Raw genomic sequence first — 227,400 nt, 5'->3', positions numbered from 1 at the left:
CGACCGCGTCGTTGCCGATCTGCGCAAGCAGCTGGGCGGCAAGCTGGAGGTCAAGCACCAGCCCGTCACGTCAGCTAATCGCATCCAGCTGGTCACCAACGGCACGGTGGACCTGGAGTGCGGCTCCACCACCAACAACGTGCAGCGCCAGAAGGACGTCGCCTTCGCCGTGACGACCTATGTCGAGGAAGTGCGCATCGCCGTGAAGGCGAACTCGGGCATCACGTCCATCAACCAGCTCAACGGCAAGACCGTCGCGACGACCACCGGCACCACGTCGGTGCAGACGCTGCGCAAGCACGAGCGCGCCACGGGCGTGGACTTCAAGGAAGTGTTCGGCAAGGACCACGCCGACAGCTTCCTGCTGCTGGAGTCGGGCCGCGCGGACGCGTTCGTCATGGACGGCTCCATCCTGGCCAAGAACATCGCCACGTCCAAGAACCCGGCGGAGTTCAAGATCGTCGGCGAGGTGCTGAACGTCGAGCCCATCGCGATCATGATGCGCAAGGACGACCCCGCCTTCAAGAAGGCCGTGGACGACAGCATCAAGGGCCTGATGAAGTCGGGCGAGCTGGCCAAGATCTACGACAAGTGGTTCATGCAGCCCATCCCGCCGACCAACGCCAAGATCGGCCTGCCGGTCTCCGCGGCGAACAAGGACGCTTGGGCCAACCCGAACGACAAGCCGATGGAAGAGTACGCCGCGAAGAAGTGATCGCAGGCACGGTTTGAGCTAACACGAAGCGGGTGCGAGGCACCCGCTTCGTTCTGGGAGAGACGATGAGTTGGGACTGGCAGGTGTTCTGCAGGAACACGCTGGATCAGGAGGTCATCGGCAGCTGCTTCGGCAGCAACGGTGACATCACCTATCTGCAATGGATGACGTCGGCCTGGGGCTGGACGTTGAGCGTCGCCGTGCTGGCGCTGGTGCTGGCCTTGAGCGTGGGGTCGCTGATGGGCGTGCTGCGCACGGTGCCCAACCGCGGGCTGGTGTTCCTCGGCAATGCGTGGACGGAGCTGTTCCGCAACGTCCCGCTGCTGGTGCAGATCTTCCTCTGGTACCACGTGCTGCCGTCGATCTTCACGAGCCTGCGCGCCATTCCCAGCTTCGTGCTGGTCGTCTTCGCGCTGGGTTTCTTCACATCGGCGCGCATCGCCGAGCAGGTCAAGGCGGGCATTCAGAGCCTGCCCAAGGGCCAGCGCTACGCAGGCCTGGCGATGGGCTTCACGCTGCCGCAGACCTACCGCTACGTGCTGCTGCCGATGGCGTTTCGCATCGTCATCCCGCCGCTGACCAGCGAGAGCATGAACATCATCAAGAACTCGTCGGTGGCCTTCGCGGTCAGCATCGCCGAGCTGACGATGTTCTCCATCCAGGCCAGCGAGGAAACCTCGCGCAGCATCGAGATCTACCTCGCGGCGACGGCGCTTTACTTCGTGTCCGCCTTCGCGATCAACCGCGTGGCCCTCGTCATCGAGAACCGGGTGCGCGTGCCCGGCATGGTGGGGGGCAAGTGATGGAACTCGACTTCTCGTTCCTCAGCTGGCAGGTCGTTTCCAGCTTTGTCGCCAAGGGCTTCTTCTTCTCCATCCAGCTGACGCTGATCGCGATGATCGGCGGCATCGTGCTCGGCACGCTGCTGGCGCTGATGCGCCTGTCCGGCAAGCCGTGGCTGGAGATGCCCGCAGCGGCCTACGTCAACACGCTGCGCTCCATCCCGCTGGTGATGGTGATCCTGTGGTTCTTCCTGCTCATCCCGCTGCTGACGGGCAAGCCGCTGGGCGCGGAGCTGTCGGCCATCGTCACGTTCACGCTGTTCGAGGCGGCGTACTACTCCGAGATCATGCGCGCCGGCATCCAGAGCGTGCCCAAGGGCCAGGTGTACGCCGGCTACGCGGTGGGCATGAGCTACCGGCAGACCATGCAGCTGGTGGTGCTGCCGCAGGCCTTCCGCAACATGCTGCCGGTGCTGCTGACGCAGACCATCATCCTGTTCCAGGACACCTCGCTGGTCTACGCCATCGGTGCTTACGACCTGCTCAAGGGCTTCGAGGTGGCCGGCAAGAACTTCAACCGTCCGGTCGAGACCTACCTCGTCGCCGCGGTCATCTACTTCGTCATCTGCTTCGGCCTGTCCATGACGGTGCGCCGTCTGCAGGCCAAGATCCAGATCATTCGTTAACGGCGCCTCCCCATGATCGACATCAAGAACGTTTCCAAGTGGTACGGCAGCTTCCAGGTGCTGACCGACTGCACGACGTCCATCCAGAAGGGCGAGGTCGTCGTCGTCTGCGGGCCGTCGGGCTCGGGCAAGTCCACGCTGATCAAGACGGTCAACGCGCTGGAGCCTTTCCAGAAGGGCGACATCGTCGTCGACGGCGTCTCCATCGCCGACCCCAAGACCAACCTGCCCAAGCTGCGTTCGCGCGTGGGCATGGTGTTCCAGCACTTCGAGCTGTTCCCGCATCTGTCGGTGACCGAGAACCTGACCATCGCGCAGGTCAAGGTGCTGGGCCGCTCGCTGGACGACGCCAAGACGCGCGGCATGAAGATGCTGGACCGCGTGGGCCTGTCGGCGCACAAGGACAAGTTCCCCGGCCAGCTGTCCGGCGGCCAGCAGCAGCGCGTGGCGATTGCCCGCGCGCTGTCCATGGACCCCATCGTCATGCTGTTCGACGAGCCGACGTCGGCGCTGGACCCGGAGATGGTGGGCGAGGTGCTGGACGTGATGGTGCAGCTGGCCCACGAGGGCATGACCATGATGTGCGTGACGCACGAGATGGGCTTTGCCAAGCGCGTCAGCAACCGCGTCATCTTCATGGACGCCGGCAAGATCATCGAGGACTGCAGCAGCGCCGACTTCTTTGGCAAGCCCGAGGAGCGCTCGCCGCGCGCCAAGGACTTCCTGGCCAAGATCCTCCAGCATTGAAAAAGGGCGCCGCGCGGCGCCCTCCGAGGACGACAGGCCCGCTCCCGCGGGCCTGTTTCATTCAGGGCTCGATGGCCGCGCCGACGACCGCGCCGGCCGCGATGGTGCCGATGCGCGTCGCCTTGCCGGTGGCCAGGTCGATGCGGTACCAGGCCGAGCTGCCGCCCGTCGTGATGGCCGCGTAGGCGGCGTTGGACAGGTCGGAGATGTCCAGCGTCGCGCGCTGGAAGCTGCCGATGCCCAGTGACCCCACCGTCCACAGCCGCCCCGTGTTGGGCGACACCGCGGGCTGCACGCCTTCCTTGCTGCCCTGGTGCACCAGCACGCCCTGGCGGCCGTCCAGCGCGTAGTTGGTGGTGATCTTGTCGTTGTCCTTGTTGTACGTGTAGCCGGCCGCCACGATGGCCGGCGTCTTGCCGGCGTTCACGTCCGTCGCGTCGTAGGCCAGCCGGCCGTCGAACTGCACGCCTGGCGCGTTGGGGTCGCCGTCCACGATGGCGCCGGTGTCCGGGTGCAGCCGCAGGTTGAAGCCCGCGTCGTTGACGACGCGGATGCGGTCCACCGTCGGGTTGAAGTCCACGCCCCACTCGCTGGCGCCTTCCTTGGGCAGCGCGCTGGGTGTACCGACGGCGCTGGCGGCGCCGGTCCTGGTGTCGATGCGGTAGAGCTGGCCGCTGGCGCCGAGGCCGAACAGCTGGCCCTTGGCGACGCGGTAGTCGATGCCCAGCAACGTGTCGCCCGCGGCCAGCCCCGTCAGTGCCCGGGACGACAGCGTCTTCTGCGGCTGCCCGGCGTTGAACTGCACCAGCTGGTTGCCCGTGGTCACCGCGTAGATGGTTTCCTTGGCCGGCGGGCCCAGCGGCTCCGAGGGCGGCGTGGCGCAGCCCGCCAGCAGTGCGGCGGCGGTGGCGAGCACGAAGGCGGAACGTGTCATGGCTTCTCCGGAAGATGAGGCGCCCGATTTATACGCGGGCACCTCGCTTCGCGGATGCCACTCCGTCACAGGAACATGCCGCCAGATGCTTCCACGCGTTGACCGGTGATCCAGCCGGCGCCCGGGCGCATCAGGGCCGCCGCAGCGCCGCCGATGTCGTCGGCCTCGCCGACGCGGCCCAGCGCCGTGACGGACGCGACGAAGCGGTTCAGCTCCGCGTTGTCGCGCACCGCGCCGCCGCCGAAGTCTGTCGCGATGGCGCCGGGCGCCAGCGTGTTGACGCGGATGCCGCGCGCGGCCAGCTCGTGGGCCTGGTAGCGGCTCAGCACCTCCACCGCGCCCTTCATCGCCGCGTAGGCCGCGTAGCCGGGGATGGTGAAGCGCGCCAGACCGCTGGAGATGTTGAGCACGCGGGCGCCGTCGGCCAGCAGCGGCAGCAGCGCCTGGGTCAGGAAGAACGGGCCCTTCAGATGGATGGCCAGCATCGCGTCGAACTGCGCCGGCGTCGTCTCGGCAAAGCTGGCGTGGGCACCGGCGCCGGCGTTGTTGATGAGGCCGTCGAGCTGGCGGGCGCCCCAGCCGGCGAGGCCGTCGCGCAGCTGCGTGGCGAAGGCCGCGAAGCTCGCCGTGTCGGCCACGTCCAGCGGCAGCGCCAACGCGCGCCGGCCCAGAGCCTGGATCTGCGCGACGACGGCGTCGGCGGCCGCGCGGGCGTCGCGGTAGGTCAGCACGACGTCGTGGCCGTCGCGGGCCAGCGCCAGCGCCATGCTGGCGCCCAGGCCGCGGCTGCCGCCGGTGATGAGGGTGATGGGGGTGGTGGTGGTCATGAGGTTCTCCGTGAGGGATGGGACGGCATGAAATTTATTGTTTTGGTGAAAGTGGATAAAGTCATCGCAATTGAATTGACTGTGCTCTGAATGGAATCCAATCTGGATCTGGCCGCGCTGCGCGTCTTCCTGCAGGTGGCCGAGCTGGCGCACTTCAGCCGCGCGGCCGACGAGCTGGGGCTGCCCAAGGGCCGCGTCAGCCAGGTCGTGCGCGATCTGGAGGCGCAGCTGGGCACGCGGCTGTTTCAGCGCACCACGCGGCGCGTCAGCCTGACGTCCGACGGCGAGCTGCTGGCCGAGCGCGCCCGCGGCCTGCTGGCGGATGCCACCGAGATCGAGGCGCTGTTCCAGCAGGACCGCCAGCTCACCGGCCGGCTGCGCGTGGACATGCCGGTGCGGCTGGCCATGGGCCGCGTCGTGCCGGCGCTGCCGGGCTTCCTGGCCGAGCACCCGGGCCTGCAGGTGGAGGTGAGCTGCACCGACCGGCGCGTGGACCTGGTGGAGGAGGGCTTCGACTGCGTGCTGCGCGTGGGCGCCGTGCACGACCCCATGCTGGTGGCGCGGCCGCTGGGCCAGGTCAGCCTCATCAACGTGGCGAGCCCGGCCTACCTCGCTGCGCGCGGCACGCCGCTGGTGCCGCAGGACCTGCTCGCGCAGGGGCACGAGCTGGTGCACTACAGCCAGGCGCTGGCGGACCGCCGCTCGCGCTTCGAGTGGGTGGACGCCGACGGCCGCGAGCACAGCCTGGCCGTGCCGGCGCGCGTCAGCGTCAACCACACCGACGCCTACGAAGGTGCGGCGCTCGCGGGCATGGGCATCATCCAGGGGCCGCGCGTGGGCCTGCGCGCGGCGGTGGCCGAGGGCCGGCTGGTGCGTGTGCTGGCGGGCTTTGAGCCGGCGCCCATGCCCGTCAACCTCGTCATGAGCCAGCGCCGCAACACGCCGCGGCGCGTGCGCGTGTTCATGGACTGGCTGGCCGCGCAGCTCGCGAGCTACCTGGACGACGACAATCCCGACCCATCATGACCGACACCCTCCTCCTCACCCGCCCCGACGACTGGCATCTGCACCTGCGCGACGAGGCGGCGCTGGCCAGCGTGCTGCCTTACACCGCGCGCCAGTTCGCCCGCGCCATCGTCATGCCCAACCTGCGCCCACCGGTCACCACCGCCGCGCAGGCCGTGGCCTACCGCGAGCGCATCCTGGCGGCGTTGCCGGAAGGTTCCGACTTCCAGCCGCTGATGACGATGTACCTGACGGACAACACGCCGCCGGACGAGATCAAGCGCGCCAAGGACGCCGGCGTCGTCGCGCTGAAGCTCTACCCGGCCGGCGCCACGACCAACAGCGATGCCGGCGTCACCGACATCCGCAAGACCTACGCGACGCTGGAGGCCATGCAGCGCGAAGGCCTGCTGTTCCTCGTGCACGGCGAGGTGACGGACGCCGACATCGACGTGTTCGACCGCGAGGCCGTGTTCGTCGACCGCGTGATGACGCCGCTGCGCGCGGCCATGCCCGAGCTGAAGGTCGTGTTCGAGCACATCACGACGAAGGAAGCCGCGCAGTACGTGACCGATGCCGACCGCTTCACGGCCGCCACCATCACGCCGCAGCACCTGCTCTACAACCGCAACGCCCTCTTCACCGGCGGCCTGCGCCCGCACTACTACTGCCTGCCCGTGCTCAAGCGCGAGGAGCACCGCCAGGCGCTGCTGAAGGCGGCGGCGTCGGGCTCGTCCAAGTTCTTCCTCGGCACCGACAGCGCGCCGCACGCCGCGCAGTTGAAGGAGAACTCGGTCTGCGGCGCCGGCTGCTTCACGGCCGTGTCGGCGCTGGAGCTGTACGCCGAAGCCTTCGAAGGCATAGCTGCGCTCGACAAGCTGAATGCCTTCGCCGGCCACCACGGCCCCGACTTCTACGGCCTGCCGCGCAACACCGACACCGTCACGCTCAAGCGCGAGCCGTGGACGCTGCCCAGCGCCGTGCCCTTCGGCGAGGCGCAGCTCAAGCCGCTGCGTGGCGGCGAAACGCTGAACTGGAAACTCATCGCATGAACATGCAGGACAAGAAAGTCGCCTTCCTCGTCGACTTCGACAACGTCGCCACCGACGTCATCGAGCAGGCGCTGAACATGGTGTTCAAGGACTACGGCGCCGCCCACATCCGCCGCGCCTACTGCAACGCCGAGCAGGCGCTGCGTGAGCAGTCGTTCCTGAAGCGGCTGGGGCTGCGCGCCATCGTCAACCTCGCCATCGGCAAGAACTCGACGGACATCGCGCTGGCCGTGGATGCGATGGAGCTGGCCATCAGCGAGAAGCCCGACGTCATCGTGCTGGTGTCGTCGGACAGCGATTTCGCGCCGCTGGTGCTGCGCCTGCGCGAGAAGGGCGCCTGGCTGCGCGGCTTCGGCCAGTACGGCAAGACGGGTGACGGCGTCATCCAGATCTACGACCAGTTCAACGAGCTGGCCCACGGCCCGGGCCGCAGCGCGCGCGAGGCCGCACCGGCCAAGGCAGCAGCGGGCGGCCGGGGCGGCCGCCGCGGTGGCCGTGCGGCCGGCGGCAACGGCCGCCCGCAGCCCGAGGCACCGCGCGCCAGCCCGGCGCCGCGCCCGCCGCGTGCCGACGTGGTGGCGCCGCTGCCGGCGCCGGCCGTGGCCGAGGTGCTGGAGCCTGTCGTGGCCGACGTGCCGGTGTCGATCGAGGCGCCTGCCGCCGTGGCGCAGGCGCCCGAGGCGGCCACCGCGCCCAAGCCGGCGGCCAAGGCGGCGCGCAAGCCGCGCGCCAAGGCCGAGGCCAAGCCCACGCCTGCGGCCAAGGCCCCCGCCGAGCCAGCCAAGCCCGTGGCGGCCCCCAAGCCGGCCAAGGCAGCGGCCGTTGCCGCCGCAGACGACCCGCAGGTTGCTGCCGCCAAGGAGATCAACGCCGTGCTGGCGCTGCTGCCCAAGCTCATCGACGGCCAGTGGCATGACCTGGGCGCCGCGGCCAAGGTGCTGAAGGACGCCGGCCTGTTGCCGAAGTCCGCGCCGGCGACCAAGCTGTTCCGCAAGCACCCCCACGCCTTCCAGCTGCAGCCCGAGAAGCAGCCGAACCAGGTCCGCTTCGCCACCTGATGATCGAGGCGGCCAGTTGCCGGCGGGTGCCCACTGCATCACGCCGGTCCAGCGTCTGCCGGCCGGGGCTTGTGCAAACCCAGGCTAGCATCGGCGCCCACCCGGGAGGTGTTGCTTGCTGATGAAGTCCTGTTTGAAGCCGTTGCTGGGGTTGGCGCTGGCCGCCCTGGCTGGCGTGGCTGCCGCGCAGCCGCTACCCGCCGCGTCGGCGCCCGAGGGGCAGCGCGAGGCCCGGCCCGCGACGCCGCCGGTCGTGTCCGCCAGTGCGCGCCGCCTGTACGAGCGCAGCAAGGGCCAGCTGCTGCAGATCCGCACGCTGCTGAAGACGCAGGACAGCCAGAACTCCGTGGGCTCGGGCTTCCTCGTCAGCGACGACGGCCATGTCCTCACCAACTACCACGTCATCAGCCAGTTCGCGCTGGAGCCCGACAGCTACCGGCTGCGCTACGCGACCACCGACGGCCAGAGTGGCGCGCTGGAGCTGCTGGACTTCGACGCCCGCCGCGACCTCGCGCTGCTGCGCGCCGTCAGCGACGACAAGGGCAACAACGGCCTCAAGGGCCGCGGGGCACTGGGCTTCCGGCCGCAGAGCCAACCGCTGGCCAAGGGCGAGCGCATCTACTCGATGGGCAACCCGCACGACGTCGCCTTCGCCGTCGTCGAGGGCAACTACAACGGGCTGGTCGAGCGCAGCTTCGACCCGCTGATCTACTACGCCGGCGGCATCAACCCCGGCATGAGCGGCGGGCCGGTGCTGGACGAGGACGGCCTGGTCGTCGGCGTCAACGTGTCGACGATGCTGTTCGCGCAGCAGGTCAGCTTCCTGGTGCCGGGCGAGTTCGCGGCCGCGCTCGTCAAGCGCAGCCTGGACGCCAAGCCCATCCGCACCGCGGCCTGGGGCCGGCTGCGTGAGCAGCTCACCAAGTACCAGGACGAGCTGGTGACCCGCTTCCTGGCGCTGCCGTGGGAGAGCGCCAACCACGACCGCTACCGCCTGCCGGTGCCCCGGCAGGACTTCATGCGCTGCTGGGGCCGCGGCACGCCGGCCGACACCAAGGGCCTGGACTTCGAGCGCTCGCAGTGCCGCATGGACCATGCCCTCTTCGTCGGCGGCAACCTGCAGACCGGCTGGCTGGACATGTCCCACGAGGCCTACGACGGCAGCAAGCTGGGTGCGCTGCGCTTTGCGCGGCAGTACTCCAGCAGCTTCCGCAACGAGCGCCTGGGCGGCCCCGACAAGTCGCGTACCGCGCCCTTCTGCCGAGAGCAGTTCGTCGACCGTGACGGGCTGCCGCTGCGCGCCGTCGTCTGCCTGCGGGCCTACCGCAAGCTGGAGGGGCTGCATGACCTCAGCATCCTCGTGACGACGGTGGATGCCGCCGAGCAGGGCGCCCTGGGCCGCTTTGACGCCCGTGGCGTCAGCTTCGACAACGCGCTCAAGCTCGCGGCGCATTACCTGGAGGGCTTCGCGTGGACGAACAGCAAGGCCAAGTGATGCCCGCCGCGCCGGCCGCTGCCGTTGTCGAGGTGCTGGGCCGGGATGGCCGCGTGGCGCTGGTGCAGCGCGTGACGCAGTGGCCGGTGCGCATCGGCCGCTCGCCGGCCTGCGACGTGGTCGTGGACGACGCGCATGTCGCCGCCGAGCATGCCGAGCTGCGGCTGGATGCCGATGGCCGCGTGCAGCTCAAGCTGCTGGAGACGCGCAACGGCGGCTCGGTCGCCGGCCGCCGCCTGGTCGCCGGCGACGAGGCCGCGCTGCCCACGGGCGGCGCCTTCCAGCTGGCCGGCTGCTCGCTGCGGCTGCGCACCAGCGCCGACGCGCTGGCGCCCGAACAGCTGCTCATCGTGCAGCCCGTGCGCCACTGGGCGCTGCTGCCGCTGCTGCTGGCGATGCTGTGCTTCCAGTGGGCCGAGCGCTGGAGCGAACTGGACTCCGACTCGCGCTGGATCCAGTACGCCACGCCGCTGCTGTGGCCGCTGGCCGTCGTGCTGGCCTGGGCGGGGCTGTGGTCGCTGGCCAGCCAGATCTTCCAGCACCGCTTCCCGTTCACGACCCACCTGCGCCGCGCGCTGCTGGTCATCGTCGCGCTGCAGGCGCTGGAGTGGCTGCTGCCAGCGGTGGCCTATGCCTTTTCGCTGCCGCGCCTGATGGCGCTGGATGCCGTGGTGCTGCCGGTGCTGGGTGCGGCGCTGGTGGCCTGGCATGCGCGGCTGGTGTGGCCGGGTGCGCGGCGCATCCTGAACGGCGGCATCGCCGCGCTGCTGGTGCTGGGCCTGGGCCTGCAGGCGGCCGGGCGCATGGAGAACCAGTACTTCTTCGGCCCGCCCTACCTGGCCAGCCTGCCGCCGCCGGCGCTGCGCATCGCCAAGCCGCGGCCGCCGGAAGACCTGATCGAGTCGCTCAAGCCCCTGAAGGCCGAGCTGCAGCGCCAGGCCCGCAAGGACAACGAGGGCTTCGACGCCGAGGACCTCGGCGGCGAGTGAGGCCCCTCGCCCAGCCTTGCCGCGCTGAACGCGGGCAAGGCTGGTCGGTCTTGCAGACCGCGCCGCGGCAGTGCCGCGGCCCTTCGGCAGTCACATCGCGCCCACTGGGCGCAATGTGTCTCGCCTCAGCCCCCGAGGGGACGGCGATGCTTGCAGCATTGAGCTGCAAGCACATCGCCCTAGGCGGGCCGGCTTGGGGCGGCCCGGCGCTTGGCCCGCGGGCGGATGCGCGGCGACCGGATGTTCAGCTCTGCGGCAGGAAGCCGTCGACCGACAGGTAGCGCTCGCCGGTGTCGTAGTTGAAGCCCAGCACGCGTGCGTTCGCGGGCAGCTCGGGCAGCTTCTGCGCGATGGCGGCCAGCGTGGCGCCGCTGGAGATGCCCACCAGCAGGCCTTCCTCGCGGGCGCAGCGGCGGGCGTATTCGCGCGCGGCCTCGGCCTCGACCTGGATGACGCCGTCCAGCAACGCCGTGTCCAGCACGGCCGGGATGAAGCCCGCGCCGATGCCCTGGATGGGGTGCGGGCTGGGCTGGCCGCCGCTGATGACGGGCGACGCGGTGGGCTCCACCGCGTAGACCTTGAGCTGCGGCCAGGCGGCCTTCAGCACCTGCGCGCAGCCGGTGATGTGGCCGCCGGTGCCCACGCCGGTGATGAGGGCGTCCAGGCCGTCGGGGAAGTCGCGCAGGATCTCCTGCGCCGTCGTCTTCACGTGCACCGCCGGGTTGGCGCCGTTCTCGAACTGCTGCGGCATCCACGAACCGGGGTGCTGTTCCAGCAACTCCTTGGCGCGCGCGATGGCGCCCTTCATGCCTTTCTCGCGCGGCGTCAGGTCGAAGCTGGCGCCGTAGGCCAGCATCAGCCGGCGGCGCTCGATGCTCATGCTGTCGGGCATGACGAGGATGAGCTTGTAGCCCTTGACGGCCGCCACCATGGCCAGGCCCACGCCGGTGTTGCCCGAGGTGGGCTCGATGATGGTGCCGCCCGGCTTGAGCAGGCCCTGCGCCTCGGCGTCTTCCACCATGGCCAGCGCGATGCGGTCCTTGATCGAGCCGCCCGGGTTGCTGCGCTCGGACTTCACCCACACCTCGGTGGCGCCGAACAGGCGCTGCAGGCGGATATGGGGCGTGTTGCCGATGGTGTCGAGGACGCTGTGGGCCTTCATGCGGGTCTCCTGTCGGTTGTGCGGGGATAATCGCGAGTGTGAAGCAAGCCAGACCGCCGCTGGGGCAATCTCGGAAACGAGGCCCTGGAGGAAGGTCCGGACTGCATAGAGCGGCGTAGCAGCTAACGGCTGCCCGGCGAAAGCCGAGGATCAGAGCAACAGAGACGAGCCGGTTAAGTCCGGGTGAAACGGGCAATCTCTACGCGCAGCAACACCAAGTAGGCCAGCGTTGATGCGGCTCGCAGAGCTGGCGGGTAGGTGGCACCGAGCCGGGCAGCGATGTCCGGCCCAGAGGAATGGCGGTCACGCCGGGGGCAACCCCGGTGCACAGAATCCGGCCTATCGGCTTGCTTCACTTCTTTCAAAAATATCAAATTTGCTGTTTTGAGGCGGATGTCACAGCGTGCCCGTGGCGGGCACTTTCGCGGCGGGCCGCAAAGCGTGACAGTGGCAGCACCTTGTCTTTTGCGGGGCGGCCACCGTGGTCATGGTGGCAGCGCTCCCATTGTGGAGCTGTGATGATCCTGAACAACCTGACCCTGCGCGCCAAGCTAATGACGGGCTTCCTGGTGCTTGCCGTCGTCGTGCTGCTGGTCAGCGCGCTGGCCATGACCTCACTGTCCCAGTCCAATGACCGCTTCGTGTCCTACACGACCGGCGTCGGACAGAAGGAGGCGATCGCCTCCGAGCTGCAGGGCGCCGCCGCCCGCCGGGCCATCGCGGTGCGCGACATGCTGCTGGTGACCGACGCCGCACAGGCGCGCGCGTTCGGCGACCGGGCCGTCGCCGAGCACGTGGCCGTCGGCAAGGCGCTGGCCGAGCTCAAGCGCCTGGTGGGCCAGACGCGAGACGAAGAGGCGCGCGACGACCAGATGGTGGCGGAGATCGCGCGCATCGAGGCGCAGTACGGTGCGGTCGCGGTGTCCATCGTGAAGCAGGCCGGCGAGGGTGAGCGCGAGGTGGCGATGCGCCGCATCATCATCGAGTGCCAGCCGCTGCTGGAGGCGCTCGTGAAGGCGCTGGACGACTTCCTGGCGCTGGAGAAGCAGACGACGGAGAAGCGCACCGTGGCGTCCAACGCCAGTTTCGTGCGCGACCGCTGGCTGCTGATGGGCGGCGCGGTGGCCGCCTTCGCGCTGGCGCTGGTGCTGGGCAGTCTGCTCAGCCGCGCCATCGTGCGGCCGCTGCGTCGGGCCATCGCAGTGGCCGAGGCCGTGGCGGCCGGTGACCTCAGCGCCGACATCCGCGTGGACAGCCGCGACGAGACGGGCCAGCTGATGGCCGCGCTCAAGCAGATGAACGGCGGCCTGCTGCAGCTGGTGGCGCAGATCCGCCAGTCGGCAGACAGCATTTCCACCGCGTCGCAGGAGATTGCCTCCGGCAACCAGGACCTGTCCAGCCGCACCGAGCAGCAGGCCAGTGCTCTGCAGCAGACCGCGGCGTCCATGCAGCAGATGACGTCCACCGTGCAACAGACCGCCGAAAGCTCCCGACAGGCCAGCCAGCTGGCGAGTGCCGCCACCGATGTGGCGGGCCGCGGCGGCGACGTTGTGCAGCGCGTGGTCACGACCATGGGCGAGATCAGCCAGGCCAGCCACAAGATCGCCGACATCATCGGTGTCATCGACGGCATCGCCTTCCAGACCAACATCCTGGCGCTGAATGCGGCTGTCGAGGCGGCGCGGGCGGGCGAGCAAGGCCGTGGCTTTGCCGTCGTGGCCAGCGAAGTGCGGGCGCTGGCCGGCCGCAGCGCCGAGGCCGCGCGCGAGATCAAGCGCCTGATCCACGCGAGCGTGGAGAAGGTGGACACCGGCAGCCGCCTGGTCGGCGAAGCGGGTACGACGATGGGCGACCTCGTGGGTCAGGTGACCCGCATGACAGACCTGATGGCCGAGATCAACGCAGCCGCCACCGAGCAGAGTGGCGGCATCGGCCAGGTGAACCAGGCGGTGGCCTCCATCGACCAAGGCACGCAGCAGAACGCCGCGCTGGTGGAGCAGAGCGCCGCGGCGGCCGAGAGCCTGCAGCAGCAGGCCTCGGGCCTGCTGCGGGTGATCTCCCAGTTCCGCACCGGCGCGCACGGGCCTTTGTCGGCCTGACCGGGCGCGAACAGGACTCGGTCGATACACTGGCGCACGGCCGCAACCCGCGGCCGCCCCGCCCGTCTACCGACCGCTCCCCCCGATGAATCCTGACGCCAGCCGCCTGTGGCGCGCGCCCCGCTGGGCCCTGTCCGTGCTGCTGGCCGGCCTGGCCATGGTGGGGCCGTTCTCCATCGACACCTACCTGCCGGCCTTCTCCGGCATCGCGCAGGCGCTGGACGCGACGCCGGTGCAGATGCAGCAGACGCTGTCGGCCTACCTGTTCGGCTTCGCGCTGATGAACCTGTTCCACGGCGCGCTGTCGGACTGCTTCGGCCGCCGGCCCGTGGTGCTGATCGGCCTGGCCGTGTTCACCGGCGCCAGCGTGGGCTGCGCGGTGGCCGGCAGCATCGGCCAGCTGGTGTTCTGGCGCACGGTGCAGGGCATGTCGGCCGGTGCCGGCATCGTCGTGTCGCGGGCCATCATCCGCGACATGTTCCCGCCGGCGGACGCGCAGCGCGTGATGTCGCAGGTGACGCTGTTCTTCGGCGTGGCGCCGGCCATCGCCCCGATGGTGGGCGGTTTCCTGTTCGTGCACGCCGACTGGCATTCCATCTTCTGGTTCCTGACGGCGGTCGGCGCGGCGCTGTTCGTCGCCAACTGGCGGCTGCTGCCCGAGACGCTGCACGCCAACATGCGTCAGCCCTTCCAGGTGGGCGCGCTGATGCGCGACTACTGGCGGCTGTGCACCAGCCCCAAGTTCATGATGCTGGTGCTGGCCAGCGGCATTCCGTTCAACGGAATGTTCCTGTACGTGCTGGCCACGCCGGTGTTCCTCGGCGAGCACCTGCACTTCAGTGCGACGCAGTTCTTCTGGTTCTTCCTGTGCACCATCGGCGGCATCATGGCCGGTGCGGCGGTCAGCGGCCGGCTGGCCGGCAAGATGAGCCCGCAGCGCCAGATCATGCGGGGCTTCCGCATCATGGTGGCGGTGTCGGTGGTCAACGTCACGCTGAACCTGTTCGCGCCGCTGAGCGCGTTCTGGGCGCTGCCGCTGATCGGGCTGTTCTCGTTCGGCTGGGCCATGATGGTGCCGGTCGTCACGCTGCTGGTGCTGGACCAGGTGCCCGAGCGCCGCGGTATGGCCTCGTCGCTGCAGGCCAGCATCGGCTCGGCGGCCAACGGGCTGGTGGCCGGCCTGCTGGTGCCGCTGGTGATGCATTCCACCGTCGCGCTGGCGCTGGCCTCGGCCGCGCTGATGGGCGTCGGCCTGGTGGCCTGGTACGGGGTGCGGCGCTCCATCGTCAGCTGAGGCGGGCTGGGGCCTCAAGCCGGCGCCGCGGCGGCCGAAATGGTGGGGATGAGGATGAACACACCCCTGGCCGTGGCTGCCTGCCTGCTGGTGCTGGCCGCGCCGGCGCCGGCGCAGGAGGCGGGCGAGCCGGTCGAAACGCTGCGCCAGCGCCTGGCTGAGCGCCTGGCAACCAAGCCCGAAGGCACGGCCACGGCGAAGACCGCCCCCCGCGCCGCGGCCCGGCCGGCCAAGGCCGAGCCGCCCAAGCCGGCGCACTGGGGCTATGCCGGCGACATCGGCCCCGACCGCTGGGCGGAGCTGTCGCCCGAGAACAAGCTCTGTGCCGTCGGCACGCGGCAGAGCCCCATCGACATCCGTGACGGCATCGCCGTGGACCTGGAGAAGATCAGCTTCGACTACCGCGCCAGCGGCTTCTCGGTGCTGGACAACGGCCACACGGTGCAGGTCAACGTCGCGCCGGGCAATGGCCTGACGGTGATGGGCCGGCGCTACGAGCTGGTGCAGTTCCACTTCCACCGGCCGGGCGAGGAGCGCGTCAACGGCCGGCAGTTCGACATGGTGGCCCACCTCGTGCACAGGGATGCGGCCGGCAAGCTGGCGGTCGTCGCCGTGCTGCTGGAGCGCGGGCCCGACAGCCCGCCGCAGCCCGTGCTGCAGACCGTGTGGGCCAACCTGCCGCTGGAGAAGGGCGAGACACTGCCGGCGCAGGCGCAGATCGACCTGAACCAGCTGCTGCCCGAGAACCGCGGCTACTACACCTACATGGGGTCGCTGACGACGCCGCCCTGCAGCGAGGGCGTGCTGTGGATGGTGATGCGCCAGCCGGTGGCGGTGACGGCGCAGCAGATCAGCGTGTTCGCGCGGCTCTACCCGATGAACGCGCGGCCGCTGCAGGCGGGGTCAGGGCGGCTCATCAAGGAATCGCAGTAGCTGCGCGCCGGCCGCCGGCGGTCAGGCGCGGCCGTTGCGGCGCTGGCCGGACAGCCAGTCGTACAGCGTCGCGAACAGCTGCTCGGCGACGACCGGCTTGGCGACGTGGTCGTCCATGCCGGCCTCCAGGCAGCGCTGGCGCTCCTCGTCGAAGGCATTGGCCGTCATCGCGAGGATGGGCAGCGTGGCGCCCTGCGGCAGGCGGCGGATGGCGCGGGTCGCGTCCAGGCCGTCCATGACGGGCATCTGCACGTCCATCAGCACCAGCGCGTAGTCGCCGGTCTTCACCATGGCTATGGCCTGCTGGCCGTCCGCGGCCACGTCCACGGTCAGCCCGGCGCTGCCGATCAGCGCGACGGCCACTTCCTGGTTCACCGCGTTGTCCTCGGCCAGCAGGAGGCGCGGCGCCGTGGTGCGGGCGAGCTCGGCCAGGCGTTCGCGCACGGAATGCGGCCGCGGCGCGACGGCCGGCGCGGCCTGTGCCGCGGCCGTGGCCTCGACGTCCAGTACGAACCAGAAGCGGCTGCCGCGGCCCAGCTCGCTGTCCACGCCGACGCGGCCGCCCATCAGCCCGGCCAGGCGCCGGCAGATGGCCAGACCCAGACCGGTGCCGCCGTAGCGGCGCGTGGTGGAGCTGTCGGCCTGCTCGAAGTCGCGGAACAGCCGCGTCTGCGCCTCGGCCGAGATGCCGATGCCGCTGTCCTGCACCTCGAAGCGCAGCGGCAGCCGCGCGCCATCGGGGGCACCGTCGACGCGCGCGGCCAGCCGCACAAAGCCCGTCTCGGTGAACTTGACGGCGTTGCCGGCGAAATTGAGCAGCACCTCGGCGATGCGCTGCGGATCGCCCAGCAGCACGCGGCCCGACAGCCCGGGCGCCACGTCGGTCTCCACACGCAGCCGCTTGGCGGCGGCGGCCTGCGTCGTCATGTTGGCGATGTTGTCCAGCACCTCGTCGACGGTGAACGGTCGCTGCTCCAGCTGCACCTTGCCGGCCTCGATCTTGGAGAAGTCCAGCACGTTGTTGATGACGCTGAGCAGGTGCTCGGCCGCGTTGGCCACCTTCTGCAGGCGCTGCTGCTGGCCGGGCTCGACGGCGTCGCTCTGGGCCAGGTAGGTCAGGCCGATGATGGCGTTCATCGGCGTGCGGATCTCGTGGCTCATGTTGGCCAGGAAGGCGCTCTTGGCCAGGCTGGCCGCCTGCGCCGCCTGCGACACCTCGGCCAGCTCGGCGGTGCGCGCCTCGACGAGCTCCTCCAGATGATGGCGGTAGCGCTCCAGCTCCAGCGCATCGCGGCGCTCGCGCGAGATGTCGGTCAGGAAGCCGTGCCACAGCACGCCGCCGTCGGCCTCGCGCTGCGGGATGGCGTTGCCGTAGATCCAGAGCTCGGCGCCGTCCTGCTGCGGCGTGCGGAACTCCTGCTGCCAGGGGCTCAGCGAGCGGCCCGAGGCCAGCAGGCTCTCGCGCACCGCGGCGCGGTCGTCGCCGTGGATGCACTCGAACCACGGCGCGGCGCTGCGGCTCAGCTCGGCGCCGCCCAGCGGGAAGTACTCGCGCACCGCCTCGCTGACGTAGGCGAAGCTGAACTCGCCATTCACCGCCAGGCGCAGCTGGAAGACGACGCCGGGCACCGTCTCGGCCATGCCGCGCAGCCGCTCGATGAGGGCGCGCTGCGCGTCGAACTGCTGCTGCAGCGCGTCGCGCATGTGTTCCAGGTCGGCGCCCAGCAGGCCGATCTCGTCCTCGCGCTTGTGCTCCAGCTTGGCGCTGAAGCGGCCCTGGGCGAGGTCGTTCGCAAAACCGCCCAGCTCGCGCAGCGGCCGGAACAGCCGGGAATTGAGCAGCCACAACACCAGCGCCAGCGACACCAGCAGCTGGCCGCCGACGGTGGCGCCGTACAGCCAGCGCTGGCGGGCCAGCGCGGTGGTGCTGAGGTGGTCGTCGATCTCGATCTGGATGTGGCCGATGCGCGTGGCGCCGCGCATGATGTCGCGCGCACCGGTCAGTGTCTTGCCCAGCCGCCGCTCGGGCAGGTGGTTCTCGATGAAGGGCAGGCCCTGAGACGCGTCGCTGACGCTGACGCGCACGACCTCGGGCGACTTGACGATCGCCGAGACCACCTCGCGCGCAGCGACCGCGTCCAGGTTCCACAGCAGCTCGGGCAGGCTGCTGGCCAGCACGTCCAGCTTGGCGTCCAGGTCGCGTTGCAGCGCCTGCTCGGTGACCTGCGACTCGCGCAGCCCGATGAACAGGCCGCCCACGATGACGGCGGGCAGCAGCAGGCCGACGCTGGCGCCCAGCGCCAGGGCAGCGAACAGAGAGGACGAGGGCTTACGGCTCAAGGTGTGTCAGGCGGCCGGGCAGTGGCCCGCGCGGATCAAAGTGGGGTCAGCCCTTGCCCAGCAGCTGCGGCTTCAGCGACGAATCGACCGGCTTGTCGCCCAGCCAGATCTTCAGCACGGCGTTGTAGAACGCGATGTCCTTCATCGGCTCGCCGATGGGCTTGCCGTTGAGGAACATGACCGTGCCGGTGTCGGGCACCCAGTCGACGGTGATGACGTCGCCCTTCTTGCCCTGCGGGATGCTGACGAAGGCCTCGCCGAACTGCGCGAGCTGGTTGACGAACTTGGAGCGCTCGGCCTTGTCGGTGTTGGCAGTGATGCCGGCCATGAAGGCCTGGCCCAGGTCGTCACCGGTCACTTCGCGCAGCAGCCCCAGGCTGAAGCGGCGCGGGCCGCTGCTCTCGAGCACGCCGGCGGTGGTGTCCTTCTTCTCGGGCAGGTACAGCACCAGCGCGTAGACCTTGACGATGACGCGCGTGCGCACGCCGGCGCCGTTGACCTTCAACTCCTTGCCGGCGACCTTGGCGGTGTCGTCGAACTTCAGGCCGCCGACCTCGATGGCCTGCGCGGCGCCCGCGAGCCCGAGGGCCAGGCCCAGGGCAGAGATGCAGCGGATGACGGTTTTCGTCTTCATGGAGTCTCCTGATCTTGTGGTGCAGCGGGTCAGCGCGCTGCTTCGAGCTTGAAGAGGCTGACGACTTCTTCGAGACCTTGGGCCTGGGTGCGCAGCGAGTCGGCGGCGGCGGCGGCTTGTTCCACCAGCGCGGCGTTCTGCTGCGTGCTCTTGTCCATGTCGTGGATGGTATGCGTGACGCGCTCGATGCCGGCGCTCTGTTCGGTGCTGGCGTGGGTGATCTCGCCCATGATGTCGGTCATCCGTTGCACGCTCGCCACCACGCCCTGCATGGTGCTGCCGGCCTTGGCCACCAGCTCGCTGCCCTGGGCTACCTTCTCGACCGAGTCGCCGATCAGGCGCTTGATCTCCTTGGCCGCTTCGGCGCTGCGCCCGGCCAGCGAGCGCACCTCGCCGGCCACGACGGCGAAGCCGCGGCCCTGCTCGCCGGCGCGCGCCGCCTCCACCGCGGCATTCAGCGCCAGGATGTTGGTCTGGAAGGCGATGCCGTCGATGACGCTGATGATGTCGACGATCTTCTTGCTCGACGCGTCGATGCTGCCCATCGTCGTGACGACCTGGGCCACCACCGCGCCGCCTTCGCCGGCCACCGTGGACGCCGCCTGCGCGAGCTGGTTGGCCTGCCGCGCGTTCTGCGCGTTCTGCTGCACGGCGTCGGTCAGCGTCTTCATGGCCGACAACGTCTGCTCCAGCGACGCCGCCTGGGCCTCGGTGCGCACCGACAGGTCCAGGTTGCCGCTGGCGATCTCGCTGGACGCCGACGCGATGGACTCCGTGCCCTCGCGCACGCGGCCGACGATGCCCTTGAGGCTCTCGTTCATCTCCGACAGCGCCTGCAGCAGCTCGCCGGTCTCGTCGCGGCTGCGCACCGCGATCTCGCTGGTCAGGTTGCCCGAGGCCACCTTGCGCGCCAGGCTCACCGCGCCGCGCAGCGGGTTGACGATGCCGCGGGTGATGAGCACGCCCGTCAGCACGCTGGCGGCAATGGCGGCGGCGGCCAGCGCGGCCAGCAGCAGCTTGGTCTTGCCGGCCACGCCGTTGGACTTCTGGCCGGCTTCGTCCATCGCGACGTTGCGCGCGTCCACCAGCTTGTTCAGCGCGGCCATGTATTTGCCCTGCGCGGGACGCACGGCGAACTGGTACTTCAGCGTTGCGCCTTCGGCGTCGCCGGCGGCCACCATCTTCACGACGCCGGCCTGCGCCGGCATGAACTTGGCGCGCGCGTCGTCTACGGCCTTCAGCAGCTCCAGGCTGGCCTCGTCGGTCAGCAGCGGCTTGAGCTCGGCCATGGTCTTCTCGTGCGAGGCCATCAGCGAGGCGATGCTGTCCAGCTCCTTCTTGATCTGCTCCTCGCCGGTCATGATGAGCGTCGTCATCAGGCTGCGCGACGCGTCGCCCACCTCGGCCTTGGCGCGGTTGGCCAGCGCCACGGCCTTGTAGTCGGTGCCGATGAGCTGATTGATCTCGGCATTCAGCGACTGGATGGCGACATAGCCCAGCCCGGCGATCGCGACCAGGCACAGCGTCACGACCGTGAAGCCCGCCGCGAGGCGCTGGCCGATGCGCAGGTTAGCCAAAAAGTTCATGGGAGCAGCCTTGGAGAGAGGTGCGACGAAGCCGCTCGGACTGGAGTTCTCGATCTGCGAGCGGCGGCGGATGAAACAGAATGAAATTTCATCAGAAATGGGCGTCGCCATGCATTCTGGGCGGCGCTGGCGGCCGCGCCTGCCGTGATTTGTGCGGCAAAAGGCCGGCGGACGTCGCGCCCGTGGGCACCGCCTGCGGGTTGCCGGCAACAGGGCGGCCTTCAGGCTGGTCCGGCCGGTCTGGCCGTCGTCGCGCGTGGTCGCGGCCGCGCCATGCCTGGCCGGCCAGCTACAAAAAAGCCAGGCGTACCTCCCGGCCCGCCTGGCTTCGTGGTCGTCGCGCTTACTGGAAGTAGCGCGCCTTGGCGCTGGCATGGCAGCTGTCCTTGGCATTGCCGGACAGCGAGTCGCAGCGCTCGTTGGCGGCCTTGTAGTCGGCTTTGAGCTTGGCTTCCATCTGGTCGTTCTGCGCCTCGGCGATCTTCTTGTTGGCCTTCAGGTCGGCCTTGGCCTTGTCGTGCGCGGCCTTGGCGTCGGCCACGCAGACGTCCTTGGCATTGCCTGACAGCGAGTCGCAGGCCTCCTTGGCGACCTTGTACTTGGCCTCGTAGCGGGCTTCGAGGTAGTCGTTGCGGTCCTTGGCGTTGCCGGTGTACTGGTACTCCAGGTGCGCCAGGGCCACCTGCTCCTGGCCCTTGGCGCGCTCGATGCAGACGTCCTTCGTGTTGCCGGACAGCTTGTCGCAGCTGTCGCGTTCGGACTTGAACATCGCCTTGACCTCGTCCTTGGCGGTGTCGTAGACGGGCTTGGTCAGGTTGGCCGACGCGGCGCCGGCGAGGCCGGCCAGCAGCAGGGCGAACAGGGCGCGGGGGGCGTGGGATCGCATCATGATGTCTCTCCTTGGGGTTGGTGGGCGGGCGGGGCCGGCAGGCCTCGGGCCACGGAAGTCAGCTTAGAAAGATGGCGGCGTGCGGCCTGTCAGCGGCGCCGCGTGCGCCGCGTCGGACAACACCTGCCGTTGTCCGACGTCGCGCGGATCGTCCTCAGATCCACGGCATGCCGTAGTGGTCGTAGACCTTGCGGCCGTAGTCATCGGAATAGGTCGGCAGTTCGTCTTCCGTGTAGCGCGGCGCGCCCTCGAGCTGGCCCTTGTCGAGGTTGACGACATAGCCGTCCTTGGCGGTGTCGTACTTCAGCATGTTCCAGGGCAGGGGGTAGCGGTCCGTGCCGATGCCGAGGAAGCCGCCGAACTCCAGCGCGGCATAGCGCACCTGGCCGCTGCGCTTGTCGATGACGAGATCGTCGATGGAGCCGAGCTTGTCGCCCTGCAGGTTGTAGACGTTGGTGCCTTCGACCTTGGAAGAAGAGATGGTGGGATAGGACATGGTGTGCTCCTGTGGGTGGGGACATGCCGGCCGCCGCGCGATTTGTGTGCGGGGGGAGTGCGGCGGTCGTGGCGCGTGCGCCGGTCTCCAATGTGCGCGGCGCGGTGGGCGTGCGGAGTCGGGCCGCGCGCCCTCGGCGTGTAGGCCGGTGCCGTCCCGGCCATTCGAATGGCGACACTCGCCGGCATTGCCTGTCATTCGGCTGACGAATGCGCGGCCATTGCATCGCATTCATTCGCGCACTAGTCAGATGTGATTGAATCCGGCAGTCAAACAACAAGTCGCTGGAGACTCGATGGCTAAAAGCCTGCAGACATTGCTGAAGCAGATTGCGCAATTGCAGAAACAGGCGGACGCATTGCGCTCGCGTGAGAAGACCGACGTGATCGACCGGATCAAGGAGGCCATTGCCCATTACGACATCACGGCCGACGAGTTGTTCGGCACGGCGCCGGCCCGGGCGGCCCGCAAGCGTGCGGCAGCCGCGAACGGCAAGGCCCGCAAGCCGGCAGCCAAGAAGGCGGGCGGCACCGCCAAGTACACCGATGGCGCCGGCCGCACCTGGTCCGGCGTGGGCAAGCGCCCCAACTGGTTCAAGGAAGCCATTGCCGCCGGCAAGCAGGCCGAAGACCTGCTGATCTCCCGCTGATGGCCACGCGGCGGCGGCCGGGTGCCCGACGGGCGCTGGCCGCCAAACACGCCATGCGTTGACAGGTATGGCGGCGCAGACTGCACGGACCTTGAACTCCGTGAGCCCCGCCCCATGCCCACCGTCGCGCCCCAGTCAACCTCCACGCCGCAAGACTTCGACTTCCTCATCGGCCACTGGCGGGTGAGCCATCGCCGCCTCAAGGAGCGCCTGCTCGGCTGCGAGGACTGGGAGACCTTCGAGGGCAGTTGCCACCTGCGGCCGCTGCTGGGCGGGCTGGGCAACATCGATGACAACGTGCTGGCGCTGCCCAGCGGCCCCTACCGCGCGCTGTCCCTGCGCACGTTCGACCCGCAGACGCGCCAGTGGGCGATCTGGTGGGTGGACGGTCGCCACCCGCACCGGCTGGACCCGCCCGTCATCGGCGGCTTTGCCGACGGTGTGGGCGAGTTCCAGTGCGACGATGAGCTGCGTGGCCAGCCCATCCGCGTGCGCTACCGCTGGACCGACACCGGCACGGGCCGCCCGCGCTGGCAGCAGGCGTTCTCGGCCGACGGCGGCGTCAGCTGGGAGACGAACTGGGTCATGGACTTCGAGCGCCTGGCCGGCGCGGCGACCTGACGAGCTGCCTCAGTTCGTGGCGTCGACCAGCGCCTTGACGATGGCGGGGTAGACCTGCTCGCCCGTGCTGCGGTTGAACAGGCCGCTGCTGTGGTTCTCCGTGGCGGCGCCAGCGTCCCAGTAGACGGGCACCAGGCCGCGCGTCCAGGCGGCGCGGGCGATGTATTTGTCCCAGGCGAGCCGGTAGGCTTCCGCGCCGGCGTACTCGGTGCGGCGCATCGCGCCGAACTCGCCGAGGATGACCGGGATGCCCTTGTCGACATAGGCAGCCTTCATCTTCTGGAACTGCGCATCCGCGTAGGCCTCGTTCGCCCAGGTCTCGGTGGCCTTGGCGTCGGTGGCGCCGGCACCCCATTGCCAGATGGCCGACTTCTCGTTGAGCGTGAAGTTGTAGGGGTCGTAGTAATGCACCTCCATCATCAGCCTGTCCTTGGCCGTGTCGGCGGGCAGCACGGCGAAAGCCAGCGTGTGGTCGATGTTGGTGTTGAAGCCCTGCACGACGAGGTGGCGCACCGCGTTGTTGCCGCCGGTGGCGCGCACGGCGTTGACGAACTGCTGGTTGAAGCCGTTCTGCACGGCGACGTACTCGGCCTTGGGCGTGCCGTAGTCGCCTTCCACCATGACCTCGTTGGTGCCGGCGAACAGCAGCGTGTCGTCGTAGCCCTTGAAGTGGTTGGCGATCTGCGTCCAGAACTTCGTCAGGCGCGCGTTGGCCCCGGCCTGCGCGGCATAGGTGGGCTGCAGCCAGCCGCCGTCCCAGTGCACGTTGATGATCGCGACGAGGCCGGCCGTCTGTGCGAAGCCGACGACTTCGGCGACGCGCGCCAGCCAGCTGGCCTTGATGTTGTCGCTGGCGTCGGCGTACTGCTTCCACGACACCGGGATGCGCACGGTCTTGAAGCCGGCGGCCTTCACGGCGGTCATCAGCGTCTGCGTCGTCGCCGGGTTGCCCCAGGCCGTCTCGCCGCCGATGGCTTCCAGCGAGTTGCCGAGGTTCCAGCCGGCACCCATGAGCTTGCTGAGCTGCAGGCTGGTCAGGTCGCGCATGCCGGTGGTGGCGGGCGGCGTGGGTGCGGTGGGGGCGGCAGGCGTGGCGACCGTCGGCGTGGTGGCCGCCGTGGCGCCCCCACCACCGCAGCCCGCCAGCGGCAGCAGCGCGAGCAGCGTGTCGCGCCGCCTCACGGCCCCACCTTCTGCAGGCTCAGCAGCACCACGTCGTGGCTGCGCAGCTTCAGCGGCACGATGGCCGAGCCGCTGGTGCCGATGACGATCTCGCGCCGCACCTCGGGCTTGTCGGTCGTCAGGCCCTGCAGCGTCGCGAGCTGCTTCGCATCGAGGTTCCTGGGCGAGCCCATCTTCAGGTAGGCCGTGTGCGCGTCGTTGACCTCGAAGCCGGTGCGGCGCTGCGTCAGCGTGTAGCGGCCGGGCGGCAGATGCCGCAGCTCGACGGTGACCGTGCCCGCGGCGGCGGCGGGTTGCGGCTTGCCGAAGAAGCTGCGGTTGCTGGCGGTCTGGTCGGGCTGGCGCCAGTCCCAGACGAGGGCCTGCAGCTGGTCACCGTCGACGCTCGCCCACGTGGCGGTGTCGCTCGTGGGCACTTCCTTGCCCTTCAGGGCCGCGAGGTATTTGTAGGCGAACCAGACCGGCTTGCGGATGCCCTCGCGCGTCATCAGCCCGAAGCCGCCGTGGAAGGGCGCGTCCGGCGGGCCCGGCTCCTCGAACAGGTCGCTGTAGACCCAGTAGCTCATGTGCTGGGCCAGGCCTTGCGTCTGCTTCAGCTTGGTGAGCACGTAGGGCGCACTCATGTAGCTGTCGTGCACGAGGTCGCGCGGGTTGTAGCTGGTGCTCCACTCGGTGAAGAACAGCGGCAGGCCGGGCAGGTGCGACGCCTCGATCTCCTTGCGCACGCGCCGCACGTCGCCCACGATGGCGTCCGGTGACTTGGAGAGTTTGCGGTCTTCCTTGCCGAACTCGTCGAGGAAGCCCTCGTCGACGCCGTAGGTGTGCGTCGTGATGAAGTCCACCGGTGTATTCGTCGCCTTGGCGTGGGCCAGGAACTCCGGCACCCAGGCCGCGCCGGCCGTCGACGGGCCGCCCACGCGCAGCAGCGGCGAGACCGCCTTGATAGCCTTGGCGGTGCGGGTGTAGAGGTCGAAGTACGCCTTCTGGTCCGCCTTCTCCCAGAAGCCGTCGAGGTTGGGCTCGTTCCAGATCTCGAAGTACCAGTCGTGCACCTCGGGCGCGCCGTAGCGGTCCAGCAGGTGGCGGATGAAGGCGTCGATGAGCGCCACCCAGCCTTCAGGCTGCGGGTGGGAGGTGTTGCCTTCCCAGTAGAAGATCTTGTTGTCCGAGGTCTTCAGCGCCAGCGGCGTGAAGCCCAGCTCCACGAAGGGCTTGATGCGGCGGGCCAGCATCGCGTCGTAGAGCTTGTCGATGTTGGTGAAGTCGAACACCAGCTTGCCGCTGGCGTCGCGCGTCACCGTCTTGAAGACGTCGTGGAAGATGGCGTGGAAGCGCAGGTAGCGAAAGCCCAGTTCGTCCACCGCCGTCTTCAGCTGCGCGAGCGCGTCGGGGCGGTAGGTGGTGCCGGGGTAGTCGGCGCCGACGCAGTGGTCGAAGAAGCGGTCCAGCGGCTGCGTGGCCAGGGCCGCGTCCAGCACGATGCGGCGGGGTTGGGCGGGCGCGGCATGCGCAGCGAGGGGCAGGGCGGCCGCGGCGGCCAGCAGTTGACGGCGGGAAGTCACGTTCACAGTCCTCGATAGGTGAAGTTGCGGGCGCGTACCTCGCCGGCCCCGGCGCTGAACAGCGCAGGCCGCAGGCTGACGAAGCCGCCGAACACGTTGTGATGCAGGCCGGAGACCTCCATCTGCCAGGGATGCTGGGTCCAGGTGGTGCCGCCGTCGTGGCTGTAGTGCCAGGTGACGACGTTCTCGCGGTTGACGAGGCGGATGAGCACGCGGCGCGTGGCGATGTTCTGGCGCATCCACGCGTGCTCCTGGCCGTAGCCGTAGGTCAGCAGCTGCGTCGTGCTGAAGCCGATGCCGACGTGGCCGCGCTCCTCGTAGAACAGCGCGAGGCCGCCGTGGCCGTCGCCGGTGATCTCCAGGTCGACCGTGACCTCGTAGCTGCGGTCACCGGTCGCGCAGGTCAGCGGTGACGAGTCCGGCAGGGCCTTGCCCTTGCCGCGGATGACCAGTGCCCTGTTTTCGCCGCTCTCGAAGCGCAGGCGCTTTGCTTCGTCCGGGCCCGGCGCGTGGAAGGCCCATTGCAGGCCGAGCTTGCCGCTGGAGAAGTCGTCGGACAGCGCAAAGCCGGCCTTGCTGGGCTTGCCGCCTGGACCCTTCAATTTGGGTTTCGGCAGCGGCTTGTCCAGCGTGCCGCCCTTGGCGCGCAGCCAGCCGTCCCGGGTCCATTCCACGGGATCCAGCAGTGCCTGGCGGCCCAGCGTGCGCATGCCGTTCTCGTAGCCGTGATAGACCATCCACCAGTCCCCCGCCGGGCCTTCGACGACGCTGGCATGGCCGCGCGACCACCAGGGTTCGTCGATGCTCTGCGTGCGAACGATGGGGTTGTTGGGCGCGTCTTCCCACGGGCCGTGCACTGAAGCGCTGCGGGCCACGGTGACCATGTGGCTGGTGGGCGGGCCGGCGGTGCCGCCGACGGCGCTGATCAGGTAGAACCACTCGCCGCGCCGGAACAGCTTGGGGCCTTCGGGCGCGAACATCTCGACGACCCAGTCCTTGGGGTATTGCCAGGGCTTCCAGGCGTTGTTCTCCAGCGCACCGTCGGTGGACAGGCCGTCATCCTTGAGCCGGATGCGCCGTCCGCCGTTGACGAACAGGTAGCGCTTGCCGTCCTCGCCGACGATGTGGCCGGGGTCGATGCAGCCTGGCACCTTCAGGTCGATGGGCGCGCTCCACGGGCCGCGGATGTCGTCGGCGTGCGTGACGTAGATGCCTGTGCCGGCATCCTGCAGCACCGGGATGTAGAGGTAGTAGCGGCCCTGGTGCTTGATGAGGTCCATCGCCCAGACCGTGCCGATGGGCTGTGTCAGCGCCGCGGTGATGGGCGTCCAGTTCACCAGGTCCTGCGAGTGCCAGATGACGGCGCCCGGGCAGGACTGGAAGGACGAGAACGTCATGTAGTAGTCGGCCCCGTCCTTCAGGATGGTGGGGTCGGCATGGTCGCCCGGCACGATGGGGTTCAGGTAGGTGCCGTTGCCCAAGTCCGCCTTGCGCTGGCCCTCGACGCCGGCGCCGAAGTGTGGCGCGGCAATGGCGGGAAGGGCCGCGCCCGCGAGCGCGGCCTGCACGGCCAGGCGGCGTGAGAGGTTCATACCTTGCCTCGCGTAGCTTCCAGCTTGCCGCGGATCTCCAGCATGCGGGCTTCCGTCAGCGGGAAGCGCAGGATGGCGATCAGCGCCAGCACCAGGCCGATGACCGGGATGCCCGACAGCAGGATGCGGATCCAGAAGATGGCCTCGGGCGCCTGCGCGCCTTCCTTGGTGGCGTCAAAGCCGGTGAACTGCAGGATCCAGCCCGACGCGCCTACGCCCAATGCGATGCCGACCTTGGAGATCCACGACTGGCAGGCCGAGAAGGAGCCCTCGCGGCGCTGGCCGGTCTGCGATTCGTCGTAGTCGACCACGTCGCCGATGGTGGCGGCGTACAGCGTCCAGAAGCCCGCGCCGGTGAAGGCGACGAAGCCGCAGGCGAACAGCTGCAGGTAAGGCCGCGCGGGGTCGTACAGCCACCAGTCGCCGATGAAGGCGCCGATGGCCAGCACCAGCACGCAGGCCAGCCCCGTGCGCTTGCCCCAGCGGCGTGCGATCCACGAGAAGAACGGGATGCCCGCGAAGCCGAAGGCCATGCCGGCCAGGCCCATCGCGGTGTTCCATTTCGTCGCCAGCACGACGTCGCCCTTGCAGACGTAGTAGACGGTGGCGTAGTAGCCCAGCGCGCCCACCATGGCCGTGCCGATGCTGTAGGCCAGCGACATCGTCAGCACGGTGCGGAAGGGCTTGCAGCGCAGCGTGCGCCACAGCGTGTCGGCCAGCGGGATGTGGGTCTGCGTGCGCGCCACCAGCTTCTCGTAATAGCGCTCGCGCGTCAGCAGGAAGATGGCGATGGAGACGGCCACCATGATGGCGCCGAGGATGGCCGTGTAGACCTGCGCGCCGCGCAGGATGTCGGGCTTGCCGTTGGCGTCGTGGAACCAGGACAGCGTCGTGAACTGCGCGGCGAAGAACATCGCCAGCTCGGGCGCCTTCTGGATGGCGTTGCGCACGGCCATCACCGAGGTGCGCTCGTGGTAGTCGGGCGTCATCTCCGCGCCCAGGCTGACCCACGGCATGTTGAAGCAGCTCATCACCGGCACGTAGATGACCATGCTGATCAGCATGAACGTGAAGTACTGCATGTCGGTCCAGCCGCGGCCCACGGCGAACATCAGCGGCAGCCCGATGCCGGCCAGCACGCCGCCGACGAGGATGAACGGGCGCCGCCGCCCGTACTTGGTGCGGGTGTTGTCGGACAGCCAGCCGAACAGCGCGTCCGAGCCGGCATCGATGACGATCTTGATGGCCTGCACGGTGGAGATCAGCCCGGGCGCCACGCCCAGGAAGATGTTGAACACCTGGAAGGCCAGCGAGGCGTAGAGCCAGTGCCCCCACATGTCGAGGATGGAGCCGAGGCCGAAGCCGATCTTCTGCTTCAGCGGCAGGCGGTCGGTGGCCGCCGGCGCGGCGGAATGCAAGGGCAGGGTGTGCGTGTTCATATCAGTGTCCGGAATTGCGGGTCGAGCGCCGGGCCGCTCCCAAGCCGGCCCGCGTTAGGCGACACGCGCGGCTCGATGCCGCGTGCGTCGCCGTCCCCGCGGGGGACCGGCTAGGCATGCCCGCGTTCAGCGGGGCAGGACTGGACGAGGGGCTCACAAGATTCTTCGTTCTTTGATCACGTCGGCGTAGTAGCGCGCCGACAGCTTGGGAGTGCGCACCTGCGTCTTGAAGTCGCAGTGCACGATGCCGAAGCGGCGCTGGTAGCCGTCTTCCCATTCGTAGTTGTCGATGAAGGACCACAGGAAGTAGCCCTTCACCGGCACGCCGTCGGCGATGGCGCGGTGGGCTTCGCGCAGGTAGCTGCGCACGTAGTCGCGGCGGTGCAGGTCCAGCACCTCGCCGTTCACGACCGGCTCGTCGTCGTAGCCGCAGCCGTTCTCGGTGATGTGGATGGCGGGGTGGCCGTAGACCTCGTGGCAGAAGCGCGGGCCCCAGTAGAGCGATTGCGGCACGAGGCGCAGCCAGTGGCTGTCGGCGCGCGGGTAGGCCGCCGGGTGGGGCAGGGCCTCGTAGGCGGCGCCGTTCTTGCCGGCGCGCACGAAGGTGCCGCTGTAGATGTTCAGGCCGAGGAAGTCGGTCGGCAGGCTGATGAGGTCGAAGTCGCCGGGCTTCACGTCGGGCGCGTCGGCGCCGACGCGCTTCAGGAAGTTGTCGGTGTACCTGCCAGCGTGGATGGCGCCCAGCACCTGCGCATTGCGGTCGATGAACCAGGCCTTGGCGGCGGCGATGTCCGCCGGCTTCTCGGTCACCGGCACGGCGACGCCGCAGTTGTCGGTCAGCCCCACCTGCGCGCCCTTGCCGCCAAAAGCGCGCACGGCCCGCACGCCGTGGCCGTGGCACAGCAGCGCGTGGTGGTAGGTCTGGTTGACGACCTTGGGTGTTTCCTTGCGGCCCGGCGCTTTGGTGCCCGTGCCGTAGCCCAGCAGCGTGAAGCAGACGATCTCGTTCAACGTGATCCAGTGCTTCACGTCGCCGGCGAAGGCCTTGACGACGGTGTCGGCATAGCGGCCGAAGGCGTCCACCGTGACGCGCGAGGTCCAGCCGCCGCGGTCCTCCAGCGCCTGTGGCAGGTCCCAGTGGAACAGCGTCACCCACGGCGTGATGCCGTGCTTCTTCATGCTCGCGAAGACGCGGCGGTAGAAGTCCAGCCCCTTGGGGTTCACCTCGCCATCCCCGTTGGGGTAGATGCGCGGCCAGGCGATGGACAGCCGGTAGGTCTTGATGCCCAGCGAGGCCATCAGCGCGAAGTCCTCGTCGAAGCGGTGGTAGTGGTCGCAGGCCACGTCCAGCGTGTCGCCGTTGTGGACCTTGCCGGGAAGGCGCGCGAAGCGGTCCCAGACGGACTCGCCCTTGCCGTCCTCGAACGCCGCGCCCTCGATCTGCGCGGACGCCGCCGCCACGCCGAACACGAAGTCGGCGGGGAAGGCGCTGGCGGAAGTCAGCGCTGTCATCGCGGGAGCTGCGGAGCGTTGCTGCGTGGCGGCGAGCGCGGCGGTGGGCGCCAGGGCGGCGGCGGCGAACAGTTGGCGGCGGCGCGGGGAGCGGGGCAGAGTCATCTCGGTAGTCCTCGTTGAACCGCGCGCGAGCGACAGGCCCACAGCGGCGCGAGGAATATAGGCGTCACGATCCAGTCCCGTCTCTCAGTGGGTGCGGGCCGAGCGCCGGGCCGCTCCCAAGCCGGCCCGCGCTGGGCGATGTGCTTGCGGCTCCATGCCGCAAGCATCGCCGTCCCCTCGGGGGACCGGCTGGGCGCGCCCGCGTTCAGCGCGGCGAGACTGGACGAGGGGCATCACAGGATGCGGCGATGCTCGATGACCTGCGCGTAGTAGCGCGCGGACAGCTTGGGCGTGCGCGCCAGCGTCGCGTAGTCGCAGTGCACGATGCCGAAGCGGCGCTGGTAGCCGTCTTCCCACTCGTAGTTGTCGATGAAGCTCCACAGGAAGTAGCCCTTCAGCGGCACGCCGTCGCTGATGGCGCGGTGGGCCTCGCGCAGGTGGTTGCGCAGGAAGTCGCGGCGGTGCAGGTCCAGCACCTCGCCGTTCACCACGGGCTCGTCGTTGTAGCCGCAGCCGTTCTCGGTGATGTAGAGCGCCTGGTGGCCGTAGCACTCGGCCGCGAACCGCGTGGCCCAGTAGATGCACTGCGGCGCGATGTGCAGCCAGGGGCTGTCGGCCTTGGGGTAGTTGGCCGGCAGGGCCACGGGCTCCCACTCACCTGCCTTGCCGGCGCGCACATAGGTGCCGGTGTAGATGTTCAGGCCCAGGTGGTCGGTGGGCAGGCTGATGAGGTCGAAGTCACCGGGCTCCACCGTCGGCGCATCGGCGCCGACGCGCGCCAGGTAGTCGTCGGGGTAACGGCCGGCGTGCATGGCGCCCAGCACATGCGCGTTCTTCTCCAGGAACCAGGCCTTGGCGGCGGCGATGTCCTCGGGCGTCTCGGTGACGGGGATGCAGACGTCGAGGTTGTCCGTCAGGCCGACGACTGCGCCCGCGCCGCCGAACTCGCGCACCGCGCGCACGCCGTGGCCGTGGCACAGCAGCGCGTGGTGGAAGGTCTGGTTGACGACCTGGGCGCTTTCCTTGCGGCCCGGCGCCTTGGTGCCGTAGCCGTAGGCCAGCAGCGTGAAGCAGCGGATCTCGTTCATCGTGATCCAGTGCGTCACCTCGCCGGCGAAGGCCTGCACGATGGTGTCGGCATAGCGTGCGAAGGCGTCCACGCTGACGCGCGACGTCCAGCCGCCGCGGTCTTCCAGGCTCTGCGGCAGGTCCCAGTGGAACATCGTGACCCACGGCGTGATGCCGTGCTTCTTCATGCTCGCGAACAGGCGGTGATAGAAGTCCAGCCCCGCTTGGTTGAGTTCGCCATCGCCGTTCGGGTAGATGCGCGGCCAGCTGATGGAGAGCCGGTAGTTCTTGTAGCCCAGCGACGCCATCAGCGCGAAGTCTTCGTCGAAGCGGTGGTAGTGGTCGCAGGCCACGTCCAGCGTGTCGCCGTCGTGCACCTTGCCGGGCTGGCGGGCGAAGCGGTCCCAGATGGACTCGCCCTTGCCGTCCTCGAAGGCGGCGCCCTCGATCTGGGCAGAGGCGGCGGCAACGCCGAACACGAAGTCGGCGGGGAAGGGGCTGGAGTAGGTCAGTGCGGTCATGGGGTCAGGGGTTAGCCGCCGTCAGGGCGTCATTCAGGGGCGCTTCCAGGCTGCGGGCCCAGATGTCGTAGCCCCGGGGGCTCAGGTGCAGGAAGTCGGGCAGGATGTCCTTGGACAGCGTGCCGTCGGGGTTCATCAACGCGCGGCCGATGTCGAGGAAGACGACCCGCTTGCCGTCGGCCAGCGCCGGCAGCAGCGCGTTGATCTTCGCGTTGTGCCGGCGGGTCAGGTCGTCGGGCTTCTCACCGCGCGGGAACAGCGCCAGCAGCAGCACGCGCGCCTGCGGCTGGCGCTTGCGGATCTCGTCGAGGTTGGCGCGGATGCCGGCCACGGTCAGCGCAGGGTCTTCCAGCCGCTCGCCGGTGTTGTTGGTGCCGATCATCATGACGACAGCCTTGGGGGCCATGTCGTCCAACTCGCCGTGCCGCAGCCGCCACAGCAGGTTCTCGGTGCGGTCGCCGCCAAAGCCCAGCGCCACGGCGTTGTGCTTCGCGAAGTGCTGTGCCCACGCGGCCTTGCCTTCGTTCTCCCAGCCCTGCGTGATGGAGTCGCCGAGGAACACGAGGTCCACGCGCCGGCCGGCGTCGCGGTGGGCGCGGATCTCGGCGAGCTTCTGCTCGTGGCGCGGCAGCCACCAGTCCACGGCCCATGACTCCTGCAGCCGCTCGGGCGTGACCGACTGCGTGCGGTGGTCCGGGCAGGCGGTCGTCGGCTTGCCGGTCTTGTTGAGGCGCAGGTTGGCGATGCGGACCTCGCCATTGCCCGTGCCTTCCAGCGCGAACGGCACGTTGACGGCGGAGAAGTCGTCGCCGTCGCGCGCGAAGCATTTCAGCGCGAACGACAGGTGCTGCCGGCCCTTGCCGGCAAGCTCGCGGCCGGCGAACAGGAAGGGGATCTTGCGTTCGCAGTCCTTGCCGCAGCCGAGCTTGAACTTCATGCCGCCGCGCGCGAGGTCGATGACGTTGAGATCGAACTCGACGGTGCCTTCGGTGAGGTAGGGGTTCAGGTCCAGCGGCGTGCCGCCTTGCCAGCGCAGCTGCGCGATCCACGTGTTCGTGAACTGCAGCGTCACCGCGCCGTCGTCGCTGCGGTGGGCCGCGACGTGGCTGCCCGACACGCGCGGGTGGGCGGGCTTGGGGACCGTGACGCGGCTGCCGGTCAGCTGGGCGTCGCCTTCGAAATCGGTGACGGCGATGGACCAGCCCTTGGCGGGCTTGCCGGTGTCGAGGTCCAGTGACTGTGCTGTCAGCGGCAGCAGCGCAAGGAGGGCGAGCAGGAAGCGGGTCATGTCAGAAGAGGTCCTTGGCGCGCAGCGTGCGCGACTGGCCGGGCTGCAGCTTCAGCTCGACGACGCGGTCGCCCACGCGAACACGGCCGCCGCCGGCGCCGGCGATGGACCGCACGGTGGCGCTGGTCACGCGGCCGCGCGCCCAGGCGATGTCGACCTCGAAGCCGCCGCGCGCGCACAGCCCCTTGACCGAGCCCTGGGGCCACGCGGCAGGCAGCGCGGGCAGCAGGTCGATGACGCCGTCCTGCGATTGCACCAGCATCTCGGCGATGGCCGCCGTGGCGCCGAAATTGCCGTCGATCTGGAACGGCGGGTGCGTGTCGAACAGGTTGGGGTAGGTGCCGCCCTGGTGCACCTCGGCGCCCGGACGCGCGGCCGCGGCGCCCGGCGTGGCGAGCAGGCCGCGCAGCAGGCGGTGGGCACGATCGCCGTCGCGCAGCCGCGCCCACCAGGCCATCTTCCAGGCCATGGACCAGCCGGTGCTGACGTCGCCCCGCGCCTCCAGCGTGCGGCGCGCGGCGGCAGCCAGCGCGGGCGTGCGCGCCGGCGAGATCTGCCGGCCCGGGAACAGCGCGAACAGGTGGGACACGTGGCGGTGCGTGTCGCGCGGCGTGTCCAGCACGGGGTCGGTCAGCTCATCCAGCCACTCCAGCAGCTGACCCCAGCTGCCGACGCGCGGGCCGGCGAGGCGGTCGCGGAGGGACTCGGCGTGAGTCTGCGCGGCCCGCTCGCCCAGCGCCGCCGCGGCCTGCGCCATGTTGTCGAAGTGGTCCCACAGGATCTGCTGGTCGTAGGCCACACCGTCCTGGATGGGGCCATGCTCGGGCGACCAGCCGTTGGGGGCGACGAGGCGACCATCGGGCAAGGCCTTCAGGCGGTCTTCCCAGAACTCGCCCACTTCCTTCAGCACCGGCCAGGCCTGCTCGCGCAGGAAGGCCTTGTCCTGCGTGAACGCGTAGTGCTCCCAGAAGTGCCGCGCGTACCAGGCGTTGCCGGTCATGTTCCACAGGTAGCTCTGTGCGCCGAAGGGGTTGGTCTCGGTGCGCACGGTCCAGCCGCGCACGGGGCGGCCGTCCTTCAGGAAGGTCTCGACGGGCGGCTGCACCGAGTTGTCCCACGGCGGCGTTTCGGGCGGCAGCGAGGCGGGGTCTTTCAGCGCCTGCATCGCGCGCTCGGCCACGGGGCGGCGCCATTCGGGGATGAGGCGCTGCACGAAGCGGTGCAGCGGCCGCGCGGCCTCGGCGAGGTGGGTCACCTCGGCCGGCCAGTAGTTCATCTGCAGGTTGATGTTGGAGTGGTAGTCGCTGTTCCACGGCGGCTGCAGGTGGTCGTTCCACAGGCCCTGCAGGTTGGCCGGCAAGGCATCGCGCGAGCTGCTGGCGAGCAGGTAGCGGCCGTAGTGGAAGTGCAGCGCCTCCAGTTCCGGGTCGCCGCCGTCGCGGGTGTAGGCGGCCAGGCGGGCGTCGGTGGTCAGCGCACGGCGCTCGGCGGGGCTGGCGCCGAGGTTGAGCTGCACGCGGCCCAGCAGCGAGGCCACGTCTCGTTCGTGGTCGGCGCGCAGCTGCGGCCAGGGCTTGGCGGCGGCCACCTGCGCCTGCACGCGCGGCAGCGGCGGCTGGCTGTCGGTGAAGCTGGTGCCGGCGCCGAGGAGGATCGTCAGCGCGTTGACGCCGCGGAAGGTCAGCGTGTTGCCATCGATGGCGACCGTGCCGCCGTCGTGCTGCACGCGCAGCTGGCTGGCGTAGGCCAGGCCGTTGGGCAGCGTGCCGGTGGCCGTCAGCGTCTGGCCGGCGGCGCTGAGTGCCGCGCCGTGGCGGTCGGTCAGCGCGATGCGGCCGTTGTAGCGGCCGGGCCGGTCGGCCGTGAGCCGCCACGCGATGACCTGCGCCGGGTGGCTGGCAAGGGCCTCGCGGGTGAAGCGCGTGCCGGCCTGTGTGTAGTGCAGGCGGTTCACCGCGCGGGCGATATCCAGCTCGCGGCGGTAGCCGGTCACGGGGGCGTCGGCGCCGTCAAGCGTCAGCACCGCGTCGCCGAACGGCTGGTAGGCGCCCATCGTCTGGGCGTCGCCGGTCCACAGCGTGATGTCGTTGAACTGCAGCCGGTCGCGCGCGACCTGGCCGAACAGCATCGCGCCCAGCCGGCCGTTGCCGATGGGCAGTGCCTGCTGCTCCCAGCCATCGCGGGTGTCGGGCGCGGGCGTGGCGTAGTGCAGCACCAGCTCCGCAGCCTGCAGCGGCAGCGTGGCGACCATCAGCAGCAGCGCCAGCGCGCGATGCAGCCACGGTGACTTTGCCGCGGGCCGAGCGCCGGGCCGCTCCCAAGCCGGCCCGCTGGCGATGTGCTTGCGGCTCAACGCCGCAAGCATCGCCGTCCCCTCGGGGGACCGACTGGGCATGCCGGCGTTCAGCCGGGGCAGGACCGGGCGAGGGGCTCTCATGTGCGGGGTTTGCCGATGACGACGCCGCGACCCTCGGGCGCGAGGTAGACGACGCCGAACTCCAGCGGGTCCGCGGCCAGCGCGTTGAGGCGGCCGTAGCGGTGGGCGTCGTCGTTGATGCGCTGCCACGTGGCGCCGGTGTCGACGGAGCGGAACAGGCCTTCGACGTCCTGGCCGTCGACCTTCACGCGGCCCCACACGTAGACCGCGTGGTACGCCGCGCCGGGTGCCGCCTTGCCGACGGCCACGCGCCACGGTTCGACGACGGCGCGCACGCCCTGCGGCTTGCTGTCCACGCCGGGCAGGTGCAGCAGGCCGTCGGGCAGCGCCAGCCAGAGGTCGCGCAGTTGGCCCGGCGCGCAGACGAGTTGTGCGCTCTGCCAGTTCTGCAGCTTGGGCAGGCCGGTGATGCCAGGCTGGAAGCTGGCGCCGCCGTCGGTGCTGGTGAGGATGCGTCCGTTGGCACGGTCGAACACGTGGAACACGCCTTCGACGGTGCGGTCGGCCACGGGCGTCAGCGTCACGTCGCGCTCGGCCGGCCAGCCCTGGCTAGCGGTCCAGGTCTTGCCGCGGTCGCGCGAGCACAGCGCCGGCTGTTTGTCCGGCGCCCACAGGAAGAAGCCGCCCTTGGCCGACACGGCCACCTGGCCGCTCGACGCGGTCCAGCCCTCGGGTGTCTTGGTGTTGCGCGTGGACGGGCCGAAGGGCCGCCAGCTGGCGCCGCCGTCGGGCGACCAGTAGCCGCCGTTGGCGGCCGCGTCGGACGTGCGCGCGACGATGCCCGGGTTCAGCTCGGCATAGGCCACCGAGCGGCAGGTCTCGCCGGCCGGCAGGAACAAGCCGGTCTTCGGGCCTTGCGCGAGGTCGTCCCACGCGGCGCCGGACACGTCGCCCATGGCCGCCAGCAGCGACGCGCCGCCGTACGGGCTTTCCAGCCCCAGCACGGCGGTCTCTTCGAGGTTGTCGACGGTGAACGCCCAATTCACTCTCGGCGCGCCGAGGTTGCCGGTCATCCACAGGCCGTAGCCGGTGCCGTAGACGGCGCGGTCGCCGTCGTGCGGGTCGATCTTGAAGTCGGCCAGCCAGTGGCCCTGCTTGTGGTGCGTCTTGGCCTGGTAGGCCTGCAGCCACGGGTGGGTGCTGGCGTCGAACGCGGAGCGCGGGCTCAGCGGTGCCCAGCTGGCGCCGAAGTCGTCGGAGACGTAGAGCTCGTCGCCCTGGCTCCAGCGTTCGATGGTGGTGACGACCACGCGGCCGGGGCGCTTCGCGTCGACATCCAGGCCTGAGTAGCCGAAGGTCTGGCCGCCGCCGGGCTTGACCGGCGTGATGTCGCGCCAGCGGCCGTCCGGCGCGCGGCGCCAGACGCTGCCGGTCTTGGCGTAGCTGGGGTTGACGACCTGGCCGGCGTCGCCGGCGGCGAGGCTGACGTAGAGCGAGCCGTCCGGCCCGAGCGCCGCGCGCTGCGGCGCCTGTGCGGGCAGCTCGGCGACGCGCGTGAACGTGGCGCCGTCGTCGGTGGAGACGAACAGGCCGGGCTGGTCATGGCTGCCGGCGTAGACCGTGCGCGAGCCGGCAAACAACACCAGCGATACATGCCGGGCCGGGAAGCCGCCGACGCGGCTGAAGCTCTTGCCGCGGTCGGTGCTCTGCAGCAGGCCGTCCTGCGTGGTGCCCAGCAGCAGGCGCTCGGGGCGGCGCGGGTCCACCTGCAGGCGCTCGCCGCTGCCGCGGCCGGGGCCGTTGCCGGCGAGCCTGATGCCCAGCTCGTGCAAGGTCCACGTCGCGCCGCGGTCGGTGGACGCCAGCAGCGCCGCCTTGCGCGCCCACTCGCCGGTGTAGAGGCCGCAGGCGGCGTAGACGCGGTTGGCGTCGGTCGGGTCCACCGCGAGGCTGAGCACGCCCATCAGGTCGGCGTCGGCCTTGGGCAGGTGGTCCAGCAGCGGCAGCCAGCGCCTGGCCGCGGGGTCGAAGCGGTAGGCGCCGCCGATGTCGGTGCGCGCGTACAGCAGGCCGCGCTCGGCGGGGTGGAACACGAAGCCGTCGATGAAGCCGCCGGCGCCGTAGGTCAGGCTGCGCCAGTCGTAGGACGGCGCGTTGTCGGCCGCCCAGGCGGGCAGCGCGAGCAGGCCTGCGGCCTGCAGCAGGTGACGGCGCTGCATCATGGCTGCGCCGGACGCCCCATCTTGACCTTGAGCATCATCGGCTCGGCGGGCAGGTTCAGGCCGTAGTCGACCTGGTCGCCGTTCCACACGCGCTCCATGACCCAGCGGCCCTGTGCGTCGAAGCGGCCCTGCTCGGCGCGCAGCAGCATGCCCTTCGTCCCTTCGGCCGGCTCCATGCGCACGCGCACGCGGTGGCCGATGACGAGGAACTCGTCGGGCGCGATCTGCGCAATGGCGGCACCGCCGCCCGGCTCCTCGGTGCCGGGCGCGGGCTTGGCGAACTCGCCGCCCCACGCGGCCTCGCCGAAACGGCCCAGGCGGTAGGTCAGCTTGGCGCTCCAGCCGGGGAAGTCCAGCTGCTGCGGCTTGCGGTCGTCGCCTTCGCCGATGCCCTGGGTCTTGCCGTCGAACGCCCACTGCGCCCATTGGCGCTGGATGGGCGCGAACATGCGGTAGACGCGCTCGAAGGGATCCACCAGCGTCTTGTCGGTGGCCGTCGCGCCCAGCGGGTGGTTGCTGTAGTTGAAGTAGTCGATGCCGAACGGCGACACGCCGATGGCGCCGCGGCCCAGCATCGCGTACAGGAAGCGGCCATAGGCCGTCTTGGTGCCGATCTCGGGCACCCACAGCGCGTTGTCGGCGCGGCCGAACAGGCGCAGGTTGGCGTTCACCTGGGCGGACTCGGGGTTGTAGATGTCCGGCGCGACGATGTCGACGGCGGGCGCGGCGGCCTTGTAGATGTCGATGACGTCCCAGGTCGGGCCGCCGCTGGCGAAGTCCTTGTTCCAGGGCTTGGGCGGCTGCTCCAGCGGGTTGCGCAGCGCGTTGTTCACGTACATGGGCAGGTCGTAGACGGCCTTGCCGGCCGCGGCGATCTCGCCGATGTAGCGGGCGATGGCCCAGGCGTGGAAGTACTCGTCGGCGTAGTCGCCGTAGACCTCGCGCCAGGTGCCCGTGGCCGCAGCCTTGGGCTTCTGGCGCGCCAGCACGGCGGCGGGCACGGGTTGCTCGAACGCGGCCTGCGCGTCCTTGCCGAAGTCGCGCACGAGGCCGTAGGTGCCCACCTCGTTCTCCACCTGCACCATCAGCACGGTGCGCTCGGTCGAGTCGATCTTCTTCAGGTGGCCCATCAGCGCGACAAAGGCGCGCTTGTCGGCCTTCAGCGTCTCGGCGCCGAAGGGGCTGAGGCTGTAGTTCGAGCTGCCGTCGCGGTCCCGGTTGAAGGGGAAGCGTCGGGGGTCGAGCTTGACCCACTCGGGCGTGTACTGCGCGCTGGTGTTCTTCCAGGTGCCGAACCACAGGATCACCAGCCGCTTCTTCTGCTCGCGGGCCTGCTTGACGAGGGTGTCGACGAAGCCGAAGTCGAACCGGCCCTCGACGGGCTCGACCTGCTCCCACGCCACCGGCATCAGCACGGTGTTGGCCTTCAGGTCGTTGGCGGCCGCCCAGACGGGCTGGAGCGCGCCGGGGTAGTTGCTGGAGTTGTGCGCCTGCGCGCCGAGGATGAGGAAGGGTTTGCCGTCGACCAGCAGCGCGTGGCGGCCGCTCTGGGTGACGAGGCGGGGCGCTTCGGCCGACAACGCGGGCTGTGCGGCCAGCGAAGCGGCACACGCGAGCAGGGAGATGAGGAGCTTGCGCATGGGGCGATGGGGGGAGGTAGGAGCAAAAAAATAGCCGGCGGCGGCGTGGGCCGCCGCCGGCAAGGCTTGCTGGGCCCGGAGCTTAGTAGCTGTAGCGCATCTGCACCGTGTAGCGCGGGCCGGTGGCGAACCAGGCGCGGCCCTTCATGCCGATGTGCTGCTGCATGAGCTGCTTGTAGGTCGAGTCGGTCAGGTTCTGGCCTTCCAGGCCCACCGTGAACTGGTCGGTGATCTTGTAGAACACGCTGGCGTCCACCTGGCCGAAACCGTCGGCCCAGGTTGGCAGGCCCCAGGCGACGTTGGTCTGGCCCTTGGTGGGGCTGTTGGGGTTGGTGTCCAGGCCATCACCGCCCTGCGTGCCGTTCACGTTGACGTTCTGCAGGTACTTGGAGCGCCAGCTGTACGCCACGCGCGCCGAGAACGGGCCGCGGTCGAACATGAAGGCCAGGTTGAACGCGTTCTTCGACAGGTTCTGCAGTGGCAGGCTGCCGAAGGTGCGGCCATCCACGTCGCAGCCGTTCAGGTTCAGGTTGACGTTGGCGGCGGCGTTGCCGCCCGAGCAGTACAGCTGCTGCACCGGCGTCTTCAGCTTGGTGCTGCTGTCCACGTAGGTGTAGTTGGCCTGCATGCCCAGGCCCGACAGCCAGCCCGGCAGGAAGTCGAAGTAGGTCTGGTAGGCCAGCTCGATGCCCTTGGCATGGCCGTCGGCGCCGTTGATGGGCGTGGTGACGGTGAAGTCGTACAGCTTGCCGGCGACATCGGGCAGCTGCTGGATGGACGTCTGGTTCAGGATGACGTCGCTGAGCTTCTTGTAGAACACCGCGCCGGTCAGCGAGCTGGACTTGTTGATGTACCACTCGGCCGTCAGGTCCGCCTGCGTGGAGCGGATGGGCTTGAGCATCGGGTTGCCCGAGGCCTCGCCGGTGAAGCTGACGCTGTCGACCGTGGTCACGGTGTTGGGGGCCGTGCCGGTGGTCGTCGACTTGAAGTCCTGCGTGAGCTTGGTGTAGGCCTGCATCTGCGAGAAGTCGGGGCGGGTCATGCCCTTGCCGAGCGCAAAGCGGTATTGCAGGTCGCTGCCGGCCTTCATGCGCAGGTTCAGCGTCGGCAGCACGTTGGTGTAGCTGTTCTCGTAGCTGCGGGCTTCCTCGTAGCTGGGCATCAGCGGCACCGGCACGCCCAGCGCGCCCTGCGGGGCCGGCTTGCCGTTGAAGACCGTGTAGCCGTGGGCCGTGGAGCTGGTGTGCACGACGCGCACGCCCACGTTGCCGTCGATGGGGTACTTCAGGTCGTCGAAGCCGAAGCGCAGCTGCGCGTAGCCGGCCTGCGTGCGCTCATCCTGGTCGTTGTTGCCGGACGGGTCGACGCCGAACGTCGCCGGGCTCCACGGCACGGACGACCACGACTGCGAGCAGGTGAAGCCGCCCGGGCCGTTCAGCGCCTCGCAGCGCTCCAGGCCGTAGCCGTGCAGCTGTTGGTAGCTCTGCGGGAAATTGGCGGCCAGTGCGCGGTCCGGGAAGATCAGCGCCGGCACCGCGGCCTTGCCGTTGAAGAAGTTGGGGAAGTTGTAGACGTGCGTGCCGCTGGCGTACTTGGGGTTGCTCAGGCGCGCCACGTCGTCGATGGCCCAGCCCTGCTGCCAGGTCTGCGTGATGGCCGCCCAGTGGTAGCCGGGGCGCGAGTTGACCGACTCGGCGTTGCGCTTGGCGATGCGCAGGCCGAAGCGCAGGTCCTGCAGCACGGCGTGGTCGAAGTTGAACTTCGCGTCGCCCTTCCAGGCCGTCTCGGTGGCCGTGCTCTTGCTCATGTCCTCCATCGTGAAGGCCCAGTAGTTCTTGGCCGGGTCCAGCAGCGCGGCGCGCGAGGCGTCGTCGAACACCAGCGTCGGGTAGGTGCCGCGCAGGTCCAGCGTCTCCTTGAGCATCTGCACGCCGGTGGCGACGGTGGAGTCGAAGCTGTCGGTCTTGGCCTTGATGTGCTGCAGGTCGGACTTCAGCGTCCAGCGCTCGCTGGGCTTCCAGGTCAGGTTCCAGGCCACGTCGCGCGTGGTGGAGTTGCGGAAGGCGATGCGGGTGTCGGCGCCGAAGTCGATGGGCGAGCCGTCGCTGTTGCTCAGCGTGCCGTAGACCATCGCGCCGCTGCTGTCGAACTGGCCATCGGCGACCTTGATCTTGTACGGCGACGACTGCGCAAAGATCGCGTTCTCGGTCCAGTCCATGCGGTACTTGGACTTGAAGTAGGTCAGCGAGGACTCCAGCGTGTCGTTCTTCCACTGCAGCGCGGCATAGGTGCCCTTGCGCTTGCGGTCGAACTCCAGCGTGCGCCACTGCGCGCCCTTCGGGATCCACAGCGTCGTGCCGGCGGCCTGGTTGGCAACGGCGTCGGTGCGCGGGTAGTAGGGCTCGACCTGGAAGGCGTCGGTGCGGGTGCCGCTCTCCGACGAGGCCAGGCTGATCAGCGCGCCGATGCGGCCGATGGGCGTGTCCCAGCGGTTGGAGACCAGGCCCGAGAACGACGGTGAGCGTGTGCCCTTGAGCTTGGAGTAGGTGGTCTGCGCCGACAGCGAGGCCTTGAAGCCGGGGTAGTCGAACGGCAGCGCGGTGCGCAGGTTCACCAGGCCGCCGATGGAGCCTTCGATCTGCTCGGCCGACGGGTTCTTGTAGACGTCCACGGCCGCCATCAGCTCGGGCGGCACGTCCTCGAAGTTCAGCGCGCGGCCGCCGTTGGCGGAGAACGAGTCACGGCCGTTCAGCTCGGAGCGCACGTAGGTGAGGCCGCGGATGGTGACGCCGGAGCCTTCCACCGAGTAGTGCTCGGGGTCGCCCTTGGACATGGTGCGGTCGATGGTCACGCCGACGATGCGCTGCAGCACCTCGGTGACGGAGCGGTCGGGCAGGGCGCCCATGTCTTCCGAGACGATGGAGTCGACGATCTCGTCGGAGTCCTGCTTGATCTTCTGGGCGGACTGCAGCGCGGCGCGCTTGCCCGACACGACGACGGTCTCGACCTTCTGGGTGGGCGCCGGTGCCGGCGCGGTCTGCGCCATCGCCAGGCCGCTGCTGAGCAGCGCGGCCTGGGCGGCGGCGAGGGAAATCAGGGTTCTCTGGGGCTTGTTCACAGTTGTCTCCTCTCGATGTGCTCGTTGGCACGGGGGGCTGGTGTTGCCGGGTACTGCTGCTGGTTCGGCGGGATTGGATGGGGCGTCAACATCGCGCCCGCCGACGGGGGCTGGCTGCGGCTCGGGTGGTCGTCATGTCAGCGGTGTCGGTGGGCGCGGGCTGGTGGTCGGGGCGGAGGCGATCAGCCGCAGAAGCGGTTGACGAGGTTCTCCAGAACTTCCTGGCGGCCCGACACGGGCGCGACGTCGGCGTTCTTCGCGAGCACGTCGTCGGCCAGGTCGGCCAGCGAACGCTTGCCGTTCAGGATGTCCTGGCCGGCCGGCGTGTCCCAGCCGGCATAGCGCGCGTCCTGCGCGGCCTGCAGGCGGCCGTCGTTGATCATCTTTTCGGCCACCAGCAGCGCCTGCGCGCAGACGTCCATGCCGCCGATGTGGCCGTGGAACAGGTCGGCTGCGTCGATGGACTGGCGGCGCACCTTGGCGTCGAAGTTCAGGCCGCCGCTGCCGAGGCCGCCGGCCTTCAGCACGTGGTACAGCGCGATGGCCGTCTCGGGGACGTTGTTGGGGAACTGGTCGGTGTCCCAGCCCAGCTGCGGGTCGCCGCGGTTCATGTCCAGGCTGCCGAGGATGCCCAGGGCGCCGGCGGTGGCGATCTCGTGCTCGAAGCTGTGGCCCGACAGCGTGGCGTGGTTGGCCTCGATGTTGACCTTGACTTCCTTCTCCAGGCCGTAGCGCACGAGGAAGCCGTAGACGGTGGCGGTGTCGAAGTCGTACTGGTGCTTGGACGGCTCGCGCGGCTTGGGCTCGATGAGGATGGCGCCCTTGAAGCCGATCTTGTGCTTGTGCTCGACGACCATGGTCAGGAAGCGGCCCAGTTGGTCCAGCTCCTGGCCCAGGCGCGTGTTCAGCAGCGTCTCGTAGCCCTCGCGGCCGCCCCACAGCACGTAGTTCTCGCCGCCCAGCTTCAGCGTGGCGTCCAGCGCGTCGCGCACCTGCAGCGCGGCCATCTTGAAGATCTCGGGGTCGGGGTTGCTGGCCGCGCCCGACATGAAGCGGCGGTGGCTGAACAGGTTGGCCGTGCCCCACAGCAGCTTCAGGCCCGTGGCCTGCTGCTTCTCGCCCAGCAGGTCGACGATGCGGCGGAAGTTGTCCTGGCTCTCGCGCGGCGTGGCGCCCTCGGGGGCGACGTCGCGGTCGTGGAAGCAGTAGTACGGCACGCCCAGCTTGGCGAAGAACTCGAAGGCCGCGTCGGCCTTGGCGCGCGCCAGTTCCATCGGCGAGCCGCCCTGGAACCAGGGGCGCTCGAAGGTGGCGCCGCCGAACGGGTCCAGGCCCGTCCACACGAAGTTGTGCCAGTAGCAGGCGGCGAAGCGCAGGTGGTCTTCCATGCGCTGGCCCAGTACGAGGCGGTCCTTGTCGTAGTGCTTGAAGGCCAGGTCGTTCTGGCTGTCGGCACCTTCAAAGCGGATGGGCTGGATGTGTTCGAAGTAGCTCATGGCAGGGGGCAGGTCATGCGCCTTTGAGGCGCTGGTACAGATCACGGAAGCGCGCCAGGCGGGGGGCCAGGCGGGCGTGGCGTGTGGAACTCGGCGCGAAGCGCGCGGAGATGGCGGGGCGGGTGCAGACGTCGGCGACCTGGCCGCCCGCAGCGAGCCAGCCGAGCCTTGCCGCGCCCAGGGCGCCGCCGGCCTCGCTGCCTGCGTGCACGACGATCTCCACGTCCAGCGCGTCGGCGATCAGCTGCGCCCAGTAGGCGCTGCGCGAACCGCCGCCCACCAGCGACAGCTGGCGCACCTCGGTGCCGGCGGCACGCAGCGCGGCCAGGCCGTCGGCCAGTCCGAAGGCCACGCCTTCGAGCACGGCGTAGGTGCAGTCGGCGCGCGTCGTCCGGCTCTTCAGGCCGTGGAACACGCCGGGTGCGAACGGGTCGTTGTGCGGCGTGCGCTCGCCGGCCAGGTAGGGCAGGAAGATCGGCGCCATGTCGGTGACTGCGCTGTCATCGCGCGCCAGCTCGGCCAGCAGTGCGCTCTCATGCTGGCCGACGAGGTTGCAGAACCAGCGCAGGCAGCTGGCGGCCGACAGCATCACGCTCATCTGGTGCCAGCGCGCCGGCAGCGCGTGGCAGAACGCATGCACCGCGGACGCGGGGTTGGGCCGGTAGCGGTCGTTGACGACGAACAGCACGCCCGACGTGCCCAGCGAGATGAAGCCATCACCGGGCTGCGTGGCGCCGATGCCGATGGCGCTGGCGGCGTTGTCGCCCGCGCCGCCGGCCACGATGACTTCGGCGCCCAGGCCCCAGGCGGCGGCGAGTTCGGGCCGCAGCACGCCGCTGGGCTCGCTGGCTTCCACGAGGCGCGGCATGTGGGCGCGCGTCAGGCCGGTGGCGGCCAGCAGCTCGTCGGACCAGTCGCGCCGCGCGACGTCCAGCCACAGCGTGCCGGCGGCGTCGGATGGGTCGCTGACCTTCTCGCCCGTCAGCTGCAGGCGCAGCCAGTCCTTGGGCAGCAGCACGCTGGCCACGCGGGCGAAGACGTCGGGCTCGTGCTTGCTGACCCACAGCAGCTTGGGCGCCGTGAAGCCGGGCATCGCGAGGTTGCCGGCGATGTCGTGCAGCGCCGGCGCGGCGGCTTCCAGCTCGGCGCACTCGGCGTGGCAGCGGCCGTCGTTCCACAGGATGGCGGGGCGCAGCACGGTGTCGTCGCTCCCCAGCAGCACGGCGCCGTGCATCTGGCCCGACAGGCCGATGCCGCGCACCTGCGCGAACTCGGCGGGGTGGGCGTTGCGCAACTGGGCGACGGCGGCCTGCGTGGCCGTCCACCAGTCGGCCGGGTGCTGCTCGGACCACAGCGGCTGCGGGCTCTGCAGCGTCAGCGTGCTGCCCGCGGTGCCGACGATGGCGCCACGGCCGTCGAGCAGCAGCAGCTTGACTTCGGACGTGCCGAGATCGATGCCCAGATACATCAGGCGGTTTCCTCGAGAGTGAGTGCCACGCCGGTGTCGGCCAGCGGCAGCGCCGGGCGCGTGAGCCGGTAGCGCGCCAGCGCGGCGGCGCCCACGGCGACGGCGTTGGCGCCGAAGCGCGAGATGCGCACGCTGGGCGGCGGCAGGTTGGCGGCGGTGGCGTAGTCCAGCAGCGTGTCCAGCGCCGGTTGCAGGAAGGGCTCGCCCAGCTCGACCACCGAGCCGCCTAGCACGATGCTGCCGGGGTCATAGGCGGTGGCCAGGTTCTGCAGCAGCACGCCCAGTTTGCGGCCAGCGGAGTTGACGGCCTTCAGCGTCTCGGCGTCTTCGTCCACCAGGTGGGCGCGCACCTCGGCCAGCGAGCGCAGCGCGGTGCCGTCCTGGCTGCCGCCCAGCAGGGCGCGCGTGGCGATCAGCGCCTCGGCGCAGCCGCGGCGGCCGCAGGAGCAGCGCGGGCCGTTCAGCTGCAGCACCATGTGGCCCACCTCGCCGGCAAAGCCGCGGCTGCCGGTCAGCAGCCGGTCGCCGACGATGACGCCGGCGCCCAGGCCCTGGTTGATGGAGACGTACAGCAGCGGGTCGGACGAGGGCGACGGGTTGAACTCCAGCTCGCCCAACGCGGCGACGTCGGCCTCGTTCTGCAGGAACAGCGGCACGCCGGCCAGCAGCGTGTCCTGCAGCTTCTCGGCCAGCAGCGCGCCGACGGGGATGTCTCGCCAGCCGAGGTTGGGTGCGAAGTTCAGCACCCCGCGCGCCTCGTTGACGCCGCCGGGCAGGCCCACACCCAGCCCCAGGATCTGCGGGCTGGCGCCCAGTTGCTTGCGCACCTTCAGCAGCGCCGTGGCCAGCGTGCCGAGGCAGGCCTTGGCCGTGCGGCTGGCGCCGTAGCTGGCGACGGCGCAGGCGCGCACCTCGCCGGTCAGCGACGTGGCGACGACGCGCACGGACTCGATGCCCATCTCGGCGCCCAGCAGCAGCAGGCGGGCCGGGTCGATGAACAGCGGCGTGGGGCGGCGTCCCAGGTCGCCGGTGGCGACGACTTCGCTCTCCACCAGCCAGCCCTCGGCCACCAGTTCGCGCACCAGCAGGCTGACGGTGGATTTCGTCAGGCCCACGGCGCCGGCCAGGTCGGCCCGCGACAGGCCCGGGTGGGCACAGAGGTGCCTCACCAGCGCCATGCGGTTGATGACCTTCAGCAACTGCTGACTACCGGCGGCTTCAGCCTGCAAAGCTTGTCTCCTTGTTGTGACCTGGATGCCAGGTTTTTGGCCATATTAGTTCGGCCGTCGCACGAAGTAAATTGGGTGAAAGCCCCTAGCGTGTTTCGCAACACTCCGCCGAAGATGGCGCCGCGCCAGGCCGCCGAGGCGGTCGGGCCAGCCGTCGCCCGCAAGGGTGGCCAAGCGAAGAGGCAGGCCTCGCGCCGCCGATCGGAGACAACCAGGAACCCCTCATGAAGTTCACTGACGGACAGTGGATGCTTCAGCCGGGCGTCGCCGCGCACTACGCGGCCGAGGCCTACGCCGTTGACGTCCACGAAGACCGCCTTGTCGTGCTTGCCACGACGCGCCCCATCAAGCACCGTGGCGACACGCTGCAGGGGCCCACGCTCACCGTGACGCTGAGCTCGCCGCTGCCCGGCGTCATCCGCGTCAGCGTGGCGCACTACACCGCGTCGAGTGCGCCGCGCCTGCACATCCCCATGGTGGGCGCCAGCCATCCCGCCGTGCAGATCGTCGACGGCGAGACGCAGGCTACGCTGACCTCGGGCGCGATCTCGGTCGATGTGAAGAAGGGCGAGGGCTGGGGCCTCACGTTCCGCGAAGGCGAGCGCGTGCTCACCAAGAGCGATTGGCGCGGCCTGGGCTACATCCAGTGGGCCGGCAAGGACGGCATCACGCGCAACCACGTGCACGAGCAGCTGACGCTGGCCGTCGGCGAGAACGTGTACGGCCTGGGTGAGCGGTTCACGCCGTTCGTCAAGAACGGCCAGGTCGTCGAGAACACCAACAAGGACGGCGGCACCGCCTGCGAGCAGGCCTACAAGAACGTGCCGTTCTACCTGACCAACCGCGGCTACGGCGTGCTCGTCAACGAGGCCGGGCCGGTGTCCTTCGAGGTCGGCTCGGAGAAGGTGGCCCGCGTGCAGTTCAGCCGCGAGGGTGAGAGCCTGGACTACTGCGTCATCGCCGGCCCCACGCCCAAGGATGTCGTGTCCCGGTTGACAGCGCTGACAGGTCGCGCGCCGCTGCCGCCGGCGTGGAGCTTCGGCCTGTGGCTGACGACGTCCTTCACGACGAAGTACGACGAGGCCACGGCCACGCACTTCATCGACGAGATGGCCCGCCGCGAGCTGCCGCTGTCGGTCTTCCACTTCGACTGCTTCTGGATGCGCGAGTTCCAGTGGTGCGACTTCGCCTGGGACCCGCGCGGCTTCCCCGAGCCCGAGGCCATGCTGGCGCGCCTGCATGCCAAGGGCCTGAAGATCAGCCTCTGGATCAACCCCTACGTGGCGCAGAAGTCGCCGCTGTTCGCCGAGGGGGTGCGCGAGGGCTACTTCATCAAGCGGACGAACGGCCTGACCTTCCAGACCGACCTGTGGCAGCCCGGCATGGCCATCGTGGACTTCACGAACCCCGCCGCCAAGGCCTGGTACCAGGGCCACCTGCGCCGCCTGCTGGACCAGGGCGCCGACTGCTTCAAGACCGACTTCGGCGAGCGCATCCCGAGCGAGGGCGTGCAGTACTTCGACGGCTCAGACCCCGTCGAGATGCACAACCTCTACGCGCTGCAATACAACGAGGCCGTGTTCGAGCTGCTGCAGGAGCGCCAGGGCCGCGACGCCATCGTCTTCGCCCGCTCCACCTACGCGTCGGGCCAGCGCTTCCCGGTGCACTGGGGCGGTGACTGCTGGAGCACCTTCGAGTCCATGGCCGAGAGCCTGCGCGGCGGCCTGTCGCTGACGAGTTGCGGCTTCGCGTTCTGGAGCCACGACATCGGCGGCTTCGAGGGCAAGCCGCCGCCGGCCGTCTACAAGCGCTGGATCCAGTTCGGCCTGATGTCCTCGCACAGCCGCCTGCACGGCAGCAGCAGCTACCGGGTGCCATGGCTCGTCGACGAGGAAAGCTGCGACGTGCTGCGCGTCTTCACGCGGCTCAAGCACCAGCTCATGCCCTACCTCTACGCCAAGGCGCACGAGGCGACCGAGACGGGCGTGCCGCTGATGCGCGCCATGCTGCTGGAGCATCCGCAGGACCCGGCCTGCACGACGCTGGATCGGCAGTACCAGCTGGGCGAGAGCCTGCTCGTCGCGCCCGTGTTCACCGAGAGCGGCGAGGTGGAGGTGTACCTGCCCGAGGGCACGTGGACGCACCTGCTGTCGGGCGAGAAGAAGCCTGGCGGCCGCTGGCATCGCGAGACGCATAGCTTCCTGAGCATGCCCTTGTATGCCGCGCCTGGCAGCGTCATCCCGTGGGGCGCCGAGACCGAGAGGCCCGACTACGACTACGCCCGCGGCACCGTGCTGCGCGTGTTCGAGCTGGCGGATGGCGCCAGCGCGGCCTTCACGGTCGTGGGCCTGGACGGCCACGTCGCGGCGCGCGGCACGGTCAGCCGCGCCGGCAGCCAGTACACGGCCCGGGTCACCGACGGCGCGCTGCGCGACTGGGGCCTGGACGTGGACGGCCGGCGCAGCCCGGTGCTGGCCGAAGGCGCCACGCTGAGCTGGGGCGGCTGATGCCCCGGCCGCTGCCGCCCACCCCGGGCCGGCGGCGGCCCGCCCCCGGCACAGGCTCCGATCGCCGGGGTCTGGATAGCGCTGTCAGAATCCCGCTGCCATGAAGCCAACCCGTCTGCCGCGCCACGCGGCTTCCTCCTTGTTCCGGCGCCTTGCGGCCGGCCTGCTGGCCGCGGCCGGCGCGTTCGGCGCTCAGGCCCAGGGCATTGCCGTCAACCAGGTGGGCTACCTGCCCGCCGCCGCCAAATGGGCCGCGCTGCCGGCCGACGCGGCCGACGAGTTCCGCGTCGTGCGCGTGGGCAGTGGCGACGTCGTGCTGCGTGGCCGCCTGGGCCCCGCGCAGACCTGGGCACCGGCCGGCGCCGCCGTGCGCCTGGCCGACTTCTCCGCGCTGACCGACGTGGGCGATTACGAGCTGCGCGTGGACGGCCAGCCGGCCTCGCCGCGCATCCGCATCGCGCCCGATGCCTACGCCGCGCTGAACGCCGCCAGCCTGAAGGCCTTCTACTTCAACCGCGCCAGCACCGCGCTGCAGCCGCGCCACGCCGGCCGCTGGGCGCGCGCTGCCGGCCACCCCGACACCGACGTGCTGGTGCACGCCTCCGCCGCCAGCGACAAGCGCCCCGAGGGCACGCGCCTGTCGTCGCCCAAGGGCTGGTACGACGCGGGCGACTACAACAAGTACATCGTCAATTCCGGCATCAGCGTCTACACGCTGCTGGCCGCGTGGGAGCAGTTCCCCGAGCTGTTCAAGGCGCAGCAGCTCGACATCCCCGAAAGCGGCAACGACCTGCCCGACGTGCTGGACGAGGTGCTGTGGAACCTCGACTGGATGCTGACGATGCAGGACCCCGCCGATGGCGGCGTCTATCACAAGCTCACCAACCTGGGCTTCGACGGCAGCCAGATGCCGCACGAGGCCCGCGCGCCGCGCTACGTCGTCGCCAAGAGCACGGCTGCTGCGCTGGACTTCGCCGCCGTCATGGCCCAGGCCAGCCGCGTCTTCAAGCCCTTCGAGGCGCAGCGGCCGGGGCTGTCGGCGCGCATGCGCGAGGCGGCCATCGCCGCGTGGAAATGGGCCCGCGCCAATCCGCAGCTCGCGTTCAAGAACCCGCCCGACGTGCGCACCGGCGAGTACGGTGACGCCAAGCTCGACGACGAATTCGCCTGGGCCGCCGCCGAGCTCTACATCACGACCGGCAACGCCCACTACCGCGACGTGCTCGCGCTGGAGCGGCAAGCCATCCGCGTGCCCAGCTGGGGCGACGTCGTCGGGCTGGCCTGGATGAGCCTGGCCCAGCACCGCCAGAGCCTCTCGCGCGCCGATGCCGAGCTCGTCACGAAGCGCGTGACCGGCCTCGGCGACGAACTCGCCACGGCCTGGCAGTCGTCCGCCTACCGGCTGACGATGCAGGGCCCGGCCGACTTCGTCTGGGGCAGCAACGCACACGCGCTGAACCAGGCGCTGATGCTGATCCAGGCCTACCGGCTGGACGGTGACCGCCGCAAGCTCGACGCCGCGCAGTCCGTGCTGGACTACGTGCTGGGCCGCAACCCGCTGGGCCAGAGCTACGTGACCGGCTTCGGCGCCAAGCCGCCGCTGCACCCGCACCACCGCCCGTCCGAAGCCGACGGCATCGACGCGCCGGTGCCCGGCTTCCTCGCCGGCGGCCCCAACCCCGGCCAGCAGGACCAGAAGAACTGCCCAGCCTATGCCTCCAAGCTGCCGGCCCTGTCCTACCTGGACCACCACTGCAGCTACGCCAGCAACGAGGTGGCCATCAACTGGAACGCGCCGCTCGTGTATGTATCGGCCGCGATCCAGGCCCTGACGCCCAAGCCCCGCTGAGGGTTGGCGACAAGAACACGGAGACAAACATGACCACGCGCCAACGCCACCTGCTCACCTGGGTGCCCTCGCTCTACCTGGCCATGGGCCTGCCCAACGTGATGGTGGGCGTCGTCGCGGCCATCATCTACAAGAACCTCGGCGTGCCCAATGAGGACATCGCGCTCTACACCTCGCAGCTCTATCTGCCCTGGGTGCTGAAGCCGCTGTGGGCGCCGCTGCTGGAGGCCTACCGCAGCAAGCGCTTCTGGGTCATCAGCATGGAGTTCACGATGGCAGCCGCGTTGGGCCTCATCGCGCTGGTGCTGCCGCTGGCCGACTTCTTCAAGCTGTCGCTGGCCTTCTTCTGGATCGTCGGCTTCGCGTCCGCCACGCAGGACACCTGCGCCGACGGCGTGTTCATGACCACCGCGTCCAAGACCGACCAGGCCCGCTACGCCGGCCTGCAGGGCATGTGCTGGAACATGGGGGCGGTCGTCGCGTCGGGCCTGTTCGTGTCGCTCACCGGCTACCTGCACAACCACATGAGCATGCCCTGGGTGCAGTGCTGGACCGTCGTCGTGCTGCTCGCCGCGGGGGCGATGGCCGCGTTCGGCCTGTGGCATGTGCGCGTGCTGCCGCCCGGCGCGCCGCCGACGCGTCATGGCGAAGGCTTCGCGGGGGGGCTCAAGGCCAATGTGACGATCTGGGTCAGCTTCTTCCAGAAGCCGCAGATCTGGATGATGCTGGCCGTCATCTTCTTCTACCGCTTCGGCGAGGGCTTCATCGAGAAGTTCGGTCCGCTGTTCCTGCTGGACGCCCGCGCCGCTGGCGGCCTGGCGCTGGACAACGAGACCCTCGGCCACATCAACGGCACCGTCGGCACGCTGACCTTCATCGCCGGCGCCTTCCTGGGTGGCTTCCTCGTCGCCCGGCGCACGCTGCCGCACAGCTTCTTCATCCTGGCCCTGGTGCTCAACATCCCGCACCTGACCTACTACTACCTCGCGCAGACGATGCCGACCGACGCGCTGACCGTGGCCGTCATCGTGTCCATCGAGAAGTTCGGCTTCGGCATGGGCTCGGTGGGCCACATGCTCTACATGATGCAGCAGGTCGCGCCGGGCCCGTTCCGCATGGCCCACTACGCGATGGCCACCGGCGTCATGGCGCTCACCAAGTGGGGCACGGGCACCGTCAGCGGCCTGCTGTGGAACCACGTCGGCCACAACTATTTGAGCTTCTTCGGCTGGGTGCTGATCTTCTCGATTCCGCCGGTCATCCTGGCCTGGCTGGCGCCGTTCCCGCACGACCACGAGGAGGCCGTCGCGCTCGACGGCCAGGCCGCGCCGGCGGGAGGGCACTGACGATGAAGCCGCTGCTGTTGCCGCTGACGCTGCTGATGACCGCCTCCTTCACGACGACGGCCGTTGCCGCCGGGCCCGGATGCAGCGCCGACGCGCTGGGCACGTCGCGCACGCTGACGCTCAAGCGTGAAGCGGGCGCTTGGGGCACCGCGCAGCACGCCGCGCTGCCGGGCCTGGCGCCTGGCGAGGTGGTGCTGACCTTCGACGACGGCCCGCGGCCGGAGTCCACGCCGTTGGTGTTGAAGGCGCTGGCGGACCAGTGCGTGAAGGCCACGTTCTTCATGAACGGCGAGCCGATGAGCCGCCAGCCCGCGCTGGCCCGGCAGGTGCGCGACGCCGGGCACACGGTGGGCATGCATGGCTATCGGCATGACAACTTCCCGCAGTTGCCGGCGGAGGACCAGGCGCGCGACCTCAAGGCCATGGTCGCCGCCTATGTGGACGCGCTGGGCGTGCAGCCAGCGGCCTATCGCTTCCCTTTCCTGGCCGAGTCGCCGGTGCTGATGAAGGCGCTGGCCGCGTCGGGCATCACGGTGATGTCCGTGGACGCGGGCGCCGAGGACTGGCTGCCGGATCAGACGCCGCAGATGCTGGCCGACAAGCTGCTGGGTCAACTGGCCAAGTCGGGCGGCGGCATCGTGCTGCTGCATGACGCGCAGGACCAGACGGCGAAGGCGTTGCCGTTCCTGCTGCAGACGCTGAAGGCCAAGGGCTTCAAGGTGGTGCACCTGCGCTGGGAGTGACGGCACAGCCCACCGCCAAGCCCGGAAGCCGTCTGGCGCGGCTGTTCGGTATGCCCCCTTCAGCACCGCCGAGCAGCGCAAGGGCTTGAGGGCGCGCGCGGAGCGCGCTTCGACCACTGACTCCGCGCAACTGTTTGAGCAGAGCGTAGCGGCGCGAGTTTTGCGCGGGCCCTCAAGGCCTGAGAAGCGCAGGGAACCCGCAGCGAAGCGGAGGGCGGTGCGGTCGGGGGGAGCTCTTTGCCTACTTTCTGGCGGTCCAGAAAGTAGGTCGCCCGCGGGGGCGAAATCCCCGCACCACAGCGGCCAGAAAGGTGCAGGGGCGAGGGGCTTGCTCAGTTCGGCGGACGCTTTGGCAACGGCGGGTTGCCGCGCGAGGCCCATGCCGGGAAATCGCCCCGGCGGGCGACCTACTTTTTGAGCGACCAAAAAGTAGGCAAAAAGTCGCCCCCGATCCGCCCGGCCCTTTGCTTCGCAGCGGGCTCCCCTGCGGTGCTCGGCCCTTGAGGCCCCGCGCAAAACTCCCTCCGCTACGCTCCGGTCAAACAGTTGCGCGGAGTCAGTTCTTGAGGCTCGCTGCGCTCGCGGCCTCAAGGGCCTGCGCTCCTCGGCGGGCTCAAAGGGGGAGTGAAGAACAGCCGGTGCCAGCGGGTTTGCGGGCTTGGCTTTGCTTGGTGCCGCCACGCGAAAAGGGCGAAAGGCCCTTCGGCCTTTCGCCCTCCATCACGCCGCCAGTGCAGCGCGTGCCGGCGCTGGCGCGTAGTGGCTCAGCTGCATCGTGAACTGCGCGCGTCCCGAGCTGAGCGCGCGCAGCTGGCCGATGTAGCCGAACATCTGCGCCAGCGGCACGTGCGCCGTCACGACGATCGCGTTGCCGCGGGCGTCCTGGCCTTGCACGTGGCCGCGGCGGCGCAGCAGGTCGCCGATGACGTCGCCCAGATAGTCCTGGGGCGTGATGACCTCGACGGCCATCAGCGGCTCCAGCACCACCGGCGCCGCCTTCAGCACCGCCTCGCGCAACGCATGCGCCGCCGCCAGCTCGAAGGCCAGCGCCGACGAGTCGCGCACGTGGGCGCTGCCGTCCACCAGCGTGGCCTCGAAGTCCACCAGCGGATGGCCCGCGAACGGGCCGGCCTGCGCCGCCTTGCGGATGCCTGCCTCCACCGCCGGAATGAACTCGCGCGGGATGGCTCCGCCCACCACCGTGCTCTCGAAGCGGAACCCCTCACCGCGCGGCAGCGGCGCCACGCGCAGCGTCAGCTCGGCGAACTGGCCGGGGCCGCCGCTCTGCTTCTTGTGCACATGGCGCACCTCGGCCGCGGCCGTGATCGTCTCGCGGTAGGCCACCTGCGGGCGGCCCACCGCCACGTCCACGCCGAAGCGGGAACGCAGCTTCTCCACGGCCACTTCCAACTGCAGCTCGCCCATGCCGGACAGCAGCGTCTGGCCCGAGTCGGCATCCTGCCTCAAGCGCAGCGACGGGTCCTCGCGGACGAGGACGCCCAGGCCCTTCGCGAGGGCCGCGGCATCGGCCTGCGCGCGCGGCTCGATGGCGACGTCGATGACGGCTTCGGGCACGACGATGCTTTCCAGCACGGCAGCGTCCTTCCGGTCCGCCAGCGTGTGCCCGGTCAGCACGTCCTTGAGCCCGATGACGCCCGCGATGTCGCCCGCAACGAGTTCATCGCGTTCGACGCGGCGGTCGGCGTGGATCTCGTACAGACGAGAGACGCGCTCGGCCTTGCCGGTGCTGGCATTCCAGACCGTGTCGCCGCGCTTGAGCCGGCCGCTGTAGACGCGCACGAACACCATCGCGCCGTGGTCGTCGGCGGTCAGCTTGAACGCGAGGGCAGACAGCGGGCCGCGCGTATCCATCGCGCCGGGCGCTTCGCCGGGGGCGGGCAGGTACGACACGACGGCGTCCAGCAGCGGCTCCACGCCGCGGTTGCGGAAAGCCGAGCCGGCCAGCACGGGCACGAAGGCGCCCGCCAGCGTGCCGCGGCGCAGTGCCGCACGCACGTCGTCCAGCGGCGGCTCGTCGCCGCGCAGCCAGGCGTCCAGCAGCGCGTCGTCCTGTTCCGCGGCTGCTTCCAGCAGCAGCGCGCGGGCGGCCTCGGCGGCAGCCTGCAGTTCGGGCGGGACGGCATCCACACGCGGCGGCGCCTTCGCGTCGTCTCGGTCCCAGACGAGGGCCTGCATCGTCAGCAGGTCCACCACGCCGCGGAACTCGGCTTCCGCGCCGATGGGCAGCTGCAGCGGCAGCGCGCGCACGCCCAGACGTTCGCGCAGGGACGCGACGACGCGCTGGAAGTCCGCACCCGTGCGGTCCAGCTTGTTGACGAAGGCCAGGCGCGGCACGCGGTACTCGTCCGCGAGGCGCCAGTTGGTCTCGGTCTGCGGCTCCACGCCGGCCACGCCGTCGAACACGACGACGGCGCCGTCCAGCACGCGCAGCGAGCGGCGCACCTCGAGGTTGAAGTCGATGTGTCCGGGCGTGTCGATTAGGTTGATCTGCGTGCCGTGCCAGTGCACGGTGGTCGCCGCGCTGTGGATGGTGATGCCGCGCGCGCGTTCCTGCGGGTCGAAGTCCATCGTCGTGGCGCCGTCGTGGACTTCGCCGATGCGGTGGTTCTCGCCCGTGTAGAACAGGATGCGTTCGGTGGTCGTGGTCTTGCCCGCGTCGACGTGCGCGATGACGCCGATGTTGCGCAGGTTGCGGAAGGTGTTCGAGTTCATGGTGGTTCCTGATTCGGGTTGGTTTGCCAGCCCGGTGGAGGAACCACGGGGCTAGCGCGAAGGCAGGACGCCGAAGCGCAGACGCAGCGAAGCCGCGCTCCGGCGCTCGGGAATCGTCGCGATCAGCTTGTCGAAGGTGCGTGTGCGCATGGTGTGGACTCTGGAAAAACAAAACCCCGGGAGGGACGTGCCTGCCGGGGTTGGGTTTGAACCGGAAGGCGTGGCGCCTTCCGAACACGGTCGAAGGGCGCTCAGGTGTTGAGGCGGGCTTGGGTCGTGTGGTTGATCTTCATGATGGGTGCGATTGTGCCCCGTGGCGAACAGGCCTGGGGCTTGTGGGGAGATCTGGTGGCGGGCCGGCGGGTTTCAATGCCCCCGTGGGTCGCGTTACGGCCGGCGGCTACATTGCCCCGCATGAAGATCCTGCTCGTCGACGATCACCCGATGTTCCGTGAAGGCGTCGCGAGCGTGCTGCGCAGCGGCGGCGAGGCGCCGCAGGTGCTGCAGGCCGCTGACGGGCAGGACGCGCTGCGGCTGCTCGACGAGCACGCGGACGTGGACGCCGTGCTGCTGGACCTGCGCATGGAGGGCATGGCCGGCATGGCCACGCTGGCGCAACTTCAGCGGCACCACCCCGCGCTGCCCAGCCTGGTGCTGTCCTCGTCGGAGGACCCCGAGGACGTTCGCCGCGCCTTGCGCGCCGGCGCGCGGGGCTACTGCCCCAAGTCGGCGCGGCCCGCGGCCCTGCTGGCTGCGTTGCGCCTGGTGATGGCCGGCGAGATCTACGTGCCGCCTTTCATGGCGCTGGCCGACGAGGCGCCCAGCCCCGAACCCGTGGATGCGAGCGGCCTCACGCCCCGCCAGCGCGAGGTGCTGGAGGAACTGGGCCGGGGCAAGTCCAACAAGGAGATTGCGCACGCGCTGGGCATGCAGGAGAAGACGGTGAAGGGCCATGTGTCCGCCATCTTCCGCTGCCTGGGCGTGGTCCACCGCCTGCAGGCGGTCGAGGCCGCCCGCAGCGCGGGCTTGATCGGCTGATCGGCCGGAGGGCTGTCGCCAGGCCCCGCGTCACCGGGGCGGCGGCGTCCGTCAACGGGGGTGAGAACCCCGCACGAATCGGGGTCGTGAGACCGGTCTCGGGACCAAGGTCGGATTGTTCCGGGGGGCCGGCGTCCTGACACTGCGCCGCATCGCCGCGGACGCCGGGCGTTCACCCCTCCAACTCTCCACCAGGCCGCCATGCACACCCTAACCTCAATCGCTCCCACCCCCCGTCGCGCGGGCCGCCCCGCAGCCGCGCATTGCCGCCCGAGGGCCCACCGCGTGGCGCTGGCGGCGGCGGCCCTGGTCACCGGCCTGCTGCTGACGCCGGCACAGGCCAAGACCGTGACGTGGACAGGTGCCAGCAAGACCGGCTCCGACTGGAGTCTCTCCGGCAACTGGAACGGCGGCGTGCCCGTCAACGGCGACGCGCTGGTCTTCGCGGCGGGTGCGGGGCAGCTGGGCAACAACAACAACCTGGGCAGTGCGTCGTTCAGTTCGGTGACTTTTGCCGAAGGTGCCGGCGCGTACAGCCTGGGTCAGAACCGCTTCATCAGCACGGGCGCGATCACCAACAACAGCACCAGCCTGCAGACGCTGAGGGCCGGGGTGACGGTGGGCGGCAGCCAGGCCTGGACGGGCGGCACCGGCGGGCTGGCGTTCCAAGGTATCGACTTCGGCTCCGGTTCGACGGCGTTTGCCGTGGCGGGCACGGGGCTGATCAGCAGCCGCGGGGACATCACCAATGCCACGAGCGTGCAACAAAAGCTGCAGATGCATTTGTCGGTGGACACCGATCAGACCTGGAGCACGGGGTCGAAGGGACTGAACGTCTCCTCGCTGACCGGCTCGGGCAAGCTGACGCTCAAGAACGCCGCATTGGTCATCGGTGGCTTGAACGGCGTGACGAGTGACTACGGCGGCATGTTCGTCGGCGCCGAGACGAGCCTGGTCTACAACGGCAGCACATCCAAAGTGCAGACGCTCAGCGGCGGCGGCAGCACGCTGAAAGGGCTGCAGGTCACCAATGGCTACCTGACGCTCAGCAGGGGATCGATGACCTTGGCCGGCACGGCTGGCGCCTTACTCGTCTCCGATGGCCTGCTGAAGGTGAATCAGGGATTCACGCTGGATGCTCGCGCCGGCAACGTCGGGGGGGCCGCAGCCAACGTTGATGGCACCACCAACGCCATACTGCGGGTCGGTGGCACCGACTCCCAACTGCTCACGGGCGCCTACTTCACGGTCGGCAACAGTCAGTCCGGCAAGCTGGAAGTCATCAACGGCGCCAGCATGGTCAGCGACGGCCAGCTCCTCGTCGGCGTGAACAGCGGCAGCGATGGCACGGTGCTGGTGGACTCCAAGGGCAGCATCAAGACCCGCGAGTTGGTGATCGGGATCGTCGGCGGGTCATTGGGCACTGCCACGGTCAAAGGCAGCGGCAGCGTCATCGATGTCATCGGCTCTCTCGCGCTGGGCGGATTGAACAAGAACGGCCGCGGCAATGGCAGCCTCAAGATCGAGGCCGAAGGTCTCGTCAATGCCGGGCAGACGGTGTTCTTCACGCCCAGCAGCAGGCTGACGATTGACGGGGGAGCGCTGTTCACCGAGTCGGTCAGCAGTGGCAACAGCGGCGCGGGCGGGATCGAACTCACCGACCCCACCTCCGGCTACGCCCTCAATCTGAACGCCAGCAGGAACAACAACAGCTTCACCGGCAGCATCAGCGGCACAGGCAGCCTCATCAAGGCCGGCGCGTACACCCAGAGCCTGTGGGGCGCCAACACCTTCACCGGCAGCGTGCTGGTCACGGCGGGCAAGCTGGAGATGGGCAGCGGCGCTGCATCGTCCTATCGCGCGACAGGGTCGACGGCCGTCATCCAGCTCAGTTTCTCGGACCTGGGCAATGCGACGCTGCTGGCGGAAGCCGGCGGCAGCCTGCTCTACAGGATGGACACGCTGAACGGCGGCGTGCTCAGCGGCAGCGGGCTGCACGATACGTCCGGGGTCACGCTGCTGAACGGCACCCGCACCGGCGCCGGGGTTGCGCTGGCGCTGGCCAACGGCGCCACGCTGTCGGGTGTCGTCAGTGGCGGCACGCTGAGCCAGGTCAAGGGCCAGGGCATCACGCTGCTGGACCCGGACGAAGGCATCGCGCTGACCCTCGCCGGCAACACCGACAGCAGCTTCGCCGGCAACATCGGCGGCACGGGCGGCCTGAGCAAGACCGGCACATCTCGCCAGGTGCTGGCGGGCAGCAACACTTTCACGGGCAACGTCATCGTGGGCGCGGGCGCGCTGGAGATGGCCAGCTCGTCCGCCAACTTCTACCAGGTGGCCAAGGGCGCCAGCCTCAAGCTGGGCGCCGGCAACCTGGGCGCGGCACCGGTGCAGGCCGATGGCGGCGCCACGGTGGTCTATGACACCAAGGCGCTGAATGGCGGCCTGCTGCTGGGCAGCGGCACGCACGACGTCGCCAAGGTCACGCGCTACAACGGCACGTCCATCAGCAACGGCGTGGCGCTGACGTTCGCCAACGGCGCCAACCTGGCCGCCGTCACCAGTGCCGGCGCGCTGACGGTGGCTGCCGGCAGGACCGTCAACTGGACGGGTGGCGGCAACAACGGCGGGCGCTTCAGCGTGGACGGCACCGCCAACGTGAGCGGCTGGATCTCGTCCGGCGTCGTTCAGGTCGGCAGCGGCGGCACACTGCACAACAGCGCCGGCAGCAACCTGACGCTGCTGGGCGGCAGCCGCACCTACGTGGGCAGCAAGGCCGCGCCGGGCGGCGTGATCGCCGTCGACGATGGCGCCAGCATCGAGCTCAACGGCGCCCTGCTCGTCAACAACGGCGTGGTCAAGGGCACCACCAACGTCAACTACGGCAGCCTGGCCAAGGGCAGTGGCGTGTACGGCGCGGTCAACGTGCTGCAGGGCGGCACCTTCGAGCCGGGCAACAGCCCCGGCACCGTGCACACGGGCGCGGTGCGCTGGGACGCCGGCGGCAGCTTCCTGGTGGCCATGGACAAGGCCGCCGGTGTTGCCGGCGTCAACAGCGGCCTGTGGGACATCGACGGCCGCCTGGACATCACGGCGGGCGCCGGGCAGTTCACCATCAAGCTGGCCAGCCTGGACCAGAGCGACCAGGCCATCGTGCTGGGCGACTTCAACGCGGCGCGCAACTACCGCTGGCTGATCGCGCAGGCCAGCGGCGGCATCGCCGGCTTCGCGCCGGGCGAGTTCAGCGTCGACTCCTCGGCGTTCCTGAACCCGCTGGCCGGCGGGCATTTCTATGTGAGCGAGTCGGGCCAGTCGCTGTACCTGAACTTCACGTCGGCGGTCCCTGAGCCGGCGGCACCGGCCCTGTTCGCGGCGGGCGGCCTGGTGCTGTGGCTGAGGCGGCGCCAGGCGAGGGCGTCGCAGGGCTGAAGGCGGCCGCGCGGCGCGGGCCGTCACGTCGGTGCCGCGTCGGCGCAAGGGCGGCGTCAGTCCGGGGCGCGGGTGGGAACGCACAATGCGGCCTGTCGTCCCCGGCAGGCTGGTTGGCCGGGGCCCTCTTCTTCGAGGCCCCGTCCCGACGGGGTGAAGGCCCGCCTTGCCCAGACTTCAAATTTGCCGGCCTGGCGTGGCGCCCGGCGCCACCGATGTTGCGCCAGGGGCCGGCCGGCTCCTGGCGCGCTGATGGCGGTGACGGCGGGGCAGGGCGCCGAGCCCGCGACGCAGGAGGCCCAGGACGCGCAGCGCACGGCGCTCGTGCGGGCCGACCTGGCCCGGCATCTCAAACGCGGCGAGCCGCTGCGCATCCTCGGCAACAGCCTGGTCGGCATCGCCGTGGCGCTGCTGATGCAGGATGCGGTGCCGCTGGCCCTGACGCTGGCCTGGCTGGCCGCGCTGCTGGGCCACGCGGCCTTCAACGCCTGGGCGGCCTGGCGCGTGTGGCACCGCCCCACGCGGGTCGAGGCGGCGCCCCGGCGGCTCGGCGTGGTCACGCGCATGGAGGCGGTCAACGGGCTGCTGTGGATGGCCGCCGAGCTGCTCTGGCTGCCGGGCAGCGACTACGTGCATCGCGGGCTGGCCATGGTGCTGCTCAGCGGCCTGGGGGCCGGCGTGATGCACTCGCTCAGCGCGCACCTGCCGGCGCTGTATGCGTTCTCGCTGCCCATCGTGCTGGGGTTCTTCGTCGCGGGCTGCGTCGCGCAGGGGGCGTACTTCCTGGTGGCCTTCGTGCTGCTGCTGGTGTGGCTGGCGGTGAACCTGAACTTCGCGCGCCACATGAACCGCACGCTGCGTGAGTCGCTGGCCAGCCACCACCGGGCGCAGGCGCTGGCGGTGGACCTGCAGGTGCAGCGCGACCGGGCCGTCGAACTGGGCCTGGCCCGCAGCCGCTTCCTGGCCGCCGCCAGCCACGACCTGCGCCAGCCGGTCCACGCGCTGTCGCTCTTCATCGGCGCCCTGCGGCTGGAGCCCTGCAGCGACAAGGCGGGCACCATCCTGGGCCATGCCGATGGCGCGCTGACGGCGCTGGGCACGCTCTTCGATGCGCTGCTCGACATCTCCCGGCTCGACGCCGGCCTGGTGCAGCCCGACTGGCAAGCCGTGCCGCTGCGGCCGCTGCTGCAGCGGCTGGCCCGGGACCAGGCCGTGCTGGCCGGCGCGAAAGGCCTTCACTTCGAGTGCCAGGCCGGCTCCGACGTCGACCCCTGGGTGCGCAGCGACCCGGTGTTGCTGGAGCGGGTGCTGCGCAACCTGCTGGCGAATGCGCTGCGCTACACCGACCGGGGCCGTGTGCGGCTGCAGCTGCGCGTGCGCGGCGGGCGGGCCGAGATCCAGGTCGCCGACACCGGTTGCGGCATTCCCCGTGCGCGGCGGCGCGAGGTCTTCCAGGAGTTCGTGCAGCTCAACGGCCTCCACGGCGGGCGCGAGCAGGGCATGGGGCTGGGGCTGGCCATCGTGGCCAGGCTGGTGAGCCTGCTGGCCCTGCAGCTGCGCCTGCGCTCCCGCGCCGGGGGCGGCACCGTGGTGGGGCTGCTGCTGCCGCTGTTGCCGGCGCCGGCCGAGCCTGCTCCCGCGGCCGTAGCGGATGTTGCGCTGCCCGGCCTGCAGCCCGGCGACGTGGTGCTGGTCGTCGACGACAGCGATGGCGTGCGCCTGGCGATGCAGGCGCTGCTGGCCAGCTGGGGCTGCAAGGTCTTCGCCGCGGCCGACGTCAAGACCTTGCTGCTGCAGCTGATGCCGCTGCGCGTGGCGCCCCGGTTGTTGCTGTGCGACCACCAGCTGCAGGGCGGCACCGACGGGCTGGAAGCCATCTCGCAGCTGCGCGACGCGTTCAACGACGACCTGGCCGCGGTGCTCATCACGGGTGACACGGCGCCCGCCCGGCTGCAGGAGGCGACGGCCAGCGGCATGCCGCTGCTGCACAAGCCGGTGAGCCCGGCGCTGCTGCGCCAGGTCATTGACCGCACGTTGCTGAAGCGGGAGCTTGCCTTGTCCGCCAGCGGCGGCTGAACGCCGGCCGCACGGCCGGCTCGTCAGCCGGCGGCGTTCAGTGCTGCGCCGGCACCGCGGCCAGCTGGTCCAGCGTTGCGCCGCGGTAGGGCGCGCACAGCTGCTCCACATAGGCCTGGTGCTGCGGCAGTGCGCTGAGCGTGCGCGTGATGCGGGTGTGGATGTCGCCGAGGAAGTCGCCCAGTTCCTGGCGGCCCATCTGGTCGGCCACGGGGTGGTAGCGCTCGGGCGTGATGCCCTGGCCCATCATGACCTGCACCCAGGAGATCTCGGCGAACAGCTCGTCGCTGGGGCGGAACACGCGCGCCGTCTCGCGGAACAGGTCGATGCGGTGGCGCAGCGACGGCAGGATGTCCATCTCGCGCACGTGCTTCCACAGCGCGGAGTCGGTGCGCTCGTTGACGTGGTAGTGCAGCACGATGAAGTCGCGGATGTGTTCCAGCTCGCGCTTGCTCTGCAGGTTGAACTCGTCCACGTCGGCCTGGCTGATGCCGCCGGCCGGGAACATCTGCATGAGCCGGATGGCCGAGCGCTGGATGAGGTGGATGCTGGTGGACTCCAGCGGCTCGACGAAGCCGCTGGCCAGGCCCACGGCGACGCAGTTGCGGTGCCAGACCTTCTCGCGCTGGCCCGGCAGGAACTTGATGATGCGCGGCGGGGTCAGCAGCTCGCCCTCGACGTTCTGCTTCAGCACCTCGGGCGCATCGGCGTCGCTGAGTTCCTTGCTGCTGTAGACCAGCCCGTTGCCGACGCGGTGCTGCAGCGGGATGCGCCACTGCCAGCCGAACGGGTGGGCGATGGAGCGGGTGTACGGCCAGGCCTCGCGCACGGAGGCCGTCTGCACGGCGACCGCGCGGTCGCAGGGCAGCCAGTACGACCAGTCCTCGTAGGCCACGCCCAGCGCCTCGCCCAGCAGCAGCGAGCGAAAACCGGTGCAGTCGATGAACAGGTCGCCTTCGATGCGCGAGCCGTCCTGCATCTGCAGCGCGGTGATGTCGCCGTCCCGTCCCTGGGGGCCGTCCATCAGCACGGCCGCGATCTTGCCTTCGATGCGCTGCACGCCGTTGGCCTCGCTCATCGCGCGCAGGTACTTGGCGTAGCGGCTCGCGTCGAGGTGGTACGCGTAGTTCATGCCGTTGCGCGGCAGGTGCGCGAAGCGGTTGCTGTACGCGGCCAGCGTCTCGAGGTTGTAGTCGGTGTAGCTGCGCGACAGACCTTCCTGGCGGCCCTTCAGCCAGAAGTGCTGGAAGCCGGCGCTCCAGTGGTCGTTGCCGGTGACGCCGAAGGAGTGGAAGTAGTTCTCGCCGACGTTCTTCCAGCCTTCGAAGTTGATGCCCAGCTTGAAGGTGGCGTTGGTGGCCGCCATGAACTCGGCCTCGTTGATGCCGAGCAGGTTGTGGAAGGTGTGCAGCGCCGGGATGGTGGCCTCGCCGACGCCGACGGTGCCGATCTCCTCGGACTCGACGAGCTTGATGTCCATCTGCTTGCCGAGCAGCTTGCTCATCAGCGCGGCCATCATCCAGCCGGCGGTGCCGCCGCCGGCGATGACGACGCGGTTGAAAGGCTTGGTGGTGTTCATCGTTTCAACTGATTGAGGAGTTGGGTGCGGGCCTGCCGGGACAGCGGCTCGTCGATGGGCCCCAGCAGGCCGCGGGCGGCCTCGGGGATGTGCTCCCAGGTGTGTGCGTCGGCGCCGAAGACGAAGTGCTGGAAGTGGTGCTGCCAGACCCGCTTTTCCTTCTCGGGCAGGTCGCGCAGTGTCATCAGCGCCAGCCGCAGCGTGGCCAGCGGCGAGTCGACGTGCTCGGGCGTCTGGCGCCACCAGGCGTTGATGAGCAGGTTGACCGGCGCCAGGCCTTCGACGTGGTGGAACCACATGCTGGGGATGAAGAGCGCGTCACCGGGCTCCAGCTCCACCGTCTCGCCGGCCTCCAGCGCCTGCGCGAAGCGCGGGAAGCGGTCGAGGTCGGGCTGGGCGAAGTCCACCAGGCTGACGGGCTGGCCGGCCGGTGTCGGGTCCAGCGGGCCCATGTAGAGGTTGTGCAGTTGCTCGGGCGGGAACACCGTGAAGCGGCGCCGGCCGGCGGCGACGACGGCGAGGTTGTCGGGCAGGTCGTAGTGCGCGGCGATGCGGGTGCGGTTGCCCAGCCACAGGCTGACGAGCGCCTGGTCGGCGAACGGCGCGCCCAGGCCCATGACGTTGGCGTCCAGGAAGCCGGGCAGCACGGCGTCCACCGTCGTCGAGCCGACGTACAGCGCCGGCGGCTCGGGGTTGTGCGCCACGCCCAGCAGGCCGCTGAGCACCTGGTCCAGCGTCGCGCTGAAGCGCTGGAAGTTGAAATCGGTGAGCTTGTCGTCGGCGTAGAAGACGCGTCCCTGCGCCTCGGGGGCCAGCTGGAAGAGGCCGACGCGCACGCCGTTGTACAGACCCATCAGGTAGCGGGCCAGCGCCTCGTCGGACTGGCGCGCCGCCTGCACGACGGGCCAGTGCGCGAAGCCGCCACGCACGACGTAGGGGCGGTCGGCGGTCAGCAGCTCGGCGGGGATCTGTTGCGCGTCGAAGGGACCGGTCCAGGCGGGTACTGCTCGCATGGCGGGGAGATTCAGCGTTTGGTGGCTCGGTCCAGCAGCACCGGTAGCTGCGCCAGCGACGCGATCTGCATGTAGATGGGCAGCAGGTGGCCTTCGCGCGCCAGCGCCTCCAGCGCGGCGCCGGGCAGCGCGGCCAGGCGCTCCTCGTGGATGGTGAACAGGCCCGACAGCCGGCCCTGCTCGCCGTCCGGCGTCTCGATGTCGATGACGAAGGGCTCCAGCAGCTGGTGACGCGTCAGCGCCTCGATGAAGACGGGCAGGTGCTGGGCCTGCGCGTGCAGGTGCTCCATCAGCCGCACGACATGGTCGAGGTGGTCGCTGAAGCCGCCGTGCGGCATGAACAGCGCGGTGCCGACCTCGCCCTCCTCGGGCCGCACGATGCGCGGGCTGTCCAGGTCGATGTGCAGCTGCAGGCTGTCGTCGGGCGCGCGGCCGATCAGGAAGGGGTCGCGCTGCATCGCCATCGGCATGACGGGGGCGTCCCAGCCCGTGTCGGTCAGGAACAGGTTCTGGCCTTCCCCCAGCCCGAACAGCGCGACGGGCTGGAAGCCGGCGTCGCCCTCGACAAGCTGGAAGACGATGGGGAAATGCGCCTGCAGCTGGCGGAACTCGGCCGGCAGCGCGAGGGCCGACTGGCGGGCGTCGCCGCGCGCGGCCGAGCGCTCGGTGTGCACGCGCAGGTGGCGGTGGGTGACGTTGTCGAGCAGGGCGGGTTTCATGTCTCGGTTTTCTTGATGTGATCGATCAGGCTGCGATGGCCTGGCAGCGCGGGCACGAAGCGGCGCGCCTGGCGGGCGGCCTCGTCGAAGCAGACCTGGGCTGCCTGCAGTTTGGCGGGCGACAGGGGCTGCGTGTCAGGGCGGAAACCCATGCCGTACAGCACGTACTGGTAGCTCGCCGACGGGAAGACCTCGTCGATGCGGCCGAAGTCGTGCCGCGCCGGCGCGCGTAGCTGCCATTGCGGCAGCAGCTCGCGCAGGCGCTCGGGCCAGGTGGCCGGGTCGCGGTGGGCGCGCCAGTAAGGGCTGTCGTCGCGCTGGCTGAGCGCATAGTGCAGCTTCAGGAAGTCGATGACGCGGGCCCAGCGGTAGCGGAAGTCGTCGTTGAAGCGGCGCGCGACGGCGGGCATGGCAGCGCGCGTCATCGGCAGCTCGTCGCACAGGCGCTGGGCCGACAGCTCCACCAGCGCCAGCGCCGAGGCTTCGAGCGGTTCGATGAAGCCGCTGGACAGGCCGATGGCGACGCAGTTGCGCACCCAGAACTGCTCGCGGTAGCCGGGGTCGAAGCGCAGCGAGCGCGGCGTGGGCCGGTCGGCGGGGGCGCCGGTGGCGTCCAGGTAGGCCTGCAGCGCGGCGTGGGCCTCGTCGTCGCTGGCATGGGCGCGCGAGTAGACGCAGCCGACGCCGCGCCGCGTCGGCAGGCCGATGTCCCAGATCCAGCCCTTGGCCCAGGCGGTGGCGACGGTGACCGGGGCCAGCGGCGCGTCGGGCGCGGCGTAGGGCACCTGCACGGGCAGCGCGGCGTCGTTGAACAGCACGTCGCGCTCGCTCTTCAGCGGCACGCCGAAATGCTGTCCGATGAGCCGCGACGTCAGGCCGGAGCAGTCGATGAAGAGGTCGGCCGCCAGCGGGCCGTGCTCGCGGGTCTGCAGCGCGGCGATGTCGCCGTTTTCATGGCTGGTGACGGCGTCGACATGGTCGATGACGTGGCGGACGCCCAGCTTCTGGATGGCGTGCTCGCGCAGCATCTGGCCGAACAGGCCGGCGTCGAAGTGGTAGGCGTAGTTGGCGACGGCGGCGAACTCGGGCGTCTGTACCTGCTTGGGCGCGCGGCCGGCCTCGCAGACCTGCACGGATGGGCTGGTGACGTCGGCGAACGGCCGGCCGGGCTGGGTGGCCAGCCAGGCCTGCACGAGGTCGGCATCGCCATGGCCCACCGGCAGCATGAAGGGGTGGTAGTAGCGGTCGCCGGCGTCGCCCGCGGCGCCGCGGGCCCAGCCGTCGAAGCGTGAGCCCTGCTTGAACGACACCTGGCAGCGGCGGATGAAGTCGGCCTCGGACAGGCCGATGCGGCGCAGCGTGTCGCGCATCGACGGCCAGGTGCCCTCGCCGACGCCGATGGTCGGTATGTCGGTGGACTCGATCAGCGTGATGCGCAGGTCGGCATGCTCGGCGGCCAGCAGGCCGGCCACCAGCCAGCCCGCCGAGCCACCGCCCAGTACCACCACTTCCCGAACTCGATCACTCATGTCAACTGCCAGTCTGTGTCCATCGGCGGGGACCGACCTGAGCGCCCGCGTCCAGCGGGGCGCGCCGGGCGAGGGGCCAACAAAAAAAGCCGCTCGCGCGGCCTCGCCAAACGGCGAACAAGGGCGGCACCCAGAGCATGAGCACCGCCGAACCAGACTTTGCCTCAGAAGGAACCGGGCAGGCACCCGGTTTTCCTGCAGGGCCGGCCGGAGCCGGCCCGGAGGCGTTCGGCGTCAGAACTTGTAGCGCGCGCCGAGCATGATGCGACGGCCCAGCTGCGTGACGGCACCGATCTGGTTCTCGTTGCGCAGGTGCGTGCGGGTGTACTCGTCGGTGAAGTTGATCATCTCGAGTTGCAGCCGCAGGTTCTTCGTGTAGTTGTAGCCCACGCTCAGGTCGAACTGGCCGAAGGGCTCGACGTACAGCGGCTGTGCGCCTTCCGCACCGCCGTAGTTGGCGGCCAGGAACTTGCCACGCCAGTTGTAGGCGAGTCGCGTCGTGAAGGTCTCGTTCTCGAAGAAGCCCACCAGGTTGCCGGAGTTGCCCAGACCCACCAGCACGTCGGTCTGTGCGCCCGCCTTGGCGTTGTTGTAGTTCAGGTTGGACTTGACCTTCGTGTAGTTGGCCGAGACGCCGAAGCCGGTGTTGCCGAAGATGTGCTGCGCGTTCAGCTCGATGCCGCTGAGCTTGCTGGTGCGCTGGTTGTTGATGTAGCTGCCGATCTTGAACATCAGCAGCGGGTCACCCGGCTGGGCGGTGATGGTGCCCAGCGAGGTGCCCGTCGTGCCGTTGACGCCCGGCGCATTCGGGAAGTTCGTGAAGATGTACTTGCGGATGCAATCGGAGTCGGCGCCGCAGCCACCGGTCGTCTGCGCCTGCTTGTACATCGCGCTGCCGATCGGGGTGTGCAGGTCGAACAGGCTGGTGCTGTTGATGACGGCTTCGTTGTAGTCCTTCAGCGACTTGCGGAAGTAGCTGGCCGCGACGTAGCTGCTCTTGGCGTAGTAGTGCTCGGCCGAGAAGTCGAGGTTGCTGGACTTCAGCGGCTTCAGGTTGGGGTTGCCCACCGAGCCGGAGCCGCCGTCCACGCGGGCCAGCGGGTCCAGCTTCAGACCGCCCTGGATGGCGTTCCAGCCGGGGCGGCCGATGGTCTGGCCGTAGCTGGCGCGCAGCTTGGTGTCGTTGGTGACGTCGGCGCTGAAGTCGATGGAGGGCAGGAAGTAGCCGTACTTGCCGTCACGGCCCGAGGAGCGCGAGCCGTTGAAGGTGATCGGCACCTCGTTGTTGGCAACCCAGGCCACCGACACGGGAATCTTCTCGAGCGACGGCGAGCTCACCTTGGTGCGCTCGTAGCGGGCGCCGATGGCGACCTCCATCGGCACGCCCATCTCCCAGCCGAGGTTGTACTGGCCGAACACGGCCTGCGACTTTTCCGTCGTGCGGAAGTCGTCCTGCCAGTCGAACGAGGCCTTCAGCAGCGTGTCCGAGCCCAGCGTCTTGATGGCCGCGGCGCGCAGGTCCTCGAAGTTGAAATAGAAGAACTGGTTGAACAGGCGCGGGTCGCCGGCGCCGGGGATGTTCTGGAAGTAGTTGCTGATCGAGTCGGCCTTCCAGATGTTGTCCGGCATGGCGGCGGGGCCGCCGGCGGCGTTGGCGCCCCAGGTGTCGCGCTGCACGTTGGCGAAGGCCGAGCGGTTGCTCACGTCCGTCAGCGTCAGGCCGAAGTCCAGGCTGCTGTCGGCGTCGATCTTCCAGTTGCCCTTGGTCTGGATCTGGTTGATGCGGTTCTTCTGGTAGCTGTTGCCGAACACGGAGCCCTGCAGCTCCTGCTTGGTCGGGTCCAGCACCGTGCCCTTGATGCCCAGCACCGGGAACTTGTTGCTGAAGTCGACGAAGGTGTCGCCGCGGTTCATGGACGCGGTGCCCAGCGTGACGGAGGTGCCCAGCGGGTCGTTGGCGCCGGAAGTGGCGGTGGAGTGGTGGGCGTCGAGCTCGAAGTTCAGCGCGTCGTTGGCCTTCCACTTCAGGTTCAGGCCGATCTGCTGGTTCTTGTTCTTGGTCTGGATGCGCGAGGCGCCCATGGCCAGGTCGGCGTTGCCGGCGGGGATCTTCTCGCCGTAGATGATGGGCGAGGAGGGTGTGCCAGTCTGGTATTCGCCGAACTGGCCGCCGTAGTTGAACCAGGCGGAGATGTCGTTGCGACGCTGGCGGAACTTCTGCTCCGACATGACGAAGTCCAGCGTGGCGAGCAGGTCCTTCGTCGGCTTGTACTGCATGACGAGCTGGCCGTTCAGGCGCTCGCGGTGCACGCCGGTGAACGAATAGTTCAGGTTCTGCGGCACGCTGTAGACGGAGTTCGCGACCGGGCGGTTCTTGATGTCGGCGTTCGGTGCCGGCGGCAGGCCGCCCCAGATGGCGTTGGCACCGTCCCAGTTGTTGTCCTTGATGCCGTCGAAGGTCTTCCAGCCGCTGGTGACGTTGGCCTGCGAGTAGCCGGAATCGCGCACCTGGTAGGTGCCCATCAGCGCGATGCCGAAGGTGCCGTCGTTGGTCTGCGTGCTGTAGATGCCGCTGACTTCGGGCGTCAGCTTCTTGCCCTGTTCTTCACCGGGCAGGCGGCGCGCGGAGTCGTCGTTGACCAGCTTCACGCCCACCTGGGCGATGGTGTCGCGCGTGTCCAGCGGGCGCGGCGTGCGCACGTTGATGGTGGCGCCCATGCCGCCCGTGGGGCTGCTGGCGCGGCTGGTCTTGTAGACCTCCAGCGCGGCGACGCCGTCGGCGGCGAGGTTGGAGAAGTCGAACGAGCGCGAGGCCGGCGCACCGCCGTCCACGCTGGAGCCGGGCATCTGGCGGCCGTTGAGCAGCACCAGGTTGAAGTCGGGGCCCATGCCGCGCACGGTAATGCGGGTGCCTTCGCCGTTGGCACGGTCGATGGACACGCCGGAGATGCGGCTCAGCGATTCAGCGAGGTTGGTGTCGGGGAACTTGCCGATGTCCTCGGCCACGATGCCGTCCACCAGGCCGGACGACGAACGCTTCAGGTTGACCGAGGTCTCCAGCGCGCGGCGGATGCCGGTCACGACGACCGTCTCCAGCTGCGTCGTGCTGGCCAGCGCCTGCGGCACTGACGTCGTGGGCGTCGGGCCGGCGTTGGGGTTGCCGCCTTGCGCCATCGCGGCGGCGCCGGCAAACAGCAGGCCGCTGGCAGCAGCCAGGCTGGTGAGGCGGAGGGCTGGGCGGGGTGTTCTCATTCAGTTGTCTCCAGGTGGATCTTTTGATGTGAAAGACTGAAAGCGCTTTCAAGAATACGGGATTGGAAGCGCTTTCAACCTAGGCAACACCCTTGGTCTGCGGCGTGGCGGCAACAGCGCGCCCAGCGGGACCAAGGGAGTTGTTTTGACGCCCTGGCGGCCTGCGAGGGCCGATCCCATCGGCAGATGGGCCGGTCGCCGCGTGGCGGGTCAGGGTCGTTCCGGGTTGAAAAGCGGCTTCTTGAAACGTCTATGAAAGCGCTTTCAAATAATCATGCGGCAGTCCCGTCGGATCAGCCACATGGTTTTCCCCAGCCGAACAACAGTCGGCGGGTGTTCAGCGCGGAAGGCTCAGCGCAGCAGGCGGCGCGTGCTCTCGCGCACGACCAGCTCGGGCGTCTGCAGCTGCGCCTTGGGCGTGCCGCCGTTCAGCATGGCCAGCATGGCCGTGGCGGCCTCGCTGCCGATCTCGTAGACCGACTGGCGCACGGTGGTCAGCGGCGGCATCGTGTAGCGGGCCATGACGACGTCGTCGAAGCCCACCAGGGAGACGTCGTCCGGCACGCGCAGGTTGCGCCGGTGCAGGCCCAGGCAGGCGCCCATGGCCATCTCGTCGTTGGAGACGAACATCGCGGTGAACGACACGGTGCGCTCCAGCAGACGGCTGACGGCCAGCATGCCGCCGGCGGCCGTGAAGTCGCTCTGCACCATCAGGTCCGGGTCCACTGGCAGGCCGGCGGCGGCCATGGCGTCGAGGTAGCCGTCCTGGCGCTCGACGGCGTCGTCGTGCAGCAGGTCGCCGGCGATGAAGGCGATGCGGCGGTGCCCCTGCTCGATGAGGTGCTGCGTGGCCAGGCGAGCGCCCAGCCGGTTGTCGAAGCCGAAGCTGTAGAGCTTGGGGCCCGCCAGCTGCCGGCCCACGACGACGGTGGGCAGGCCGGTGGTGAGCTGCACCAGCTTCTCGTTGGAGAGCCGGCCGGCCAGCACGATGATGCCGTCCACGCGGCGCGACAGCAGCGCCTCGATGGCCTTGCGCTCGTCGTCCTCGTGCCAGTTGCCGGACACGAACAGCGGCACGTAGCCGGCACGTTCGAGCTCGCGCTCGATGCCCAGCAACGCTTCGCCGTAGAACGGGCTGGAGATGATCTGCGTGACGACGCCGATGGACAGCGTGCGCCCGCCGGCCAGGCCGCGCGCCACCGGGTTGGGCTGGAAGCCCAGCTCCTGGATGGCGGCCTGCACGGCGTCCTTCTTGGCCTGGCTGACGGCGGCCGTGCCATTGAGGATGCGCGACACCGTGCTGGGCGACACACCGGCCGCTTCGGCCACCTGTTCCAGCGTGACGACACCGGCCGGGCGGCTTGAAGGCGCTTTCTTGGCGGGGGGCTGCTTGGCGTTCATCGGCGGTGCAAAGAGGTGACCGAGTGTAGGCGGGGCTTCAGCGGCGTTCATCGGGCGTCAGCGCCGCGCGCCGTGAACGCCCCATCGCCGCGTCCAGCACGCGATCTGGGCTAGGTCCGCTCGCTGCGGCCGTCGTGCCTTCACCGCGGGCCGAGCGCCGGGCCGCCCCAAGCCGGCCCGCTCGGGCGATGTGCGAGCGGGGCAACCCCCGCGAGCATCGCCGTCCCCTCGGGGGACCGACTGGTCTTGCGGGCGTTCCGCCCCGCAAGACCAGGCGAGGGGCTCAAAGTTTCGTGAACTTGATCCAGTTCAGATTCCACCCCCCCTGCGCCGCGAACACGCCGACGTTGTAGGTGCCGGCATTGATGTTCACCGTGTGCGACACGGTCTGCCAGTTCTGCCAGCCGCCGGTGTTGGGCACGCCCACCTGGCCCAGCGCGACGCTGCCGGCGTTCAGGTCCAGCGACAGCGTGCCGCCGCCGGTGCTGGCCACGCGGTACTCGACGCGGTAGCTGCCACTGGTGGGGAAGGTTACGCTGTTGTAGGCCATCCAGTCGCCGGTATCGATCCAGCCGACGTTCTGCCCGCCCTCGGCGCAGGCCTCCAGCTGCACGCCGGCCTGCGCGTTGAAGGCCTCGGCCTCGATCTGGCGCGACCACGCCGGCGCGGCCTTGGACACGATGACGGACGTGGCGCGGTCGTTGAACGCCTGGTCCACCAGGCAGCCGGTGTCGGCCGTGCGCGTGACGCTGGCGCCGGTGAAGTTGTCGCCGTCGAACAGCTGCACCTGGTAGCCCGCGTTCACGCGCAGCGACGACAGGTCGTTGTCGCGGATGCCGCGCGCCTGCAGCTGCGCCAGCGTGTAGCTGCCTTCGGGCAGCGCGGCCGCGTAGCCGGCGTAGTTGCAGTCCTGGTAGACGGTCGCAACGCCACCGGACGCCGGCGCATACACGCGCACATAGTCCACATACATCTTGGCCGGCAGCGCCGCGGTGTTGACGTTGAAGCCGGGCCAGTTGCCGCCGATGGCGAAGTTCAGCAGCAGGAAGAAGTCGTTCTGGAACTCGCTGGTGCCGTTGACGCCATTGGCGATGCTGGCCTCGTGGTACTTGGTGCCGTCCACGTACCAGCGGATGGCGTTGGCGTCCCACTCGACGGCGTAGACATGCCAGTCGGTCACGCTGGTGGCGAGGTTGCCGCTGTACTGCGCGTACTGGTTGTTGTGATCCTGCCAGTGGATGGTGCCGTAGACCTTCTGTTCGTCGTTGATCTTCTCCATGATGTCGATCTCGCCCGACGCGGGCCAGCCCACCTGCGGCAGGTTGGCGCCCAGCATCCAGAACGCCGGCCAGGCGCCGAGGAAGCTCGGCAGCTTCATGCGCGCCTCGATGCGGCCGTACTTGAAGGTCTTGAGGCCCTGCGTCTTCATGCGCGCCGACGTGTAGGCCATGCCGCCGAAGTTCTCCCGCTTGGCGGTGATGACCAGCGCGTTGTTCTCGATCGTCGCGTTCTCGCGCCGGTAGTACTGCAGCTCGTTGTTGCCCCAGCCGCCGGCGCCGGTCTCGAACACCCAGCTCGGGCCGATGCTGCCGTTGAACTCGTCGCTCCAGACAAGCTGCCACTGCGCATGCGCGAGCTGCGTGGCAGCCAGCAGCAGCCCGGCCAGGCCGGGGCGGATCAGGGAACGCAGAAATCTCATGGGTGTCTCCTGTGGATGTTGTCGTCACGAGCGCTGAAAGCGCTTTCACATGATGGCGAAAAGCGGGGCCGCGCAACCTAGGCAACACCCTGAGAGTGTTGGAGCTAGGGGGACGGGCGAGGCGTGACGGCTTTCGGGCCGAGCGCCGGGCCGCCCCAAGCCGGCCCGCAAGGGCGATGTGCTCGCGGCTCAACGCCGCGAGCATCGCCGTCCCCTCGGGGGACCGACTGGACTGGCCGGCGTTCAGCACGGCCAGTCCGGGCGAGGGGTCAAGGCAGTGCGTTCAGCGCGTTGCGCACGCCGTTGGAGAAGGCCAGGCCGTCTTTCTTGTCCCAGTTGATGGACCAGGTCATCACGCCGCGCAGCGTCGGGTAGGCGACCGGTGGCTTGATCGCGCCGCATTGCGTCAGCTTGGTCAGGCAGTTCAGCGCCGCGGTGATGGTGGCGACGCTGGCCTGCCCGCTGTTGGCGGACGATGGGCCCGACGGCAACCCGAAGGCGACCTGGTCGGGCCGCAGCCCGCGGAAGGCGTAGGGCCCGGTGCCGTTGTTGGTCGTGAAGCCCTCGATGAGCATGCGGCTGGTGGCCACCAGCATGTCGGCGCTGCCCTCGGCCAGCCCCTGCGTCGCGTACGGCGTGTAGACGGCGCCGTTGTTGTAGTACTGCACGTGCAGCACGTTCAGCTCGTCGCGCAGGCCGTCGATGATGGGCAGGTAGGCGCCCCAGATGCCGCTGTAGGCGACGTAGCCGCCCTGCACGTACGGATGCTCGGGCGCCATCGACAGGTAGAAGCCGCTGCCGATGCGGGCCTTCAGCTGCTTCACGGCCGTCACGAGGTTGGTGATGACCGGCGCGCCGGACTGCACGCCCGCACCACTCTCCAGGTCGATGTCGATGCCGTCGAAGCCGTACTTGCGCAGGATGGCCTCGACGCTGTTGACGAAGTTGGTCACGTGCGTCGCGTTGTTCAGCGTCACCGTGCCGTTCTGGCCGCCGAAGGACAGCACCACCTTCTTCCCCTTGGCGCGCGCCGCGGCGACGTCGGCGATGAAGCGCGCCTCGCCGCCCGAGCCGCCGTCGAGGTTGAACGTGATGTTGCCGTTGCCGCCGTCGTCGGCGAACGCGACGACGATGACGTCATAGGCCGCCGGCACCTCGCTGATCGGGAACGTGGGCCCGGATGGGTTGGTGAAGTTGTGCCAGTAGCCGATGAGCTGGTGCTTGCCGGGGGCCGGCGAAGGCGACGGGCTGGGCGAGGGCGACGGGGACGGTGAAGGGCTGGGGGATGGGCTCGGAGATGGACTCGGTGCCGGGCCGGGGCTGGGTGAGGGGCCCGGTGAGGGCGCACCCGCGCAGCTGCCCTGTGTCGTCCACGGCTGGCCGCTGCCGCCGGGGCCGCTGCTGGTGGCGGGGTCGTTGCCCTGCGTCCACCAGTTGGCCCGGTAGTTGGTGTTGCCCTTGCTGGCGGTCTCGCCGCCGTTGTAGGCCTTGCTGCTGACCCACACGGGCGCACAGCTGCCGCTGGGGGCGGGCGCGGGCGTCGGTGCTGGCGAAGGCGCCGGGGTGGGCTCGGGCGTGGGCGCAGGTGTCGGGGCCGGCGAGGGCGCCGGGCCGGACGTGGCGCCGATGTCGGTCCACAGCGACGCGTTGGTCGGGTTCCAGCCCGTCGACGCATAGTCGGTCTGGTTGACCGTGGCGCGGTAGATGCGGCCGTTGTAGGTGACGACGGTGCCGGCCGTGTAGTAGGTGTCGGCTTGCCATGCGGGGTAGGTCTGGCCGAACGCGGGCGTGGCCAGCAGCAGCGAACCGGCGCTCAGTAGAGAGGCGAGCCAGGGGCTGGCCGCACGCGGCAGGGGAGGGCGCGAAATCATCTGGTGGATCTCCAGGCGAGGGATGAACGGAAGCGCCCCGGCGCAGGGCCGGGGCGGTCGGGGCTCAGTCGAGCGGCGGGATCACTTCCACGGCGCGTTCTGCAGCGCCGGGTCGTCCACCAGGCCGAGCGCACCCGCGGCCTTCTTGCCGATGGCTCCCGGCGACGCCAGCGGCGCGCTGCCGCAGCTGCCGGTGGCCGTCTTCAGCGCCTGCCACAGCATGGCGCCGTCGCGCGGGTTCCTGTTGGCCAGCGTGCTGGTGGTCACCGCGTTGAGGTAGCGCTCCACCGAGTAGGGCTGGTTGATGGTGGCGCCGTAGCTGTTCTGCAGGATGACCGAGCCGGTGCATTGCGCGTCGGCGTTGTTCACGACCAGTTGCCCGCCGGCCCAGCCCTCGGGCGCCGTCTCGAAGCCGATGGACACGATGGTGCTGCTGGGGAACAGCTGGCGGTACTGCTTCCAGGCCGTCACGCCGTCGTAGTGCTCGAAGCGCGCGTCGTAGCTCATGATGTTCACGAGGTTGAACGCGGTCTTCAGCGCCGGGTAGCTGTTGACGAGCTGGCGCTCCAGCCCGGCCTTGCCGCCCCAGTAGCTGACACCCACGCCCGCGCACTGCGAGTCGTTCTGCGTCGCGCCGGTGCAGTCCGCACCGGTGGACCAGGCGGCCACCGACAGGATGCGACCGCCGCCGGCCAGGTCGACGGCCTTGCGCATCGCCTTCACGGCGCCGGCGTAGGCGTCCAGGCCTTCGATCTCGAAGTCCACGTCCAGCCCGTCGAAGCCGACGTCCTTCATGACGTTGGCGAGCGCCGTGATCGTCGGCCCGCTGCCGGCGTGGCCTTCGGCGGACAGCGTGCTCCAGCTGTTGTAGGTGGCGCCGCCCACGGCCAGGATGACCTTGATGTTGCGGGCGTGCAGCACGTCGATGGCGGCCTTGATGTCCGACGGCCGGCCGTTGAAGTTGATGCCGGTGCCCGACCAGTTGTTGGCCGCCATGCCGCCCCACGTGAAGTTGGGCTGCGCGAACGCGGCGACGACGTGCGTGTAGTTGGCCGGGATGCGCGCGAGGTTGCTGGCCTGGAAGACCTGGTTCAGGGTCTTGCCGGTGGCATCGAACCAGTTGTCGCTCCAGCTCGGGTAGTAGACCGTGTAGGCGCGGCCGTTCTGCGTGGCCGACTTGGCGGCGGGGTCGCTGAGGCCGGGCGCCGGGGCCGGGGAGGGGCTGGGGGACGGCGACGGGCTTGGCGACGGACTGGGGCTCGGTGAAGGCGACGTCGTGCAGGCGCCCTGCGACGTCCACGGCTGGCCGCTGCCGGTGGGGCCGCTGCTGGTGGCGGGGTCGTTGCCCTGCGTCCACCAGTTGGCCTTGTAGTTCGTCGAGCCCTTGCTGGCGATGGCGCCGCCGCTGTAGGCCGTGGCGGCCACCCACACGGGCGCACAGCTGCCGCTGGGTGCGGGCGCCGGCGTCGGCGCGGGCGAGGGGGCCGGGGTGGGCGCAGGCGTCGGTGCGGGCGTGGGCGCCGGCGACGGTGACGGCGACGGTGCGGGGCCGCTGGCGGCGCCGATGTCCGTCCACAGCGACGCGTTGGTGGGGTTCCAGCCGGTTGAGGCGTAGTCGGTCTGGTTGACCGTGGCGCGGTACAGCCGGCCCTGGTAGGTCACGACCGTGCCGGCCGTGTAGTAGATGTCGGGGCCCCAGGCCGGGTAGGTCTGGGCGCCGGCGCTCAGCGCGAACGCAGCGGCGGAGATGGCGGCAAGGCGGCGCAGCTGCTGCACCGGGATGCCGAAGGGAGATGGCTTCATGAAAGACGTCCTCGAGTGGCTCGTTGAAACGCGGGCGCCGTCGGGGCGCCCACCGGGCGTGTGGCCTGCCGCTCCGTGCAGGCTCTGCGAGCTGGCTTCAACTGGTATGTATCCAGTTTTCGACATCTGCCACCTCTTGAATACCACTTTGCAAACCAGCGCCGCCGACGTCACCGGTGGAAACCCGGGATCGGGTGACAAAACGTTGCCAGCCTGGCGGGGTTAGGGGGTTGCACGGGCCGCCAGCCTTCGTCGCAAGTTGTCCCAGGGTTTGTCCTGCTGAGGCGTCTGGCGGCTGCGTGCACAATCTTGAAAGCGCTTTCAAACCATGTCTGCAAACGAATCCATTCCCCGCCGCCACCTGCTCGCCGCCGCTTTCGGCGGCGCGTTGGGGGTGGCTGCCAGCCCGGCGCGTGCGGCCCAGGTCGCGCCGCTGACGGTGGCCGCCTTCCCGCTGGTGGACGTCATCGCCAAGGACTTGCTGAAGGGCTGGGCCCAGCGCCACCCCGAGGTGCGCACCCAGGTCATCAGCCGCCAGTACGACGACCACCACACCGCCATGACGACGGCGCTGTCCACGTCCGGCCACCTGCCGGACGTCATCGCGCTGGAGACCAGCTACCTGGGCCGCTTCTCGCTGGGCACCGGGCTGGAGGACCTCTCCGCGCCGGCCTTCGGCGCCGAGCGCTTCCGCGACCGCTTCGTCAGCTTCGCCATCGACACCGCGCGCAACCGCGACGGCCGCATCGTCGCGATGCCCAGCGACATCGGTCCCGGCTCGCTGTTCTACCGCGTGGACCTGCTGGCCCAGGCCGGCCTGAAGGAAGACGACCTGACGCGCTCGTGGGAGAGCTACGTCGAGGCCGGCGCGCAGCTGAAGGCCAGGACCGGCGCCTACCTGATCGGCGACGTGCGGCTGCTGAAGAACATGGTCGTGCGCGGCGGCACGCCGGCGGGCGAGGGGCAGTTCTTCGACAACCAGGGCCGCGCCCAGGTCACGTCGCCGCGCTTCGTGCGCGCGTTCGAGCTGGCCCGCAAGGTGCGCCAGCAGGGGCTGGATGCGCGCGTGGAGGTCTGGCAGAACGACTGGGCCGAGATGCTCAAGCGCGGCCGCCTGGCCACCGAGATGTCCGGCGGCTGGATGGCCGGCCAGATGGCCAACTGGGTGGCGCCCGGCACCGCCGGCAAATGGCGCGTGGCGCAGCTGCCCGAGAACACCTTCTGCTCCTACGGCGGCACCTACTACGCCATCCCGCGCCGCTCGGCGCCCGAGAAGAAGCAGCTTGCCTGGCAGCTGGTGCAGGAGCTGACGATGGACCGCCAGCGCCAGCTCGACGCCTTCCGCTCGCAGGACGCCTTCCCCGCGCTGCTCGCCGCGCAGGACGATGCCTTCTTCGACCAGCCCGTGCCCTTCCTCGGCGGCCAGCACGCCCGTGTGCTGTGGCGCGACGCCGCCCGGCGCATCCCCGTCGTCAAGATGCACAAGCAGCACAAGTTCGCCGACGAGGTCGTCGACGCCGAGCTCGACAACGTGCTCGAGTACGGCAAGCCCATTGCCCAGGCGCTGGAAGACGCCCAGGCGCTTCTCGTCCACCGAGCGAACCGCTGACCATGAGCTTGCGCATTCCTTCCCGCTGGGCGCCGTACCTGCTGGTCAGCCCCTTCCTGATCCTGTTCGCCGTCTTCGGCCTGTTCCCGCTGCTGTTCTCCGCGTGGCTGGCGTTCCAGTCCTGGGAGCCCACCAGCGGCATCGAGGCCATGAAGTTCGTCGGCTTCGACAACTTCGTCTTCGCGCTGACCGACGGCTGGTTCTGGAAGTCGCTGAAAAACACGCTGTGGCTGGCCGTCGCGTCCGGCCTGCCTCAGCACCTCGTCGCGCTGCCGCTGGCCGTGTTCCTGCACCAGGCCTTCGGCCGCTGGCGCGGGCTGTTCTCGGGCGCCTACTTCCTGCCCTACATCACGTCCACCGTCGCCATCGCGATGCTGGCCGGCTCGCTGTTCTCCACCGACTACGGCCTCATCAACCAGGCGCTGCATGCGCTGTTCGGCACCGACAACATCAACTGGATGCGCTCGCCCGACGCCATCAAGCCGGCCGTCGCGATGGTGGTGTTCTGGCGCTACGTCGGCTTCAACCTCGTGCTGTACCTGGCCGCGCTGCAGACCATCCCGCACGACCTCTACCAGGCCGCCAAGCTCGACGGTGCCGGCCCGTGGCAGCAGTTCCTGCGCATCACGCTGCCGGGCCTCAAGCCCATGATCCTGTTCGGCGTCACGCTGTCCATCATCGGCGGGCTGCAGCTGTTCGAGGAGCCCTTCATCCTGACCAACGGCAAGGGCGGCGCCGACCAGTCCGCGATGACGGTGGCCATGTACCTGTACCGCCTGGCGTTCGACTTCAGCGACTTCGGCGGCGCCAGCGCGCTGGCCTGGCTGATGTTCGGCCTCATCGCGCTGCTGACCTGGCTGACGAACAAGGCGTTCGCGGATCGGCAGGTGGCCGCATGAACCGCACACCCAAGCTGCTGGCCTACGCCATCGTCGGCATCGGCGCGCTGTTCATGCTGGCGCCGTTCTATTTCATGTTCGTGTTCGCCACGCAGTCGCGCACCGACATCTTCAACGTGCCGCCGCCGCTGTTCTTCAGCGGTGAGCTGATGAACAACCTCCAGGTGCTCACCACGCGGCTGCCGTTCTGGAAGAACGTCGGCTGGAGCCTGTACGTGGGCCTGATGTCCACGGGCCTGACGCTGCTGTTCTGCTCCATGGCCGGCTACGCGTTCGCGCTGCTGGAGTTCCGCTTCAAGAAGGCGCTGTTCGCGCTCGTCATGGCGACGTTGATGGTGCCGTCGTTCATGAACATGATCCCCAGCTTCATGGTCATGGATGCGCTGGGCTGGATCGACACCCACCGCGCGCTGTACCTGCCCGGTGCGGCCAGCGCGTTCGGCATCTTCCTGATGCGCCAGTTCGCGGCCAGCACCGTGCCCAAGGAGTTGCTCAGCGCCGCCCGCATCGACGGCGCCAGCGAGCTGGGCATCTACTGGCGCATCGCGCTGCCGCTGATGAAGCCCGCACTGGGCACGCTGGGCCTCATCACGTTCATCAGTTCATGGAACAACTTCATGAACCCGCTCATCGTCATGCGCAGCGCCGAGAACTACACGCTGCCGCTGGCGCTGCGCAGCCTGTTCAGCACCACCAGCACCGAATGGGGCGCGCTGATGGCGGGCTCCGCCATTGCCACGCTGCCGCTCATCGTGCTGTTCGTCATCTCGTCGCGGCAACTGATCGCGGGCCTCACCGCCGGCGCCGTCAAGTAAGTAAAGCAAGAAGAACCCTGCTCATGTCCCAAGCCCTCCTGCACCGCCAGTTCCCGCCCGATTTCGTCTGGGGCGTCGCCACCAGCAGCTTCCAGATCGAGGGCGCGGCCCATGAAGACGGCAAGGGCGAATCCATCTGGGACCGCTTCTGCCAGCAGCCCGGCGCCATCGCCGACGCCAGCAACGGCGAGGTCGCCTGCGACCACTTCCACCGCCTCGAAGAAGACCTCGACCTCATCGCGTCGCTGGGCGTCAACGCCTACCGCTTCTCCATCGCCTGGCCGCGCGTGCAGGCGCTGGGCCACGGCGAGTTCAACCCCAAGGGCCTGGACTTCTACGAGCGCCTCGTCGACGGCCTGAAGCAGCGCGGCATCCAGGCCTGGGCCACGCTGAACCACTGGGACCTGCCGCAAGGCCTGCAGGACCGCGGCGGCTGGAACGACCGCGACACGGTGCACCGCTTCGTCGACTACGCCCGCCACGTGCAGGCCCGCCTGGGCGACCGCCTCGACGGCCTCACCACGCACAACGAGCCCTGGGTCGTCGCCACGCTGGGCAACGACAAGGGCATCTTTGCGCCCGGCCTCAAGAGCCGCAAGATCGCCGCGCAGGTGTCGCACCACCTGCTGCTCAGCCACGGCCTGGCGCTGCAGGCGTTGCGGGCCGATGGCGCGAGCGCCAAGCTGGGCATCGTGCTGAACCTGTCGTCCACCGTGCCGGCCACGGCCATGCCGGCCGACGTGGCCGCCGCGAAGCTGGCCGATTCGCACAGTCGCCGCTGGTATGCCGACCCGCTGTTCAAGGGCGCCTACCCCGAGGACGCGCTGGCCGACCTGGGCGCCGACGCGCCGGTCGTGCAGGCCGGCGACATGGCGGCCATCCAGCAGCCCATGGACTACCTGGGCGTCAACTACTACACCCGCTCCGTCATCGCCGCCAGCGGCGAGGAATGGAACGCCAAGGGCCGTGGCCTGCCGGTGTCGGACATGGACTGGGAGATCTACCCCGATGGCCTGACCGACCTGCTGGTGCTGCTGAAGAACGACTACGCCAATCTGCCGCCCGTCTACATCACCGAGAACGGTGGCGCCTTCAAGGACGACGCTGTCGTGCTGGGCCGCGTGCAGGACGATGACCGCGTGGCCTACCTGCAGACCCACATCGCCGCCGTCGCCAGCGCGCTGCAGCAGGGCGTGCCCATGGCCGGCTACATGGTCTGGAGCCTGATGGACAACTTCGAGTGGGCCAGCGGCTACCTGAAGCGCTTCGGCATCGTGCATGTCGACTACGGCACGCAGGTCCGCACGCCCAAGGCCAGCGCCGACTGGTACCGCGACTTCCTGCGCGCCTGCAAGGGCTGACGGCACAACGACAACACCTGGAGACAACCCGATGACCCCCATGACCCCGTCGCCGCGCGCCTGGCGCCGCTTCCTGCCTGCCGTCGCCTTTGCACTGACCGCCTGCGGCGGCGGTGGCGGCTCGGCCACCGCCGCGACACCGGCCACGCCGGCAGCTGCCACGCCCGCGCCGTCCAACCGCTGGACGCTGGTGTGGAGCGACGAGTTCAACGGCGCGGCGGGCACCGTGCCGGACGCCAAGACCTGGAACTACGACCTCGGCAACGCCGAGAACAGCGGCTGGGGCAACCACGAGCACCAGTACTACACGTCGAACGCGCGCAACGCGCAGACCGACGGCAGCGGCATGCTGGTCATCACCGCCGAGAAGGCCACCAACCCCGGCCCCTGCTGGCACGGCAAGCCCTGCGACTACACGTCGGCCCGCATCCACACCAGCGGCAAGGTCGGCTTCACCTACGGCAAGGTCGAGGCGCGCATGAAGCTGCCCACCGGCAAGGGCGTCTGGCCGGCGTTCTGGGCGCTGGGCGCCGACATCGCCACCAACCCGTGGCCCAAGTCGGGCGAGATCGACATCATGGAGTTCGTGCCGCAGACGCCCAGCTCGGTCTACGGCACGCTGCACGGCCCCGGCTACTCGGGCGCGCAGGGCATCGGCAAGCCGTTGGACCTCGGCGCGCCGGTGGTCGACGACTTCCACACCTACACCATCATCAAGCGGCCCAACGAGATCGTCTGGTACGTCGACGGCAAGGAGTTCCACCGCCTCTCGCCCGACAAGCTGCCGGCCGGCGGCAGCTGGGTGTTCGAGAAGCCCTTCTTCGTCATCCTCAACCTCGCCATCGGCGGCGACTGGCCCGGCGCGCCCGACGCCACGACGCCGGCCGCGTCGCGCATGCTGGTCGACTGGGTACGCATCTACAAAGAGGACTGAGCCCCGGGGCCGCCGCGCGCCGGGCCACCGCGGGCACCGGCGTGCCGGCATTCCGGCGCCCGCTTTGCTGCCCACCATGCATCGTCTGCTCCTGACCCTGACTCTCGTCGCCGGCCTGCTCGGCGCCCCGACGGCCCGTGCCGAGGACGTGAAGCTGCCCTTCGGCACGCTGTCGGCGCCGGACGGCGTCACCGCCGTGAACCGCGAGGAGAAGCCCGACAAGGCCGGCCGTCCGGCCGGCATGGCGATCTACTCGCGCACCAAGGACCCCAAGGCCGTGTTCATCCTAGTGTGGAACTACGCCGAGCCCGACCCGGCCCGGCCGTACGACCCGCTGGACGGCGCCGTCAAGATCGGCAACCCCTTCGACAAGGCGCTGACCCGCGACGCCGCCAAGCCGGTGCAGGTGGGCGGTGTGGACGGCGGCCGCTACGACGGCCTGCTGCCCAACGGCCAGCGCGCCGTCAGCTATGTCGCCGTCAAGGAAGGCCATCGCCTCGTCGTGCTGATGAAGGCCCCGGCGGAGAGCCCGTACACGGAGCTCACGGACCGGTTCGCCCGCAGCGTCGAAGGCTTCGTCTGGCAGGTGCCGGCGCCCTGACGTCGCACGCGCCGGGCCAGGGATAGCCCGGGCCCCCGCGGCGGCGCCATGCGGGCATGCTCGCGCCCTTTCGTCTTCCGGACCTGCCTCATGCGTCGCCTGCTTGCCACCCTGGCCCTGTGCACCAGCCTGCTCCCCGCCCACGCCGAGGGCGTGAAGACGCCGTGCGGCAGCTTCATCGCGCCGGACGGCCTGCAGGTGCTGGACCGCGACGACAAGCCCGATGCCAAGACCGGCAAGCCGTCGGGCATGGTGGTGTTTTCGCGCGCCAACGACCTGCCGCGCGCCGTCTTCATCGTCGTCTGCAGCTACGTCGAGCCCGACGCTGCCAAGCCCTTCGACGCGCAGGATGCCGCCGTGCGCATGGGCAACCCGTTCGACCGCAAGCTCACGCGCGACGCCGCGAAGCCGCAGGTCGTCGGCGGCGTGGACGGCGCGCGCTTCGAGGGCACGCTGCCCAACGGGCTGCGCGCCATCAGCTACACCGCCGACAAGGGCGGCTACCGCCTCGTCGTGCTGCTCAAGGGGCCGGCCAACAGCCCCTACAAGGAGCTGGCGGACCAGTTCGCCAAGGGCATCGAGGGCTTCGCCTGGGCGCTGCCGGCGGCGGACGGCGCCGCCTCCGCGCCGCAGTGAGCCGCGGCGCGGACGGTGCTGCCGCTCAGACGCCGTCCAGCCGCACCTGCACGCCGTCGGCCGTGTAGGTGGTGGTGACCTTGCTGAAGCCGCTGACGCTGACCTGTGCGAAGCGGCCGCCGCGGCGCGCACCGGTGCTCAGCACGGTCAGCGTGTCGCCCACGGCGGGCTTGTAGCCCGGTGCGAACGCGATGCTCAGCGAGCCGTCGACGATGACCGCGTTGCCGCCCACCTTCAGGCCGCCGCTGGTGGCGCTGCCCATCAGCAGTTGCAGCGTGCCGCTGGCCTGCGTGAACGCGCCGGCGATCTGCACCACGCCCGGCGCGGCGATCTCCAGCGTGCCGCCCTTCACGTAGACGTCGCCGCTGCCGAAGGCGGTGGCCGAGTCGGCCGCCAGCGTGCCGGCCGCCACGACCGTGCCGCCGCTGTAGGTGTTGGCGCCGGCCAGCCGCAGCGTGCCGCTGCCCAGCTTGCTGAGCCGGCCCTTGCCGGCGATGTCGTTGCGCCAGCTGTCGCGCGCCGAGAAGCCGCCCTGGGTCGCGTCCATCGTCACGGCCACGTCGCCGTTGAAGGCGCCGTAGCCATCGGCCGCGGCGAACAGGTTCAGCCGGCCCCAGCCCTCGGCGTCGCCGCCCAGCGCGTCGCCGGAGTCCAGCGCGGTGGTCTTCAGCACCACGCGGCGCTGCTCGGCGCTGAGGTAGGGCAGGCGCGTCTCCAGCAGCACCTCGGCGCCCTTGGGTACGCTGGGCGCCACGCCGGTGGCGCTCACGCGCGGCAGGCCGTAGCTCAGGCGCTGCAGGTAGGCCGTCCTGTTGGCGGCGCGGTCGGCGAAGCGGTCGTGGTCGGGGTTGGCGGTGTCGGTCGTCTTGACCGTGTGGGCGTAGGTGTTCAGCGTGTTGAAGTCGCTCGCGCCGGCCTGCTTCGTCAGGTAGGCCTGGGCCTGCTGGTAGGCCGCGGTCTTCACGGCGGGCGTGTAGTAGGCGGCGCTGTTCAGGCTGTAGGCGACGACGGCGGTGGCGTGCACGCGGCCGCCCATCACGTCCAGCGGCGAGTGCATGCCGGCCAGGATGCGGTTCTCGCCCATCTCCATCGCCCGCGTGACCAGCTCCTGGTAGCGCTGCGGCACCAGGTACGCCATCGCCAGCGTGTTGCGCCAGGCCTCGGCCGTGTGGCCGCTGGGGAAGCCGCCGTCGGTGGTGGGCGTGCCGCTCTTGGCCGATTCCAGCGCCGGCACCACCTTCACGTCGGTGCTCCAGCGCCACGGGCGCGCGTACTTGTAGAAGCGCTTGGCCGGCTCGGTGGAGCCGTCGGCGATGTTGCCGATGAAATCCACCGCCAGGCCCAGGTTGGCGTTGGCCGTGCCGCCCACGCCGAGGTTGTTGCCGCCGTCGTTGACGGCCGCGGCCAGCGGCTGGTTGGCGTCCAGCGCGGCGATGGTGGAGGTCTGCTGCGCGCCGGTGCGCCAGAAGCTGGTCAGCGGACCCAGGCCGTCGGTCACGCTGTAGCCCTTGCCGCGGCGGTCGTCCAGGTAGGCGGCCAGCGCCTGTGCGGCGGTGCGCGCCTGCGTGGCCGTCTTCACGTAACCGATGTTGGCCGTGTGCACGGCCGCGCTCTTGACGAGGCCGTCGGTCGCGTCGCCCGGCACGCCGCTCCACGGCGACGGCGTGACCGCCGCACAGCCGTTGGCCGCGGCCAGCGTGACGCCGGCGTCCACCTTCGCGGAGGACGGCGTCCACACGTCCAGGAAGCCCTGCAGCACGCGCACGCCGGCGTTGGTCTCCAGCGTCACCTGGCAGGGGTTGTTGCGCTGGTTGCTGACGCCGGTGTCGACGTAGGCCACCGTGGCCGGCAGCGGCGCGCTGTCGGTGCTGCCGAGGCCGGTAGGTTCGGCCGCGGCGGCGACGACGGGTTCGGCGTCATCGCCGCTGCCGCAGGCCGCGAGGGCCAGCGTGGCCGCGACGGCAAGGCTGATGGCATGGAGACGGGACAGGGGCAGGGGGCGCATGGAAGAGATCCGGGGGACTGCAAAAAGCCCGGGATTCTTCGAAGTGCGGGTGACGGTGCCGTGTCACCCGGCGGCGCCGCCGGTTTCGCTCAACTTCTTGAGCGTTTGCGCGGCCGCGCCGTCACTCGCGCCGGAAGGCGATGTCCACGTCCACCGTGCGCGGCTGCGGCAGCGGCGCGAACTGCCACTGCAGCACGGCGCCGGTGGCCGCGCTGGCCAGCCGGCGCGGCGCGTCGGCCAGCACGTCGGCCTTGCTGACGTGGCCGTTGGCTTCCACCGTGAAGCGCACCGTCACCGTGCGCGAGCCGGTCACCAGCAGCGACTGGGCCGTGGTCGACAGCACCGGCGCCACGTAGCGCTGCAGCTGCAGCGGCACCTCGTCGGCATCGTCGGCCTCGGCTTCCGGCTCGGCCGCCGGCGGCGTGGGCATGGGGGCGCTGCTGGCCGGGGCGGCGAACGGCGCGGCGGCGGGCTCGGGCTGCGGCGTGGCGGCGGGCTCGGGGGCCGCCACCAGCGCCGCGGCCGGCGCCGCCGGTGCGGTGCCGCCGGGGGTGTCGGCCCGCGCCGTGGCCACCGGCCGCGGTGCGGCGTGCGGCACAGGCGCGGCGGCGGCCGCGGGTGGGGCAGGCTTGCGCGGCTTGTCGGCCGCGTCGGCCGGCTTGGCCTTCACCGTCTGGAACTTGATGAAGCTGAGCACCTTCTCGGCGTCGCGGCGGGCCCGCTCGGCGTCGGTGAGGGGCGGCGTCTGGGCGGCGCTCAGCAGCGGCAGGGTCAGGCTCAGGGCGGTCAGCAAACGGGACAGTCGGGCGGACAGGGGCATGAACGAGGCGGCGGGAACGGGGTCAGCAGGGTATGCAAGAGCCATTCCACCAGATGTCCGTGACGGCCGCCCGCGCTGTCACGTCTCGATACGATCGCCCGCCGCATCGAACCACAGCGCCTTGGCCGCGTCGAAGCCGAAGCGCACGCTGGCGCCGTCGGCCACCTCGGGCTGGCCCGGCAGCACGGCCGACACGGTGACCCCGGCGCTGGCCATCCAGACGACGTGCTGGTTGCCCAGCGGCTCGACGAGCTGGATCTGCGCGGCGAAGGGCTGGTCGGCGCCCAGCTTCACGTTCTCGGGCCGCACGGCCAGCGTCAGCGCCTCGCCCTGCGGGCGCGAGGCCAGCGCCGCCGGCAGCGGCACGGTGAGTGCGGGCGACACGAACAGCCCGCCTTCGCCCACCTGGCCGTCGAGGCGGTTGATGGACGGCGAGCCGACGAAGCCGGCCACGCGCAGGTTCTTCGGCCGGTCGTAGACCTCGGCCGGCGTGCCCACCTGCTGGATGACGCCCTGGTGCATGACGACGATGCGCGTGGCCAGCGTCATCGCCTCCACCTGGTCGTGCGTCACGTAGATCATCGTGTTGCCCAGGCGCTGGTGCAGCGTCTTCAGCTCGCGGCGCAGGTCGGTGCGCAGCTTGGCGTCGAGGTTGGACAGCGGCTCGTCCAGCAGCAGCACCTTGGCCTCGCGCACGACGGCCCGGCCGATGGCCACGCGCTGGCGCTGGCCGCCAGACAGCTGGCCCGGCCGGCGCTCCAGCAAGGGGCCCAGCTGCAGCATGTCGGCCGCGGCGGCCACGCGCTTCTCCAGCTCGGCCTTGGGCGTCTTGGCCATCTTCAGCGGGAAGGCGAGGTTCTCCTTCACCGTCATCGTCGGGTACAGCGCGTAGCTCTGGAACACCATGCCCACACCGCGCTGGCTGGGCTCGGCATGCGTGGCGTCCTGCTCGCCGATGTGGATGCTGCCGCCGCTGACCGGGTTCAGGCCCGCGATGGTGTGCAGCAGCGTGCTCTTGCCGCAGCCCGACGGGCCCAGCAGCACGAGGAACTCGCCGCTGTGGACGTCGAGGTCGAGGCCTTTGATGACCTCGTGGTTGCCGAAGCGGATGCTGAGGTCCTGGATGTGAACGCGGGTCAAGGGGGTCTCCTGTTCTGCAAGATCTTGGTGATCGTCTGTTGTGCGGCCGGGGCGGCAATGTCGCGGTTCCAGTAGTCGCTGACGGCACGTTCGAGCGCCGTCAGCTGCTCGGGCGCCAGCAGCATCTCGGTGTTGCCCACCAGCCGGCCAGCGTCGCGCAGCGCGGCCGCACCGAGCTGGGCGCAGGCGTCGAGCGTGCGGGTGTCGAGGTCGGTGCGCACCGGCACCGATCCCTTGCGGGCGCTGAAGGCCAGCTGCGTGGCCGCCGCGGTGGCCACGCGGGCCAGCAGGCGCTGCGCGGGCAGCGCGGCGCCGTCCCGGTCCTTCGGGAACACCAGCACGTCGCCGTCGACGATGTAGGGCGCCCTGGCGCTCAGGCCAGGCGTGCAGCCGTAGTCGCGGCCGGGCTGCTGGCCGGCGGCGGTGAACTCGCCCTTGGCCCAGTCGCCCATGAAGCCGAAGCCGGCGCGGCCGCTGGTCAGCAGCGCCGTGGTGTCGTTCCAGCTGCGGCCCGGCGAGCCGGCGTCCACGTAGCGGCGCAGCTTCTTGTAGGCGACGAGCACCTGGCGCAGCGCATCGCCCTGCAGCGCGGCGGGGTCGCGCTCGCGCAGCACGGCCAGGTACAGCTCGCGGCCGCCCTGGTTGGCGAGGATGGCGGTGAACAGGTTCAGGTCCTGCCAGGGCTGGCCGCCGTGCGCCAGCGGCACCAGGCCGGCGGCCTGCAGCCGGTCCAGCGCGGCGAACAGCTCGTCCATGCTGCGGGGTTCCTGCTTCACGCCGGCCTTGGCCAGCGCGGCCTTGGAACTCCACAGCCAGGCCGGCATGTGGATGCTCAGCGGCACCGCGTAGAGGTGGCCGTCCACGCGCACGGCGTCCAGCAGCAGCGCGGGCAGCGTGTCGGCCCAGCGGCCTTCGCGGGCCAGGTCGTCCAGCGGGGTCAGCCGCCCCTGGCGGGCCAGCTGGCGGAAGGTCTGCGACGCGTTGAACTGCGCCGCCGTCGGCGGGTTGCCGGCCTGGATGCGCTCCAGCACCACGGCGCGCGCCTGCTCGGACGCGACGACGGCCAGGTCGCGCCACTGGCCGCCGGCGGCACGGTAGGCGTCGGCCAGCGCATGCATGGCGGCGGTCTCGCCGGGCGAGGTCCACCAGTGCACGACGTCCGCGGGCGGCCCGGCCAGCGCGGCCACGGGCAGCCAGGCCAGTGTCAGGGCGCAGGTGCGGAGCATGCCGTCATCATTACCGTTAATTAAGAAACTTAATATCGTATTAACCATGAGGCCCGGCGACGCTAAAGTCTGCGTCCCATGAACCTGCTGCTCGCCGAAGACGACACCCTGCTGGCCGATGCGCTGCAGCAGCAGTTGCTGAACGCCGGCTTCAAGGTCGAGTGGGCCGAGAACGGCGCCGTGGCGGAGTACCTGCTGAAGAAGCAGGACTTCGACGTCGCCGTGCTGGATCTGGGCCTGCCGCTGGTGGACGGCCTGACCGTGCTGAAGCGCGTGCGCGACGCGGGCCGCGCATTGCCCATCCTCGTGCTGACGGCGCTGGACGCGCTGGAGCACCGCGTCGCCGGGCTGCAGGCCGGCGCCGACGACTACCTGACCAAGCCCTTCGACTTCCCCGAGCTGGAGGCCCGCCTGCACGCGCTGATGCGCCGCGGCCGGCCTGCCGGTGCGGCCCAGCAGCTGCGCGGCCTGACGCTGGACCGCACCGCGCGCCGCGCCAGCGTCGCCGGCGAGGCCGTGGAGCTGAGCCCGCGCGAGTGGACGCTGCTGGACCTGCTCGTCACCGAGCGCGACCGCGTCGTCACCAAGGCGCAGATCGTTGCCGCCTGGGGCGCCGACGAAGGTGGCTCCATCGAGGTCTACATCCACCGCCTGCGCAAGAAGCTCGAAGGCTCGGGCCTCGCCGTGCGCACCGTGCGCGGCCTGGGCTATCTGCTGGAAGCCACGGCGTCGCCCCCGTGAGCGCGTCCACCGGCCGGTCGCTGCACCGGCAGCTGCTGCTGTGGCTGCTGCTGCCGCAGATCGTGCTGTGGCTGGTGGCGGCCTTCGGCGCCTACCGCGTGGCCAGCCGGCATGCCGACGAGCTGGTGGACGCCAGCCTGCTGCAGGCCGCCCGCGCGCTGGCGCGGCAGATCCGCCCCACGGCCAGCGGCCTGTTCGTGGACCTGCCGCGCTCGGCGCAGGACATCCTGGCCGCCGACCCCGAGGACCGCGTGATGTACATGGTCAGCTCGCCGCCGGGCCAGCTGCTGCTGGGCGACGCGCGCATGCCGGCGCCGCCGGGCGCGCCGGCGCTGGGCGAGCCGGTGTTCTTCGACACCGCCGTGCCCGAGCCCATGCGCGTCGTGTCGCTGGACCTGCGCCTGAGCGCCGCCGGCGCGCCCGAGCAGGCGCTGCGCGTGCAGCTGGCCCGCTCCAGCAAGCCGCGCGACCTGCTTGCGCGGCGCATGCTGCTGGACACCGCGCTGCCGCTGTCGCTGCTGATCGCGCTGATGAGCATGGGCGTGTGGGCCGGCATCCGCCGCGGGCTGCAGCCGCTGGCCGAACTGCAGCAGCAGATGGAAGGCCGCCGCGCCGACGCGCTGGACCCGGTGGAGCTGCAGGCCGCGCCGCCCGAGGTGGGCGCGCTGGCCGGCGCCGTCAACGAGCTGCTGGGCCAGGTGCAGCACAGCCTGGCCACGCAGCGCCGCTTCATCAGCGACGCGGCCCACCAACTGCGCACGCCGCTGGCGGGCCTGAAGAGCCAGACCGAGCTGGCGCTGGCCGCAACGACTGACCCCGCGCTGCGCCAGCGTTTGCAGCGCGTGCACGAGAGCGCCGTGCGCGGCGCGCGGCTGGTGTCGCAGCTGCTGGTGCTGGCGCGCGCCGAACCCGAGGCCGTGGCGGCGCAGGGCTGGGCCGCGGTGGACTGCGGCGAACTCGTCCGCGAGGTGGTGGCCGAGTGGGTGCCGCGCGCGCTGGCCGCCGGCAGCGACCTGGGCGTGGACCTGCCGGTCGAGCCCGTGAAGGTGCAGGGCGTGGCGCTGCTGTTGCGCGAAGCCCTCGTCAATCTGGTGGACAACGCCATCCGCTACGCCGGGCCGGGCGCCATCCTCACCGTGCGCCTGCGTCGCGCCGATGCAGACGTGTGGATCGACGTCGAAGACAACGGCCCCGGCCTCTCACCCGACCTGCGCGAGCGCGTGTTCGAACGCTTCGTGCGCGGCGCGACCACCGGCGAGGGCTGCGGCCTGGGCCTGGCCATCGTGCGCGAAATCGCCGAGCGCCACGGTGGCAGCGCGCAACTGCTGCCGGCGGCGCCGCGAGGGTGCATTGCGAGGCTGACGCTGCCGATTCAGGCGTAGCCGTCGAACCCGTCGACCAGCCGCTGGCGCAGCCGCGGCTCGTCCAGCGCCTGCAGCCACCAGGCCAGCGCGCGGCCGTCACCGGCCCGCCAGCCGACGTACAGCGTGTTGGGCTCGCGCGGCACGGCCACGGCCTTCTCCACCAGTTCGCCGCGCGCCAGCAGCGAGGCCACGCGGGCCGCCGGCAGCCAGCCCACGCCCAGGCCGGCGCGCTGCGCGGCGATCTTGGCGGCCATGCTGGGCACGGCCAGCGTGGGCTGGCCGGCGCCGTGGCCGTAGGCGCGGCCGTCGCCGCGGCGCGATGAGTCCGCGACGACGACGGCGCGGTGGGCGCCCATCTGCTCGGCGGTCAGCGCGCCCTTGGCCGTGGCCAGCGGGTGGCGCGGCGACACGGCGTAGACCCAGTCCATGCGCCCCAGCTCGCGCCACTGAACACCCAGGCCCGCGGGCGGCTCGTTGGTGGCGCCGATGACGAGGTCGGCCCGGTCGTCGGCCAGCGCCTCCCAGGTGCCGCCCAGCACCTCGTGCGTGACGCGCAGCCCGACGCCCGAGCCCAGCGCGTCGAAGTCCTGGATGATGGGCAGCAGCGTGTCGAACTCGATGACCTCGTCGGTGACGAGGGACAGCCTGTCCTCCCAGCCCTTGGCCACCTGCGTGACGCGGCGCGTGAGGCGCTGCATGTCGTCGCGCAGCCGCATGGCCTCGCGCACCAGCAGGCTGCCGGCGGGCGTGAGCTGCAGCCGGTAGCGGCGGCGGTCGAACAGCAGCGCGTCGAAGCGGCCCTCGATCTGGCGCAGCGTGTACGACACGCTGGACGGCGCCTTGCCCAGGCTGGCCGCGGCGCGCGTGAGGCTGCCGCTCTCGCGGATGGCCTCCATCAGCTGGATCTCGTCGTCACTGAGCATGTTCGAAAGCCTTGCACGAGTCGGCCAGCGCGGCCGGACGTCAAAAGAGGGGCCGAAGTCGAGTATCGAGTCCACGGCAAACAAGCCGCTCAACCTCCGACTCAAAGGAAACCATCATGTCCACCCGCTTCACCCAAAAGACCGTCCTCGTCACCGGCGGCACTTCCGGCATCGGCCTGGCCGCCGCCCGCGCCTTCAAGGCCGAGGGCGCCCACGTCATCGTCACCGCCCGCCCGGGCAAGGCGCATGAGGCCCACATTGCCGAAGGCTTCGAGCTGGTACAGCTGGACGCGGCCGACGTGCTCGGCGCCCGCGCGCTGGGTGCTCACCTCGCCGCCGCCGGCCGCACGCTGGACGCCGTGTTCGTCAATGCCGGCATGGCCGAGTTCGCGTCGCTGGCCGACGCCAGCGAAGACCTGTGGGACCGCACCTTCGACACCAACGCCAAGGGCGCGTTCTTCCTGATCCAGGCGCTGCGCCCGGTGCTGGCGCGCGGCGCGTCCATCGTGCTGAACGGCTCCATCAACGCCCGCATCGGCATGCCCAACTCGGCCATCTACGCCGCCAGCAAGGCCGCGCTGATCTCGCTGGCCAAGACGCTGTCGGCCGAGCTGCTGCCGCAGGGTGCGCGCGTCAACGTCATCAGCCCGGGGCCGGTCAGCACGCCGCTGTACGGCAAGCTGGGTTTCGACGACGAGACGCTGAAGCAGGTCGCGGCGCAAATCCAGAGCCAGATCCCGCTGGGCCGTTTCGGCACGCCGGAGGAGGTGGCGTCTACCGTGCTGCACCTCAGCGCGTCGGAGTCGGCCTTCATCGTCGGCACGGAGGTCATTGTTGACGGCGGCATGAGCCAACTCTGAGCTTGAGACAATCGCGGTTCTGCCTGAACCGCGATTGCCATGACCACCCGTACCGTCTTCGGCGCCTGCCCCCACGACTGCCCCGACACCTGCGCGCTGCAGGTCACCGTCGAGAACGAACGCGTCATCAAGGTGCAGGGCCGCGCCGAGCACGCCAACACGCACGGCGCGCTGTGCACCAAGGTGTCGCGCTATGCCGAGCGCACGTATCACGCCGAGCGCGTGCTGCACCCGCTCAAGCGCGTCAGCAAGAAGACCGAGGCGCCGGCCTTCGTGCAGGTCACGTGGGCCGAGGCGCTGGCCGACATCGCCGCCCGTCTGAAGGCGGTGAAGGACCCGCAGTGCATCCAGCCCTACAGCTACGCCGGCACCATGGGCCTGCTGCAGGGTGAAGCGATGGCCGGGCGCCTGTGGAACGCGCTGGGCGCCGCACGGCTGGACCGCACGATCTGCGCCTCCGCCGGCGGCGCCGGCCTGGCGGCCACCTACGGCCACAAGCTGGGCATGCACACGCGCCACTTCGCCGGCGCCAAGCTGATCGTCATCTGGGGCAGCAACTCCATCGCGTCCAACCTGCATTTCTGGACCTACGCCAACCAGGCCAAGCGCGACGGCGCCAAGCTCATCTGCATCGACCCGCGCAAGACCGAGACGGCCGACAAATGCCACCAGCACATCGCCGTGCTGCCCGGCACCGACGGCGCGCTGGCACTGGGCGTGATGCACGAGCTGATCGCCCACGGCTGGCTGGACCAGGCCTACATCGACGCCCATGTCGACGGCTGGGACGAGCTGCGTGAGAAGGCGCTGGCCTGGCCGCCGGAGCGCACCGCCGCCGTCTGCGGCATCAGCGCCGATGAGGTGCGGGGCCTGGCGCGCGACTACGGCATCACCACCCCCGCCGCCATCCGCCTGAACTACGGCATGCAGCGCGTGCGCGGTGGCGGCAACGCGGTGCGGCTGGTGGCGATGCTGCCCTGCCTGACCGGTGCGTGGCGGCACGAGAGCGGCGGCCTGCTGCTGTCGGCCTCGGGCTGGTTCGCGCCCTACAAGAACCCGGCGCTGGAGCGGCCGGACCTGCTGGCAGGGCGCACGCCGCGCATGGTCAACATGAGCACCATCGGCGACGCGCTGCTGCAGGCCGACCCGCCCATCGAGGCCCTCGTCGTCTACAACAGCAACCCGGTCGCCGTGGCGCCCGAGTCGCCCAAAGTCGTGGCCGGCTTCCAGCGCGAAGACCTGTTCACGGTGGTGCTGGAGCACTTCATGACCGACACGGCCGACCTGGCCGACTACGTGCTGCCCGCCACCACGCAGCTGGAGCACCTGGACGTGCACACCAGCTACGGCCACACCGACGTGCTGATGAACCAGCCCGCCATTGCCCCGCTGGGCGAGGCCAAGCCCAACACGCAGATCTTCCGCGAGCTGGCCGCCGCGATGGGCCTGACGGACCCCTGCTTTGCCGACACCGACGAGCAACTGGCCGCCCAGGCGTTCACGGCCGACATCGACCTGGACCTGCTGCGCACGCAGGGCTGGCAGCCGCTGCCCATCCCCGAAGCGCCGTTCGCGAACGGGGGGTTCCGCACCCCCAGCGGCCGCGCCAGCGCCGTGGGCGCCGATTACGTGCCCAACTACGAGAGCGCCGCCAGCGCGCCCGAGCTGGCCGCGCGCTACCCGCTGGCCATGATCTCGCCGCCGGCCCGAAACTTCCTGAACAGCAGCTTCGTCAACGTGAAGAGCCTGCGCGACATCGAGCGCGAGCCGCTGATCGAGATGCACGCCGACGACGCCGCCGCGCGTGGCCTGGCCGACGGCGCCCGCGTGGCGGCCTTCAACGACCGCGGCCGCTACGTCGCCACGCTGAAGGTCAGCCCGCGCGCGCGGCCCGGCGTCGTCAACGGCCTGGGCGTGTGGTGGCGCAAGCTGGGCCTGGACGGCACCAACGTCAACGAGGTCACCCACCAGCGCCTGACCGACCTGGGCGAGGCGCCGGCGTTCTACGACTGCCTGGTGCAAGTCGAGGCGGCTTGATCCGCCGCCTGCTGCTGTCGGCCACGCTGCTGGCGCTGACCGGCTGCAGCGCCGTCGGCCACTGGCGCCAGGCCGCCGGCGGGCATCTGGGCATCACGCGCGCGGCGCGGCCGGTGGACGAGTGGCTGGCCGATGCGAAGACGCCGGCCGACCTCGCCGAGCGGCTGCGGCTGTCGCAGCAGATGCGCGACTTCGCCACCGCGCGGCTGGCCCTGCCCGACAACAACAGCTACCGCCGCTACGCCGACCTGGGCCGCGCCGCGGCGGTGTGGAACGTCATCGCCGCGCCCGAGTTCGGCTTCACGCTGAAGACCTGGTGCTATCCCATCATGGGCTGCGCCGGCTACCAGGGCTGGTTCGATCTCGACGCGGCGAGGACGCACGCCGACGCGCTGAAGGCCGAGGGTTGGGAGGTGCAGGTGCAGGCGATCCCGGCCTACTCCACGCTGGGCTGGAGCCGGCTGCTGGGCGGCGACCCGCTGCTGAACACCTTCATCCGCTACCCCGAGGGCGAACTGGCGGCGATGGTCTTCCACGAGCTGGCCCACCAGCGCGTCTACGCCAGCGACGACACCGCCTTCAACGAGGCCTATGCCAGCGCCGTCGAGCTGATCGGCGCGCGCCAGTGGCTGGCGGCCAGGCCCGACGCGCTGGCCGCCTTCGAGGCGGGCCGGGCGCGGCGCGCGGCCTTCCTGGCGCTTGCCCGCGAGGGGCGGGAGCGGCTGCAGCGCGTCTACGACGGCCCCGCCGACGCGCGCGCCGCAGCCAAGGCCGCCGTCATGGCCGAGCTGCGCGAGCGCGCTCCGCGCGAGGTGCCGGGGTACGAGGGCTGGTTCCAGCGCGCCAACAACGCGAGCTTCGCCATCCTGTCGGCCTACAGCGACCTGGTGCCCGCCTTCGAGCGGCTGTTCGAGCGCGAAGGGCGGGACTGGGTGAAGTTCCACGCCGCGGTGGAGCGGCTGGCGGCCCTGCCGCGCGAGCAGCGCCGTGCTAACTTGCGGAGCCCAGAAGGAGGCTCCGATGACCTTGACCCTGCGACGCGTCAAACCCGCTGACGCCGCCGCCATCGCCGAACAGTTTGCCGACCCGGACGTCTTCGGCGGCACGCTGCAGCTGCCTTTCGCCAGCGAGGAGATGTGGACCCAGCGCATCGCCGGCATGAACCCGCCGGCGCCGGGCTCCAACGAGATCGTGCTGACGGCCTGCCTCGACGACAAGCCGGTGGGCCTGGCCGGGCTGCACCCGGTGGGGCCGGCGGTGCGCCGCCGTCACGTGATGGGCCTGGGCATCACCGTCGCCAAGGCCGCGCAGGGGCAGGGCGTGGGCCAGGCGCTGATGACGGCACTGCTGGACTACGCCGACAACTGGGCGCAGATCCTACGCATCGAGCTCACCGTCTATCACGACAACGCGCGCGCCATCCGGCTGTACGAGCGCAACGGCTTCGAGCATGAAGGCCGGCTCAGGGCGGATGCGCTGCGCAACGGGGTCTATGAGGACGTGCTGATGATGGGGAGGCTGCATCCGAGGCAGCCGATGGTGCGTGGTCAGGCGTGATGCTCTGCCCGCACACCGCCCTTTCTTTGCTCACCTTGCGATCCGGATTCAGACGCTCGGGAACAGGCTTGGTTAGAAAGCCTTTGACCGGCCCGCGGTGCTGCACGACTTGAAACGGGATCGACCGTAGGCATTGCTTGTTGTCCGCCGATCGCAGGATCAAGCGCCATTCCATGGCTTCGGCTGCGAATGAGGGGCTTGGCAACGTTACGGAGATCCGGGCCTTGCCTCCGCCATGACGAACTTCGATTCGATCCGGTGGCGCTGAATAGGTCCCTGGTATGTAAAGCAGTTCGCGCCATGTCGACGAGAGATCCCGGAACTCAAAGGTGGCCTCGGGTACTTCGACGTGAAAGCCCTTCTCGCCGCGTGTGCCGGACACAATGAAAGCGTCGCCGTTGTCTGCAAAGGTATTGAGTCGAAGCTCGAACAGTCCTAGGAACTGCTTGCCTTGTCTTGCGCTGGACAACAACACGATATCGTCCGCGGCGAGGTCACAAGGGTCTTCGAGCTGGGGGGACCCGCCGACTACGGTGTTTTCAGTTGCGAGCGCCGGGCCAATGCCAAGCACGGTGATTGCAGCGAGGCTATTCAGCAGCAACATCTACGTCAGGGCAACGCCTGCCCTCGCGCCGCCACATACAGCCGGTACCACTCCTCTCGGCTCAGCTGAATCTTCACGGCGTCGCCGCACGCCCGGATGCGCTCCGCATTCCCGCTGCCGATGACCGGCTGGATGCCCGCCGGGTGGCGCAGCAGCCAGGCCAGCAGCACGGCACCGGCCGTCGTCGCGTGGGTCTCGGCAATCTCGTGCACAACCTTGGCCGCGGCCGATGCCGCCGGATCGTTGAACCGCCCCTGCGCCAGCGATCCCCAGGCCTGCAGCTGCACGCCGTGCTGCTGCGCGTACTCCAGCGTGCCGGCCCAGGCCATCGCGCCGGGGCGGGCGGCGGCCTGCGGGTCGTTGAAGGTGGTGCCGGCGTCGATGAAGTCCAGCTTGGCCAGGCTCATCTCCAGCTGGTTGGCCACCAGCGGTTCGGCAAGTGCCGATTGCAGCCAGCGCATCTGCCCGGCGTGCATGTTGGACACGCCCAGGTGCCCCACCTTGCCGGCGGCCTTCAAGCGGCCGAAGGCGCGCGCCACTTCGGCGGGCTGCATCAGCGGGTCGGGGCGGTGCAGCAGCAGGATCTCGATGTGCTCCACGCCCAGGCGCTGCAGGATGCCGTCGACGCTGCGCTCGATGTACTCGGCGCTGAAATCGAAGCGGCCCGGCGCGGTGTCGTCGCCGAACCGGATGCCGCACTTGCTCTGCAGCCGCACCTTGGCGCGCAGGCTCGCGTCGCGCTTGAGCAACTCGCCGAACACGGCCTCGGCCTTGCCGCGGCGGTAGATGTCGGCGTGGTCGAACAGCTTGATGCCGATGGCCAGCGCGGCCTCGACGGCTTCATGCGCCTGCGCGATGTCGGCCTCGGTCAGCGGGCCGCCGTTCCAGTCGCCGCCCAGGGCCATGCAGCCGTAGACGAGCGGACCGACGTCGCGGAGATGGGTGTGCAGGGGCAGCGGGAACATGGCTATCGGATGGAGGTGGGGCCGGCATCATGCGCCAGCGAGCGGGGGGTACGCCAGCCCAGCAGGCCCGCCAGCGCGGCGGCCACGCCGGCGAGCGCTGCGCCCAGGCGGGCCAGCCGCAGCAACTGGCGGCGCTGGCCGCTGCTCAGGCGTGGCTTGTGGCGCTGGCGGCGCACGAGGTCCTGCACCAGCGCGATCTCGTGCTGGCGCTCCTCGATGGCGCGGGCCAGTTCGTCGCCGCGCTCGAAGCGGCGCGCAAGGTCGCGCACGCCGTCCAGCTCGCGTTGGCGGATCAGCAGTCCCGGTGCCCGCAGCGGGCTGCCCAGCGCGCGGGCACGCATGAACAAGGCTTTGGCGGCGAGCCGGTCGGGCTGGCAGCCCCAGCCGGCGTCCAGGCAGCTGGCGAGATGGAAGGTGGCGTCGGCATGGCCTTGCGCGGCGGCGGCGGTGTACAGGGCCACGCCGCGGGCCGCGTCGGCCGCGCCGCCCCAGCCGCCGACGAGCATGCGACCCAGGTTGAACTTGGCCGTCAGGCTGCCGCTGGCCGACGCGCGTTCCAGGCGCTGCCGGGCCTCGTGCGGCGCGCGCGGCAGGCCCAGGCCTTCGAGCTGGCAGTAGCCCAGCAGCGCCAGGCCCTCGGCGTCGCCCGCGTCGGCAGCCAGGCGGAACCAGTACACCGCCTGTTCGTGATCGGGCTCGGGCGCGTGCAGGTGCAGCAGGCCCTCGGCAAGCGGGTCTTGCGTGGGCGGGTCGGGGTCGGCAAGGCGCATGAATCCTCCCTGGACGGCACTGGCGGGCTGGCTGCCCGGTTTTTTCGGCGGGGCAGTATCCGCGCAAACATCCGGGCAGGCGCGCTGCGCGGGTCACGAGACGGCAACCAGGCGTGTCTCGCTTAGAGTGCGGCGAACGACATCGAGGAGAGCCGCCGTGGCCGAAATCCGTATCCACCGAGACCATGACCTGGGCCTGAAGAAGGCCAGGGAAATCGCCTGGCAATGGGCCGAGCAGGTCGAGGAGAAGTTCGACATGGAATGCGCGGTCATGGAGGGCGACGACGAGGACACCGTGACCTTCACGCGCTCCGGCGTGAAGGGCGAGCTGACCGTCACGGCCACCAGCTTCGACCTGGTCGCGCAGCTCGGCTTCCTGCTGGGCGCGTTCAAGGCCACCATCGAGGGCGAGATCCAGAAGGAGCTGGACACGCTGCTGGCCGGCAGCAAGAAGAAGGCGCCGGGCAAGAAAAAACCGGCCTGAGGGCCGGTTCGGTTGGCGCGCCGCAGGCGCTTTACTTCAGGGATTCGATGAGGTCGACGTACTGCTGCATTGCATCGTCGGCCGACGTGCCCTTCAGCTCGTTCCACGCATCCCACTTCGCGCGGCCCACCATGTCGGTGAAGCCGGGGCGCTTGTCCTGCACGTCGCCGGCACTGCCCTGCTTGTAGAGGGCGTAGATCTTCAGCAGCGTCATGTTGTCGGGACGCTCGGGCAGGTTCTTGGAATCGGCGACAGCGGCTTCGAACTGGTCTTTCAGGCTCACGGGGTTCTCCAGGCTGAATCAGGGGCGTCGATCTGGTGACAATCGAACGACGGGCCATCGAGTTTAGGCCCGCTCAAAACGATCCAGAGGAGACGCATGGGCCCCAGCAGCGAACGCATGTCCAAGGTGGATACCGCCTGGCTGCGCATGGACACCGAGGCCAACCTGATGATGATCGTCGGGGTCTGGTCCATCCGCCCCGGCATCTCGCTGGCTGCGCTGCGTGAGCGCGTGGCCGAGCGGCTGCTGAAGTACCCGCGCTTCCGGCAGCGCGTCGTCGAGGACGCGCTGATGGGCGCGCAGTGGGTGGCCGACAAGGACTTCGACATCGCCCACCACGTCATCGCCGAGGTGCCGCTGCCGCTGCCCGGCCAGAGCCGCGACGAGGTGCTGCGCGAGCGCGTGGCCGAGCTGTGCAGCCAGCCGCTGGACCCGGCCCGGCCGCTGTGGCAGATGCAGCTCATCGAGGACATGGGCGACGGCAGCAGCGCGCTGATCTGCCGCATCCACCACTGCATCGCCGACGGCATCGCGCTGATCGCGGTGATGCTGTCCATCACCGATGGCGGCCAGGCGCCGCCGCAGCGTCCGGCGCGCGAGCCACAGGAGCATCACGAGACGGATTGGCTGCTCGACGCCTTCCTGCGCCCCATGACCAACATGACCGTCAAGGCCATCGGCCTGACCGGCAAGGGCGTGGCCAAGGGGGTGGACCTGGCGATGCACGGCGTGACGCCGATGGATTCGTCGCTGGAGATGGCTCGCATGGGCTACCAGGCGGTGTCGGACGTGGCGGCCTTCGCGCTGATGCCGGACGACTCGCACACGCGGCTCAAGGGCAAGCCCGGCGCGAGGAAGACTGTGGCCTGGGACGACGGCCTGGCGCTGGACGAGGTGAAGGCCGTGGGCCGCGCGCTGGGCGCCTCCATCAACGACGTGCTGCTGGCCTGCGCGGCCGGCGCCATCGGCCGCTACCTGGCTGACCGCGGCGAGGACCCGGCGGGCAAGGAGATCCGCGCGATGGTGCCCGTCAACCTGCGCCCGCTGGAGCAGGCCTGGCAGCTGGGCAACCGCTTCGGGCTGGTGCCGCTGGTGCTGCCCATCGGCATTGCCAACCCGGTGGAGCGGCTGTTCGCCGTGCGCGCGCGCATGAGCGAGCTGAAGGGCAGCTTCCAGCCGGTGATGGCCTTCGGGCTGCTGTCGGTCGCCGGCCTGCTCATCAAGCCGGTGCAGCACGCGATGCTGAACCTGTTCGCCAAGAAGGCAACGGCCGTGATGACCAACGTGCCCGGCCCGGCCGAGGCGCTGAAGTTCTGCGGCTCGACGGTGGAGAAGGTGATGTTCTGGGTGCCGCAGTCCGGCGACATCGGCATGGGCGTCAGCATCCTGACCTATGCCGGCCGCGTGCAGTTCGGCCTTATCACCGACGCGGGCCTGTGCCCCGACCCCGAGGCCATCATCGCCAACTTCGCGCCCGAGTTCGAGAAGCTGCTGATGCTGGCGCTGATGATGCCCTGGGGCCCCGACGCGGCCTGAGCGCCGCGCCGCGCGGGCTCACTTGGGCTTGGCGGCCGTGCTGCCGGTCTTCTTGACCTTGTTGTCCTTGGGCTTGCCCGCGGCGCTGGGGTGGGCGATGGCGACGATGGCCGGGTCCGCCTTGGCGAGGTAGGCCGAGTACTGCGTGTCGTCGCAGGCCTTGGCGTCGCTGTAATAGCGGTTGTCGCCCTTGCTGCGCTCGCCGCTGAAGGCGGGCGCCGGGCTGCCGGGTGGGTAGAACGCGCTGTAGCTGGCGTAGCTCTGCGCGCAACCGTCGCGCAACGTGGCCTGCGCGTGGTCGGCAGGCGTGTTGGCGGCAGCGGCGGGGAGGGCGAACACCAGGGCGGCGAGGGGAGCGGCGAGGGTTCTCATGGCTGGCCTCCGTACTGCGTGGGGCTTCACTAGATTACGCCGCCGGCGCCGGAATTTCACGCCGCAGCGCACAAGCGAAGGGCGCCGCAGCGACCCTTTTCTTGCGCGACCACCGGCCTCAGGCCTTGGCTGTCTTGGCGGCCGGCTTCTTGGCCTTGGGGCGCCCGGCGGCGCTGGGGTAGGCGCGCATGACGAGCGCCGGGTCGGCCTTGTCGAGGTAGGCGGCCAGTTGCTCCTCGGTGCAGGGCTGCACGTCGCTGTAGAGCTGCTTGTCGCCGGGGTACTTCTCGCCGCGGAACTCGGGCGTGTTGCCGGCGGGGTGGTTGGCGAGGAAGCTGGCGTAGCTCTGCGCGCAGCCGGCTCTCAATTCGCTGCGGGCCTTGCCGATGTCGGCGTCGTCGGCCGCGAGTGCGCCGGTGCAGGCCAGCGCGAGCGTCGCAACAAGGAATGGGCGCATGCCGGGTCTCCTTCATGAGTGCGGTGACTCTGGAGATTAGGAGGCCATGCCGGAAAAACAAAGGCGCTCCGAGGAGCGCCTTGCGTAGTTTGAAGGAGAGCCGCCGATCAGAGGCGGAAGGGCTCGGCCTTCTTCTTGGCGGTGGGGCGGCCGGCGGCAGTCGGGTAGGCGTTCATCACCTTGGCCGGGTCAGCCTTGTTGTCCAGGTAGGCGGCGTATTGCTGCGACGTGCAGGGCAGCAGCTTGCCGGGCTTGGCCTCACCCTTGTACTTGCCGTTGGCGTAGACGAACTGGTATTCGTTGGCCGCGACGGGCGTCGAGATGCTGCTGGTCTCGCTGTAGCTGTTGGCGCACTCGGCGCGCAGCTCGGCCTGCTCGGGCGTCTGCTTGTCGGCGGCTTGGGCGGAGAAGGCGGCAACGGCGGCGAGGGCGGGGATCAGGAACTTCATGGCGCTTGTCTCGGGTGAGGGGTTGGGTATGGACGGAAGCTTACGTGCCGGTGCCTGCAGGCGCATCCCCGGAACCACGGGTGTGCCACCCGTGAACTGCGTCACGACTGGCTTGCGGGGTCGTGAAATACGACCGGTTTGCGCGCAGGCGCCGCACATCGGATCAGGGTTGGCCCTTAGTCTTCCAGCTCTTCCTTGGCCAGCTCGATGTCCAGCAGCTCCATCGCGTCCATCGCCTCGCAGGCGGCGGCGTCGGCGTAGAGCTGTTCAGCCTCCTTCATGCGCTTGTCGCCCTCCAGCATGACCAGGCCGTTGGCACGCTCGATCATCGCGATGGCGCTGGTGGGGTTGAGCTTCAACGCCTGCTCGAACATCTTGAGCCCGGTGGCCGTGTCGGCGCCCTGCGTCTTGCCCAGCAGCTTGCCGACCTTGTCGATGACCTCGGCGTGGAAGGCGCCCAGCGCGATGTGCGCATCGGCGTGCTTGGGGGCGAGGCTGATGGTTGTCTCCAGCGCGCCCTTGACCTTGGTGCCCAGGCCCTGCGCCAGCGCCTTGGCGACGCTGATGCCCTGGCCGTAGCGGCCCAGCGCGTAGGCCTGCCAGTAGTACGCGTTGGCGTTCTTGGGCTCGTCGCCCTGCTGCGCCTCGGCGCGCTCGGCGATCTCCAGGAACATCTCCAGCTTCACCTTCTCCTTCTTCTCGAGGTAGTTGGCGTAGATGCCCTGGGCCTTGTTGGCCACCGTCAGGCCGGCACCGCCGGCGGCGAGGCCGGCGTCGTAGGCCGCCTGGAACTCACCGGCGTGGAAGTGGATCCAGGCCTGCACGACGTCGGCGTCCTTGGGGAAGGGCTCGGCGTCGCCGGCATGCAGCCGGGCCCAGTGCTTCTTCAGCGTCGCCGGCGTGTAGACGAAGGCGGCGTTGTCATACGGAAAGGCGGTCCACTTGGCCATCGCGTTGTCTCCTTCAGGGGTTTGATTGGTATTGGCCGGCGAGCTTGAAGAGGTGCTCGCGGGAGGTCGGTTCCAGGTAAGGCAGCAGCAGGCTCAGCGCATGAAACGCGCCGCGCAGCAGCGCTGCGCCGGCACGGTCGGGCTCCAGCGCGTGGCGCGGGTCGCGCACGTATTCGTAGCTGAGCCAGTAGCTGACGACAACGACCATCGCGTTGGCCGTTGGCGCGGCGTCGCGCAGCTCCATCTTCAGCGCGCCGCCCAGGTGCAGGCCCGACAGCACGTGGCGCATGGCCTGCTCCTTGGCGGCCAGCAGCGCCTGGAAGTGCGTCTCCAGCTTGCGGTTCTTGAACAGCAGGTCGTTCAGGTCGCGGTACAGGAAGCGGTGCTTCCAGATCAGCTCGAACAGCATGTGGAAGAACAGCCAGGCGTCTTCCACGTTGCGCACGTTGTCGGCCGCGGCCAACAGCTCGCTGAGCTCGGCCTCGTAGCGGCCGAACAGCGCGTTGACCAGCTCGTCCTTGGCCGGGTAGTGGTAGTACAGGTTGCCCGGGCTGATCTTCAGCTCCGCCGAGATCAGCGTCGTCGACACATTCGGCTCGCCGAAGCGGTTGAAGAGGTCCAGCGTGACCTCCAGGATGCGCTCGGCGGTGCGGCGGGGACGTTTGGGCGTGGGCATCTCAGCAGCGCGCGGCCACCCGGGGCGACTGGCGCACCCCGGCGGGGCGCAGCGAGTGCAGGGAGCGTGGGGGCGCACAAGTCATCGGGTCATTCTGGCAGCGATCTGCGCGCGAAAAGGGGCGACTTTTAGAATTGCGCGCTTATGCCGAGCCCGACCTCATCGCCCCCCGCCATCTCTTTCGAGAACGTCAAGAAAACATACCGGGGAGGGCAGGTCAGGGCGCTGGATGGCGTGTCCTTCGACATCCCTTGCGGCGAGTTCTTCGGTCTGCTGGGGCCCAACGGGGCGGGCAAGACGACGCTGATCAGCGTGCTGGCCGGCCTGGCCAAGGCCTCCGAGGGCCGCGTGCGCGTCATGGGCCACGACGTCGTGGACGACTACGCCGCCGCCCGCAAGGCGCTGGGCGTGGTGCCGCAGGAGCTGGTGTTCGACCCGTTCTTCAGCGTGCGCGAGTCGCTGCGCATCCAGAGCGGCTACTTCGGCGTCAAGAACAACGACGACTGGATCGACGAACTGCTGCACAACCTGGGCCTGACGGACAAGGCCAACGCCAACATGCGCCAGCTGTCCGGCGGCATGAAGCGCCGTGTGCTGGTGGCGCAGGCGCTGGTGCACCGGCCGCCGGTCATCGTGCTGGACGAGCCGACCGCCGGCGTCGACGTGGAGCTGCGCCAGACGCTGTGGCAGTTCATCGCGCGGCTCAACAAGGAAGGCCACACGGTGCTGCTGACCACGCACTACCTCGAAGAAGCCGAGGCGCTGTGCCAGCGCATCGGCATGCTCAAGGGCGGGCGGCTGGTGGCGCTGGACCGCACCTCGCAGCTGCTGGCCGGCACGGCACACACGATGCTGCGCTTCAAGACCGACGTGGCGCTGCCGGCCGAGGTGGCGGCGCGGGCCCGCGTGACCGGGCGCATCGTGCAGGTCACGGCGCATGACGCCGCCGAGGTGGAGACGACGCTGGCCGCGCTGCGCGCCGCGGGCGTGCCGGTCGAAGACCTGGAGATCGGCCGCGCCGACCTCGAAGACGTGTTCCTCAACATCATGCAAGGGGAGCACGCATGAACGGCGCGTCCACTCTGTTCAAGAAAGAAGTGCTGCGCTTCTGGAAGGTCAGCTTCCAGACCGTGGCCGCGCCGGTGCTCACCGCCTGCATGTACCTGCTCGTGTTCGGGCACACGCTGGAAGACCACGTGAAGGTCTACGAGACCGTCGGCTACACGCAGTTCCTGATCCCCGGCCTCGTGATGATGAGCGTGCTGCAGAACGCGTTCGCCAACAGCTCGTCCAGCCTCATCCAGAGCAAGATCACCGGCAACCTCGTGTTCCTACTGCTGACGCCGCTGTCGCCGGCGGCCTGGTTCGTGGCCTACGTGGGCGCTGCCGTCGTGCGCGGGCTGGCAGTGGGCACGGGCGTGCTGCTCGTCACCGCGTGGTTCGCGCCGCCGGGGCTGGACAACCTCTTGTGGGTGCTGACCTTCACCGTGCTGGGCGCCGGCCTGATGGGCACGCTGGGTCTGATCGCGGGCCTGTGGGCCGAGAAGTTCGACCAGCTCGCCGCCTTCCAGAACTTCATCATCATGCCGATGACGTTCCTGTCGGGCGTCTTCTACTCGGTGCATTCGCTGCCCGGGTTCTGGCAGGGCATCAGCCACTTCAACCCGTTCTTCTACATGATCGACGGCTTCCGCCGCGGCTTCTTCGGCGTCAGCGACGTGTCGCCGTGGCTGAGCCTGGGCGTGGTGGGTATCAGCTTCGCGGTGACGGCCGGCCTGGCGCTGTCGCTGCTCAAGCGCGGCTACAAGATCAGGTCTTAAAAGGGTGGTTTGCGCAGCCCCGAAGCGGCGCTTCGCGAACCCTCCCTAAAATCCCGGGTTTCCACCGAGGACCCGAGATGGCCGACCCGACCCCGCAAGAAGTGCGCGATTTCATTGCCGCAGGCCTGCCCTGTGCGCATCTGGAAGTCGAGGGCGACGGCCGCCATTTCTTCGCCACCATCGTGTCGGCGGAGTTCGCGGGCCTGACGCGCATCAAGCGTCACCAGCGTGTCTACGCGGCGCTCGGCGAGCGCATGAAGGAGCAGATCCATGCGCTGTCGATGAAGACGCTGTCGCCCGAGGAGTGGACGCAATGAGTGGCCTGACCCTTGCGCTCTCCAAGGGGCGCATCTTCGAAGAGACGCTGCCGTTGCTGCGCGCCGCCGGCATCGAGGTGCTGGAAGACCCCGAGACCTCGCGCAAGCTGATCCTGCCGACCAACCGTGAGGGCGTGCAGATCGTCATGGTCCGCGCCAGCGACGTGCCGACCTATGTGCAGTACGGCGGCGCCGACCTCGGCGTGGCCGGCCGCGACGTGCTGCACGAGCAGGCGCTGGCCGAAGGCGGCTCGCACGGCCTGTACCAGCCGCTGGACCTGAAGATCGCCCGCTGCCGCATGAGCGTGGCCACGCGCGCCGACTTCGACTACGCCGCCGCCGTCAAGCAGGGCTCGCGCATCCGCGTCGCCACCAAGTACACCGAGATCGCCCGCCAGCACTTCGCCGAGAAGGGCGTGCACGTCGACCTCATCAAGCTCTACGGCTCGATGGAGCTGGCGCCGCTCACGGGCCTGGCCGAGGCCATCGTCGACCTCGTCTCCACCGGCGGCACGCTGCGCGCGAACAAGCTGGTGGAGGTGGAGCAGATCATGGACATCTCGTCCCGCCTCGTCGTCAACCAGGCCGCGCTCAAGCTCAAGCGCGACACGCTGCGCCCCCTCATCGACGCCTTCGCCTCCGCCATCTCCGCATGACCCTCATCCGCCAGCTCTCGACCGCCGCCGCCGACTTCACCACCGAGTTCGAGCGCCTGCGCCATTGGTCGGCTGAAACGGATGCGGCCATCGAGGGCCGCGTCGCCGAGATCCTGGCCGATGTGCAGCAGCGCGGCGACGCCGCCGTGCTGGAGTACACCGCCCGCTTCGACCGTGTGCAGGCCGCCGACATGGCCGCGCTGGAGATCACGCAGGCCGAGCTGCAGGCGGCGCTGGCCGCCATCCCTGCCGCGCAGCGCGACGCGCTGCAGGCCGCCGCCAAGCGCGTGCGGGCCTACCACGAGCGCCAGCTGGAGGCCTCGGGCCGCAGCTGGAGCTACCGCGACGAGGACGGCACCCTGCTGGGCCAGAAGGTCACGCCGCTGGACCGCGTGGGCATCTACGTGCCGGGCGGCAAGGCCGCCTACCCGAGCAGCGTGCTGATGAACGCCATCCCCGCCCACGTGGCCGGCGTGCAGGACATCATCATGGTGGTGCCCACGCCGGGCGGCGTGCGCAATCCGCTGGTGCTGGCGGCCGCGGCGGTGGCCGGCGTGCACCGCGTGTTCACCATCGGCGGTGCGCAGGCTGTGGCGGCGCTGGCCTACGGCACGGCGACCATCCCGCGCGTCGACAAGATCACCGGCCCGGGCAACGCCTACGTGGCCTCGGCCAAGAAGCATGTGTTCGGCCAGGTCGGCATCGACATGATCGCCGGCCCCAGCGAGATCCTCGTCATCGCCGACGGCACCACGCCGCCGGACTGGGTGGCGATGGACCTGTTCAGCCAGGCAGAGCACGACGAGCTGGCGCAGAGCATCCTGCTGAGCCCGGACGCCGCCTTCCTGGCCGCCGTGCAGGCCAGCATGGAGAAGCTGCTGCCCACGCTGCCGCGCGAGGCCGTCATCCGCGCGTCGCTGCAGGGCCGCGGTGCACTGATCCACACGCGCTCGATGGAAGAGGCCTGCGAGATCAGCAACAGCATCGCGCCCGAGCACCTGGAGATCAGCGCCGCCGAGCCGGCACGCTGGGAGCCGCTGCTGCGCCATGCCGGCGCGATCTTCATGGGCGCGTACACCAGCGAAAGCCTGGGCGACTACTGCGCCGGCCCCAACCACGTGCTGCCCACGGCCAGCACGGCGCGTTTCTCGTCGCCGCTGGGGGTCTACGACTTCCAGAAGCGCAGCAGCCTCATCGAGGTCAGCGAAGCGGGCGCCCAGGTGCTGGGCGGCATCGCTTCCGTGCTCGCGCACGGCGAGGGCCTGCAGGCCCACGCGCGTGCGGCCGAGCTGCGCTTGAAGTGAGCGGCGCACAAGTGTCCGCGCGCTTGTACGCGGGCCGAGCGACGGGCCGCCCCTAGCCGGCCCGCTCTGACGATGTGCTTGCCGGTCGATCCGGCAAGCATCGTCGACCCCTCGGGGGCTGAGGCCGGACACGTTACGCCCGGTGGGCGTGACGTGCCTGCCGAAGAGCTGCGGCCCAAGCCGTAGCGCGGTCTGCAAGACCGACCAGGGCGCCCGCGTTCAGCGTGGTGCACTGGGCGAGGGGCTCTCAGGCCACGGCCTTGAACGGGCTGCGCTCCGGCGGCTCGTCGTGCTCGGCGGTGCGGGTCAGCGCCGTCGTGATCCAGTTCAGCGCCGACACGCGGTGCCGCACCGCGCAGCTCAGCGGCTCGGGCTTGGCGCCCATCTTGGCCTTGGGCTCCAGCGCCGTGCGGCCCAGGCTCAGCCGCGTGGAGCCGAAGGCGATCGCGTCCTGCACGGTGGACTGCAGCAGCGTCAGGTAGATGGGTGCGTCGGCATTGGCCGCACGGTCATAGCCGATGTAGTAGCCCAGCGTCGTGTCGCCGTCGTGCACGCTGGTGACAAAGCCCAGCCAGCGGCCGTCGGCGTGTTCGGCCACGCGACAGCGGAAGCGCTCGCCCAACGCGGCCGCCATGGCGGGCAGGTAGCCCGGCGTCAGCGTCGCCAGCCGCAGCCCTTGCGCCTGATGCACCTGGCCATACAGCGCATGCAGCTCGTCCGCCCGTGCGGCCATCTCGGCGGCGCTCGCGTCGCGCAGCGTCAGGCCGGCGGCGGCGCAGTCCTTCAGCAGCTTCTTGGCCGCGCTGCGGTAGCCCGAGGTCATGCTGGCGAGGTAGTCGTCCCAGCTGCGCCATTCGGGGCGAAGCGTCAGCACCATGTCGGGCTCGGTCTCCACGCTGCGGTAGCCCAGCAGGCGCAGTGCCGGCGGCACCTGTTCACCGGCCATGCCGAGGTCCTTGATGAGGGCGAGGTCGGACTGGCCGCTGAGCTTGTCGGCCCGGCGCACGCGGTAGATGGCTTCGCAGACGGCATGCCACAGCTGGCCCTCGTCGGCATGCGGCGCCAGCGCCATCGCGCGGGCCCCCCAGACGAGCAGGTTGCCGCACACCAGCAGGTGCTCGCGCAGGCCAGCCACCGGGTCGACGAGCTTCTTGCCGCCCGGCTTGCGCAACTGCGCGCCGCCCACGCTGACACGCTGCAGCAGCAGCGCCGCCACCGGCTCGCCGTCCGCGTAGGCCATCGCGTAGCGCGGCTCCAGGTTGTCGGGCGCGTGCGCCTCCAGCACGCGCAGGTAGTCGCGCGACAGGAAGACGGTCTGCGCGGCCAGCGCGTCCCAGTGCGCCGGGTTGACGAAGTCGATGCGGTCCGCCAGCACCAACTGCAGCCCCGACGCGGTGCGCCGCGCGACGCGCCTGGCCTTGATGTCCTGCAGCGCCTGCACCGGGTTGACCGGCTGGGGCTTGAGCCGGCCCAGCGCCCGACCGGTGCGCTTGAGCTTGGCCACGGTGGCGAGCAGGGGCTTCTTGGCGAGGGGCGACAGCGGCATCGGCGGCGCATGAAGTGTGGGGGGACACAGGCTAACCCAAGGGAGTGCGCCGCCCGATTCGGCTACGCTTTTGCGATGCACCTGCGCCGACGCGAGCTCCTCCTGTCATCGGCTGCCACCCCTCTGGCGGCCCACGCGCAGCCGCGCCTGCTGCGCATCCCGCATGTGTCGGCCAAGGCCGATGTGGAGCGCAGTTACCCCGCCGTGTTGCTGGACCAGGCGCTGGCGGCGGCTGGCATGCCGGTCACGCTGGCGCCCACCGCGGAGCTGATCCCGCAGAACCGCGCGCTGCAGGAGCTGGGCACCCGCCGGCGGCTAGACGTGGTGTGGACCATGACCTCGGTCGAGCGCGAGCAGCAGGCGCTGCCGGTGCGCGTGCCCATCTTCCGCGGCCTGTTCGGCTGGCGGCTGCTGCTGGCCACGCCCGAGGTGGCCGTGCGCATGTCGGCCGTGCAGACGCTGGCGGACCTGCGCCAGTTCTCCATGGTGTCCGGTCACGAGTGGCCTGACACCGGCATCCTGCAGTCCAACGGCCTCAACGTGGTCGTTTCGCCCAGCTACGACGCGATGTTCAAGCAGCTGCGCCTGGGGCGCGCCGATGCCTTCCCGCGTTCGGTGGAAGAGATCTGGTGGGAGCTGGAGCGCTACGGCCATGGCCTCACGGTGGTGCCCAACCTGTGCCTGCACTACCCGGCCGCCGTTTACTACTTCGTCGCCCGGGACGAGCCCCAGCTGGCCCAGGCCATCGAGACCGGCCTGCTGCGGCTGCGTGCCAACGGTGCCTGGGAGCGTCTGTTCGAGCGGCACCATGGCGAGGACGTCGCCCGTGCCCAGTTCGGCGCGCGCAAGGTCATCGAGCTGCGCAACCCGCTGCTGCCGCCGCAGACGCCGCTGGACAGGGCCGAGTTCTGGCACAAGCCTCAGGGTTAACGTGACACGAAGTTCGTGCAACACGAACTTCGTGTACTCTCCGGCCCATGAAGAACGTCACCGTCTCGATGGACGACGCCGTGGCCGAATGGGCCCGGCTGGAGGCGGCGCGGTGCAACACCAGCGTCTCGCGGCTGCTGGGCGAGCTGCTGGCCGAGAAGATGCAGCATGACGACGCCTACGAGCGTGCGCTGCAGGACTGGCTGCATCGCGAGCGCTCGTGGTCGTCCGACGGTCAGCCCTACCCCGGCAGAACATGAAGCCCCTCGTCCAACGGGTACGTTGGCCGGTCCCCCGAGGGGACGGCGATGCATGCGGCGTTGAGCCGCATGCACATCGCCATGACGGGCCGGCTTGGGAGCGGCCCGGCGCTCGACCCGTGAATGCATTGACATGAATTTCACCGCCCCCGTGTTTGTCGACACCTCCGTGCTGCTGTTCAGCGAGGACGGCGCCCGCCCGGCCGAGCGCGAGCAGGTGCTGGCCTGGCTGCGCGTGCTGTGGTCCACGCGCAGCGGCCGCGTGTCGGTGCAGGTGCTGAACGACTTCTACCTGCTGGCCACGCAGCGCGTGAAGCCGCCCATGCCGCAGGGCGACGTGCGCGCCGAGGTGCGCCGCTACCAGCACTGGCGCCCGTGGCAAGCGGACCAGGCCACGGTGGAGTCCGCCTGGTCGCTGGAGAGCCGCTTCGGCCTGCCGTTTGCCGATGCGCTGGTCGTCGCCAGCGCCAAGGCGCAGGGCTGCACGCGACTGCTCAGCCTGGCGCTGCCGCACGACGCCCAGTACGACAGCGTGCAAGTGCTCAACCCCCTCGTCGTTCCTGCCATCACCGCACCATGACCTCAGCACTCGACCAAGCGATCAGCCACATCCGCCCCGACGTGCGAGCGGCGCATGCCTACGTCGTGCAGCCGAGCCACGGCGTGCTGAAGATGGATGCGATGGAGAACCCCTACCGCCTGCCGCCCGCGCTGCAGCAGGCGCTGGGCGAGCGGCTGGGCGCCGTCGCGCTGAACCGCTACCCGGCCGAGCGCACCGCCGAGCTGGCCCGGGCGCTGGCCCGCCATGCCGGCGTGGGTGACGACGTGGGCGTCACGCTGGGCAACGGCTCGGACGAACTGATCGGCCTGCTCAGCATCGCCGTCGCCAGGCCCGGCGCCTCGGTGCTGGCGCCGGTGCCCGGCTTCGTCATGTACGAGGCCTTCGCGAAGCAGCAGCGGCTGGACTTCATCGGCGTGCCGCTGCGCGCCGACGACTTCCAGCTCGACGAGGCCGCGATGCTGGCCGCCATCGACAAGCACCAGCCGGCGCTGATCTACCTGGCCTACCCCAACAACCCCACCGCCACGCTGTGGGACGCGGCCGTCATCGAGCGCATCGCCCAGGCCGCGCCGGGACTGGTCGTCATGGACGAGGCCTACCAGCCCTTCGCCAGCCAGGACAGCCTCGCGCTGATGGCCCGCCAGAAGAACGTGCTGGTCATGCGGACGATGAGCAAGTTCGGCCTGGCCGGCGTGCGCATCGGCTACCTGCTGGGCGCGGCCGAGCTGGTCGACCAGATCGAGAAGCTGCGCCCGCCGTACAACATCAGCGTGCTGAACGCCGAGGCCGCGCTGTTCGCGCTGGAGCATGCCGACGTCTACGCCGCCCAGGCCGCCGAGCTGCGCCAGCAGCGCGAGCGTCTGTTCGCGGCCTTGCAGGCCCTGCCCGGCGTCAGCCCCTGGCCCAGTGAGGGCAATATGATTCTGGCCAGGGTGCAGGACGCGGCCGCCACCTTCGCGGCGCTGAAGGCGCGCGGCGTGCTGATCAAGAACGTCTCGGCGATGCACCCGCTGCTCGCGAACTGCCTGCGCTTCACGGTCGGGACGCCCGACGAAAACACCCGCCTTCTCGCCGAACTCCAAGCGTGTCTGTCATGAGCACCCCACCTGTCACTGCACGAATCGCCGAAGTCACACGCAACACCCGCGAGACGCGCATCACGGTGCGCATCAACCTCGACGGCACCGGCCAGTCCAAGCTGCAGACCGGCATCGGCTTCTTCGACCACATGCTGGACCAGATCGCCCGCCACGGCCTCATCGACCTGGACATCCACTGCGAAGGCGACCTGCACATCGACGGCCACCACACGGTGGAAGACGTCGGCATCACGCTGGGCCTGGCCATCGCCAAGGCCGTGGGCGACAAGGCCGGCCTGACCCGCTACGGCCACAGCTACGTGCCGCTGGACGAGGCGCTGTCGCGCGTCGTCATCGACCTGTCCGGCCGCCCCGGCCTGCACATGGACGTCAAGTTCACGGCCGGCAGCATCGGCGCCTTCGACACGCAGCTGACGTTCGAGTTCTTCCAGGGCTTCGCCAACGCCGCGCTGGCCACCGTGCACGTCGACAACCTGAAGGGCCACAACGCCCACCACCAGGCCGAGACGATGTTCAAGGCCTTCGGCCGCGCGCTGCGCATGGCCACCACGGCCGATGCGCGCTCGGCCGGCGTCATCCCGTCGACGAAGGGCTCGCTGTGAGCCGCGTCTGGGGCGCGGCCGCCCTGGCGTTGGCGGCCTGGCTGGCGCCGGTCACCGTGCAGGCCCAGGAAGGCCTGCCCTGCCTGCATCCCAAGACCCAGCAGGCGCTGCCGCAGATCCTCGGGCCGGCCTTCACGCGCGGGCGTACTCACGGGTTCGAAGCCCAGGCGCCGGGCTACGGCTGCAGCGTGCGCTACGAGCACCCCAGCGGCATGTGGGCCGATGTCTACATCTACAGCGCCGGCCTGGGCGTCATCGACGACATCGAGCGCGACCCCCGGCTGATGGAGCAGTTCCAGGGCACGATGAATGCCGTGGATCAGAAATGGAAGCAGCAGCCGGGCGGCAGCGTCCGGGACCTGCAGGCGCATTACGAGAAGCGCGGCAGTCGCGGCGTCGAGGTCATGGTGGGCTCCGCCTTCCTGGAGATGACCGGGCGCGAGGCCTTGCGCACCCATGCGCAGCTGTGGAGCGGCGGCGGCGCGATCTGGAAGCTGCGGGCCACCTTCCCCGTGAAGGACCTGGCGGTGTCCGACGACGCGGTGCGCGCGCTGGCCGATGCACTCGTGGATCTGTCGCGCGGGGAGGGCTCGCTGTGACCCGCACCGTCGCCGTCGTCGACTACGGCATGGGCAACCTGCGCTCCGTGTCGCAGGCCGTCATCCATGCGGCCGAGGGGCAGGGTTTCAACGTCGCCATCACCTGCGACCCGGAAGTGATCCGCGCTGCCGAGCGCGTCGTGCTGCCGGGGCAGGGCGCCATGCGCGACTGCATGGCCGAACTGGCCGCCTCCGGCGCCAAGGAAGCCGTGCTCGAAGCCGCCGCCACCAAGCCGCTGCTGGGCGTGTGCGTGGGCATGCAGATGCTGCTGGACCACAGCGAGGAGCAGGACACGCCGGGCCTGGGGCTGATCCCGGGCCGCGTGCAGCGCTTCCGCCTCGAAGGCCGGCTGCAGGAAGACGGCAGCCGCTTCAAGGTGCCGCAGATGGGCTGGAACCGCGTGCACCAGCCGCGTGCGCATCCGGTGTGGGATGGCATTCCTGACGACAGCTGGTTCTACTTCGTGCACAGCTTCTACGCGACGACGGCGTTGCCCGAACACAGCGCCGGCGAGACCGACTACGGCCTGCGCTTTACCTGTGCAGTGGCCCGGGATAATATTTTTGCGACCCAATTCCACCCCGAGAAAAGTGCCGCGCTGGGCCTTGCCCTGTATCGCAACTTCCTGCACTGGAAGCCCTGATCGGCTCTCACCGATCTGCACCTTCTCGCCCCCCTTCCTTCCCCTCCAGCCCCACCGCCACCGGCCATGCTGCTGATCCCTGCCATCGACCTGAAAGACGGTCGCTGCGTCCGCCTCAAGCAAGGCGACATGAACGACTCCACCACCTTCGGCGAAGACCCCGCCGCAATGGCCCGCCGCTGGGTGGATGCCGGAGCGCGGCGCCTGCACCTGGTGGACCTGAACGGCGCCTTCGCGGGCAAGCCGGTCAACGAGGCGGCCATCAAGGCCATCATCAAGGAGGTGGGCGACGAGATCCCCATCCAGCTTGGCGGCGGCATCCGCGACCTCGACACCATCGAGCGCTACCTCGACGACGGCCTGAGCTACGTCATCATCGGCACGGCTGCGGTGAAGAACCCCGGCTTCCTGAAGGACGCCTGCAGCGCCTTCGGTGGCCACATCATCGTGGGCCTGGACGCCAAGGACGGCAAGGTCGCCACCGACGGCTGGAGCAAGCTCACCGGCCACGAGGTCGTCGACCTCGCGAAGAAGTTCGAGGACTACGGTGTCGAGGGCGTCATCTACACCGACATCGGCCGCGACGGCATGCTGACCGGCATCAACATCGAAGCCACCGTCAAGCTGGCCCAGGCGCTGACCATCCCCGTCATCGCATCGGGCGGCCTGTCCAACATCACCGACATCGAGCGCCTGTGCGCGGTGTTCGGCGACGGCGTGGAAGGTGTCATCTGCGGCCGCTCCATCTACACCGGCGACCTCGACTTCGCGGCCGGCCAGGCGCGGGCAGATGAACTGATGGCCGCGCTGGGCTGACATGCTGCCCCCACGCTCACTTCGCTCGCTGCCCCCCGAGGGGGCGCGTCAGCGGCTCTGGACGGCCATGCGCCGCTGACATGCTCGCCAAACGCATCATTCCCTGCCTGGACGTGACCGCCGGTCGCGTCGTCAAGGGCGTCAACTTCGTCGGCCTGCGTGACGCGGGCGACCCGGTGGACATCGCCGCCCGCTACAACGAGCAGGGCGCCGACGAACTCACCTTCCTCGACATCACCGCCACGAGCGATGGCCGCGACCTCATCCTGCACATCATCGAGGACGTGGCCTCCAAGGTCTTCATCCCGCTGACGGTGGGCGGCGGCGTGCGCGCCGTGGCCGACGTGCGCCGGCTGCTGAACGCGGGCGCCGACAAGGTGTCGTTCAACTCGGCTGCGGTGGCCGACCCCGAGCTGATCCGCGCCGCCAGCGACAAGTACGGCGCGCAATGCATCGTCGTCGCCATCGACGCCAAGCGCCGGGCGGACGGCAGCGGTTGGGACGTCTACACCCACGGCGGCCGCAAGAACGTGGGCCTGGACGCCGTGGCGTGGGCGAAGCAGATGGCCGAGTACGGCGCCGGCGAGATCCTGCTGACCAGCATGGACCGCGACGGCACCAAGAGCGGCTTCGACCTCGAACTGACCCGTGCCGTGAGCGATGCCGTGCCCGTGCCCGTCATCGCGTCCGGCGGCGTCGGCGGGCTGGACGACCTGGCCGACGGCATCACGAAGGGCGGCGCCGACGCCGTGCTGGCCGCCAGCATCTTCCACTTCGGCCAGCACACGGTGGGTGAGGCCAAGGCGCTGATGGCCGCGCGCGGCATCCCGGTCCGCCAGTGAACGGCGGCCGCCGCAGACAATGCGGCCATGGGTGAGATCCGAATCATTGGCGGGCAGTGGAAGCGCTCCAAGCTGCCCGTGCCCGACGCACCGGGCCTGCGGCCCACGTCGGACCGCATCCGCGAGACGCTGTTCAACTGGCTGGGCCAGACGCTGACCGGTTGGCGCGTGCTGGATGCCTTCGCCGGCAGTGGCGCTTTGGGCTTCGAGGCGGCGTCGCGGGAGGCAGCCGAGGTCGTGCTCGTCGAGCGTGATGCCAAGCTGGCCGCCGGCCTGCGCGCCAGCGTGCAGCGGCTGAAGGCGACGACGATGACCGTCCACACGGCCGATGCGCTGGCGTGGATGCGCGCCGCGCCGCGCGGCACGTTCGACCTGATCCTGCTCGACCCGCCGTTCGCCGCCGACCTGTTCGACGCCGCGCTGGCGGCTGCCACACCGCTGCTGGCCGAGGGCGGGCTGATCTACGTCGAGTCGCCGCACCCGATCGCCGCGCCGGCCGGATTCGCCATCTGGCGCGAAGGGCGTGCCGGCGCCGTGCACTACCGGTTGCTGCGGCGCGAGGACAATCCCACTCCATGACCACCCGCACGACGATCACCGCCGTCTACCCCGGCACCTTCGACCCCATCACGCTGGGCCACGAGGACCTGATGCGCCGTGCCGCCGGCATGTTCGAGCGGCTGGTGCTGGCGGTGGCCGTGGGCCACCACAAGAAGACCATGTTCACGCTCGAGGAGCGGCTCGCCATGGCGCAGGAGGTGGCGGCGGAGTGCTGTCCGCAAGGCAACGTCGAGGTCATCGCCTTCGACGGCCTGCTGCGCGACTTCGTGCGGGCGCATGCGGGCCGCGTCGTCGTGCGCGGGCTGCGCACGGGCGGCGACTTCGAGTACGAGTTCCAGATGGCCGGCATGAACCGCAAGCTGATGCCCGAGGTCGAGACCATCTTCCTGACCCCCGGCGAGCGCCACCAGTACACGTCCAGCACCTTCGTGCGCGAGATTGCGACGCTGGGCGGCGAGGTGGCCGAGTTCGTGTCGCCCGGCGTGCTGGCGCGCTTGAACGACAAGTTCAAGGGGGACTGACGATGGCGCTGATGATTACTGATGAGTGCATCAACTGCGACGTCTGCGAACCCGCCTGCCCGAACAACGCGATCTCGATGGGCGAGGAGTTCTACAAGATCGAGCCCAGCAAGTGCACCGAATGCGTGGGCCACTTCGACGAGCCGCAGTGCGTGATGCTGTGCCCCGTGGCCTGCATTCCCGTCAACCCGGCGCATGTGGAGAGCCGCGAGACGCTGCTGCAGAAGTACCAGCGCCTGACCGCCGCCGCCTGAGCCGCAGCCGCCGCCTGGCGCGGCAACATTCGTCACCATTGCTCACGTCGACCGGCGGCGTGCCTGCCTACAGTCGCGCCGCGACGCGGGAGGCGCCATGGACGACGACACCGACACGCTGGCGCGGGAGCCGGCCGAGCCACCAGCCCTGAGCGCGTCAACCGCCGCCGCCGCGCTGGCCGCTGCAGCGCTGCTGGCGGCCTGCGGCGGTGGTGGCGGCAGTGCCGACACGGGCGGCACGGCCACGCCGGCCGGCGCCGACACCACGCCGGGCACGCCCGCCGCGCCGCCGCCCACGCGCCGCGACGCGGCCCGCTTCCTGTCGCAGGCAACCTTTGGCGCCACCGGCCCGGCCCAGGTCGATGCCCTCGTGGCACAGGGCTTCGACGGCTGGCTGACCACGCAGTTCGCCCGCCCGGCCGCGCTGCACCTGGACTACCTGAACAGCCAGCGCGGCCGTGACCAGAAGGCCGGCGAGAAGCCCTACCTGGCCGAAGAGACCAGCTACGAGGCGATGTGGCAGCAGTGGCTGACCGGCGAGGACCAGCTGCGCGCCCGCGTCAGCTGGGCGCTGCTGCAGATCTTCGTCATCAGCAACATCGCGCCCGACATCCGCCCGGTGGCCATGAGCAGCTACCTGGACATGCTCAACCGCAACGCCTTCGGCAACTGGCGCACGCTGCTGCAGGACGTGGCGCTGCACCCCGCGATGGGCTACTACCTGAACATGCTGGAGAGCGAGAAGGAGAACGCCAGCAAAGGCACGCACCCCAACGAGAACTTTGCGCGCGAGGTGCTGCAGCTGTTCTCCATCGGCCTCATCCAGCTCAATGCCGACGGCACGCCGAAGCTCGATGCCGCCGGCAAGACGCAGCCCACCTACGACGAGGCCGTCGTGAAGGGCTTTGCCAAGGCCTTCAGCGGCTGGAGCTACGGCGCGCTGGACAACACCAAGGCCGCCCAGTTCCACAACCACGACGAGAACGACGAGTCGCTGTGGGTGGTGCCGATGAAGGCCTGGGCCGGCTACCACTCCCCCGGCGACAAGCTGCTGGTGGACGGCAAGAGCCTCGTGGCCGGCCAGACACCCGAGAAGGACATGGCCGACGCGCTGGACGCCATCTTCCAGCACCCCAACGTGCCGCCGTTCTTCGCGAAGCAGCTCATCCAGCGGCTGGTGACGAGCAACCCCAGCCCGGCGTTTGTCGCCCGCGTGGCGGCCGTGTTCGTCAACGACGGCGCCGGCGTGCGCGGCAACCTGAAGGCCGTCGTGCGCGCCGTGCTGATGGACGCCGAGGCGCGCGGCGACAACCCGGCCGCGAACGTCGCCAAGCAGCGCGAGCCGGTCATCCGCTTCGCCAACTTCCTGCGCGGCCTGGGGGCCAAGAGCGCCAGCGGCCTGAACCGCATCCAGTACCTGGACAGCAGCGACGACGCGCTGGGCCAGAGCCCGCTGCTGGCGCCGTCGGTCTTCAACTTCTACGCACCCGGCTACCGGCCCGCGGGCCCCATCGCGGCGCAGGGCTGGGTGGCGCCCGAGTTCCAGATCAGCGGCGAAACGGCCGTGGCCGGCTCGCTGAACTTCTTCGCCGAGCTGGTCAACGGCGGCGGCTATGGCTGGCCGGAGCAGCACCGGCTGAAGCTCGATCTCGCCAGCCTCGCAGCCCTCGACGCGACCGCGCTCGTCGACCGCCTGGACCTGCTGTTCTTCAACCTCGGCATGAGTGCCTCGACCCGCGAGCGCCTCACGACGCTCATCGGCGCCGTCAAGGGCAAGACCGACAAGGTCAAGGCCGCGTTGATCGTCACCGCCCTCAGCCCCGACCACGTCATCCAGCGATGAAACGCCGCCACCTGCTCCAACTGGGTACCGCCGCGGCGCTCAACCCCTGGGCCCAGATGCGCGCACTCGCGCAGAGCGCGCCTGCCGCGGGCGACTACCGCGCGCTGGTCTGCGTGTTCATGTTCGGCGGCAACGACGGCAACAACCTGCTGGTGCCCACCGACGCGCGCTACGCCGCCTACCAGCGCGCTCGGCCCAACCTGGCGCTGGCCGCCAACACGCTGCTGCCGCTGACGCTGTCCAACGCGACCGGCCTGGCGCTGCACCCGGCGTTCACGGGCCTGCAGGGGCTGGTCAACAGCGGCCAGGGCAGCGTCATCGCCAACATCGGCCCGCTGCTGCAGCCCACCACGAAGGCGCAGTACGACGCGCGCAGCGTGCCGCTGCCCTACAACCTGTTCTCGCACAGCGACCAGCAGGGCGCCTGGCAGAGCGGCGTCGTCGAGGCGCCGCCGCGCAACGGCTGGGGTGGCCGGCTGCTGGAGCGTGCCGTCGCCGAGGGCCAGGCCAACCGCGGCTATGCCGCCATCAGCCTGTCCGGCGGCAACCTCTGGGAGGCGGGCGACCGGAGCCTCACGCCCTACCGCGTGTCCGCGTCGGGCCGCTTCGGCTTCGACTTCTACAACCCCAACGGCGCGGACCCGCTGTCCGCCGCCGTCGCCGCCACGCTGGCCGAGACGCGCAGCCACCCGTTCGAGCAGACCTGGCTGAACATGATGGGCCGCAGCATCGAGGTGCAGCGCGTGCTGGCCGGCGCGCTCGCCAGCAGCAGCGTCAGCACCGTGTTCCCCGACACGGGCCTGGGCCGGCAGCTGGGCATGGCCGCCAGGCTGATCGCCACGCGCGGCGCGCTGGGGCTGTCGCGCCAGTGCTTCTTCACGTCCCTCGGCGGCTTCGACACCCATGGCGACGACCAGCTGCAGCGCCAGGCCGAGCTGTTCGCCGAGATCGACGGCGCCGTCACCGCCTTCAACGCGGCGATGGTGGCGATGGGCCTGGCCGACAGCGTGACGCTGTTCAGCGCCAGCGACTTCGGTCGCAACCTGACCAGCAACGGTGCCGGCACCGACCATGGCTGGGGCAGCCACCACGTCGTCGTCGGCGGCGCGGCGCGTGGTGCCCGCGGCGGCAGGCTGCTCGGCCGCATGCCGGACCTGACGCTCAACGGGCCCGACGACGTGGGGCAGGGCGTGTGGCTGCCGACGACGGCGACCGACCAGCTCGGCACGGAACTGGCGACATGGTTCGGCGCGGATGCGGCGACGTTGGCGGCGGTGTGGCCGCACGGTGGCGGCTTCGACCGGCTGGCCGGCTGGGCCTGACGCAGCGGTGACCGGCCCGGGCGGGCCGTGGTGAGCCGCATGGGCGGGAGCTGGCGAGCCGCCCGCCGTGTTTCGACCCCGACACAATCTGCCGATCCCGCCGATACATCCCGGCGGTGCAATGCCTGTCATCCGACCCTTCGAAGGAGACGCAATGCACCACGACCACCACCACGACGACGACCACGACCAGGGCCTGGCCCATGACCTGAGCCGCCTGCACCAGCAGGCCTTCGAGCGCCGCGCCGCGCTGCGCTGGCTGATGGGCGCCGGCGCGCTGTCGCTGGTCGGCTGCGGCGGTGGCGGCGGCGATGCCGGCACGACGACCTCCTCGTCCGGCTCGTCCAGCTCATCCTCCGGCAGCAGCTCGTCGGGCGGCACCACGACCACGACGACCGGCTGCTCCGTCATCCCGGCCGAGACCGAAGGCCCCTACCCGGGCGACGGCTCCAACACCGCCAACGGCAGCGTCGCCAACGTGCTGGCGCTGTCGGGCGTCGTGCGCAGCGACATCCGCACCAGCATCGGCAGCGCCAGCGGCACCGCCGCGGGCGTGCCGCTTCAGGTCATCATCGAGCTTGTGAACACCAACGCCTCCTGCGCCGACCTGGCCGGCTACGCCATCTACCTGTGGCATTGCGATGCGCTGGGCCGCTACTCCATGTACTCCAGCGGCGTGACCGGCGAGAACTACCTGCGCGGCGTGCAGGCCACCGGCAGCGACGGCACCGCGGTGTTCCAGACCATCTACCCCGGCTGCTACGCCGGCCGCGTGCCGCACATCCACTTCGAGGTCTACCGCAGCACGACGACGGCCACCAACTGGAACAACAAGCTGCGCACCTCGCAGCTGTGCTTCCCGTCGGATGCCAACACCGCCGTCTACGCCACCAGCGGCTACGGGCAGAGCGCCGCCAACAACAATGCCATCTCGCTGAGCAGCGACGGCATCTTCAGCGATGGTTATTCGACACAGCTCGCCACCGTTACCGGCTCCGTCAGCGCCGGCTACGTGGCCCGATTGAAAGTGGGCATTTCGGTATGAATGGACATTGCCTGGTTGTCGACGACGACGCCGAGATCCGCACCAGCCTGACGACCTATCTGCAGGGTTTCGGCTGGCGGGTCGGCGCGGCGGCCGACGGCCAGGCGATGCGCCAGCTGCTGGCGCAGGCCCGGCCCGACGTCATCGTGCTGGACCTGATGCTGCCCGGCGAGGACGGCCTGACGCTGCTGCGCTGGCTGGGCACCCAGCCCGACGCGCCGCCGGTGCTGATGCTGACGGCGCGCGGCGACACGATGAGCCGTGTCGTCGGGCTGGAGCTGGGCGCCGACGACTACCTGGCCAAGCCCTTCGAGCCGCGCGAGCTGGTGGCGCGGCTGCAGGCGCTGGTGCGGCGCGCGAACAAGGGGCAGGCCACGGCCGTAGATGACGACACCCGGCTGCTGCGTTTCGGCCGCTGGCGCTTCGACCGCATGACGCGCCAGCTCATCAGCGCCGACGACGTGGGCATCGCGCTGTCCAGCGCCGAGTTCCGGCTGCTGGCTGCCTTCGTGCAGCGGCCGGGCCGCGTGCTCACCCGCGACCAGCTCATCGAGCTGACACGCGCCACCGGCGTCGAGGTCAACGACCGCAGCATCGACCTGGCCGTGTCGCGCCTGCGCGCCAAGCTGGGCGACACGGCGCGCGAGCCCGCGCTGATCCGCACCGTGCGTGGCGAGGGCTACCTGTTCGATGCCGAGGTGAGCCCGTGCTGAGCAAGCTGAAGTCCTGGGACAGCCTGGGGCTGCGCCTGTTCCTGCTGATGTGGGCGGCGCTGGCGCTGAGCCACCTGGCCGCGTGGAGCATCGTCCTGCAGAGCTGGCAGGGCCATGGCGCGGACCGGCCGCGGCCGCCGTCCCAGGCCTACGGCGAGCGCGGCTTCGGCCCTGGCGGCCCGCCGCCGCATGACGACTTCGATGCCGGCCCGCCGCCCGGGCGGCGCCCGCCCGGAGACCCCGGCTTCGCGCGACCTTCCCACGTGCCCACCTTCCCGTCGCTGCCGCCGTCGCTGCCGTGGCACACCAGCCTCATCGACTACGGCGTGCGGCTGCTGGTCATCGCGCTGGCGGCCTGGTGGGGCTCGCGCTGGCTGGCCGGGCCGGTGCGCCGGCTCGTTAGCGCCGCCCAGCAGCTGACGCCCGCGCTGGCCCGCGGCCGGGCGGCACCCGCACTGGCCGAGGACGAGGGCACCCGCGAGGTGCGCGATGCGGCCGTCGTGTTCAACCGCATGGCGGCCGAGCTGAGCGGCCAGTTCGAGGAGCGCGGCCTGATGATCGCGGCCATCTCGCACGACCTGCGCACGCCGCTGACGCGCATGCGACTGCGGCTGGAGACGGGCGACGTGGAGCCCAAGGTGCGCGAGCGCTGCATCGAGGACCTGCGCGAGATGAACCAGCTCGTCGAGAGCGTCATCGAGGTGTTCCGCCCCGCGGAGACGGCCCAGGCGCAGCGGGTGGACCTGTCGGCGCTGGCGCAGTCGGCCGTGGACGACCTGGCCGAGACCGGCGCGGCCGTCAGCTTCGGCGGCCCGGCGGCCGTCGTCACGGCCGACCCGATGGCGCTGCGCCGCGTCGTCGACAACCTCGTCGGCAATGCGCTGCGCTATGCCGGCAACGCGCGCGTCAGCGTCGAGCTGGGCGGTGGCGTGACGCGGCTGGTGGTGGAGGACGACGGCCCCGGCATCCCCGAGGCCGAGCTGGACCGCGTGCGCCAGCCGTTCCGCCGCGTAGAGGGCTCACGCAACCGCGAGACCGGTGGCACCGGGCTGGGCCTGTACATCGCCCAGCAACTGGTGCGGCGCCAGGGCGCGGCGCTGGTGCTCAGCAACCGGCCCGAGGGCGGGCTGCGGGCCGAGGTGGTGTTCTAACGGCGGGCCGCCCCAAGCCGGCCCGCGGGCGATGTGCTTGCGGCTCAACGCCGGCAGGGCCGGCGAGGGGTCAACAGTTCAAGCCGCCTGCTCGACGTGGGCATGCCGCGTGTACAGGAAGTCGATGACCTCCTTGCGCGCCGCGATGTAGCGCGGGTCTTCGGCCAGTTCGACGCGCACGCGCGGGCGCGGGATGTCGACGCTGAGGATCTCGCCGATGGTCGCGGCCGGGCCGTTGGTCATCATGACGATGCGGTCGCTCAGCAGCACGGCCTCGTCGACATCGTGCGTGACCATGATGACGGTGCTCTGCGTGCGCGCGACGATCTTCAGCAGCTCGTCCTGCAGCTTGGCGCGGGTCAGCGCGTCCAGCGCGCCGAAGGGCTCGTCCATCAGCAGCACCTTGGGCTCCATGGCCAGCGCGCGGGCGATGCCCACGCGCTGCTTCATGCCGCCGGAGATCTCGTGCGGGCGCTTGTGCAGCGCGTGGCTCATGCCCACCAGCTCCAGCGCGGCGCGGGCGCGCACCTTCAGCTGGGCCTGGCTTTCCTTGCCGCCGAAGACCGACTCCACGGCCAGCAGCACGTTGTCCAGGCACGAGAGCCACGGCAGCAGCGAGTGGTTCTGGAACACCACCGAGCGCTCCGGCCCCGGCGCGGCGATCTCGCGGCCGTCGCAGATCAGCACGCCCGATGTCGGCGTCAGCAGGCCGGCGATGAGGTTGAGCAGCGTGGACTTGCCGCAGCCGGAGTGGCCGATCAGCGTGATGAACTCGCCGCGCTGCACGTCGAGGTTGACGTTCTGCAGCGCGTGGAAGCGACCCTTGCGGGTGGTGAACACCATCTCGGCGTCTTGAACCTGAATGAACGGCTTCATGGCATCAATCCTCTTCAAAGGTGAAGTGCTTGGCGAGGGAGATCAGCGCCCATTCAAGCAACAGCCCGACGGTGCCGATGACGAAAATCGCGATGAGGATGTGGGCGACGTTGAGGTTGTTCCATTCGTCCCAGACCCAGAAGCCGATGCCCACGCCGCCAGTCAGCATCTCGGCCGCGACGATGACCAGCCAGGCCGTGCCCACGGACAGGCGAACGCCGGTCAGCACGTACGGCAGCACCGCCGGCAGCAGGATGCGCGTGATGACCTTCCACTCGCTGAGCTTGAGCACGCGGGCGACGTTCAGGTAGTCCTGCGGCACGCGCTGCACGCCCACCGCGGTGTTCACGACCATCGGCCAGATCGAGCAGATGAAGATGGTCCAGATCGCAGCCGGGTTGGCGCTCTTGAACGCCAGCAGGCCGATGGGCAGCCAGGCCAGCGGCGACACGGGCTTGAGCAGCGCGATCAGCGGCGACACCATGCGGTTGGCGAACTCGAAGCGGCCGATGACGAAGCCCAGCGGGATGCCCACCAGCGCGGCCAGGCCGAAGCCCATGCCCACGCGGCCCAGCGAGTTCAGGATGTTCCAGCCGATGCCCTGGTCGTTGGGGCCGTTGCGGTAGAAAGGGTCGGCGAACAGCTGCATCGCGGCGTCGAAGGTGGCGGCCGGCGTCGGGAAGGCGCCGCCCTTCATCGTGGCGATGGCCCACAGGCCGATGAGCAGCGCGATGCTGATCACGGGCGGCAGCACCTTCAGCGCGATGCCGCGCCAGTCGATGGCTTTGCGCGGTGCCGCGGCCTTCGGCGGTGTGGTGTCGTTGGCGGCCGTGGCGGCGCGGGTGGCCCCGGTGGGCGGGACCGCCGGGGTGGTGGTGGCGGTGGCGGGGGCGACGTTGTCGCCAGGGGAATGGAAGACTGCGGAGACCATGATTTACGCCTTGATCTTGAAGCTGTCGGCGTACTTCGCCGGGTCCTTGCCGTCCCACACCACGCCGTCCATCAGCTTGGCGGTGCGGAAGTCGCTCTTGGGCACGCTGATGCCCAGCGCGCCGGCGGCCTGCTTGTAGAGCGCCGTCTGGTTGATCTGTTTGGCCACGGCCAGGTAGTCGGGGTGGCTCTTCAGCAGGCCCCAGCGCTTGTGCTGGGTCAGGAACCACATGCCGTCCGACAGGTAGGGGTAATTCACCGCGCCGTCGTTGAAGAACTTCATGTGGTTGGGGTCGTCCCAGGTCTTGCCCAGGCCGTTCTGGTAGCGGCCCAGGATGCGCTGGTTGATCGCGTCCACACCGGTGTTGATGTAGCTCTTCTGCGCCACGGTCTCGGCCATCTTGAGCTTGTTGGACAGGCTGGCGTCGATCCAGCGGCTGGCCTCCAGCACGGCCATCAGCACGGCGCGGCAGGTGTTGGGATACTTCTGCGCGAACTCGGCGGTGGTACCCAGCACCTTCTCGGGGTGGTCCTTCCAGACGTCCTGCGTCGTGTTGGCGGTGATGCCGATGCCATCCATGATGGCGCGGTGGTTCCAGGGCTCGCCGACGCAGAAGCCGTCCATGTTGCCCACGCGCATGTTGGCCACCATCTGCGGCGGCGGCACGGTTATGAGCTTGGCGCCCGACAGCGGGTTGATGCCCGCGGCGGCCAGCCAGTAGTGCATCCACATCGCGTGCGTGCCGGTCGGGAAGGTGCCGGCGAAGGTGTACTCGCGCGGGTTGGCGGCCATCACCTTGGCCAGGCTCGGGCCGTCCACCGCGCCCTTGTCGGCCAGCGCCTTGGACAGCGTGATGGCCTGGCCGTTGTTGTTCAGGGACATGAGCACGGCCATGTCCTTCTTGGGGCCGCCCAGCCCCAGGTGCACGCCGTAGATCAGGCCATACAGCACGTGCGACATGTCCAGCTCGCCGTTGACGAGCTTGTCGCGCACGCCGGCCCAGGAGGCTTCCTTGGTGGGGATGATCTTGATGCCGTACTTCTTGTCGAAGCCCAGCACCGACGCCATGACGACGGAGGCGCAGTCGGTCAGCGGGATGAAGCCGATGCGGACTTCTTCCTTCTCGGGCTTGTCCGAGCCTTGGGCCCAGGCGCCACCGGCGAGCCCGGCGAAGGGCAGGGCGGCGGCAGCGGCGAGCAGTTGGCGGCGCTGCGGGTTGGGCGTGGTCGTCGAGTTATCGAAGGCGGTCATCACGGGCTCCTGAGTCATGCTGGGCTCAACGCCGTCGCGGCCACGCTCCGCCCGCGCTGCCGTGCAGCGAAGACGCAATGGGGGAGGTCGGACGCCGTTGTCCCGAAGTGCCGGCCGTCTCACAGCCGGCCGGCCCGAGAGGCCTGCGCCATTGCAGGCCTCACACCCCGTTCAGCAGATTGCGTGCCAGCTTGCGCGGGCCGCTTCGGGCGCGTCGGCGCACGGGCTTGGCGCAATGCGGCGGCACCGGCGTGCGGTTTGCGCGGCGCCGGTGCGTGGAAGGTGAGTGCTTGTTGGTGCGCCGCGCCCCAAGCCGGAGACGGGGCTCGATCGCGGTGCGCGGCGAGGGCCGGCTATTGGCGCGGGCGCAGCAGCTGGTCGGCGTCGATGAGGCGGGAGGCGACGCTGGCCAGCGTCTGGCCACCCGTCATGGCGAGCTGGCGCAGTCGCTGGAAGGCGCTCTCCTCGTCCAGCCCCTGCTCGCGCATCAGGATGCCGCGTGCGCGCTCGACGAGCTTGCGCTCGGCCAGCTGCGTCTGCGTCTGGCGCAGCTCGGTCAGCAGCGCCTGGTCGTGCTCAAAGCGGGCCAGCGCCAGCTGCAGCAGCGCGCCCAGCCGCTGCGGCGGCAGGCCGGCCAGTTGCAGGGCGCTGACGCCCGCCTTCAGGGCGGCGCGCATCTGCTCGGGCGTCATCTGCTCTGCCACCAGCAGCACGGCTCGCGGCCGCTGGGCCTGCAGCTGGGCCAGCTGGGTCAGCAGCGCCGCCGAGGGCTGCTCGCAGTCGATCAGCAGCAGCTCGGGCGTCGGGCGCTGCAGCGATCGGGCCAGCGCCTCGGGCTCGGCCACGAGGTCCAGCACGTCGACGAGCTGGCAGCGCAGCCGGATCAGTTCGAAACGGATGACGGGACTGCGGCGCTGGCCGGCGTCGGCCAGCAGCACGCGCAGGCCCGGCAAGGGGAAGGGGGGCGTGTCCATGCCCCGCTGCAGTGCAAGTTGCGTGCCGTGGCGCGAACAGGCCCTAGTCAGGTGCGACGAAGCCGGCCGCCCGGTAGGCCGCCGCGATGGTGGGCGGGCCCACGCGCGCTGCCATCTCGCGGTGCACCGGCATCAGCGCCTTCTTCCACGCGTTGGCCTCGGCCGGCGTGGGCGTGTAGAGCTGCGTGCGACCGCTGGCCTGGATGGCCTGCAGCGCGGCGGCGTTCTCCTTGCTGGCGATCGCGTTGGCGTAGACGGCCGTCTCCCGCACGGCCGCCTCCAGCGACGTGCGCACGTCGGCGGGCAGGCCGTCCCAGAACTTCTTGTTGACGATGACCGCGTAGGCCAGGTGGCCGTGGTTGGACAGCGTCATGTGCTTCTGCACCTCGTAGATCTTCTGCGTGTAGAAGTTGCTCGGCACGCCCTCGGTGCCGTCGACGAGGCCGGTCTGCAGCGCCTGGTACAGCTCGCTGAAGGCCATCACCTGCGGCACGGCGCCCAAAGCGCGCATCTGCGCGTCCAGCACCTTGCTGGCCTGGATGCGCATCTTCAGCCCCTTGAAGTCGCCGACCTGGCGCAGCGGCCGGTTGGCGCTCATGATCTGGAAGCCGTTGTCCCAGTAGGCCAGCCCGCGGATGCCCTTGGGCTCCAGCTTGCGGAACAGCTCGGCGCCCAGCGGCCCCTCGGTGACGGCGTGGAAGGCGGCCGTGTCCTTGAACAGGTAGGGCAGGTCGAAGACCTCGAACTCCTTCACGCCCAGCGGCCCGAATTTGGCCAGCGACGGCGCCAGCATCTGCACGCTGCCCAGCTGCAGCGCCTCCATCTCTTCCTTGTCCTTGTAGAGCTGGCTGTTCGGGTAGACCTCCACGCGCACGCGCCCGCCGGTGCGCGCCTCCGCCAGTTCCTTGAAGCGCTGCGCCGCCTTGCCCTTGGGCGTCTCCGGCGCGACGACGTGGCTGAACTTGATGACGATGGGGCCCTGGCTCTGGGCCTGGCCGGCCACGGGCAGGGCCAGCGCGGCGGCAAGCACGAGGCGGCGCAGGGGCATGGCGGTCTCCTGATTCTTGTGGGCGCGATTCTGCGGGGCGGTTGGCGGGGCCGGGCTGTGGAGTTCCACATGCCCGGCGGGCCCGGGGGTTCTTAGACTGCGCGTCATGACGGTGCGAAGGTTCCTGATCCGCGGCCTGTGGCTGGCGCCGCTGCTGCTGTCGCTCATTTTCGTGGGCGGCGTGCTGGCGTGGGTGCGCGCCAACAGCGTCGAGGAGCAGGAGGTGCAGCGGCAGACGCTGATCTCCGACGCGCTCAGCACCGAGGTGCAGCTGCGCGCCCGCATCGACGAGGAGCAGGCCCACCTGCGCCACCTCGCCGACGCACTGGCCGGCGTGGCGCCCAGCGAGGCGGCGCTGGCGGCGCACCCGGAGGTCAACGCCGGGCTGCGGCGGCTGTGGCTGTCCGTCACCTGGCTGGACGGTCGCAACCGCGTGCTGGCCGAGGTGCCGGCCGAACCCGGCGCCAACCGCTACGAAGACGGCCTGTCGCTGCACATGACCGCGCCGGTGGCGCCGGACGGCGTGCTGGTGGTGCGCTACGCGCCGGCGCTGCTGCTCAAGCGCGGCGTGCCGTGGTGGCTGGCGCGCAAGTACGACCTGCAGCTGGTGGACAGCGCCGACCAGGTGATTGCGTCCAGCACCGAGTCGCCGCTGCGCGCCGCCCAGGGGCCACGGCCCAGCTACCGCGTGGCGCTGACGGGCCCGCTGCGTGCCAGCCCGCTGACCGACGCCACGCTGACCGACGCCGCGCTGGAGCTGACGCTGCGCGAGCCCGTGCCCGACGGCATGCGGCCGCTGGCCTGGGTGCTGGTGGCCGGCTTCCTGCCGGCCATCGCCGTGGCCAGCTGGCTGCTGCGCCGCCAGATGCGCCACGTGCAGCGCGCCGAAGGCGCCTGGCGCACCGAGGCCGCGTGGCGCCGCGCGATGGAGGACTCGGCGCTGGTCGCGCTGCGCGCCCGCGACTTCGACGGCCGGCTGCTGTACGTGAACCGCACCTTCTGCGAGATGGTGGGCGTGCCGGCCGAGCAGATGCTGGGCCAGCTGCCGCCCATGCCCTACTGGCCGCCGGACTCGCTCGAAGAGCTGACCGAGCGCAACCGCCGCAATCTCGCCGGCGGCGCGCCGCGCGAGGGCTTCGAGGCGCGCTGGCAGCACAGCTCCGGCCGCCTGGTGGACGTGATGGTGTTCGAGTCGCCGCTGGTGGACGCCACAGGCCGGCAGATCGGCTGGATGGGCTCCATCCTGGACATCACCAACGCCAAGCGGCTGGAGGAGCGCGAGCGCCGCGAGGTCGAGACGCTGGCCCACAACGCGCGGCTGACGATGCTGGGCGAGGTGGCCTCCACGCTGGCGCACGAGCTGAACCAGCCGCTGACGGCCATCGCCAGCTACAACGCCGGCATCAGCAACTCGCTGGCCAAGCTGGGTGTGCAGGACGAGCTGGTGCTCGGCGCGCTGCAGCGGCTGGGCCAGCAGGCCGAGCACGCCGGCCGCATCGTCGCGCGCATCCGCGAGTTCCTGACGCGGCGCGAGCCCCGCCACGAGCCCTGCGACGTCAACGACGTCATCAGCGCCGCGCTGGAGCTGCTGCGGCGCGACCTGCAGCGCCGTGGCGTCGCGCTGGAGCAGCACCTCGCCGCCAGCGTGCCGGCGGTGCTGGCCGACGCCGTGCTCATCGAGCAGGTCGTCATCAACCTGGTGCGCAACGCGGCCGATGCGCTGCAGGCGCGGGAGACCGGCCGGCGCATCGCCGTCAGCAGCCACGTGGCCGGCGAGTTCGTGCGCATCGACGTGCGCGACAACGGCCCCGGCCTGGCCGGCCGGCGCATCGAGCAGCTGTGCGCGCCGTTCTATTCCACCAAGGCCGACGGCATGGGCATGGGCCTGGCCATCTGCCGCTCCATCGTCGAGGCCCACCAGGGCGTGCTCGATGCCGAGGAGGCCGTGGGCGGCGGCGCGCTGTTCTCATTCAGCCTTCCGTTGAGCCAGGAGACCGTCCATGCCTGAACCGCGGATGGGCACCATCCATCTCGTCGATGACGACCCCGGCGTGCGCGACGCGCTCGCCTTCCTGATGCGCTCGCGCGGGCTGGACGTGCGCACCTTCGCCAGCGGCCCCGCGCTGCTGGACGCGCTGGACGTGGAGCGCGCGCCGCCGCGCGGCATCTTCCTGCTGGACGTGCGCATGGAGCCCATGAGCGGCACGCGGCTGCACGACGAGCTGCTGGCGCGCCGGCTGAAGAACCCGGTGCTGTTCCTGACCGGGCATGGCGACATCCCGATGGTGGTGGAGGCGCTGAAGAAGGGCGCGTTCGACTTCCTGGAGAAGCCCTACAGCGACAACGCGCTGGCCGACCGCATCGAGCAGGCGCTGGCGGTGGACGCCGCGATGCAGGCCGAGGGCGCGCAGGCCGCCGAGCGGTCCGCGCGGCTGGCCAGCCTGACCGAGCGCGAACGCGAGGTCATGACCCGCGTGGCCGCCGGCAAGCTCAACAAGATCATTGCCGACGAGCTGCACGTGTCCATCCGCACCGTGGAAGTGCACCGCGCCCGCGTGTTCGCCAAGCTGGGCGTGCGTTCGGCGGCCGAGGTGGCGACGCTGATCGCCGGGCTCTAGGGAGGGGCTCTCCCCCCCACGAATCGCAGCCCCGCGAACGCGGGGTACGCGCCATTTGCCGCTCGATGGTGCTGGCAGCATGGGCGGGCCTTCCAGAACAAGACCGCCGGAGACATCCATGCGCATCCTCGCCTCGCTGCTGCTGGCCGCGGCCCTCGGCCCGGCGTCGGCTGCCGTCGTCACCTTCGACAGCTACGCGCCGCGCTATGCCTACGCGGGCAGCATCGAGACCGACGGCTTCCTGTTTTCGGTGGCTTGCCTGGAATGCGTGGGCGTCGAAGACCGCCCGCCCGCCGACCTGAACGGCAACCCGCTGTCCGGCGCCTACAACGGCACGGCCACGCTGCTGTACGGCAGCGACCCGCTGTCCATCGCCGCTGTCGACGGCACCGCGTTCTTCCTGGACCGGCTGGACCTGGGGCTGTCCTGGTACGTGCCCGACATCGACGTGGGCAGCACCATCACCGTCACCTACCAGCTGGTGGGCGGCGGCACCGGCAGCGTTAGCGCCGTGCTGGACCGCAGCTACAGCACGCTGGTCATCGGCCAGGACGTGCTGGGCGCCAGCATCAGCGGCGGCCGGGGTTCCGGCTACATCTCGCTGGACAACGTCGTCGTCGTCAACACCGTGCCCGAGCCCGAATCGACCGGGCTGGCCGTCGTCGCGCTGCTGGGCGCCGGGGTCGCCTGGTGGCGCCGCCGGGCGCCATCGCGAGGCGCCAGGCCCTGAGACGGCGCAGCCCGGCTCCCTGCTGGGGCACAAATTGAGGATAGGGGCGGGTAAATCCGGGTTTTAAAGCTGGCACGGGCTTTGCACTAGGGTTTGTGCCGAGGCGACTGGCCTCGGGAAACCCAAGGAGTACCCCACCATGAAGACCTGGAACCTGCGCCCGCTCACGCTGTCGGCCGCCCTGCTCGCCACCCTCTCGCTGACCGCGCCTGCGAGCGCCCAGGAACCCACCGTCCCGGCGGAAGCCGCCCGCTCCATGCTGCGCCTGGCCCAGGGCGAGTACCTGCTGGACGACGGCCGCACGCTCAAGGTCCACGTCGGCGCGCGTCGCGTGGGTGTCGGCCTCGACGAGAGCCCGCTCGAAGCCTGGACCGCCCAGAGCAACGAGCTGCTCGTCAGCCCCGACGGCATGCGCCGCGTGCGCATGTTCCGCAACGGCGACGGCAGCGTCGACCGCGTCGCGCTGGAAACCGACCGCATCGTCCGCTGACACCGTACCGGTTGGGAACGGCGTTTGAAGGCGCGATGACGCCGGGGGCGCGCTGGGTCGAGTCAGTGCGCCGCCACAAACGCCATGACGGCGTCCATCACATCCGTGGTGGACGTCGTCCCCATCCGGGCATCCAGCGAGGCCACACCGTGGTCGGCGCCGCGCACGCGCTGGAGCACCAGCCGGCCGGCGCAGCTCTGCCAGGTGTCGACGTTGCCGGCGCTCGTAAAGGCGCCGGCATCCAGCGTGCCGCCGCAGGCCAGCGCCGTGCGTGCCTGCTGCTGGCGGAACTCGCCGAGCACGACGGCATTCACCCACGCCTCGCGCGATGACGCCACGACGGCCGGGTTCACCGTCCACGTGGCGGCGTCCCAGGCGCCGGTGGTCTGCATGACGCTGTCGCTGTCGCCGATGATGCCCAGGTAGGGCGGCGCGGCGCTGCCCGGCGCGCACGGCGTGGCGGGCTGGCCGAACGCGGACGACGCCGGCCCCGCCAGCGACACATAACGGTTGAACGTGGTGGCGGATTCGCACCACATCCGGTTGGTCATCACGCCGCCCATCGAGTGGCCCATCAGCGTGATGTCGGCGAGGCCGTATTCGCTGCGCACCTTGGCCGCCAGCGCCTGCAGGAAGGCCTTGTCGTCCTGGCCCGACGTCATCGCGTGGTTGCTCCACGTCGCCGCACCCGGGTTGCTGGCGATGTGCTGGCCCTGCGGGACGACGAGCGTCACCTGGTGGGCGTGCAGCCAGGCCCAGTTGATGGACGCCGCCGTCGTCGTGGTGGCGCTGCCGTTCAGCCCCACCTGGTAGGCCACCGCGTTCAGGTCACCGGCGCCGCCGTGCAGCAGCACGATGGCGCGCGTGGCGCCGGCCATGCGATAGACGTTGACCGCATGCGGGAAGCCCGCCACGGTGGTGGCCACGAGCTGGTCGGTCGCCGTTGGCGGCGGCGTGGGGGCGGGGTTGTCGCCGCCGCCACCGCAGGCGGCCAGCGTGGCGGCCAGCGCCAGTGCGGACAGGGATCGGAAGTGCATAGCGCGTCCTCGTTGATGAAGATTCAGCGGCGCGGCTGGCCGTCCAGCCACGCCGCGCGGATCTGCCGGCCGCAGCCCACCGACGCCACCGCGGGCTTTTCGCCGGCGTCCATGCTCAGCACGCCGTGGCGCTGCTCGCGGGCCACCAGGCCGTAGAAGCGCTTGTCCGCGCTGATCCACGGGTAGAAGCCGAACGCGCCAGGGCTGCTGAACGCGCCGTCGCCCACCTGCGGGTCGTCCTCCACCCAGTGGGCCAGGCTGTAGTGCCAGCGCTCGGCGCTCGGGATGGGCGTCTTCACCGCGTCGCGCGGGCAGGCCTGCGGCTGGGTGCACACGGCCTGCGTGCCCAGCAGCGCGCCCAGCTGCAGCCGGCCATCCAGCAGCGCGCGCAGGAAGCTGGCGTAGTCGGCCGCGCTCGTCACGCCGCCGCCGGCCGGCATGGCCTGGCTGTAGCTCAGGCGCCAGTCGGCGCCCAGCGCAGGCGCGAGCGCCTGCTGCACCGCCTGGGCCAGCCCGTCGGGGCCCTGAGCGCCCAGCCCCATCAGCACCGCGTGCTTCTGCAGGTGGCCGCCGTTGTAGGCGAAGCGGTTCTCGGTGGCCGGGTCCGGGCGGCCGCGGCCGTTGAGCGGGCTGTCCAGGCAGGCGGCGATGGTCTGGTCGCGCCGGCACACACGGTAGTTCGTGTAGCCGGACTGGAAGTGCAGGAACTTCACGTCCTCGGCCGTCAACTGCCCCTGGCGGCGCTCGGCGACGAAGGCGCCGTACAGCCACTTCGACGCCGACGCGATGGCCATCCGCGTGTCGCGCTCCGGCGCGCCGTCGCCCGCCCGGCCGCTGGCCAGCGGCTGTGTCGCGTCGCCCAGCTCCCAGTAGAAGGGCTGGGCGGCCACGCAGGCGGCGGACGCCTCGGCCGTCAGCCGTGCCGCGTCGGCCCGCTGCGCCGGCGTGGGGGCGGCCTGCACCCACAGCGGCGCGCCGGCGAGCAGGAGGAGGAGGGTGTGTGCGGTGGAGGGCATGGCGCCATGCTGCCCGCCGGCGCCGGCGCGCAGGTTGCAAGCGTTGTTGCACTGCTTGCAGCCGCTGACACCGGCGCCGCGGTGCAACGGTTTGTCATCCATTTCCGTGGCGGCGGCCCGGCGTGGCGTCCCTAACATCGCTGTATGACCCGCATCCTCATCGCCGACGACGAAGCCGAACTGCGCGGCCTGCTGCAGCGCTACCTGACCGAGCAGGGCCTCAGCGTGCGCGCCGTGCCCGATGCCGGTGCGGCCGCGCAGCTGCTGGCGCGCGAGCGCTTCGACGTGCTGGTGCTGGACCTGATGATGCCGGGCGAGGACGGCCTGTCGCTGTGCCGGCGCCTGCGCGCGCAGGGCGAGACCATTCCCATCCTGATGCTGACCGCGCGCGGCGACCTCGTGGACCGCGTGCTGGGCCTGGAGATGGGCGCCGACGACTACCTCACCAAGCCCTTCGCGCCGCGCGAGCTGCTGGCCCGCCTCCAGGCCATGGTGCGCCGCCAGCAGCAGCTGGGCGCCCACCTGGGCCCAGCCGGCGAGGCCGCGGTGAACTTCGGGCCTTTCACGCTCTACCCCAGCCAGCGCCGGCTGGAGCGCGACGGCGTCGAGGTCGAGATCAGCACCGTCGAGTTCCAGCTGCTGCGCGCGCTGGCCAGCCAGCCCAACCGGCCGCTGGGCCGCGAGAAGCTGCTGACGCTCGCGCACGGCGATGACCATGGCGTCAGCGACCGCAGCCTGGACGTGCAGATCATGCGGCTGCGCCGCCTCGTCGAGGCCGACCCCGGCATGCCGCGCCACATCCAGACGGTGTGGGGCCTCGGCTATGTCTTCATCCCCGAGCCCGACGCGCGATGACCTGGGGCCTGTCCACCCTGTTCGGCCGCAACCTGTGGCTCATCGTGGCGCTGATCGTGCTGGGCCAGGTCGTCAATGCGCTGGCCTACGGGCAGTTCATCGCGCGGCCGCGGCTCAAGCAGTCGGCGGAGGCCACGGCGCGCGGCCTGCAGGCGGTGGCCGAGGGCCTGATCCTGTTGCCGCAGGAGCAGCGGGCCGGCTTCGTCGCCCGCTTCAACGCGCGCGCCGCGGTGGGGCCGGACGAGAAGCGCCGCGAGCGGCCGACGCTGCTTGAGCGCGGCTTCCTGGCCGAGCTGGCGGCGCAGCTGGGGTTGCAGGCGTCGGAGCTGGCCTGGCGCCGCGAGCCCAGCGGGCTGCTGGCCGTGAAGCTGCCCGACGTGCCGTTCTGGCTGGTGGTGCCGTCCGTGCAGCCGGCGCATCGCTTCGCGCGCACCTGGATCATCGCCAGCGCCGTCAGCGGCGCGCTGGCGCTGCTGGGCGCGTGGCTGATCCAGCGCCGCATCAACCGGCCGCTGGCGCGGCTGGTGGCGGCGACCAAGGCCGTGGGCGAAGGCCAGCGCCGGCTCGCGTTGCCCACCGACGGCCCGGCCGAGACGGCGGCGCTGGCGCGCGGCTTCAACGACATGGCCGCCGCGCTGGCTCGCGACGAGGAGGAGCGCCTGCTGATGCTGGCCGGCCTGTCGCACGACCTGCGCACGCCGCTGGCCAAGATCCGGCTGGCCAGCGAGCTGCTGCGCGATTCGATGCCGGCCGGCCAGGCCGACCGCGAGCTGCTGGACACGCTGGACCGCAGCCTGCACGGGCTGGACGGCATGCTGACGCAGTTCCTGGACTACGCGCGCGCGTCGCACCCGGCCGAGCAGGACCTGCCGGCTGTGGACATCGAGCTGCGCGCCTTCCTGGCCGAGACGCTGGCGCTGGCCCCGGGTCTGCCGCAGCCCACGCTGGCGCCCGGCCAGGCCGTGCACCGCCAGGCGCGCCCGCAGGCGCTGCGGCGGCTGGTGCTCAACCTCGTCGTCAACGCGCAGACGCATGGCGCGCCGCCCCTCGAGCTGGCCTGCGGCGAGACGGCGGGTCGTGCGTGGATCGAGGTGCGCGACCGTGGCCCCGGCATCGCGCCGGCGCGTGTGGAGGCGCTCAAGCGGCCGTTCCAGCGCGGCGACGCCGCGCGGGGCGGCGTGCCGGGCTCGGGCCTGGGGCTGGCCATCGTCGAGCGCATCGCGCGCGCCGAGGGGGCCGAGCTGCAGCTGCTGCCGCGCGACGGCGGCGGGCTGGTGGCGCGCGTCAGCTGGCGCTGATCTTCACGGCCACGGTGCCGGTGCTGGTCTGGCCCAGGTTGTCCTTCAGCGTGATGGCCAGGTTGACGGTGCCCGTCACCGGCTTGGGCCAGCTGACGGCGATGCCGCTGCTGCTGGCCGAGAAGCTCATGCCGCTGGCCGCGCCGCTGATGGTGATGGACAGCGAGGTGGCGCCCGGCGCGCTGTAGCCGATGCTGGCGTTCAGCGCCTTGCCGGCCACGCCGGTGAGGCTGGTGGTGGTGAGCTTGGGCGCCGTGCTGGCGACAGGCGTGCTGCCGGTGGTGCCGGTCGTGCCGGCAGCGGCGCTGCCCAGGCTGGTCCACAGCGCCGTGGCATTGGGCGTGCCCCAGCCGGTGGGCGTGTCGTAGCCGGCCTTGGCCGTGCAGGTGGTGCAGCTGCCGTTGGTGCCGGTGGACACGTCCTTGAACGCGGCGGCGTAGGCCGTGGGCACGGCGCCCACCTGCTGGTACAGCGCTGCGTGCGGCTGGCCCAGCGCCGCCTTGCCCGATGCGGCGCGCTGTGCGTTGGCCACGGCCAGCAGGCCGGCCCATTGCGGCGTGGACAGGCTGGTGCCGCCGGCGCTGACCCAGCGCACCGCGGTCGTGCCCGGCGAGATGACGGCCACGTACTGGCCCGAGTTGGGGTTGGCGTTGAATGCCACGTCGGCCACCGCGCGGCGTGCGTAGCCGGCGATGCTGCCGCTTTGATAGGTGGGCAGCGCCACGTAGGCGCTGGTGCCGCCGCCGGTGCCGCTCCAGGTGGTTTCGCTGCGCGCGCCGCTGCCGCTGTACGTCAGCGTGGTGCCGCCCACGGCCAGCACGCGGCTGGACGCCGACGGCCACGACACCGCGGCGCCGTTGTCGCCGGTGGCGGCCAGGTAGCTCATGCCGGCGGTGTTGAAGACGCCGTCGTAGCCGGTCATCCAGCTGCCCTCGGCGGCGCCGAAGCTCATGGAGACGACGCCGGGCCCCATCTTGTTGGCCAGCGCGACGGCGTTGGAGAGGCTGGCGACGCCGGCGTCCGGCGCCTCGATGAGCACCAGGCGGGCCAGCGGCGCGGTGGCATGGGCCCACTGCACGTCCAGCGCGATCTCGGTGGCCCAGCCGCTGTCGTAGGCCGGCGCGGTGGCCGTCAGGTTGGCACCGGCGCTGTAGGCGACGACCAGCTCGCAGCTTGTTGCGGGCGCGGCCGCCAGCGGCAGCGCGGCGTTCGCGGCCAGCGTGCGCGTGGTGCAGCCGGGCAGGCCGAACTTGGTGTTGAACGCGGCCAGCTCGGCGGCGATGTTGGGGTCGTGCTTGGCGTTGACGATGTAGATCGTCTGGCCGGCGCCCAGCTGCGCGGGCGTGGCGCCGGCCAGCGCCGGCAGCCCGTAGGCGGCGCGGATCTGCGTGGGCGTGTAGGTGGTGACCGTCGTCGTCGTGGCCATCGGCGCGGCTTCGCCGGTGCCGGCGGCCATCGCGCGCGGGCGCAGCGCGTCGTCCAGCCCGGCCAGCGTCAGGCCGCGCGTGCCCACGCCGGCTGCCGCCTGCGCGCGGTGCGGCTCGGCGCCGTCCACCGGCTCGTCCAGCTGCACGGCGGCGGTGTGGAACTGGGGCAGCGCTTCGATGTCGCTGGCGGGCAGCGCCTCGTCCAGCGCCACGTTGAGCGTGAAGGCTGCCGGCGCGTCCGCCGCCAGCGTCTGGGTGGTGGGCGCGTCGGTGCCGGCACCGCCGCCGCAGGCGGTCAGGGCGGCACAGGCCAGCAGGCTGAGGGTCCAGGAGACGGGGGAACTGCGCATGGCCGGAATCTCGTGCAGGCGAGGGCCACGCCCGACAAGACCCGGCGGTCTTGGCGGCCCCGCTGCCATGGCGGCTGCGGATGCAGCGCGCGGTAGGCCGGAAGCTTTGCGTCCCCGCCTTTCGACGGGTTTGCCCTCAGGGTTGAAAACGATTGGAGTCTAGGGCGGCGCGCGGCCGCCGTGCACACCGCGGCCGCGCGCGGCCGTGACATCTGACGCGTCTCGTGCAGGCTGCGACGCGCTTCGTGCAGGCCCCGCCGCGTTTCGCCCACCCGCCTCGCGGCCACGTCGCCACCGCCCCTAGAGTGCCGGCCATGGACACACCCAACCCCCTCGCCACCGGCAACCGCTTCCAGCGCGCCTACTACCGCTGGGCGCTGCCTTACTACGAGCGCTTCGGCCGGCAGGACCCGATGCTGCGCGAGCGCGTCGAGCTCATCGACATCTACCTCTACTCGCGCCAGGGCCTGACGGCCTGGGCCGGCTGGCTGCTGTGCCTGCTGGGCGGCGCGTCCTGGCTGCATGGGCGCGGCATGGGCTGGGGGCCGTCGCTGGGCGTGGCCGCTCTGGTCATGGTGGGGCTGAGCGTCGCGCTGCTGGGCGTGTGGCTGCGGCCGCAGCAGCGGCCCGGGCGCGTGGTGGGCGGCTTCATGGGCGGCATGGTGCTGGGCATCGCGGCGATGCTGGCAGGCCTGAGCGTCGGCCGCGGGCTCGCCGGTCGCAGCTTCGACCTGGGCCAGGCGCTGGCGTCGCTGCAGGCTTCGGCGCTCACCGTGGTGCCGCTGGGCCTGAGCTTCGCGCTGCTGCTGACCGGCGTGGCGCGCGCCGGCCGCAGCGCGCGGGAGCGGCAGTTGTCGCGGCTGCAGCTGCTGGCCGAGCGCGACGCTGCCGCGCGCACCGCCGCCGAGGCCGACCTGCGGCTGCTGCAGGCGCAGATCCACCCGCACTTCGTCTTCAACACGCTGGCCACGCTGCAGCACTGGGTGGACCGCCGCGACGACCGCGCCGGCCCGCTGCTGCGCGAGCTGACCGGCTTCCTGCGCCGCAGCACCGAGCTGCTGGGCCGCGCCACGGTGACGCTGGCCGACGAGGCGCAGGCGGTGCGCCACTACCTCGCCATCCTGGCCGCGCGGCTGGACGGCCGCGTGCAGGGCGAGGTGCTCATCGCGCCGGAGCTGGCCGCCGAGCCGCTGCCGCCGGGCCTGCTGCTGACGCTGGTGGAGAACGCCGTGGAGCATGGGCTGGAACCCAAGATCGGCGACGGCCGGCTGCAGGTGGCGGCCGGCGGTGACCCCGGCGGCCGCTGGTGGCTGCGTGTCGATGACGATGGCCTGGGCTTGGCCGACGATGCCGCCGACGACGTGGGCCTGGCCAACCTGCGCCAGCGGCTGAAGCACCATTTCGGCGACCGTGCCCGCTTCACGCTGCAGCGCCGCGCCGAGGGCGGCACGCGCGCCGAGATCGAGGTGTCGCCATGACCCGGCTGCTGATCGCCGACGACGAACCCGCGCCCCGCGAACAGCTGGCCGACGCGCTGGCCCAGGCCTGGCCCGACGCGCAGATCGTGGCCCAGGCCGCACACGGCGCCGACGCGTGGGACCAGTGGCTGGCCCACGAGCCCGACGTGTGCTTCCTGGACATCCGCATGCCGGGGCTGTCGGGCATCGACGTGGCGCGGCGCATTGCGGGCCGCAGCGCGGTGGTGTTCGTCACGGCCTACGGCGACCATGCGCTGCAGGCCTTCGACGCGGGCGCGGTGGACTACCTCGTCAAGCCGCTGGAGCCGGCGCGGCTGGCGCAGGCGGTCGCGCGGCTGCGCGAGCGCCTGCAGCGCCCGCCGCCGGCGGCCGGTGCGCTGCAGCAGCTGCTGGAGCAGTTGGCCGCGCAGCAGCGCCGGCCGGCCTGGCCCGACACGCTGCAGGCCGGCGTGGGCAAGGAGGTGCGGCTGATCCGCATCGACGACGTCGTCTACTTCGAGTCGGACGCGCGCTACACCCGCGTCGTCTACCTGGAGGCCGGCCAGCAGCGCGACGCGCTGCTGCGCACGCCACTGAAGGACCTCATCGCGCAGCTGGACCCGGCCCGATTCCAGCAGGTGCACCGCTCGGTCGTCGTGGCCGGCGCGCAGATCGCCAGCGCGGTGCGCGACGACGACGGCGGCATGGTGCTGCGGCTGCGCGGCTCGGCCGATGTGCTGACCGTGTCGCGCCCCTTCCAGGGCCTGTTCAAGGGGCAGTGATCTCCACGGCAACGCCGCTCAGCACGGCGTTGCCGCTGAGCGGGTCGCGCGCGGCGTCGTCCAGCAGCGCGTTCATGTTCACGCCCGGCCGCTCGCGGGCCACGCCCAGCTGCACGCCGGCCAGGTCGTGCCCCCAGCCGTGCGGCAGGCTCACCACGCCGGGGCTCATGTCGGCGCTGCGCTCCACGCGGGCAATCAGCTCGCCCACAGAACTCTTCACTCGCGCGAACTCGGCCAGGCCCAGCCGGTCGGCGTCGCCGGGGTTCACGAGCAGCGTGCAGCGCTCCGGGCCCTTGGCCAGGATGGGCAGGTTGTGCATCCAGCTGTTGCCCGAGCGCGTGTCGCGGCGGCCGATGAGGCTGAACTCGGGCGCGGGTTCGGCTTTGACTTGAGCCAGGTCGGCCAGGATGCTGGGCGGCGCCAGTTCGATCTTGCCGCTGGGCGTGCGCAGCACTTCCGGAATGCGGGGCACCAGCGCGCCCAGGTCCACACCGCCGCCGTCCACCGTGCTGGCGGCCTTCACCTTCTTCAGGGTCAGGCCGCCGGGCTGGCGGCCGAACTGGTCGCCGTAGGGGCCCACGCGCAGCTGCAGGTCGATGAGGCGCTCGGGGCCGCGCCACGGGTCCAGCGCGGCCAGGATGGCGGGCGTCTGGTCGCCGGCAAAGCGGCGCACGTCGGACGCGATGGCCTCGTCGTCCAGCTGCGCCACGTCCACGCTCAGGCCGCGGCCTTCCAGCAGCGCGCACAGGCGCAGGAGGGTCTGCCACTCCTGCGGCGTGCCGGGCGCGGCGTCGAACACCGGGCCGCTGAAGCGCGCGTGGTTGCGGTGGCTGAGCTGCGGGAAGGCGACGTCGAAGTGCAGGTCTTCCAGCGGCGACAGGCCCGGCAGGATCACGTCGGCATGGCGCGTCGTCTCGTTGACGTAGATGTCCAGGCTCAGCATGAAGTCCAGCCCTTCCAGCGCCTTCGCCAGGCGCGGGCCGCCGGGGGCCGACAGCACCGGGTTGCTGGCGATGGTGATGAGCGCCTTGACCTGCCCGTCGCCAGGGGTCTCGATCTCTTCCGCGAGCACCGTGATGGGCAGCTCGCCGTAGATTTCCGGCGCGCCAGACACGCGGCTGCTGCGCCGGCCCGTCGTCACGCCCTTGCCGCGGCCGGGCTGACCCTGCGTGTTGGGCGCGAACGCGGCGGCCTTCGCGAACATCGCGCCGCCCTCGCGGTCGAGGTGGCCGGTCAGCACGTTGAGGAGGTCCACCAGCCACGAGTTCACCGTGCCGAAGCGCGTCGTGCAGGTGCCGATGCGGCCATAGACGGCGGCGCGTGGCGCGGCGGCCAGCTCGCGGGCGAGGCGGCGCTGCGTCTCGGCCGGGATGCCACAGCCGGCGGCCGTCACCTCCGGGGCGAAGGTCTGCACGGCGGCGCACGCGTCGTCCAGCCCGTTGACGTGCTCGGCCAGCCGGCCCAGGTTCACCAGCCCTTCGTCGAACAGCGTGTAGGCGATGCCGGCCAGCAGCAGCGCGTCGGCGCCGGGGCGGATGGGCAGGTGCTCGTCGGCGGCCGCGGCCGTCTCGCTGCGGCGCGGGTCGACGACGACGATGCGCCCGCCGCGCGCGCGCATCGCCTTGGCCTTGCCGCGGTAGTCGGGCACGGTCCACAGGCTGCCGTTGCTGACCATGGGGTTGCCGCCCAGGATGAGCAGATAGTCGCAGCGCTCGATGTCCGGCAGCGGGATGGACAGCCAGTGGCCGAACATCAGCGCGCTGCTGAGCTGCTTGGGCATCTGGTCCAGCGTGGAGGCGCTCATCACGTTGCGCGTGGCCAGCGACTTCACGAGCCGCGGCGTGTAGGCCAGCAGGCTGACCTTGTGCGCGGCCGGGTTGCCGATGGTCAGCGCCACCGCGTCGGCGCCGTGCCGCTCGCGCAGCGGCAGCAGCCGGCGCTCGATCTCGGCAAAGGCCTCGTCCCACGTCGCCTCGACGAAGACACCGTCGCGCTTGATCAGCGGCGTGCGCAGCCGGTCGGGGTCCTCGTGCAGGTCCTTCAGGCTGACGCCCTTGGGGCACAGGTAGCCGTGGCTGAACACATCCTTCTCGGCGCCGCGGATGGCGATGACCTTGGCGCCGTCGGTCTTCACTTCCAGCCCGCAGCAGGCCTCGCACAAGGGGCAGATGCGGTAGTGGCTGTCGGGCATGGCGGGTCTCCTGGCGCGGTTCTTTTCGAACCGGCCAGCTTAGCCGTGGCGCCCGCCCCGCGCCCGTCGCGCAGGCGACGGCTAGTCGCCGCGCAGGCCCAGCTCGGCCATCTCGTCCAGCCAGCGGCCCGCGCCTTCCCGGCCCAGGCCGTCCACGCCGCCCACCAGCGTCTCCTGGATGGGACCGATGCCGACGAAGCCGAGGATGTTGCGTTCCAGCGAGCGCAGCGAATGCGCGCGGAAGATCCAGCGGTAGACCAGCGACGGCATGCCCATCGTCACGATGACGCGGGCCGAGCGGCCGGTCAGCAGCTTGCGGCCCAGCGGGTTGCCCGGCACGGGCTCGAACGCGAAGCCGCGGCGCGCGATCTGTTCCAGGAAGCCCTTCAGCAGCGCCGGCATATCCCCCAGCCACAGTGGGAAGAAGAACACCAGGTGCTGGGCCCAGCGGATGTCGTCCTGCGCCGGCCTGAGCGACGCGGGCACCTCGCCCTCCAGCCAGTCCTTCTGCGAGCGCAGCAGCGGGAAGTCGAGCCGGCCCACGTCGATGACGCGCACCTCGTGGCCGGCTTCGCGCGCGCCGTCGGCATAGGCCTGCGCCAGCGCGTGGCAGAGGTGGCCGCCATCGGCGTCCGGGTGGGCCTGGATCAGCACGATGCGGCGGGGCATGGAATCCTCCTTGAGCGCCGCCATCGTGCCGCCGGCCGCATCGCGCCGCCTTGACGTCCGTCAAGGCGGCGCGTGGCCCGCTACCAGTTGCCGATGCTGGGGTTCACGTAGCTGAACTGGTTGGGCACGTCGGCCGCGAAGTTGGTGTACGAGAACGACATGCTCAGTTCCAGCGAGCTGACCTGGTGCCACCAGCCCAGCGGCAGGAACAGCGTGTCGCCCGGCTCCAGCACCACCTCCAGCACCTGTGCGTCACGCAGCAGCGGGTAGCGCTGCAGGTCTGGCGCGTCCAGGTCGATGGGGCTGTAGACGCCCATGCGGTTGTAGAGCAGCGGCGTCTGCAGCGGCGATACGAAGCGCCAGCGCTTGCGACCGACGACCTGGGTGTGGAACAGCATCAGCGTGTCGTGGTGCAGCGGCGTGCGTGTGCCGGCCGGGCCGAACCAGAACGACGCCGCCGTGTGCAGCAGCGCCGGGTCGCAGAGGGGCGGCATGCGGCCGATGTCCTGCAGCAGCGGCAGGAACTCGGGGCGGCGCATCATCTCGTCGTTGGCCGTCAGGTAGTGGTCGTTGGTGGCGCCGCCGCTGACGACGAGGTCCACGAACTCGGCCACCTTCATGCGCTGGCGCAGCTTCTCCTTGTTCTGCTCGAACAGCGTGTCGGTGTTGCGGCCCACCTGCACGTCCACGTCCAGGTGGCCGAAGCGCTCGCGCAGGTCCGCCGGCGACCAGCGGCCCATGGCGGGCCAGTCCTCGGCGATGTCCGTCAGCACGACCGGGCGGCAGCCGCGTACGTAGCGGGCGATGAACTCGTCGCGGGAAACGCCGCGGCGCTTCTCGATGACGCCATAGCCCGGGTCGCCCTGCCACAGCTGCTGCAGGTTGCCGGCGACGGACTCCAGCTTGCGCAGCAGCTGCTGGTGGCGGCGGGCAGCCTGGAACACCGGGTCCTGCTCGATCTGCTCGATGGCGGCCATGCAGGTGGACGGATCCAGCCCGGAGGCCGTCATCGTGTCGAGCATGGAGGCGGGCGAGCAGTTCCACAGCCGGTTGTCGGCCACCCAGCCCAGCCAGTCGGGCGGCAGGTCCAGCAGTGCGGCGGGGCGCGGGCGGGGCGGGGGCTTCAGCGGGGCGAGCGGCATGGTGCGGACGTTAGCCGCAGTGCGCGACATGGGCATGAAGCTCAAGCCGGCTTCAGCCAGTCCCTCAGTTGCTGCAGCACGGCCGCGTCGGTCTGCAGCGCCAGGTGGCCCAGGCCGGTGAAGACGGCGGTGTCGGTGAACGCCAGCCGGCGCGCGGCCTCGCGGTGCTGGCCCAGCGCGCTGGCCACGGGCACCAGGCCGTCACCCAGCCAGCGCGCGGGCGCGCCGGTGGGTTGCTTCGCCGTGGTGGCCGCGATGGCGTAGCAGTGCACGCCAGAGGGCAGCGGCAGGCGGCTGGCCTTGCCGGCGTCGGCATCGGCTTCGAGCAGGCTGGCGTGGCGCAGGTCGCGGATGCCGGCGCTGCGGCGCGCCGCCAGCGCGGCGAGCGGGCGCGAGTAGGCGCTGACGGCCAGCAGCCGCTGCACCTGCTGCCCGCCGCGTTCCAGCGGCGCGCCCAGGTGCGGCGTGCCCAGCGTGACGAGCGCCTGCAGGCGCCCGGGCCAGCGGCGGCCGCGGGCCTGCGCGATGGCGCTGCGGGCGACCAGGCCGCCCATGCTGTGGCCCAGCAGCGTGACGGGGCCAGGCACGGTGTCCAGCAGCTTCGCGAGTTCGGCGCCGTTGCGCCAGATGTTGCGGCCGGTGTTGTAGCGCAGGCCCAGCGGCCGGTAGCCCAGCGCGGCGAGGGCGGCGGGGAAGTCGGCGCCGTCGCGCCGCCACTGCGCCTCGTTCATGCCCAGGCCGTGCAGGAACACCAGCGCCGGGCCGCTCGCGCCGTCGACGAGCGGGTGCAGCGTCATGGGCGTGGCGAGCGGGTTGGCGGTGGCTTCGAGGTAGTCGCCCAGCACGCCGTTCAGGGCTGCTTGCGCGGCGCTGGCGTGTTGTGTGTCTGCCTGGTCGAGCAGCGGTGTCAGTGCATGGAGCGCCAGGTCCAGCCCGCCACCCACCAGGCGCGTCACGCCGCGCACGCTGCGGTAGACCAGGCCGGTGATGCCGGTGGTGCGCTCACGCGACGCCGTCAGCGGCAGCCGCGAGATCTCGGCATGCATGGCCTCGACGAGGTCGGTGACGCCGGTGACGGCATCGATGGCCAGGCGGCTGGCGCCGAGGAGGGGGTGGGCTTTGCTCATGGGTGGCGATGATGCGCTGTTGTTGATCGCTTTTTTGGAGCGAGCTGCTCACCGCTGCATTGCCGGGAGTCCGCCCCGGCGGGCGGGTAACTTTCTTCTGCGGCGCCAGAAGAAAGTCACCAAAGAAGAGGCGCTGAACCGCACACGAGCAACACGCCGCCATGAGCGGCGCGCGAAAACGCACACGGTGATTCCGGGCAGACGCGACCCGCTTCGCTCTCGCTGCTGTCCCTGTGACGAGCGCCATCCATCGAACCTTCACGCCGCTTAACGCCGGCTGCACGCCGGGCTTACCAGGAACAGCCGCGTCGCTGGGGCGACGGCACGTGCTGTGGTGCTCGGCCGCGCCGCCCGAGCGGCGCTGCATGGGGCTGTTTTGGTGAGCACGGCGTGCAGCCGCGCGTCGGACGGGCAGGTGGGGCGATGAGCGCTGCTTTTGACAAGTCAGGTGCGAGAGCGCAGCGGCTCGCTTCGTCCCGAAATGCCGATGGGCGTTTTCGCGCGCCGCTCATGGCGGCGCCGCGGTCGAGTGCGGTTCAGGGCCTCTTCTTTGGTGACTTTCTTCTGGCCCCGCAGAAGAAAGTTACCCCGCCGCCGGGCGGAACTCCCGGCAATGCAGCGGTGAGCAGCCCGCTTCCAGCAACCAACCCAAACCCAGAAACCCACAAACCCTGAAGCCCTCACATCTGCCGAAACAGATGCGCACAACTCTCCGCCACCAGCAGCATCTCGCTGCCGTGCTTCAGCTTGATCTGCATGCGCCCGCGGAAGTCGCGGCTCACGCTCGCCACCGCGTTCACGTTCACCAGTGTCGACCGGTGGATCTGCCAGAACTGCTGCGGGTCCAGCTCGTCGATCAGCTCCTTCAGCGGCTTGCGGATCAGCGCCTCGCCGTCCTTCAGCGCCAGCCGCGTGTACTTGTTGTCGCTCTGGAAGAACATCACCTCGTCCACCGTGATGAGGCGCAGCGTCTGGCCCACCGACGCGTTGATCCAGCGCAGCGGCGCGCGCGCCGCCGACGGCACGGGGCGCGCGCTGAGCTGCTCCAGCACGCCGCCCAGCGGTGCCGGCGGCTGGCCCTGGCCCAGCCGGACCTTCAGCCGTGAGATGGCCGTGAACAGCCGCGCGGCGGCCAGCGGCTTGAGCAGGTAGTCCACGGCGCCCTGGTCGAACGCGGCAACGGCGTACTGGTCGTAGGCGGTCACGAACACCACATGGCTGCGGCCGCTGACCTGGCGGGCCACGTCCAGCCCGGTGGCGCCGGGCATCTCGATGTCCAGGAACAGGATGTCGGGGCGGTGCTGGTCCAGCAGCCGCAGCGCCTCCAGGCCGTCGGCCGCCTCGCCGACGATGCTCAGCTCCGGCCACAGCCGCTCCAGCTGCTCGACCAGTTCGCCGCGCAGCGCGGCCTCGTCCTCGGCCACGACGGCGGTGGGGGCGGTCAGGTTCATGGTTGCAGTTCGAATTCGGTGCGGCCGGCGCCGCTGGTGCAGGTCAGCCGCGCATCCAGCACGGCCAGGCGCTCGCGCAGCGAGGCGAGGTCTTCATCCTCGCGGCACAGGCCTTCCTCGTCGAAGCCCAGCGTGATGCGGGTGCCGTCGGCGGCCAGCCAGCAGCGCCCGGCGGCGCCCAGCCGGATCGCGCGCTGCACCAGCGGCAGCAGCAGCATGGGCGGCAGCGACGTGGCGCCGCGCGAGCCCAGCTCGGCCTCGAACGCGGGCGGCTGGCCGCCCAGGTCGCGCAGCAGGTCCAGGTAGCTGGCGATCAGTTCGGCCTCGCCGCCCAGCGTGGCACCAGCCTCGCGCAGCCGCGGCAGCGCCACGCGCAGGTGGCGGATGAGCCGCTCCAGCCGCGCGCTGGCCGTCGGGTCGTGGCGGTCGTAGGCGCGCTCCACGGACACCAGCGCGTCGAACAGCAGCGCCGGGTCCACCTGCGCCTGCAGCGCGGCCAGCCGCGCGCCCAGCGCGTGGCGGCGCAGCTGGCTGTGCTCGCGCAGCAGGTCCTGCGCGGCCTGGTCCTGCCGGCGGCGCAGCGCGCGGAACTCCAGCATGCCCACCAGCATCAGCGCCGGCATGGAGACCCACAGCGTGTCGCCGATGAGCGCCGTGATGCGGAAGGCGTTGCAGTCGGGCTTGCCGTGCTTGGCGGCGTAGAGCTGGCAGATGGACGTGCCCGGCACCAGCTCGGCCAGCGGGTAGACGACGCCGATGATGAGCGCCGAGCCCAGCAGCGTGGCGGCCACGAGGCGGGCGCGGCGCGCCGGGTGGATGGGGCTGCTGCGCGCGGCCGGCAGCCAGCACAGCAGCAGCACGGCGCAGCTCACCAGCGGCAGGCTGAGGTGGCGCACGAGCACCGGCATCAGGTGGTCGCCGACGTCGACCTCCACCAGCGACGTCAGGTCCAGCGCGCCAAACAGCAGCGCGGCGGCGACGAACACCAGCACCTCGCTGCGGCGCACGGAGCGCCAGGACCGCAGCACATGGCCGATCACGCGAGCGCCTCCGCGGGCAGCCGCACGCGCGCCACGACGCCGCGCGGCTGCGCCGCCTCCAGCTCCAGCGACGCCGCATCGCCGAAGCGGGCCGCCAGCCGCGCCCGCGTGTTGGCCAGGCCCACGCCCGCGCCGCCGCTGGCCGCGCCGAAGCCCTGGCCGTTGTCCTGTACCTCGATGCTCACGCCGCCGTTGCCGGCGTGGTGCGCGCGGATCTCGATGCGCCCGCCCTCGGGCAGCGGCGACAGGCCATGCTTGATCGCGTTCTCCACCAGCGTGGGCAGCACCAGCGTGGGCAGGTGCGCCGACAGCAGCTCCGGCGGCGCGGCGATGTCGAACGACAGCCGCTCGCCCATGCGCATCTGCAGGATGGCCAGGTAGTGGCGCACCAGCTCCAGCTCGTCGGCCAGCGTGGACTCGTGCCGGCGCATGCCCGGCAGCGCGGCGCGCAGGTAGGCGATCAGCGCCACCAGCATGTTGCGGCCGCGCTCGGGCTGGGTCTCGTACAGCCGCTTGACGTTGGCCAGCGTGTTGAACAGGAAGTGCGGCTCGATCTGCGCATTCAGCGCCGACAGCTGCGCCTCGGTCTGCTGCGTCTTCAGCGCCTCGCGCTCGCGGAACAGCCGGGCCAGCCGGTCGCGGCCCTCGCGCTGCTGGCGGCTGATGCGCAGCAGCGCGTAGGCCAGGCCGCCCAGCAGCACCCAGACGGCCATCGTCGACAGCGCCCAGCCGAGCTTGAACGGCATGGGCTTGTCCAGCGCCGCCACCGCGTAGCGCAGCCAGGTGCCCACCGCGGCGCCGCCGCCCACGGCCAGTGCCTGCACCGCCAGCTGGGCCGGCAGCGGCCAGCGCCGGCGCGCCAGCAGCGCCTCGGCCAGCCCCACGGCCAGCAGCAGCGACAGCCCGGTCAGCAGGCATTGGCGGCTGAAGCGCACCAGCTCGAACAGCGCGTCGCCCAGCGAGGCGCCGCCTTCCTCGCCGAACCAGCTCAGCGAGCGCGAGAAGGCGTACAGCAGGCAGAAGTAATAGACGGCCGCCAGCATGCGCAGGTTGCAGATGCGGCGAAACGCTTGCAGCGGGCTCAGGTCCTCCATGGCGCCCATTCTGCGGTGCCCGCCAGCGGGCGGGGCGCGATGCGACGGAACCGGGTCAGGCCGTGCTGGCCGCGGCAATCAGCGCCTTGAGTTCGCGCTCCGACGCGGCGGGGTCGCCCAGGTTCACCTCGATGAGGCGGCGCAGGTGGGTGATGGACTCCAGGTCGATGCTGCGGCACAGCACGCCGGCATGGCCGGCCTCCACATGCGCCAGCTCGCCGGCCATGGCGATGTGGATCTCGGTGCTCTCGTCCCCCAGCGGCAGCTTGACGAGGCAGGGCATGCCGGCCTGCGGCGGCGGCCCGTCGGGCAGCTGCAGCAGCACGCCCTTGAGCGAGATGTCGATGACCTGGCAGCGCAGCAGCGCCTGCGTGGTGATCAGCTCGGCGCCGGCGGCAAAGGCGACGCGGGCGAATTGGCGGCGTTCGGTGCTGATGATGGTCTCCCGGTGGCGGCGCAGGCGGGCCGATGCTAGACGAACGGCTCCAGGGCGCCAGCCCCGCCGAACACGGTGCTGTGCTCCACGGCCTGCTGCAGGCGCTCCGGGGCGAGCGACGCCAGCCCCATGGCCTCCAGCATGAACCAGGCGGCGCGCAGATAGGCCACGATCTCTTCGCGGGTGGCGTCGGTCTGCGTGGGCTCCTCGTCCCAGCCGCGGGCCGGCGCCTGGCGCGGTGCGACGACGGCCGGCCGGTGCGCGAGCGCGATGCGGGCGAGCAGCTCGCGGGTGTCCACGCTGGCACTGGGGGCATCGATGAGGCGCACGAGGTCGCCCAGCTGCTGCTCGGCCGCGGCGGCCAGCAGCCGCGCAGCCTGGTCGGCGCCGCCGGCCAGGTACAGCCCGGCCGCCAAGTCCACGTATTCGAGGGCGGCCGACAGCCGCTGCAGGTCGGGGTTGGACGACATGGTCGGGGAGTCTAGGTCGTGTCAAGCCGCAACGAGCGGCCAAACTTCACGTGGGCTTGTTTATGCTGGGCCGCTTCGGGATTGTTCTGAGGAGACCCACGATGGACCGCCGCCTGCACCTGCAACACCTGGCCGCCATGGCCGCCGCGATGGCGCTGCCCGCCGGGGCTGCCGACGACAAGGACAGCACCTACGACGAGGACTCCATCGTCAAGGCCGCCACCGATTTCTTCGGCCAGACCACCGAGGGGCTGGCCAAGGTCATCGAGAAGGCCTTCAAGGAGCAAGGCCGCCCCAACGCCTACATCAAGGGCCAGGAAGCCGGCGCGGCCATCACCGTGGGCCTGCGTTACGGCGAGGGCGAGCTGCTGATGAAGGGCGGTGGCGGCGGCAAGGTGTTCTGGGCCGGCCCGTCCATCGGCTTCGACCTGGGCGCCAACGCGTCCAAGGTGTTCACGCTGGCCTACCACCTGCCCAAGGCCGCCGACATCTACCAGCGCTTCCCCGGCGTGGACGGCAGCCTCTACTACATCGGCGGCGCGGGCATCAACTACCAGCGGCTCAAGGGCATCACGCTGGCACCCATCCGGCTGGGCGTGGGGTTGCGCGCCGGCGCCAGCGTGGGCTACATCCACTACCGGCGCGAGAAGAGCATCAACCCGTTCTGACGGTGCGAACACGCCGGGTTCTGCGTCCGGTCAAGGCGCGGCGCCGGGCGGGCTGTCAATCTCGCCCCCTCCCGCAACAAGGTCGGCCGTGCAGGGCCGGCATCGCGGCGTAGACTGTAAATTCATCCAGTATTCGAGGCCCACCGTGAGCAGCAGCACCACCGACCTGCCCGTGCAGGACATCTCCAGCGAAGTCCTCATCGAGAAGTACGCCAAGGGCGGCGAGCAGACGCCCGACGAGCTGCGTGAGCGCGTGGCCCGTGCGCTGGCCGCGGCCGAGAAGCCGGCCGACCGCGCCCGCTGGGCGGCGGCGTTCCTGGAGGCGCAGCAGCGTGGCTTCGTGCCGGCCGGCCGCATCATGTCCGCCGCCGGCACCGAGCTGTCGGCCACGCTGATCAACTGCTTCGTGCAGCCGGTGGGCGACTCAATCGCGACCGCCGAGGACGGCGTGCCGGGCATCTACACCGCGCTGACCGAAGCCGCCGAGACCATGCGCCGCGGCGGCGGCGTGGGCTACGACTTCAGCCGCATCCGCCCGGCGGGGGCCTGGGTGGGCTCCACGCGCAGCCACGCGTCCGGCCCCATCAGCTACATGCGCGTGTTCGACCGCAGCTGCGAGACGGTGGAAAGCGCCGGCAGCCGCCGCGGCGCGCAGATGGGCGTGCTGCGCTGCGACCACCCGGACATCGAAGCCTTCATCCACGCCAAGGACCAGGGCGACCTGCGCAACTTCAATATCTCCATCGGCGTGACCGACGCCTTCATGCAGGCCGTGCAGGCCGACGGCCTGGTGGAGCTGGCGCACAAGGCCCAGCCCAGCGCCGAGCAGATCGAGGCCGGCGCCTACCAGCGCGGCGACGGCCAGTGGGTCTACCGCAAGGTGCGCGCCCGCGAGCTGTGGGACCAGGTCATGCGCTCCACCTATGACCACGCCGAGCCGGGCGTGCTGTTCCTGGACCGCATCAACGCCGACAACAACCTGCACTACTGCGAGACCATCGCGGCGACCAACCCGTGCGCCGAGCAGCCGCTGCCGCCCTATGGCTGCTGCTGCCTCGGCTCCATCGACCTGACGCGCTTCGTGCGCGACCCGTTCAGCGCGAAGCCGGTGTTCGACGAGGCTGGTTTCGCCGAGGTCGTGGCCGTCGCCACGCGCATGCTGGACAACGTGCTGGACGTGACGCCCTGGCCGCTGCCCGCGCAGGCGCAGGAGGCCGCCAACAAGCGCCGCGTGGGGCTGGGCTTCACCGGGCTGGGCGATGCGCTCGTCATGCTGAACCTGCGCTACGACACGCCTGCCGCGCGCGACATGGCCAGCCGCATCAGCGAAATCATGCGTGACGCGGCCTATGCCGCCAGCAGTGACCTGGCCGCCGAGCGCGGCAGCTTCCCGCTGTTCAATGCCGACCTGTACCTGTCCGGCGGCAGCTTCGCGTCGCGGCTGCCGCAGGGCCTGAAGGACAAGATCCGCGCCCAGGGCCTGCGCAACTCGCACCTGCTGTCCATCGCGCCCACCGGCACCATCAGCCTTGCCTTTGCCGACAACGCGAGCAACGGCATCGAGCCGGCGTTCTCGTGGGCCTACACGCGCAAGAAGCGCCTGTCGCAGGCCGAGGGCGGCGGCTTCAAGGAGTACCAGGTCGAAGACCACGCCTGGCGCCTGTACCGCCACCTGTTCGGCGCCGATGCGCCGCTGTCCGACGCCTTCGTCACCGCGCTGGAACTGAGCGCGGCCGACCACGCCGCGATGGTCGCGGCCGTGGCGCCGTACATCGACACGTCCATCAGCAAGACGGTCAACGTGCCGGCGGACTACCCCTACGAGGACTTCCAGGACCTGTACGTGCAGGCCTGGCAGTCCAAGCTCAAGGGCCTGGCGACCTACCGGCCCAACAGCGTGCTGGGCTCGGTGCTCAGCGTGACACCGGAGGTCAAGCAGCCGGAGCCGCTGCGCGCCGACGTGGAGGGCGCCAACCAGCGCCTGAAGGTGGATCGCCTGCCGCAGGCCGTCGTCGCGTCGCTGCGCTGGCCCAGCCGGCCCGACATGCCCGGCGGCAACCCGGCCTGGAGCTATCTGATCCAGCATCCGCACGGCGACTTCGCGCTGTTCATCGGCGAGCTGCCGCTGGACGGCCCCGACGGCGGTCTGTTCGGCCGCAACCTGCCGTTCGAGGTCTGGGTCAACGGCGCCGAGCAGCCGCGGGGCCTGGCGGCGCTGGCCAAGACGCTGTCCACCGACCTGCGCACCAACGACGCCGCGTGGCTGCGCCTCAAGCTCGACGCGCTGGCCACCGTGGCCGAGGAGCGCGCCTTCGAGATGCCCATGCCGCCCAGCGGCGAGAAGCGGCTGTTCCCCGGCGTCGTCGCCGCGACGGCGGCCGTCATCCGCTGGCGCTGCGAGCAGTTGGGCGCGCTGGCGGAGGGCGGCCCCACGCCCGTCGTGGACGCGATGTTCAGCCGCAACGAGCCGCGCACCGGCACGTCCGGCACGCTGGCCTGGGCGGTGGACGTGGACAACCCGGCCACCAACGAGCAGTTCACGCTGACGCTGAAGGAAGTGGTGCTGCCCACGCCGGACGGCGGTAGCGTCATGCGGCCCTGCGCGATGGGTTTCTCGGGCAACTACCCCAAGGCGCTGGACGGCCTGGCGCGGCTGCTGAGCCTGGACATGCGCGTCATGGACCCGGGCTGGATCGCGATGAAGCTGCGCAAGCTGCTCAACGTCGGCGAGCCGCTGGGCCACTTCATGGCGCCGGTGCCGTCGCTGAGCGGCGAGCGGCGCCAGCAGGTGTGGCCGTCCACGGTGGCCTACGTGGCGCGGCTGGTCATCCACCGCTACGCGATGCTGGGCATCCTGGACGAGACGGGCCAGCCGCTGGCCGACATGGGCCTGCTGCAGGCCCCGGCGCCCAAGCTCGCGGCGGCGGCCGGCACGCTGCAGGTGCAGGCCGGCAAGCCCTGCCCGGAGTGCGGCAACGCCACGATGATCCACAAGGACGGTTGCGACTTCTGCACCGCCTGTGGCTACGTGGGACAGTGCGGCTGAGGCGCGCCCTCAGCCCGCGGGGTCAGGACGGCAGGTTGCCGCGCGCGAAGCGCGTGCGGCATTGCTGCACGCCGTTCACCGTCTCGAAGTCGCTGGCCAGCATCAGCAGCTGCTTGCCGTCGGCCGTGGGCAGCAGCGGCGACGAGTAGTTCTGGCACCAGTTGGTGCCGTTCGGCGCGTTCAGCACCTTGATCGGTGCGGCCATCGTCGTCCACGCGCCGCTGCCGTCGGCGGTGCTGCTGATGAAGATGGTGCCGCCGTTGCCGGCCGTGTCGACCGCACCGGCGCCGGTGTTCAGGATCTGCCCGACCAGCGCGATGCGCTTCTGCGCGGGCAGCCACACATGCGTGGGCGCGTGGCGGAACCAGCCGCCGTCGGCCGTCTTGGGCTCTTGCCCCTTGTCGGCCGGCGAGCCCCAGTCCAGCCCGTCGGCCGAGCGCTTCAGGTAGACGCGGCAGTCCAGCCCGGCCGTGCTGCAGAACTCGTAGCTCAGCAGGTAGCTGCCGTCGCCCAGGCGGCTGGTGACGGCCATGCCGGGGCGGTCGGTGGCCTTGACGGCGGCGACCAGCAGGCGCGGCGCGGTCCACGTGACGCCGTCGGCGGTGCTCATGATCTTCAGCACCTGCGAGGCGCCGTCGTCGGTCTCGTCGGAGTACATGCAGGCGAGCTGGCCGTCCTTGGTGACGAGGAACTCGGGCTCCCAGATGCCGGTGCCGTCGCCGCCACGCGGCTTGCGGCCGACGCCGCAGTTGGCGTTCAGCGAGGCCCAGGTCTTGCCGGCGTCGTTGCTGCGGTAGATGGGGTGCTTCATCGGCGTGCCGGGCGTGTCCTGGCCGATGGACGCCGACCACAGCAGCGTGCCGGCGGGCAGCACGCCGACGCTGGACGGCAGCTCGTAGACGGAGCCGCAGCACAGGCCCTTGGGCCAGGCGGCGTCGGTCACGGCGCCCTGCACGGCGAAGCTCGCGCCGTCGTCACGGCTGATGAAGATGCGGCCCTGGCCGGTGCCGCCGGGGAAGGCGATGGCGCTGGCGATGACGGCGCCGTTCAGCGACGCGTCGGCCTGGTGGGCCAGGCGGATGACGCGCGGGTAGAAGGCCTCGGCCTCGCCGTTGAGCAGCGTGCCGGTGCGGGTGGGCACGGGCGTCGGCGGCACGGGGTCGGGCGTGGCCGGCGAGCCGCCGCCACCGCCGCCACCACCGCCGCAGCTGGCGCAGGCGCCGACGAGCAGCAGGGCCGGCAGCAGCACGGCGGTGGCGACGAGTTTTTGCCAGAGTCTCATGAGGAGGGACATTGTTGCGCTCCAGAAAACGTGGGGATGAGTCCGCCCCACCGCATCGCAGCGGGCGCTGCGGCGGGCGTGTGGAAAGGGAGGGGAGGGGCTAGGCGGTCAGGCTTCGCCGGACGGCTTGCGCTGCGGCACGCCGCTGGCGATTGCCGGGCCGAACACGGGCCGGCCGTCGGCGGACCACTCGAAGCGCTGCACGCGCATCGTGCGGCCGCTGGCGTCGCCGGCATCCTGGTCCTTGGCGTGGTAGACCAGCCAGTCTTCCTTGCCGTCCGGCGAGCGCGTGAAGCTGTTGTGGCCGGGCGCGAAGACCTTGTCGGTCGGGCCGAACACCGGCGTCGGGTGCTTGGCCCAGCTCTTCGGGTCCAGCGGGTCCTTGCCGGTCAGCTCCAGCAGGCCCAGGTAGTAAACGGCGGCGGTGTGGCCGGCCGAGTAGATGACGAAGTCGCGGCCCTTGCTGCGGTCGTACTGTTGCAGGGCCTGCGGGGCCTCGATCCAGAACGCGTTGGTCTGCTTCTGCCAGCGGCCGTCCACCTTGTGCCAGCCGCGTTCCCAGTCGTGCTCGCCGCGCACGATGCGCACGCCGGGGCCGCTGGCGCGTGTGGGGCTGCTCATGGGCGCGATCCACAGGCCGTCGTCGGCGTACATCCAGTACAGCCGGCCGTCCTTCAGGCGCAGCACCGAGCCGTCAATCGAGTAGCGCTCGTGTTCCTGGTGCACGCGGCCGCGGTCGACGAACGGGCCCATCGGGTGTTCGGCCTCCAGCACGTAGTGGCGATGGTTGGCGTCGATGCCGTCGGCGGCGGTGAAGTACAGGTACCAGCGGCCGTTGAGCTGATGAAGCTCGGGCGCCCAGATCATCTTGCTGCGCGGGCCGCCGGGTTCGGGCGTCCAGACTTTGCGGCGCTCGGCGTGGCGCCAGTCGCTCAAGCGGTCGGAGCTGTAGACCCACAGGCTGCCTTCGGGGTCGAAGGTGGCGGTCAGGTAGTAGCGCCCGGCGTGCCAGACGACCCAGGGGTCGCCGGCCTCGACGCCGGGCAGCACGGGGTTGGTGAAGGTGTCTTGCGTTTGCGGCGCGGTCATCGCGGCTCCTGGCAGGCCCAGGCCGGCGGCGGCGGCCAGGCCCAGCAGGCCCCGGCGGCGCAGCGCCAGGTCGGGCGTGTCGTCGTTGTTCATCGGTGTTGTCTCCTCGCCCGCGGGCAGGTCTGCCCGCCAGGCGGAGCGATGCTATTCGGCTTTCTTGTTTATAACAAGTTAATTGGTTAATAATGGGGCAAACACGGAGTGGGAGACGACATGCGAGTGCTCGTGACCGGCGGGGCCGGCTACATCGGCAGCATCACGACGCTGCAACTGCTGCAGGCGGGGCACGACGTGCTGGTGCTGGACAACCTCAGCAACGCCAAGCCGGCGGTGCTGGCGCGCATCGAGCAACTGGCGGGGCGGGCGCCGGCGTTCTGCGAGGGCGATGTGCGTGACGGCGCGCTGCTGCGCCGGCTGCTGGCCGAGCATGGCATCGAGGCCGTCATGCACTTTGCTGGGCTGAAGGCGGTGGGCGAGTCGGTCCACAAGCCGCTCGAGTACTTCGACAACAACGTGCAGGGCAGCTTGAGCCTGCTGGCGGCGATGCGCGACACGGGCGTGCGCACGCTGGTGTTCAGCTCATCGGCCACCGTCTACGGCCTGGCCGAGACGATGCCGCTGCGCGAGGACGCGCCGACCGGCACGACCAGCCCCTACGGCCGCAGCAAGCTGATGGTGGAGCAGATGCTGCAGGACCTGGCCGTGGCGGATGCGAGCTGGTCGCTGTGCGCGCTGCGCTACTTCAACCCGGTGGGCGCCCACCCCAGCGGTCGGCTGGGCGAGGACCCGCAGGGCATTCCCAACAACCTGATGCCTTTCATCGCCCAGGTGGCGGTGGGCCGGCGCGCGGCGCTGCAGATCTTCGGCAGCGACTACCCCACGCCCGACGGCACCGGCATGCGCGACTACATCCACGTGCTCGACCTCGCCGCCGGCCACCTCGCGGCGTTGGGCCATGTGCATGGCCGGCCGGGGTGGCAGGTCTTCAATCTCGGCACGGGCCGCGGCCACTCGGTGCTGGAGGTGCTGCGCGCCTACGAAGCGGCCTGCGGCAAGCCGCTCGCCCACGAGTTCGTGCCGCGGCGCGGTGGCGACGTGGCGCAGAGCTGGGCCGACCCGGCGCGAGCTGGATCGGTGCTGGGCTGGCGCGCCGAGTTGAGCCTGGAACAGATGTGTGCCGACTCGTGGCGCTGGCAGTCGCAGAACCCGAAAGGCTATTGAATTGAGGCCCCTCGCCCGGTCTTGCCTTGCTGGATGCAGGCAAGCCCAGTCGGGACCGCGCAGCGGCCAGCGGCCGCTGCGCTTCGGCAGGCACATCGAGCCCAGTGGGCTCAATGTGTCCGGCCGAAGCCCCCGAGGGGACGGCGATGCTTGCCGGATTGACCGGCAAGCACATCGCCCAAGGCGGGCCGGCTTGGGAGCGGCCCGGCGCTCGGCCCGCAAGCCATCACGCTACGTCAGGGCCGGATCCTCGCGGGAAGTCGAACGCCACGCGCATGACGATGTCCTGCGGGTAGTTGCCGAACTTGCGGCCGAACAAATTCATGCCGCCGCGGTTGCGCGCGTCGGGCTTGATGCCCAGGCGCACCTTGATGTGGTTGGTCTGCGGCAGTGTCAGCTGGTCGATGCCCACGCTGCTCAGCTCCACGCCGTCGATCATCGAGCCCTTGGCGCCGACGCTCCACTGCTTCAGCAGCCCGTGCGTCGTGCGGTCGGTCTGCCACCAAGACGGCATCAGCAGCGAGGCCTTGCCGCCGTAGTCGCCGGGGCTGGTCCAGGTGCCGATCTCGATGTCGTTGATCCACAGCGTGATGTCCGACGGCCAGTCCTCGTTGAACTGCGGTGCCTCGGAGCAGATCTCCATCGACAGCTCCAGGTGCGACGGCACCGCGCCGTGCGGCAGGTTGTTGGGGAAGGCGTAGTCCACATAGCCATCGCCGCCGAACCACAGCAGCTGGGCGTAGACGTGCTCGGGCTCGAAGAACGAGCGCGGGTCGTCCAGCATGCCGATGATCTTGGTCTCGCTGACCAGGCCGCAGCTGGGGCGGGCCTCCACATGGCGGTAGCTGCCCACCGGCATGCTGACGGAGATGACGTTGGGCTTGCTCTCGACGGCCGCACCGGGCAGGCGCAGCCGCACCTCGTCGTAGCGCTTGGAGCACAGCTTCTGCTGGCCGCGCGTGCCGGGCTCCACCTCCACCGACACCAGGCCCACGGCCTGCAGCTGGTTGATGTTGAAGCTGACGGTGGAGTGCGGCAGGCCCATTGCCGTGGCCAGCTCCGACACGTTCAGCACCTGGTTCGTCAGCGTGCCCAGCATGGCCTGGCGGGTGTCCGACGCCAGCGCCTTGGCCACGGCCAGCGCGGCGTCGCCCTCGACCATCAGGATGCGGCTGCCTGCGACCTCCATGTTTTGCCCTCTCGCACTTTGAACCCGAAGAAGTCGCAAGTTTATTCGGCGCATTTGCCCTGGCGCAGCGGCGCTTTCCCTGGGAAGCGGCGCGGTGATTAGGGTAAAGACTGATCGTTATTAACAAATAAACTGGCGACAATGCGATGCATGAGTTCCCCAGATCCCAGCGCGACCGTGCACCGCCGCCGCAACCCCCTGACGGGTCGGCATGTGCTCGTGTCGCCGCACCGCACGCAGCGCCCCTGGCAGGGCGCGCAGGAGGCGGTCGACACCGCCCCGCTGCCCGCGCACGACGCCGGCTGCTACCTGTGCGCCGGCAACGCCCGCGCCAATGGCCAGCGCAACCCCGACTACCGCGGCAGCTTCGTCTTCGCGAACGATTTCGCGGCCCTGCAACCCGCGTCGGGTGACGTGCCGGCCACCACCGACCCGCTGCTGCAGGCCCAGCCCGTCGCCGGCGAATGCCGCGTCGTGTGCTTCTCGCCCGACCACGGCAAGACGCTGCCTGAGCTGGACCCGGCCGCACTGCGCGGCGTCGTGCAGGCCTGGATGGAGCAGAGCGCTGACATGGGCCGGCGCCACCGCTGGGTGCAGGTGTTCGAGAACAAGGGCGCGGCCATGGGCTGCTCCAACCCGCACCCGCATGGCCAGGTCTGGGGCCTGGACCAGTGGCCCGACGAAGCCGCGCTGGAAGACCTTCACCAGCGCGAGCACCTGGCCGCAACGGGCGAGCCGCTGCTGGTGCAGTACGCGCGTGCCGAACTGGCCGCGCGCGAGCGCGTCGTCGTCGAGACCGCGCACTGGCTGGCTGTCGTGCCCTACTGGGCCGCGTGGCCGTTCGAGACGCTGCTGCTGCCCAAGACCCACACGCTGCGGCTGGATGCGCTGACCGGCGTGCAGGCCGACGACCTCGCCGTCGCCGTGCGCCGGCTGACGACGCGCTACGACAACCTGTTCCGCTGTTCGTTCCCGTATTCCATGGGCTGGCACGGCGCGCCGCACGAGGCCGGCCGCGCCGACGACGCCGCGCTGCGCCACTGGCAGCTGCACGCGCACTTCTACCCGCCGCTGCTGCGCTCGGCCACCGTGCGCAAGTTCATGGTGGGCTTCGAGATGCTGGGTGAGGCCCAGCGCGACCTGACGCCCGAGGCCGCCGCGCAGCGCCTGCGCGACGCCAGCGACACGACGCACTACCGGGCGAGGGCGGCATGACCACGGCACGCGAGACAACGCCGCGGGAGCGTGCGGCGCAGGGGTTCCTGCGCGCCTTCGGCACCGGGGCGCAGCGCGTCGCGCGGGCGCCGGCGCGGGTCAACCTCATCGGCGAGCACACCGACTACAACGAGGGCTTCGCGATGCCCTGCGCCATCGACCGCGACACCGTCGTGGCCGCCGCGCCGCGCGACGACGACGTCATCGAGGTGCTGGCCTGCGACCTCGGCGAGGCGCTGGGGCGCTTCCGCGTCGGCGACGCGGCCGACGTGAGCAACAGCCCGCAGTGGCTGCGCTACGTGCAGGGCATGGTGGCCGTGCTGAAGGCCCAGGGCCTGGCCGTCGGCGGCGCGCAGCTGGCCATTGCCGGCAACGTGCCGCAGGGCGCGGGGCTCAGCTCGTCGGCATCGCTGGAGCTGGCCGTGGGCCAGGCGCTGGCCGCGCTGAACGGCTGGCAGCTCGGTCCGAAGGCGATGGCGCTGGCCGGCCAGCAGGCCGAGAACGTCTACGCCGGCTGCCAGTGTGGCGTGCTGGACCAGATGTCGTCGGCGCTGGGCGCCGAAGGCCATGCGCTGCTGCTGGACTGCCGCAGCCTGGACGTGCGGCCCATCCCGCTGCCCGCCGGCACGGCCGTGCTGGTCATCGACTCCAAGATCCAGCGTGGCCTGGTGGACAGTGAATACAACCTGCGCCGTCAGCAGTGCGAAGCCGCGGCGGTGGGCCTGGGCGTGAAGGCGCTGCGCGACGTGAACGACTCGCTGTGGTCGCGCCGCGGCGGCTCGCTGGACGGGGTGGTGCGCCGCCGCGCACGGCACATCATCAGCGACAGCCAACGCTGCGAGCTCATGGCCGCGGCCATGCAGCACGGCGACCTGCGCGAGATGGGCCGGCTGATGCGCGAGTCGCACTGGTCCATGCGCGACGACTTCGAGATCACCGTGCCCGCCATCGACGCGCTGGCCGCGCGGGTGCAGGACGTCATCGGCGACGCCGGCGGCGCACGCATGACCGGCGGTGGCTTCGGCGGCTGCGTCATCGCGCTGGCGCCGGCCGGCCTGGTGGACGACATCCGCGCCGCCGTGGCGGCGGACTACCGCTCGCCCGACGGCCGCGAGGCCGAGGTGCATGTCTGCGCCGCGTCGGGCGGTGCCGGGGTGCTGGCATGACGGCGCTGGACGTGTTCACGCTGCAGTCTGCCGACGGCCTGCGCATCGCCGTCACCAACGCCGGTGCCGCGTGGACGTCGTGCCGCGTGCCCGTCAACGGCGCGTCGCGTGAGGTGCTGCTGGGCTACCAGACGCCCGCGGACTACCTGATGCAGCCGGGCTACCTCGGCGCCATCGTCGGCCGCCACGCCAACCGCATCGCCGGCGCGGCGTTCGAGCTGGACGGCCAGCGCTTTGCATTGCAGGCCAACGAAGGCGAACATCAGCTGCATGGCGGCGCGGGCGGATTCCATCGCAAGCTGTGGACGGTGGCCTCGCACACCGGGGACAGGCTGGAACTCGCGCTCGTGTCGCCCGACGGCGACCAGGGCTTCCCGGGCGAGCTGAGCGTGCGGGCGACCTACCGCGTGCAGCCGCCGCTGACCGTCACCGTGACGCTGGAGGCCACGACGACGGCGCCCACGCTGTGCAACCTCAGCAGCCACGCCTACTTCAACCTCGACGGCGATGCGGCCGACATCCGCGGCCACCGGCTGCAGATTGAGGCCGACCGCTACCTGCCCGTGCGCGCCGACCTGATCCCGACGGGCGAGCAGGCCGACGTCGCCGGCACGCCGTTCGACTTCCGCACGCCGCGCCGCATCGGCGATGCACTGGCCGCCCTGGCCGAGACCGGCGCCGCGCCGGCCTGCCACGACCACTGCTGGCTGGCCGGCAACGCGACGCTGCAGTCGGGCGACGGCCGGCTGACGCTGGACCTGCGCAGCAACCAGCCCGGCCTGCAGTTCTATGCCGGCGAGTTCCTGCCCCGCACGCCCGACCGCCAGGGTCGGCCCCACGCCGCCCATGCCGGCCTGGCGCTGGAGCCGCAGGCCCTGCCCGACAGCCTCCACCACCCCGAATGGCCTCAGCGCGACGCCGTACTGCGCCCCGGCCAGACCTACCGCCACCAGATCACCTACCGCTTCCTCCCGACCTGACATGAGCCACCACACCACCACTCCCGCCCGCTGGACGCCCGAGCAGGCCCATGCCTGGTTCAAGGCCCAGCCCTGGGCCCTGGGCGCCAACTTCCTGCCCGCGTCCGCCATCAACCAGCTCGCCATGTGGCAGGCCGACACGTTCGACGCCGAGCGCATCGACCTCGAACTCGGCTGGGCCAAGGGGCTGGGCATGAACACGATGCGCGTGTTCCTGCACGACCTGCTGTGGGCGCAGGACGCCGCCGGCTTCAAGCAGCGCATCCACCGGTACCTGGACATCGCCGAGCGCCACGGCATCTTCACGATGTTCGTGCTGTTCGACTCCTGCTGGGACCCCGAGCCCAAGCTGGGCCCGCAGCGCGAGCCCATCCCCGGCGTGCACAACTCCGGCTGGGTGCAGAGCCCGTCGGCCGCGCAGCTGGCCGACCGCTCGACCTGGCCGCAGCTGCGCGCCTACGTCGAGGACATCGTCAAGACCTTCGGCCAGGACAAGCGCGTCACCTACTGGGACATCTGGAACGAGCCCGACAACCAGGGCGGCGGCATGGGCTACTACCTGCCGCGCGAAGCCAAGGACAAGATCGCACTGGTGGCCGAGCTGATCCCGCAGGCCTTCGACTGGGCGCGTGCGCAACAGCCCATCCAGCCGCTGACCAGCGGCCTGTGGCTGGGCGACAACTGGGCGCCCGATTCGCCCGAGCTGAACGCGGTGCAGAAGGCGCAACTGGCGCAGTCCGACGTCGTCAGCTTCCATGACTACAACTGGCCCGAGAAGTTCGAGGCCCGCATCAACCAGCTGCAGCAGTACGGCCGGCCGCTGATCTGCACCGAGTACATGGCGCGCAGCCTGGGCTCCACGTTCGACATCGCGCTGCCCATCGCGGTGCGCGAGGACGTCGGCATGATCAATTGGGGCTTCGTCGACGGCAAGAGCCAGACCAAGATGCCGTGGGACTCGTGGAAGCGCCCGTACACCATCGACCCGCCGCTGGTGTGGTTCCACGACGTGCTGCACACGGATGGCCGGCCGTACCGCGTGCGCGAGGCGGAACTCTTGCGGCAGTATGGCAAGCGCCCACGTTGACCCTCATCTGAGATGACCAGAGGCGCCGCTATGAACGGCGCCCGTTCGGAGACACCTACTTGACCGCAAGCATCGAATTCGCCGCCGTCGCCAAGCGCTACGGCCCCGTCGAAGTCATTCCCGACTTCTCATTGAACATCGCCGCCGGCGAGTTCATCGTGCTGCTGGGCCCGTCGGGCTGCGGCAAGTCCACGCTGCTGCGCATGCTCGCCGGGCTGGAGAGCGTGTCGGGCGGGCGCATCGTGCTGGGCGGCAACGACGTGACGGCGCTGCCGCCCGGCCAGCGTGGCCTGGCGATGGTGTTCCAGCAGTACGCGCTGTACCCGCACATGAGCGTGTTCGACAACATGGCCTTCGGCCTGCGCAACATCGGCCTCGCCGAGGGCGAGGTCAGCAAGCGCGTCAACAACGCCGCGCAGATGCTGGAGCTGGACGCGCTGCTGGACCGCAAGCCGGGTCAGCTGTCCGGCGGCCAGCGCCAGCGCGTGGCCATCGGCCGCGCCGTCGTCAAGGAGCCCAAGGCCTTCCTGTTCGACGAGCCGCTGTCCAACCTCGACGCCAAGCTGCGCAACCGCACCCGCATCGAGATTGCGCGGCTGCACAAGCGGCTGGGCTCGACGATGGTGTTCGTCACGCACGACCAGGTCGAGGCGATGACGCTGGCCGACCGCATCGTCGTCATGAATGGCGGGCGCATCGAGCAGCTCGGCGAGCCGATGGAGATTTACCAGCGTCCGCGCACGAAGTTCGTCGCCGGCTTCGTCGGCAGCCCGGCGATGAACTTCCTGCCCGTGGAGCGCGTGCCCGACGACGCCGGCCGCGTGGTCGTGCGGCTGTTCGGCGGCGAGCTGCTGCGCACGCAGGTCCGCACGTCGGCCGCGCTGGGCGGCGCGCTGTGCATCGGCGTGCGGCCCGAGGGCCTGAAGCTGGCCGATGCCGGCGTGCTGTCGGGCAGCGTGGAGCTGATCGAGCGGCTGGGCGAGCGCAGCCTCGCGCACGTCGGTCTCGGCAACGGCGCCGTCGTCGTCGCCGAGGTGCCGGTGCAGCGGCCGCTGGCGCTGGGCGACGTCGTGCAGCTGCAGCCGGACCTGGACCAGCTGCACGTCTTCGGCGCAGACGGCCTGGCCCACCATGCCGAGGTGGCCGCGGCATGAGCGCAGCTGCCGACAACCGCTCGGCGATGGCCGGCCCCGCCTGGGTGGGCTGGGCCTTCGTCGCGCCCTTCCTGCTGTGCTACCTGGGGCTGCTGGCGGCGCCGGTGCTGGAGGGCTTCTGGCTGTCCTTCCATGCGGTGGACCTGCTGACCGGCCGCGGCCAGTTCGTGGGCCTCGCCAACTTCATCGACCTGGTGCGGGACGAGATCTTCCTGCGCAGCGCCGCCAACACGGTGCTGTTCGCGCTGATCTGCACACCGGCCTTCGTCGGCCTGGGCCTGGCGCTGGCGCTGGTGCTGAACCGCCCCGGCAAGCTGGGCGCGTGGCTGCGCGGCACCTTCTTCGCGTCCAACGTGCTGTCGGTGACGGTGGTCACGCTGATCTGGCGCCTGGTGCTGCTGCCGGACCGCGGGCTGCTGAGCCAGGGCCTGCAGTCGCTGGGGCTGCCCGACCTCGCGCCGCTGTCCGACGAGCACCTCGCGCTGCCGTTCATCGCGCTTGTCACGATCTGGTGGGGCATCGGCCTGCCGATGACGCTGATCCTCGCGGCCCTGCAGCAGGTGCCGCGCGACCTCTACGAAGCCGCCGCGCTGGACAACGCGAGCCGCTGGCGTTGCTTTCGCTTCATCACGCTGCCGGCGCTGCGCCGCACGCTGATCCTCGTCGCCATCGTGCAGCTGCTGGGCCAGCTGCAGGTGTTCGGCCAGGCGCAGCTGCTGACCAACGGCGGCCCCAACAACAGCACGCGGACGATGGTGATGTTCATCTACGAGGCGCTGTTCGACCAATGGGCGCTGGGCTACTCCGCCGCCGCCGCGCAGCTGCTGTTCGTGCTGCTGGTGCTGGGGGTGTCCGTGCAGCGCTGGGCCGAGAAGAAGGAGGACGGGCAATGAGAACGTCTCTCTTCGACCGCGTGCTGCTGGCCGCGGCCGTCGGGCTGGCCGTCCTGTGGATGCTGCCGCTGGCGTGGGTGTTCGCGCTGTCGCTGAAGTCCAACGCGGTGCTGATGGAGCGCACCGACGCGCTGCTGTCGACGCCGTTCACGCTGCGCAACTACGCCGACATCTTCGCCAACCCGGCCGTGTTCCGCTGGGTGCTGAACAGCTGCGTCGTTGCCGGCGTGCAGACGCTGCTGGTGCTGTTGCTGTCGTCGCTGGCCGGCTACGGCTTCGCGCGCTGCGCCTTTCCCGGCAAGAACCTCGTGTTCGCGCTGGTGCTGGCCGGGCTGGCCGTGCCCGAGCCGGCCGTCGTCATCCCGCTGCACCGCTTCTTCGCCGAGCTGGGCCTGCACAACAGCTACGCCGGGCTCATCCTGCCGCGGCTGGCCGCGCCGTTCGGCGTGTTCCTGATGACGCAGTTCTTCAAGGCCATCCCGCGCGAGCTGGAGGAGGCGGCGCTGATGGACAACGCGTCGCGCTGGACGACGTTCTGGCGCGTCATCCTGCCGCAGACGCTGCCGGCGCAGGCGACGCTTGGCATCTTCAGCTTCCTGGCCGCATGGAACGACTACCTGTGGCCGCTGATCTCCGCGACCCGCCCCGAGATGTACACGCTGACCCTGGGCCTCGCGTCCACGCAGACCAACTTCGCGCAGTCCGAGGGGCTGGGCTTCCTGATGGCCCAGGCCGTGTTCGCCGCGCTGCCGGTGCTGGTGCTGTACGCGTTCTTCCAGCGGCACATCGTGGCGGCCGTGGCGGGAGGCAAGGCATGAAGCGCAGCCTCATCGCCTTCGCCACGGCGCTGCTGACAGGTGTGGCCACGGCTGCGCCCGTCGAGATCACGCTGGCCCGCTTTTTCGGCAGCTGCGACGCCGAGTACGGCCACGTCACCGACGCCAGCCAGGTCACGAGCGAGTGCGGCATCGTCACCGTGCTGACGAACAAGTTCAACGCGCAGAACGCCGGCCGCATCCGCGTCAACACGCAGGTCGTCGAGCACTCGGCCTACTACCCGCAGCTGGGCGCCCGTATCGTCGGCGGCGACCTGCCGACCATCGCCATCATGCACAGCTCGGTGCTCGGCGACTTCGCCAAGCGCGACCTGCTGCAGCCGCTGGACGGCGCGCTGGATGCGGCCGACTTCACGCCCCATGCGCGCCACGGCGTCACGCTGGGCGGCCATGTGCTGGCGCTGCCCTACGACAGCCACGCGATGCTGTGGCACATCAACCTCGGGCTGATGAAGCAGGCCGGCCTCGTCGACGCACAAGGCCACGCGAAGCTGCCCACTTCGCCCGACGAGCTGCTGGCCCAGGCCCGCGCGTTCAAGCGCGCCACCGGCAAGCCCTATTTCGTGTGGCTGACGCTGAACGACCCCAGCTTCTTCGCGCGCAGCGTGCTGGGCCTGGTGAACCAGCAGAACGCCAGCCTGTTCCCGAAGACCGACCAGGCCATCGCGCTGGACACGCCCGCGGTGAAGGCGGCGGTGGCCTTCATGCGCACCGTCTACGCCGAGGGCCTGTCGACGCGGAACATGGACTACTCCGCCGCGCTGCAGGCCTTCATGGCTGGTGCCGGTGGCGTGATGCCCAACGGCACCTGGCTGCTGGGCCAACTCAACGACCGCGCGGCGCAGCCCGGCAACCCGCTGAGCCACACCTACGAGGCCGTGCCCGAGCCGACGCTGTACGCCAGGCCGGCCACCTGGGCCGACAGCCATGTGTGGGTGATGCTGCGCAACGCCCGGCAGACACCGGCCGAGCGCGCCGCGGCGCACGCCTTCCTGCGCTTCCTCAACGACGAGAGCCTGGCCTGGGCCCGCACCGGCCAGCTGCCGGCGCGGCAGTCCGCCGTCGACAGCGCGGCCTTCAAGGCGCTGCCCATGCGGGCGTCGCTGGGCCCCGTGGCCCAGGTCGGCACGGGGCTGCCGACCACCGTCGCGCGGCAGTCGCGCGTGATGGGCCTGCTGGGCGAAACCGTGTCGGCCATCGTCGTGTCCGGTGAACCGCTGGAGGCCACGCTCGCCAAGGGCCAGCAGCGCATCAATCGCCTGCTGGAGCGCGAATCGCGCTTCCTCGCGCGCTGACGTGCGAGCACCACTCATGGTTTGCGCTAGTTTTATAACAAGTAAATTGGTGAATAATCAATGCATTGATCGAAATAGACCGTCGGCGCATGCCGGGCGGTCCGTCCAGGCGGTGGCTCGGCGAGCCGCTGGCTGAACAGGTTCTGAAGGAACTGCCCGTCGAGGTCCGACCTCGGGGCTGAGGTGGCACCAAGCGCTTTCCAGGCGCGTTGTTGTCCCTAATGTTGCAAGAAAAGTTGTTTGTAATGACTGATCGTCACGACTGCCGCGACAGCCATCGCGGCGGTGGTGACCCAGGGACCCGCGCCAACCGGCGCCATGATTTCGTTCAAAAACCGGCCAAGAGCGGCGCCACACGCAGCGTCGCCGCAGGCCCCAGGAGACAACAAATGAAGCGATTCACCCTCTCGCCCATCCAGGCAGCCGCGCTGCTGACGCTCGCGTTCGTCAGCCAGCAGCAGGCTGTTGCGCAGGAGGCCGCCAAGGCCGCCGAAGCCAACAAGCTGGAGCAGGTCGTCATCATCGGCCAGCGTGCCAGCCGCAACGCGGCCGTGCAGTCCAAGCGCGAGGCCGACCAGGTCGTCGAGTCCATCGTCGCCGACGACATCGGCAAGTTCCCCGACAACACCGTGGCCGAGGCGCTGCAGCGCGTGCCGGGCGTGCAGACGGTGGTGGGCTTCAACAACGAGATCGTCAACCCGCTGATCCGCGGCATCGGCGACATCATCACCACCGTCGACGGCCGCGAGATGTTCACCGGCGTGGGCCGCGGCTTCGCGTTCCAGGACTTGCCGGCCGAGGCCATCTCGCGCGCCGACGTCTACAAGTCGGCCGGCGCCAACGTGCTGGAAGGCGGCGTGGCCGGCGCCATCGACCTGAAGCTGCGCAAGCCGATGGAGTTCCGCAAGGGCGTGACGCTGGTCGTCAACGGCCGCGCCACCGTGGGCGAGTTCGCCACCAAGCCCAGCACCAAGCTGGGCGTGCTGGGCTCCTACCGCGCGCAGACCGACGCCGGCGAGATCGGCATCCTGGCCGACATCTCCTACGCCGACCACAAGTTCAACCGCCCCATCTCGTTCAACTGCGACCCGCGCTCCGGCACGAACGGCCCGGCGGGCGCGGCCGGCATCGTGCTGCCCACCTGCGTGGGCGGCCTGACCGACACCGGCGGCTACCAGCGCCCGCAGGCCAACGCGTCCATCCAGTGGCGCCCCAACGCGCAGAACGAGTTCTATGCCGACGCGCTGTACGCCGGCTACCGCGGCAAGTTCGCCACCTACTTCATCTTCTCGGACATCTTTGCCGCGGCCAACATTACCAACGCCAAGGCCGGCACGGACTGCTTCAAGTCCCACATCAACGGCGCCGGCTTCCTGGGCGGCGAGGCCGATGGTGTGCAGAGCCTGTGCAACGGTGCCTCGGCCACGTTCAACAACGTGCCGGGCCTGACCAGCACGCAGGCCAAGCTGGGGGCAACCGACCAGCGCGTGCTGGCGGCCGGCTGGAAGTACAACGCCGGCCCGCTGTCGCTGCACCTGGACGCCTCGCACATGGCGTCAGACAACCGCAACCGCAACATCATCGTCGACATCGGCAAGCAGATCGGCGCGGTGGACATCGTCGTCAACGCCGGCGGCTACGGCACCACCAACATGCCCGGCAACCCGCTGGGCAGCAAGACCGACTTCCGCTTCGCCAACGGCCTGTTCCAGGACATCAACTGGGCCAAGAGCGAGCAGAACGCGCTGGCGCTCAAGGGCAGCTACGACCTGGACGGCTTCATCACGTCCATCGACTTCGGCGCCCGCGCCGCGGACCGCGACTCGCACTGGCGCGCCAACGAAGCCGGCGGCCCCGCCGCGCCGGGCGGCAACCGCGTGACGCTGGTCAGCTCGGCCGCCGGCCTGCCGGCCGACTTCCTGGTCCAGGCGCCCAACTGCATCCCGCAGATCAACGGCTGCCAGCCGTGGATGACGCCCAACCCCGACTACCTGCGCAACAACACCGACGTGCTGCGCGTGCTGTACGGCAGCCAGCCGGGCGACCCGGCCTACGCGCCCGTCAACAACTACGACGCCAAGGAAAAGACCTACGCGCTCTACGTGCAGCCGCACTACGAGACGACGGTGGCCGGCATGCGGCTGGACGGTGTCTTCGGTGGCCGCTTCGTGCGCTCGGAGCGCACCATCTCCGGTGCCGGCCGCATCAGCGGCGTCGTCACGCCGCAGACCGCGTCGTCCACGACCAACCACTTCCTGCCCAACGCCAGCGCCAAGCTCGAGGTGGTGCCCAACCTGCTGGTGCGCGCCACGGCCGGCGTCACGATGTCCCGCCCGGGCCTGGGTGACCTGAACCCGACGCTGAACTACGCGGTGCCACTGAACGCCAACGTCATCCCCGGCGGCAGCGGCGGCAACCCCGAGCTGAAGGACCAGATGAGCACGGCCTACGACCTGTCCGTCGAGAAGTACTTCGGCAAGGGCAGCTACCTGCAGGCAGCCATCTACCACCGCGTGCTGAAGGACCGCGTCGTGCGCTCGGTGGCCCGCGAGGTCATCGGCGGTGTCACCTACGACATGAGCCGCCCGCGCAACCTGGGCAAGGCCACGCTGCAGGGCCTGGAGCTGAGCGCGCAGTACTTCCTGGACATGCTGCCCGGCGCGGCCAGTGGCCTGGGCGTGTTTGGCAACTACACGATGGCCGACAGCAAGGTCAACACCGAGAGCGACAAGCTGTTCGGCAAGCCGCTGCTGGGCGTGTCCAAGCACAGCTACAACGCCGGCGTGCTGTACGAGAAGTACGGCATCACCAGCCGCCTGACCTACACCTGGCGCGACAAGTTCAACGACGGCCAGATCGACTGCCTGGTGGCGTCGCCTGCCGAGAACGGCCTGAACACCGGTGTCTGCACCAACACCTCGGCGCCTTACTACAACCGCGTCAAGGCCTACGGCCGGCTGGACTTCGCCATCGGCTACCAGGTCAACGAGCACTTGAGCGTCAGCTTCAACGCCAACAACCTGACGGGCTCGAAGTACTACAGCTACTTCCAGAACGAGAGCTTCCCGCACGACATCCGCTCGGACGACAAGTTCTACGGTCTCAGCTTCAATTTCAAACTCTGACGGACTGTTGACCCCTCGCCCAGCCCGGCCACTGAACGCGCGCCGGTCTGGTCGGTCCCCCGAGGGGACGGCGATGCCCGCGGCATTGAGCCGCGAGCACATCGCCAGACGGGCCGGCTTGGGGCGGCCCGGCGCTCGGCCCGAATCGCCGAGTGCCCCTCCTGATCATTCTCCGGGCGGCTGTGGTTTCGGCGCCGCCTTTGCAGCCAGCCCTTGTGCACGCGCTCGTGAGAGCGCGTGCCGGGGCGGCCTTTTTCCAGAGACACACCATGCAGCGACGCCACCTCGTGGCCGTTCTTGCAGCCGCAGGCCTGCCCGCCTGGGCTGCCGACGGCAAGAAACTCGTCCTCGGCTTCTCGCAGATCGGCGCCGAGTCCGCCTGGCGCACGGCCAACTCGGCGTCCATCAAGCAGGCGGCGAAGGACGCCGGCATCGAGCTGAAGTTCGCCGACGCGCAGCAGAAGCAGGAAAACCAGATCAAGGCGCTGCGCGCCTTCATCGCACAGAAGGTCGACGTCATCGCGCTGTCGCCGGTCGTCGAGACCGGCTGGGGCACCGTGCTGCGCGAGGCCAAGGCCGCAGGCATCCCGGTCATCCTGACGGACCGCCTCGTGAAGGACGCCGACGAGAGCCTGTGGGCCTCGTTCATGGGCTCCGACTTCGTCGAGGAAGGCCGCCGCGCCGGCCGCTGGCTCCTCGACAAGACCAAGGGCGGCAAGGACGAGATCCGCATCGTCGAGCTGCAGGGCACCGTCGGCGCTGCGCCCGCGCTGGACCGCAAGAAGGGCTTCGAGGAAGCCATCAAGGCCGACCCGCGGCTGAAGATCGTCCGCACCCAGACCGCCGATTTCAGCCGCGCCAAGGGCAAGGAGGTCATGGAGGCCTTCATCAAGGCCGAGGCCGGCAAGAAGATCCATGTGCTGTACGCCCACAACGACGACATGGCGCTGGGCGCCATCCAGGCCATCGAGGAGGCCGGCCTGAAGCCCGGCGTCGACATGCTCATCATCTCCATCGACGGCGTGAAGGCCGCCTTCCAGGCCATGGTGGCGGGCAAGCTCAACGTCACCGTCGAATGCAGCCCGCTGCTGGGCCCGTCGCTGATGCAGGCTGCCCGGGACCTGAAGGCCGGCAAGACGCTGCCGCGCCGCCTCATCACCGAAGAGGGCGTGTTCCCCGCGGAAGTCGCCGCGCGCGAGCTGCCGAACCGCAAATACTGATGACCGGTCGGGCAGTTCTTCAGGCGCAGGGCGTCGCCAAGGCCTTCAACGGCGTGCCGGCGCTCGTCGACGCGGCGCTGACGCTGCGCGCCGGCGAGGTGCACGTGCTGATGGGCCAGAACGGGGCCGGCAAGTCCACGCTGATCAAGATCCTCGCCGGCGTGCAGCCGCGCGACGGCGGCGACATCCAGCTCGACGGCGCCGCGCTGCAGGGCCGCTCGCCCGCGGCGATGCAGCGCGCCGGCGTGGCCGTCGTGCACCAGGAGGTGCAGCTGTGCCCCAACCTGTCGGTGGCCGAGAACATCCTGGCCGGGCGCCTGCCGCGCCGCTGGTCCGGCATCGACTGGCGCAAGGTCCGCAACGAAGCCCGGGCCGCCGTTGCGCGACTGGGCTTGAACATCGACGTGGACGCGCAACTCGGCGAACTGCCGGTCGCCGTGCAGCAGCTCGTCGCCATCGCCCGCGCGCTGCACCAGCAGGCGAGGGTGCTCATCCTCGACGAGCCCACGTCCAGCCTCGACGAGGCCGAAACCGCACGGCTGCTGGACCTGCTGCGCCAGCTGCGCGCGCAGGGCGTGGCGATCCTGCTCGTCACGCATTTCCTCGACCAGGCCTACGCCGTGGCCGACCGCTTCACGGTGCTGCGCAACGGCCAGTTCGTCGGCGAGTACGGCGCCGAGCTGCCGCGGCTGCAGCTCGTCGAGCTGATGATCGGCCGCGCGCTGTCGGCCACGACGGCCGTGCGTGAAGAGCGCGCCGGGGCCGCGAACGCGCCGCTGCTGCAGGCCCGCGACCTGGGCCGCGGCAACGCGGTGGCCGGGGTCAGCTTCAGCGTCGCGCCCGGCGAGGTGCTGGGGCTGGCCGGCCTGCTGGGCGCCGGCCGCACCGAGGTGGCCCGGCTGCTGTTCGGCGCCGACCGCGCCGACCGCGGCGCACTGAGCGTGGATGACCGGCCGGTCGTGCTGCGCAGCCCGCGCGATGCCATCCGCGCCGGCTTCGCCTTCTGCCCGGAGGAGCGCAAGGTCGACGGCATCGTCGCGGTTCTGAGCGTGCGCGAGAACATCGTGCTCGCGCTGCAGGCGCGGCGCGGCGTGTTCCGCATGCTGGCACCCAAGGCGCAGCGCGAGCTGGCACAGCGCTTCATCACGCAGCTGGGCATCAAGACGGCCGACGCCGAGACGCCCATCGGCCTGCTGTCCGGCGGCAACCAGCAGAAGGCCATCCTGGCCCGCTGGCTGGCCACCGAGCCGCGGCTGCTGATCCTGGACGAACCGACACGCGGCATCGACATCGCCGCCAAGCAGGACCTCATGACCCAGGTGCTGACGCTGTGCCGCAGCGGCATGGCGCTGGTGTTCATTTCCTCCGAGCTGCCCGAGGTGCTGCGCGCCAGCGACCGCGTCGTCGTGCTGCGCGAGCGCCGCCAGGTGGCCGAGCTGGAGGCACGCGGCCTGAGCGAAGAGCAGCTCTTGCAGGTGATGGCCGCATGAAGCACGCCGCAATCGTCCTGGCGGCGCTGCTGCTGCTCAACGCGGCGCTGAACCCCGGCTTCATCGACATCCGCTGGCAGGACGGCCACGTCTACGGCGCGCTGATCGACATCGCCAACCGCGCGGCGCCGCTGATGGTCGTCGCCATGGGCATGACGCTGGTCATCGCCGTGCGCGGCATCGACATCTCGGTCGGTGCTGTCGTCGCCATCACGGCCGCGGTGTCGGCCCACCTCGTCAACGACAGCGGCTCGCTCGCGCTGGCCCTCGCGGCCGGCCTGGGCGCCGCCGCGGTGTGCGGGCTGTTCAACGGCCTGCTGGTCGTCGGTGGCGGCATCCAGCCCATCATCGCGACGCTGATCCTGATGGTGGCCGGCCGCGGCATCGCGCAACTGGTCACCGACGGCCAGGTGCTGACCATCGACCACGCGGGCTACGCCTTCCTCGGTAACGGCTTCCTGCTGGGGCTGCCGTTCGCGCCGTGGCTGACGCTGGCGCTGGCGTTGCTGCTGGGCGCGCTGAAGCACCGCACGGCGCTGGGCCTGTTCCTGCAGGCGGCGGGTGCCAACCCGGCCGCCGCGCGGCTGGCCGGCGTCAACGCGGCGGCGCTGCTGCTGGCGGTCTACGTCGCCTGCGGGCTGTGCGCGGGCCTGGGCGGGCTGATGATTGCCGCCAACATCAGGAGCGCCGACGCCAACAACGCCGGCCTGATGCTGGAGCTGGACGCCATCCTCGCCGTCGTGCTGGGCGGCACGTCGCTGCTGGGCGGGCGCTTCAGCCTGCGCGGCAGCCTGCTCGGCGCACTCATCATCCAGACGCTGACGACCAGCATCTACGCGTTCGGCATCGCGCCCGAGGTGACGCTGGTGGTCAAGGCCATCGTCGTGTTCGCGGTGTCCATCAGCCAGTCGCCCAAGTGGCGTTCGGCGCGCCTGCCACGCCGGAGGCACGCGGCATGAAGTGGATCAACACGCAAAGCCTGCCGAGCTGGACGTCGCTGCTGCTGCTTGTCGTCGCCACGCTGGGCGGCGCCGCGGCCTACCCGGGCCTGCTGTCGGGCCAGGTGCTGCTGAACCTGCTCATCGACAACGCCTTCCTGCTCGTCGTCGCCGTCGGCATGAGCTTCGTCATCCTGTCCGGCGGCATCGACCTGTCGGTGGGCTCCGTCGTCGCGCTCACCACCATGCTGCTGGCGCTGGGCGTGGAGCGCGTCCACCTGTCGCCGTGGCTGCTGATCCCGCTGCTGCTGCTGGGCGGCGCCGCCTTCGGCGCGGCGATGGGCTGGGTCATCCAGGCCTTCGAGGTGCCGGCCTTCATCGTCACGCTGGCCGGGCTGTTCCTCGCGCGCGGCCTTTGCTATGTGCTGAGTGTGGATTCCATCGCCATCAGCGACGAGACGCTGGCCGCGTGGTCGCAGGCGCGCTGGTCGCTGGGGCCGCTGGGGGACATCACGCCCGGCGCCGTTTGCGCGCTGGTGATGCTGGCGCTGGCCGTGTGGGTGTCGCGCGCCACGCCGTTCGGCCGCGCCGTCTACGCGCTCGGCGGCCATGAGGCTTCGGCGCGGCTGATGGGCCTGCCCGTGGCCGCCACGCGCATCGGCGTCTACGCCGTCAGCGGCGCCTGCGCGGCGCTGGGCGGCGTGCTGTTCGGCATCTACACGCTGTCGGGCTACGGGCTGCATGCGCAGGGGCTGGAGCTGGACGCCATCGCCGCCGTCGTCATCGGCGGCGCGCTGCTCAGCGGCGGCACGGGCCATGTGCTGGGCGCGCTGACGGGCGTGCTGATGCTGGGGCTCATCCAGACGCTGATCCTGTTCGACGGCACCTTGAGTTCCTGGTGGACGCGCATCGTCATCGGTGCGCTGCTGGGCGTGTTCTGTGGCCTGCAGCGGCTCCTCGTGCTGTGGCACGGTCGCCGTCGCGCCGCTCCCTGATTCATTCACATGAGGCTGTTCATGAGACTGCTGATTTCCTCCCTCGTCCTCGCGCTGGCCGGCATGGCCGCCCACGCGCAGGAGCCCGACAAGCCCTTCGTTCCCGGCGTGCGGCTGACGACGCCGTGGACCGACGCCGCCGAGAAGGCAGCCCAGCCGCTGCCCGAGTACCCACGGCCGCAACTGGTGCGCAAGGACTGGCTCAACCTCAACGGCACCTGGGACTACTGGGGCGGCAAAGGCGCGCCCGATGCCCGCCATGTGCCCTCCACGGCCCCGGTCTTCCCGGCGAAGGTGGAGCAGGTGAGGGTGCCTTACCCGGTCGAGTCACGCCTGTCGGGCATCGAGCGCCTGGGCGAGGTGAACCTCTGGTATCGCCGCAGCTTCGAGGTCCCCGCCGGCTGGGCCGGCCAGCGCGTGCGCATCAACTTCGGCGCCGTGGACCGCGTCGCCAACGTCTACGTCAACGGCACGCGCGTCGGTTTCCACGATGGCGGCTACGCGGCCTTCGGGTTCGACATCACCGACCACCTGAAGCCCGGTCGCAACGAGCTGGTCGTGTCGGCCTTCGACCCCAGCACCGGCGACGGCATGCTGGGCAAGCAGTCGCTCAAGCCCGGCGGCATCTTCTACACGCCCAGCTCCGGCATCTGGCAGACCGTGTGGCTGGAGCCCGTCGGCGCCGCCCACGTGGCGCGGCTGGACCTGACGCCCGATGTGGCCAAACAGCGCCTGCAGCTCATCGTGCGCGCGGATGCCGACGCCGAGGTCGAAGCCGTCGCCTATCGAGACGGCAAGGCGGTTGGCCGCGTGACCGGCCGCCCCGGCACCGAGCTGCACATCCCCGTGCCCAAACCGCGCCTGTGGTCGCCGGACGATCCGTTCCTGTACGACCTCCAGGTCACGCTGCGCCGCAACGATCAGGTGGTCGACCAGGTCGACAGCTACTTCGGCATGCGCAGCATCGCCATCGGCAACGTGGCCGGCGTGCCGCGCCCGCTGCTGAACGGCAGGTTCGTCTTCCAGTTCGGCCCGCTGGACCAGGGCTTCTGGCCCGACGGCCTCTACACGGCGCCCACCGACGAGGCGCTGAAGTTCGACCTGCAGGCCACCAAGGACCTCGGCTTCAACATGGTCCGCAAGCACATCAAGGTGGAGCCGGCGCGCTGGTTCTACTGGGCCGACAAGCTCGGCCTGCTGGTGTGGCAGGACATGCCGCAGGCCTGGGACGCCGAGAAGGACCTGTCGGTGCGTGCGCGCACCGAGGGCCAGATGCGCGAGATCGTCGACCAGCTGCGCAGCGTGCCGTCCATCGTGTCCTGGGTCATCTTCAACGAGAGCTGGGGCGACTTCGACCACCGCCGCATGTCCGACGCCTTCAAGGCGCTGGACCCGACGCGCCTCATCAACACGCACTCGGGTATCAACTTCGAGCCGCACGACCAGGGCGGCGGCGACGTCATCGACCTGCACGATTACCCCGGCCCGGCCTGGGTGAACTGGCAACCTGGCCGCATTGCCGTGCTGGGCGAGTACGGCGGCAACAGCCTGCGCACGCCGGGCCACATGTACCGCCCTGACAGCAAGTGCTGCTACCTGCTCTACGAGAGCAAGGAAGCCACCACCAAGGTCTACGTGGAACAGGCCGCCAAGCTGCGCGAATACGCCGCCACGCAGGGCCTGAGTGCCGCGGTCTACACCGAGACGACGGACGTGGAGGAAGAGCTGAACGGCTTCTTCACCTACGACCGCCAGGTCAGGAAGCTGGACTTCGAGCAGGTCAGGAAGGCCAACCGTGCACTGATCCAGTTCGGCCGCTGAGGTTTCACGGGGGCTCCCGCCGAGCGGCCGCCAGAGCCGCCTTCTTCCCACTTTCAGGAGACAGGCATGAGATTTCTTCTCGCATTGGCGGCGCTGTGCGCGCTGCTCGTCGGTACCCCGGCCCGCGCGGCCGACGTGGTGCTGAACACCACGCAGGACAGCTTCTACCCACGCATGATCCGGCTCGCCGCCAGCGGCGGCGCCAACGGCCGGCTCATCGCGTCGCACGACCTCGGCGGCAGCCAGTCGCTGATCTACGAGAGCACCAACCAGGGCGCCAGCTGGGCGCAGGTCGGCAGCATCACCGTGCCGGAAACCTGGCACTGCTGCAGCGGGCTGTGGGAGGTGCCGCAGACGCTGGGCGGCACCGCCGCGGGCACGCTGTTCTGGGCCACCACCGGCCGCAACGGCACGACGCACACCATCCGCCTGTACCGCAGCACCGACGTCGGCCGCACGTGGACGCCGCTGTCCGTGCCCGCCGTCGGCAACACCGGCATCTGGGAGCCCGAGTTCGCCGTCGACAGCGCGGGCCGGCTGCTGATGTTCTATTCCAGCGAGGAGTACAAGGCCGGCGGCTTCAACCAGCTGATCGCGCACAAGGTCTCCACCGACGGCGGCCTGACCTGGGGTGCCGACGTCGTCGACGTGGGCATCAGCGACAACGGCGACCTGCGCCCGGGCATGCCCATCGTGCGCAGGCTGCCGAACGGCTCGTACGTGATGAGCTACGAGATCTGCGGCTCGCGCCAGTGCGATGTCTACATCCGCACCTCCGCCAACGGCAGCGCCTGGGGCACGGCCAGCAACCTGGGGCAGCGCGTCGAGTCCACCGCCGGCCACCACTTCAGCCACACGCCCACCATCACGTGGATGAACGACGGCAGCGCGCAGGGCCGCCTGCTGCTGATCGGCCAGCTGCTCCGGCGCAACGGCAGCAACACGGTGGACGAGGACCTGAACGGCCGCGTCTACATGTTCAACACGGCCGGCGGCACCGGCGCCTGGACCGAAGCCGCCACGCCGCTGGCCACGCCCGTGGGCACCGGCGGCGACGCCTGCACCAACTACAGCACGCAGCTGCTGGCCTCGGCGGACAACACCCGCGTGCTGCAGCTCGCCGGCATGGGCTGCCGCATGCAGTTCGCCAGCGCGCCGCTGAACCACCCGGTGGCCGACGGCGTCTACCGCCTGGTGGCCAAGCACAGCGGCCAGGTGCTGGACGTGGCCGGCTGCTCGACGACGCCCGGCGCCAACGTCGCGCAGTACACCTGGGTCGGCGGTGACTGCCAGCGCTGGCGCGTGACGAACGTGGCCAACGGCGCCTACACCATCACCGCCCAGCACAGCGGCCAGGCGCTGGACGTCAACGGCTGTTCCACGGCGGCCGGCGGCAACGTGCAGCAGTACACCGTGAACAACCTGAACTGCCAGAAGTGGCGCATCGAGCCGGTGGGCGACGGCTATGTCCGCGTCGTCAACCACAACAGCGGCCTGGTGCTGGACGTCAACGCCTGCTCCACCGCCACCAGCGCCAACGTGCAACAGTGGACATGGCTGGGCGGCGACTGCCAGCGCTGGCGCTTCGAGCGTGTCAGCCCCAACGCGGTGGCGGGCGGCACGTACAAGGTCATCGCCAAGCACAGCGCGCAGGCGCTGGACGTCAACGCCTGCTCGACGGCTGCCGGCGGCAACATCCAGCAGTGGCCCTACAGCGGTGCCAACTGCCAGCGCTGGAACGTCACGCCCACGAGCGACGGCTTCTACGAGTTCACGTCGGTCAACAGCGGCCTGAAGATGGACGTGCAGGACGCCTCGCTGCGCATGGGCGCCGACGTGCGCCAGTGGACCGGCAACAACGCCGCCGCGCAGCGCTGGGGCATCGAGAACGTCGGTGCGGGCTATGTCCGCATCGTCAACAAGAACAGCGGCCGCGTGCTCGATGTGGCCGGCTGCTCGACCGCCAACGGTGCCGACGTGGCGCAGTGGGAATGGCTGGGCGGCGACTGCCAGCGTTGGCAGCTGGCTGCGCCGTGAGCCCCTCGTCCGGTCACGCCGCGCTGAACGCGGGCGCGCCCAGCCGGTCCCCCGAGGGGACGGCGATGCCTGCGGCATTGAGCCGCAGGCACATCGCCAGACCGGGCCGGCTTGGGAGCGGCCCGGCGCTCGGCCCGAAATTCAACAGGAGAGATCCAAGATGAAATTGCACGCCTGGCTCGCCGGCGTGCTGCTCGCCGTCACGGGCCTCACGGCCCTGGCTGCCGACGCAGCACCCGCCGCGCCCCCCGCCGGTGGCGGTTATCTCTTCGCCCACATGACGCACGCCCGCTACGGCGTGCTGCACTACGCCGTCAGCACCGACGGGCTGCACTGGCGGCGCCTGAACAAGGGCAAGGCCGTCAGCGAGGACTACCACGGCCATCCGTTCATCGTGCAGGGCGGCGACGGCCGCTACTACCTCGTCGGCAACCAGAGCGATGACGATCAGGAGATCCGCTTCTGGGTGTCCGACGACCTCGTCAAGTGGACGAAGTTCGGCACCTACCGGCCCGACCTGTCCACGGCCGTCGGTCAGCCGCATCCGCTGCAGCGCATCGGCGCGCCCAAGCTGTTCTTCGACAAGGCCAGCAAGCAGTTCGTGCTCATGTGGCACACGCCGAACGTGCCCGGCTCGCCGGACGATCCCGAGCGCTACTGGTCCAGCCAGCGCACGCTGTACGTCACGTCCAAGGACCTGCGCGAGTTCCAGGGGCCGCCCAAACGCCTGTTCGACTGGGACATGGCCACCATCGACGTGTTCCTCGTCGACAACCCTGGCGGCGGCTACTGCGCGGTCGTGAAGGATGAGCGCTTCCCGTCCTACATCTGGACGACCGGCAAGACCATCCGCATGAGCTGCGGTGCCAACCTGCTGGGCCCGTATCCCGAGCCCGGCCCGCCGCTTAGCCCCGCGTTCCGCGAGGCGCCCACGCTGATCCGCGCGCCCAACGGGCAGGACTGGTTGCTGTACTACGAGCAGTACGCCGGCACCAGCTATGGCCTGTCGATGGCGCCGCGGCTGGAGGGCCCGTGGATCGAGGTCTGGGGCAACTCGGGCGTCAAGGAGTGGAACAAGTTCGAGATGCCGACCACGCTGCGGCACGGCTTCATGATGGCGGTGACGAAGGCGCAGCTGGACGCGCTGCTGAAGGCGTACCCGGAGTGAACCCCGCGGGCATCCGGCCGCGCCTAGGATGCCCGCCATGACCGACAAGCTGTCCCTCGTGCGCGCCTACCTGGCCGCCTACGCCGCGCGCGATCTCGCCGCCATCGAACCGTTGTTCGCCGACACCATCACGTTGCGCGATTGGAAGATCCGCGTCGTCGGCAAGGCCGCGGCGCTGGACGAGACGCGCAAGAACTTCGCGGCCGTGCAGCACCTTGCCATCGACGTGCTGGCCGCCTACGAGCGCGACGGTGGCGCGGCGGCCGAGCTGAAGATCGTTGTCGACGGGCGCGACACGCTGTACGTCGTCGACGTGTTCGACATCGATGCCAGCGGCCGCATCGCGGCCATCCGCGCGTTCATCGGCCGGGGTGACGACAACGCCTGACGCGGGCGTTGAAAGACTTTTTTCTCGCGGCTGCATCCAAACCTGCATCTGGTGGCTAGTGCACAGGTGAGCTTCGCTCTCACCGATGTCATCCAACCCGATCAGGAGATTCACCATGAAGAACGTTGCTGCTCCCGCGCTGGCCCTGCTGGCTGCCCTGGGTCTGTCCGGTTGTGCCGGTATGTCGCCCGCCGTACCTCCTTTCAGCCAGGCCGCGCTGCCGGCCGCCTTGCAGGTGCCGGCCGGCCACCGCGTTGCGCTGGAGTCCGTCGGTGTCGGCGAGATCACCTATGAATGCAAGGCCAAGACCAGTGCCGCCGGTGCCTTCGAATGGGTGTTCGTGGGGCCCAGGGCGGACTTGAACAGCCGCGCGGGCGCCCGGCAGGGCAGCTACTTCGGGCCGCCGGCCACCTGGGTGGCCAACGACGGCTCTCGCATCACCGGCACGCAGGTCGCCGTGGCGCCGCACGTGCCGGGCAGCATTCCGCTGCAACTCGTGAAGGCCAACCCCGCGTCCGGCCCGGGCGAGATGATGGGCGTGACCTTCGTGCAGCGCGTGGCGACACAGGGCGGCGTGGCGCCCGCCAGCGCCTGCGATGCCGCGACGCTGGGGCGCAAGGAAGTCGTCAAGTACCAGGCTGACTACATCTTCTGGAAGGCAGCCTGACGCCGCCGGCCCGGCCGGCGCGCGGGGCGGTCATCGCGAGGTAGAGTCCGCGCGAATCCTGCCGCCCCGCCACGTGCCTTCCTCCGCCTCGACCTTCGACTATGAAGCTGCGCTGCAGGCCTGTGCGCGGGGCGAGCGCTTTGCGTTGCGTGCGTTGTACGAGCGCGAGGCGCGCTGGTTGCTCGGGGTGGCGATGCGCATCGTGCGCGACCGCGAGCGCGCCGAGGACGTGCTGCACGATGCCTTCCTGCAGGTCTGGGACCACGCGGCGAGCTTCGAGCCGGCGCTCGGGTCGGCCCGCGGCTGGATCTACACGGTCGTCCGCCACGCCGCCCTCAAGGCGCTGCGCGAGCCGGCGCGCATGCAGGCGGTGGACGTGGCCGAGTTGACGGCGTTGTCTGACGCTCAGCAGCAGGCCGCGGACGACGACGACCGTGCGCTCGATGCGGACAGCCTGGAGCGTTGCCTGCAGCGTCTGGAGGCGCCGCGCCGCGCGTGCGTGGTGCACGCATTCGTCGACGGCTACACGCACGAGCAGATCGCCGAGCGGCTGAACACGCCGCTGGGCACGGTGAAGTCGTGGATACGCCGCAGCCTGGCCAGCCTGAAGGAGTGCCTGTCGTGATCGACCTGCGCGACCCCGCTGACCGTGCCGCGGCGGCCGGCGAGTACGTGCTGGGCACGCTGGCGGCCGACGACCACGCCGCGGTGGCGGCCGCGCTGCCGCAGGACGCCGCGTTGCGCGCCGAGGTCTACGCGTGGCAGGACCGCTTGCTGGCGCTCAGCGCCCGCGCGCCCGCCGTCGAACCCGAGCCTGCCGCGTGGAAGCGGCTCGACCTGGCGCTCGGTGCCCGCACGGCGCCGCGGGCCGAGTCGCCTGGCCGTTCGTCCCCGGCCCGTCTGTCGTGGTGGCAGGGGCTGCGTTTCTGGCAGGGGCTCAGCGGCGCCGCGCTGGCGGCATCGCTGGTGCTGGCGCTGCGCCTGGCCATGCCGCCCGTCGCCGAGGGCCCCCGCTACCTGGCCGTGCTGGAAAGCCCGGACGGGCGACATGCGGCGGGCTGGGTGGTGGAGCTGCAGGCCGGCGGCGCGCTGCGACTGGTGCCGACGGGCGACACGCCGCCCGTGCCGCCTGGCCGCGCGCTGCAGTTCTGGACCAAGCCGCAGGGCGCGGCCGGGCCCACGTCGCTGGGCCTGGTGCGCGCGGGCCAGACGCTGGAAATGCCCGTTGCGCGGCTGCCGGCGGTGGGCGCGCAGCAGCTGTTCGAGATCACGCTGGAGCCCGAGGGCGGGTCGCCGGTCGGCCGGCCCACCGGCCCGATCCTCTTCGTGGGCCGCACGGTCGCGCTGTAGCGGCCTCGGGCGGTGAGGCGTTTCAGCCAAGCCCCCAGCCGAACGGGTCGGCCGGGCCGATGATGAGCGTGGCCTCGGCGTTCACGAACGCGCGGCCGCGGATGGTGGGCACGATGCCTGCAGCACCGTCCGCGGGCAGCTCGTACCAGCCTTCGAAGATGCTGCCGATGACGCTGGCCTGACGCCACACGTCGCCTGGCGCCAGCTTGGCCGCTGCCGCCAGGCAGGCCAGCTTGGCGCTGGTGCCGGTGCCGCACGGCGAGCGGTCGTACTGGCGGCCGGGGCACAGCACGAAGCTGCGGCTGTCGGCCAGCAGCGGGTCGGCATCGGCGAACAGCTCGATGTGGTCGATGACGGCGCCGCCCGCGCCGTGGTGGCCCTGCGCATGCAGCGCCTCGCCCAGCATGGCCGCGTAGTCGGTCAGCGCCTGGACATGCGCGGGCGCGACGATCTGCCCGTGGTCGGCACACAGGAAGAACCAGTTGCCGCCCCAGGCGATGTCGCCGGTGACCGTCTGCCCCGTCGGCAGCCGCACGGCCACGTCGGCCGCCAGCCGGAAACTGGGCACGTTGCGCACGCTGACCTTGCCATCGGCCTGCAGCGTCGCGCGCACATCGCCCACCGGCGTCTCGATGACATGCTCGCCGGGCTGTATGCGCCCCAGGTGCGCCAGCGTCGCGACGAGGCCGATGCTGCCGTGGCCGCACATGCCGAGGTAGCCGGCGTTGTTGAAGAAGATGACGCCGGCCGTGTGCGCGGGGTTCTGCGGCGCGCACAGCAGCGCGCCGACGAGCACGTCGCTGCCGCGCGGCTCCAGCAGCGTCGCGCGGCGGTAGCGGTCGTGCTCGCTGCGCAGCAATGCCAGGCGTTCGGCCATCGAGCCGCCACCGAGATCCGGGAAGCCGTCGATGACGACGCGCGTGGGCTCGCCGCCGGTGTGCGAGTCGATGACGTGCACGTAATTCATGGCTGCGACTGCCATGGCGCCGGCCGCGTGGCCAGCGCCTGCGCCACCAGCTGCTGCACGCGCGCACGCTCCGCGCCCACCAGCGGCAGCCGCGGGCGGCGCATGTGCTCGGTGCCCACGCCCACCAGCGCGTCGATGAGCTTGAGGTTCTGCACCAGCTTGGTCGACACGTCCAGGTGCAGCAGCGGCGTCATCCAGCGGTAGATGGCGCGCGCCTCGTCCCAGCGGCCGGCCTGCATCAGGTCGAACAGCGCCACCGTCTCGCGCGGGAACGCACAGCCCACGCCGGCCAGCAGGCCGTCGCAGCCCAGCGCCAGGCCCTCGAAGGCGAGGTCGTCCACGCCCATGAACAGCTGGTAGCGGTCAGCCAGCAGGTTGCGCAGGTCGGTGATGCGGGTCACGTCGCCGCTGCTCTCCTTGATGGCGGCGATGTGCTCGCTGTGCGGGCCCTGCGCCAGCTCGGCGAAGTGCTCGGGCTTCAAGTCCACGCGGTAGGCCACCGGGTTGTTGTAGACCATCAGCGGCCGTTGCGCCGCGTTGGCGTAGGTGCGCACATTGGCCATCGCCTCGCGTGCGTCGGCCACGTAGATGATCGACGGCATCACCATGTAGCCGGCCACGCCCAGCGCATTGGCGCCTTCGATGAAGCGCAGCGCCTCGCGCGTGCTGGGCTCCGACACCGTGGCCAGCACCGGCACGCGGCCGTTCGCGGCGTCCAGCGCACAGCGCGCCACGGCCAGCTTCTCGTCCAGCGTCAGCGTGCTGGCTTCGCCCAGCGAGCCGCAGCAGACGACGCCGTGGATGCCGTTGCGGATCTGGAAGTCGATGTGCGCGGCGGTGCCGGCGAAGTCCAGGCTCTCGTCGGCGTGGAACTTGGTGGTGACGGCGGGGAAGACGCCGCGCCAGCGCAGGGCGGCCGGCATCAGAAGCTGGCCCATTCGTCGTCGGCGGCCACGGCCGGCCTGGCGGGTGCTGCAGCGGGCCTGGCCGGCGCCGGCCGGGCTACCGTGGCTGGCCTGGGCCGGGGAGGCGCAGCGCGGGCCGCGGCGGGCCGCGGGGCGGCTGCGGCGTCGAGCTTGAAGGCCGACACCGTCTCGGCCAGCTGCGCGGCCTGCACGCGCAGGCTCTCGGCCGCGGCGGCGCTTTCCTCCACCAGCGCGGCGTTCTGCTGCGTGACCTGGTCCAGCTGGCTGACGGCCTCGCCGATCTGGCCGATGCCCTTGCTCTGCTCGCCGCTGGCGGCACTGATCTCGCTGATGAGGTCGGCCACGCGGCGCACCTGGCCCACCACGTCGCCCATCGTGCGGCCGGCCTCGCCCACCAGCGTGTTGCCGGCCTCGACGCGTTCGACGCTGGCGCCGATCAGTGCCTTGATCTCGCGCGCCGCCTCGGCCGAGCGCTGCGCCAGCAGCCGCACTTCGCCGGCCACGACGGCGAAGCCGCGGCCCTGTTCGCCCGCGCGGGCCGCTTCCACCGCGGCGTTCAGCGCCAGGATGTTGGTCTGGAACGCGATGCCGTCGATGGTGCCGATGATGTCGGCGATCTTGTGCGAGCTGGTGGTGATCTGCGCCATCGTGTCCACCACCTGGCCCATCACCTGGCCGCCGCTCTCGGCCACGCGCGCGGCGCTGCCGGCCAGCTGCGCGGCCTGGCGGGCCGTGTCGGTGTTGTGGTTGACGGTGGCGCTCAGTTCCTCCATGGACGCCGCCGTCTCCTGCAGGCTGCTGGCCTGCTGCTCGGTGCGCTGGCTGAGGTCGGCATTGCCCTGCGCGATCTGGCCGCTGGCCGTGGCCACGCTGTCGGCATTGCCGCGCACGGCGCCGACGATGCCCACCAGCGCGTCGTTCATGCGCTGCAGCGCGCCCAGCAGCTGGCCCGTCTCGTCCTTGCGGTCGTGGGCCAGGCGCAGCCGCAGGTCGCCCGCGGCCACGGTCTCGGCCGCCGTCACGGCCTGGCGGATGGGCGTGACGACCGAGCGCGTGATCAGCAGCGCCATCGCCGCGCCGATGCCCACGGCCGCGATGGCGGCAACGACGACGGCAATGGCCGCGAAGTCCACCGTGTCGTCCGCCCGGCTGGCCGCGCCGTGCATGAGTTCGCGCTGGAACTCGATCAGCGCCTCCAGCGCCCCGAAGTACCTGACCTGCAGGCCGTGCGTCTCGCCCAGCAGCAGGTCGCGCGCCGCCTCGGTGTCGTCCTTCATGCCAAGGTCGATGACCTTGCGCACCGAACCCACGAACTGCATGCGCGCCTGCACGGCTGCGGCCATCAGCTGGCGCCCCTTGTCGGACTTGATGCTGGCTTCCAGCTTCTCGAACAGTGCGGCGTTGAGCTTGGCCGTGCTCTCCACGTCGGCGAGCTGTTTGCGCCGGCCTTCGGCGTCGGGCAGCAGCAGCACGTTGCGCGCGGCCTGGGCCGTCAGGTTGACGTTGTCCTTGATCTGTTCGAGTTGCTGTACCTTGACGAGGCGGTCCTCCACCATCAGGGCCAACTCGTCGTTGATGCGCACCAGCGCCGTTCGGGCGTAGCCCGCCAGCAGCACGCTGAACGCGATGGAAACGGCGAACGCAAGGCCGAGGCGGTGGCCGATGCGCAGGTCGGAGAGCAGGTTCATGCGGATCTCCCAGGTTGTCGGGGTTCGTGGCCCCGGCCGTGTGCGGCAAGCGCGAGTCTGTGCCATTCTGTCGGGTCCGCGCAATGCGGGTGGGCAGCAATGAGGTGGATGCGCATGGCCGACGGCAGGACTCTGGGTGACAAGGTGCTGGCACTGGTGGTGCAGCCGCCGGAGCCGACCTTCACGGTCAGCCCGCGGCCGGCCGACGCGGCGGCCAAGGTCATCGAGAGCGCCGCGTCCAAGGCGGCACTGGCCGCCGGCACGCTGGCGCTGCCGCCCGGCCCGCTGGGCTGGGCCACCATCGCGCCGGAGATGCTGGCCGTCTGGCACATCCAGCGCCAGCTGGTGGCCGACATCGCCGCGCTGTACGGTCGCAGCGCCGAGCTGGGTCCCACGCAGATGATGTGGTGCCTGTTCCGCCACACGGCGGCGCAGGCGCTGCGCGACCTGTCGGTGCGCGTGGGTGAGCGCGTCATCGTGCGCCCCGCGGCCCAGGCACTGCTGCAGCGCGCGGCCGCCGCCGTCGGCATGCACCTGGGCAAGCAGGCGGCGACCCGGGCGCTGTCGCGCTGGGTGCCGCTGGTGGGGGCGGCCGGCGTGGGCGCCTACGCCTGGTGGGACACGCGCCAGGTGGGCCGTGCCGCGCAGCAGCTGTTCGAGCGCGAAGTCGTCATCGACAACCCTGTGTAACTTCCCGTGTCGGCCTGACACACTCCGGCCGATGGACCCGCTGCCAACCATCCTCGACATCGAAGCCTCCGGCTTCGGGCGCGGCAGCTACCCCATCGAGATCGGCTACAGCGCAGGCGACGGCGTGCTGTTCTGCGGCCTCATCCAGCCCGAGCCCGACTGGCTGCACTGGGACACCGCGGCGGAGTCGCTGCACGGCATCAGCCGCGACCTGTTGCGCAGCTGCGGCAAGCCGGCACGCTGGATGGCCGAGCAGCTCAACACTCGGCTGCGCGGCCAGACCGTGTTCTGCGACGGCTGGGGGCATGACTACACCTGGCTGAACCGGCTGTATGACGCCGTCGAGTTGCGGCCCAGCTTCCGGCTGGACGACCTGCGCAAGCTGCTCAACGAAGACGAAGCCCAGCGCTGGAAGGGCATCACCGAGGCGGTGCGGGCGCGGCAGCAGCTGACGCGGCACCGGGCCAGCAGCGATGCGCGGGTGCTGCAGCTGGCGTTGGGGGAGGTGAAGGCTGGCGTTAGCTGCTGAGCCGCGCGGTTTTGTCGGTTGCTTTTTGCGCGGAGCGGAGTGTTCTCGCTGCATTGCCGGGCGGGACTCCCGGCAATGCAGCGAGGGGTGCCGCTTGACGAGCAAGCCACCCAACGACGCTCAGGGCATCAAGTCCTAGGCGAACAACCCCGCGTACTGCTCCCGCAGCAGCTTCTTCTGTACCTTCCCCATCGCATTCCTCGGTAACTCCGGCACCACGATGACCCGCTTCGGCACCTTGAACCCCGCGATGCGACCCTTCAGCTCGCGGATCAGCACCTCGGGATCAGGCTGCCCAGCCGCCGTGATGACCGCCACCACCGCCTCGCCGAAGTCCGGATGCGGCACGCCGATGACGGCCGACTCGCCGACGCCTGGCATCTCGTTCAGGAAGCCCTCCACCTCGGCCGGGTAGACGTTGAAGCCGCCGCTGATGATGAGGTCCTTGCTGCGGCCGATCAGCGTGAGGTAACCCCGCGCATCGACGCGGCCCACGTCGCCGGTCTTGAACCAGCCATCGGCCGTGAACTCCTCGGCCGTCTTCTCCGGCATCTGCCAGTAGCCGCTGAACACGTTGGGGCCGCGCACCTGCACATGGCCGATCTCGTCCACCGCGCACGCCTCGCCGTCGTCGCGCAGCACGCGCAGGCCCACGCGGGGCAGGGCCGGGCCCACGGTGCCGCCGACGCGTTCGCCGTCTGCGGGCCGGCAGGGGTTGGACGTCAGCATCAGCGTCTCGCTCATGCCGTAGCGTTCCAGGATCAGGTGGCCGGTGCGCTGCTGCCACTCGCGCCAGGTTTCGATGAGGAGCGGCGCGGAGCCGCTGATGAACAGGCGCATGTGGCGCGTGTCCAGCACCTTCTCCTGCAGCAGCCGCACGTACAGCGTCGGCACGCCCATGAACACGGTGGCCTCCGGCAGCCGGCGGGCCACGGCGGGCGCGTCGAACTTGTTGAACCACAGCATCTTGCTGCCGTTCAGCAGCGCGCCGTGCATGGCGACGAACAGGCCGTGCACGTGGAAGATGGGCAGCGCGTGCAGCAGCACGTCGTTCGGCTGCCAGTCCCAGAAGGTCTTCAGCGTCTGCGCATTGCTCAGCAGGTTGCCGTGGCTGAGCATCGCGCCCTTGCTGCGCCCGGTGGTGCCGCTGGTGTAGAGGATGGCGGCCAGCTCGTCGGCTCCGCGCTCGGCGGGCGTGTGCACATCGGGCATCTGCACGGCGCGGTCCAGCAGCGTGCCGGTGCGGTCGTCGTTCAGCGTGAACACCCAGCGCACGCCGCGCTGGAAGGCCAGCTTGCTGACCCAGCCGAAGTTCCTGCCCGCGCAGACGACGACGCCCGGCGCCGCGTCGGTGATGAAGTGCTCCAGCTCGCTGGCCTGGTAGGCCGGGTTCAGCGGCAGGTAGACATGGCCCGCGCGCAGCACGGCCAGGTAAAGGATCAGCGCCTCGACGCTCTTGTCGGTGTGCACCGCCACGCGGCTGCCGGGTGGCAGGGCCAGCTTGTCCAGCCAGTTGGCCAGCATGGCGCTGCCACGCTCCAGGTCGCGCCAGGAATACAGCGCGCCGTCGTGGTCGATGGCGGTGGCGTCGAGGTCGGCCGGGAAGCCGGCGCGCAGGGCGGCGTACAGGTTCATCGTCCCCTCAGTCCAGCTTGGCGCCTGATGCCTTCACGACCGCGGCCCAGCGCTTCGTTTCGGCGCTGACGAACTGGCCGAACGCGTCGCCGTAGAGGTTGGGCGTCTCGGCGCCCAGGCCGTGCCAGATGTTGCGGATCTCGTCCGTCGCGAACACCTTGCGCAGCTCGGCCTGCATGGCGGTGAGGCTGTCCTTGGGCGTGCCCTTGGGCGCCCACAGGCCGTACCAGGTGGACACCTCGTAGCCCGGCACGCCGGCTTCCGCCGCCGTGGGCACGTCCGGGAAGCCCACGGCGCGCTTGGCCGACGCCACGGCCAGCGCTTTGATGCGGCCGCCCTTGATGTGGCTGGCCGACGAGCCCAGGCCGTCGAACATCAGGTCCACCTGGCCGGCGATCAGGTCCTGCAGCGCCGGGCCCGCACCGCGGTAGGGGATGTGGGTGATGAAGGTCTTGGTGTTGAGCTTGAACAGCTCGCCCGCGAGGTGGTGCGAGGTGCCGTTGCCGGCCGACGCGTAGTTCAGCTTGCCCGGCTTGGCGCGCAGCGCGGCGAGCAGGCCCTTGAGGTCGGCCACCGGCACCTGGCCCGGGTGCACGACGATGACCTGCGGCACGCTGGCCAGCAGCGCGACGGGCACGAAGTCGTCCTCCAGCCGGTAGTCCAGCTTCGGGTACATGGACGGTGCGATGGTGTGGTGCACGGCGCCCATGAAGAAGCCGTTGCCGTCCGGCGCCAGCTTGGCGGCGAGGGTGGCACCCACCGTGCCGCCGGCACCGCCCTTGTTGTCGATGATGACCTGCCGGCCCATCTGCTTGGTCAGCGCCGCAGTCAGCGGGCGGGCGAAGGCGTCGGTGCCGCCACCGGCGGGGAAGGGCACGATCCAGGTCTGGGGTTTGGTGCCCTGAGCCTGGGCCAGCCAGGGGCTCAACAGGGCAGGCAGCAAGGTGCGGCGCTTCATCGGCTTGTCTCCTGATGCTTTTGTGCGGGGCGATTATGGGCGCGTGCAGGGCCGGATCAAGGTTGCAGCAGCGCCGTCACGCGGGCCAGCAGCTCGGCCTTCGCGAACGGCTTGTTCAAGCGGTCGCAGCGGGCCTCGTCCAGGAACTGACGCGCCGTGGGCGACAGCGTGTCGCCGGTGACGAACAGCATGCGCCGCGCCAGCGCGGGCTGGGTGCGCTTCACCTCGCGCCACAGGCCGGCGCCGTCCAGGTCGGGCATGTGCAGGTCGCTGACGATGGCGTCGAAGCGGGCCTCGGCCAGCATCGCCAGCGCGACGGCGCCGGACTCCGCGGTCATGACCTCGTAGCCGGCGCTGCCCAGCATCTCGCCGATCAGCTCCGCGATCTCTGGCTCGTCGTCCACCACCAGCAGCCGCGCGCTCTGTTCGTCGGTGTCGGGCAACGGCGCGGGTTCGGTCTCGCGCGTCTCGGGCTCGCCGCTGACGGGCAGCTGCAGGCAGAAGCAGGCGCCTGCGCTGATGCCTTCGTCGTCCTGCAGCGTCAGCTCCCCGCCGTGGTCGCGCGCGATGGAGCGCGACACGGCCAGGCCCAGGCCCGTGCCCACGCCCTCGACCTTGGTCGTGAAGAAGGGCTCGAAGATGCGCTCGCGCAGGTCCGCCGCGATGCCGGGGCCGTTGTCTCGCACGCGCAGCCACACGCGCGGCACGCGGCGGCGGTCGCCCTCGGTCATGGGCGCCAGGCCCGTGGAGACGGTGAGCTGGCGGCCGTGGTCGCGCAGGCCCAGCGCCTGCTGCGCGTTGACGATGAGGTTGAGCACGATCTGGCCGATCTGGTCGGCATCCGCCTTCACCGGAGGCAGGCCCGGCAGCAGGTCCAGCGTCACGGCGATGCCGTGGCTGCGCAGCACATAGGCCAGCATGTCGATGGCGGCGGTGGCCAGGTCGTTCAGCGCCACCTCGCTGCGGTTGGCCGGGCGGCTGCGCGCCATGTTCAGGAAGGTGCGCACGATGCGGCCGCAGCGCTCGGCGGCCTCGTGGATGCGCTGCGCGTCGGCGGCCAGCGCGTGGCCGGTCATCTTCTCGGCCAGCAGCGACGCGCGGCCCATGACGATGGACAGCGGGTTGTTCAGCTCGTGCGCCACGCCGGCCAGCAGGCTGCCCATGGCCGTGAGCTTCTCGCTCTGGCGCAGCGCCTCGCGCTGGCGCTCGATCTCGCCCTGCGCGGTCTGGCGCTCGGACAGGTCGAACAGCGATGCGGTGTAGAAGGTCTGCGCGCCGACGGCGGTGCGCCACAGCAGCATCTCCACCGGGAACTCGCTGCCGTCCGCCCGCAGCGCCGGCATCTCCACGCGCCGGCCCATCACGCGCTGCTCGCCGCCGGCCGTCACGCGGGCCATGCCGGCGTCATGCGCGGCGCGCAGCCGCGGCGGGATCATCACCTCGGCCACCGCGCGGCCCAGCGCCTGCTCGCGCGCGATGCCGAACATGGCCGCCGCGGCCGGGTTGAACTCGACGATGTGGCCGGTCTCGTCGGTGGACACCAGCGCGGCCATCGCGTTGTCGAAGATGGACGACTTCAGCGCCTCGCTGGCCTCCAGCTCGGCCACCTTGGCGGACAGCTCCGCGTCGCGGCGCTTCAGCTCGGTCAGGTCCAGGCTCATGACGACGGTGGCCTGCGGCACGCCGTCCCGCACGTCCACCGGCACCAGGTGCTCGCGCATGTAGCGCCGGCCCATGCCGGCCAGTTCCGTCCAGCCCTCCCAGGCCACCGTCTGGCCGCTGGCCAGGCGCGGGCGCACGCTGTCGTAGCTGGCGTAGGCCGCGTCGCCAATGATGCGGGCGATGGGCTGGGACAGCACCTGCTTGGGATGCAGCCGCGTGAAGCGGAAGAACTCCTGGTTGGCCCACACCAGGCGCTCGTTGACGTCGATGACGACGACGCGCGCCGGCACGGCCTCCAGCAGCTGTGACAGCAGCGGCAGCGTGGCCTGCAGCACGCAGCTGAGCTCGCCCACGCCGGCATCGGGCGTGGGGTGGAAATGGATGTCTTCGGTCATCGGCCCTCTCTCCCTGAAAGCGCGGCCGATGATAGGGAAGTCAGGCTGCGAGTACCGCAGCCGAGGCGCCTTCCTGCATCGTGCGGGCGACGACGCGGTACATCGCCGTCCAGGCTTCGCGCATCTCGGGCGTGAAGCCCTCGCCCAGGCCGGCGGCCAGCGTGTCCAGCAGTGCGGCGCCGACGCTGTCGTAGTGGGCGGCCTCCACGCCGTAGGCCACATGGCGCTGGCCCAGGCGCAGCAGCACGGGCGTCAGCGCGCCGGGGCGGTCCAGCAGCTCGATGGCGGCGGCCAGCATCTGCATCAGGCGCTCGCCCTGCTGGGCCATGTCGCCGCCGCGGAACAGCGTGCGCAGCGCCGGGTCGTGGGTGAACAGCCGGGCGTAGAACGCCTCGGCTACGGGAGCGGCCAGCGGCTTGAGCGGTTCGAAGCTGGTGCGGATGAGGTGGATCTGATGCGGGGTCATGGTGGAGGCTTTCAGTCGTGGTGGCGGCAGGAAGTTGCGGGCCGAGCGCCGGGTTGCTCCCGAGCCGGCCCGTCCTGGTGATGTGCTTGCCGGTCAATCCGGCGAGCATCACCGGCCCCTCGTCGGACGAGGGGTCAACGGAGATAGGCGTCGGCAACGGGCAGGAAGATGCACAGCAGCGGCAGCGCGGCCACCAGGCGTTCCAGCGGGTGCCAGCCGGGGGCGGGCGGGGTGTCCTGGTCGTCGTCGAGGTCTTCGGCGAAGGCCTCGCTGCGGTAGACGACGGCCAGGGTCTCGGGCCAGTCGGTGGCGGGGTTGTCGCTGCGGTAGTTCATGGCGGTGCTCCTGTTCGGTGACCGCACTGTCGAAGGCGGGCGTTTCAGCCGCGCTTCAGGCTGCCGGGCCTTGTGTTGCGTTTGTTTCAACGCCGTGCCGCGGCCGGTGCGCCTGCCTATCATTCGCCGCCATGCCAGACAGCCTGCCCACCGTCCTGCTCGTCGACGACGAGCCCGAACTGCGCGCCTTGCTGGCCGAGTACTTCGGCCGCAACGGCTTCGAGGTCCTGCAGGCCGAGGACGCCGCTGCCGCGCGCGCCGAGGTGGCGCGGCGCGTGCCCGACGTGGCGGTGCTGGACATCAACATGCCGGGCGAGAACGGCCTGTCGCTGGCCCGCGCGCTGCGCGAGGCGCACCCGCGGCTGGCGGTGCTGATGCTGACGACGGCCGGCGAGGCCATCGACCGCATCGTGGGCCTGGAGGTGGGCGCCGACGACTACGTGGCCAAGCCCTTCGAGCTGCGCGAGCTGCTGGCCCGTGTGCGCGCCGTGCTGCGCCGCCTGCAGGTCAGCGCGCCCGCGGCCGCTGCCGACGTGGAGCCGGAGCGCGTGGCCTTCGGGCCCTGCCAGCTGGACCTGGAGCGGCGCAAGCTGTTCGGCGCCGGCGGCGAGGAGATCGACATCACCGCCGCCGAGTTCGACCTGCTGGCCCTGTTCGCCCGCCACCCCAACCGCCCGCTGAACCGCGACCAGATCATGGAACAGGCCCACAACCGCGGCTGGGACGTCTTCGACCGCAGCATCGACCTGCGCGTCATGCGCCTGCGCCGCAAGGTCGAGCGCAACCCCGACAAGCCCGAGGTCATCAAGACGGTGAGGAACGTTGGGTACGTCTACGTGCCGGCTGCTTGAGTTCGCGCTTGCCGGTCGATCCGGCAAGCCGGGCCGAGCGCAGGGCCGCCCCAAGCCGGCCCGTCGGGCGATGTGCGAGCGGCTCAACGCCGCGAGCATCGCCGTCCCCTCGGGGGACCGACTGGGCTCGCCCGCGTTCAGCGCGGCGAGACCGGGCGAGGGGTCAATTAGCTGGAGGCAAATCCAGCCACCGCTGCAGCCGCGCGCGCAGCGCCACGAAGTCCAGCGGCTTCGTCAGGTGCTCGTCCATGCCCGCTTCCATGCTGGCGGCCACGTCGGCGTCCAGCGCGTGCGCCGTCAGCGCCAGGATGGGGAAGCCGGGCATGCGGCCCTCGCGCTGCTGCGCGCGCAGGCGGCGGGCGCATTCCAGGCCGTCCATGCCGGGCATCTGGATGTCCATCAGCACGAGGTCGGGGGCGGTTTCCTCGCAGGCGGCCAGCGCCTCGATGCCGTTCTTGGCCAGGCGGGCCTGCACGCCCATCAGCGCCAGGAACTCCAGCGCGACGACCTGGTTGATGTGGTTGTCCTCGACGAGCAGGACCTGGGGCTGGCGTTGGCCACTGACGTCCCCGTCCTGGCAAGGCTGCAGCGCGCCGGCCCCGGCGCCACCGGGAGGGGCGCTGAGCCAGAGCGGATGCGTTGTCAGTGGGGCAAGCAGCCTTGTGTTGTCCATCCCGTGTCCTCGGTTTTCGCTTGTTTTTATATCCCCCGGTAAGGGGTTGGCCATTGTTGCCTCAGCCTGTGCCGATGCGCAACCTCAACTCCCACAAATACGGTGAGCCTTGGTCGCCCACGTAGGCTGCGCGTGCTGACAGTTTTCGTCAAGCCGCCTCCCTACACTGCTCGCCTTCGCAGTTTTGACCCCCACCATGACCGACGGTCTGATCCGCATCCGAGGCGCCCGGCAGCACAACCTCAAGAACCTCGATCTCGACCTGCGCACGGCGGAACTGACCGTCGTCACGGGCCCCAGCGGTTCGGGCAAGTCCAGCCTGGTGTTCGACACGCTCTACGCCGAGGGCCAGCGGCGCTATGTGGAGACCTTCTCCGCCTATGCGCGCCAGTTCCTGGACCGCATGGACCGGCCGGCGGTCGACAAGGTGGACGGCGTGCCGCCGGCCATCGCCATCGACCAGACCAACCCGGTGCGCACCAGCCGCTCCACGGTGGGCACCATGACGGAGCTCAACGACCACCTGAAGCTGCTGTACGCCCGCGCGGCGGAGCTTTTTGACCGCCAGACGGCGCTGCCCGTCAGGCATGACACCGCGCAGAGCATTTATGCGGAGCTGATGGCGCGTGCAGAGGCCGCGCAGGACCCCAGGATGGTGCTGACCTTTCCGGTCGAGCTGCCGGCCAACACGAGTGCCGAACAGGTGGCGCAGTGGCTGTCGGCCAGCGGCTTCACGCGCGTGCAGGCCGAGCGTGAAACGGATGGCAAGAAGGTGCTGGACGTGGTGGCCGACCGCTTCCGCATCCTCGGCGCCGACAAGCAGCGGGCCATGGAGGCCATCGAGCTGTCGCTCAAAAGAGGGTCAGGCCGGCTCAGCGTCTACGTGGGTGACGAAGGGGCCACGCTGTGGCGCTTTTCCACCGGCCTGCACTGTCCCGAAAGCGACATCCGCTACGCCGACCCGCAGCCGGCGCTGTTCTCGTTCAACTCGGCGTTCGGCGCCTGCGAGGCCTGCCGCGGCTTCGGCCGCGTCATCGGCGTGGACCTGGGGCTGGTCATTCCCGACGACCGCAAGACGCTGCGCAACGGCGCCATCAAGCCCATGCAGACGCCGGCGTGGAAGGACTGCCAGGACGACCTTCTGAAGTACGCCGGCGAGGCCGGCATTCCGCGCGACACGCCGTGGAAGGAGCTGAGCCCGGCCCACCGCGACTGGGTCATCAACGGCACGCCGAACTGGAACGGCAACTGGAACAAGCAGTGGTACGGGGTCAAGCGCTTCTTCGACTACCTGGAGAGCAAGGCCTACAAGATGCACATCCGCGTGCTCTTGTCCAAGTACCGCAGCTACACGGAATGCCCGTCCTGCCGCGGCGCGCGGCTGAAGACCGAGGCGCTGCTGTGGCGCGTGGGCAGCAAGGCGCTGGCCGATGCGGCGCTGCCGGCTGCGCAGCGCTTTCTGCCCGTCGGTGTGGACTGGACCCGCGAGCAGCTGGAAGCGCTGCCGGGCCTGAGCCTGCACGATCTGATGCAGCTGCCCATCCAGCGGCTGCGCGACTTCGTCGACGGCCTGCAGCTGCCCAGCACGATGCTGGACGAGGCGCTGAAGCTGCTGCTGGACGAGATCCGCCACCGCAGCCGCTACCTGTGCGACGTGGGCCTGGGCTACCTGACGCTGGACCGCCAGAGCCGCACGCTGTCCGGCGGGGAGGTGCAGCGCATCAACCTCACCACCGCGCTGGGCACCAGCCTGGTCAACACGCTGTTTGTGCTGGACGAGCCCAGCATCGGCCTGCACCCGCGCGACATGGGCCGCATCGTGCAGGCCATGCAGCGGCTGCGCGACGCGGGCAACACGCTGGTGGTGGTGGAGCACGACCCGGCCGTCATGCTGGCCGCGGACCGTCTCATCGACATGGGCCCCGGCCCCGGCGAGCGTGGCGGGCAGATCGTCTTCGACGGCACGCCCGAATCCATCCGCGCGGCCGACACGCTGACCGGCGCCTACCTCGGTGCGCGCAAGCACGTCGGCATGGGCCTGAAGCGGCTGGTGGAGGACAACACCCCCAAGCTCATCCTGCAGGGCGCGCGCGAGCACAACCTGCTTGACGTGTCCGTCGAATTCCCGCTGCAGCGCCTGGTCGTCGTGACCGGCGTGTCGGGCTCGGGCAAGAGCACGCTGATGCAGGACGTGCTCTACCCGGCGCTGGCCCGCCAGTTCGGCAAGGCCACCGAGACGCCGGGCGCGCACGACGCGCTGCTGGGCGCCGATTTCCTGGCCGACGCGGTGTTCGTCGACCAGAGCCCCATCGGCAAGACGGCGCGCTCCAACCCGGCCAGCTACGTCGGTGCCTGGGACGAGATCCGCAAGCTGATGGCGGACACGCCGCTGGCCCGCGAGCGCAGCTACACCGCGAGCATGTTCAGCTTCAACGCCGGCGACGGCCGCTGCCCCACCTGCGGCGGCTCCGGCTTCGAGCATGTCGAGATGCAGTTCCTCAGCGACGTCTACTTGCGCTGCCCGGACTGTGACGGCAAGCGCTTCCGCGCCGAGATGCTGGACGTCAAGCTGTCGCTGAAGGATCGCGATCTGAGCGTGTCCGATGTGCTGGAGCTGACGGTCGCCGAGGCCGCGCACCTGTTCAGCGAGCACCGCGCCGTGCTGCAGAAGCTGCAGCCCATCGTCGACGTGGGCCTGGAGTACGTGCGCCTGGGCCAGCCGGTGCCGACGCTGTCGGGCGGCGAGGCGCAGCGCCTGAAGCTGGCCGGCTTCCTGGCCGAGGCCGCCAGCAACCCGCGCTTCGGCGTGGCCAAGAAGGGCACGCTGTTCCTGTTCGACGAACCGACGACCGGCCTGCATTTCGACGACATCGCCAAGCTGATGCGCGCGATGCGCAAGCTGCTGACGGCCGGGCATTCGCTGATCCTCATCGAGCACAACCTCGATGTCATCCGCGCGGCCGACTGGCTCATCGACCTGGGCCCCGAGGGCGGCGAGGGCGGCGGCGAGGTCATCTGCGTCGGCACGCCCGAGGCCGTGGCGCAGCACGCCACCTCGCACACCGCCGCCGCGCTGCGCGACTACGCGCTGCACATGGACCGCCCGGCGATGGCCGTGGAGGAAGGCCGGCCGCTGCAGCAGTTGATCCAGGCGCGCCGTCAGGCCGACGAGGCCATCAAGATCGTCAACGCCCGCGAGCACAACCTCAAGGGCTTGAGCGTCGACATCCCGCGCGGCAAGTTCAACGTTGTGACGGGCGTGTCGGGCTCGGGCAAGTCCACGCTCGCGTTCGACATCCTGTTCAACGAGGGCCAGCGCCGCTACCTCGAATCGCTGAACGCCTACGCCCGCTCCATCGTGCAGCCGGCCGGCCGGCCCGAGGTGGACGCGGTGTGGGGCATCCCGCCGACCGTAGCCATCGAGCAGCGCCTCTCGCGTGGCGGCCGCAAGAGCACGGTCGCGACGACGACGGAGGTCTGGCACTTCCTGCGCCTGCTGTACGTGAAGCTGGGCGTGCAGCATTGCGTCAACGACGGTGCGCCGGTGAAGCCGCAGAGCGTCGAATCCATCGCCGCGCAGCTGATGCGCGACTACCGCGGCCAGCATGTGGGCCTGCTGGCGCCGCTGGTGGTGGCGCGCAAGGGCGTCTACACCGACCTCGCCAAATGGGCCAAGGGCCGTGGCCACACGCACTTGCGGGTGGACGGCGAGTTCCTGCCGACGTCGCCGTGGCCGCGCATCGACCGCTTCAAGGAGCACACGCTGGAGCTGCCGGTCGGCGACCTCGTCATCGAGCCCGAGCGCGAGGCCGAACTGCGCGAGCTGCTCGCCAAGGCGCTGGACGCCGGCAAGGGCGTGTTGCATCTGCTGGCGCCGCTGGACGGCCTCAGCGTGGAAGGCGGCGCGACGGGCGCCGGCGTCGGCAGCGTCAAGGTGTTCTCCACCAAGCGCGCCTGCCCGGTTTGCGGCACCAGCTACCCCGAGCTGGACCCGCGGCTGTTCTCCTACAACTCCAAGCACGGCTGGTGCAAGGGCTGCGTGGGCACGGGCCTGGCGCTGACGCGCGAGCAGCGCAAGGCGCTGGACGACAGCGTGCAGGGCGACGACAACCGCGGCCGCGAGCAGAGCTTCCCGTCGGAGGAGGCCGAGGTCGAAGGCCTGACCGACGCACCGTGCCCGGACTGCCATGGCACCCGGCTGAACCCGACGGCTCGTTCGGTCGAGTTCGAGGACCGGGGCATTGGCGACGTCGCCGCGTGGAGCGTGGGCGAGGCGCGCGCCTGGGTGCAGGGCCTGCGCCTCGAAGGCCGTGATGCCGACATCGCGCGCGACGTCGTCAGCGAGATCCTGGGCCGGCTGGAGTTCCTGGAGGAAGTGGGCCTGGGCTACCTGACGCTGGACCGCGCGGCGCCCACGCTGTCGGGCGGCGAGGCGCAGCGCATCCGCCTGGCCGCGCAGCTGGGCAGCAACCTGCAGGGCGTCTGCTACGTGCTGGACGAGCCCACCATCGGCCTGCACCCGCGCGACAACCAGATCCTGCTGAAGGCGCTGGCCACGCTGGGTGACAAGGGCAACACGCTGGTGGTCGTCGAGCACGACGAGGACACCATCCGCCGCGCCGACCACATCATCGATATTGGCCCCGGCGCCGGCAAACGCGGCGGCCGCGTGGTGGCCGAGGGCACGGCGGCGCAGCTGGCGCTGCAGCCCGAATCGACGACAGGTCGCATGCTGGCCCGGCCGCTGATCCACCCGTTGCAGGAGCGCCGCGCGATCGACCCGGCCGCGCCGAAGCTGACCGTGCTGAACGCCGCGCTGCACAACCTCCAGAGCGTGACGGTGGATGTGCCGCTGCACCGCCTGGTGGCGGTGACGGGTGTGTCCGGCTCCGGCAAGTCCACGCTGGCGCGCGACGTGCTGCTGGCCAACATGGCCGTGGCGGTGCCGCTGCGCAAGGCGCCGGCCAAGTGGGCGGGTTGCGACGGCATCGAGGGCCACGAGCAGGTCGACCGCGTGCTGGAGGTCGACCAGACCCCCATCGGCAAGACGCCGCGCTCCTGCCCGGCCACCTACATCGGCTTCTGGGACGCCATCCGCAAGCTGTTCGCCGAGACGCTGGAGAGCAAGGCACGCGGCTATGCGCCGGCGCGCTTCAGCTTCAACACCGGCGCGGGCCGCTGCCCCGGCTGCGAAGGCCAGGGCATGAAGACCATCGAGATGAGCTTCCTGCCCGACGTGAAGGTGCCGTGCGACCAATGCCACGGGCAGCGCTTCAACCCCGAGACGCTGGGCGTGAGCTGGCGTGGCAAGAGCATCGGCGACGTGCTGCAGATGGAGGTCGACGAGGCGGTGGAGTTCTTCGCGTCCATGCCGTCCATCGCCCACCCGCTGCAGCTGCTGAAGGACGTGGGCCTGGGCTACCTGACGCTGGGCCAGCCATCACCCACCCTGTCCGGCGGCGAGGCGCAGCGCATCAAACTCGTCAGCGAGCTGGTCAAGGTGCGCGACGACGTGACGCGGCGCGGCCAGAAGGCGCCGCACACGCTGTACGTGCTGGACGAGCCGACGGTCGGCCTGCACATGGCCGACGTCGAGAAGCTGATCCGCGTGCTGCACCGGCTGGTGGCGGGCGGGCATTCGGTCGTGGTCATCGAACACGACCTGGACGTCATCGCCGAGGCCGACTGGGTGCTGGACCTGGGGCCGGAGGGCGGCACGGCCGGCGGGCGCGTCGTCGTCGAGGGCACGCCGGAGCAGGTGGTGGCCAGCGGCAGCCACACGGGCGTGGCGCTGGCGCCGGTGCTGGCGCGGGTGGCGGGCTGACGCGCGGCGGGCTCAGGCCCGGCGTGCGGCGCGCCGTTGCCACGCGACAGCCAGCAGCGTCAGCCCGGCCAGCGCGGGCGTTGCCGGCTCGGGCAGCGGGTGGTCAATGGGTTGCGGCTGGGGCGCGGGGGGCTCGTCGTAGAGGTAGTCCACGCGCAGCCGCAGTGTGGACGTGGTCATCGACATCACGTTGGCGATGTCCGCCGTCCAGTAGTTGGGCGTCACGTCGTTTTTGCTATGCACCCAGAGCGACCAGCGTCCCGTGCCGATGAAATCTTCGAGACGGTTTTGCAGCTTCACGGTGTCGCTGGATGACTGATGTTCGGTCAGAAGTACCCAGGTGTCCGACACCGCCAGGGGCACGTCCACGCTCTTGTTCATGATGGTCCGGGTCGAGGACCATCGGCTGCCGATGCTGAAGTCGCTCAACAAGCTGATGCTGGCGTCGATGGGGCGTGTGTAGGGGTTGTGGACCAGGTACTCATGCGTGGCTTCGACATCGAACAGCATGCGCACTTCGCGCAGTTGGCCCAGCCGGCCGTCGAACTGGGCGAGTTCCAGCGTGCTGTACCAGGACTGGAGGCCCGACTCTTGGGTGGTGACCGTCAGGACGCCGGCCCGGGCCGGTGTGGCGGCCAGCAGTGCGGCCGTCAGCAGGGCGGCGCCTGCGGCGGTGACGCACAGGGGCTTCATGCGCGGCTCCCGCGCCGGCGGCGTTGGAAGCCCACCGCAGCCAGGCAAGCGCCCAGCGCCAGCGACAGCGAGCTGGGCTCGGGCAGCGCCTGCGCGGTCGGTGGCGGTGGCGTGTCGTAGATGTAGTCGAACCGCACGTTGAGCCTGATGCTGCTCATCGAGCCGATGCCCAGGTAGCCACCGGCGTTCGACCGGACGTCGGCGTGCATGGAGATGTTCATCCACGCCGGCGTGTCGCCGATGAAGCGGTCGAGGTCCTGCGTGAGGGTGGTGGTGAACTGCTGGGCCCAGTCGTACTCGAACGACTCCTGCCGCGTGTGCGCCGGCACATCCAGCCAAACCCCTTGATCGGTGTTCTTTCCCCACGCGACGGGCCCGGAGACGTAGACGCCGCCGCCGTACCCGACGTTCAGGCGGGCCGGGTCGTTGCCCAGGTTGCTGTAGACGATGGTCTGGTGCAGCGTGAAGTCGTAGGTGAGCCGCACCTCGCGCAGCACGCCCAGGTCGTCGTCGAAGCGCCGGTAGCTCAGGCTTTCGCTGTCGAACGGCGTCGCGCTCATGCGGCTCGCCGTCGTGGTGTAGGTCACCAGACCCGCATGGGCCAGCGGTGACAGGGCGGCAGACAGGGCAATGCCGAGCTGGGCGAGTCGTGGAAGAAGGGCTTGTTTCATGGTGCGGACGAGGCGAGGGGCCGGTCGGTGCGGCCGGCGCGATGGGGCGGGACCATAGGGCCGGCGCGTAAGAGGGTCGTAAGCGCCCCTGGGCGGCGCTGCCCCCCGCAGCTGCGGGGGCGGGGTGCGGGCAGGAGCGTTTAGGCTGCGCGCCCGATGAATCCCCCTGTCCTGGCCCTGAGCCTGCTTGGCGAGGCGAGGCTGACCTGGAACGGCCGGGACCTCACCGCCCAACTCCGCTACCGCAAGAGCGTCGCGCTGCTGGCCTTGCTGGCCGAGCATCGCGCGGGCCAGCTGGGCCGCCTCGACATCGCGGCGCTGCTGTGGCCGGACCTGCCGCCGCCCGCCGCGCTGACCAACCTGCGCCAGGTGTTGAGCCAGCTGCTGGGCGTGCTGTCCAAGGCCGGCGCTCCCGCCTGGCTGGTGGCCGGGCGCGACAGCATCGCGCTGCGACCGCCGGCACCGCACGAGGCCCGCGTGGCGGTGGACCTGCACTGGCTGCGCGAGGCCGCCGATGCGGTGGCACTGCCCGGGGCTGGCGCCGCGGCCGCGGGCTGGCTGGCGGGCTTCGAGCAGCGCTGGCCGGCCGCTGGCGAGGCCTTCCTGGCCCGGCCGGCGCTTGCCATCGGGACGGAGTTCGACGACTGGCTGCGCCAGGTCCGCGCCGGCTTGGAGGCGGGCGTCGACACGCTGCTGCGCGCGCTGCAGGACGCGCAATGGGCCGAGGGCCGGCGCGCCGCCGCGGTGCAGACGGCGCGGCGGCGCTGGGAGCGCCATCCGCTGGACGAGGCTGCCGCCCAGGCGCTCATGGCACTGCTGCGCCAGTGCGGCGATGAGCCCGGCGCGCGGCAGGTCTACGCGCAGCTGGAGCAGGCCATGGTCAGCCAGCTGGGGCTGCGGCCGCGCATCGGGCCGGTACCCGGGCCCACGCCGACGACCACGCCCGCGCCGCTGCCATCCACCGAGCCGCCACCCGCCGCGGGCGCCGGGGCGCGGCAGCGCTGGCTGGCGCTGGCCTGGGTCGAGGCGATGCCGGAGCTGCACGACGAGGTGGCGCTGCCGGCACTGGTGCAGGCGCAGCGGGACCTGGCGGCATCGGCCGGCGCGCAGTGCTACCCGCTGATGGGCCCGGGCTTCTGGGCGCTGTTCGACACCGAGGGCGCCAGCGCCGACGCGGCCCTGCGCGCGGCGCTGGCGTGCCGGCAGGTCGTGCAGGGGCGGGCGCTGCGCGCCGGGCTGGTGGCGGGCGTCGTGCACCGCGTGCCCACGCCCGGGCAGGCGCCCGGCCGCTGGCCCGGGTTGCCGGGGCCGCTGCCGCGGCTGGCGCAGCGCGTCGCGTCGCGGGCGCCGGCCGGCCAGGCCTGGCTCGACGACCCCATGCGCGCGGCGCTCGGCCAGCGGCTGCGCTGCCGGGCCTTGCCCGCCGACGCCGAGCTCGGCGCCCTGCATGTGCTGCGCGACCGGCCCACCGCCCGCGGCACGGGCCGCCGCTTCGTGGGCCGCGAGGTGGTGCTGGAGGCCCTGCTGGCGCGCTGGGCGCAGGCGGGCAGCGGCCGGCCGGGCGCGCTGGTGCTGCGTGGCGAGGCCGGCGTCGGCAAGTCGGCGCTGGCACAGGCGCTGGGCCGGCGCGTTCGCGGCCAGGCCTGGGTGCTGCCGATGCGCTGCCTGCTGCAGGACCAGCACCAGCCGCTGGCGCCGTGGCTGCGGCTGGTGGCGCAGGCCAGCGGCTGCCCGGAAGGCGGCCCGGACGCCGACCGGCTCGCCGCGCTGCAAGGCTGGATAGGCCGGCACTGGCCCGGGCGCGATGCCGCGGCCGATGCCCGCCTGCTGCTGGCGCTGGGCGGCCACGCGGCCGGCGGGCCGCTCGCGGCCCAGGCCTTCGAGCTGGCGCTGGGGCTGCTGACGGCCTTGTGCCGCCAGCGGCCGGTGCTGCTGCTCGTCGACGACCTGCACTGGAGCGACCGCATGAGCCGCGAGCTGCTGACGCGCTGTGCCGCCTGCCTGGACGCCGGCGACCGCCTGCTGATGCTGATGACCACCCGGCCCGACACCGACCTGCCGCCCGCCGGCGCCGAGCTGCAGGTGCTGGACCTGGCGCCGCTGACGGATGGCGAGGTCGACCGTCTCGTGGACCGGCTCGACCCCACCGGCCGCCTCGACGCCCAGCAGCGCGCGGGCATCCGCGGCAACTGCGCGGGCCTGCCGCTGATGGTGGAGTCGCAGACGCAGGCGCTGCTGCACGACGAGGCGCGGCTGCTGCCGCTGCGGCTGCTGATGCAGGCGGAGCTGGACCGGCTGGGCCCCGACCGCGAGGTGCTGGAGGTGGCCGCCGTCTGGGGGCAGTCGTTCGACGCCGCGGCGCTGCAGGCGCTGCTGCCGGCCCGTCCGGTGGCCGACGTGCTGCCGCTGGCCGTGCACCTGCGGCTGCTGGAGCCGGCGGCGGGCGGCCACTACCGCTTCCGGCACGCGCTGCTGCACGAGGCGGCCTGCACCAGCCTGCCGGCGCCGGCACGCCGCGACTGGCACCGGCGCTGCGCCGACGAGCTGCAGCGCCGCGATGCCACCGCCCATGCAGCCGAGCGGGCGGCCCACTGCGAGGCCGCCGGCGAGACGGCGCAGGCGCTGGCGCTGTGGCAGCAGGCCGGCGAGTCGGCGCTGCAGCGCGCCTTCGCGGCCGATGCGCTGGCGCACTTCGAGCGCGCGCTGCCGCTGGCCGAGCAACTGGGCCTGCCCGCCCGGGCGCGCACGCTGCGGCTGCTGCTCGCCGCCGCGGCGCTGCAATGCCAGGGCTACGGCTCACCGCTGGCCTGGGCGCTGCACGGGCAGGTGCACGAGGCGCTGGCGGCGCTGCCGTCGCCCACCGAGGACGAGCGCGCACTGCGCTTCCAGGCGCTGTCGGGCCTGTACTGGGGCGCGGCGTCGCAGGGGCGCAATGACGGCCTGGCCATTGCCGCGGCGCTGGAGGCCACGGCGCGGCGGCCGGCCGAGCGGCTGATGGCCTGCTTCGCCCAGGGCAACTCGCTGTTCTGGGCCGGCCGTTTCGCCGACGCGCTGGCCTACCAGGACGAGGGGCTGGCGCTGGCCGACTCGGGCGCCGTGGCGGCGGCCCAGCCGGGCAGCGCGGACGACCTGGCCGTGCTGATCCAGGCCTTCCGCTGCTGGAACCACTGGTTCCTGGGGCGGCCGGAGGCGGCGCGGAGCGACGCCACGCAGGCCATCGCCCGCGCCCGCGCCGGCGGGCACACGCACAGCCTGTGCTTCGCGCTCAGCTTTGCCGCCGCGATGAGCTGGACCGACCGCGACGTGGACGCGCTCGTCGCCTACGCCGCGCAGGGCGCGCAGCTGGGGCGCCGCCACGGCTTTCCGCTGTGGCAGGGTGTCAACGAGCTGTTCCTGGCCTGGGCCGCTGCGCACCGCGGCGAGCTGCGCGACACCGCGCCGCTGATGGCGGCCGCGGCGCAGATGCAGCAGTCCTACCAGGCCGGCACCACCACGGCGCGCTGGATCCTGGCGACGACGCTGGTGCGCCTGTCTGCCTGGCGCGAGGCCGGCGCGCTGCTGCGCCAGACGCTGGCCCATGCCGACGCGATGCAGGACCACTACTGCCGCGTCGATCTGCTGCGCCTGCTGGCCGCCTGCGAGGGGCGCCGCGGCCGGCAGGATGACCTGCTGCGCGAGGCCGCCGCCGTGGCCCGGCAGCAGGGCGCCGTCGGCCTGCAGGGGTGAACGGCCCGGCGGCAACTTCTGTTTTCTCGAAGTCAGGCTGAGCCGGCGGGCAGTTCCTCGGCGGGCGGCCCGCCCACACACTGCGGGCCTCGCATGAATCGGAGTCCCGCCATGATCTTTCTCGCCCTGTGGGCCGTCGTACTGGCCCTGCTGGCCTGCTGGTCCGCCTTCGTCTGGGCGGCCAACACGCTGCTCACGGCGCTGCTCAGCCACGCCGGCCAGATGGGCGCCGGCGACTGGCAACTGCCCGCGTCGCTCGCCGCATGGCTGCCGGGCGCCGTCGCGGACTGGCTGGCGGGCTCGCTGGAGAACCTGGCGCCGCAGCTGCAATCCCTGCTTGGCTGGGTGCCGGCCCTGGCGGGTGGCGTCACGCTGCTGGGCTGGGTGCTGTGGGCGCTGGGCACGGGGTTGCTGCTGGTGCTTGGCGCGCTGAGCCACGTGGGTCTGGCGGCCTGGCAGCGCACGCGCCGTGCGCAGACCGTGCCGCTGGTTTCAGCCTGATCGTTGGGGAGAGTCTTCATGGATGCATTGATATCGCTGCTGAACGCCGACTTCCTCGGCAAGGCGGTCTGGCTGTGGCTGACCTTCCTGGGCGTCGTCGTGACGCTGCTGGCCTTCGACCTGGGCGTGCTGCACCGCGACCAGCATGAGATCGGCGTGCGCGAGAGCCTGCTGCTGTCGGCCGGCTACATCGGCGTGGCGCTGGCCTTCGGTGCCTGGGTGTGGTGGTACCTCGGCGCGCAGAGCGGCATGGACTACTACACCGGCTTCATGATCGAGAAGTCGCTGTCGATGGACAACGTCTTCGTCATCGCGCTGATCTTCGGCTTCTTCGCCATCCCGCGGCAGTACCAGCACCGCGTGCTGTTCTGGGGCATCCTGGGCGTCATCGTGCTGCGCGCGCTGATGATCGGGCTGGGTGCGACGCTGGTGAGCCAGTTCAGCTGGGTGCTCTACCTGTTCGGCGCGTTCCTCGTGATCACGGGCATCAAGATGTGGTTCATGGTGGACCACGAGCCCGACATCGCCAACAACCCGTTGCTGAAGTGGTTGAAGAAGCACATGCGCGTGACGGAGGGCCTGCGCGGCAGCGCCTTCTGGGTGCGCGAGGCCGACCCCAAGACGGGCCGTGTCGAGCGCTTCGCGACGCCGCTGTTGCTGGCGCTGCTGCTGGTGGAGTTCGTGGACCTGATCTTCGCGGTGGACTCGGTGCCGGCGATCTTCGCGATCACGACCGACCCGTTCATCGTCTACACCAGCAACATCTTCGCCATCCTGGGCCTGCGCGCGCTGTACTTCGCGCTGGCGGCCATGATCCACCGCTTCAAGTACCTGAAGTACGCGCTGGCCCTGGTGCTGGTGTTCATCGGCAGCAAGATCTTCCTGGTGGGCTTCATCGGCAAGGTGCCGGCGGTGGTGTCGCTGAGCGTCACCTTCGGCCTGATCGCCGGTGGCGTGGTGGTGTCGATGTGGAAGACGCGCGGTGAGGCGGCCGCGGTGGCGCCTTCAGCCCGCTGACGGGCGTCCGTGCCGAACGGCACGGGGCGACGGTCTCCCTAGAATGCGGCGCCCCCCACCGGGGGCCCCATTCAGGAGACCCCCTTGAAGCCCGTGACCTTCGCTGCCGTGAGCAGCCTGGCGCTTGCGCTGGCCCTGTCAGCCGCCGTGCCGCTGCAGGCGCAGACCGCGCCCGCCGCCGTTCCCACCCTCGAACAGATCTTCCGCGCCGCGCCCTACCGCGGCGAGAACGCCAAGGACGCCACGTTCAGCAAGAGCGGCCGCTACCTGGCCTGGCTGTGGAGCCCGTTCGGCGAGCCTGGCACCGACCTGTGGGTGCACGACACCCGCACCGGCAAGACCACGCGGGTCACGTCGCCCCAGGTCATGGCCGCCTTCGAGGCGCCCGAGGACATGGCGCGCTTCGACAGGAAGCTCAAGCAGCGCGACGACGAGTACGCCGAGCGCCAGGCCCGTGAGCTGGCGCAGCAGGCCTACCTGCGTGGCGACAAGGTCGACATGTCGCAGTGGGAGGCCGCCCAGATCGAGGCGCTGAAGAAGGAACTGGCCGAGAAGAAGGCCAGGGACGACGCGCAGAAGGCGGCCGACAAGGCCGAGGCCGATGCCGAGAAGTACGCCGCCGCGGTGCTGGCCGCCCGGCGCGCCGGCAAGCCGGCCCCCGCGCCGTCGCCCGCTGCCTCGTCGCCCGACAAGAAGGACGACAAGGAGAAGGAGCTCTGGGAACTGCGCGACGAGCTGAAGAAGAAGCTCGCCCGCGACAAGCTCAAGCCGGCCGACCTCTACCCCGGCCCGGCGCAGTTCGTGTGGGCCAACAAGGCCGACGAGCTGGTGTTCCAGTACCGCGGCGGCCTGTACCGCTGGCAGCCCGATGCCAAGGCGCCCCAGCCGCTGGTGGCCACGCAGCGCGAGCTGCGCACCGTGGCCTACACGCCCGACGATGCCGGCTTCATCTACATGGACGAGACCCGCGTGCTGCGCCTGAGCTTCCGCCAGGCCGGCGTGCAGGTGGTCAACCGCGAGCTGATCCACCCCGACGACGAGCAGAAGAAGTACCGCATCGAGCAGACCGGCATCAGCGAGGACGGCCGCTGGATGTCGCTGCTGGCCAAGGCGCCGCTGAAGACCGCGGACGACAAGCCGGCGCCGCCGGGCCGCCAGGTCGAGATCATGAATTACAGCGACCGCTGGGCCACGGCCAAGAAGGTCAGCCGCGAGGTGTCGGACGACAAGCGCACGCAGCCGCCGCTGGCGCTGTACATCCGCCCGGTGCCGGCGGCCGGTGACGCGCCGCGCAAGCAGCCCGCGCCGGTGTTCACGAACGCGGGCGGTGACGTCTGGTTCGAGATGAGCGACGTGGCCTGGGCCAAGGACGGCAGCCGCTACGCGTTCACGACCTGGGAGCGCGAGAAGGAGCTGCTTCGCGTCTACCTGGGCAGTACTTCTTGCCCCTCGCCGGCGAGTACGCCAGCGGCCCCCCGAGGGGGCGCTGCAGGCCTTGGGAACGGCCCGGCGGCCTGCGACGAGACCGCCAAGCCCGAGCTGGTGCTGGAGCGCCGCGGCGACGTGGGCCACGAGGTGGTCAACGTGCTCAAGCCGCGCTTCACGCCGGATGGCAAGACGCTGGTGCTGGCGCTGGACGAAGCCGGCTGGCGCCAGCCCTATGCCATCGACGTGGCGAGCAAGGCGCTGCGGCCGCTGGTGAAGGGCGAGTTCGAAGCCCACCAGGTCATCGGCTTCACGGCCGACAGCAAGGCGCTGTTCGCGCTGGCCAACCAGGGCGACAAGGCGGCGATGAACCTCGTGCGCGTCGACATGGCCAGTGGCGCCGTGCAGGCGCTGGGCGCGGCCGGCGAGTACCACCGCGGCGCCGCCGCGTCGGAAGACGGCCGCTGGGTGGCCGCCAACGCCGGCAACTGGGCGCAGCGCCCCGAGCTCAAGCTGCTGGCCACCGATGGCCGCGCCGCGCCGCGCACGCTGACCGACAGCAGCGACAAGGCCTGGGGCTCGCTGGCCCTGTTGCAGCCCGAGCGCTTCTCGTTCACCAACCGCCATGGCGACCGCATCGAGGCCTACGTGTTCAAGCCTGCCGGCTGGCAGGCCAGCGACAAGCGCCCCGGCATCGTCTACGTGTACGGCGGCCCGCTGAACGACCGCCACATCGTCGAGGTCGACAGCTTCCAGAACACCGCCTACCTGTTCGGCCAGTACATGGCCGCGAAGCACGGTTTCGTCACCGTGGCCGTGGACCCGCGCGGCCACAGCAACTACGGCCGCAAGTTCTCCGATGCCAACTGGGAGCGCCCCGGCGAGCCACAGAGCGAGGACCTGGAAGACCTCGTCAAGCTGCTGCCGACCTACGGCGTGGATCCGGCGCGCGTGGGCCTGAACGGCTGGAGCTTCGGCGGCTTCCAGACGCAGTACACGATGTACACGCGGCCCGACCTGTTCGCCGCCGGCATCGCCGGCGCCGGCCCGACCGAATGGGAGAACTACAACAGCTGGTACAGCGGCCGCACCATCGGCAAGGTGGACCGCAGCAAGCCCAACCTGCGCAAGTTCTCGCTGCTGCCGCTGGCCAGGGGCTTGAAGAAGCCGCTGCTGCTGGTGCACGGCATGCAGGACCCCAACGTGCTGTACCAGGACACGGTCAACGTCTACCGCGAGCTGCTGGACTCGGGCAAGGAGTCGCTGGTGGAGCTTTTCCTGGACCCGGACGGCGCGCACGCGCTGGGCGGCGTCGTCAAGCCCGCCGGCTGGCATCGCAAGTACGAGGCTTTTTGGCTCAGGACACTGGCCCCTCGCCCGGGCGCGCCGCGCTGAACTCGGGCGCGCCCGCGAGGCTGGCGGTTCGCGTGCCCTAAGCTTGCAACCATGTGGACCGCCCCCCCGCCGCCGCCCGACGAAGACCGCCGCCTCGCGCGGCTGGCCGCGCTGTCGGTCATGGACACGGCGCCCGAGCCGCTGTTCGACCACCTGACCGCGCTGGCCGCGCAGATCTGTGGCACGCCGGTGGCCTTGCTGGGGCTGCTGGATGAGCGCCGCCAGTGGTTCAAGGCGGCCGTGGGCTTCGGGCGCCACGAGACGCCGCGCGCGCAGACCTTCTGCGCGCATACGATGCTGGCCGACGGGCTGTTCGAGGTCTGCGACGCGCGGCTGGACGAGCGCTTCGCCAACCATCCGGACGTGCTGTCCGACCCGCCGCTGCGCTTCTATGCCGGCGTGCCGGTACGCCTGGACGACGGCAGCCACCCGGGCACGCTGTGCGTGCTGGACTTCCGCCCGCGCGAGCTGACCGATGAACAGCGCGAGGCGCTGATGCGGCTGGCCGACGCGGCCGCCGAGGCGCTGATGATGCGCGAGCGCGCGCTGGCCGCGGCCGACGCCGATCTGCAGCCCTTCCAGGTGCTGGCGGAGACGGCGCCGCTGGGCATCTTCCGGGCCGACGTGGCCGGCGCCTTCATCTACACCAACCCGGGCTGGCAGCGCATCTACGGCCTGGCCGCGGCCCAGGCGCTGGGTGACGGCTGGGCGGCCGCGCTGCTGCCGCAGGACCGCGACTCCGCGCTGGACCACTGGCGGCGCTGCGTGCAGCGCCGCCAGCCCTTCGAGATGCGCTACTGCGTGCGCGGCGCGGGCGGCGGGCCGCGCCAGGTGTGGGCGCGCGCGCAGCCGCTGCGCATGCCGGACGGCCAGCCGGCCGGCTACGTTGGCATCGCCGAGGACGTGACCGACCGCATCACCGCCGAGCGCGAGCTGCGCGAGAGCAAGGCCTTGCTGGATCGCACCGGCCGCGTCGCCGGCGTGGGCGGCTGGAGCCTGGACCTGCAGACCCGGGAGCTGGTGTGGAGCGACCAGACCTGCCGCATCCATGACCTGCAGCCCGGCCACCGGCCGACGCTGGACGAGGCCGTCGACTACTACAAGCCCGATGCGCGCACCGCCATCGAGGCCGCCGTGCAGCGCGCCATCGCGCACGGCGAGCCCTGGAGCCTGGAGCTGCCGCTGGTGACGGCGGCCGGCCGCGAGATCTGGGTGCTGGCGCAGGGCCAGGTGGACTGGCAGGACGGCGCGCCGGTGCGGCTGGTGGGCGCGCTGCAGGACGTCACCGAGCACCACCGCGCCGCCGTCGAGCTGGAGCACAGCCGGCAGCGGCTGCGCGCGCTGTACGAGGCCACGCCGGCACTGATGCACTCGGTGGACACGGCGGGCCGGCTGCTCAGCGTGTCGGACCGCTGGCTGGAGCGGCTGGGCTATCGGCGCGAGCAGGTCATCGGCCGGCTGCTGGACGACTTCATGACGCCCGACTCCAGCCGGCAGGTGCGCGAGGTCTACCGCCCGGCCGTGTGGCGGGACGGCCATGTTGACGACTGCGCCGTGCAGCTCATCTGCGCCGACGGGCAACTGCGCGACGTGCGCGTGTCGGCGGTGGCCGAGTACGACGCGCGGGGCCGGCCGCTGCGCGCGCTGGCGCTGGTGGACGACATCACCGAGGAGCTGCAGCGCCGCGCCGAGCTGGCGCAGGAGCAGCGCATGCGCCGCCAGACCGAGCGCCATGTGCAGGAGCTGGACCAGCTGCTGCGCGAGCGCTCCGAGATGCTGGACGTGCTGGCCCACGAGGTGCGCCAGCCGCTGAACAACGCCAGCGCCGCGCTGCAGAGTGCCGCCGCCAGCCTGGCCGGCCGCGGCGAGCGCCAGGCGCAGGAGCGGCTGACGCGCGCGCAGGCCGTGCTGGGCCAGGTGCTGGCGGGCGTGGACAACACGCTGGCCGCGGCCAGCCTGCTGGCCGGCGGCGGCCGCATCGCGCGGCTGGACACCGACATCGACACGCTGATCGCCGTCACCATCGCCGACCTGCCGCGCGAGCAGCGCGACCGCATCGCCGTGCACCGCCACACCGCCACGCGCACCGCGCTGATGGACATGAGCCTGATGCGGCTGGCGCTGCGCAACCTGCTGTCCAACGCGCTGAAGTACGCGCCGGGCCCCAGCGCCGTGACGCTGCACGTGATGGACTTCGACGAACCCGCCGCGCTGCAGTTCGAGGTGGCCGACGCCGGCCCCGGCATCCCGCGCGAACTGCTGCCACGGCTGTTCACGCGCGGCGCGCGCGGCGGCGGGCACGAGTCGGCCCACGGGCTGGGCCTGTACATCGTGCGCCGCGTGATGGATTTGCATGGCGGCGGGGCCGAATTGCTGCGCACCGGCCCGCTGGGCACCGTCATGCGGCTAACGTTGCCACAGGCTGGCTGAACGAAAACCACGGATTGGCAGGCCCTAGACTGCCGTGCTACCTGGCTGCGCCGACCTTGCCCACCCGCCATGCCCGACCTCCAGATCGAACCCACCCCACCGCCCCGGCATCTGCCCAGCCTGCGCGGCCAGCTCAGCCTGGTGCTGGGCGGGCTGGCGCTGGCCATCCTGGGGCTGGTGGGCGGCTACCTCGGCAGCGTTGCCACCGACGAGCTCTACACCGCCCAGGCCGCCGCGGTGCGGGCGACGGCGCAGTCCGCTGCCGAGCTGCTGGCCAGCCAGCTGCGCGACCGCGAGCGCGAGATCGAGCTGCTCAGCGTGGCCCCGCACCTGACGGCCGGCGCGCTGGATTCGGCGCTGGTGCGCGACGCGCTGGAGCGTCGCCAGGCGCTGCACGATGAGTTCGCATGGCTGGGCGTGGCCACGCCGGACGGCACCGTGCAGCAGGCCAACGGCGGCATGCTGGTGGGTCGCTCGGTGGCGCAGCGCGAATGGTTCGTCGCCGCGCGTGAGCGCATCTACGTGGGCGACGTGCACGAGGCCAAGCTGCTGGCCACCATGCTGCCGGCGCAGCCCAATGGCGAGCCCACGCGCTTCATCGACTTTGCCGCGCCCATCCGCGACGCCGAGGGTCGGCTGCGCGGCGTCGTCGGCGCGCACGCGCACTGGCGCTGGGTCACCAGCATGGTGGAGAGCGTCACGCGCCGCCAGCAGCCGGGCAGCGGCATCGACGCCCTCATCATCGACCGCCAGGGCCGCGTGCTCTACCCGGAGGCGATGAAGCTGGCCCAGGTCAACGGCGGCGACGTGCTGCCCAAGCTGGCCAATGACCGCTTCGAGGGCGAGCTGGTGTTCGACGGCAAGGCCTACCTCACCAGCGAGGCGCCGCTGCAGGCCCGCACCAACGCCGAGCTGGGCTGGCGCATCGTGGCCCGCCAGCCGATGGAGCAGGCGCTGCGCCCGGTGCGCGACCTGCGCCGTGAGCTTGTGCTGCTGGGCGTGCTGGCCGCCGCGCTGCTGACGCTGGCCGCGCTGCTGCTGGCGCGGCGCATCAGCCGGCCGGTGGAGCAGCTGGCCCGCATCGCCGAGCAGGTCGAGAGCGAGCGCCGCATGCCCGAGTTTCCCGCCCAGCCCGGTGCCCAGGAGCTGGCCAAGCTCAGCACGGCCATGCAGTCCATGGCGCGCTCGCTGCTGTCCACCGAGCGGGAGCTGCAGCGCGCCAACGCGACGCTGGAGGCCCAGGTGCAGCAGCGCACCGCCGAGCTGCAGGCCGCCAACGCCGCGCTGGAGCACCTGGCCACGCGCGACCCGCTGACCGGTCTGCACAACCGCCGCAGCCTGGATGCCCGCCTCGCCGAGGCCCAGGCGCTGGACCGCCGCTACGGCCAGAACGGCCGCGTGCACGGCCTGCTGCTGATCGACGCCGACCACTTCAAGCGCGTCAACGACCAGTTCGGCCACCCGGCCGGCGACGCGGTGCTGCGCCAGCTCGCCACCATGCTGCAGGCCTCGGTACGGGTCACCGACGTCGTGGCGCGCTTCGGCGGCGAGGAGTTCGCCGTGCTGCTGCCCGAGCTGGCCGGCCCGCTGGAGGCCGTCATGGCGGCGGAGAAGATCCGCGGCGCCGTCGAGGCGGCGGTGTTCCCGGAGGTGGGCCGCCTGACGGTCAGCATCGGCGTGAGCCTGGCCTCACCCGATGATCCGGACGCGGGCCCGCTGATCGACCGCGCCGATGCCGCGCTGTACGACGCCAAGCGCGGCGGCCGCAACGCGGTGGTGCTGAACGATGCCGGTCGCCCTGCCTCGCCCGGCTGATGGCCGCCGAGCGGGCCGGCCGTCAGATCAGCTGCAGCGGCGCGCGGAACACATAGCCCACGCGCGACTTGCTCTGCAGCGGCACCAGCGTCGGCGTGGCGCGCTCGATGCGGCGGCGCAGCCGGTAGATGGTGGCCGACAGGCCATCGTCGGCCTCGCCGTCGGGCACTTCGCGGCCCAGCTTGTTCAGCAGCGCCTCGCGCGTGACGGGCTCGCCGTTGGCCGCGGCGAAGCATTCCAGAAGCTGGCGGTCCGCCTCGCTGAGCTGGATGCGCGTGCCGTCGGGCACGACGAGTTCGCCGCTGGCCCGGTCCAGCTTCCAGACAGCGTCGGCCGCCGTGGGCTTGGCGACGCGGCGCTGCACGGCGGCGATGGCCAGCGACACCTGCTCGAACTGCACGGGCTTGACGAGGTACATGTCGGCGCCGGCCGTGATGACCTCGCGGAACACCTCGGGGCCGAGCCGCCCGGAGACGACGACGACGCCCGCGTCGGTGCGGCGGCGCAGGATCTTGATGAGCTCCACGCCGTTGACGCCCGGCAGCATCAGGTCGACGAGGTAGAAGTCGAACGAGAACGCGTCGGGTGCGGCCAGCAGCGCGTTGCTGTCGTCGAAGCGGCTGACCGCGATGCCCTGCTGCTCCTGGAGGTACTGCGCGAGGAACTCCGAGTACTCGGCATCGTCATCGATCAGGGCGAGGGTCTTGGGTTGCATGGCAGCTGCGGGCGCGGGAAGCAACCGGCGAGTTTGCCGCATGACGGAGGCGTCAGGGCTCATCCAAATGGCCACAGCGTGCCGATTTGCGCAGTCTGCGGGGCGATAAATGATTGACGCGAACGCCGCGGCATGAGAAATCTCGGGGCAAGGAGACAACAAGCCATGGACGAGGCCACGCAGGACGAGGGCGATGATGGGCTGGGCTGGCTACTGCCCGGGCACAGGGCAGCACCGGCCGACGCGCTCAAGCGCATCCAGGCGCTGTGCGCCGCCTGGTCGGACCTGCATGCCGCGATGCTGGTGGTGCTGGCCACGCACCAGGAGCTGCCGCGCGACATGCTGGCGGTGGCCATCAAGCAGTTCCGGCCCGACCTGGCCGCCTACACCGCCGAGGACGTCGTCAGCCTGCTGACGGCGGTCTGGAACGGCGGCAGGAGCGGCTTCGATGCGGTGCTTCGCACACGGGCCAACTCGCCCAGGAAGGGCGCGGGCGCTTTTTCCTGGGTGAAGGAGTAGCGGCTACTTCTTCAGCCCCAGCGCGGCCCAGCCGTCGTGGCCCAGCCGCTCCAGCGTGTCCAGGTTGCCCTCGAAGATGGCGGCGGTGTCCGGCATGGACTCCACGGCGCGGGTGATGCTGTCCTCGCGCAGCAGGTGCAGCGTGGGGTAGGGCGAGCGGTTGCTGTAGTTGGCGATGTCGTCGGGCTCGCTGCCGTCGAACTGGTAGGCGGGGTGGAAGTCGGCGATCTGCAGGATGCCGTCCAGCTTCAGCTCGTCCACCAGCGCGTCGGCCGCATCCAGGAAGTCGTTGAAGTCCAGGAAATCGGTCAGCACCTGCGGATGGATGAGCAGCGTCGTGTCCACCTCGTCGGGGTCGGCGCGGTTCAGCGCCAGCAGCTCGCGGGCCAGGTCCTTCAGCAGCGCCTCGGGCTCGGTGGCGTCGCTGACGACGTAGCGGATGCGCTCGTTGACGTGCACCGCCTTCGCGAACGGACACAGGTTCAGGCCGATGACGGCCTTGACGACCCAGTCGCGGGTGTCGGTGATGACTTGATCGTGGTTCATTCGGTGGTCCTTGTGATTTCGGGCCGAGCGCCGGGCCGCCCCAAGCCGGCCCGGCTGGCGATGTGCTCGCGGCTCGACGCCGCGAGCATCGCCCTCCCCTCGGGGGCTGAGCCCGGACACGGTGCGCCCAGTGGGCGCGCTGTGCCTGGCGAAGCGCTGCGGCTCATGCCGCAGCGCGGTCCCAGGCCGGGCTTGCCCGCGTTCAGCGGGGCTCGACCGGACGAGGGGCCAACCATTCTTCGGCGAGTCTGACCCACATCGAGCCGCCGAGGGGAATGAGGTCGTCGTTGAAGTCGTAGCTCGGGTTGTGCAGCGTGCACGGCCCCAGGCCGTGGCCGCCGGTGCGGTGGTCGCCGTCGCCGTTGCCGATGAGGAAGTAGCAGCCGGGCTTGTCCAGCAGGTAGTAGCTGAAGTCCTCGGCGCCCATGGTGGGCTCGAAGTCCTGCACGTTGTCGGGGCCCACCATGTCGGTCAGCACGCGGCGCACGAACTCGGTCTCGGCGGGGTGGTTGATCGTCGGCGGGTAGTTGCGGCGGAACTCGAACTCGGCCGTCAGCTCGAACGCGCCGGCCAGTTGTTCCGTCATGTCCTTCATGCGGCGCTCCAGCAGGTCCAGCAGCTCCAGCGTGAAGGTGCGCACCGTGCCTTCCATGACGACCGAGTCCGGCACGACGTTGGTGGCCTCGCCGGCGTGGATCATGGTCACGGAGATGACGCCGGGGTCGATGGGCCGCTTGTTGCGGCTGATGATGGTCTGGAAGGCCGACACCAGCTGGCAGGCCGCCGGCACCGGGTCCACACCCAGGTGCGGCATGGCCGCGTGCGAGCCCTTGCCGCGCAGCGTGATCTTGAACTCGTTGCTGCTGGCGAACACCGGGCCGGACTTCAGCGCGAACTGGCCGGCCTTCATGCCGGGCCAGTTGTGCGCGCCGAACATGGCCTCCATCGGGAACTTCTCGAACAGGCCGTCCTTGATCATCTCGCGCGCGCCGCCGCCGCCTTCCTCGGCGGGCTGGAAGACGAGGTAGACCGTGCCGTCGAAGTTGCGGTTCGTCGCCAGGTGCTTGGCGGCGGCCAGCAGCATGGCGGTGTGGCCGTCGTGGCCGCAGGCGTGCATGCGGCCCAGGTACGAGCTGGCGTGCGGGAACTGGTTGCGCTCCGTCATCGGCAGCGCGTCGATGTCGGCGCGCAGGCCCACGGCGCGGTCCGACGTGCCGTTCTTGACGATGCCGACGACGCCGGTTTTCCCCAGGCCGCGGTGTACGGGGATGCCCCAGTCGGTCAGCGCCTTCGCGATGACGTCGGCGGTGCGCTCCTCGTGGAAGCAGAGTTCCGGGTGCTTGTGCAGGTCGCGGCGGATGGCCGTGATCTCGGGCGCGTCGGCCAGGATGTTGTCGATGAGCTTCATGGGCGTGACTTCAGGCCTTGTAAGGGGGCGAGTTTAGGATTGCGGCCGTGAACATGCGCCGCTTTGCACGTGGCTGGCTCCTTTGGCTGGCCCTGATCCTGCCCATCGCCCAGGCGATGGCGGATGTGCACGCGCTGTCGCACGTGGGCGACCGGCAGGACGACGGTGTCGTCCACGTGGTCGATTGCGACCTGTGCCTGACCGCTGCCCACCTGGCCGGTGGGGCGCCGGCTGCCGAGCTGCCGCCGCTGCCTATCGGCACCGCGGTCGATGCGGCCATCACGGCACGGCCCACGCCGGCCGTGCAGCGTGACGCAGCCTGGCGCCCGCCGGTCCGCGCACCGCCCGCTTCCGCCTGAACCCCAAGCCTTCCCGCGCCCGATGTTTCGGGCGTGGGTGTTTGCGTTTTCTCGTGGAAGTACCCTCTCATGCGTTCCTTTGCACTGGCGCCCGTGGCGGCCGCCTGCCTGTCCGTTTCTTTCGTTTCCGTCGTTCATGCCGAGCCGGCTGAGTCCCTCGACAAGGTCGTCGTCACCGGCAACCCGCTGAAGAGCCAGGTGCTGGCCCAGCCCAGCGATTCGCTGTCCGGCGACCAGCTCGTGCTGACCCGGGCTGCCAACCTCGGCGACACGCTGCAGGGCCTGCCCGGCGTGGCCGCCACCAACTTCGGCCCCAACGCCAGCCGGCCCAGCATCCGCGGGCTGGACGGCGACCGCGTGCGCATCCTGAACAACTCGGGCGCGTCGGTGGATGCGTCCAACCTCAGCTTCGACCACGGCGTGGCCATCGACCCGCTGGTCATCGACAAGGTCGAGGTGCTGCGCGGTGCCGCGGCGCTGCTGTACGGCGGCAACGCGGTGGGCGGCGTCGTCAACACGCTGGACAACCGCATCCCGCGCAGCTTCACGCCGGGCCTGAGCGGTGCGGCCGAGGTGCGGCTGGGCGGCGCCAGCAACGACAAGAGCGGCGCCGTCGTGCTGGACGGCGGCAGCGGCTCGGCCCAGTCGGGCTTTGGCTGGCACGTGGATCTGGCCGGCCGCGACGCCGGCGACCAGCGCACGCCGCGCTTCAGCAGCCCCACCGACGACGGCGCCGAGAGCCGCACCAGCGTGCGCAACTCCGCCGCGCGCAGCCATGGCGGCGCGGTGGGCGGCTCGGTGTTCTTCCAGGGCGGCTATGCCGGCGTGTCGGTGGACGACTTCCACACCGACTACGGCACCACGGCCGAGGCCGACGTGACCATCCGCATGCAGCGCCAGCGCCTGGCCACGGCCGGCGAGTGGGCCACCGCCGACGGGCCGGTGCGCCGCGTCAGCTGGCAGCTCAGCCGCAACCGCTACGAGCACGTGGAGATGGAGGGCGCCGACGTCGGCACGACCTTCAAGAGCACCGGCACGGACGGCCGGCTGGAGGTGGAGCATGCGGCGCTCGGCCCGGTGAAGGGCCTCGTCGGCCTGCAGACCGAGTCGCTGGACTTCTCGGCGCTGGGCGAGGAGGCCTTCGTGCCCAGCACGCGCACGCGCAGCACCGGCGTGTTCCTGCTGGAGCAGGCGCGGCTGGCCGGCGTGGACTGGTCGGCCGGGGCGCGCACCGAGCGCGTGACGGTGGACTCGGACGGCGGCGACCGCTTCGGCGCGCCGGTGTCCCGGCGTTTCCGCCCGCTGAGCCTGGCGCTGGGCGGCGTGCTGCCGCTGGACAGCGCCTGGAGCCTGAGCGCCAACCTGAACCGCACGCAGCGCGCGCCGGCCTACTACGAGCTGTTCGCCAATGGCCTGCACGTGGCCAGCGCGGCGTTCGAACGCGGCGACGCCGGGCTGGGCCTGGAGAAGTCCAAGGGCCTGGACGTGGGCCTGAAGTGGGAGGGCGACGGCAGCCATGTGCACGTGAACGTCTACGAGACGCGCTTCTCGAACTACATCGCGCTGCAGGCCACCGGCGAGACTGCGGACAACGACGGCGAGGCCGTGCCGGTCTACGCCTTCCAGGCCGTGCCGGCACGGCTGCGCGGCGTGGAGCTGGAGGGCCGCTGGCAGGCTCACCCGGCCGTCGCGGTGCTGGCCCAGCTGGATGCCGTGCGCGGCGACAACCGCACGACGGGCGAGCCGCTGCCGCGGCTGGCGCCGCTGCGCGCGATGCTGGGGCTGGAGGGCAAGTGGGGCGACTGGTCCGGCAAGGTCGAGTGGCGCGGCGCGGCGCGGCAGACACGCGTGGCGCAGTTCGACACCGCCACGGCCGGCTACGGCACCGTGCGGCTCAGCCTGGCCCGCCAGCTGCGCTGGGACGGCGTGGACGCGCTCTGGTACCTGAAGCTGGACAACCTGGGCAACAAGCTGGCCTACAACGCCACCGCGGTGCCCACGATCCGCGAGCTGGCGCCGCAGCCGGGCCGCTCCGCCAGCACCGGTCTGCAGATCCGCTTCTGACCGCTGCGGTGCGCCCGGGGCGACCCGGGCGGGCCATGACGGGTTAACTCTGGTGCCTCGGTGCCGTGGCTTCGGGCACCCTGCACCGAGGCAGTGCACGGGTGCACCAGAAGCCGCCCACCCGGGTGGCGCGGAATTTGCGTCGGTGCCTGCGAGAGGAGCAACGATGCAGACCGCCTTCGATGAAATGAAAGCCGCGGGGGGCAACGCCACCCGCGCCCACTACGAGGCCTACGCCCGCTGGCTGGCCGAGCAGCCCGAGTCGCTGATGCGCGAACGGCGCGAACAGGCGGAGCTGATCTTCCGCCGCGTGGGCATCACCTTTGCGGTCTACGGGGACAAGGACTCGGGCGAAGGCACCGAGCGGCTGATCCCGTTCGACCTGATCCCGCGGGTCATCCCGGCGTCCGAGTGGACGTCCATGCAGGCCGGCCTGGCGCAGCGCGTGACGGCGCTGAACCGCTTCATCCACGACGTCTATCACGACCAGGAGATCCTGAAGGCCGGCATCGTGCCCGCCGACGAGATCCTGAACAACGCCCAGTTCCGCAAGGAGATGATGGGCGTGGACGTGCCGGGCAATGTCTACAGCCACATCGCCGGTGTCGACATCGTGCGCGCCGGCAATGCCGACGGCAGCGGCGACTACTACGTGCTGGAGGACAACCTGCGCGTGCCCAGCGGCGTGAGCTACATGCTGGAGAACCGCAAGATGATGATGCGGCTCTTCCCGGAGCTGTTCGTCAACCACCGCATCGCGCCGGTGGCGCATTACCCCGACCTGCTGCTGGACACGCTGCGCAGCGTGGCGCCGTCCGGCGTGTCGGACCCGACGGTCGTCGTGCTGACGCCAGGCATGTACAACTCGGCCTACTTCGAGCACGCCTTCCTGGCCCAGCAGATGGGCGTGGAGCTGGTGGAAGGGCAGGACCTGTTCGTCGACGGCGGCTTCGTCTACATGCGCACGACGCGTGGCCCCAAGCGCGTGGACGTCATCTACCGCCGGCTGGACGACGACTTCCTCGACCCGCAGGTGTTCCGCGCCGATTCGCAGCTGGGCTGCGCCGGCCTGGTGGACGCCTACAAGGCCGGCAAGGTGACGCTGTCCAACGCCATCGGCACGGGCATCGCGGACGACAAGTCGATCTACCCCTACGTGCCGAAGATGGTGGAGTTCTACCTCGGCGAGAAGCCCGTCCTGCAGAACGTGCCCACCTATGTGTGCCGCGAGAAGGACGACCTGGCTTACACGCTGGCGCATCTGTCCGAGCTGGTGGTGAAGGAGGTGCACGGCGCGGGCGGCTACGGCATGCTCGTCGGCCCGGCCGCGACGAAGGCCGAGATCGAGGCCTTCCGCGAGCGGCTGGTCGCCAACCCGGGCAACTACATCGCACAGCCGACGCTGTCGCTGTCCACCTGCCCGACCTTCGTCGAATCGGGCATCGCGCCCCGTCACATTGATCTGCGACCCTTCGTGCTGTCGGGGTCCAGCGTGCGCATGGTGCCGGGCGGGCTCACGCGCGTGGCGTTGAAGGAAGGTTCTCTCGTGGTCAACAGCAGCCAGGGCGGCGGGACCAAGGACACCTGGGTGCTGGAGGACTGATCACATGCTTTCAAGAACTGCTGACCATCTGTTCTGGCTGAGCCGCTACATCGAGCGCGCTGAGAACACCGCGCGCATGCTGGACATCGCCTACCAGACCTCGCTGCAGCCGCAGTCGGTCGACGAATCCGAGCAGACCTGGCGCAGCCTGGTGTCCATCTCCGAGCTGAACGGCCTGTACGGCGCCCGGTACTCGACGATCAACGCGCGCAACGTCATGGAGTTCATGGTGGCCGACGAGAGCAACCTCTCGTCCATCTTCAACTGCCTGCGCGCGGCGCGCGAGAACGCGCGGGCCGTGCGCGGCGCGTTGACGACCGAGGTCTGGGAGACGATGAACCAGACCTGGCTGGAGTTCCGCCGGCTGCTGCGCGAAGGCGCGCTGGCGCGCGACCCGTCGCAGCTGTTCGAGTGGGTCAAGTACCGCTCGCACCTGTCGCGCGGCGTGACGGTGGGCACCATGCTGCAGGACGAGGCCTTCCACTTCATCCGCATCGGCTCCTTCCTGGAGCGGGCCGACAACACGGCGCGGTTGCTGGACGTGAAGTTCTATCGCCAGGAGCAGGCGCAGGGCGAGCCGGAAGCCTCCAGCCATGATGCGGCGCGCGACTTCTACTACTGGTCGGCTGTGCTGCGCTCGGTGTCGGGCTTCGAGATCTACCGCAAGGTCTACAGCAACGTCATCCAGCCCGACAAGGTGGCGGAGCTGTTGATCCTGCGGCCCGACATGCCGCGCTCGCTGTCGCACTGCGTGACGCGCATGCTGGCCAACCTGAAGCGCGTAGCCAACGCGCAGTCGTCCGAGACGCTGCGGCGCGTGGGGCGGCTGGAGGCGGAGCTGAGCTTCGGCCGCATCGACGAGATCCTGGCGGAGGGCATGCATCCCTTCCTCGATGGGTTCCTGGCCGAGGTGGCAGACCTGGGGTCGCGGATCAGTCGGGACTTTCTGGTTCCGTCGACCTGAGGGCGTTGCCGGTGACCAGTCTTTCGGTTGTTCTTTCGGAGGGTTGGTTGTCGCATAGGCCCGTGCCGGGAGTTCGCCCCGGCGGGCGACCTACTTTCTTGTGCGGACAAGAAAGTAGGCAAAGAAACCGCCCCTGCAAAACCGGCCCTGCGGGCTGCCTTGCGATGCTCGGAACCCAGGGCCGCGGCGAACTCGCGCCGCTACGCTCTGCTCAAACAGGCGCCGCGAGTCAGTTCTTGAAGTGCGCTTCGCGCACGCCCTGGGTTCCTGCGCTTCTCAGCGGTTTTGAAGGGGAGCCCCAAAACAGCCAACCCCAACAGCCAACAGCCAAACCCGCCAGCCGGCTGGCGCCGGCTGTTTCGTATGGCCCCTTTAGTACCGCAGGGGACCCGCAGCTTTGCTGCGGGCGGTGCGGTCGGGGCGAGCTTTTTGCCTACTTTTTGGCGGCCCAAAAAGTAGGTCGCCCGCCGGGGCGAAATCCCGGCACGGGCGTCGCCATCAAACGAATCTTGGAATGAGCATCCGCCCACCGGCGCGATGAGAGAAACCCATGAGCATCCACGTCGCCCTCAAACACGTCACCCGCTACAAATACGACCGCCCCGTGCAGCTCGGCCCGCAGGTCATCCGCCTGCGCCCCGCGCCGCACTGCCGCACGCCCATCCTCAGCTACTCGCTGCGCGTCGAGCCCGCCAAGCACTTCATCAACTGGCAGCAGGACCCGTTCGCCAACTACCTGGCCCGCCTCGTCTTCCCCGAGAAGACCACCGAGTTCACCGTCACGGTGGACCTGGTCGCCGAGATGGCGGTCTACAACCCGTTCGACTTCTTCCTGGAGCCGCACGCACAGACCGTTCCCTTCAAGTACGACGAGGCCCAGCAGATCGAGCTGGCGCCTTACCTGCAGGCCGCGCCGCTCACGCCGCTGCTGGCGGCCTATCTGCAGGACATCCCGCGCGCCGAGCGCACCACCATCGACTTCCTCGTCGACCTGAACCAGCGCGTGCAGCGCAGCGTTTCCTACCTGATCCGCTTGGAGCCCGGCGTGCAGACGCCCGAGGAGACGCTGAAGAAGGCGTCCGGCTCCTGCCGCGATTCGGGCTGGCTGCTCGTCGAACTGCTGCGCCACCTCGGCCTGGCGGCGCGCTTCGTGTCGGGCTACCTGATCCAGCTCGCGCCCGACGAGAAGGCGCTGGACGGACCCAGCGGCACCGAGGTGGACTTCACCGACCTGCACGCCTGGTGCGAGGTCTACCTGCCCGGCGCCGGCTGGATCGGCCTGGACCCGACGTCGGGCCTGCTGGCCGGCGAGGGCCACATCCCGCTCGCGGCTACGCCCACGCCCGGCAGCGCGGCGCCCATCAGCGGCGCTGTGGACGAAAGCGAGGTCGAGTTTGGCCACGAGATGGGCATCGCGCGCATCTACGAGTCGCCGCGCGTGACCAAGCCCTATACCGACGCGCAATGGGCCGAGGTGCTCAAGCTCGGTGAACAGGTGGACCGCGACCTCGCCGCCGGCGACGTGCGCCTGACGATGGGCGGCGAGCCCACCTTCGTCGCCGTCGAGGACCGCGACGCGCCCGAATGGAACACCGAGGCGCTGGGCCCCACCAAGCGGCTGTACGCACAGCAGCTCACGCACCGGCTGCGCGACGAGTACGGCCAGGGCGGCTTCCTGCATTTCGGCCAGGGCAAGTGGTACCCCGGCGAGCAGTTGCCGCGCTGGGCGCTGTCCATCTACTGGCGCGCCGACGGCCAGCCCTGCTGGCGCAACCCCGACTGGTTCGCCGACGAGCGCGAGGGCCATGCCTACACCAGCGAGCACGCCCAAGGCTTCATGGCCGCGCTGACCGCACGGCTGGGCCTGCCCGACACGCATGTGCAGCCGGCCCATGAGGACACCTGGTACTACCTGTGGCGCGAGCGCCGCCTGCCGGTCAACGTGGACCCGTTCGACGCGCGGCTGGACGACGAGATGGAGCGCGCGCGCCTGCGCCGCGTGTTCGAGCAGGGCCTGTCCAGCGTCGTCGGCTACGTTCTGCCCCTGCGCCACGCGGGCGACGCGCCGGGCCTGGCCGGCGAGCGCTGGCAGACCGGCCCCTGGTTCTTCCGCGACGAGCGGCTGTACCTGCACCCGGGCGACTCGCCGATGGGCTGGCGGCTGCCGCTGGATTCGCTGCCCTGGGTGGGCAAGAGCGACTTCCCCTACCTGATCGAGCAGGACCCGTTCGCGCCGCGCGGCATGCTGCCGGCGCCGGCCGCGCTGCGCGCGCAGGTGCAGGGCGTCACGTCCACCGGGCCCGCCCAGGGGCTGCGGCGCGACACCGGCGCGGCCGTCGGCCAGGGCTTCGCGCCGGGCGATTCGCCGTGGCCGCCGTCGGCCGATGCCAGCGCACCGGTGCGCTTCGAGAGCGCGCACTGGATCACGCGCACCGCGCTGTGCGTGGAGGCACGCGACCCCCGGCGGGCCAGCGGCCCTGCGGCTGAAAGCCGGGGCAGCGCCAGCGGCGTGCTGTACGTCTTCATGCCGCCGCTGGAGAAGCTGGAGCATTACCTGGAGCTGCTCGCGGCCGTCGAGGCGACCTGCGAGGACACCGGCTGCAAGATCGTGCTGGAGGGCTACCCGCCGCCGCGCGACCCGCGACTGAAGCTGCTGGCCGTCACGCCCGACCCCGGCGTCATCGAGGTCAACATCCACCCCGCGCACAACTGGTGCGAGCTGGTGCAGCACACCGAGTTCCTGTACGAGGCCGCGCGGCAGACCCGCCTGTCCAGCGAGAAGTTCATGATGGACGGCCGCCACAGCGGCACCGGCGGCGGCAACCACTTCGTGCTCGGCGGCGCCACGCCGGCGGACTCGCCCTTCCTGCGCCGGCCGTCGCTGCTGGCATCGCTGCTGGCCTACTGGCACAACCACCCGTCGCTCAGCTACCTGTTCAGCGGCCTGTTCATCGGCCCGACCAGCCAGGCGCCGCGCGTGGACGAGGCGCGCAACGACCAGCTGCGCGAGCTGGAGATCGCGCTCGCCGAGATCCACAAGCTGGCCGATCGCCACGGCGAGGATGTGCCGCCCTGGCTCATCGACCGCACGCTGCGCAACGTGCTGGTGGACGTGACCGGCAACACGCACCGCAGCGAGTTCTGCATCGACAAGCTGTACTCGCCCGACTCGTCGACCGGCCGGCTTGGCCTGCTGGAGCTGCGCGCCTTCGAGATGCCGCCGCATGCGCGCATGAGCATCGTGCAGCAACTGCTGCTGCGCGCGCTGGTGGCGCGGTTCTGGAAGACGCCGTACCGCGCACCGCTGGTGCGCTGGGGCACCGAGCTGCACGACCGCTGGCTGTTGCCGCACTTCGTGCGCGACGATTTCGCCGACGTCATGCAGGACATGCAGGACGCCGGCTACGCGCTGGATGCGGCCTGGTTCGCGCCGCACGTCGAGTTCCGCTTCCCCAAGGTCGGCGAGTTCGCCGCGCGCGGTGTGCACGTGACGCTGCGCGGCGCGCTGGAACCCTGGCACGTGATGGGCGAGGAAGGCTCGGCCGGCGGCACCGTGCGCTACGTGGACGCGTCGATGGAGCGGCTGGAGGTGCACGTCAGCGGCCTGGTGGACCCGCGCCACCGCCTCACCGTCAACGGCCAGCCGCTGCCGCTGCAGCCCACCGGCCGCGTCGGCGAGTTCGTGGCCGGCGTGCGCTACCGCGCCTGGCTGCCGTCGTCGGCGCTGCACCCCACCATCGGCATCCATGCGCCGCTGACGCTGGACCTCGTCGACACCTGGCAGCAGAAGTCGCTCGGCGGCTGCCGCTACTACGTCGCCCACCCGGGCGGCCGCAACTACGCGACGCTGCCCGTCAACGCCTACGAGGCCGAGAGCCGGCGCCTGGCGCGCTTCACGTCGCACGGGCACACGCCGGGGCGCGTCGAGGTGGGTGAGCCGCAGCGCAGCCTGGAGTTCCCGTTCACGCTGGACCTGCGCAAAGTATCCTGACGCGCTGCCAACCCGCCACGACCGCTCTTCCGCCGCCGCGCCGCCTGGCCGCGCGCGGTGGCCGGGCGCTTCCGCCATGCATATCGAGATCCAACCCGGCGTCCGCCTGTTCGTCGACATCGAAGGCCTGGGCCATGTGCCCGCGGGCCGCGCGCTGAAGGAGCGGCCGACGCTGCTGCTCATCCACGGCGGCCCTGGCTTCGACCACACCGGCTTCCGGCCCTTCTTCAGCCGCTTCACGGACGTCTGCCAGGTCGTCTACTTCGACCAGCGCGGCCACGGCCGCAGCAGCCCGCGGCCGCTGGACGAGATGCGGCTGGACGTCTTCGCCGACGACGTCGTGCGGCTGTGCGACGCACTGGGCATCGAGAAGCCCCTCGTGCTGGGCCAGAGCTTCGGCGGCTTCGTCGCGCAGCGGTATCTCGCGCGCCACCCGGCACACCCCGCCAAGGTCGTGCTGTCCAGCACGTCACACCACTTCGGCCTGGCACGCAAGATCGAGCGCTTCGGCGCCCTGGGCGGCCCCGACGCCGCGCAGGCCACGCGCGACTTCTGGGAGCGCCCCGGCCCCGACACCTGGGCCGCCTACGAGCAGCACTGCCGCCACCTCTACAACACCCGCCCCAAGCCGGCCGACGCCGGTGGCTGGATGGTGTTCAAGCCCGAGATCCTGTTCGAGCACACGCGCACCGAACTGCCCGGCATGGACCTGCGCCCCGGCCTGGCCGGCGTGCAGTGCCCGGTGCTGGTGATGGCCGGCGAGGCCGACCCCGTCACGCCGCCCGAGGATGCGGCCGAGATCGCCGCCGCCATCCCGCCACAGTGGCTGGCCGGCTTCGAGCGCTTCCCCGGCGTGGGCCACGGCGCCTGGCGCGACGACCCGGCCGCCGCCGAGCGCGTGCTGCGCCGCTTCCTCGCCTAGCTGTTGAGTTCCAGTAGGTTGTTCATGGCCGGGATGCGGCTCATGGGTGGCTGGCGGTTGAGTGCGGAGTGTG

General features: G+C 70.6%; 186 protein-coding genes, 1 other RNA gene and 1 riboswitch (1 of these 188 only partly in view). Of the genes, 107 read left to right on the top strand and 80 right to left on the bottom strand.

The genetic code is table 11. The features are described 5' to 3' along the window. The 4 genes from AC1Q7O_RS18410 to AC1Q7O_RS18395 all read left to right on the top strand — a co-directional run. Positions 1 to 715 carry the 3' portion of an amino acid ABC transporter substrate-binding protein gene (locus AC1Q7O_RS18410; protein WP_492662417.1) on the top strand. It extends 176 nt beyond the left edge of the window, so only the last 715 of its 891 coding nucleotides appear in the window; the start codon falls outside the window, past its left edge; the stop codon is at positions 713 to 715. Between the two features lie 65 nt (positions 716 to 780). Beyond that, positions 781 to 1,518, top strand: a complete 738-nt coding sequence (locus AC1Q7O_RS18405) for an amino acid ABC transporter permease (RefSeq protein ID WP_492662418.1) — start codon at positions 781 to 783, stop codon at positions 1,516 to 1,518. Next, the gene (locus AC1Q7O_RS18400) at positions 1,518 to 2,183 is read left to right on the top strand and encodes an amino acid ABC transporter permease (RefSeq protein WP_492662419.1); all 666 of its coding nucleotides are present in this window, start codon (positions 1,518 to 1,520) and stop codon (positions 2,181 to 2,183) included. The genes AC1Q7O_RS18405 and AC1Q7O_RS18400 overlap by 1 nt, the downstream gene beginning before the upstream one ends. 12 nt (positions 2,184 to 2,195) lie before the next feature. After that, positions 2,196 to 2,930, top strand: a complete 735-nt coding sequence (locus tag AC1Q7O_RS18395; RefSeq protein ID WP_492662420.1) for an amino acid ABC transporter ATP-binding protein — start codon at positions 2,196 to 2,198, stop codon at positions 2,928 to 2,930. Positions 2,931 to 2,991: 61 nt separating this feature from the next. Here the strand turns inward: AC1Q7O_RS18395 and AC1Q7O_RS18390 are convergent, their stop codons facing one another. Further along, positions 2,992 to 3,864: a DUF4394 domain-containing protein gene (locus AC1Q7O_RS18390; protein ID WP_492662421.1), complete on the bottom strand. Its 873-nt coding sequence runs from the start codon at positions 3,862 to 3,864 to the stop codon at positions 2,992 to 2,994. Positions 3,865 to 3,929: 65 nt separating this feature from the next. After that, positions 3,930 to 4,691, bottom strand: coding sequence for an SDR family NAD(P)-dependent oxidoreductase (locus tag AC1Q7O_RS18385; protein WP_492662422.1), 762 nt, complete (start codon positions 4,689 to 4,691; stop codon positions 3,930 to 3,932). Positions 4,692 to 4,781: 90 nt separating this feature from the next. Between AC1Q7O_RS18385 and AC1Q7O_RS18380 the strand changes: the two genes are divergently transcribed. The 5 genes from AC1Q7O_RS18380 (at position 4,782) to AC1Q7O_RS18360 (ending at position 10,290) form a co-directional block, all read left to right on the top strand. Further along, positions 4,782 to 5,717, top strand: a complete 936-nt coding sequence (locus AC1Q7O_RS18380) for a LysR family transcriptional regulator (protein WP_492662423.1) — start codon at positions 4,782 to 4,784, stop codon at positions 5,715 to 5,717. Further along, the gene (pyrC, locus tag AC1Q7O_RS18375) at positions 5,714 to 6,748 is read left to right on the top strand and encodes a dihydroorotase (RefSeq protein WP_492662424.1); all 1,035 of its coding nucleotides are present in this window, start codon (positions 5,714 to 5,716) and stop codon (positions 6,746 to 6,748) included. Before AC1Q7O_RS18380 ends, pyrC begins: the two co-directional genes overlap by 4 nt. Continuing rightward, positions 6,745 to 7,806: an NYN domain-containing protein gene (locus tag AC1Q7O_RS18370; protein ID WP_492662732.1), complete on the top strand. Its 1,062-nt coding sequence runs from the start codon at positions 6,745 to 6,747 to the stop codon at positions 7,804 to 7,806. Before pyrC ends, AC1Q7O_RS18370 begins: the two co-directional genes overlap by 4 nt. Positions 7,807 to 7,939: 133 nt before the next feature. Further along, entirely contained in the window at positions 7,940 to 9,301 is a 1,362-nt protein-coding gene (locus AC1Q7O_RS18365; RefSeq protein ID WP_492661627.1) for a S1 family peptidase, read from the top strand. After that, complete coding sequence (locus tag AC1Q7O_RS18360; protein WP_492661628.1) at positions 9,277 to 10,290, top strand: FHA domain-containing protein; 1,014 nt, start codon at positions 9,277 to 9,279, stop codon at positions 10,288 to 10,290. Before AC1Q7O_RS18365 ends, AC1Q7O_RS18360 begins: the two co-directional genes overlap by 25 nt. A gap of 244 nt (positions 10,291 to 10,534) precedes the next feature. Here the strand turns inward: AC1Q7O_RS18360 and cysK are convergent, their stop codons facing one another. After that, a complete protein-coding gene (cysK, locus tag AC1Q7O_RS18355) occupies positions 10,535 to 11,452 on the bottom strand; it encodes a cysteine synthase A (RefSeq protein WP_492661629.1) in 918 nt (305 codons plus the stop codon). Positions 11,453 to 11,492: 40 nt separating this feature from the next. Here cysK and rnpB point away from each other — a divergent pair. The 4 genes from rnpB to AC1Q7O_RS18335 all read left to right on the top strand — a co-directional run bounded on the left by rnpB (position 11,493) and on the right by AC1Q7O_RS18335 (position 15,778). After that, positions 11,493 to 11,810, top strand: an RNA gene (rnpB, locus tag AC1Q7O_RS18350) — RNase P RNA component class A. Between the two features lie 160 nt (positions 11,811 to 11,970). Further along, complete coding sequence (locus AC1Q7O_RS18345; protein ID WP_492661630.1) at positions 11,971 to 13,551, top strand: methyl-accepting chemotaxis protein; 1,581 nt, start codon at positions 11,971 to 11,973, stop codon at positions 13,549 to 13,551. An 85-nt stretch (positions 13,552 to 13,636) separates the two neighbouring features. Further along, the gene (locus AC1Q7O_RS18340; RefSeq protein WP_492661631.1) at positions 13,637 to 14,845 is read left to right on the top strand and encodes a multidrug effflux MFS transporter; all 1,209 of its coding nucleotides are present in this window, start codon (positions 13,637 to 13,639) and stop codon (positions 14,843 to 14,845) included. Positions 14,846 to 14,899: 54 nt separating this feature from the next. Further along, positions 14,900 to 15,778 carry a carbonic anhydrase gene (locus AC1Q7O_RS18335; protein WP_492661632.1) on the top strand — a complete coding sequence of 293 codons (879 nt, stop codon included), beginning with the start codon at positions 14,900 to 14,902 and terminating at the stop codon, positions 15,776 to 15,778. Between the two features lie 21 nt (positions 15,779 to 15,799). Here the strand turns inward: AC1Q7O_RS18335 and AC1Q7O_RS18330 are convergent, their stop codons facing one another. The 5 genes from AC1Q7O_RS18330 to AC1Q7O_RS18310 form a co-directional block, all read right to left on the bottom strand. Continuing rightward, the gene (locus AC1Q7O_RS18330) at positions 15,800 to 18,118 is read right to left on the bottom strand and encodes a response regulator (RefSeq protein ID WP_492661633.1); all 2,319 of its coding nucleotides are present in this window, start codon (positions 18,116 to 18,118) and stop codon (positions 15,800 to 15,802) included. Positions 18,119 to 18,164: 46 nt separating this feature from the next. Continuing rightward, on the bottom strand, positions 18,165 to 18,752 hold the full coding sequence (locus tag AC1Q7O_RS18325; protein ID WP_492661634.1) for a chalcone isomerase family protein: 588 nt from the start codon (positions 18,750 to 18,752) through the stop codon (positions 18,165 to 18,167). Positions 18,753 to 18,781: 29 nt separating this feature from the next. Next, a complete protein-coding gene (locus AC1Q7O_RS18320) occupies positions 18,782 to 20,338 on the bottom strand; it encodes a methyl-accepting chemotaxis protein (protein WP_492661635.1) in 1,557 nt (518 codons plus the stop codon). Between the two features lie 343 nt (positions 20,339 to 20,681). Continuing rightward, the gene (locus tag AC1Q7O_RS18315; protein ID WP_492661636.1) at positions 20,682 to 21,227 is read right to left on the bottom strand and encodes a hypothetical protein; all 546 of its coding nucleotides are present in this window, start codon (positions 21,225 to 21,227) and stop codon (positions 20,682 to 20,684) included. 154 nt (positions 21,228 to 21,381) lie between these two features. Continuing rightward, entirely contained in the window at positions 21,382 to 21,723 is a 342-nt protein-coding gene (locus tag AC1Q7O_RS18310; RefSeq protein ID WP_492661637.1) for a PRC-barrel domain-containing protein, read from the bottom strand. 295 nt (positions 21,724 to 22,018) lie between these two features. Here AC1Q7O_RS18310 and AC1Q7O_RS18305 point away from each other — a divergent pair, with 295 nt between their 5' ends. Beyond that, the gene (locus AC1Q7O_RS18305; RefSeq protein WP_492661638.1) at positions 22,019 to 22,372 is read left to right on the top strand and encodes an H-NS histone family protein; all 354 of its coding nucleotides are present in this window, start codon (positions 22,019 to 22,021) and stop codon (positions 22,370 to 22,372) included. A 114-nt stretch (positions 22,373 to 22,486) separates the two neighbouring features. Beyond that, positions 22,487 to 22,993, top strand: a complete 507-nt coding sequence (locus AC1Q7O_RS18300) for a DUF1579 domain-containing protein (protein ID WP_492661639.1) — start codon at positions 22,487 to 22,489, stop codon at positions 22,991 to 22,993. A gap of 9 nt (positions 22,994 to 23,002) precedes the next feature. Here AC1Q7O_RS18300 and AC1Q7O_RS18295 read toward each other — a convergent pair whose 3' ends face one another. The 14 genes from AC1Q7O_RS18295 to AC1Q7O_RS18230 all read right to left on the bottom strand — a co-directional run bounded on the left by AC1Q7O_RS18295 (position 23,003) and on the right by AC1Q7O_RS18230 (position 46,812). Beyond that, positions 23,003 to 24,175 carry a glycoside hydrolase family 5 protein gene (locus AC1Q7O_RS18295; protein WP_492661640.1) on the bottom strand — a complete coding sequence of 391 codons (1,173 nt, stop codon included), beginning with the start codon at positions 24,173 to 24,175 and terminating at the stop codon, positions 23,003 to 23,005. Next, positions 24,172 to 25,737: a GH39 family glycosyl hydrolase gene (locus tag AC1Q7O_RS18290; RefSeq protein WP_492661641.1), complete on the bottom strand. Its 1,566-nt coding sequence runs from the start codon at positions 25,735 to 25,737 to the stop codon at positions 24,172 to 24,174. The genes AC1Q7O_RS18295 and AC1Q7O_RS18290 overlap by 4 nt, the downstream gene beginning before the upstream one ends. A gap of 2 nt (positions 25,738 to 25,739) precedes the next feature. Next, positions 25,740 to 27,329: a family 43 glycosylhydrolase gene (locus tag AC1Q7O_RS18285; protein WP_492661642.1), complete on the bottom strand. Its 1,590-nt coding sequence runs from the start codon at positions 27,327 to 27,329 to the stop codon at positions 25,740 to 25,742. Beyond that, on the bottom strand, positions 27,326 to 28,768 hold the full coding sequence (locus tag AC1Q7O_RS18280) for an MFS transporter (RefSeq protein ID WP_492661643.1): 1,443 nt from the start codon (positions 28,766 to 28,768) through the stop codon (positions 27,326 to 27,328). Before AC1Q7O_RS18280 ends, AC1Q7O_RS18285 begins: the two co-directional genes overlap by 4 nt. A gap of 153 nt (positions 28,769 to 28,921) precedes the next feature. Next, positions 28,922 to 30,385 (bottom strand): GH1 family beta-glucosidase, encoded by a 1,464-nt coding sequence (locus AC1Q7O_RS18275; protein ID WP_492661644.1) that lies wholly within the window; start codon positions 30,383 to 30,385, stop codon positions 28,922 to 28,924. A 233-nt stretch (positions 30,386 to 30,618) separates the two neighbouring features. Beyond that, a complete protein-coding gene (locus tag AC1Q7O_RS18270; RefSeq protein ID WP_492661645.1) occupies positions 30,619 to 31,974 on the bottom strand; it encodes a GH1 family beta-glucosidase in 1,356 nt (451 codons plus the stop codon). Between the two features lie 4 nt (positions 31,975 to 31,978). Next, entirely contained in the window at positions 31,979 to 33,262 is a 1,284-nt protein-coding gene (locus tag AC1Q7O_RS18265) for a GDSL-type esterase/lipase family protein (RefSeq protein WP_492661646.1), read from the bottom strand. Position 33,263: 1 nt separating this feature from the next. Further along, the gene (locus tag AC1Q7O_RS18260) at positions 33,264 to 35,627 is read right to left on the bottom strand and encodes a glycoside hydrolase family 95 protein (RefSeq protein WP_492661647.1); all 2,364 of its coding nucleotides are present in this window, start codon (positions 35,625 to 35,627) and stop codon (positions 33,264 to 33,266) included. 68 nt (positions 35,628 to 35,695) lie between these two features. After that, positions 35,696 to 37,861 carry a WD40/YVTN/BNR-like repeat-containing protein gene (locus AC1Q7O_RS18255; protein ID WP_492661648.1) on the bottom strand — a complete coding sequence of 722 codons (2,166 nt, stop codon included), beginning with the start codon at positions 37,859 to 37,861 and terminating at the stop codon, positions 35,696 to 35,698. After that, positions 37,858 to 39,501 carry a DUF5597 domain-containing protein gene (locus AC1Q7O_RS18250; RefSeq protein ID WP_492661649.1) on the bottom strand — a complete coding sequence of 548 codons (1,644 nt, stop codon included), beginning with the start codon at positions 39,499 to 39,501 and terminating at the stop codon, positions 37,858 to 37,860. The genes AC1Q7O_RS18255 and AC1Q7O_RS18250 overlap by 4 nt, the downstream gene beginning before the upstream one ends. An 82-nt stretch (positions 39,502 to 39,583) precedes the next feature. Next, the gene (locus tag AC1Q7O_RS18245; RefSeq protein ID WP_492661650.1) at positions 39,584 to 42,619 is read right to left on the bottom strand and encodes a TonB-dependent receptor; all 3,036 of its coding nucleotides are present in this window, start codon (positions 42,617 to 42,619) and stop codon (positions 39,584 to 39,586) included. A gap of 182 nt (positions 42,620 to 42,801) precedes the next feature. Then, a complete protein-coding gene (gene xylA / locus AC1Q7O_RS18240) occupies positions 42,802 to 44,115 on the bottom strand; it encodes a xylose isomerase (protein WP_492661651.1) in 1,314 nt (437 codons plus the stop codon). Between the two features lie 13 nt (positions 44,116 to 44,128). Beyond that, positions 44,129 to 45,583 carry a xylulokinase gene (gene xylB / locus AC1Q7O_RS18235; protein ID WP_492661652.1) on the bottom strand — a complete coding sequence of 485 codons (1,455 nt, stop codon included), beginning with the start codon at positions 45,581 to 45,583 and terminating at the stop codon, positions 44,129 to 44,131. Further along, positions 45,583 to 46,812 (bottom strand): ROK family protein, encoded by a 1,230-nt coding sequence (locus AC1Q7O_RS18230; RefSeq protein WP_492661653.1) that lies wholly within the window; start codon positions 46,810 to 46,812, stop codon positions 45,583 to 45,585. The genes xylB and AC1Q7O_RS18230 overlap by 1 nt, the downstream gene beginning before the upstream one ends. Positions 46,813 to 47,036: 224 nt before the next feature. Here AC1Q7O_RS18230 and yicI point away from each other — a divergent pair, with 224 nt between their 5' ends. The 4 genes from yicI (at position 47,037) to AC1Q7O_RS18210 (ending at position 53,257) form a co-directional block, all read left to right on the top strand. Then, entirely contained in the window at positions 47,037 to 49,319 is a 2,283-nt protein-coding gene (yicI, locus tag AC1Q7O_RS18225) for an alpha-xylosidase (RefSeq protein ID WP_492661654.1), read from the top strand. A 100-nt stretch (positions 49,320 to 49,419) separates the two neighbouring features. After that, on the top strand, positions 49,420 to 51,168 hold the full coding sequence (locus AC1Q7O_RS18220; RefSeq protein ID WP_492661655.1) for a glycoside hydrolase family 9 protein: 1,749 nt from the start codon (positions 49,420 to 49,422) through the stop codon (positions 51,166 to 51,168). 29 nt (positions 51,169 to 51,197) lie between these two features. Next, positions 51,198 to 52,514 carry an MFS transporter gene (locus AC1Q7O_RS18215; RefSeq protein ID WP_492661656.1) on the top strand — a complete coding sequence of 439 codons (1,317 nt, stop codon included), beginning with the start codon at positions 51,198 to 51,200 and terminating at the stop codon, positions 52,512 to 52,514. A 2-nt stretch (positions 52,515 to 52,516) separates the two neighbouring features. Next, complete coding sequence (locus AC1Q7O_RS18210) at positions 52,517 to 53,257, top strand: polysaccharide deacetylase family protein (RefSeq protein ID WP_492661657.1); 741 nt, start codon at positions 52,517 to 52,519, stop codon at positions 53,255 to 53,257. A 720-nt stretch (positions 53,258 to 53,977) separates the two neighbouring features. On the opposite strand, the gene fusA is transcribed toward AC1Q7O_RS18210, so the two are convergent. Next, positions 53,978 to 55,990: an elongation factor G gene (gene fusA, locus AC1Q7O_RS18205; RefSeq protein ID WP_492661658.1), complete on the bottom strand. Its 2,013-nt coding sequence runs from the start codon at positions 55,988 to 55,990 to the stop codon at positions 53,978 to 53,980. Positions 55,991 to 56,404: 414 nt separating this feature from the next. Between fusA and AC1Q7O_RS18200 the strand changes: the two genes are divergently transcribed. From AC1Q7O_RS18200 to AC1Q7O_RS18190, 3 genes are all read left to right on the top strand, one after another. Beyond that, positions 56,405 to 57,028 (top strand): response regulator, encoded by a 624-nt coding sequence (locus tag AC1Q7O_RS18200; RefSeq protein ID WP_492661659.1) that lies wholly within the window; start codon positions 56,405 to 56,407, stop codon positions 57,026 to 57,028. Positions 57,029 to 57,313: 285 nt separating this feature from the next. Continuing rightward, a complete protein-coding gene (locus tag AC1Q7O_RS18195) occupies positions 57,314 to 60,460 on the top strand; it encodes a beta strand repeat-containing protein (RefSeq protein WP_492661660.1) in 3,147 nt (1,048 codons plus the stop codon). A gap of 252 nt (positions 60,461 to 60,712) precedes the next feature. After that, complete coding sequence (locus tag AC1Q7O_RS18190; protein ID WP_492661661.1) at positions 60,713 to 62,536, top strand: ATP-binding response regulator; 1,824 nt, start codon at positions 60,713 to 60,715, stop codon at positions 62,534 to 62,536. A 37-nt stretch (positions 62,537 to 62,573) separates the two neighbouring features. Here the strand turns inward: AC1Q7O_RS18190 and AC1Q7O_RS18185 are convergent, their stop codons facing one another. The 9 genes from AC1Q7O_RS18185 to AC1Q7O_RS18145 form a co-directional block, all read right to left on the bottom strand. Then, entirely contained in the window at positions 62,574 to 64,115 is a 1,542-nt protein-coding gene (locus tag AC1Q7O_RS18185) for a tryptophan halogenase family protein (protein ID WP_492661662.1), read from the bottom strand. After that, entirely contained in the window at positions 64,112 to 65,128 is a 1,017-nt protein-coding gene (locus tag AC1Q7O_RS18180) for a cupin-like domain-containing protein (protein WP_492661663.1), read from the bottom strand. Before AC1Q7O_RS18180 ends, AC1Q7O_RS18185 begins: the two co-directional genes overlap by 4 nt. An 11-nt stretch (positions 65,129 to 65,139) precedes the next feature. Beyond that, positions 65,140 to 65,847: a SapC family protein gene (locus tag AC1Q7O_RS18175; protein ID WP_492661664.1), complete on the bottom strand. Its 708-nt coding sequence runs from the start codon at positions 65,845 to 65,847 to the stop codon at positions 65,140 to 65,142. Continuing rightward, the gene (locus AC1Q7O_RS18170) at positions 65,844 to 67,376 is read right to left on the bottom strand and encodes a tryptophan halogenase family protein (RefSeq protein ID WP_492661665.1); all 1,533 of its coding nucleotides are present in this window, start codon (positions 67,374 to 67,376) and stop codon (positions 65,844 to 65,846) included. Before AC1Q7O_RS18170 ends, AC1Q7O_RS18175 begins: the two co-directional genes overlap by 4 nt. A gap of 234 nt (positions 67,377 to 67,610) precedes the next feature. Continuing rightward, positions 67,611 to 70,628 (bottom strand): TonB-dependent receptor, encoded by a 3,018-nt coding sequence (locus AC1Q7O_RS18165; protein ID WP_492661666.1) that lies wholly within the window; start codon positions 70,626 to 70,628, stop codon positions 67,611 to 67,613. Positions 70,629 to 70,979: 351 nt separating this feature from the next. After that, positions 70,980 to 72,029, bottom strand: coding sequence for a LacI family DNA-binding transcriptional regulator (locus tag AC1Q7O_RS18160; protein ID WP_492661667.1), 1,050 nt, complete (start codon positions 72,027 to 72,029; stop codon positions 70,980 to 70,982). Positions 72,030 to 72,312: 283 nt separating this feature from the next. Next, entirely contained in the window at positions 72,313 to 73,728 is a 1,416-nt protein-coding gene (locus tag AC1Q7O_RS18155; RefSeq protein WP_492661668.1) for a carbohydrate-binding protein, read from the bottom strand. A 269-nt stretch (positions 73,729 to 73,997) separates the two neighbouring features. Next, positions 73,998 to 75,599, bottom strand: a complete 1,602-nt coding sequence (locus AC1Q7O_RS18150; RefSeq protein ID WP_492661669.1) for a chitinase — start codon at positions 75,597 to 75,599, stop codon at positions 73,998 to 74,000. Positions 75,600 to 75,680: 81 nt separating this feature from the next. Then, positions 75,681 to 77,402, bottom strand: a complete 1,722-nt coding sequence (locus tag AC1Q7O_RS18145; RefSeq protein WP_492661670.1) for a glycosyl hydrolase family 18 protein — start codon at positions 77,400 to 77,402, stop codon at positions 75,681 to 75,683. Positions 77,403 to 77,730: 328 nt separating this feature from the next. Between AC1Q7O_RS18145 and AC1Q7O_RS18140 the strand changes: the two genes are divergently transcribed. The 7 genes from AC1Q7O_RS18140 to AC1Q7O_RS18110 all read left to right on the top strand — a co-directional run bounded on the left by AC1Q7O_RS18140 (position 77,731) and on the right by AC1Q7O_RS18110 (position 84,257). After that, positions 77,731 to 79,011 (top strand): ABC transporter substrate-binding protein, encoded by a 1,281-nt coding sequence (locus AC1Q7O_RS18140; RefSeq protein ID WP_492661671.1) that lies wholly within the window; start codon positions 77,731 to 77,733, stop codon positions 79,009 to 79,011. 2 nt (positions 79,012 to 79,013) lie between these two features. Continuing rightward, complete coding sequence (locus tag AC1Q7O_RS18135; protein WP_492661672.1) at positions 79,014 to 79,910, top strand: carbohydrate ABC transporter permease; 897 nt, start codon at positions 79,014 to 79,016, stop codon at positions 79,908 to 79,910. Further along, complete coding sequence (locus tag AC1Q7O_RS18130; RefSeq protein WP_492661673.1) at positions 79,907 to 80,725, top strand: carbohydrate ABC transporter permease; 819 nt, start codon at positions 79,907 to 79,909, stop codon at positions 80,723 to 80,725. The genes AC1Q7O_RS18135 and AC1Q7O_RS18130 overlap by 4 nt, the downstream gene beginning before the upstream one ends. Positions 80,726 to 80,748: 23 nt before the next feature. After that, entirely contained in the window at positions 80,749 to 82,086 is a 1,338-nt protein-coding gene (locus tag AC1Q7O_RS18125) for a GH1 family beta-glucosidase (RefSeq protein ID WP_492661674.1), read from the top strand. A gap of 31 nt (positions 82,087 to 82,117) precedes the next feature. Continuing rightward, entirely contained in the window at positions 82,118 to 83,020 is a 903-nt protein-coding gene (locus AC1Q7O_RS18120; RefSeq protein ID WP_492661675.1) for a glycoside hydrolase family 16 protein, read from the top strand. Positions 83,021 to 83,096: 76 nt separating this feature from the next. Then, a complete protein-coding gene (locus AC1Q7O_RS18115; protein ID WP_492661676.1) occupies positions 83,097 to 83,621 on the top strand; it encodes a hypothetical protein in 525 nt (174 codons plus the stop codon). Between the two features lie 90 nt (positions 83,622 to 83,711). After that, positions 83,712 to 84,257, top strand: a complete 546-nt coding sequence (locus AC1Q7O_RS18110; protein ID WP_492661677.1) for a hypothetical protein — start codon at positions 83,712 to 83,714, stop codon at positions 84,255 to 84,257. Between the two features lie 25 nt (positions 84,258 to 84,282). On the opposite strand, the gene AC1Q7O_RS18105 is transcribed toward AC1Q7O_RS18110, so the two are convergent. The 4 genes from AC1Q7O_RS18105 to AC1Q7O_RS18090 all read right to left on the bottom strand — a co-directional run bounded on the left by AC1Q7O_RS18105 (position 84,283) and on the right by AC1Q7O_RS18090 (position 89,448). Then, positions 84,283 to 86,262: an acid phosphatase gene (locus AC1Q7O_RS18105; RefSeq protein ID WP_492661678.1), complete on the bottom strand. Its 1,980-nt coding sequence runs from the start codon at positions 86,260 to 86,262 to the stop codon at positions 84,283 to 84,285. 121 nt (positions 86,263 to 86,383) lie between these two features. Beyond that, complete coding sequence (locus AC1Q7O_RS18100; RefSeq protein WP_492662731.1) at positions 86,384 to 87,055, bottom strand: energy transducer TonB; 672 nt, start codon at positions 87,053 to 87,055, stop codon at positions 86,384 to 86,386. A 105-nt stretch (positions 87,056 to 87,160) separates the two neighbouring features. Further along, a complete protein-coding gene (locus AC1Q7O_RS18095; RefSeq protein WP_492660608.1) occupies positions 87,161 to 88,222 on the bottom strand; it encodes an ABC transporter ATP-binding protein in 1,062 nt (353 codons plus the stop codon). Continuing rightward, positions 88,219 to 89,448, bottom strand: a complete 1,230-nt coding sequence (locus AC1Q7O_RS18090) for an ABC transporter substrate-binding protein (protein ID WP_492660609.1) — start codon at positions 89,446 to 89,448, stop codon at positions 88,219 to 88,221. Before AC1Q7O_RS18090 ends, AC1Q7O_RS18095 begins: the two co-directional genes overlap by 4 nt. Positions 89,449 to 89,526: 78 nt before the next feature. On the opposite strand from AC1Q7O_RS18090, the gene AC1Q7O_RS18085 reads away from it, so the two are divergent. Continuing rightward, positions 89,527 to 90,189, top strand: a complete 663-nt coding sequence (locus tag AC1Q7O_RS18085; protein ID WP_492660610.1) for a response regulator transcription factor — start codon at positions 89,527 to 89,529, stop codon at positions 90,187 to 90,189. Continuing rightward, positions 90,186 to 91,571 (top strand): sensor histidine kinase, encoded by a 1,386-nt coding sequence (locus AC1Q7O_RS18080; protein ID WP_492660611.1) that lies wholly within the window; start codon positions 90,186 to 90,188, stop codon positions 91,569 to 91,571. The genes AC1Q7O_RS18085 and AC1Q7O_RS18080 overlap by 4 nt, the downstream gene beginning before the upstream one ends. On the opposite strand, the gene AC1Q7O_RS18075 is transcribed toward AC1Q7O_RS18080, so the two are convergent. After that, the gene (locus AC1Q7O_RS18075) at positions 91,562 to 92,476 is read right to left on the bottom strand and encodes a LysR family transcriptional regulator (protein WP_492660612.1); all 915 of its coding nucleotides are present in this window, start codon (positions 92,474 to 92,476) and stop codon (positions 91,562 to 91,564) included. The two genes, AC1Q7O_RS18080 and AC1Q7O_RS18075, sit on opposite strands and share 10 nt — an antisense overlap. Before the next feature lie 116 nt (positions 92,477 to 92,592). On the opposite strand from AC1Q7O_RS18075, the gene AC1Q7O_RS18070 reads away from it, so the two are divergent. From AC1Q7O_RS18070 to AC1Q7O_RS18055, 4 genes are read left to right on the top strand one after another with little or no spacing between them, the layout of a single operon-like run. Beyond that, the gene (locus AC1Q7O_RS18070; protein ID WP_492660613.1) at positions 92,593 to 93,336 is read left to right on the top strand and encodes an SDR family oxidoreductase; all 744 of its coding nucleotides are present in this window, start codon (positions 92,593 to 92,595) and stop codon (positions 93,334 to 93,336) included. 39 nt (positions 93,337 to 93,375) lie between these two features. Further along, entirely contained in the window at positions 93,376 to 95,373 is a 1,998-nt protein-coding gene (locus AC1Q7O_RS18065) for a molybdopterin-containing oxidoreductase family protein (RefSeq protein ID WP_492660614.1), read from the top strand. Beyond that, positions 95,370 to 96,428 carry an aminopeptidase gene (locus AC1Q7O_RS18060; RefSeq protein ID WP_492660615.1) on the top strand — a complete coding sequence of 353 codons (1,059 nt, stop codon included), beginning with the start codon at positions 95,370 to 95,372 and terminating at the stop codon, positions 96,426 to 96,428. Before AC1Q7O_RS18065 ends, AC1Q7O_RS18060 begins: the two co-directional genes overlap by 4 nt. Next, positions 96,394 to 96,930 carry a GNAT family N-acetyltransferase gene (locus AC1Q7O_RS18055; RefSeq protein ID WP_492660616.1) on the top strand — a complete coding sequence of 179 codons (537 nt, stop codon included), beginning with the start codon at positions 96,394 to 96,396 and terminating at the stop codon, positions 96,928 to 96,930. Before AC1Q7O_RS18060 ends, AC1Q7O_RS18055 begins: the two co-directional genes overlap by 35 nt. Before the next feature lie 609 nt (positions 96,931 to 97,539). Here AC1Q7O_RS18055 and AC1Q7O_RS18050 read toward each other — a convergent pair. Both AC1Q7O_RS18050 and AC1Q7O_RS18045 read right to left on the bottom strand, forming a co-directional pair. Continuing rightward, on the bottom strand, positions 97,540 to 98,499 hold the full coding sequence (locus tag AC1Q7O_RS18050) for an aldo/keto reductase (protein ID WP_492660617.1): 960 nt from the start codon (positions 98,497 to 98,499) through the stop codon (positions 97,540 to 97,542). A 2-nt stretch (positions 98,500 to 98,501) separates the two neighbouring features. Beyond that, positions 98,502 to 99,269, bottom strand: a complete 768-nt coding sequence (locus tag AC1Q7O_RS18045) for a tetratricopeptide repeat protein (protein WP_492660618.1) — start codon at positions 99,267 to 99,269, stop codon at positions 98,502 to 98,504. Between the two features lie 157 nt (positions 99,270 to 99,426). Between AC1Q7O_RS18045 and AC1Q7O_RS18040 the strand changes: the two genes are divergently transcribed. Then, positions 99,427 to 99,753 carry a polyhydroxyalkanoic acid system family protein gene (locus AC1Q7O_RS18040; RefSeq protein WP_492660619.1) on the top strand — a complete coding sequence of 109 codons (327 nt, stop codon included), beginning with the start codon at positions 99,427 to 99,429 and terminating at the stop codon, positions 99,751 to 99,753. A 31-nt stretch (positions 99,754 to 99,784) separates the two neighbouring features. Here the strand turns inward: AC1Q7O_RS18040 and AC1Q7O_RS18035 are convergent, their stop codons facing one another. Beyond that, the gene (locus tag AC1Q7O_RS18035) at positions 99,785 to 100,036 is read right to left on the bottom strand and encodes an acyl-CoA-binding protein (RefSeq protein WP_492660620.1); all 252 of its coding nucleotides are present in this window, start codon (positions 100,034 to 100,036) and stop codon (positions 99,785 to 99,787) included. Positions 100,037 to 100,153: 117 nt separating this feature from the next. Between AC1Q7O_RS18035 and AC1Q7O_RS18030 the strand changes: the two genes are divergently transcribed. Further along, on the top strand, positions 100,154 to 101,572 hold the full coding sequence (locus AC1Q7O_RS18030; protein WP_492662730.1) for a wax ester/triacylglycerol synthase family O-acyltransferase: 1,419 nt from the start codon (positions 100,154 to 100,156) through the stop codon (positions 101,570 to 101,572). An 18-nt stretch (positions 101,573 to 101,590) separates the two neighbouring features. Here AC1Q7O_RS18030 and AC1Q7O_RS18025 read toward each other — a convergent pair whose 3' ends face one another. The 5 genes from AC1Q7O_RS18025 to AC1Q7O_RS18005 form a co-directional block, all read right to left on the bottom strand. Then, entirely contained in the window at positions 101,591 to 101,944 is a 354-nt protein-coding gene (locus tag AC1Q7O_RS18025; RefSeq protein ID WP_492660622.1) for a hypothetical protein, read from the bottom strand. Between the two features lie 118 nt (positions 101,945 to 102,062). Next, entirely contained in the window at positions 102,063 to 102,401 is a 339-nt protein-coding gene (locus AC1Q7O_RS18020) for a hypothetical protein (protein ID WP_492660623.1), read from the bottom strand. Positions 102,402 to 102,508: 107 nt separating this feature from the next. Beyond that, positions 102,509 to 102,850 (bottom strand): hypothetical protein, encoded by a 342-nt coding sequence (locus AC1Q7O_RS18015; protein WP_492660624.1) that lies wholly within the window; start codon positions 102,848 to 102,850, stop codon positions 102,509 to 102,511. Positions 102,851 to 103,026: 176 nt separating this feature from the next. Further along, on the bottom strand, positions 103,027 to 103,800 hold the full coding sequence (locus AC1Q7O_RS18010; protein ID WP_492660625.1) for a hypothetical protein: 774 nt from the start codon (positions 103,798 to 103,800) through the stop codon (positions 103,027 to 103,029). A 13-nt stretch (positions 103,801 to 103,813) separates the two neighbouring features. Next, positions 103,814 to 104,476 (bottom strand): TetR/AcrR family transcriptional regulator, encoded by a 663-nt coding sequence (locus tag AC1Q7O_RS18005; protein ID WP_492660626.1) that lies wholly within the window; start codon positions 104,474 to 104,476, stop codon positions 103,814 to 103,816. Positions 104,477 to 104,620: 144 nt separating this feature from the next. Here AC1Q7O_RS18005 and AC1Q7O_RS18000 point away from each other — a divergent pair, with 144 nt between their 5' ends. The 5 genes from AC1Q7O_RS18000 to hisD all read left to right on the top strand — a co-directional run bounded on the left by AC1Q7O_RS18000 (position 104,621) and on the right by hisD (position 108,573). Continuing rightward, positions 104,621 to 105,544 carry an ABC transporter ATP-binding protein gene (locus tag AC1Q7O_RS18000; RefSeq protein WP_492660627.1) on the top strand — a complete coding sequence of 308 codons (924 nt, stop codon included), beginning with the start codon at positions 104,621 to 104,623 and terminating at the stop codon, positions 105,542 to 105,544. Continuing rightward, entirely contained in the window at positions 105,541 to 106,296 is a 756-nt protein-coding gene (locus AC1Q7O_RS17995; RefSeq protein WP_492660628.1) for an ABC transporter permease, read from the top strand. Before AC1Q7O_RS18000 ends, AC1Q7O_RS17995 begins: the two co-directional genes overlap by 4 nt. 77 nt (positions 106,297 to 106,373) lie before the next feature. After that, positions 106,374 to 106,613: a BolA family protein gene (locus AC1Q7O_RS17990; RefSeq protein ID WP_492660629.1), complete on the top strand. Its 240-nt coding sequence runs from the start codon at positions 106,374 to 106,376 to the stop codon at positions 106,611 to 106,613. After that, positions 106,610 to 107,269 (top strand): ATP phosphoribosyltransferase, encoded by a 660-nt coding sequence (gene hisG, locus AC1Q7O_RS17985; protein ID WP_492660630.1) that lies wholly within the window; start codon positions 106,610 to 106,612, stop codon positions 107,267 to 107,269. The genes AC1Q7O_RS17990 and hisG overlap by 4 nt, the downstream gene beginning before the upstream one ends. Beyond that, positions 107,266 to 108,573, top strand: a complete 1,308-nt coding sequence (gene hisD, locus AC1Q7O_RS17980) for a histidinol dehydrogenase (protein ID WP_492660631.1) — start codon at positions 107,266 to 107,268, stop codon at positions 108,571 to 108,573. Before hisG ends, hisD begins: the two co-directional genes overlap by 4 nt. 247 nt (positions 108,574 to 108,820) lie before the next feature. Here the strand turns inward: hisD and AC1Q7O_RS17975 are convergent, their stop codons facing one another. Beyond that, positions 108,821 to 110,119, bottom strand: coding sequence for a GNAT family N-acetyltransferase (locus AC1Q7O_RS17975; RefSeq protein ID WP_492660632.1), 1,299 nt, complete (start codon positions 110,117 to 110,119; stop codon positions 108,821 to 108,823). Positions 110,120 to 110,194: 75 nt separating this feature from the next. Between AC1Q7O_RS17975 and AC1Q7O_RS17970 the strand changes: the two genes are divergently transcribed. From AC1Q7O_RS17970 to AC1Q7O_RS17890, 17 genes are all read left to right on the top strand, one after another. Beyond that, positions 110,195 to 111,049 (top strand): substrate-binding periplasmic protein, encoded by an 855-nt coding sequence (locus AC1Q7O_RS17970; protein WP_492660633.1) that lies wholly within the window; start codon positions 110,195 to 110,197, stop codon positions 111,047 to 111,049. A gap of 47 nt (positions 111,050 to 111,096) precedes the next feature. Beyond that, on the top strand, positions 111,097 to 111,309 hold the full coding sequence (locus tag AC1Q7O_RS17965; protein ID WP_394511877.1) for a CopG family transcriptional regulator: 213 nt from the start codon (positions 111,097 to 111,099) through the stop codon (positions 111,307 to 111,309). A 133-nt stretch (positions 111,310 to 111,442) separates the two neighbouring features. Beyond that, positions 111,443 to 111,889 carry a PIN domain-containing protein gene (locus AC1Q7O_RS17960; RefSeq protein ID WP_492660634.1) on the top strand — a complete coding sequence of 149 codons (447 nt, stop codon included), beginning with the start codon at positions 111,443 to 111,445 and terminating at the stop codon, positions 111,887 to 111,889. Continuing rightward, on the top strand, positions 111,886 to 112,968 hold the full coding sequence (gene hisC, locus AC1Q7O_RS17955) for a histidinol-phosphate transaminase (protein WP_492660635.1): 1,083 nt from the start codon (positions 111,886 to 111,888) through the stop codon (positions 112,966 to 112,968). The genes AC1Q7O_RS17960 and hisC overlap by 4 nt, the downstream gene beginning before the upstream one ends. After that, entirely contained in the window at positions 112,965 to 113,573 is a 609-nt protein-coding gene (hisB, locus tag AC1Q7O_RS17950; RefSeq protein WP_492660636.1) for an imidazoleglycerol-phosphate dehydratase HisB, read from the top strand. The genes hisC and hisB overlap by 4 nt, the downstream gene beginning before the upstream one ends. Further along, positions 113,570 to 114,172, top strand: a complete 603-nt coding sequence (locus AC1Q7O_RS17945; RefSeq protein ID WP_492660637.1) for a hypothetical protein — start codon at positions 113,570 to 113,572, stop codon at positions 114,170 to 114,172. The genes hisB and AC1Q7O_RS17945 overlap by 4 nt, the downstream gene beginning before the upstream one ends. Continuing rightward, positions 114,169 to 114,816, top strand: a complete 648-nt coding sequence (hisH, locus tag AC1Q7O_RS17940; protein ID WP_492660638.1) for an imidazole glycerol phosphate synthase subunit HisH — start codon at positions 114,169 to 114,171, stop codon at positions 114,814 to 114,816. Before AC1Q7O_RS17945 ends, hisH begins: the two co-directional genes overlap by 4 nt. A 66-nt stretch (positions 114,817 to 114,882) precedes the next feature. Next, positions 114,883 to 115,632 carry a 1-(5-phosphoribosyl)-5-[(5-phosphoribosylamino)methylideneamino]imidazole-4-carboxamide isomerase gene (gene hisA / locus AC1Q7O_RS17935; protein ID WP_492660639.1) on the top strand — a complete coding sequence of 250 codons (750 nt, stop codon included), beginning with the start codon at positions 114,883 to 114,885 and terminating at the stop codon, positions 115,630 to 115,632. A gap of 80 nt (positions 115,633 to 115,712) precedes the next feature. Beyond that, positions 115,713 to 116,474: an imidazole glycerol phosphate synthase subunit HisF gene (hisF, locus tag AC1Q7O_RS17930; RefSeq protein ID WP_492660640.1), complete on the top strand. Its 762-nt coding sequence runs from the start codon at positions 115,713 to 115,715 to the stop codon at positions 116,472 to 116,474. 27 nt (positions 116,475 to 116,501) lie between these two features. Beyond that, positions 116,502 to 117,053, top strand: coding sequence for a 16S rRNA (guanine(966)-N(2))-methyltransferase RsmD (gene rsmD / locus AC1Q7O_RS17925; RefSeq protein WP_492660641.1), 552 nt, complete (start codon positions 116,502 to 116,504; stop codon positions 117,051 to 117,053). Then, positions 117,050 to 117,556 (top strand): pantetheine-phosphate adenylyltransferase, encoded by a 507-nt coding sequence (gene coaD, locus AC1Q7O_RS17920; protein WP_492660642.1) that lies wholly within the window; start codon positions 117,050 to 117,052, stop codon positions 117,554 to 117,556. Before rsmD ends, coaD begins: the two co-directional genes overlap by 4 nt. Before the next feature lie 2 nt (positions 117,557 to 117,558). Next, complete coding sequence (locus tag AC1Q7O_RS17915; RefSeq protein ID WP_492660643.1) at positions 117,559 to 117,810, top strand: YfhL family 4Fe-4S dicluster ferredoxin; 252 nt, start codon at positions 117,559 to 117,561, stop codon at positions 117,808 to 117,810. A 97-nt stretch (positions 117,811 to 117,907) separates the two neighbouring features. After that, positions 117,908 to 119,653 (top strand): DUF1800 domain-containing protein, encoded by a 1,746-nt coding sequence (locus AC1Q7O_RS17910; RefSeq protein WP_492660644.1) that lies wholly within the window; start codon positions 117,908 to 117,910, stop codon positions 119,651 to 119,653. After that, positions 119,650 to 120,975: a DUF1501 domain-containing protein gene (locus tag AC1Q7O_RS17905; RefSeq protein ID WP_492660645.1), complete on the top strand. Its 1,326-nt coding sequence runs from the start codon at positions 119,650 to 119,652 to the stop codon at positions 120,973 to 120,975. The genes AC1Q7O_RS17910 and AC1Q7O_RS17905 overlap by 4 nt, the downstream gene beginning before the upstream one ends. Before the next feature lie 154 nt (positions 120,976 to 121,129). Beyond that, positions 121,130 to 122,020: a dioxygenase family protein gene (locus AC1Q7O_RS17900; RefSeq protein ID WP_492660646.1), complete on the top strand. Its 891-nt coding sequence runs from the start codon at positions 121,130 to 121,132 to the stop codon at positions 122,018 to 122,020. After that, positions 122,017 to 122,733, top strand: a complete 717-nt coding sequence (locus AC1Q7O_RS17895) for a response regulator (protein WP_492660647.1) — start codon at positions 122,017 to 122,019, stop codon at positions 122,731 to 122,733. Before AC1Q7O_RS17900 ends, AC1Q7O_RS17895 begins: the two co-directional genes overlap by 4 nt. After that, on the top strand, positions 122,727 to 123,884 hold the full coding sequence (locus AC1Q7O_RS17890) for an ATP-binding protein (protein WP_492660648.1): 1,158 nt from the start codon (positions 122,727 to 122,729) through the stop codon (positions 123,882 to 123,884). The genes AC1Q7O_RS17895 and AC1Q7O_RS17890 overlap by 7 nt, the downstream gene beginning before the upstream one ends. 78 nt (positions 123,885 to 123,962) lie before the next feature. Here AC1Q7O_RS17890 and AC1Q7O_RS17885 read toward each other — a convergent pair whose 3' ends face one another. The 5 genes from AC1Q7O_RS17885 to AC1Q7O_RS17865 form a co-directional block, all read right to left on the bottom strand. Continuing rightward, complete coding sequence (locus tag AC1Q7O_RS17885; RefSeq protein WP_492660649.1) at positions 123,963 to 124,760, bottom strand: ABC transporter ATP-binding protein; 798 nt, start codon at positions 124,758 to 124,760, stop codon at positions 123,963 to 123,965. Positions 124,761 to 124,764: 4 nt separating this feature from the next. Next, entirely contained in the window at positions 124,765 to 125,691 is a 927-nt protein-coding gene (ntrB, locus tag AC1Q7O_RS17880; protein ID WP_492660650.1) for a nitrate ABC transporter permease, read from the bottom strand. 3 nt (positions 125,692 to 125,694) lie between these two features. Then, positions 125,695 to 126,942, bottom strand: coding sequence for a CmpA/NrtA family ABC transporter substrate-binding protein (locus AC1Q7O_RS17875; protein WP_492660651.1), 1,248 nt, complete (start codon positions 126,940 to 126,942; stop codon positions 125,695 to 125,697). A gap of 353 nt (positions 126,943 to 127,295) precedes the next feature. Beyond that, positions 127,296 to 127,916, bottom strand: a complete 621-nt coding sequence (locus AC1Q7O_RS17870; protein ID WP_492660652.1) for an ANTAR domain-containing response regulator — start codon at positions 127,914 to 127,916, stop codon at positions 127,296 to 127,298. 43 nt (positions 127,917 to 127,959) lie between these two features. Further along, entirely contained in the window at positions 127,960 to 128,964 is a 1,005-nt protein-coding gene (locus AC1Q7O_RS17865) for a TRAP transporter substrate-binding protein (RefSeq protein ID WP_492660653.1), read from the bottom strand. A gap of 106 nt (positions 128,965 to 129,070) precedes the next feature. Here AC1Q7O_RS17865 and AC1Q7O_RS17860 point away from each other — a divergent pair, with 106 nt between their 5' ends. The 4 genes from AC1Q7O_RS17860 to AC1Q7O_RS17845 all read left to right on the top strand — a co-directional run bounded on the left by AC1Q7O_RS17860 (position 129,071) and on the right by AC1Q7O_RS17845 (position 132,802). Further along, a complete protein-coding gene (locus tag AC1Q7O_RS17860) occupies positions 129,071 to 130,972 on the top strand; it encodes a sensor histidine kinase (RefSeq protein WP_492660654.1) in 1,902 nt (633 codons plus the stop codon). Next, positions 130,965 to 131,582: a response regulator transcription factor gene (locus AC1Q7O_RS17855; protein ID WP_492660655.1), complete on the top strand. Its 618-nt coding sequence runs from the start codon at positions 130,965 to 130,967 to the stop codon at positions 131,580 to 131,582. Before AC1Q7O_RS17860 ends, AC1Q7O_RS17855 begins: the two co-directional genes overlap by 8 nt. 118 nt (positions 131,583 to 131,700) lie before the next feature. Then, positions 131,701 to 132,312 carry a hypothetical protein gene (locus AC1Q7O_RS17850; protein ID WP_492660656.1) on the top strand — a complete coding sequence of 204 codons (612 nt, stop codon included), beginning with the start codon at positions 131,701 to 131,703 and terminating at the stop codon, positions 132,310 to 132,312. Positions 132,313 to 132,451: 139 nt separating this feature from the next. Next, positions 132,452 to 132,802 (top strand): hypothetical protein, encoded by a 351-nt coding sequence (locus AC1Q7O_RS17845; RefSeq protein WP_492660657.1) that lies wholly within the window; start codon positions 132,452 to 132,454, stop codon positions 132,800 to 132,802. Between the two features lie 62 nt (positions 132,803 to 132,864). Here the strand turns inward: AC1Q7O_RS17845 and AC1Q7O_RS17840 are convergent, their stop codons facing one another. Both AC1Q7O_RS17840 and AC1Q7O_RS17835 read right to left on the bottom strand, forming a co-directional pair. Beyond that, positions 132,865 to 133,839, bottom strand: coding sequence for an alpha/beta hydrolase family protein (locus AC1Q7O_RS17840; protein ID WP_492660658.1), 975 nt, complete (start codon positions 133,837 to 133,839; stop codon positions 132,865 to 132,867). Positions 133,840 to 133,862: 23 nt separating this feature from the next. After that, positions 133,863 to 134,855, bottom strand: coding sequence for a hypothetical protein (locus tag AC1Q7O_RS17835; RefSeq protein WP_492660659.1), 993 nt, complete (start codon positions 134,853 to 134,855; stop codon positions 133,863 to 133,865). A gap of 144 nt (positions 134,856 to 134,999) precedes the next feature. On the opposite strand from AC1Q7O_RS17835, the gene AC1Q7O_RS17830 reads away from it, so the two are divergent. Both AC1Q7O_RS17830 and AC1Q7O_RS17825 read left to right on the top strand, forming a co-directional pair. Continuing rightward, positions 135,000 to 135,710, top strand: coding sequence for a response regulator (locus AC1Q7O_RS17830; RefSeq protein WP_492660660.1), 711 nt, complete (start codon positions 135,000 to 135,002; stop codon positions 135,708 to 135,710). Next, positions 135,707 to 137,008: an ATP-binding protein gene (locus tag AC1Q7O_RS17825; RefSeq protein WP_492660661.1), complete on the top strand. Its 1,302-nt coding sequence runs from the start codon at positions 135,707 to 135,709 to the stop codon at positions 137,006 to 137,008. Before AC1Q7O_RS17830 ends, AC1Q7O_RS17825 begins: the two co-directional genes overlap by 4 nt. Here the strand turns inward: AC1Q7O_RS17825 and AC1Q7O_RS17820 are convergent. Continuing rightward, entirely contained in the window at positions 136,995 to 138,785 is a 1,791-nt protein-coding gene (locus tag AC1Q7O_RS17820; RefSeq protein ID WP_492660662.1) for a S53 family peptidase, read from the bottom strand. The genes AC1Q7O_RS17825 and AC1Q7O_RS17820 overlap by 14 nt on opposite strands. Before the next feature lie 49 nt (positions 138,786 to 138,834). Further along, positions 138,835 to 138,930, bottom strand: a riboswitch (cyclic di-GMP riboswitch). 169 nt (positions 138,931 to 139,099) lie between these two features. Between AC1Q7O_RS17820 and AC1Q7O_RS17815 the strand changes: the two genes are divergently transcribed. Together AC1Q7O_RS17815 and AC1Q7O_RS17810 are read left to right on the top strand one after the other, a co-directional pair. After that, positions 139,100 to 140,263: a sensor histidine kinase gene (locus tag AC1Q7O_RS17815; RefSeq protein ID WP_492660663.1), complete on the top strand. Its 1,164-nt coding sequence runs from the start codon at positions 139,100 to 139,102 to the stop codon at positions 140,261 to 140,263. After that, entirely contained in the window at positions 140,260 to 141,024 is a 765-nt protein-coding gene (locus AC1Q7O_RS17810; RefSeq protein WP_492660664.1) for a LytR/AlgR family response regulator transcription factor, read from the top strand. The genes AC1Q7O_RS17815 and AC1Q7O_RS17810 overlap by 4 nt, the downstream gene beginning before the upstream one ends. Here AC1Q7O_RS17810 and AC1Q7O_RS17805 read toward each other — a convergent pair. The 9 genes from AC1Q7O_RS17805 to AC1Q7O_RS17765 form a co-directional block, all read right to left on the bottom strand. After that, on the bottom strand, positions 141,011 to 143,215 hold the full coding sequence (locus tag AC1Q7O_RS17805; RefSeq protein ID WP_492660665.1) for a molybdopterin-dependent oxidoreductase: 2,205 nt from the start codon (positions 143,213 to 143,215) through the stop codon (positions 141,011 to 141,013). The two genes, AC1Q7O_RS17810 and AC1Q7O_RS17805, sit on opposite strands and share 14 nt — an antisense overlap. Before the next feature lie 81 nt (positions 143,216 to 143,296). Next, positions 143,297 to 143,884, bottom strand: coding sequence for an NAD(P)H-dependent oxidoreductase (locus AC1Q7O_RS17800; protein WP_492660666.1), 588 nt, complete (start codon positions 143,882 to 143,884; stop codon positions 143,297 to 143,299). 80 nt (positions 143,885 to 143,964) lie between these two features. After that, a complete protein-coding gene (locus AC1Q7O_RS17795; protein ID WP_492660667.1) occupies positions 143,965 to 145,026 on the bottom strand; it encodes a cupin-like domain-containing protein in 1,062 nt (353 codons plus the stop codon). Positions 145,027 to 145,067: 41 nt separating this feature from the next. Next, positions 145,068 to 146,153: an alpha/beta hydrolase gene (locus AC1Q7O_RS17790; RefSeq protein ID WP_492660668.1), complete on the bottom strand. Its 1,086-nt coding sequence runs from the start codon at positions 146,151 to 146,153 to the stop codon at positions 145,068 to 145,070. A 680-nt stretch (positions 146,154 to 146,833) separates the two neighbouring features. After that, positions 146,834 to 147,604, bottom strand: a complete 771-nt coding sequence (locus tag AC1Q7O_RS17785) for a LytR/AlgR family response regulator transcription factor (protein WP_492660669.1) — start codon at positions 147,602 to 147,604, stop codon at positions 146,834 to 146,836. Beyond that, entirely contained in the window at positions 147,601 to 148,644 is a 1,044-nt protein-coding gene (locus tag AC1Q7O_RS17780) for a sensor histidine kinase (RefSeq protein ID WP_492660670.1), read from the bottom strand. The genes AC1Q7O_RS17785 and AC1Q7O_RS17780 overlap by 4 nt, the downstream gene beginning before the upstream one ends. Continuing rightward, positions 148,641 to 149,738, bottom strand: coding sequence for a sensor histidine kinase (locus tag AC1Q7O_RS17775; RefSeq protein ID WP_492660671.1), 1,098 nt, complete (start codon positions 149,736 to 149,738; stop codon positions 148,641 to 148,643). Before AC1Q7O_RS17775 ends, AC1Q7O_RS17780 begins: the two co-directional genes overlap by 4 nt. Positions 149,739 to 149,793: 55 nt before the next feature. Continuing rightward, a complete protein-coding gene (locus tag AC1Q7O_RS17770) occupies positions 149,794 to 150,174 on the bottom strand; it encodes a PilZ domain-containing protein (RefSeq protein ID WP_492662734.1) in 381 nt (126 codons plus the stop codon). A 35-nt stretch (positions 150,175 to 150,209) separates the two neighbouring features. After that, a complete protein-coding gene (locus tag AC1Q7O_RS17765; RefSeq protein ID WP_492660672.1) occupies positions 150,210 to 150,644 on the bottom strand; it encodes a hypothetical protein in 435 nt (144 codons plus the stop codon). A gap of 101 nt (positions 150,645 to 150,745) precedes the next feature. On the opposite strand from AC1Q7O_RS17765, the gene AC1Q7O_RS17760 reads away from it, so the two are divergent. Then, the gene (locus AC1Q7O_RS17760; protein WP_492660673.1) at positions 150,746 to 151,312 is read left to right on the top strand and encodes a DUF1134 domain-containing protein; all 567 of its coding nucleotides are present in this window, start codon (positions 150,746 to 150,748) and stop codon (positions 151,310 to 151,312) included. A 145-nt stretch (positions 151,313 to 151,457) separates the two neighbouring features. Further along, on the top strand, positions 151,458 to 154,358 hold the full coding sequence (locus AC1Q7O_RS17755) for an adenosylcobalamin-dependent ribonucleoside-diphosphate reductase (RefSeq protein ID WP_492660674.1): 2,901 nt from the start codon (positions 151,458 to 151,460) through the stop codon (positions 154,356 to 154,358). A gap of 22 nt (positions 154,359 to 154,380) precedes the next feature. On the opposite strand, the gene AC1Q7O_RS17750 is transcribed toward AC1Q7O_RS17755, so the two are convergent. Together AC1Q7O_RS17750 and AC1Q7O_RS17745 are read right to left on the bottom strand one after the other, a co-directional pair. Beyond that, the gene (locus AC1Q7O_RS17750) at positions 154,381 to 155,640 is read right to left on the bottom strand and encodes a sialidase family protein (protein ID WP_492660675.1); all 1,260 of its coding nucleotides are present in this window, start codon (positions 155,638 to 155,640) and stop codon (positions 154,381 to 154,383) included. Positions 155,641 to 155,748: 108 nt separating this feature from the next. Then, the gene (locus AC1Q7O_RS17745) at positions 155,749 to 156,822 is read right to left on the bottom strand and encodes a glycoside hydrolase family 43 protein (protein ID WP_492660676.1); all 1,074 of its coding nucleotides are present in this window, start codon (positions 156,820 to 156,822) and stop codon (positions 155,749 to 155,751) included. A gap of 120 nt (positions 156,823 to 156,942) precedes the next feature. On the opposite strand from AC1Q7O_RS17745, the gene galE reads away from it, so the two are divergent. Next, positions 156,943 to 157,950, top strand: a complete 1,008-nt coding sequence (gene galE / locus AC1Q7O_RS17740) for a UDP-glucose 4-epimerase GalE (RefSeq protein ID WP_492660677.1) — start codon at positions 156,943 to 156,945, stop codon at positions 157,948 to 157,950. A 226-nt stretch (positions 157,951 to 158,176) separates the two neighbouring features. On the opposite strand, the gene AC1Q7O_RS17735 is transcribed toward galE, so the two are convergent. Further along, positions 158,177 to 159,139, bottom strand: a complete 963-nt coding sequence (locus tag AC1Q7O_RS17735; RefSeq protein WP_492660678.1) for an ArsR/SmtB family transcription factor — start codon at positions 159,137 to 159,139, stop codon at positions 158,177 to 158,179. Between the two features lie 150 nt (positions 159,140 to 159,289). Between AC1Q7O_RS17735 and AC1Q7O_RS17730 the strand changes: the two genes are divergently transcribed. The 20 genes from AC1Q7O_RS17730 to AC1Q7O_RS17635 all read left to right on the top strand — a co-directional run bounded on the left by AC1Q7O_RS17730 (position 159,290) and on the right by AC1Q7O_RS17635 (position 182,964). Then, entirely contained in the window at positions 159,290 to 160,354 is a 1,065-nt protein-coding gene (locus AC1Q7O_RS17730; RefSeq protein ID WP_492660679.1) for a UDP-glucose--hexose-1-phosphate uridylyltransferase, read from the top strand. Beyond that, on the top strand, positions 160,351 to 161,520 hold the full coding sequence (galK, locus tag AC1Q7O_RS17725) for a galactokinase (RefSeq protein WP_492660680.1): 1,170 nt from the start codon (positions 160,351 to 160,353) through the stop codon (positions 161,518 to 161,520). Before AC1Q7O_RS17730 ends, galK begins: the two co-directional genes overlap by 4 nt. After that, positions 161,517 to 162,500 (top strand): aldose epimerase family protein, encoded by a 984-nt coding sequence (locus tag AC1Q7O_RS17720; RefSeq protein WP_492660681.1) that lies wholly within the window; start codon positions 161,517 to 161,519, stop codon positions 162,498 to 162,500. The genes galK and AC1Q7O_RS17720 overlap by 4 nt, the downstream gene beginning before the upstream one ends. A 1-nt stretch (position 162,501) precedes the next feature. Next, positions 162,502 to 163,587, top strand: coding sequence for a glycoside hydrolase 5 family protein (locus AC1Q7O_RS17715; protein WP_492660682.1), 1,086 nt, complete (start codon positions 162,502 to 162,504; stop codon positions 163,585 to 163,587). Between the two features lie 59 nt (positions 163,588 to 163,646). Next, positions 163,647 to 164,741 (top strand): ABC transporter ATP-binding protein, encoded by a 1,095-nt coding sequence (locus AC1Q7O_RS17710; protein WP_492660683.1) that lies wholly within the window; start codon positions 163,647 to 163,649, stop codon positions 164,739 to 164,741. Further along, complete coding sequence (locus AC1Q7O_RS17705) at positions 164,738 to 165,634, top strand: carbohydrate ABC transporter permease (RefSeq protein WP_492660684.1); 897 nt, start codon at positions 164,738 to 164,740, stop codon at positions 165,632 to 165,634. The genes AC1Q7O_RS17710 and AC1Q7O_RS17705 overlap by 4 nt, the downstream gene beginning before the upstream one ends. Continuing rightward, positions 165,631 to 166,452, top strand: a complete 822-nt coding sequence (locus tag AC1Q7O_RS17700) for a carbohydrate ABC transporter permease (RefSeq protein ID WP_492660685.1) — start codon at positions 165,631 to 165,633, stop codon at positions 166,450 to 166,452. The genes AC1Q7O_RS17705 and AC1Q7O_RS17700 overlap by 4 nt, the downstream gene beginning before the upstream one ends. After that, positions 166,449 to 167,765 carry an ABC transporter substrate-binding protein gene (locus AC1Q7O_RS17695; protein WP_492660686.1) on the top strand — a complete coding sequence of 439 codons (1,317 nt, stop codon included), beginning with the start codon at positions 166,449 to 166,451 and terminating at the stop codon, positions 167,763 to 167,765. Before AC1Q7O_RS17700 ends, AC1Q7O_RS17695 begins: the two co-directional genes overlap by 4 nt. Before the next feature lie 389 nt (positions 167,766 to 168,154). Next, a complete protein-coding gene (locus AC1Q7O_RS17690; protein ID WP_492660687.1) occupies positions 168,155 to 170,890 on the top strand; it encodes a TonB-dependent receptor in 2,736 nt (911 codons plus the stop codon). Between the two features lie 269 nt (positions 170,891 to 171,159). Next, positions 171,160 to 172,110, top strand: coding sequence for an ABC transporter substrate-binding protein (locus AC1Q7O_RS17685; RefSeq protein ID WP_492660688.1), 951 nt, complete (start codon positions 171,160 to 171,162; stop codon positions 172,108 to 172,110). Beyond that, positions 172,110 to 173,600: a sugar ABC transporter ATP-binding protein gene (locus AC1Q7O_RS17680; protein WP_492660689.1), complete on the top strand. Its 1,491-nt coding sequence runs from the start codon at positions 172,110 to 172,112 to the stop codon at positions 173,598 to 173,600. Before AC1Q7O_RS17685 ends, AC1Q7O_RS17680 begins: the two co-directional genes overlap by 1 nt. Then, on the top strand, positions 173,597 to 174,559 hold the full coding sequence (locus AC1Q7O_RS17675; protein WP_492660690.1) for an ABC transporter permease: 963 nt from the start codon (positions 173,597 to 173,599) through the stop codon (positions 174,557 to 174,559). The genes AC1Q7O_RS17680 and AC1Q7O_RS17675 overlap by 4 nt, the downstream gene beginning before the upstream one ends. After that, a complete protein-coding gene (gene yjfF, locus AC1Q7O_RS17670) occupies positions 174,556 to 175,533 on the top strand; it encodes a galactofuranose ABC transporter, permease protein YjfF (protein WP_492660691.1) in 978 nt (325 codons plus the stop codon). Before AC1Q7O_RS17675 ends, yjfF begins: the two co-directional genes overlap by 4 nt. Before the next feature lie 21 nt (positions 175,534 to 175,554). Then, positions 175,555 to 177,354: a glycoside hydrolase family 2 protein gene (locus tag AC1Q7O_RS17665; protein ID WP_492660692.1), complete on the top strand. Its 1,800-nt coding sequence runs from the start codon at positions 175,555 to 175,557 to the stop codon at positions 177,352 to 177,354. A gap of 66 nt (positions 177,355 to 177,420) precedes the next feature. After that, complete coding sequence (locus tag AC1Q7O_RS17660) at positions 177,421 to 179,391, top strand: RICIN domain-containing protein (protein WP_492660693.1); 1,971 nt, start codon at positions 177,421 to 177,423, stop codon at positions 179,389 to 179,391. Between the two features lie 160 nt (positions 179,392 to 179,551). After that, positions 179,552 to 180,559 (top strand): glycoside hydrolase family protein, encoded by a 1,008-nt coding sequence (locus AC1Q7O_RS17655; RefSeq protein ID WP_492660694.1) that lies wholly within the window; start codon positions 179,552 to 179,554, stop codon positions 180,557 to 180,559. A 37-nt stretch (positions 180,560 to 180,596) separates the two neighbouring features. Next, a complete protein-coding gene (locus AC1Q7O_RS17650) occupies positions 180,597 to 180,947 on the top strand; it encodes a nuclear transport factor 2 family protein (RefSeq protein WP_492660695.1) in 351 nt (116 codons plus the stop codon). Positions 180,948 to 181,062: 115 nt separating this feature from the next. Further along, entirely contained in the window at positions 181,063 to 181,614 is a 552-nt protein-coding gene (locus AC1Q7O_RS17645; RefSeq protein ID WP_492660696.1) for a DUF3455 domain-containing protein, read from the top strand. Positions 181,615 to 181,687: 73 nt separating this feature from the next. Continuing rightward, on the top strand, positions 181,688 to 182,239 hold the full coding sequence (locus AC1Q7O_RS17640; RefSeq protein ID WP_492660697.1) for a sigma-70 family RNA polymerase sigma factor: 552 nt from the start codon (positions 181,688 to 181,690) through the stop codon (positions 182,237 to 182,239). Further along, a complete protein-coding gene (locus AC1Q7O_RS17635) occupies positions 182,236 to 182,964 on the top strand; it encodes an anti-sigma factor (protein WP_492660698.1) in 729 nt (242 codons plus the stop codon). Before AC1Q7O_RS17640 ends, AC1Q7O_RS17635 begins: the two co-directional genes overlap by 4 nt. Positions 182,965 to 182,986: 22 nt before the next feature. On the opposite strand, the gene AC1Q7O_RS17630 is transcribed toward AC1Q7O_RS17635, so the two are convergent. From AC1Q7O_RS17630 to AC1Q7O_RS17620, 3 genes are read right to left on the bottom strand one after another with little or no spacing between them, the layout of a single operon-like run. Beyond that, positions 182,987 to 183,931: a 4-hydroxyproline epimerase gene (locus AC1Q7O_RS17630; RefSeq protein ID WP_492660699.1), complete on the bottom strand. Its 945-nt coding sequence runs from the start codon at positions 183,929 to 183,931 to the stop codon at positions 182,987 to 182,989. Then, the gene (locus AC1Q7O_RS17625) at positions 183,928 to 184,869 is read right to left on the bottom strand and encodes a dihydrodipicolinate synthase family protein (RefSeq protein WP_492660700.1); all 942 of its coding nucleotides are present in this window, start codon (positions 184,867 to 184,869) and stop codon (positions 183,928 to 183,930) included. Before AC1Q7O_RS17625 ends, AC1Q7O_RS17630 begins: the two co-directional genes overlap by 4 nt. After that, the gene (locus AC1Q7O_RS17620; protein WP_492660701.1) at positions 184,854 to 186,545 is read right to left on the bottom strand and encodes a methyl-accepting chemotaxis protein; all 1,692 of its coding nucleotides are present in this window, start codon (positions 186,543 to 186,545) and stop codon (positions 184,854 to 184,856) included. Before AC1Q7O_RS17620 ends, AC1Q7O_RS17625 begins: the two co-directional genes overlap by 16 nt. Positions 186,546 to 186,653: 108 nt before the next feature. Between AC1Q7O_RS17620 and AC1Q7O_RS17615 the strand changes: the two genes are divergently transcribed. Together AC1Q7O_RS17615 and AC1Q7O_RS17610 are read left to right on the top strand one after the other, a co-directional pair. Then, on the top strand, positions 186,654 to 187,235 hold the full coding sequence (locus AC1Q7O_RS17615; protein ID WP_492660702.1) for a hypothetical protein: 582 nt from the start codon (positions 186,654 to 186,656) through the stop codon (positions 187,233 to 187,235). Positions 187,236 to 187,266: 31 nt separating this feature from the next. After that, a complete protein-coding gene (locus AC1Q7O_RS17610) occupies positions 187,267 to 187,764 on the top strand; it encodes a 3'-5' exonuclease (RefSeq protein ID WP_492660703.1) in 498 nt (165 codons plus the stop codon). Positions 187,765 to 187,899: 135 nt separating this feature from the next. Here the strand turns inward: AC1Q7O_RS17610 and AC1Q7O_RS17605 are convergent, their stop codons facing one another. The 5 genes from AC1Q7O_RS17605 to AC1Q7O_RS17585 all read right to left on the bottom strand — a co-directional run bounded on the left by AC1Q7O_RS17605 (position 187,900) and on the right by AC1Q7O_RS17585 (position 193,215). Continuing rightward, a complete protein-coding gene (locus AC1Q7O_RS17605) occupies positions 187,900 to 189,399 on the bottom strand; it encodes a malonate--CoA ligase (RefSeq protein ID WP_492660704.1) in 1,500 nt (499 codons plus the stop codon). 7 nt (positions 189,400 to 189,406) lie between these two features. Continuing rightward, positions 189,407 to 190,357: a Bug family tripartite tricarboxylate transporter substrate binding protein gene (locus tag AC1Q7O_RS17600; RefSeq protein WP_492660705.1), complete on the bottom strand. Its 951-nt coding sequence runs from the start codon at positions 190,355 to 190,357 to the stop codon at positions 189,407 to 189,409. A gap of 56 nt (positions 190,358 to 190,413) precedes the next feature. Further along, entirely contained in the window at positions 190,414 to 192,414 is a 2,001-nt protein-coding gene (locus tag AC1Q7O_RS17595) for a hybrid sensor histidine kinase/response regulator (RefSeq protein WP_492660706.1), read from the bottom strand. A gap of 40 nt (positions 192,415 to 192,454) precedes the next feature. Continuing rightward, on the bottom strand, positions 192,455 to 192,880 hold the full coding sequence (locus tag AC1Q7O_RS17590) for a globin family protein (protein WP_492660707.1): 426 nt from the start codon (positions 192,878 to 192,880) through the stop codon (positions 192,455 to 192,457). Between the two features lie 134 nt (positions 192,881 to 193,014). Beyond that, the gene (locus AC1Q7O_RS17585) at positions 193,015 to 193,215 is read right to left on the bottom strand and encodes a hypothetical protein (protein WP_492660708.1); all 201 of its coding nucleotides are present in this window, start codon (positions 193,213 to 193,215) and stop codon (positions 193,015 to 193,017) included. 131 nt (positions 193,216 to 193,346) lie between these two features. On the opposite strand from AC1Q7O_RS17585, the gene AC1Q7O_RS17580 reads away from it, so the two are divergent. Beyond that, positions 193,347 to 194,066, top strand: coding sequence for a response regulator (locus tag AC1Q7O_RS17580; protein ID WP_492660709.1), 720 nt, complete (start codon positions 193,347 to 193,349; stop codon positions 194,064 to 194,066). Between the two features lie 163 nt (positions 194,067 to 194,229). Here the strand turns inward: AC1Q7O_RS17580 and AC1Q7O_RS17575 are convergent, their stop codons facing one another. Beyond that, positions 194,230 to 194,739: a response regulator gene (locus tag AC1Q7O_RS17575; RefSeq protein ID WP_492660710.1), complete on the bottom strand. Its 510-nt coding sequence runs from the start codon at positions 194,737 to 194,739 to the stop codon at positions 194,230 to 194,232. 196 nt (positions 194,740 to 194,935) lie between these two features. On the opposite strand from AC1Q7O_RS17575, the gene uvrA reads away from it, so the two are divergent. Beyond that, entirely contained in the window at positions 194,936 to 200,563 is a 5,628-nt protein-coding gene (gene uvrA / locus AC1Q7O_RS17570) for an excinuclease ABC subunit UvrA (protein WP_492660711.1), read from the top strand. 12 nt (positions 200,564 to 200,575) lie between these two features. Here the strand turns inward: uvrA and AC1Q7O_RS17565 are convergent, their stop codons facing one another. Together AC1Q7O_RS17565 and AC1Q7O_RS17560 are read right to left on the bottom strand one after the other, a co-directional pair. Beyond that, positions 200,576 to 201,256, bottom strand: a complete 681-nt coding sequence (locus tag AC1Q7O_RS17565; RefSeq protein WP_492660712.1) for a PEP-CTERM sorting domain-containing protein — start codon at positions 201,254 to 201,256, stop codon at positions 200,576 to 200,578. Then, a complete protein-coding gene (locus AC1Q7O_RS17560) occupies positions 201,253 to 201,927 on the bottom strand; it encodes a choice-of-anchor E domain-containing protein (RefSeq protein ID WP_492660713.1) in 675 nt (224 codons plus the stop codon). The genes AC1Q7O_RS17565 and AC1Q7O_RS17560 overlap by 4 nt, the downstream gene beginning before the upstream one ends. A gap of 156 nt (positions 201,928 to 202,083) precedes the next feature. Between AC1Q7O_RS17560 and AC1Q7O_RS17555 the strand changes: the two genes are divergently transcribed. The 6 genes from AC1Q7O_RS17555 (at position 202,084) to AC1Q7O_RS17530 (ending at position 214,236) form a co-directional block, all read left to right on the top strand. Next, positions 202,084 to 205,653: an ATP-binding protein gene (locus AC1Q7O_RS17555; RefSeq protein ID WP_492660714.1), complete on the top strand. Its 3,570-nt coding sequence runs from the start codon at positions 202,084 to 202,086 to the stop codon at positions 205,651 to 205,653. Positions 205,654 to 205,764: 111 nt separating this feature from the next. Beyond that, positions 205,765 to 206,154 carry a hypothetical protein gene (locus AC1Q7O_RS17550; protein WP_492660715.1) on the top strand — a complete coding sequence of 130 codons (390 nt, stop codon included), beginning with the start codon at positions 205,765 to 205,767 and terminating at the stop codon, positions 206,152 to 206,154. Positions 206,155 to 206,172: 18 nt separating this feature from the next. After that, positions 206,173 to 207,171, top strand: a complete 999-nt coding sequence (locus AC1Q7O_RS17545; RefSeq protein ID WP_492660716.1) for a TerC family protein — start codon at positions 206,173 to 206,175, stop codon at positions 207,169 to 207,171. A gap of 93 nt (positions 207,172 to 207,264) precedes the next feature. Continuing rightward, positions 207,265 to 209,991 carry a S9 family peptidase gene (locus tag AC1Q7O_RS17540; protein WP_492660730.1) on the top strand — a complete coding sequence of 909 codons (2,727 nt, stop codon included), beginning with the start codon at positions 207,265 to 207,267 and terminating at the stop codon, positions 209,989 to 209,991. 51 nt (positions 209,992 to 210,042) lie between these two features. Then, the gene (locus AC1Q7O_RS17535; RefSeq protein ID WP_492660717.1) at positions 210,043 to 212,421 is read left to right on the top strand and encodes a sensor histidine kinase; all 2,379 of its coding nucleotides are present in this window, start codon (positions 210,043 to 210,045) and stop codon (positions 212,419 to 212,421) included. A 69-nt stretch (positions 212,422 to 212,490) separates the two neighbouring features. Beyond that, positions 212,491 to 214,236, top strand: a complete 1,746-nt coding sequence (locus AC1Q7O_RS17530; RefSeq protein ID WP_492660718.1) for a sensor domain-containing diguanylate cyclase — start codon at positions 212,491 to 212,493, stop codon at positions 214,234 to 214,236. 22 nt (positions 214,237 to 214,258) lie between these two features. Here the strand turns inward: AC1Q7O_RS17530 and AC1Q7O_RS17525 are convergent, their stop codons facing one another. Continuing rightward, entirely contained in the window at positions 214,259 to 214,951 is a 693-nt protein-coding gene (locus AC1Q7O_RS17525; RefSeq protein WP_492660719.1) for a response regulator transcription factor, read from the bottom strand. Between the two features lie 165 nt (positions 214,952 to 215,116). Between AC1Q7O_RS17525 and AC1Q7O_RS17520 the strand changes: the two genes are divergently transcribed. Further along, positions 215,117 to 215,470: a hypothetical protein gene (locus tag AC1Q7O_RS17520; RefSeq protein ID WP_492660720.1), complete on the top strand. Its 354-nt coding sequence runs from the start codon at positions 215,117 to 215,119 to the stop codon at positions 215,468 to 215,470. 3 nt (positions 215,471 to 215,473) lie between these two features. Here the strand turns inward: AC1Q7O_RS17520 and AC1Q7O_RS17515 are convergent, their stop codons facing one another. Continuing rightward, positions 215,474 to 216,016 (bottom strand): DUF1415 domain-containing protein, encoded by a 543-nt coding sequence (locus AC1Q7O_RS17515; RefSeq protein ID WP_492660721.1) that lies wholly within the window; start codon positions 216,014 to 216,016, stop codon positions 215,474 to 215,476. A 202-nt stretch (positions 216,017 to 216,218) separates the two neighbouring features. Next, the gene (locus AC1Q7O_RS17510; protein WP_492660722.1) at positions 216,219 to 217,424 is read right to left on the bottom strand and encodes a M20 aminoacylase family protein; all 1,206 of its coding nucleotides are present in this window, start codon (positions 217,422 to 217,424) and stop codon (positions 216,219 to 216,221) included. Positions 217,425 to 217,471: 47 nt separating this feature from the next. Here AC1Q7O_RS17510 and AC1Q7O_RS17505 point away from each other — a divergent pair, with 47 nt between their 5' ends. The 6 genes from AC1Q7O_RS17505 (at position 217,472) to AC1Q7O_RS17480 (ending at position 227,327) form a co-directional block, all read left to right on the top strand. Then, a complete protein-coding gene (locus AC1Q7O_RS17505) occupies positions 217,472 to 217,783 on the top strand; it encodes a hypothetical protein (RefSeq protein ID WP_492660723.1) in 312 nt (103 codons plus the stop codon). 69 nt (positions 217,784 to 217,852) lie between these two features. Beyond that, positions 217,853 to 219,847, top strand: a complete 1,995-nt coding sequence (locus AC1Q7O_RS17500; protein WP_492660724.1) for a TonB-dependent receptor — start codon at positions 217,853 to 217,855, stop codon at positions 219,845 to 219,847. A 166-nt stretch (positions 219,848 to 220,013) separates the two neighbouring features. Beyond that, the gene (locus AC1Q7O_RS17495) at positions 220,014 to 221,450 is read left to right on the top strand and encodes a circularly permuted type 2 ATP-grasp protein (protein ID WP_492660725.1); all 1,437 of its coding nucleotides are present in this window, start codon (positions 220,014 to 220,016) and stop codon (positions 221,448 to 221,450) included. A gap of 4 nt (positions 221,451 to 221,454) precedes the next feature. Continuing rightward, positions 221,455 to 222,414, top strand: a complete 960-nt coding sequence (locus AC1Q7O_RS17490) for an alpha-E domain-containing protein (RefSeq protein WP_492660726.1) — start codon at positions 221,455 to 221,457, stop codon at positions 222,412 to 222,414. A gap of 550 nt (positions 222,415 to 222,964) precedes the next feature. Beyond that, a complete protein-coding gene (locus AC1Q7O_RS17485; RefSeq protein ID WP_492660727.1) occupies positions 222,965 to 226,405 on the top strand; it encodes a transglutaminase family protein in 3,441 nt (1,146 codons plus the stop codon). A gap of 76 nt (positions 226,406 to 226,481) precedes the next feature. Beyond that, on the top strand, positions 226,482 to 227,327 hold the full coding sequence (locus AC1Q7O_RS17480; protein WP_492660728.1) for an alpha/beta fold hydrolase: 846 nt from the start codon (positions 226,482 to 226,484) through the stop codon (positions 227,325 to 227,327). Positions 227,328 to 227,400 lie beyond the last annotated feature (73 nt).

The organism is Roseateles sp. GW823-FHT07B05, assembly GCF_058794515.1.
The sequence above is the reverse complement of the archived record's forward strand: the minus strand, read 5'-3'. Positions and strand labels throughout refer to the sequence as shown.

Bases quoted from the DNA above. Each gene is read 5' to 3' on its own strand.
- AC1Q7O_RS18325 (WP_492661634.1), bottom strand. From the start codon at position 18,752: ATGAAGACGAAAACCGTCATCCGCTGCATCTCTGCCCTGGGCCTGGCC.
- AC1Q7O_RS17860 (WP_492660654.1), top strand. From the start codon at position 129,071: ATGACGGTGCGAAGGTTCCTGATCCGCGGCCTGTGGCTGGCGCCGCTG.
- AC1Q7O_RS18135 (WP_492661672.1), top strand. From the start codon at position 79,014: ATGAGCTTGCGCATTCCTTCCCGCTGGGCGCCGTACCTGCTGGTCAGC.
- fusA (WP_492661658.1), bottom strand. From the start codon at position 55,990: ATGAACTCGAACACCTTCCGCAACCTGCGCAACATCGGCGTCATCGCG.
- AC1Q7O_RS18260 (WP_492661647.1), bottom strand. From the start codon at position 35,627: ATGCTTGCGGCGTTGAGCCGCAAGCACATCGCCAGCGGGCCGGCTTGG.
- AC1Q7O_RS17535 (WP_492660717.1), top strand. From the start codon at position 210,043: ATGTGGACCGCCCCCCCGCCGCCGCCCGACGAAGACCGCCGCCTCGCG.
- AC1Q7O_RS17845 (WP_492660657.1), top strand. From the start codon at position 132,452: ATGAAGACCTGGAACCTGCGCCCGCTCACGCTGTCGGCCGCCCTGCTC.
- AC1Q7O_RS17690 (WP_492660687.1), top strand. From the start codon at position 168,155: ATGAAGCGATTCACCCTCTCGCCCATCCAGGCAGCCGCGCTGCTGACG.
- AC1Q7O_RS18110 (WP_492661677.1), top strand. From the start codon at position 83,712: ATGCGTCGCCTGCTTGCCACCCTGGCCCTGTGCACCAGCCTGCTCCCC.
- AC1Q7O_RS18165 (WP_492661666.1), bottom strand. From the start codon at position 70,628: ATGAGAACACCCCGCCCAGCCCTCCGCCTCACCAGCCTGGCTGCTGCC.
- AC1Q7O_RS17620 (WP_492660701.1), bottom strand. From the start codon at position 186,545: ATGAACCTGCTCTCCGACCTGCGCATCGGCCACCGCCTCGGCCTTGCG.
- AC1Q7O_RS17835 (WP_492660659.1), bottom strand. From the start codon at position 134,855: ATGCCCTCCACCGCACACACCCTCCTCCTCCTGCTCGCCGGCGCGCCG.
- AC1Q7O_RS17695 (WP_492660686.1), top strand. From the start codon at position 166,449: ATGAAGCGCAGCCTCATCGCCTTCGCCACGGCGCTGCTGACAGGTGTG.
- AC1Q7O_RS18370 (WP_492662732.1), top strand. From the start codon at position 6,745: ATGAACATGCAGGACAAGAAAGTCGCCTTCCTCGTCGACTTCGACAAC.
- AC1Q7O_RS18170 (WP_492661665.1), bottom strand. From the start codon at position 67,376: ATGAGTGATCGAGTTCGGGAAGTGGTGGTACTGGGCGGTGGCTCGGCG.
- hisD (WP_492660631.1), top strand. From the start codon at position 107,266: ATGACCCTCATCCGCCAGCTCTCGACCGCCGCCGCCGACTTCACCACC.
- AC1Q7O_RS17610 (WP_492660703.1), top strand. From the start codon at position 187,267: ATGGACCCGCTGCCAACCATCCTCGACATCGAAGCCTCCGGCTTCGGG.
- AC1Q7O_RS18270 (WP_492661645.1), bottom strand. From the start codon at position 31,974: ATGACCGCACTGACCTACTCCAGCCCCTTCCCCGCCGACTTCGTGTTC.
- AC1Q7O_RS17545 (WP_492660716.1), top strand. From the start codon at position 206,173: ATGGATGCATTGATATCGCTGCTGAACGCCGACTTCCTCGGCAAGGCG.
- AC1Q7O_RS17595 (WP_492660706.1), bottom strand. From the start codon at position 192,414: ATGACCGAAGACATCCATTTCCACCCCACGCCCGATGCCGGCGTGGGC.
- AC1Q7O_RS18405 (WP_492662418.1), top strand. From the start codon at position 781: ATGAGTTGGGACTGGCAGGTGTTCTGCAGGAACACGCTGGATCAGGAG.
- AC1Q7O_RS18310 (WP_492661637.1), bottom strand. From the start codon at position 21,723: ATGTCCTATCCCACCATCTCTTCTTCCAAGGTCGAAGGCACCAACGTC.
- AC1Q7O_RS18320 (WP_492661635.1), bottom strand. From the start codon at position 20,338: ATGAACTTTTTGGCTAACCTGCGCATCGGCCAGCGCCTCGCGGCGGGC.
- AC1Q7O_RS17775 (WP_492660671.1), bottom strand. From the start codon at position 149,738: ATGGAGGACCTGAGCCCGCTGCAAGCGTTTCGCCGCATCTGCAACCTG.
- rsmD (WP_492660641.1), top strand. From the start codon at position 116,502: ATGGGTGAGATCCGAATCATTGGCGGGCAGTGGAAGCGCTCCAAGCTG.
- AC1Q7O_RS18115 (WP_492661676.1), top strand. From the start codon at position 83,097: ATGCATCGTCTGCTCCTGACCCTGACTCTCGTCGCCGGCCTGCTCGGC.
- AC1Q7O_RS18250 (WP_492661649.1), bottom strand. From the start codon at position 39,501: ATGCGCAAGCTCCTCATCTCCCTGCTCGCGTGTGCCGCTTCGCTGGCC.
- AC1Q7O_RS18390 (WP_492662421.1), bottom strand. From the start codon at position 3,864: ATGACACGTTCCGCCTTCGTGCTCGCCACCGCCGCCGCACTGCTGGCG.
- AC1Q7O_RS18180 (WP_492661663.1), bottom strand. From the start codon at position 65,128: ATGCGAGCAGTACCCGCCTGGACCGGTCCCTTCGACGCGCAACAGATC.
- AC1Q7O_RS17585 (WP_492660708.1), bottom strand. From the start codon at position 193,215: ATGAACTACCGCAGCGACAACCCCGCCACCGACTGGCCCGAGACCCTG.
- AC1Q7O_RS18155 (WP_492661668.1), bottom strand. From the start codon at position 73,728: ATGAGATTTCTGCGTTCCCTGATCCGCCCCGGCCTGGCCGGGCTGCTG.
- AC1Q7O_RS17550 (WP_492660715.1), top strand. From the start codon at position 205,765: ATGATCTTTCTCGCCCTGTGGGCCGTCGTACTGGCCCTGCTGGCCTGC.
- AC1Q7O_RS17555 (WP_492660714.1), top strand. From the start codon at position 202,084: ATGAATCCCCCTGTCCTGGCCCTGAGCCTGCTTGGCGAGGCGAGGCTG.
- AC1Q7O_RS17560 (WP_492660713.1), bottom strand. From the start codon at position 201,927: ATGAAACAAGCCCTTCTTCCACGACTCGCCCAGCTCGGCATTGCCCTG.
- AC1Q7O_RS17655 (WP_492660694.1), top strand. From the start codon at position 179,552: ATGAAATTGCACGCCTGGCTCGCCGGCGTGCTGCTCGCCGTCACGGGC.
- AC1Q7O_RS17750 (WP_492660675.1), bottom strand. From the start codon at position 155,640: ATGAGACTCTGGCAAAAACTCGTCGCCACCGCCGTGCTGCTGCCGGCC.
- AC1Q7O_RS18055 (WP_492660616.1), top strand. From the start codon at position 96,394: ATGACCTTGACCCTGCGACGCGTCAAACCCGCTGACGCCGCCGCCATC.
- AC1Q7O_RS17825 (WP_492660661.1), top strand. From the start codon at position 135,707: ATGACCTGGGGCCTGTCCACCCTGTTCGGCCGCAACCTGTGGCTCATC.
- AC1Q7O_RS18015 (WP_492660624.1), bottom strand. From the start codon at position 102,850: ATGAAGTTCCTGATCCCCGCCCTCGCCGCCGTTGCCGCCTTCTCCGCC.
- AC1Q7O_RS18105 (WP_492661678.1), bottom strand. From the start codon at position 86,262: ATGCGCCCCCTGCCCCTGTCCCGTCTCCATGCCATCAGCCTTGCCGTC.
- AC1Q7O_RS17820 (WP_492660662.1), bottom strand. From the start codon at position 138,785: ATGCGCAGTTCCCCCGTCTCCTGGACCCTCAGCCTGCTGGCCTGTGCC.
- AC1Q7O_RS17605 (WP_492660704.1), bottom strand. From the start codon at position 189,399: ATGAACCTGTACGCCGCCCTGCGCGCCGGCTTCCCGGCCGACCTCGAC.
- AC1Q7O_RS17960 (WP_492660634.1), top strand. From the start codon at position 111,443: ATGAATTTCACCGCCCCCGTGTTTGTCGACACCTCCGTGCTGCTGTTC.
- AC1Q7O_RS18140 (WP_492661671.1), top strand. From the start codon at position 77,731: ATGTCTGCAAACGAATCCATTCCCCGCCGCCACCTGCTCGCCGCCGCT.
- AC1Q7O_RS17785 (WP_492660669.1), bottom strand. From the start codon at position 147,604: ATGAACCTGACCGCCCCCACCGCCGTCGTGGCCGAGGACGAGGCCGCG.
- AC1Q7O_RS17840 (WP_492660658.1), bottom strand. From the start codon at position 133,839: ATGCACTTCCGATCCCTGTCCGCACTGGCGCTGGCCGCCACGCTGGCC.
- AC1Q7O_RS17615 (WP_492660702.1), top strand. From the start codon at position 186,654: ATGCGCATGGCCGACGGCAGGACTCTGGGTGACAAGGTGCTGGCACTG.
- AC1Q7O_RS18010 (WP_492660625.1), bottom strand. From the start codon at position 103,800: ATGGCCAAGTGGACCGCCTTTCCGTATGACAACGCCGCCTTCGTCTAC.
- AC1Q7O_RS17530 (WP_492660718.1), top strand. From the start codon at position 212,491: ATGCCCGACCTCCAGATCGAACCCACCCCACCGCCCCGGCATCTGCCC.
- AC1Q7O_RS18175 (WP_492661664.1), bottom strand. From the start codon at position 65,847: ATGAAACCCGCCCTGCTCGACAACGTCACCCACCGCCACCTGCGCGTG.
- AC1Q7O_RS18145 (WP_492661670.1), bottom strand. From the start codon at position 77,402: ATGAAGCCATCTCCCTTCGGCATCCCGGTGCAGCAGCTGCGCCGCCTT.
- AC1Q7O_RS18075 (WP_492660612.1), bottom strand. From the start codon at position 92,476: ATGCTCAGTGACGACGAGATCCAGCTGATGGAGGCCATCCGCGAGAGC.
- AC1Q7O_RS17685 (WP_492660688.1), top strand. From the start codon at position 171,160: ATGCAGCGACGCCACCTCGTGGCCGTTCTTGCAGCCGCAGGCCTGCCC.
- AC1Q7O_RS18265 (WP_492661646.1), bottom strand. From the start codon at position 33,262: ATGACCCGCTTCCTGCTCGCCCTCCTTGCGCTGCTGCCGCTGACAGCA.
- AC1Q7O_RS18065 (WP_492660614.1), top strand. From the start codon at position 93,376: ATGACCACCCGTACCGTCTTCGGCGCCTGCCCCCACGACTGCCCCGAC.
- AC1Q7O_RS17675 (WP_492660690.1), top strand. From the start codon at position 173,597: ATGAAGCACGCCGCAATCGTCCTGGCGGCGCTGCTGCTGCTCAACGCG.
- AC1Q7O_RS17515 (WP_492660721.1), bottom strand. From the start codon at position 216,016: ATGAACCACGATCAAGTCATCACCGACACCCGCGACTGGGTCGTCAAG.
- galK (WP_492660680.1), top strand. From the start codon at position 160,351: ATGACCACGGCACGCGAGACAACGCCGCGGGAGCGTGCGGCGCAGGGG.
- AC1Q7O_RS18190 (WP_492661661.1), top strand. From the start codon at position 60,713: ATGGCGGTGACGGCGGGGCAGGGCGCCGAGCCCGCGACGCAGGAGGCC.
- yjfF (WP_492660691.1), top strand. From the start codon at position 174,556: ATGAAGTGGATCAACACGCAAAGCCTGCCGAGCTGGACGTCGCTGCTG.
- uvrA (WP_492660711.1), top strand. From the start codon at position 194,936: ATGACCGACGGTCTGATCCGCATCCGAGGCGCCCGGCAGCACAACCTC.
- AC1Q7O_RS17900 (WP_492660646.1), top strand. From the start codon at position 121,130: ATGCACCACGACCACCACCACGACGACGACCACGACCAGGGCCTGGCC.
- AC1Q7O_RS17700 (WP_492660685.1), top strand. From the start codon at position 165,631: ATGAGAACGTCTCTCTTCGACCGCGTGCTGCTGGCCGCGGCCGTCGGG.
- AC1Q7O_RS17600 (WP_492660705.1), bottom strand. From the start codon at position 190,357: ATGAAGCGCCGCACCTTGCTGCCTGCCCTGTTGAGCCCCTGGCTGGCC.
- AC1Q7O_RS18305 (WP_492661638.1), top strand. From the start codon at position 22,019: ATGGCTAAAAGCCTGCAGACATTGCTGAAGCAGATTGCGCAATTGCAG.
- AC1Q7O_RS17650 (WP_492660695.1), top strand. From the start codon at position 180,597: ATGACCGACAAGCTGTCCCTCGTGCGCGCCTACCTGGCCGCCTACGCC.
- AC1Q7O_RS18030 (WP_492662730.1), top strand. From the start codon at position 100,154: ATGTCCAAGGTGGATACCGCCTGGCTGCGCATGGACACCGAGGCCAAC.
- xylA (WP_492661651.1), bottom strand. From the start codon at position 44,115: ATGAGCTACTTCGAACACATCCAGCCCATCCGCTTTGAAGGTGCCGAC.
- AC1Q7O_RS18385 (WP_492662422.1), bottom strand. From the start codon at position 4,691: ATGACCACCACCACCCCCATCACCCTCATCACCGGCGGCAGCCGCGGC.
- cysK (WP_492661629.1), bottom strand. From the start codon at position 11,452: ATGAAGGCCCACAGCGTCCTCGACACCATCGGCAACACGCCCCATATC.
- AC1Q7O_RS17765 (WP_492660672.1), bottom strand. From the start codon at position 150,644: ATGTCGTCCAACCCCGACCTGCAGCGGCTGTCGGCCGCCCTCGAATAC.
- AC1Q7O_RS18220 (WP_492661655.1), top strand. From the start codon at position 49,420: ATGAAGCCAACCCGTCTGCCGCGCCACGCGGCTTCCTCCTTGTTCCGG.
- AC1Q7O_RS17760 (WP_492660673.1), top strand. From the start codon at position 150,746: ATGGACCGCCGCCTGCACCTGCAACACCTGGCCGCCATGGCCGCCGCG.
- AC1Q7O_RS18380 (WP_492662423.1), top strand. From the start codon at position 4,782: ATGGAATCCAATCTGGATCTGGCCGCGCTGCGCGTCTTCCTGCAGGTG.
- yicI (WP_492661654.1), top strand. From the start codon at position 47,037: ATGAAGTTCACTGACGGACAGTGGATGCTTCAGCCGGGCGTCGCCGCG.
- AC1Q7O_RS17490 (WP_492660726.1), top strand. From the start codon at position 221,455: ATGCTTTCAAGAACTGCTGACCATCTGTTCTGGCTGAGCCGCTACATC.
- xylB (WP_492661652.1), bottom strand. From the start codon at position 45,583: ATGTATCTGGGCATCGATCTCGGCACGTCCGAAGTCAAGCTGCTGCTG.
- AC1Q7O_RS17995 (WP_492660628.1), top strand. From the start codon at position 105,541: ATGAACGGCGCGTCCACTCTGTTCAAGAAAGAAGTGCTGCGCTTCTGG.
- AC1Q7O_RS17680 (WP_492660689.1), top strand. From the start codon at position 172,110: ATGACCGGTCGGGCAGTTCTTCAGGCGCAGGGCGTCGCCAAGGCCTTC.
- AC1Q7O_RS18215 (WP_492661656.1), top strand. From the start codon at position 51,198: ATGACCACGCGCCAACGCCACCTGCTCACCTGGGTGCCCTCGCTCTAC.
- AC1Q7O_RS17970 (WP_492660633.1), top strand. From the start codon at position 110,195: ATGCACCTGCGCCGACGCGAGCTCCTCCTGTCATCGGCTGCCACCCCT.
- AC1Q7O_RS17665 (WP_492660692.1), top strand. From the start codon at position 175,555: ATGAGACTGCTGATTTCCTCCCTCGTCCTCGCGCTGGCCGGCATGGCC.
- AC1Q7O_RS17790 (WP_492660668.1), bottom strand. From the start codon at position 146,153: ATGAGCAAAGCCCACCCCCTCCTCGGCGCCAGCCGCCTGGCCATCGAT.
- AC1Q7O_RS17885 (WP_492660649.1), bottom strand. From the start codon at position 124,760: ATGAAGCCGTTCATTCAGGTTCAAGACGCCGAGATGGTGTTCACCACC.
- hisF (WP_492660640.1), top strand. From the start codon at position 115,713: ATGCTCGCCAAACGCATCATTCCCTGCCTGGACGTGACCGCCGGTCGC.
- AC1Q7O_RS17910 (WP_492660644.1), top strand. From the start codon at position 117,908: ATGGACGACGACACCGACACGCTGGCGCGGGAGCCGGCCGAGCCACCA.
- AC1Q7O_RS17565 (WP_492660712.1), bottom strand. From the start codon at position 201,256: ATGAAGCCCCTGTGCGTCACCGCCGCAGGCGCCGCCCTGCTGACGGCC.
- AC1Q7O_RS17830 (WP_492660660.1), top strand. From the start codon at position 135,000: ATGACCCGCATCCTCATCGCCGACGACGAAGCCGAACTGCGCGGCCTG.
- AC1Q7O_RS17720 (WP_492660681.1), top strand. From the start codon at position 161,517: ATGACGGCGCTGGACGTGTTCACGCTGCAGTCTGCCGACGGCCTGCGC.
- AC1Q7O_RS18020 (WP_492660623.1), bottom strand. From the start codon at position 102,401: ATGCGCCCATTCCTTGTTGCGACGCTCGCGCTGGCCTGCACCGGCGCA.
- AC1Q7O_RS18120 (WP_492661675.1), top strand. From the start codon at position 82,118: ATGACCCCCATGACCCCGTCGCCGCGCGCCTGGCGCCGCTTCCTGCCT.
- AC1Q7O_RS17990 (WP_492660629.1), top strand. From the start codon at position 106,374: ATGGCCGACCCGACCCCGCAAGAAGTGCGCGATTTCATTGCCGCAGGC.
- AC1Q7O_RS17645 (WP_492660696.1), top strand. From the start codon at position 181,063: ATGAAGAACGTTGCTGCTCCCGCGCTGGCCCTGCTGGCTGCCCTGGGT.
- AC1Q7O_RS18340 (WP_492661631.1), top strand. From the start codon at position 13,637: ATGAATCCTGACGCCAGCCGCCTGTGGCGCGCGCCCCGCTGGGCCCTG.
- AC1Q7O_RS18335 (WP_492661632.1), top strand. From the start codon at position 14,900: ATGAACACACCCCTGGCCGTGGCTGCCTGCCTGCTGGTGCTGGCCGCG.
- ntrB (WP_492660650.1), bottom strand. From the start codon at position 125,691: ATGGTCTCCGCAGTCTTCCATTCCCCTGGCGACAACGTCGCCCCCGCC.
- AC1Q7O_RS18185 (WP_492661662.1), bottom strand. From the start codon at position 64,115: ATGAACACCACCAAGCCTTTCAACCGCGTCGTCATCGCCGGCGGCGGC.
- AC1Q7O_RS18050 (WP_492660617.1), bottom strand. From the start codon at position 98,499: ATGTTCCCGCTGCCCCTGCACACCCATCTCCGCGACGTCGGTCCGCTC.
- AC1Q7O_RS18070 (WP_492660613.1), top strand. From the start codon at position 92,593: ATGTCCACCCGCTTCACCCAAAAGACCGTCCTCGTCACCGGCGGCACT.
- AC1Q7O_RS17810 (WP_492660664.1), top strand. From the start codon at position 140,260: ATGACCCGGCTGCTGATCGCCGACGACGAACCCGCGCCCCGCGAACAG.
- AC1Q7O_RS17630 (WP_492660699.1), bottom strand. From the start codon at position 183,931: ATGAATTACGTGCACGTCATCGACTCGCACACCGGCGGCGAGCCCACG.
- pyrC (WP_492662424.1), top strand. From the start codon at position 5,714: ATGACCGACACCCTCCTCCTCACCCGCCCCGACGACTGGCATCTGCAC.
- AC1Q7O_RS18280 (WP_492661643.1), bottom strand. From the start codon at position 28,768: ATGAACACGCACACCCTGCCCTTGCATTCCGCCGCGCCGGCGGCCACC.
- hisB (WP_492660636.1), top strand. From the start codon at position 112,965: ATGAGCACCCCACCTGTCACTGCACGAATCGCCGAAGTCACACGCAAC.
- AC1Q7O_RS17625 (WP_492660700.1), bottom strand. From the start codon at position 184,869: ATGGGCCAGCTTCTGATGCCGGCCGCCCTGCGCTGGCGCGGCGTCTTC.
- AC1Q7O_RS17590 (WP_492660707.1), bottom strand. From the start codon at position 192,880: ATGACCCCGCATCAGATCCACCTCATCCGCACCAGCTTCGAACCGCTC.
- AC1Q7O_RS18285 (WP_492661642.1), bottom strand. From the start codon at position 27,329: ATGAACCTCTCACGCCGCCTGGCCGTGCAGGCCGCGCTCGCGGGCGCG.
- AC1Q7O_RS17735 (WP_492660678.1), bottom strand. From the start codon at position 159,139: ATGGAGGTCGCAGGCAGCCGCATCCTGATGGTCGAGGGCGACGCCGCG.
- AC1Q7O_RS18005 (WP_492660626.1), bottom strand. From the start codon at position 104,476: ATGCCCACGCCCAAACGTCCCCGCCGCACCGCCGAGCGCATCCTGGAG.
- AC1Q7O_RS17855 (WP_492660655.1), top strand. From the start codon at position 130,965: ATGCCTGAACCGCGGATGGGCACCATCCATCTCGTCGATGACGACCCC.
- AC1Q7O_RS18125 (WP_492661674.1), top strand. From the start codon at position 80,749: ATGTCCCAAGCCCTCCTGCACCGCCAGTTCCCGCCCGATTTCGTCTGG.
- AC1Q7O_RS17575 (WP_492660710.1), bottom strand. From the start codon at position 194,739: ATGGACAACACAAGGCTGCTTGCCCCACTGACAACGCATCCGCTCTGG.
- AC1Q7O_RS18210 (WP_492661657.1), top strand. From the start codon at position 52,517: ATGAAGCCGCTGCTGTTGCCGCTGACGCTGCTGATGACCGCCTCCTTC.
- AC1Q7O_RS17580 (WP_492660709.1), top strand. From the start codon at position 193,347: ATGCCAGACAGCCTGCCCACCGTCCTGCTCGTCGACGACGAGCCCGAA.
- AC1Q7O_RS17660 (WP_492660693.1), top strand. From the start codon at position 177,421: ATGAGATTTCTTCTCGCATTGGCGGCGCTGTGCGCGCTGCTCGTCGGT.
- AC1Q7O_RS18395 (WP_492662420.1), top strand. From the start codon at position 2,196: ATGATCGACATCAAGAACGTTTCCAAGTGGTACGGCAGCTTCCAGGTG.
- AC1Q7O_RS18345 (WP_492661630.1), top strand. From the start codon at position 11,971: ATGATCCTGAACAACCTGACCCTGCGCGCCAAGCTAATGACGGGCTTC.
- AC1Q7O_RS17525 (WP_492660719.1), bottom strand. From the start codon at position 214,951: ATGCAACCCAAGACCCTCGCCCTGATCGATGACGATGCCGAGTACTCG.
- AC1Q7O_RS17815 (WP_492660663.1), top strand. From the start codon at position 139,100: ATGGACACACCCAACCCCCTCGCCACCGGCAACCGCTTCCAGCGCGCC.
- AC1Q7O_RS18275 (WP_492661644.1), bottom strand. From the start codon at position 30,385: ATGACTCTGCCCCGCTCCCCGCGCCGCCGCCAACTGTTCGCCGCCGCC.
- hisA (WP_492660639.1), top strand. From the start codon at position 114,883: ATGCTGCTGATCCCTGCCATCGACCTGAAAGACGGTCGCTGCGTCCGC.
- AC1Q7O_RS18200 (WP_492661659.1), top strand. From the start codon at position 56,405: ATGAAGATCCTGCTCGTCGACGATCACCCGATGTTCCGTGAAGGCGTC.
- AC1Q7O_RS17975 (WP_492660632.1), bottom strand. From the start codon at position 110,119: ATGCCGCTGTCGCCCCTCGCCAAGAAGCCCCTGCTCGCCACCGTGGCC.
- AC1Q7O_RS17795 (WP_492660667.1), bottom strand. From the start codon at position 145,026: ATGCCGCTCGCCCCGCTGAAGCCCCCGCCCCGCCCGCGCCCCGCCGCA.
- AC1Q7O_RS17745 (WP_492660676.1), bottom strand. From the start codon at position 156,822: ATGAACAACGACGACACGCCCGACCTGGCGCTGCGCCGCCGGGGCCTG.
- AC1Q7O_RS18300 (WP_492661639.1), top strand. From the start codon at position 22,487: ATGCCCACCGTCGCGCCCCAGTCAACCTCCACGCCGCAAGACTTCGAC.
- hisC (WP_492660635.1), top strand. From the start codon at position 111,886: ATGACCTCAGCACTCGACCAAGCGATCAGCCACATCCGCCCCGACGTG.
- AC1Q7O_RS17895 (WP_492660647.1), top strand. From the start codon at position 122,017: ATGAATGGACATTGCCTGGTTGTCGACGACGACGCCGAGATCCGCACC.
- coaD (WP_492660642.1), top strand. From the start codon at position 117,050: ATGACCACCCGCACGACGATCACCGCCGTCTACCCCGGCACCTTCGAC.
- AC1Q7O_RS18160 (WP_492661667.1), bottom strand. From the start codon at position 72,029: ATGAACGCCAAGCAGCCCCCCGCCAAGAAAGCGCCTTCAAGCCGCCCG.
- AC1Q7O_RS18085 (WP_492660610.1), top strand. From the start codon at position 89,527: ATGAACCTGCTGCTCGCCGAAGACGACACCCTGCTGGCCGATGCGCTG.
- AC1Q7O_RS17715 (WP_492660682.1), top strand. From the start codon at position 162,502: ATGAGCCACCACACCACCACTCCCGCCCGCTGGACGCCCGAGCAGGCC.
- AC1Q7O_RS17480 (WP_492660728.1), top strand. From the start codon at position 226,482: ATGCATATCGAGATCCAACCCGGCGTCCGCCTGTTCGTCGACATCGAA.
- AC1Q7O_RS17850 (WP_492660656.1), top strand. From the start codon at position 131,701: ATGCGCATCCTCGCCTCGCTGCTGCTGGCCGCGGCCCTCGGCCCGGCG.
- AC1Q7O_RS17520 (WP_492660720.1), top strand. From the start codon at position 215,117: ATGGACGAGGCCACGCAGGACGAGGGCGATGATGGGCTGGGCTGGCTA.
- AC1Q7O_RS17500 (WP_492660724.1), top strand. From the start codon at position 217,853: ATGCGTTCCTTTGCACTGGCGCCCGTGGCGGCCGCCTGCCTGTCCGTT.
- AC1Q7O_RS17510 (WP_492660722.1), bottom strand. From the start codon at position 217,424: ATGAAGCTCATCGACAACATCCTGGCCGACGCGCCCGAGATCACGGCC.
- AC1Q7O_RS17965 (WP_394511877.1), top strand. From the start codon at position 111,097: ATGAAGAACGTCACCGTCTCGATGGACGACGCCGTGGCCGAATGGGCC.
- AC1Q7O_RS18150 (WP_492661669.1), bottom strand. From the start codon at position 75,599: ATGATTTCGCGCCCTCCCCTGCCGCGTGCGGCCAGCCCCTGGCTCGCC.
- AC1Q7O_RS18090 (WP_492660609.1), bottom strand. From the start codon at position 89,448: ATGCTCCGCACCTGCGCCCTGACACTGGCCTGGCTGCCCGTGGCCGCG.
- AC1Q7O_RS18000 (WP_492660627.1), top strand. From the start codon at position 104,621: ATGCCGAGCCCGACCTCATCGCCCCCCGCCATCTCTTTCGAGAACGTC.
- galE (WP_492660677.1), top strand. From the start codon at position 156,943: ATGCGAGTGCTCGTGACCGGCGGGGCCGGCTACATCGGCAGCATCACG.
- AC1Q7O_RS17865 (WP_492660653.1), bottom strand. From the start codon at position 128,964: ATGCCCCTGCGCCGCCTCGTGCTTGCCGCCGCGCTGGCCCTGCCCGTG.
- AC1Q7O_RS18400 (WP_492662419.1), top strand. From the start codon at position 1,518: ATGGAACTCGACTTCTCGTTCCTCAGCTGGCAGGTCGTTTCCAGCTTT.
- AC1Q7O_RS17800 (WP_492660666.1), bottom strand. From the start codon at position 143,884: ATGCCCCGCCGCATCGTGCTGATCCAGGCCCACCCGGACGCCGATGGC.
- hisG (WP_492660630.1), top strand. From the start codon at position 106,610: ATGAGTGGCCTGACCCTTGCGCTCTCCAAGGGGCGCATCTTCGAAGAG.
- AC1Q7O_RS17805 (WP_492660665.1), bottom strand. From the start codon at position 143,215: ATGCCCGACAGCCACTACCGCATCTGCCCCTTGTGCGAGGCCTGCTGC.
- AC1Q7O_RS17875 (WP_492660651.1), bottom strand. From the start codon at position 126,942: ATGACCGCCTTCGATAACTCGACGACCACGCCCAACCCGCAGCGCCGC.
- AC1Q7O_RS17485 (WP_492660727.1), top strand. From the start codon at position 222,965: ATGAGCATCCACGTCGCCCTCAAACACGTCACCCGCTACAAATACGAC.
- AC1Q7O_RS18315 (WP_492661636.1), bottom strand. From the start codon at position 21,227: ATGATGCGATCCCACGCCCCCCGCGCCCTGTTCGCCCTGCTGCTGGCC.
- AC1Q7O_RS17915 (WP_492660643.1), top strand. From the start codon at position 117,559: ATGGCGCTGATGATTACTGATGAGTGCATCAACTGCGACGTCTGCGAA.
- AC1Q7O_RS18025 (WP_492660622.1), bottom strand. From the start codon at position 101,944: ATGAGAACCCTCGCCGCTCCCCTCGCCGCCCTGGTGTTCGCCCTCCCC.
- AC1Q7O_RS18255 (WP_492661648.1), bottom strand. From the start codon at position 37,861: ATGATGCAGCGCCGTCACCTGCTGCAGGCCGCAGGCCTGCTCGCGCTG.
- AC1Q7O_RS18130 (WP_492661673.1), top strand. From the start codon at position 79,907: ATGAACCGCACACCCAAGCTGCTGGCCTACGCCATCGTCGGCATCGGC.
- AC1Q7O_RS18045 (WP_492660618.1), bottom strand. From the start codon at position 99,269: ATGCGCCTTGCCGACCCCGACCCGCCCACGCAAGACCCGCTTGCCGAG.
- AC1Q7O_RS17705 (WP_492660684.1), top strand. From the start codon at position 164,738: ATGAGCGCAGCTGCCGACAACCGCTCGGCGATGGCCGGCCCCGCCTGG.
- AC1Q7O_RS17495 (WP_492660725.1), top strand. From the start codon at position 220,014: ATGCAGACCGCCTTCGATGAAATGAAAGCCGCGGGGGGCAACGCCACC.
- AC1Q7O_RS17905 (WP_492660645.1), top strand. From the start codon at position 119,650: ATGAAACGCCGCCACCTGCTCCAACTGGGTACCGCCGCGGCGCTCAAC.
- AC1Q7O_RS17870 (WP_492660652.1), bottom strand. From the start codon at position 127,916: ATGGACACGCCCCCCTTCCCCTTGCCGGGCCTGCGCGTGCTGCTGGCC.
- AC1Q7O_RS17730 (WP_492660679.1), top strand. From the start codon at position 159,290: ATGAGTTCCCCAGATCCCAGCGCGACCGTGCACCGCCGCCGCAACCCC.